At 72.8% G+C, this 180,568-nt stretch carries 127 protein-coding genes, 4 pseudogenes and 1 riboswitch (1 of these 132 running past the window's edge); of the genes and pseudogenes, 84 read left to right on the top strand and 47 right to left on the bottom strand.

The features are described 5' to 3' along the window. Nucleotides 1–91: 91 nt before the first annotated feature. Nucleotides 92–832: an SAM-dependent methyltransferase gene (locus ACIOC1_RS26540; protein ID WP_401856574.1), complete on the bottom strand. Its 741-nt coding sequence runs from the start codon at nt 830–832 to the stop codon at nt 92–94. A gap of 159 nt (nt 833–991) precedes the next feature. On the opposite strand from ACIOC1_RS26540, the gene ACIOC1_RS26535 reads away from it, so the two are divergent. Further along, complete coding sequence (locus tag ACIOC1_RS26535; protein ID WP_401856567.1) at nt 992–2,557, top strand: PP2C family protein-serine/threonine phosphatase; 1,566 nt, start codon at nt 992–994, stop codon at nt 2,555–2,557. Between the two features lie 226 nt (nt 2,558–2,783). Beyond that, entirely contained in the window at nt 2,784–2,945 is a 162-nt protein-coding gene (locus ACIOC1_RS26530) for a hypothetical protein (RefSeq protein WP_401856573.1), read from the top strand. A gap of 114 nt (nt 2,946–3,059) precedes the next feature. On the opposite strand, the gene ACIOC1_RS26525 is transcribed toward ACIOC1_RS26530, so the two are convergent. Beyond that, on the bottom strand, nt 3,060–3,815 hold the full coding sequence (locus tag ACIOC1_RS26525) for an SDR family oxidoreductase (protein WP_401856566.1): 756 nt from the start codon (nt 3,813–3,815) through the stop codon (nt 3,060–3,062). Between the two features lie 193 nt (nt 3,816–4,008). Here ACIOC1_RS26525 and ACIOC1_RS26520 point away from each other — a divergent pair, with 193 nt between their 5' ends. The 4 genes from ACIOC1_RS26520 (at nt 4,009) to ACIOC1_RS26505 (ending at nt 12,023) form a co-directional block, all read left to right on the top strand. Continuing rightward, nucleotides 4,009–4,854, top strand: a complete 846-nt coding sequence (locus tag ACIOC1_RS26520) for a helix-turn-helix transcriptional regulator (RefSeq protein ID WP_355341518.1) — start codon at nt 4,009–4,011, stop codon at nt 4,852–4,854. A 302-nt stretch (nt 4,855–5,156) separates the two neighbouring features. Further along, on the top strand, nt 5,157–5,756 hold the full coding sequence (locus ACIOC1_RS26515) for a sigma-70 family RNA polymerase sigma factor (RefSeq protein ID WP_401308476.1): 600 nt from the start codon (nt 5,157–5,159) through the stop codon (nt 5,754–5,756). Further along, nucleotides 5,753–7,177 carry a hypothetical protein gene (locus ACIOC1_RS26510; RefSeq protein WP_401856565.1) on the top strand — a complete coding sequence of 475 codons (1,425 nt, stop codon included), beginning with the start codon at nt 5,753–5,755 and terminating at the stop codon, nt 7,175–7,177. The genes ACIOC1_RS26515 and ACIOC1_RS26510 overlap by 4 nt, the downstream gene beginning before the upstream one ends. Nucleotides 7,178–7,235: 58 nt before the next feature. Next, complete coding sequence (locus tag ACIOC1_RS26505; protein ID WP_401856564.1) at nt 7,236–12,023, top strand: FtsK/SpoIIIE domain-containing protein; 4,788 nt, start codon at nt 7,236–7,238, stop codon at nt 12,021–12,023. A 61-nt stretch (nt 12,024–12,084) separates the two neighbouring features. Here the strand turns inward: ACIOC1_RS26505 and ACIOC1_RS26500 are convergent, their stop codons facing one another. Beyond that, nucleotides 12,085–12,393 (bottom strand): WXG100 family type VII secretion target, encoded by a 309-nt coding sequence (locus tag ACIOC1_RS26500; RefSeq protein WP_188282265.1) that lies wholly within the window; start codon nt 12,391–12,393, stop codon nt 12,085–12,087. Nucleotides 12,394–12,448: 55 nt separating this feature from the next. After that, nucleotides 12,449–13,351: a hypothetical protein gene (locus ACIOC1_RS26495; RefSeq protein WP_401856563.1), complete on the bottom strand. Its 903-nt coding sequence runs from the start codon at nt 13,349–13,351 to the stop codon at nt 12,449–12,451. Nucleotides 13,352–13,559: 208 nt separating this feature from the next. Between ACIOC1_RS26495 and ACIOC1_RS26490 the strand changes: the two genes are divergently transcribed. The 3 genes from ACIOC1_RS26490 (at nt 13,560) to ACIOC1_RS26480 (ending at nt 25,165) form a co-directional block, all read left to right on the top strand. After that, a complete protein-coding gene (locus tag ACIOC1_RS26490; RefSeq protein WP_401856562.1) occupies nt 13,560–21,452 on the top strand; it encodes a putative T7SS-secreted protein in 7,893 nt (2,630 codons plus the stop codon). After that, nucleotides 21,449–24,139, top strand: a complete 2,691-nt coding sequence (locus tag ACIOC1_RS26485; protein ID WP_401856561.1) for a right-handed parallel beta-helix repeat-containing protein — start codon at nt 21,449–21,451, stop codon at nt 24,137–24,139. Before ACIOC1_RS26490 ends, ACIOC1_RS26485 begins: the two co-directional genes overlap by 4 nt. A gap of 93 nt (nt 24,140–24,232) precedes the next feature. Further along, nucleotides 24,233–25,165 carry an RICIN domain-containing protein gene (locus ACIOC1_RS26480; RefSeq protein WP_401856560.1) on the top strand — a complete coding sequence of 311 codons (933 nt, stop codon included), beginning with the start codon at nt 24,233–24,235 and terminating at the stop codon, nt 25,163–25,165. A gap of 90 nt (nt 25,166–25,255) precedes the next feature. Here the strand turns inward: ACIOC1_RS26480 and ACIOC1_RS26475 are convergent. The 3 genes and pseudogenes from ACIOC1_RS26475 to ACIOC1_RS26465 all read right to left on the bottom strand — a co-directional run. Continuing rightward, nucleotides 25,256–25,546, bottom strand: a pseudogene (locus ACIOC1_RS26475) (hypothetical protein); the annotation flags it as partial. A 71-nt stretch (nt 25,547–25,617) separates the two neighbouring features. Then, nucleotides 25,618–28,314: a YfhO family protein gene (locus tag ACIOC1_RS26470; protein ID WP_401856559.1), complete on the bottom strand. Its 2,697-nt coding sequence runs from the start codon at nt 28,312–28,314 to the stop codon at nt 25,618–25,620. A gap of 115 nt (nt 28,315–28,429) precedes the next feature. Next, nucleotides 28,430–30,043, bottom strand: a complete 1,614-nt coding sequence (locus ACIOC1_RS26465; RefSeq protein ID WP_401856558.1) for a glycosyltransferase family 2 protein — start codon at nt 30,041–30,043, stop codon at nt 28,430–28,432. A 177-nt stretch (nt 30,044–30,220) separates the two neighbouring features. Between ACIOC1_RS26465 and ACIOC1_RS26460 the strand changes: the two genes are divergently transcribed. The 5 genes from ACIOC1_RS26460 (at nt 30,221) to ACIOC1_RS26440 (ending at nt 33,768) form a co-directional block, all read left to right on the top strand. After that, nucleotides 30,221–30,658 carry a BlaI/MecI/CopY family transcriptional regulator gene (locus ACIOC1_RS26460; protein ID WP_391163112.1) on the top strand — a complete coding sequence of 146 codons (438 nt, stop codon included), beginning with the start codon at nt 30,221–30,223 and terminating at the stop codon, nt 30,656–30,658. 14 nt (nt 30,659–30,672) lie between these two features. Further along, entirely contained in the window at nt 30,673–30,957 is a 285-nt protein-coding gene (locus ACIOC1_RS26455; RefSeq protein ID WP_401856557.1) for a hypothetical protein, read from the top strand. Continuing rightward, on the top strand, nt 30,954–32,042 hold the full coding sequence (locus ACIOC1_RS26450) for a M56 family metallopeptidase (RefSeq protein ID WP_401856556.1): 1,089 nt from the start codon (nt 30,954–30,956) through the stop codon (nt 32,040–32,042). The genes ACIOC1_RS26455 and ACIOC1_RS26450 overlap by 4 nt, the downstream gene beginning before the upstream one ends. Nucleotides 32,043–32,147: 105 nt before the next feature. Next, complete coding sequence (locus tag ACIOC1_RS26445; protein ID WP_401856555.1) at nt 32,148–32,891, top strand: SDR family NAD(P)-dependent oxidoreductase; 744 nt, start codon at nt 32,148–32,150, stop codon at nt 32,889–32,891. Nucleotides 32,892–33,006: 115 nt separating this feature from the next. Next, a complete protein-coding gene (locus tag ACIOC1_RS26440) occupies nt 33,007–33,768 on the top strand; it encodes an NAD(P)H-binding protein (protein WP_391045909.1) in 762 nt (253 codons plus the stop codon). Nucleotides 33,769–33,826: 58 nt separating this feature from the next. Here ACIOC1_RS26440 and ACIOC1_RS26435 read toward each other — a convergent pair whose 3' ends face one another. After that, complete coding sequence (locus ACIOC1_RS26435) at nt 33,827–35,128, bottom strand: MFS transporter (protein WP_401856554.1); 1,302 nt, start codon at nt 35,126–35,128, stop codon at nt 33,827–33,829. A gap of 203 nt (nt 35,129–35,331) precedes the next feature. Here ACIOC1_RS26435 and ACIOC1_RS26430 point away from each other — a divergent pair, with 203 nt between their 5' ends. Then, a complete protein-coding gene (locus tag ACIOC1_RS26430; protein WP_401718841.1) occupies nt 35,332–35,688 on the top strand; it encodes a YciI family protein in 357 nt (118 codons plus the stop codon). A gap of 7 nt (nt 35,689–35,695) precedes the next feature. Beyond that, nucleotides 35,696–37,003, top strand: a complete 1,308-nt coding sequence (locus tag ACIOC1_RS26425) for an RNA polymerase sigma factor (protein ID WP_401856553.1) — start codon at nt 35,696–35,698, stop codon at nt 37,001–37,003. A 31-nt stretch (nt 37,004–37,034) separates the two neighbouring features. Here the strand turns inward: ACIOC1_RS26425 and ACIOC1_RS26420 are convergent, their stop codons facing one another. Then, the gene (locus tag ACIOC1_RS26420) at nt 37,035–37,517 is read right to left on the bottom strand and encodes an NUDIX domain-containing protein (protein WP_401718835.1); all 483 of its coding nucleotides are present in this window, start codon (nt 37,515–37,517) and stop codon (nt 37,035–37,037) included. Between the two features lie 236 nt (nt 37,518–37,753). Between ACIOC1_RS26420 and ACIOC1_RS26415 the strand changes: the two genes are divergently transcribed. Beyond that, complete coding sequence (locus ACIOC1_RS26415; RefSeq protein ID WP_401856552.1) at nt 37,754–38,812, top strand: threonine/serine dehydratase; 1,059 nt, start codon at nt 37,754–37,756, stop codon at nt 38,810–38,812. A 91-nt stretch (nt 38,813–38,903) separates the two neighbouring features. Here ACIOC1_RS26415 and ACIOC1_RS26410 read toward each other — a convergent pair whose 3' ends face one another. Then, entirely contained in the window at nt 38,904–39,989 is a 1,086-nt protein-coding gene (locus ACIOC1_RS26410) for a DUF5937 family protein (RefSeq protein WP_391119019.1), read from the bottom strand. A gap of 99 nt (nt 39,990–40,088) precedes the next feature. Between ACIOC1_RS26410 and ACIOC1_RS26405 the strand changes: the two genes are divergently transcribed. From ACIOC1_RS26405 to ACIOC1_RS26395, 3 genes are all read left to right on the top strand, one after another. Further along, complete coding sequence (locus ACIOC1_RS26405; RefSeq protein ID WP_401856551.1) at nt 40,089–41,303, top strand: MFS transporter; 1,215 nt, start codon at nt 40,089–40,091, stop codon at nt 41,301–41,303. Nucleotides 41,304–41,570: 267 nt separating this feature from the next. Further along, a complete protein-coding gene (locus ACIOC1_RS26400; protein ID WP_401856550.1) occupies nt 41,571–43,040 on the top strand; it encodes an aldehyde dehydrogenase family protein in 1,470 nt (489 codons plus the stop codon). Between the two features lie 55 nt (nt 43,041–43,095). Then, nucleotides 43,096–43,683 (top strand): short chain dehydrogenase, encoded by a 588-nt coding sequence (locus ACIOC1_RS26395; RefSeq protein WP_355341587.1) that lies wholly within the window; start codon nt 43,096–43,098, stop codon nt 43,681–43,683. A 96-nt stretch (nt 43,684–43,779) separates the two neighbouring features. On the opposite strand, the gene ACIOC1_RS26390 is transcribed toward ACIOC1_RS26395, so the two are convergent. Continuing rightward, nucleotides 43,780–44,367 (bottom strand): TetR family transcriptional regulator, encoded by a 588-nt coding sequence (locus tag ACIOC1_RS26390; RefSeq protein WP_391045894.1) that lies wholly within the window; start codon nt 44,365–44,367, stop codon nt 43,780–43,782. A 70-nt stretch (nt 44,368–44,437) separates the two neighbouring features. Between ACIOC1_RS26390 and ACIOC1_RS26385 the strand changes: the two genes are divergently transcribed. Then, nucleotides 44,438–45,331, top strand: a complete 894-nt coding sequence (locus ACIOC1_RS26385) for an NADP-dependent oxidoreductase (RefSeq protein ID WP_401308419.1) — start codon at nt 44,438–44,440, stop codon at nt 45,329–45,331. Nucleotides 45,332–45,350: 19 nt separating this feature from the next. On the opposite strand, the gene ACIOC1_RS26380 is transcribed toward ACIOC1_RS26385, so the two are convergent. After that, the gene (locus ACIOC1_RS26380) at nt 45,351–46,523 is read right to left on the bottom strand and encodes an ROK family protein (protein WP_401856549.1); all 1,173 of its coding nucleotides are present in this window, start codon (nt 46,521–46,523) and stop codon (nt 45,351–45,353) included. Nucleotides 46,524–47,007: 484 nt separating this feature from the next. Here ACIOC1_RS26380 and ACIOC1_RS26375 point away from each other — a divergent pair, with 484 nt between their 5' ends. The 3 genes from ACIOC1_RS26375 to ACIOC1_RS26365 all read left to right on the top strand — a co-directional run bounded on the left by ACIOC1_RS26375 (nt 47,008) and on the right by ACIOC1_RS26365 (nt 52,598). Then, nucleotides 47,008–50,325, top strand: coding sequence for a GH92 family glycosyl hydrolase (locus tag ACIOC1_RS26375; protein WP_355341599.1), 3,318 nt, complete (start codon nt 47,008–47,010; stop codon nt 50,323–50,325). Between the two features lie 224 nt (nt 50,326–50,549). Beyond that, nucleotides 50,550–51,395 carry a hypothetical protein gene (locus ACIOC1_RS26370; protein ID WP_401308410.1) on the top strand — a complete coding sequence of 282 codons (846 nt, stop codon included), beginning with the start codon at nt 50,550–50,552 and terminating at the stop codon, nt 51,393–51,395. A 135-nt stretch (nt 51,396–51,530) separates the two neighbouring features. Beyond that, nucleotides 51,531–52,598 (top strand): chitinase, encoded by a 1,068-nt coding sequence (locus ACIOC1_RS26365; protein WP_401856548.1) that lies wholly within the window; start codon nt 51,531–51,533, stop codon nt 52,596–52,598. 73 nt (nt 52,599–52,671) lie between these two features. Here the strand turns inward: ACIOC1_RS26365 and ACIOC1_RS26360 are convergent, their stop codons facing one another. Together ACIOC1_RS26360 and ACIOC1_RS26355 are read right to left on the bottom strand one after the other, a co-directional pair. Continuing rightward, nucleotides 52,672–53,556, bottom strand: a complete 885-nt coding sequence (locus ACIOC1_RS26360) for an LLM class F420-dependent oxidoreductase (protein ID WP_355341608.1) — start codon at nt 53,554–53,556, stop codon at nt 52,672–52,674. A 160-nt stretch (nt 53,557–53,716) separates the two neighbouring features. Next, complete coding sequence (locus tag ACIOC1_RS26355) at nt 53,717–57,727, bottom strand: family 78 glycoside hydrolase catalytic domain (protein ID WP_401856547.1); 4,011 nt, start codon at nt 57,725–57,727, stop codon at nt 53,717–53,719. A gap of 267 nt (nt 57,728–57,994) precedes the next feature. Between ACIOC1_RS26355 and ACIOC1_RS26350 the strand changes: the two genes are divergently transcribed. After that, entirely contained in the window at nt 57,995–61,141 is a 3,147-nt protein-coding gene (locus tag ACIOC1_RS26350; protein ID WP_401856546.1) for a glycoside hydrolase family 2 TIM barrel-domain containing protein, read from the top strand. A 24-nt stretch (nt 61,142–61,165) separates the two neighbouring features. Next, the gene (locus ACIOC1_RS26345) at nt 61,166–61,639 is read left to right on the top strand and encodes a hypothetical protein (RefSeq protein WP_401856545.1); all 474 of its coding nucleotides are present in this window, start codon (nt 61,166–61,168) and stop codon (nt 61,637–61,639) included. 105 nt (nt 61,640–61,744) lie between these two features. Here ACIOC1_RS26345 and ACIOC1_RS26340 read toward each other — a convergent pair whose 3' ends face one another. Beyond that, entirely contained in the window at nt 61,745–61,888 is a 144-nt protein-coding gene (locus tag ACIOC1_RS26340) for a hypothetical protein (RefSeq protein ID WP_391045879.1), read from the bottom strand. A 318-nt stretch (nt 61,889–62,206) separates the two neighbouring features. Beyond that, nucleotides 62,207–62,875, bottom strand: coding sequence for a TetR family transcriptional regulator (locus ACIOC1_RS26335; RefSeq protein ID WP_391163140.1), 669 nt, complete (start codon nt 62,873–62,875; stop codon nt 62,207–62,209). Nucleotides 62,876–63,005: 130 nt separating this feature from the next. On the opposite strand from ACIOC1_RS26335, the gene ACIOC1_RS26330 reads away from it, so the two are divergent. After that, nucleotides 63,006–63,743, top strand: coding sequence for an SDR family oxidoreductase (locus tag ACIOC1_RS26330; RefSeq protein ID WP_401856544.1), 738 nt, complete (start codon nt 63,006–63,008; stop codon nt 63,741–63,743). 114 nt (nt 63,744–63,857) lie between these two features. Here ACIOC1_RS26330 and ACIOC1_RS26325 read toward each other — a convergent pair whose 3' ends face one another. Next, on the bottom strand, nt 63,858–64,847 hold the full coding sequence (locus tag ACIOC1_RS26325) for an Ig-like domain-containing protein (RefSeq protein WP_401856543.1): 990 nt from the start codon (nt 64,845–64,847) through the stop codon (nt 63,858–63,860). A gap of 298 nt (nt 64,848–65,145) precedes the next feature. Beyond that, the gene (locus ACIOC1_RS26320) at nt 65,146–65,523 is read right to left on the bottom strand and encodes a VOC family protein (protein ID WP_188284292.1); all 378 of its coding nucleotides are present in this window, start codon (nt 65,521–65,523) and stop codon (nt 65,146–65,148) included. 123 nt (nt 65,524–65,646) lie between these two features. Here ACIOC1_RS26320 and ACIOC1_RS26315 point away from each other — a divergent pair, with 123 nt between their 5' ends. From ACIOC1_RS26315 to acs, 6 genes are all read left to right on the top strand, one after another. After that, nucleotides 65,647–66,837 carry a sensor histidine kinase gene (locus tag ACIOC1_RS26315; protein WP_223187657.1) on the top strand — a complete coding sequence of 397 codons (1,191 nt, stop codon included), beginning with the start codon at nt 65,647–65,649 and terminating at the stop codon, nt 66,835–66,837. Then, on the top strand, nt 66,834–67,589 hold the full coding sequence (locus ACIOC1_RS26310; RefSeq protein ID WP_401856542.1) for a LytR/AlgR family response regulator transcription factor: 756 nt from the start codon (nt 66,834–66,836) through the stop codon (nt 67,587–67,589). The genes ACIOC1_RS26315 and ACIOC1_RS26310 overlap by 4 nt, the downstream gene beginning before the upstream one ends. Continuing rightward, nucleotides 67,586–68,143, top strand: coding sequence for a hypothetical protein (locus ACIOC1_RS26305; protein ID WP_401856541.1), 558 nt, complete (start codon nt 67,586–67,588; stop codon nt 68,141–68,143). Before ACIOC1_RS26310 ends, ACIOC1_RS26305 begins: the two co-directional genes overlap by 4 nt. Beyond that, complete coding sequence (locus ACIOC1_RS26300; RefSeq protein ID WP_355341638.1) at nt 68,140–69,987, top strand: cation acetate symporter; 1,848 nt, start codon at nt 68,140–68,142, stop codon at nt 69,985–69,987. The genes ACIOC1_RS26305 and ACIOC1_RS26300 overlap by 4 nt, the downstream gene beginning before the upstream one ends. A gap of 183 nt (nt 69,988–70,170) precedes the next feature. Then, nucleotides 70,171–70,818, top strand: coding sequence for an acetate uptake transporter (locus ACIOC1_RS26295; RefSeq protein ID WP_188284288.1), 648 nt, complete (start codon nt 70,171–70,173; stop codon nt 70,816–70,818). After that, nucleotides 70,815–72,806 carry an acetate--CoA ligase gene (acs, locus tag ACIOC1_RS26290; protein WP_401856540.1) on the top strand — a complete coding sequence of 664 codons (1,992 nt, stop codon included), beginning with the start codon at nt 70,815–70,817 and terminating at the stop codon, nt 72,804–72,806. The genes ACIOC1_RS26295 and acs overlap by 4 nt, the downstream gene beginning before the upstream one ends. Before the next feature lie 108 nt (nt 72,807–72,914). Here acs and ACIOC1_RS26285 read toward each other — a convergent pair whose 3' ends face one another. Both ACIOC1_RS26285 and ACIOC1_RS26280 read right to left on the bottom strand, forming a co-directional pair. Further along, nucleotides 72,915–75,170: an alpha-L-rhamnosidase C-terminal domain-containing protein gene (locus ACIOC1_RS26285; protein ID WP_401856539.1), complete on the bottom strand. Its 2,256-nt coding sequence runs from the start codon at nt 75,168–75,170 to the stop codon at nt 72,915–72,917. A gap of 80 nt (nt 75,171–75,250) precedes the next feature. Continuing rightward, a complete protein-coding gene (locus ACIOC1_RS26280) occupies nt 75,251–77,458 on the bottom strand; it encodes a hypothetical protein (protein WP_401856538.1) in 2,208 nt (735 codons plus the stop codon). A 277-nt stretch (nt 77,459–77,735) separates the two neighbouring features. On the opposite strand from ACIOC1_RS26280, the pseudogene ACIOC1_RS26275 reads away from it, so the two are divergent. Next, a pseudogene (locus tag ACIOC1_RS26275) lies at nt 77,736–77,879 on the top strand (transcriptional regulator); the annotation flags it as partial. 9 nt (nt 77,880–77,888) lie between these two features. On the opposite strand, the gene ACIOC1_RS26270 reads toward ACIOC1_RS26275, so the two are convergent. The 3 genes from ACIOC1_RS26270 to ACIOC1_RS26260 all read right to left on the bottom strand — a co-directional run bounded on the left by ACIOC1_RS26270 (nt 77,889) and on the right by ACIOC1_RS26260 (nt 79,391). Further along, nucleotides 77,889–78,791 (bottom strand): class I SAM-dependent methyltransferase, encoded by a 903-nt coding sequence (locus tag ACIOC1_RS26270; protein ID WP_401856537.1) that lies wholly within the window; start codon nt 78,789–78,791, stop codon nt 77,889–77,891. A 62-nt stretch (nt 78,792–78,853) separates the two neighbouring features. After that, entirely contained in the window at nt 78,854–79,201 is a 348-nt protein-coding gene (locus ACIOC1_RS26265; protein WP_401856536.1) for a VOC family protein, read from the bottom strand. Nucleotide 79,202: 1 nt separating this feature from the next. After that, the gene (locus ACIOC1_RS26260; RefSeq protein WP_355341781.1) at nt 79,203–79,391 is read right to left on the bottom strand and encodes a ribbon-helix-helix protein, CopG family; all 189 of its coding nucleotides are present in this window, start codon (nt 79,389–79,391) and stop codon (nt 79,203–79,205) included. 97 nt (nt 79,392–79,488) lie between these two features. Here ACIOC1_RS26260 and ACIOC1_RS26255 point away from each other — a divergent pair, with 97 nt between their 5' ends. Next, complete coding sequence (locus ACIOC1_RS26255) at nt 79,489–80,403, top strand: EamA family transporter (RefSeq protein WP_401856572.1); 915 nt, start codon at nt 79,489–79,491, stop codon at nt 80,401–80,403. 95 nt (nt 80,404–80,498) lie between these two features. Here ACIOC1_RS26255 and ACIOC1_RS26250 read toward each other — a convergent pair whose 3' ends face one another. Beyond that, on the bottom strand, nt 80,499–81,047 hold the full coding sequence (locus tag ACIOC1_RS26250) for a DUF1062 domain-containing protein (RefSeq protein ID WP_355341657.1): 549 nt from the start codon (nt 81,045–81,047) through the stop codon (nt 80,499–80,501). Between the two features lie 485 nt (nt 81,048–81,532). On the opposite strand from ACIOC1_RS26250, the pseudogene ACIOC1_RS26245 reads away from it, so the two are divergent. From ACIOC1_RS26245 to ACIOC1_RS26230, 4 genes and pseudogenes are all read left to right on the top strand, one after another. Beyond that, nucleotides 81,533–83,863: pseudogene (locus tag ACIOC1_RS26245) on the top strand (GH92 family glycosyl hydrolase); the annotation flags it as partial. 1,085 nt (nt 83,864–84,948) lie between these two features. Then, nucleotides 84,949–88,860 carry a GH92 family glycosyl hydrolase gene (locus tag ACIOC1_RS26240; protein WP_401856535.1) on the top strand — a complete coding sequence of 1,304 codons (3,912 nt, stop codon included), beginning with the start codon at nt 84,949–84,951 and terminating at the stop codon, nt 88,858–88,860. Between the two features lie 205 nt (nt 88,861–89,065). Continuing rightward, nucleotides 89,066–90,448 (top strand): carotenoid oxygenase family protein, encoded by a 1,383-nt coding sequence (locus tag ACIOC1_RS26235; protein WP_401856534.1) that lies wholly within the window; start codon nt 89,066–89,068, stop codon nt 90,446–90,448. A gap of 497 nt (nt 90,449–90,945) precedes the next feature. Next, nucleotides 90,946–92,763, top strand: coding sequence for a hypothetical protein (locus ACIOC1_RS26230; RefSeq protein ID WP_401856533.1), 1,818 nt, complete (start codon nt 90,946–90,948; stop codon nt 92,761–92,763). Between the two features lie 169 nt (nt 92,764–92,932). On the opposite strand, the gene ACIOC1_RS26225 is transcribed toward ACIOC1_RS26230, so the two are convergent. Both ACIOC1_RS26225 and ACIOC1_RS26220 read right to left on the bottom strand, forming a co-directional pair. Beyond that, complete coding sequence (locus tag ACIOC1_RS26225) at nt 92,933–93,763, bottom strand: M55 family metallopeptidase (protein WP_355341672.1); 831 nt, start codon at nt 93,761–93,763, stop codon at nt 92,933–92,935. Further along, the gene (locus tag ACIOC1_RS26220; RefSeq protein ID WP_391045845.1) at nt 93,760–94,707 is read right to left on the bottom strand and encodes an isoaspartyl peptidase/L-asparaginase; all 948 of its coding nucleotides are present in this window, start codon (nt 94,705–94,707) and stop codon (nt 93,760–93,762) included. The genes ACIOC1_RS26225 and ACIOC1_RS26220 overlap by 4 nt, the downstream gene beginning before the upstream one ends. Before the next feature lie 364 nt (nt 94,708–95,071). Between ACIOC1_RS26220 and ACIOC1_RS26215 the strand changes: the two genes are divergently transcribed. From ACIOC1_RS26215 to ACIOC1_RS26200, 4 genes are all read left to right on the top strand, one after another. After that, nucleotides 95,072–95,731, top strand: a complete 660-nt coding sequence (locus tag ACIOC1_RS26215) for a TOPRIM nucleotidyl transferase/hydrolase domain-containing protein (protein WP_401308351.1) — start codon at nt 95,072–95,074, stop codon at nt 95,729–95,731. 130 nt (nt 95,732–95,861) lie between these two features. Next, nucleotides 95,862–96,761: a response regulator gene (locus ACIOC1_RS26210; RefSeq protein WP_401308348.1), complete on the top strand. Its 900-nt coding sequence runs from the start codon at nt 95,862–95,864 to the stop codon at nt 96,759–96,761. Nucleotides 96,762–96,801: 40 nt separating this feature from the next. Continuing rightward, entirely contained in the window at nt 96,802–98,517 is a 1,716-nt protein-coding gene (locus ACIOC1_RS26205; RefSeq protein WP_391163166.1) for an ABC transporter transmembrane domain-containing protein, read from the top strand. After that, nucleotides 98,514–100,397, top strand: a complete 1,884-nt coding sequence (locus ACIOC1_RS26200; protein WP_401856532.1) for an ABC transporter ATP-binding protein — start codon at nt 98,514–98,516, stop codon at nt 100,395–100,397. Before ACIOC1_RS26205 ends, ACIOC1_RS26200 begins: the two co-directional genes overlap by 4 nt. A gap of 34 nt (nt 100,398–100,431) precedes the next feature. Here the strand turns inward: ACIOC1_RS26200 and ACIOC1_RS26195 are convergent, their stop codons facing one another. Continuing rightward, nucleotides 100,432–101,631, bottom strand: a complete 1,200-nt coding sequence (locus ACIOC1_RS26195; protein WP_401856531.1) for a cytochrome P450 — start codon at nt 101,629–101,631, stop codon at nt 100,432–100,434. A 281-nt stretch (nt 101,632–101,912) separates the two neighbouring features. Between ACIOC1_RS26195 and ACIOC1_RS26190 the strand changes: the two genes are divergently transcribed. Continuing rightward, nucleotides 101,913–103,373 carry a SpoIIE family protein phosphatase gene (locus ACIOC1_RS26190; protein ID WP_401856530.1) on the top strand — a complete coding sequence of 487 codons (1,461 nt, stop codon included), beginning with the start codon at nt 101,913–101,915 and terminating at the stop codon, nt 103,371–103,373. 65 nt (nt 103,374–103,438) lie between these two features. On the opposite strand, the gene ACIOC1_RS26185 is transcribed toward ACIOC1_RS26190, so the two are convergent. The 4 genes from ACIOC1_RS26185 to ACIOC1_RS26170 all read right to left on the bottom strand — a co-directional run bounded on the left by ACIOC1_RS26185 (nt 103,439) and on the right by ACIOC1_RS26170 (nt 110,358). Beyond that, a complete protein-coding gene (locus ACIOC1_RS26185; RefSeq protein ID WP_401856529.1) occupies nt 103,439–106,987 on the bottom strand; it encodes a discoidin domain-containing protein in 3,549 nt (1,182 codons plus the stop codon). A gap of 279 nt (nt 106,988–107,266) precedes the next feature. Then, entirely contained in the window at nt 107,267–108,118 is an 852-nt protein-coding gene (locus ACIOC1_RS26180) for an alpha/beta fold hydrolase (RefSeq protein ID WP_401856528.1), read from the bottom strand. Then, complete coding sequence (locus tag ACIOC1_RS26175) at nt 108,115–109,014, bottom strand: acyl-ACP desaturase (RefSeq protein ID WP_401856527.1); 900 nt, start codon at nt 109,012–109,014, stop codon at nt 108,115–108,117. Before ACIOC1_RS26175 ends, ACIOC1_RS26180 begins: the two co-directional genes overlap by 4 nt. Before the next feature lie 108 nt (nt 109,015–109,122). Further along, nucleotides 109,123–110,358 (bottom strand): hypothetical protein, encoded by a 1,236-nt coding sequence (locus tag ACIOC1_RS26170; protein ID WP_391045830.1) that lies wholly within the window; start codon nt 110,356–110,358, stop codon nt 109,123–109,125. 264 nt (nt 110,359–110,622) lie between these two features. On the opposite strand from ACIOC1_RS26170, the gene ACIOC1_RS26165 reads away from it, so the two are divergent. Beyond that, entirely contained in the window at nt 110,623–112,245 is a 1,623-nt protein-coding gene (locus tag ACIOC1_RS26165; protein ID WP_401856526.1) for an XRE family transcriptional regulator, read from the top strand. Between the two features lie 93 nt (nt 112,246–112,338). Here ACIOC1_RS26165 and ACIOC1_RS26160 read toward each other — a convergent pair whose 3' ends face one another. The 3 genes from ACIOC1_RS26160 to ACIOC1_RS26150 are packed head-to-tail and all read right to left on the bottom strand — an operon-like array spanning nt 112,339 to nt 115,561. Then, a complete protein-coding gene (locus ACIOC1_RS26160) occupies nt 112,339–113,259 on the bottom strand; it encodes an ABC transporter permease subunit (protein WP_391045826.1) in 921 nt (306 codons plus the stop codon). Then, nucleotides 113,256–114,260 carry a carbohydrate ABC transporter permease gene (locus ACIOC1_RS26155; protein ID WP_401856525.1) on the bottom strand — a complete coding sequence of 335 codons (1,005 nt, stop codon included), beginning with the start codon at nt 114,258–114,260 and terminating at the stop codon, nt 113,256–113,258. Before ACIOC1_RS26155 ends, ACIOC1_RS26160 begins: the two co-directional genes overlap by 4 nt. After that, nucleotides 114,260–115,561, bottom strand: a complete 1,302-nt coding sequence (locus ACIOC1_RS26150) for an extracellular solute-binding protein (protein ID WP_391163272.1) — start codon at nt 115,559–115,561, stop codon at nt 114,260–114,262. Before ACIOC1_RS26150 ends, ACIOC1_RS26155 begins: the two co-directional genes overlap by 1 nt. Nucleotides 115,562–116,238: 677 nt before the next feature. Here ACIOC1_RS26150 and ACIOC1_RS26145 point away from each other — a divergent pair. From ACIOC1_RS26145 to ACIOC1_RS26135, 3 genes are all read left to right on the top strand, one after another. Continuing rightward, a complete protein-coding gene (locus ACIOC1_RS26145; protein ID WP_401308326.1) occupies nt 116,239–118,287 on the top strand; it encodes an ATP-binding protein in 2,049 nt (682 codons plus the stop codon). A 490-nt stretch (nt 118,288–118,777) separates the two neighbouring features. Beyond that, nucleotides 118,778–119,779 (top strand): beta-ketoacyl-ACP synthase III, encoded by a 1,002-nt coding sequence (locus tag ACIOC1_RS26140; protein ID WP_355341720.1) that lies wholly within the window; start codon nt 118,778–118,780, stop codon nt 119,777–119,779. 261 nt (nt 119,780–120,040) lie between these two features. Next, nucleotides 120,041–120,961, top strand: coding sequence for a zinc-binding dehydrogenase (locus tag ACIOC1_RS26135; protein ID WP_355341723.1), 921 nt, complete (start codon nt 120,041–120,043; stop codon nt 120,959–120,961). Nucleotides 120,962–121,037: 76 nt separating this feature from the next. Here ACIOC1_RS26135 and ACIOC1_RS26130 read toward each other — a convergent pair whose 3' ends face one another. The 3 genes from ACIOC1_RS26130 to ACIOC1_RS26120 all read right to left on the bottom strand — a co-directional run bounded on the left by ACIOC1_RS26130 (nt 121,038) and on the right by ACIOC1_RS26120 (nt 123,689). After that, nucleotides 121,038–121,679 (bottom strand): hemerythrin domain-containing protein, encoded by a 642-nt coding sequence (locus tag ACIOC1_RS26130; RefSeq protein WP_401856524.1) that lies wholly within the window; start codon nt 121,677–121,679, stop codon nt 121,038–121,040. Nucleotides 121,680–121,863: 184 nt separating this feature from the next. Continuing rightward, on the bottom strand, nt 121,864–122,871 hold the full coding sequence (locus ACIOC1_RS26125; protein ID WP_401856523.1) for a phosphotransferase family protein: 1,008 nt from the start codon (nt 122,869–122,871) through the stop codon (nt 121,864–121,866). A 38-nt stretch (nt 122,872–122,909) separates the two neighbouring features. Then, nucleotides 122,910–123,689 carry a hypothetical protein gene (locus ACIOC1_RS26120; RefSeq protein ID WP_401856522.1) on the bottom strand — a complete coding sequence of 260 codons (780 nt, stop codon included), beginning with the start codon at nt 123,687–123,689 and terminating at the stop codon, nt 122,910–122,912. Between the two features lie 333 nt (nt 123,690–124,022). Here ACIOC1_RS26120 and ACIOC1_RS26115 point away from each other — a divergent pair, with 333 nt between their 5' ends. After that, the gene (locus tag ACIOC1_RS26115) at nt 124,023–125,306 is read left to right on the top strand and encodes a phosphodiester glycosidase family protein (RefSeq protein WP_401856521.1); all 1,284 of its coding nucleotides are present in this window, start codon (nt 124,023–124,025) and stop codon (nt 125,304–125,306) included. A gap of 52 nt (nt 125,307–125,358) precedes the next feature. Here ACIOC1_RS26115 and ACIOC1_RS26110 read toward each other — a convergent pair whose 3' ends face one another. After that, nucleotides 125,359–126,246, bottom strand: coding sequence for a LysR family transcriptional regulator (locus tag ACIOC1_RS26110; RefSeq protein ID WP_355341738.1), 888 nt, complete (start codon nt 126,244–126,246; stop codon nt 125,359–125,361). A gap of 207 nt (nt 126,247–126,453) precedes the next feature. Between ACIOC1_RS26110 and ACIOC1_RS26105 the strand changes: the two genes are divergently transcribed. Both ACIOC1_RS26105 and ACIOC1_RS26100 read left to right on the top strand, forming a co-directional pair. Next, nucleotides 126,454–127,209, top strand: coding sequence for an SDR family oxidoreductase (locus ACIOC1_RS26105; protein ID WP_391045812.1), 756 nt, complete (start codon nt 126,454–126,456; stop codon nt 127,207–127,209). 352 nt (nt 127,210–127,561) lie between these two features. Then, nucleotides 127,562–128,032, top strand: a complete 471-nt coding sequence (locus tag ACIOC1_RS26100) for an RNA-binding S4 domain-containing protein (RefSeq protein ID WP_355341744.1) — start codon at nt 127,562–127,564, stop codon at nt 128,030–128,032. Between the two features lie 178 nt (nt 128,033–128,210). Here the strand turns inward: ACIOC1_RS26100 and ACIOC1_RS26095 are convergent, their stop codons facing one another. Then, nucleotides 128,211–128,618 (bottom strand): VOC family protein, encoded by a 408-nt coding sequence (locus ACIOC1_RS26095; RefSeq protein ID WP_401856520.1) that lies wholly within the window; start codon nt 128,616–128,618, stop codon nt 128,211–128,213. Between the two features lie 88 nt (nt 128,619–128,706). Here ACIOC1_RS26095 and ACIOC1_RS26090 point away from each other — a divergent pair, with 88 nt between their 5' ends. The 4 genes from ACIOC1_RS26090 to ACIOC1_RS26075 all read left to right on the top strand — a co-directional run bounded on the left by ACIOC1_RS26090 (nt 128,707) and on the right by ACIOC1_RS26075 (nt 132,280). Beyond that, nucleotides 128,707–129,153: a MarR family winged helix-turn-helix transcriptional regulator gene (locus ACIOC1_RS26090; protein WP_401856519.1), complete on the top strand. Its 447-nt coding sequence runs from the start codon at nt 128,707–128,709 to the stop codon at nt 129,151–129,153. 143 nt (nt 129,154–129,296) lie between these two features. Next, on the top strand, nt 129,297–130,490 hold the full coding sequence (locus ACIOC1_RS26085; protein WP_401856518.1) for a thiolase family protein: 1,194 nt from the start codon (nt 129,297–129,299) through the stop codon (nt 130,488–130,490). A gap of 222 nt (nt 130,491–130,712) precedes the next feature. Next, nucleotides 130,713–131,579 (top strand): metallophosphoesterase family protein, encoded by an 867-nt coding sequence (locus tag ACIOC1_RS26080; RefSeq protein WP_401308300.1) that lies wholly within the window; start codon nt 130,713–130,715, stop codon nt 131,577–131,579. Beyond that, on the top strand, nt 131,576–132,280 hold the full coding sequence (locus ACIOC1_RS26075; RefSeq protein WP_401856517.1) for a 4'-phosphopantetheinyl transferase: 705 nt from the start codon (nt 131,576–131,578) through the stop codon (nt 132,278–132,280). The genes ACIOC1_RS26080 and ACIOC1_RS26075 overlap by 4 nt, the downstream gene beginning before the upstream one ends. 634 nt (nt 132,281–132,914) lie before the next feature. Here the strand turns inward: ACIOC1_RS26075 and ACIOC1_RS26070 are convergent. Beyond that, nucleotides 132,915–133,967 (bottom strand): substrate-binding domain-containing protein, encoded by a 1,053-nt coding sequence (locus ACIOC1_RS26070; protein WP_391045798.1) that lies wholly within the window; start codon nt 133,965–133,967, stop codon nt 132,915–132,917. Nucleotides 133,968–134,105: 138 nt separating this feature from the next. Further along, the gene (locus ACIOC1_RS26065; RefSeq protein WP_401856516.1) at nt 134,106–137,159 is read right to left on the bottom strand and encodes a discoidin domain-containing protein; all 3,054 of its coding nucleotides are present in this window, start codon (nt 137,157–137,159) and stop codon (nt 134,106–134,108) included. Between the two features lie 388 nt (nt 137,160–137,547). On the opposite strand from ACIOC1_RS26065, the gene ACIOC1_RS26060 reads away from it, so the two are divergent. The 15 genes and pseudogenes from ACIOC1_RS26060 to ACIOC1_RS25990 all read left to right on the top strand — a co-directional run bounded on the left by ACIOC1_RS26060 (nt 137,548) and on the right by ACIOC1_RS25990 (nt 157,118). Beyond that, the gene (locus tag ACIOC1_RS26060) at nt 137,548–138,852 is read left to right on the top strand and encodes an extracellular solute-binding protein (protein WP_391163195.1); all 1,305 of its coding nucleotides are present in this window, start codon (nt 137,548–137,550) and stop codon (nt 138,850–138,852) included. A 377-nt stretch (nt 138,853–139,229) separates the two neighbouring features. Then, on the top strand, nt 139,230–140,231 hold the full coding sequence (locus ACIOC1_RS26055) for a carbohydrate ABC transporter permease (protein ID WP_401856515.1): 1,002 nt from the start codon (nt 139,230–139,232) through the stop codon (nt 140,229–140,231). Next, the gene (locus tag ACIOC1_RS26050; RefSeq protein WP_188285249.1) at nt 140,228–141,100 is read left to right on the top strand and encodes a carbohydrate ABC transporter permease; all 873 of its coding nucleotides are present in this window, start codon (nt 140,228–140,230) and stop codon (nt 141,098–141,100) included. Before ACIOC1_RS26055 ends, ACIOC1_RS26050 begins: the two co-directional genes overlap by 4 nt. A 2-nt stretch (nt 141,101–141,102) precedes the next feature. Continuing rightward, a complete protein-coding gene (locus ACIOC1_RS26045) occupies nt 141,103–143,793 on the top strand; it encodes a glycoside hydrolase family 3 C-terminal domain-containing protein (protein ID WP_401856514.1) in 2,691 nt (896 codons plus the stop codon). Nucleotides 143,794–143,994: 201 nt separating this feature from the next. Continuing rightward, nucleotides 143,995–145,275, top strand: a complete 1,281-nt coding sequence (locus tag ACIOC1_RS26040) for an alpha-L-fucosidase (protein WP_391045784.1) — start codon at nt 143,995–143,997, stop codon at nt 145,273–145,275. A 179-nt stretch (nt 145,276–145,454) separates the two neighbouring features. Then, complete coding sequence (locus tag ACIOC1_RS26035) at nt 145,455–146,636, top strand: ROK family protein (protein ID WP_391045781.1); 1,182 nt, start codon at nt 145,455–145,457, stop codon at nt 146,634–146,636. A gap of 492 nt (nt 146,637–147,128) precedes the next feature. Then, a complete protein-coding gene (locus tag ACIOC1_RS26030; RefSeq protein WP_401856513.1) occupies nt 147,129–148,565 on the top strand; it encodes an aldehyde dehydrogenase family protein in 1,437 nt (478 codons plus the stop codon). Between the two features lie 17 nt (nt 148,566–148,582). After that, nucleotides 148,583–149,890, top strand: a complete 1,308-nt coding sequence (locus tag ACIOC1_RS26025; protein ID WP_401856512.1) for an ABC transporter substrate-binding protein — start codon at nt 148,583–148,585, stop codon at nt 149,888–149,890. Further along, complete coding sequence (locus ACIOC1_RS26020; RefSeq protein WP_401718702.1) at nt 149,890–150,786, top strand: carbohydrate ABC transporter permease; 897 nt, start codon at nt 149,890–149,892, stop codon at nt 150,784–150,786. The genes ACIOC1_RS26025 and ACIOC1_RS26020 overlap by 1 nt, the downstream gene beginning before the upstream one ends. Beyond that, nucleotides 150,783–151,688 (top strand): ABC transporter permease subunit, encoded by a 906-nt coding sequence (locus tag ACIOC1_RS26015; RefSeq protein ID WP_391163203.1) that lies wholly within the window; start codon nt 150,783–150,785, stop codon nt 151,686–151,688. The genes ACIOC1_RS26020 and ACIOC1_RS26015 overlap by 4 nt, the downstream gene beginning before the upstream one ends. Before the next feature lie 189 nt (nt 151,689–151,877). Next, complete coding sequence (locus tag ACIOC1_RS26010; protein ID WP_401856511.1) at nt 151,878–153,086, top strand: glycoside hydrolase family 6 protein; 1,209 nt, start codon at nt 151,878–151,880, stop codon at nt 153,084–153,086. Nucleotides 153,087–153,590: 504 nt separating this feature from the next. Then, a pseudogene (locus ACIOC1_RS26005) lies at nt 153,591–154,202 on the top strand (RNA polymerase sigma factor); the annotation flags it as partial. Nucleotides 154,203–154,467: 265 nt separating this feature from the next. Further along, nucleotides 154,468–155,475, top strand: coding sequence for a hypothetical protein (locus tag ACIOC1_RS26000; protein WP_401856510.1), 1,008 nt, complete (start codon nt 154,468–154,470; stop codon nt 155,473–155,475). 69 nt (nt 155,476–155,544) lie between these two features. Next, nucleotides 155,545–156,051: a hypothetical protein gene (locus ACIOC1_RS25995; protein WP_355346790.1), complete on the top strand. Its 507-nt coding sequence runs from the start codon at nt 155,545–155,547 to the stop codon at nt 156,049–156,051. Beyond that, the gene (locus tag ACIOC1_RS25990) at nt 156,048–157,118 is read left to right on the top strand and encodes a carbohydrate kinase family protein (RefSeq protein ID WP_401856509.1); all 1,071 of its coding nucleotides are present in this window, start codon (nt 156,048–156,050) and stop codon (nt 157,116–157,118) included. Before ACIOC1_RS25995 ends, ACIOC1_RS25990 begins: the two co-directional genes overlap by 4 nt. Nucleotides 157,119–157,143: 25 nt before the next feature. Here the strand turns inward: ACIOC1_RS25990 and ACIOC1_RS25985 are convergent, their stop codons facing one another. The 5 genes from ACIOC1_RS25985 to ACIOC1_RS25965 all read right to left on the bottom strand — a co-directional run bounded on the left by ACIOC1_RS25985 (nt 157,144) and on the right by ACIOC1_RS25965 (nt 161,150). Beyond that, on the bottom strand, nt 157,144–157,953 hold the full coding sequence (locus tag ACIOC1_RS25985; RefSeq protein WP_391163211.1) for a DUF6227 family protein: 810 nt from the start codon (nt 157,951–157,953) through the stop codon (nt 157,144–157,146). Between the two features lie 135 nt (nt 157,954–158,088). Continuing rightward, nucleotides 158,089–158,799, bottom strand: coding sequence for a ThuA domain-containing protein (locus tag ACIOC1_RS25980; RefSeq protein ID WP_401856508.1), 711 nt, complete (start codon nt 158,797–158,799; stop codon nt 158,089–158,091). Between the two features lie 37 nt (nt 158,800–158,836). Next, on the bottom strand, nt 158,837–159,043 hold the full coding sequence (locus ACIOC1_RS25975; RefSeq protein WP_401308261.1) for a hypothetical protein: 207 nt from the start codon (nt 159,041–159,043) through the stop codon (nt 158,837–158,839). After that, complete coding sequence (locus tag ACIOC1_RS25970) at nt 159,036–160,190, bottom strand: AraC family transcriptional regulator ligand-binding domain-containing protein (protein WP_391163214.1); 1,155 nt, start codon at nt 160,188–160,190, stop codon at nt 159,036–159,038. Before ACIOC1_RS25970 ends, ACIOC1_RS25975 begins: the two co-directional genes overlap by 8 nt. Before the next feature lie 324 nt (nt 160,191–160,514). Then, complete coding sequence (locus ACIOC1_RS25965; RefSeq protein ID WP_401856507.1) at nt 160,515–161,150, bottom strand: TetR family transcriptional regulator; 636 nt, start codon at nt 161,148–161,150, stop codon at nt 160,515–160,517. A 114-nt stretch (nt 161,151–161,264) separates the two neighbouring features. On the opposite strand from ACIOC1_RS25965, the gene ACIOC1_RS25960 reads away from it, so the two are divergent. Then, nucleotides 161,265–161,417, top strand: a complete 153-nt coding sequence (locus ACIOC1_RS25960; RefSeq protein ID WP_355346770.1) for a hypothetical protein — start codon at nt 161,265–161,267, stop codon at nt 161,415–161,417. A 161-nt stretch (nt 161,418–161,578) separates the two neighbouring features. Beyond that, nucleotides 161,579–161,794: a DUF4190 domain-containing protein gene (locus ACIOC1_RS25955; protein WP_401856571.1), complete on the top strand. Its 216-nt coding sequence runs from the start codon at nt 161,579–161,581 to the stop codon at nt 161,792–161,794. Nucleotides 161,795–161,902: 108 nt separating this feature from the next. Here the strand turns inward: ACIOC1_RS25955 and ACIOC1_RS25950 are convergent, their stop codons facing one another. Continuing rightward, nucleotides 161,903–163,363 carry a glycine hydroxymethyltransferase gene (locus tag ACIOC1_RS25950; protein ID WP_401856506.1) on the bottom strand — a complete coding sequence of 487 codons (1,461 nt, stop codon included), beginning with the start codon at nt 163,361–163,363 and terminating at the stop codon, nt 161,903–161,905. Nucleotides 163,364–163,383: 20 nt separating this feature from the next. Beyond that, nucleotides 163,384–163,478, bottom strand: a riboswitch (ZMP/ZTP riboswitch). 217 nt (nt 163,479–163,695) lie between these two features. On the opposite strand from ACIOC1_RS25950, the gene ACIOC1_RS25945 reads away from it, so the two are divergent. The 12 genes from ACIOC1_RS25945 to ACIOC1_RS25890 form a co-directional block, all read left to right on the top strand. Further along, on the top strand, nt 163,696–164,652 hold the full coding sequence (locus ACIOC1_RS25945; RefSeq protein ID WP_401856505.1) for an enoyl-CoA hydratase/isomerase family protein: 957 nt from the start codon (nt 163,696–163,698) through the stop codon (nt 164,650–164,652). A 117-nt stretch (nt 164,653–164,769) separates the two neighbouring features. Beyond that, nucleotides 164,770–165,510 carry a methyltransferase domain-containing protein gene (locus ACIOC1_RS25940; protein ID WP_391045759.1) on the top strand — a complete coding sequence of 247 codons (741 nt, stop codon included), beginning with the start codon at nt 164,770–164,772 and terminating at the stop codon, nt 165,508–165,510. A 331-nt stretch (nt 165,511–165,841) separates the two neighbouring features. After that, a complete protein-coding gene (locus tag ACIOC1_RS25935) occupies nt 165,842–166,858 on the top strand; it encodes a LacI family DNA-binding transcriptional regulator (RefSeq protein WP_355346758.1) in 1,017 nt (338 codons plus the stop codon). Nucleotides 166,859–167,248: 390 nt separating this feature from the next. Then, the gene (locus ACIOC1_RS25930; protein ID WP_391163216.1) at nt 167,249–169,156 is read left to right on the top strand and encodes a ricin-type beta-trefoil lectin domain protein; all 1,908 of its coding nucleotides are present in this window, start codon (nt 167,249–167,251) and stop codon (nt 169,154–169,156) included. Nucleotides 169,157–169,281: 125 nt separating this feature from the next. After that, the gene (locus ACIOC1_RS25925) at nt 169,282–172,773 is read left to right on the top strand and encodes an SNF2-related protein (protein ID WP_401856504.1); all 3,492 of its coding nucleotides are present in this window, start codon (nt 169,282–169,284) and stop codon (nt 172,771–172,773) included. Between the two features lie 97 nt (nt 172,774–172,870). Beyond that, the gene (locus tag ACIOC1_RS25920) at nt 172,871–173,560 is read left to right on the top strand and encodes a hypothetical protein (RefSeq protein WP_401856503.1); all 690 of its coding nucleotides are present in this window, start codon (nt 172,871–172,873) and stop codon (nt 173,558–173,560) included. A 467-nt stretch (nt 173,561–174,027) separates the two neighbouring features. Beyond that, nucleotides 174,028–175,005, top strand: coding sequence for a lysylphosphatidylglycerol synthase domain-containing protein (locus ACIOC1_RS25915; protein WP_355346749.1), 978 nt, complete (start codon nt 174,028–174,030; stop codon nt 175,003–175,005). A gap of 163 nt (nt 175,006–175,168) precedes the next feature. Next, on the top strand, nt 175,169–176,452 hold the full coding sequence (locus ACIOC1_RS25910; RefSeq protein ID WP_355346746.1) for an RICIN domain-containing protein: 1,284 nt from the start codon (nt 175,169–175,171) through the stop codon (nt 176,450–176,452). Nucleotides 176,453–176,469: 17 nt separating this feature from the next. Continuing rightward, nucleotides 176,470–177,858, top strand: coding sequence for a ricin-type beta-trefoil lectin domain protein (locus tag ACIOC1_RS25905; RefSeq protein ID WP_401856502.1), 1,389 nt, complete (start codon nt 176,470–176,472; stop codon nt 177,856–177,858). 240 nt (nt 177,859–178,098) lie between these two features. After that, on the top strand, nt 178,099–178,803 hold the full coding sequence (locus ACIOC1_RS25900; protein WP_401856570.1) for a response regulator transcription factor: 705 nt from the start codon (nt 178,099–178,101) through the stop codon (nt 178,801–178,803). After that, entirely contained in the window at nt 178,800–180,329 is a 1,530-nt protein-coding gene (locus ACIOC1_RS25895; protein WP_401856501.1) for a sensor histidine kinase, read from the top strand. Before ACIOC1_RS25900 ends, ACIOC1_RS25895 begins: the two co-directional genes overlap by 4 nt. Before the next feature lie 217 nt (nt 180,330–180,546). Beyond that, a protein-coding gene (locus ACIOC1_RS25890) for a hypothetical protein (protein WP_401308232.1) crosses the window boundary here: on the top strand, nt 180,547–180,568 show its 5' portion. Its footprint extends 479 nt past the window's final position; the window shows 22 of its 501 coding nt (coding positions 1–22); the start codon lies at nt 180,547–180,549; its stop codon lies beyond the right edge, outside the window.

Raw genomic sequence — 180,568 nt, 5'->3', positions numbered from 1 at the left:
TCCTCCACACCTACAACCACCACCGCACCCACACCGCACTCGGCGGCCAGCCACCCATCACCCGCGTCAACAACCCTCCAGGTCAATACACCTAGCCGCTCTTGCGGCCCACGCCCGCGTAGACCCAGAACTCCGAGGGATTGTCCGGGATTTCGTCGGCCGGATCGGGGCGCCACAGCGGGACGTAGACCAGTCCCGGCGGGACCAGGTCGAAGCCGGTGAAGAGCGCGGCGATCTGGTCGTGGGAGCGGGCGGTGACCGGAGTGGTGGCCTTCGACCGGTAGAGCTGGCCGACGGCGGCGGCGGTGCCGGGGCGGTCCTGGTCGGTCGCGTGGCTCAGCGCGAGCCAGCTCCCCTCGGGCAGCCCGTCGCGGTAGGCGGCGACCAGTCCCTCGGGGTCCTCCGCGTGCGTGATGAAGTGCAGAATCGTGATCATCAGGACGGCGACCGGCTGGTTGAAGTCGATCAGCTTCCGTAGCTGCGGCGAGTTCAGTACGTCGTCGGGCCGCCGGATGTCCGCGCTCACGATGTCGGCGTCCGGATTGTCCGCGAGCAGCGACGCGCTGTGCGCGACGGCCACCGGATCGTTGTCCACGTAGATCACCCGCGTGCCCGGCGCGATCGACTGCGCGACCTCGTGGACGTTGCCCTGCGTGGGGATGCCGGAGCCCAGATCGACGAACTGCCGGACGCCCGCGTCGACCAGATAGCGCACCGCCCGGCCCAGGAAGGCCCGGTTCGCCCGCGCCAGCGCCCGCACCTGCGGGTCGATGGCGGTGAAAGCGGCCAACGCCTCCCGGTCTATGGCGAAATTGTGCTCCCCGCCGAGCATCGCGTCGTAAATCCGCGCCACGCTCGCCTTGGCCGGATCCACGCCCTCCGGGACATCTTTGCGTCCGCTCACCACAAGTCCCTTTCGACGGCCGCGTCTTGAACGGTCATCATAGAATCCTGGTGACGGGGCGCTGCGGGGTGCGTACGTCTCCACCGGGTGGTTTCGGCCGCCCGCCGCAACGGCTCGGCGGAAGGCACGACCCTGCGACACGAAGCGCACGAACAGCCCGAGGACAGCGCCCTCGAGGACGCGCCGGGTGCCGCTTCCGCGTTCCGCGAGAAGCCGCCGCCCCCGCGCCGCGGGCGGCTGGCGGTCGGTCCAGCGGCCGATGTCATCGGTTCCGCGCTCGATCTGCATATGACCGGAAACCATGTCGTCCACGCGATGGCGCCCGGATTCTGCGACGCCGCCTCCGTCTATCTGCTGGAGCGCTGGCTCGTCGACGAGAGCGCGGGGACGTCCGCCGATCCGCCGCAGATCGAGGCCAGACGGCTCGCGCTGCGGATGGGCGCGGCGGCGGCCGAGAGCACCGAAGGCGTCCTGCCGATCGACGAGGTGCTGGTCTTCCCGCGCCAGACCCCGTACGCCCGCGCGCTCGCCACCGGCCACGCCCAACTGCTCGACGCGGTCGACACCCACACCTTCGACCGGCTCGCCGCCTCCGGACGCGGCGACGCCCGCATCCACGACCTGTTACGCACCGCGTCCTTCCTCGTGGTCCCCATACGCCTCCAGAGCGCCGTGATCGGCTTCATCGCCTGCACCCGCGGCCCGCACCTGCCGCCGTTCGGCCTGGAGGACATGGCGGGCGTCGAGTCGCTGGCCGCGCGGGCCGGGGTCGCCCTGGACAACGCCCGCCGATACGAGCACGAGCGCCGTACCGCGCTGGCCATCCGCAGGAGCATGCTGCCCGACACCGACCGGACCTTCGAGGGCTGCCGCGTCGCCCACGACTACCGGCCCGCGGGCCCGCACGACATCATCGGCGGCGACTGGTTCGACGTCCTGCCCAGGCCCGGCGGCCGGGTCGGCCTGATCGTCGGCGACGCCATGGGACACGGCCCGGAAGCCGCCGTCGCGATGATCCAACTGCGCACCGCAGCACGGACATTGGCCGCGCTGGACACCGATCCGCGTGAACTGCTGCACCGGCTCGACGCCCTCGCCGCCGACACCCCCGACGCCTCCTTCGCCACCTGTGTGTACGCCGAGTGGGACGCGGAACAGCACACCTGCACCGTCGTCGGCGCGGGCCACCCGCCGCCGCTGATCCGCGCACCGGGCGAGGCCGCCCGCCCCGTCCCGCTCGGCGCCGGACTGCCGCTGGGGCTCAGCGCCTGGAGCGCCGAGCCCTCGGTGCTGGAGATCCACCAGCCCACGCTCCTGCTGCTCTACAGCGACGGCCTGATCGAGAGCCGCCGCTCCGACATCGACGCCGGTATCGCCCGGCTCGCCCGCTCCCTCGACCACGGCATAGGCGAACGGGCGCCGGGCGGCCCGGCCATCGGTGCCGACGGTGCGGACCGCGCCCCAACCGGCCCCGGTACGGGTCCCGTTGGCGGCGCCACCGCCCGCGCCGCCGCCGAGGCCGCCGCACTGGCCGAAGTCGACGTCGGCCAGGAGCAGTTGCAGTCCCTCTGCGACACCCTCCTCCGCGACCCGCCCGCCGACGCCACCACGGACGACCGCACGGTCCTGCTGGCAGCGCTGACACCGGGATAGGCCGCGGGCGCGCTTGTCGTGAGGGGCGTCCGCCTGACGGTGCCTGGCGCGCGGCCGGATTCCGTGAGGCGCTTCCGGCGGTCGTGCCAGCGGGCTGACACGGCGGGCTGACACGGCGGCCTGACACCGGGAAAGGCGCGCGGGCGCGTGCTTTGCGCGAAGCGCCCGGTGGCGCCCGGCGCGCCGTCGCGCACCGGCAGGTGGCTCCACGGCCCCGCTCGGCCAGATCGCCACGGGACCGACGGCCGACGCGAGCCACGTCCGCTGCGCCGACTTCGACGGCGACGGGAAGACCGACTCCATCCTGATCGGCGCGGGCGGCGAGGTCTCGGCGTGGCTGAACCGCGGCGGCGACGGCCGCGTCGCCTCGGGCCCGGTCATCGGCTGACCGCGCGCCCGAGGCCGTACGGCCGTGTGTGTGTACGCGCGGCCTCACGCGACGGCCCTGGTCGCCGGGGCCCGACGCGTACGGCCGCGCGCGACGCCCGCTCGAAGGGGCCGGTCAGACGATGCCGCCGTTGGCGCGGACGACCTGGCCGTTGACCCAGTGACCGGCCGGGGAGGCGAGGAAGGCGACGACCTCGGCGATATCGGCGGGGGTGCCGAGCCGCTCCAGCGGGGGCTGGGCGGCCAGGCGGGCGACGGTCTCCTCGTCCTTGCCGTCGAGGAACAGGTCGGTCGCGGTGGGGCCTGGCGCCACCGCGTTGACGGTGACGTCCCGGCCGCGCAGCTCGCGGGCGAGGATCAGCGTCACCGCCTCGACCGCGCCCTTGCTGGCGGCGTAACCGGCGTATCCGGGGAAGGACAGGCCCAGCACGGACGTGGAGAAGGTGACCACGGCGCCGCCGGGGCGCACCCTGCGGGCGGCCTGCTGGGCGACGACGAAGGTGCCGCGGATGTTCGTGCGGTGCATCGCGTCCAGCTCGGCCAGGTCCAGCTCGGCCACGGTCGACAGCGCCATGCGCCCGGCGGCGTGCACGACGACGTCGACACCGCCGTACGCGGACTCGGCGGCGTCGAAGAGCGCCGCGGCGGCCGTCTCGTCGGCGATGTCGGCCTGGACGGCGAGCGCCTGGCCGCCGGCCGCGGTCACCTCCTCGACGGCGTCCTCGGCCAGGCCGCGGTTGCCCGCGTAGCCGATCACCACGGCGTGGCCGTCGGCGGCCAGCCGGGTCACCACCTGGCGGCCGATACCGCGTGAGCCGCCGGTGACGACGGCGACGCGCGGCCGGGCGGCGGTTTCGGGGGTGGTCGTCATGGGGGGCTCCTGTACGGAAACGGGGGCGGTCGGGCGGCCGGACCGCCCCGGCGTTCGTACGTCCTGCCGGGGGCCGGTCCGCTTCCCACTGTCGGCCGCTTCCACGCGGTCAGCCAGGGCTGAGCCCACCCAGGGGTTGCCGTCCCCTGGCTGCGGCCTGGCCCCGCCGGGCGCGGCGAGTGACGATGGAGGGGTGAATCTTCCCGAGCTGGCGGCGTTCCTGAAGACCCGGCGCGACCGGATACGGCCGGACGCCGTGGGGCTGCCCGCCGGGCCGCGACGGCGGGTGCCGGGGCTGCGCCGCGAGGAGGTCGCCCAGCTCGCCGGGCTCTCCGCGGACTACTACACCGAGCTGGAGCGGGGCCGCGGCGCCCAGCCCTCGGCCCAGACGCTGGCCGCGCTGGCCAGGGCGCTGCGGCTGACCACGGACGAGCGCGACCACCTGTTCCACCTCGCCGAGCGGCCCGTGCCCCCCTCCGCGCACGGCTCGGCCGCCCCCGTACAGCCCGCGCTGCTGGGCCTGCTCGACCGGCTGACCACCACCCCCGCCCAGGTCATCTCGGACCTGCACGAGACGCTGGCGCAGAACGAGCCGGCCGCCGCGCTCCTCGGCCGTCCACCCGCCGTACGCGGCCCCGCCCGCAGCTTCGTCTTCCGCTGGTTCACCGATCCGCGGGCGCGCGGGATCTACCCGCCCGAGGACCACCCGCACCACTCGCGGGTCTTCGTCTCCGACCTCCAGGCGGTCGCGGGCCAGCGCGGCCGGGACACCGAGGTCGCGCGGATGGTCGCCCATCTGCGGCGTGAGAGCGCCGAATTCGCCGCTCTGTGGGACGCCCACGACGTCGCCTTCCGCCGCACCGACCACAAGCGGATCGTCCATCCGTCGCTGGGCGTCATCGAGTTGGACTGCCACTGCCTGTTCAGCGAGGACGGCCGGCAGCGGCTGCTCTGGTTCAGCGCCGCCCCCGGCACCGAGGGCGCGGAGCAACTGGAGCTCCTCTCGGTCATCGGCACGCAGGACATGACGGCGCGGTAGGGCGGGACGCGGCAGAGCGCGGGGTGCGAGGCACGGCAGGGCGCGGCAGGACGTGGGGCGCGGCAGGGCGCGCGGACGCCCTCGGCACGGCGGCGGCGTCCCCTTCGCACGGACCGCACGGGTCTCGGCTGCCCGCGAACTCCTCCCAGCTCAGAGGGCGTTCGGCGGGCCGCTAGCGCCGGGGCAGCTGATTCGCATGGGAGTCATGTGGTTGTTGCGCGGTGTTCATCGGGGGTTCTCGGACGGTGACGACCGGCCGCCTACTGTGATCGGGAGAGCTGGCAGGCAGAAAGGGAACTGTGGTGAAACCGACACAGGATCTTCCTGACGCACTGTCAGGCGGTGAGGTCTCCGGCGAGGCGGGCGGCTTAACCGGCCCTTCCGTCGCGGGCGGTGAACTGGCCGCCGCCCGGCTGCGCGGCGAACGCGAGGCGCTACTGCGGTACGTGGCCAAGCTGCTCGCCCCCGACCTGCGGCACGCCGAGGACGTCGTGCAGGAGACCCTGCTGCGGGCGTGGCTGAGGGCCGATCAACTGGACTGGCAGGAGAGGCCGATCAGGCCCTGGCTGTTCAGGATCGCGCACAATCTGGCCGTCGACACCTGGCGCAAGGACCGCGCGATACCCGTCGGCAGCGCGGCGGACGTCCGCCCCGACACCGCCGACTGGGACGACCTCGCCGACCGCGTGGTGGACCGGCGGTGGCTGCAACAGGCCATGCGGCGACTGCCCTACGCGCACCACGAGGTACTGGTGCACGTGCATATCTACGGACGCGGCAGCGAAGAGGTCGCCGACGTCCTCGGGATACCCCGCGGGACCGTCAAGTCCCGTACCCACCACGCGATCCGCTCGCTGCGCCGCGAGCTGGGTGTGCTGGAGAACGAGGAGACGGCCGCATGACCCGTCCGCAACCGGCCGTCGTCGAGCTGGCGGGCGGGCCCCTCCAGGTGTTCACCGACCACCGGGGCGCCATCTGCACGGTGCTGGGCGTCCTCGGCCTGGTCATCGCCGTGCTGGTCCTCACCAACCGGTCGGTCCGCCGGATCGGCGGATGGCGCGTGGTGCGCCGCTGGGTGCGCCGCGAGAGCCGCCTCACCGCGAACGCCTTCGCCGCGCCGCTGCGCGGGTGGGTCCGCTACCGGCGGCAACTCCGGCTGCTGGGACGCCTGTTGGACGACCCCGGCGTCTGGCGGACCGGGGAGCGCGCGCTGCGCGCCGCCCACGCCGCCGCCCCCGACCGCTGCCGCCCGTACGGCGTGCTGGTCGGCGACGGCGCCGACGCCGGTCTCGTCGGGGTCCTCGTCGCGGGCCGGGACGTCCCCCAACCGCCGCCGCCGTGGGTCGCCGACGACCGCGACCCGCGCGTGTGGTGGAGCGCGTACGAGGAGTGGCACGACCTCCAACCCGCCGGACTCGTGGGCCGGTTGGCCCTCGGGGACGGCGCCGGCTGGGAGCAGGGGCCGGTCGCACCGCCCGTACTGATCGCTGCCGTCGGCGTCGAGGGGGACCGCGCGGTCTTCCTCGACCTCGCCTCGGGCGCGCCGGTCACCTCGCTGGACGGTGACGAACGCGTCGCGCGCCCGCTCGTCCACGCGCTCGCCGCCCAGCTCGACCGGCGGCTGCCGCCCGGCGCCGTCACCGTCGCCGACGGCGTGCACCCCCGGCACGCGGGGCCGCCCGTCGCCCAGGCGCTGCGCGACGCCGCCCGGTGGAGCGACACCCACGAAGGCCCCGCCTTCGTGGTCTGCCAGGGCCCGCTCCCCGACGCCGCCGCCGACCTCGCGGGCGCCGCGGGACCGCGCGTGCTGGCGTACGGAAGGACGCACGGCCGCGCCCGGCTGCTGGACGTGGACCGCGACGGACTGCTCACCGTGCACGGCACACCGCTGCGGGTCCGGGCGACATCCGTGCCGCGCGCGGTGGCCGCCGCGATCGGGTCGCTGCCGCCGTACGAACCGCCGCCGCTGGCCGCGCCCGTCCGCGCCCCGGCACCGCACGCGCACGTCGAACGGGCCGAGGAGCCGGGCACGGTGGGCGTCTCCGCGGTATCCGCCGCGAGCGCGCCGTCCACAGAATTCGCGCGGGGCGTCGGCCACGCCCAGGTGACGCCCCGTCAACGCAGCGGTGGCGGAGCCGAGTCGGGCCCGATCGGCGTCTCGGCGTCGGCCGCCGCCGGGCCCGGATCCGGCGCGACCCCGCCGGGGGGACGCGCCCGCACCGGACCCGCCGCCGGTGAGTCCGCGGGCGGAGCTGGGACACCCGACGCCGAGTCCGTGGGCTCGGGAGCCGTGACCACCGCGCCCGCCCCGCGCGGCGACTGACCGCCGACCGACCGTTGACCGCCGCCCCCGGCCGCCCCCACCACCCCGGTTGGACATCGTGAAGCTGACTCTCACCACCGTCGACGCCGTCGGCACCACCGCGGGCGCCGTGCACCGCGACCACCTGCTGGAACTCCCCGACGGCTGCACCGTGGGCGACCTGGCCGAGGCGCTGCGCGTCCGGGCCGACGGCACACCCGCCACCGCGGGCCGCCCCGGCGCGCCCGCGGCGGACCCGGCACGCCCCGACGGCCCGGCGGACCCCGACGCGGGCCCCGCCCTCCACCTCGGCGCCGCACCGCTCGCCCCCGAGGCCCCGATCCGCGACAGCGGCATCCGCGAGGGCAGCGTCCTCGGCGTCGGCGGCACCCCGCCCGACCCCGACCCGCTCGCGGGCCGCGTCCAGCCCGCGCCCGGCGAACCCGTGCTCGCCGAGGTGCACAGCGTCTCGGGCCCCGGCGCGGGCCGCAGTTGGCAGCTCGCGCAGGGCAGTTACGAGATCGGCACGGACGCCCGCTGCGCGATCCGGGTCCGCGGCGCCGACGCGCCCGAGTACGGGCTGTGGGTGACGATCGCCGCGGACGGCAGCGCGTACTGGCACCGCGAGCGCGCCGAGGACCGGATCGACGGCGGCTCCGTACGGCTCTGCGTCCCCGTCCCGCCCTCCGACGTCGACCCGCTGACCGGCACCGCGCCCGACCGGACCACACCCGAGGAGCGGATGGACGCGGCGCGCGCCGTGGACGAGGCGGAGAAGGCGGCGCGGGCCGCGCGGAAGGCGGCCAGGAAGGCGGCGCGCGGACCGGCCGCCGACCCCCGTACCGTCGCGGCCCGTACGCCCGCGCAGGCCGACACCACCGCCCGCCGTGAGGCCGACCACCGCACCGCGTGGCCGGTGGACGTCGACCTCGCCGTCGGCACGACGCTGCTGCGCATGGTCGCCCCCGTGGAGGCGGACGCCGCGGTCGCCGACTCCGCCGACGGCATCGGCGTCGACTTCAACCGGCCGCCGCGCATCGCGCCGCACCTGGACGCCGAGTCGCTGCGCCTGCCGTCCCCGCCGGGACAGCGCGTCCGCGTGCCGTTCCCGCTGCTGATGATGTTCGCGCCGGTCGTGCTCGGCCTGGTCATGGTCGGCATCTTCCACTCGTACTTCTACCTGGTGTTCATCCTCTTCACGCCGCTGATGGCCATCTCCAACTGGGTGATGGGCCGCCGCAACAACCACAAGACGCACGTGGAGTCGCGCCGCCGCTACCGGGCCCGGCGCCGCGTGGTGGAGCGGGAGATCCGCGCGGCCGTCGTACGCGAGCGCCGGGTGCGCTGCGACACCGGACCCGACCCGGCGGCCCTCGGCCTGATCGCCACCGGACCCGGCAGCCGGCTGTGGGAACGCCGCCGCCGCGACCCCGACCACCTCGTGCTGCGGGTCGGCACCGTCGACATGCCGTCGGTGAAGGCGATCGAGGACCCGGCGCAGGACGAGAACCACCGCACCGTGCGCTGGAATCTGCCCGACATCCCGATCGGCGTGGAGATCACCGAACTCGGCGTCGTCGGCGTCGCGGGCACCGCCGCGCCCGTCCAGGCGCTGGCCCGCTGGTGCGTGGCCCAGTCCGCGGTCCTGCACAGTCCGCGCGACCTGCGGATCGTCGTGCTCACCGAGCCGTCCCGCGCGCAGGAGTGGGGCTGGGTGCGATGGCTGCCGCACCTGCGGCCGTACTCGCCCAACGGCCCGGTCGTGGCCATCGGCAACGACCCGGAGAGCGTCGCCAACCGCGTCTCGGAACTGGTCTCGCAGATCCAGGCACGGCAGCGGGCGCTCGGCTCGTCCATCGGACGCGCGATGTTCACCGCGCCCGACATCCTCGTGATCGCCGACAGCGCACGGCAGTTGCGCGACGTGCCGGGCATGGTGCAGATCCTCACCGAGGGTCCGCCGGTCCGCGTCTTCAGCCTCTGCCTCGACGAGCAGGAACGGCTGCTGCCCGAGGAGTGCGGCGCGGTCGTCACCGTCTCCGGCACCGGTCTGACGGTCCGCAGGACCGGACTGCCCGAAGTCACCGGCGTACGGCCCGACCTGGTCGCCTCCGCCTGGTGCGAGCGGGTGGCCAGGGCGCTCGCGCCGCTGCGCGACGTCAGCCCGGACAACGACAGCGGACTGCCCGACGAGGTGCGGCTGCTGGACCTGCTCGGCCAGGAACCGCCGGACGCGCGGGCGCTGGTGGACCGCTGGACCAGGCGCCCGGCGACCACCACCTTCGTACTGGGCACCGGATACGACGGGCCGATGTCGCTGGACCTGGTACGCGACGGGCCGCACGGCCTGGTCGCCGGGACCACCGGATCCGGCAAGTCCGAACTCCTCCAGTCCTTCGTCGCCTCCCTCGCCGCGGGCAACCGCCCCGACGAACTCACCTTCGTACTGGTCGACTACAAGGGCGGCAGCGCCTTCCGCGAGTGCGCCAACCTGCCGCACACCCTCGGCATGGTCACCGATCTCGACGCGCACCTCGTCCAGCGCGCCCTGGACTCGCTCGCCGCCGAACTGCGGCGCAGGGAACGGATCCTGGCCGAGCACGACGCCAAGGACCACCCCGAGTACCGGGCCAAGCGCGCCGCCGCCGCTGCCTCCGCCACCGGCCCGCAACTCCCGCCGCTGCCGAGGCTGTTGCTGGTCATCGACGAATTCGCCACGCTGGTGCGCGAGGTGCCGGATTTTGTCACCGGGCTGATCAGCATCGCCCAGCGCGGCCGGTCGCTCGGCATCCACCTCATCCTCGCCACGCAGCGCCCGGCGGGCGCGGTCACCGCGGACATCAAGGCCAACACCAACCTGCGGATCGCGCTGCGCGTCACCGACATGGTCGAGAGCCAGGACATCATCGACACCGGCGACGCCGTGCACATCTCGCCGAGCACCCCGGGACGCGCGCTGGTCCGCTACGGACACCGCTCGGCCGTCCCGTTCCAGTCCGCGTGGGTCGGCGCGGAACGCCCCGCCGAGGAGAGCGAGGACCCGGACGGCCGGCCGCGCCCCGCGCTCGCCCGCCCCAAGGTCCACGCCGCGGAACTGTCCTGGACCCGGCTCGGCCGCCCCGCCGCCCCGCCCGCGGGCGACGACGACACCCCGCAGGAGCAGGGGCCGCTCGCGCCCACCGACCTCCAGGTGCTGGTGGCGGCGGTGCGCGAGGCCGCCGACCTGCTCGACGACTACGAGCCGCAGCCCAGCCCGTGGCTGCCCGCACTGGAGCCGAAGGTGCTGCTGGAGGAGCTGCCCGCGGTCGAACGCCCCGGCGCCACCGGCCTGAAGACGCTCCCGCCGCCGTTCCCGTACGCCCTGGAGGACATCCCGCAGCTCCAGGAACGCCGGGTCGCCACCGTGGACCTGGCCACCTTCGGGCACCTCTACGTGATCGGCGCCCCGCGCTCGGGCCGCACCCAGGCGCTGCGCACCATCGCGGGCTCCGCCGCGCGCACCGCCCGCCTCAGCGACCTGCACATCTACGGGATCGACGCGGCGGGCGGCGGACTGGCCGCCGTGGCCGCGCTGCCGCACTGCGGAGCCGTGGTGTCCCGGCACGACTTCGAGCACCTGGAACGCCTTCTCGGCCGCTTGGTAAGGGAGTTGACCGAACGTCAGGAGGCGTGCTCGGCGCGGAGCTGTTCCGGGCTCAACGAACTGCGCGACCTGCTGCCGGAGGCGGAACGGCCCGCGCACATCCTGCTGCTCGTGGACGGCTGGGACGCGCTGTCCCCGCTGATCGACGACTACGACAACGGGCGGCTGCTCGGCGACATCACCCGCCTGCTGCGCGAGGGCGCGGCCGCGGGCATCCACGTCGTCGCCACCTCGGAACGCTCCCTGATCGCGGGCCGGATCGCCGCCCACAACGACCACAAGCTGCTGCTGCGGCAGGCCGACCGCAGCGACTACAACCTCATCGGCATGCTGCCCAGCCAGGTCCCCGCGTCCGTCCCCGACGGCCGCGGCTGGCACATCGTCAGCCGCACCGAGACGCAGATCGCGCTCCTCGACGCCGACGACAGCGGCCAGGGCCAGGTCGAGGCGCTGCGCGGGATCGGCGCCGCGGCCACCCGGCGCGCGGTGAACGTCCCCGACGACCGGCGCCCGTTCCCGGTCGCCCCGCTGCCCGCGGTGGCCGACTTCTCCGAGGTCTACGAGAAGGTGCCCGCCAATCTGCGCCGCCCGATGTGGGGCCTGCTGGGCGTCGGCGGCGACGGCGCGGGCGCGGTCGGCGTGGACTTCGCGCAGGGCGCGCCGTCCTTCCTCGTCGCCGGGCCGCCCGGCTCCGGGCGCAGCAACACCCTTGCCTGCCTGGCCGTTTCGCTGCTCGCGGGCGGCACCTCGCTGGTGGTGCTGACCCCGCGCGAGTCGCCGCTGCGGGCGCTCGCCCGGCACCCGCAGGTCCGGCTGCTGACCGAGCCCGACCCGTCCGCCGACGCCGTGCGCGAGGCGCTGGACGCGATGGCGGGACCGCGTGTGGTCATCGTGGACGACGCCGACCTGGTCGCGATGGGCGGCGCGGAGAAGATCCTCAAGGACATCGTGGTCTCCGGAAGGGAACGCGGCATCGGCCTGCTCGCCGCCGGTCCCGCCGACTCCCTCTCGCTGGGCCTGGGCAGTTGGCTCACCGCGGCCAAGCGGTCCCGGCGCGGCCTGGTCCTCGCCCCGCGCAACATGTCCGACGGCGACCTGATCGGCGCCCGGCTGTCCATCAGCGCCGTACGGTCGCACGCCCGCGCGGGCCGCGCCTGGACCTCGGGCCCCGGCGGCACGGCGCTCACCGTGCAGGTCCCGGTCACCACGCTCAAGACGTCCTGAAACGCACAAGCGCCGGGCTCCCGTACCAACGGGAAGCCCGGCGCGGGTGCGTGACGGACCGTCAGCCGTTGGCGGCGTCGCGGATCTTCTTCGCCAGGTCGGCGTCGTTGTCCGCCATCGACTGCTTGATGCCGCGGAACTGCTCCGCGAAGTCCTTGATGCCCTTCACCGCGAGCAGCAGGCTGGAGTTGAACTTCTCGTACGACTCCTTCAGCGCCGCGCTGGACTGCTCGAAGACCATGCCGTCGTCCAGCAGGTTGTTCACGTCGGTGCGGAGCTGGTTGAGCATCGGGACGATGTTCTCGTTGGCGGTGTCCAGCTTGGACGAAGTGGTCTCGATCTTCTCGTAGTCGAGGGAGATGTTGGGCATCGCGGGTGTGCTCCTCGCGGGTTGACGGGCCGGGCTGACGGGCAGGTTGACGGCGCTAGTAGCCGATGTAGTCGTAACTGGGGTCGGGTTCTTCCTCGCTGTCCACCACGCCGTCGCCGTCCTCGTCGCCGACGAGCTTCCACTCCGCGCCCGCCCCGGTGCGCGTGTAGTCGCTCTCCTTGCCGTCACCGTCGGTGACGGCCATGGTGCCGCTGCCGTCCTCGTTGATGTGGACGTCGGAGTGCGCCTTGCTGCCGTCGGCGTAGACGGTGTCCGTGATGTACGACCGGTGGTCGTCCTGGTACGTGGTGGTCGAGGTGTACGTCTGACCCGCGCCGGTGGTGACGGTGGTCTTCTCCGTGACGACGTTGTAGTCGTCGTCCAGGGTCAGTTGGGTGTGTACGGTGCCGCCGTCCGCGGTGGTCAGCGTCTTGTCGGTGGGCGGCGCGCCGGGGTCGGTGGGCTCGGGCCCCGGGTCGGACGCCGAGCAGTACGCCGGGGCGGTCTCGCCCGGCGCGACCTCGCAGGAGTCCGGATTCGCCTGGTACTGCTCCCACAGGTCGTGGTCCTTGACCCACTGGTCGTGGCCCAGCCACGCCTTGTGCTTGGCGACCCAGTCGCTCAGGCCCATGTCGGCGCTCATGATGCCCGCGCCCTCGGCGATCTGCGCGTCCATGTTGAAGAAGCCGTCGGCCACCGCCCCGAAGGTGTCCCCGAGTTGCCGCAGGTCGTCCTCGGCCTTCTCCATCGGGTGCTTGGAGCGGTAGTACAGCGTGCTGAAGGCGGCGGTGAGCTGGGCGTCGCCGAACACGTCCTGCGCGTCGCCCGAGTCGTCGTTGCCGAGCGTGGCGTAGTCGCTGTCCTTGAGCGTCGGCCCGATCTTGTCGGCCAGCTCGTGCAGGTCGTTGCGGGCGGTGTGCAGAACGGTGTAGTCGAGCGCGAAGTCGACCAATGCCATCTCCTCCTTACGGGTGTCGGGCGCCGGGGCCGCCGGGGTCACCGGAACCAGCCGGTCCGACATGTTCACGTACCAGCGGTCCCCGCGGTTCACCCAGGTCCGGGACGTGGGTCAGGGACTTCCCGCAGTGAACCGCCGGGGCTCCTCGTACGTGAGACATGCGGCAGAACTTCGCGGCACACGGCGGTACGGCAGGAGAGGACCCGGAATGCCACGCCCCACGGACTGGGACGCGCTCGGTGTGAGCGGCGACCCCACGCCCGGCGACCCGGTGCGGATCCACACCGTGGCGACCTCGATCGGCGACCTGGGCAGGACCGCCCGGGAGATCGACACCGCGATGGAGACGGTCCTCAACAAGACCGGGCCTGAGGCGTTCTCGGGCGAGACCGCCGAGGCGCTGCGGGACCAGATCAGCGGGCGGCTGCGCGGCTTCGTACAGAGCATCGCCGAGGCGTTCGAGTGGTCGAGCACCGCTCTGACCACGTACGCGGACGCCATGTCGACCGCGCAGAGCAAGGCGGACGCGGCGCTCGACCAGGGGCGCGGGCTGGCCAAGGACGACCCGAATCTGGAGACGCTGGCGAGCACCGCGCGCGACGCGGGTCAGACGCAGAAGGACGCGGCGAGCGCCGCCACCACCACGCTGCGCAAGGCGTCGGGCAACATCAAGTCGCCGGTGTCCGGCTGCGCGGAGTTCTGGGAGATCTTCCAGTGGATCGCCATCGCGCTGATCCTGCCCGCGCTGATCTTCGGCGGTCCGATCGCGCTGGTCGCGATGGCGGTCAACCTCACCATCTTCATCAAGACCGCGGTGGACTTCGCGCAGGGCAAGGTCGGCGCGCTCGACCTGTTCCTGTCCGCGCTCGGCATGATCGCGCCCACCACCCGCGCCGTGCCGATCTTCTCGCTGATCGCGAAGGGCTTCAAACTCGGCTGGCAGGCCATCAAGGCGGGCGGCATCGCTACCCTGACCTTCCTCAAGGACATGATGACCGGCATCGCCAGGCCGTTCGTCGCGCTGCCCTCGTTCAGTGAACTCGCCCACCTGACCGGGAGCTGGACCAAGGCGGGCGGGCTGTGGCTGTCGGGCGTCGGCAAGGGCCTCGGCCAACTCGGCGCCAACGCCTTCAAGGTCGGCTCGCTCACCGTCCTCACCGGCATCAAGGGAATTCCCGCCTTCTTCAAGGGAGTTCCGGAATTCGTCACCAACTTCGGCAAGGGCAGCGCGACGTTCTTCAAGAACGAGTTCGGCGGCGCGAAGTGGCTGCGGGTGTTCCTGCCCGCCGAGGGCGACGAGATCGGGAAGTTCGGCGTCTTCGGCGCCATGAAGATCGCGCTCGTCGACCGCGGTGTGTTCGGCAAGTTCAAGTACGGCGCGGCGGACATCGTACGGCCCGGCGTGCAGGCCGTCGGCAGCGGCGTCAGCCACCTGCCGACGCCGGAGTTCAGCGGCGCGGGCCACTCGGCGCCCGGCCTGTTCATCCCCGACCCGCCCAAGCTCAGCCTCGACCTCGGGCCCAAGTTCAGCGACTCGATCACCTTCAGCTTCCAGGCGATCATGGGCAAGGACGCGCTGCTTGACACCCCGATCACCGAACTGTCCTCGATGCACCTGGGCGAGTGGGCGAACGTCACGCACACCCCGACCGGCATCACCTTCGACGTCGGCGCAGGGGTGCACGCGCTGCCGCCGCCCGCCGCCGCGATCCTGGCTCCGCCGCCGCCGATCCACATCTCCACCACCGGCATCAACACCGCGGGCATCGGCGCGACCGGCGTGCACGCCCAGGTCGGCGCGCCCTCCTTCCACGTGCCGGGCATCGGCGCCAACGCCGTCCCCAGCCACATCGTCACGCAGGCCACCGACCTGGTCGTGCCGCCGCAGACCGTGGTCTCCTCGATCGGGGTCCCGCACATCACCCCGGCGGCCGTCGTGACCACCCCGCCCGCCGGGACCGTGCACGCCTTCACCCCGACCACCCCGGTGACCAGCGCCCATCTGACGAACCCGGCCGCGGCGATCGCCACCCCGCCGCCCGCCTCGGCCGTCAACGTCAACGTCAACGTCAACGTCAACGTCAACGTCAACGTGAGCGTGGCGGGCGCGGTCTCGATGCCGCCGCCCGCCGCCACCGCCGGTTTCGCCCACACGGTGCCCGCCCCAGCCCTGCCGCACCTGGCCACCAACGGCGCGGTGAACTTCCACGCGGCGACCGTGCCGGTCACCGGGCACGTCCCCGCGACCTTCACCGGCGGCGTCACCCACGTGGTCACCGACATCCACACCGGCGGCTCCTTCAACGCGCTCGACTTGCTGCACACCCCGAACCCGGTCGCCGTGCACGCCTTGGCGCCGACCCCCAACGCGCTCATCACCGGCACCGCCGCGAACATCGCCAACAGCCACACGATGGCGACGCTCGCCCAGCACATCTCGGTGGACCTCGGCCCGGTCCACACCGTCGGGCACACCGCGAGCGACCTCACCCCGCCGCCGACCACCGCGCTGACCGCGACCCCGCCGCCCGCCGCCGTCGCCGCAGTTCCGCCGCCCGCGAGCGTCACCCACATGCCGCCGCCCGCCGCCGTCGCCGCGGTCCCGCCGTCCGCCGCGGTCACGCACATGCCGCCGCCCGTGGCCGTCACCCACATGCCGGGTACGCCCGCGGTGACCACCTTCGACCTCGGCGGTACGGGCGCGGGGGCGGGCAAGGGCAAGGGGCCCGAAGTCCTCACGGCCAACGGCAGCGGAAGCGGCGCGGCGGGCGTGGACCTCCCGCCCGCGCACCGCTTCGACGCCGCGATGGACCTGCTCGACAACGGCTCACTCGGCCGCCCCTCGCCGCTGCCGCACCCCGCGTCCGGACACGGCACAGCTGGCCACGGCGCTTCGGGCCGCGGGGTTTCGGGCCACGGCGCGGACGGCCCGGCCTTCGCCGGCACCGCCGTGCCGGGACTCGGCGACAAGGCGTTCGCGGGCGCCCCTGCGCGTTTCCCCGAACCGGCCCACGTCCCCGAACCGGCCCACGTCCCCGAACCGGCCCCCGTTCCCGCACCGGCGCCCGTGCCCGCCGCGACCCCGCACACGACCGGCGACGTACGGCTCGGCGGACCGCCGCCGCGGCTGACCGCCAAGGAACTGGACCGGGCGTGGTCGGCCGACAGCGAGCGGATCGGCGCGCTGTTCGGCCCGGCGACCGACCCGTCACGGCCGCTGCGTTTCGACGCCTGGGGCGACTTCGTCCTGGCACGCCACGACCTCGGCCGCCTCGAACAGCACCTGGACGACCTGCGCGCGATGCCCGGCGGACCCTCCAGCGGCGAGTCCCGCGCGGTCACCGAGATCAAGACCCAACTGGCCGCCGCCCAGCAGCAGTTCAACGTCGCGGTACGCGGCCTGCGCGAGCACGGCATCAACCCGGCCGCGATGGACCAGCACATCACCGACCTCAACCTCCAGTCGCTGCGCGAGCGGCCCCGGCTCCTCGGCGGCGCGGTGCCGCCGCCCGTCATCCGGGTCGAGGGCGCCGAAGGCGGGCGTCTCATCGAGGAGTCGGTGCCGCTGAGCGGCCCGACCGGCCTGCCGCACGGCCTCAGCGTCAGCATCGGCTACCACGTCAACGGCGTGGACATCAGGCTCCTCGACGGCGCGGGCAACGACCTCACCGCCACCACCCACCAGGTCGTCCAGGTCAACGGCGGCGGACTGTCCGTCCACGACGTGAACACCGGCATCCGGCAGACCTTCGACTCGCACGGATCGCTGCGCGCCGAGACCGTCCCGCTGCGCGGCCCGCAGGCCCCGCTCGGCACCGGCATCTCCGTCACCTTCGACCCGACGGGCGCGGCCACCCACCACCTGGTCACCGGCGGCGCCGTGGACGCGGGCGCCACCGTCACCCGGCTGCCCGTACCCGGCGACGGCTTCCGCGTCGACCGCGCCGCGACACCCGGCACGTCCGCCGCGTACCAGCTCTTCGACTCCGGCGGCCTGCACCTCGCGGACGGCCACGGGCTCCACACTGCCACCGGAGCCCCGCACTTCGTGGAATTCCCGGCGCTCGGCCGGGGCGGCGGCGCACAGCTCCTCGACGCCAACGGCGCGCCCGTGCACGGCTTCACGCCGGTCCGCGAGACCGACGCGACCGGCGCCACCGTCGCCGTGCGGATCGACCGCAACGGCGCGGACGGCGCCTTCGTCCGCCACGACATCACTGGCGGGCAGGCCGTGGAGACCGGTACGCCGCTGCGGCTGCCCGGCGGCGCGGCGGACGGGCGGCTCGTGGTGCGCCCGGTGGGCGGCGGCGCCCCGCACATCGAACTGCCCGGCGGCGTCAGGCCCGGCGGCGTCCAGGTCTTCGACCACGCGGGAGGCGGCCTGCGCGTCGAACGGCCCGGCGGCGCGGGACAGGCCATGACGTACCAGCGCTTCGGCCCCGACCACGTGCTGGCCGGGGACGGCCGCCAACTCCTGGGCGCGGACGGCCGACCGAGCGGCGCCGTGGACTTCCCCGTCGGCGGCGGCGCGGCCGGGCACCTTGACGGCGCGTGGCAGCCGGTGCCGCACCACGCGGTACGCGTCGACCTCGACCCGGCCACCGGCAACCCCGCCACGATCCGCGTCACCGACACCGGCCGCGGCGACTACTGGACGCACGACCACGCGGGCGGCCACCTCGGCGACCACGCCGTGATGCTGCACGGCCCCGGCGGCGCGCCCCTGCACGAATTCGGCGTCACCCGCTATCCGGCGCCCGGCACCATGGGCGCCGCCCAGCGGCTCGCGATCGACGCCAACGGCGTACCGCTGCCGCACTTCGCGCCGCACGGCGACGGCTGGCGCGTCACGGACCGCACGGCGGGCGTGCGCGGCGGCGAGTACCGGCAGTTCGGCGCGGACGGCGGCATCCACCAGCAGGCGATCAACGTCACGCGCGACGGCGTCCGCGTGCCGGGACAGCGGTTCGTCCTCACCTTCACGCCGAACGCGAAGACCTGGCAGCTCATGGACACCGTCGCGGACGCCCCCTTCACGGGCGCCGGGCGCGGCCTGCTGCACTCCGGGACGGTCGACGTGGCCACCGACGCGGGCCACGTCAAGCTGGTCGCCAAGCCCGGCAAGAGCGCCGTGGAGGTCTTCGAACGCCGGCCGCTGGCGACCGGCGGCTTCCTCGACTCCCTCCGCCGTACCGACGCGAGCGGCTTCGGCAGGCTCTCCGGCCAGAACACCCGCTGGACGCACACCGACAACGCGGGCAACGTCACCAACTGGGGCCTGCGCAATGTCGGAACGCTGGACGGCAAGGCGTGGCGGGGCATCGACCACCACGGCACCCTGGTCCACGAGTTCCGCACCGGCATCGACGGCGGCGGCGTCCTCGGCGTCCGTGACGGCGCGGGCGACTGGTCGTGGGTGCGCTACGACGCCCACCACCGGCCGGTGCTCGGCGGCAGGCGCACGATGGACGCCGACGGCGGCTGGACCGACCGTCTGCGGCTCGGCGGCGACGACATCGTCGTGCAGCGCCAGTGGGGCCCCGCGCACCTGCCGCAGTCCCACGCCAACCACTACCGCGAGGCCGTGCTCGACCCGGCCAACGGGCACCTGCCCAAGACGGTCACCATCGACCCCAACGGGGCCAATTCCACCAGGCAGTTGTGGAAGGAGCAGTCGGAGCACGGCAAGCCGGCCGGAGCCCTGGAGAAGCTGCCGGACAACCAACTCCTGGAAGTCCGGCGCTGGTCCGAGCAGCGCCCGCCGCAGTGGGTCCGCAAGCATCTCATCGGCATCGGCGACGCCGTGTGGGACACGCACGGCTTCCTCAAGGGCGACACCCGCTTCCAGATGTCGAAGTGGACCAGGACGGATCTGGCGACCGCCGCCGAGACCCACGGCTTCCGCTTCACCGCCATGAACGACAATGTGCTGGACATCGCGGCGGACGGCACCTTGACGCGCGGCACGTTCAAGCTGGACCACGGCAACACCCTCACCGTCGGCGACTCCGTCACGCTGCCCGCGGGCGTCGCCCCCGTCGCCCACCGGATGCCGTGGACCGAGGGGGCGGGGAAGCTCTCCGGCTACCGGATCGAGACGCCCGGCGCGCCCGGCGGCCGGATCTGGGAGGACCACTTCAAGGTCGACCACAACGGGGCCTTCACCGGCGGCGACTGGTACGGCGCGGACGCCGCCCCGACCCGGGTGGCGCGCGCGGGCTACGCGGACGGCACCGTCGTGGAGTTCCAGCCGGTCCCCGCGGCCGGGACCGTCCTGGACGGCGGCCCGGGCGTGCGGGCGGCCGCCTTCGAGGGCAACGGCGGCCCGGCCCTGACCAAGAACGTGCACGGCGCGCCCATCGGCGACGTACGGACCTGGCCCGGCGCCGATCTGCGGCCCGGCCACGGACACGGCCCGACGACCGTCACCACCACCGCGCCGCGCTCCCGGCACTGGGACTGGTCGGGCTACAACGGCCGGACCGACACCCGCCATTGGGCCTGGGACGGACTTGACGGCGCGGGCAACCGCTCCACCGGATTCACCGAGTTCGGCCGCGGCTTCAACGGCGCCACACCGTTCGACGACTCCTTCCGCGCGTATCTCCGCACCGACAACGGCCCGGTGGCGATCCGCGGCCGGGACATGCTCGGCGGCGGCGAGCACGTGGACTCCTGGCGCGTCACCAACCCCGACGGCAGCCACCAGTGGCGCTGGGCGAAGTACGACGCGTTCGGCAACGCCGTGGACTTCCACGGCGCCGGCACCCGTCAGTGGTGGAATCCGCGGGCGGGCGGCGGGGCCGGCGCGTACGTGGACGACTGGTTCACCGGCGCCCGGTCCTTCCGCGACCGGGTCGACCTCGGCGGCGGCGCCGCGCCGATCACCGTCCGCGAGGTGCCCACCACCAGCACCACGGGACGCGTGCGCGAGTACCTGCCCGACGGCGCCCGCCTCGGCCCTGGCGCCCCCAACCCCGTGAACTTGAACGTCTGGAAGGAGTTCGACCACAACGCGGCCGTCGTGGAGAGCAAGGTCGTCGGCACCAACCAGATCCTGACCACCGACGCCTGGCGCGGCCAGTGGGTACGGCACGACGGCAACGGCGTCATCCACGCCCAGGGCTCCGACAGCGGCTACATCTTCGAGGCGGACACCTTCGGACGCCTCCAACTCACCGGACGCGGCGTCGACTTCCGCGGCCCGGCGGCCGAACTGCGCGGCTGGGGACGGCGGCTGCGCGAGCCCAACCGCATGCAGTGGAAGACCGACCTCAGCGGCCTGGACATCTCCCGGATCGGCGACGGCCTCTACCAGCCGCAGTGGAAGCTGGTCATGGAGAAGGCCGCCATCGAACTCTTCCAGGAATTCGTCCTGGAGTTCACCGCGAATCTCGCCGTCAACGCGATCGTCGCGGACATCCAGAACAGGCCGTTCTCCGGGAAGGACGCGCTCAAGGCGTTCGCGAACGCGAGCGTCAGCGCGGGCATCAAGACCGCCGTCGGCAGCCTCGTCCACGACAACAAGATCAGCGGGTTGCAGCGCACCGGCGACTGGCGCAACGGCCTGGCCAACACCGACAGCGGAAAGCCCTGGTACCGCAAGCCGATGAACCACGACAAGCACTGGTCCAACGAGTGGGCGGGCAACGAGGCGCCCACCCGCTGGCGCGGCGGCATGTACGACTTCGGCTACAACGCGGGCACCTCCACGCTCGCCGCGTGGGTCAACGGCAGCATGAACGCCTCGGTGTTCGGCATCACCGACGCCAATGGCGACACCGTCTACCTCAGCGGCGGAGCCGCGGCCCTGGACGGTCTGATCAACGCCGTCTCCGGCATGACCGGCGCGGTCAGCGTCGGCGCCATGAAGAACCTGTTCATCATGGGCGGCGGCAGCCGGCTCTTCCATCGGCAGGGCTTCGCCGAGTTCTTCCTCCAGTTCGGCTGGAAGCTCCCCGAGAAGGTCTTCACCTCCCAGCTCACCAACTGGTACCGCGCCGGCATCAACCCCTGGTGGTACCAGGGCGGTTACGGCGACACCGGCACCGCCGAGACCGGCACCGGCACCGCCGACACCAGCGGGGAGCCGCAGCCGTGACCACCGAGCGTACGACCGCCCACACCGTCCACGTCGCCGCCAAGGGACGCGGCGCCCACCGTACGATCGCCGCCGCCGTACGCGCCGCCCGGCCCGGCGCGACCGTCCTGGTGGAGCCCGGCGAGTACCGGGAGTCGCTGACCGTGGACCGGCCGGTGGTGCTGCGCGCCGAACACGGCGCGGGCAGCGTCACGCTGTACCCGGCGGCCGAGGGAACGCCCGCGCTGACCGTGGCCGACGCGCACTGCGCGGTCCACGGATTCACCCTGTGCGGCGCCGGCCCCGGAGAGGCGGCGGTCCGGGTGACCGACGGTTCGACGCTGGCGCTGCACGACTGCGTGGTCCTCGGCGGCCGGGTCGAGGTGACGGGCATGGACGCCGACGACGGCTCCCAAGGGATGCACGGAACAGGGGAGTTGGCTGTCCCCGACCCCGACGGCCTGGACTTCGACGCCGACCCCGACCCCGATCTGGCCCCGACCCGCGAACGGGGACCCGCGCTGCTCCTGCTGCGCTGCCGGATCGCGGGCGCGGTCGGCGCGGGTCTGCACCTGTCGGGCACCGCTCGCGCCCGCGCCGACGACCTGCGGATCGAGGCCGTCGACGGCACCGCGGTCGTCCTGTCCGGCACCGCCCGGCTCTCCGCCGAGCGGCTGCGCGTACGCGACTGCACCGGCACGGGCCTGCGGATCCGGGGCCGGGCCGCCGCCGCACTGGTGGACTGCGCGCTGGAAGGGACCGGCGGCAGCGGAGTGCTCGTCGAGGACGAGGCGGCGCTCGTCGCGGGCGACACCCGCGTCACCGGCGCGGGCGCGGTCGGCATCCGCCTCACCGGCTCCGCCACCGCCGAGATCGCCGACTGCCGGATCACCGGCTCCGTCACCAGCGGTCTCGTCGCCCAGGACGCCGCGCGGCTGGCCGCCACCGGCTGCGCGGTCACCGACTCCCGCGCCAACGGCCTGCTGGTCCTCGGCGCCGCCACGGCCCGCCTCGCCGACTGCGCGATCTCCGGCACCGGCTACAGCGCCGTCCACCTCGCCGACGCCGCCCAAGCCGCCCTGCTCGACTGCCGGATACGCGACAGCGCCGAGCACGGCCTGCACGCCGTCGGCACCGCGCACGCCGACCTCACCGAATGCGGCCTGTCCCGTATCGCCATGACCGGCCTGCACACCGCGCAGACCGCGACCCTCACCGCCCGCGGCTGCCGCCTCACCGACACCGCGACCGGAGTGCACGCCGTCTCCGCCGCGGGCACCGAGTTGGAGCACTGCACAGTGCTGCGCGCCGCGAAGACCGGTGTCGAGGTCGGCGCGGGCGGCGGCGTACGGCTCTCCCACGTGCGGGTCGTCGCCGCGGGAGCGGCCGGGATCGTGGTCGACTCCGGCGGCACCGCGCGGGTCGACGGCGGCTCCGTCGAAAGCAGCGCCGGCTCCGCGATCGTCGTGTGGACCGGCGCGTTCCCCGAGGTCAGCGGGGTCTTCATCGACGCGCCCGCGAAGAACGGCATCTACCTCGCCGAGGACGCGGGCGGCACCTTCACCTCCTGCGAGGTCGCGGGCGCGGGCTTCCCCGCCCTCCACGTGGCACGCGGCGCCGCCCCGGTCTTCCGCCGCTGCCGGGTCCGCGACTGCGCCGAGGATCTGGGCCAGGACGAGGGAGCGCGGCCCGCCTTCGAGGACTGCGTCTCCTACGACGTACGGCGGCCGACGATTCCGCAGCTCGGCGGGGGAGCGGCGGGCCGGGCCGCGGGCCTGCCCGCGTCGCCGTCCGGGACGGCCCCGCCCGGCGTACCCGGTGACGACGGACCGGACCCGGACGCGCCGGAGGAGGATCTGGACGACCTGCTCGCCGAACTCCACTCGCTGGTCGGCCTCGACGGCGTCAAGGGCGATGTCGGCTCCCTGGTCAAGCTGATGCGGACGGTACGGCGACGGCAGGAGGCCGGGCTGCCCGCGCCGCCGCTCAGCCGCCACCTGGTCTTCGCGGGCAACCCCGGCACCGGCAAGACCACCGTCGCCCGGCTCTACGGCCGTCTGCTCAAGGCGCTCGGCCTGCTGCGCCGCGGCCACCTGATCGAGGTCGACCGCAGCGCGCTGGTCGGCGAGTACGTCGGCCACACCGGGCCGCGTACCACCGCCGCCTTCCAACAGGCCCTGGGCGGCGTGCTGTTCATCGACGAGGCGTACGCGCTGTCGCCGCTGCACAGCGGCAACGACTTCGGCACCGAGGCCGTCTCGACGCTCGTCAAGCTCATGGAGGACCACCGCGACGACATCGTGGTGATCGCCGCGGGCTACCCCACCGAGATGGACCGCTTCGTCTCCTCCAACCCCGGCCTGTCCTCCCGCTTCAGCCGCACCCTGCACTTCGTGGACTACGACGCGGCGGAACTCGTCTCGATCGTGGAGCACCAGGCGGCCGAGCACCGTTACGAACTCACCGAGAAGGCCCGCGCGGAACTGGGCGGCTTCTTCGACCGGATGCCGCGCGGCGAGGGCTTCGGCAACGGCCGCTCCGCGCGCCAGGTGTTCCAGGAGATGACGGAACGTCAGGCGCAACGCGTCGCGGAACTGGCCGATCCGCGTGCCGAGGACCTGGTCGCCCTCGAAGCCGACGACTTGCCGCCGCAATCCGTGGCCCTGCCCGCGGCACCCGCCGTCGCCCGCCCCGTCCTCAGACTCTGAGGAGACGCGCCGAGGCCCCGGCCCCGAGCGAACACCCCGGCCCCGAGCGAACACCCCGCCCCCGCGCCCGACATCCCCCCCCGGAGACCCCCCGTGCCGACGCCCGACCTCCCGCCGCCCGCCCTGGACAAGCCCGCGTCCGCGCCGCCGCCCGCCGCCTCGGACTTCTCCGCCACCTTCGCCGAGCACGCCTCCGTGCCCCGCCGCGGCCTGGTGCCCGGCGTGCGCGTGTGGGGCACGCTCGGCGGCGCCGCGGCGGTGACGGCCGTCTGCGTGCTCGTCGTCCCGCTGCTCGGCGCCCTCGGCGGCGACAACGGCGGCGACGGCGGCCGCACGTCGGACACGGTGGTCGCCGCCGCGCGGACCGAGTCGCCGAGCGCGACGCCGTCGAGCACCGCCACCACCCCCGAGGCGGCGGTGACCACGACGAGCCCGTCGCCGACGACCAGGCCGCCCGCGGCCAAGCACGCCGCCGCCCCGCCCGCCGGGAACTCCAGCGGTTCCGGCGGCTCGGGGGGCTCGGCCGGATCAGGGGGTGGCGCCCCGCGCACCCAGGCGACGAAGAAGGCCACGAGCCCGGCGACCAGGCAGACCGCCAAGCCGCCGGCGAAGGCGACCAAGGCCGCCGCGCCGCCCGCTCCGGCCAGGGTCGGCGACTTCCTGGTCAGCGGCGGGTCGGGCAAGTGCCTGAACGCCTCGGCCGGTTCGGACGGCACCCACCTGCAACTGTGGACCTGCAACGGCAACGTCAACGAGCAGTGGACCTTCGCCTCCGACGGCACGATCCGCAGCAAGGGCCTGTGCATGGACGCCGCTTGGGGCAGCACGGACGACGGGACGATCGTCCAGATCGCCTATTGCAGCGGCAATCCGGCGCAGCAGTTCACGCTGAGCGGCGGCGTGATCCGCGGCGACCAGTCGGGCCTGTGCGTCGACGTATGGATGGCCGCGACCTCCGACGGCACTCCGATCAAGCTCCACCCGTGCAACGGCGGCAGCAACCAGGCGTGGAAACGCAAGAGTTGACGGTCGACGGCCCCGAACTCCGCGCCCATGCGGGCGTACGGTGTCGGCGCGGCGGCAGCGGGGGCCGCGGCGCGACAGGGTGATACACCGTCAGATCACCCTGCCGTGCCGGAGCTCCCGCTGCCGCCGGTGCCGGAGGGCGTCCAGCGGTTCCGGCGCCAGCGACGACGGATGGTGGGCCTCCTTGACCAGGAAGTGCGGGCGGCGCTTGGTCTCGTAGGAGATCCGGCCGATGTACTCGCCGATCAGGCCGGGCATCACCATCTGGACGCCGCCCATGCCCACGATGATGGCGACCAGGGTGACACAACCGGGCGCGTCGACCCCGGTGACCAGCGCGTCCACCGTGACCCCGGCCGCGGAGAGCACGCCGAGGACGGCACGGGTCTGCGCGTCGAAGCGGTCGATGATCGCCTCCTCGTCGTCACAGGGCACGACGACCGAGAGCTTCGTCATGCGCGCCTCCCGGGGCGACGGAGACCGAGGGCGGTTCCGCGGAGCACGGATCCGTCCAAGAGCCCGTCTCGCGTGGGGCGTTGGGGGAAGAGCCGTCGTGCGAGGGTGCGTCCGGCGGTACCCGAGGAGCCGTCGCGCCCCGAGCGGTCGCGGAACCGGCCGCCGACGCCGACCGCGAGCAGCACGGCCAGGGCGAGGCCGGAGGCCGGGAGCCCGGCGTTCAGACCGGGTGTGCGGAACGAGCAGGAGACCCGCGAACCGCCGCCCAGATCCACGGCGATGAGGCCGCCGAGGGTGCGGGGGGCCGCCGACGCCCCGCCGTCGACCGAACAGCGCCAGCCGGTCACGGCGGGCACGGCGAGGACCGCGGTGCCGTGGCCGCCCCGGCGGAAGGCGGCCGTGATCGTATGGCCGCCCGCCGTGACCTCGGCCGGGCCGGTGGCCCGCAGCTTCGTGACCGCGCGCCGCAGCGCGCCCTGGTCGAGGCAGCCGACCGGGAACCGCGGGATGTCCTGCGCGGTGGTGGTGCCCAGCGCCAGCCGGATCCGGCCGCTCGCGGGCACGGCGCCGAGCGGCATGATCCCGTTGGCGGCCAGGTCGTGGACGCCGACCGCCCGGTACTCGGCGCCGTTCGCACGGACCGGGCCGGAGAACCAGGGCACGTACAGATACGCGAGGGTGCCCGGCGCGCAGGTCGCGGTGAACGACGTCCAGGCCGCGCCCTTGGCGTTGCCCGGCAGCCGCCAGGTGCCGTTCGGCTCGGGGACGGGCCGGGGCCCGGAGCCGGGAGAGAGCAGCGGCACGCGGTAGACCCGGGCGCCGAGCACGCGCTGCTGCCGGGCGAAGACCGAGGTGTCGCGGACGGCGCCGTCGAAGGCGGCGCCGGGCCTGAGGGTGACGATCGGGGGAGCGGGCGCGGTGTGCTGGGCGACGGCGCTCGGCGCGCCGGGCACAATGCCGAGGGAACTGCTCACTCCCATGATCGCCCGGCCCACCGGGTCGTCGAGGCCGTAGATGTGACGGCCCCTCATGGTCCAGGCGGAGCCGAGGGCCTGGAGGGTGGCCGCGGTCCGCGCGGGCAGATAGCTGCTGTAGTACGAGCCGCCCTCGCCGCCGAGCAGCAGCGGGTCGTTGGCGGTGTACTGGTGCGGACCGGGGTCGGTGCGGGTCGCGGGCCAGTCGTCCCGCGCGCCGACCGCCGCGTGCGCGGTGAGCGACGCGGCGCTGATCGTCTCCCTCGGCGTCCACCGGGGGTTGTCGTCCCTGATCACGCTGACGGAGAAGACGCTGTAGGCGGTGGCGAGGAAGACCGAGCAGGTCAGCGCGGCGAACACGCCGATACGTACCCGGCGGTCGGTCCGGTGGCGGGCGAGCAGCAGCAGAAGGCCGAGGACGAGGGCGCTGTCGGCGAGGATCAGGATCCACTCGCCGCGCGTGAAGTAGTGGCCGCCGCTCACCACGGCGAGCAGGACCGCCAACGCGGCCCCGCCCGCGAGCAGTTCACGTGGGCGTGGCCTGCGGGAGAGCGCCAGCCAGGCGACCGCCACCAGCATGGACGTCAGCGCGATGGCGGCGCGGTAGGGGCTGCCGTTGGGCATGGCCAGGCCGTGCCACAGCAGGACCGTCGGCTTCCAGACGTACGACAGGGCCACCAGGACCAGCAGCCCGGTCCAGACCGCGCGTTCCCTGCCAGGCACCCGCCGCATGAAGGGGAAGGCGAGCACGAGCAGCAGCGGCAGCAGTCCGACGGAGATCCGCGGGGCGGACGGGTAGAGGCCGCCGGGCAGCAGGTGCGCGAGGTAGTCGAGGGCGGCGGGCGGCGTGTAGTCCTGGGGCTCGGCGGGCTGGGACGCCTTGCTGGCGGTGTAACTCACCGTCAGCACGGGCGCGGCCAGCAGCAGGCCGGTCGCGGTCGCCGCCGCGGCGCGCAGCAGTGCGCGCCAACGGTCCCGCACCGGACGGGAGTCGAGCAGCAGGCGGGCGCCGAGGACCAGACCCATGCCGAGGGTCGCCATGGCCGCGGTGTAGAAGTTCGCCGCCCAGCACAGGGTGATCACCAGCGTCGCGGGCACCCAACGGCGGTTGTGCAGACACCAGTCGTAGGCGATGCCGAGCAGCGGGAAGGACGACAGGCCCCACATCCACATGGGGTCGCCGAAGCCGTCCGAGACCGTCCAGGTGCTCACCGCGTAGCCGACCGCGAGCAGCGCGCGCAGCCACGGCGAGCCCGGCCGCAGCCTGCCGAGGTAGACCGTCATCAGGGCCGCGCCGAGTCCGATGCTCAGCACCGTGGCCGTGAAGACGGCCGCGTTGACGGCGTCGCGCGGGAAGAGCCCGACCAGCCAGGAGAACGGGTTCATCAGATAGGTGAAGAAGTCGGCGAGGAAGGGGACGCCGTATCCGCTGCCCCAGTTGACGATCAGGTCGCCGGTGGCGCGGCCGTGCATCAGGTCCCACAAGTGGGCGTGGTACGGCACGAATTGGTTGCCGAGGTCGTTGACGGCCCGCGATCTCGGTCCGAACGGGTACGTCCCGTGCACGGCCAGCGCCAGGCAGTAGGCACCCATGGAGACGGCCGCCGCGAGCAGCGCCGCCAGCGGTGTCGCGGCGGCCCGGAGCGCCGGGCGGCGCGGCGGACCGGCGGGCGGCGCCGCTGGGGGTGTGTCGATGGCCGCGGAGGAGGAGGTCAGCACCGTGTCCCGCTTGCTCGTATGCCTCAGATCGTCTCCCGGCGCATCCTACTACGTTCTCTGTAGTAGTTTTCGGCATCTCGTCGCTCCGTCGTCCTCCGGCGCCGACCGCCGGGGTTCATACCGCGGACGCCGTCGTACGCGACCGGCTCCGCAGCCGTCTCAGGGCCACGTCGAAGGCCCCGCGCGCGCCGGGTGCCAGGCGCAGTGCCAGCGAACCGCCCGCCGTCCGGTACGCCTGGATCAGCGCGACGCCGTACCGCCCGCAGGGGGTGACCGTGCGCCGCAGCCCCGAGTCCTGGGCGCGCGGCGCGAGCGGGGCCGTCACCGTGCCGTCGGCGTACCGCAGCCGCACCCGTACGTCCCAGGTCTGGGTGCCGCGACAGCCCGCGGCGGCGAGCCGGCCCACGTCGAGCGGGACGCTGGCGCGCCAGCGACCGCACTCGTCGTACGCCGTGGCCGTGGTGGTGACGGCGGGTTCCGCGCCGTCCCGCGCGATGACGTCGACCTCCACGGAGACCGGGCCGCCGACCGCGGCGAGGCGGCCGTACAGATCGCGGATTCGCAGCCGCAGTCGCCCGTGACGGCCGGTGAACAGCGTGCCGTCCACCGTCAACGGCAGTGCGTCGAGCGGGAGTTGGCCGAGCCCGTCGAGCCTGACGTCGCGCAGGCCGTCCGACCAGACGGGACCGGCCGACGTCCGCGCGTACGGCGGGGCCAGTCTGGCCGGGTCCGCCGCGAGCTGCGCGAGCCGGGCCAGGTCGCGCGGGGCGTCACCGGCCAGCACCACCGCGGCGATCCAGCGGGCGGGGGCCGCCGCCGCGGCCCGCTCGGCGTCGGTGAAGGAGGCCAGGTAGGCGCGGGCCAGTCTCCACCACGCGCGCTGGTACGCGGGGTCGCGGCCGGGCAGTTCGCGGACGTACAGGCACAGGTCGTCGTCGAGGAATTTGGTGCGGCAGGCGGCGGCGAGCAGGGGGCGGCGGGCGGCGGTGAAGACGTCGACGGCCTGGCGGTGGGCGGCGACGCGGGCGGCCCAGTCGCCGATGTCCCGGCGGGCGGGCGCGACCGGCTCCCCGGCCTCGCGGCGCGCCCGCCGGACGCAGACGGTGTCGGGCACGACGGCGATCGGCGGTCCCGCCGCCAGCACGCGGGCGGTGAAGACGAAGTCCTCGTAGGCGAAGGTGCCTTCGGGGCAGCGGAGCCGGTGCCGGTCGAGGAAGGCGCGCCGGTAGAGCTTGTTGACGCACAGGGTGTCGCGCAGGAGCTCCGGATGGTCCTCGGGGGACGCGAGGACGGCGGCCTCGCGGTAGAGCGCGGGCTGCCAGCGCACCTCACGGCCGCCGGGCAGTTCGCGGCGGACGGCGACGCCGACGGTGACCGGCGTGCCGTGGGTCTCCGCGGCGGTCAGCAGCGCGCGTACGGCGCCGTCCGGCAGCACGCCGTCGCTGTCGAGGAACATCACGTACTCGGCGGTGGCGACCGCGACGCCGTCGTTGCGGGGCGTGCCGCGACCGCCGCTGTTCTCGGCGCGGTGCACGACGCGCAGTCGGGGCTCGCGGGCGGCCAGCGCGTCCAGGACGTCGGGCGTCCGGTCGCGGGAGGCGTCGTCCACCGCGACGACCTCGGTGACGGCCGGGCCCTGCGCGAGCGCGGACCGTACGGCGGCGCCGACGGTTTCCGCGTCGTCGCGGGCGATGACGACGACGCACACGCCCGGCCCTGTCATCCGCATGGCGAACCGTCCATGGCGGCCACTCCCTGTCGGCCCTCTCCCGGTCGGCGGCACCGGTGCTCCGGGACGCCGTGATGCCGTGATGCCGGTGGTTACTACACTCCTTGTAGTAGCCACCCGGAACCGGAAGCTACTACAGACCTTGTAGTAGCGTAATAAGGGGAGACGAGATCACCGATGGCCCCTCAGCGCCGGAGCCGCGGCAGTCTGGCACGCGACATCCAGGCCGTACTCGCCGCGGGCGCAGGACCGATGACCCCCGCGCAGGTCCGCGACGCGCTCGGCGGGGAGCTGGCCTACACGACGGTGATGACGGTGCTCACCCGGCTGCACGCCAAGGGCGAGGTCACCCGGCGGCAGGAGGGCCGCGGCTACGCGTACACCGCGCCCGCGCACCCGGCCGAGGTCACCGCGCAGCGCATGCAGCGACTGCTCGACGCCGACGACGACCGCGCCGGTGTGCTGGTCCGCTTCGTCGGCACGCTCAAGGCCGCCGACGAACACCTCCTGCGCAGCCTCCTCGACCCGCCGGGCCCCGAAAGTCGCCGGGACGGCGAGGCAACCGACGGCGCGGCCGATCCGTCTGACGGACCGGAGCCGGACGGAAAGCGGTGAAGGTGCTGACAGCGGTGGACGCGACGAACGGGCGGCACGCGGCGGGCGCGACCGCCGTGCGCGGATCGGCGCCCAGGGACCCGACCGCGTCGCGCCGTTCGGCCTCCCCGGACCCGACCGCTGTGCGCGGGCCGATGCCTCAAGACCCGACCGCCGTGCCCGGATCGGCGTACCCGGACCCGACCGACTCGACCGCGTCGTGCGGATCGACGCCCCAGGACCCGACCTGCTCGACCGCGTCGCGCCGTCCGGCACCCCCGGACCGGCGGTGGGCGGCCGACACCGGGGAGGCGGCGTGACCGGAGCCGTCTGTGCGACCACCCTCGTCTGCCTGCTGTTCGCGCTCACCGCGCCCCGGCTCGGGAAGCTGCTGCCGCCCGCCACGGCCACCCGGCTGCTCGTGCCCGCCGCGCTCGCGGTGGCCGCCTCGACCCTGTTCGTCCTCGGCGAGCTGGGCTTCACCTGGCTCGGACAGGTGCCCGCGATCGCCGCGCTCGGACCGTGGTCGCCCAAGCGCCTCGACGCCCTCGACCCCGTGCCCGACCCGCTGGCGGCGGCCAGCCTCGTCCTGCTGGCCGCGGCCGTCGCGCACGCCTCGCTCACCGTCGTCCGCCGACTGCGCGCGCTGGCCGCCGTCTACCGGATCGCCCGCGGCCCGCGCACCGCCGACCCCGTGCTCGTCGTCGACAACGCGTGGCCCGACGCCTTCACCACCCCCGCCCCCGCCGCGCGCATCGTCATCACCACCGGCCTGCTCAGGGCGCTCACCCCGCAGGAGCGGCAGGTCGTCCTCGCCCACGAGCACTCCCACCTCAACCACCGGCACGTCTGGTGGATCCTCGCCGCCGAACTGGCCGCGGGCGTCAACCCGTTGCTGCGCCGTACCGCCAAGGCGGCCGGTCAAGCCGTCGAGCGCTGGGCGGACGAGGACGCCGCCCGCAGCGTCGGCGACCGGCAGCTCGTCGCCAGGACCATCGCCCGCGCGGCGCTGCTCCAGCACGACGCGCCGCACCCGGCCGCCGGAACCGCGCCCGTCGCGGCGGCCACCGGCAGCGACGTCCCCGCGCGGGTGCACGCCCTGCTCGGCCGGCCGCCGCGCCGCCGCCCGCTGGCCCTCACGACACTGGCCGCGCTGCTGGTCGCCAGTACGGTCGCCACCGCCGCCGTCGAACGCACCGGCGAGCACCTCTTCGACCGCGCGGCCCAGCCGCCGCCCGCCACCGTGCGCGACCACGTCCATGGGCACGCGCGCGTCCCCGCGCCCCACCGCGCGCACACCCCCGCACCGGGCCGGGTCACCCGCCACCTCCACTCGTCGCTGGTGCCCGCCCTCGCACGGGACCGGGCCGACCGCGACACGGGCGGCGACCGCCTCCCGGGGTGAGCGCGGCTCGCACCGCCCTTGGCGCGCCCTGTTCCGCGTCGGTACGGACCGGCGTAGGTTCTGGGGCGGAGACCGCGGCCGCAACGGCCGCCGGGGGAGGGCTGCATGACCGTGCTCAAGGGCAAGACCGCTGTGGTCACCGGCGGTTCGCGGGGCATCGGCCGGGCGATCGTGGAACGGCTCGCACGCGACGGCGCGGACGTCGTGTTCGGCTACGCGCGCGACGCCGAGGCCGCGGCCGATGTCGTACGCACCGTCGAGGAGGCGGGCGGGACCGCGCGGGCGCTCCGGGCCGACCTCGTGGAACCCGGCGCCGCCGAGCGGCTGATGGCCACCGCCGACCGCCACCTCGGCGGCCTGGACATCCTGGTCAACAACGCCGCGCTGAGCATCACCCCCGCGCCCCTGGCCGACACCGACGAGGAGATGTACGACCGCGTGATGGCGGGCAACGCCAAGTCCACCTTCCTGACCATGCGTTACGCGGCCAGGCACCTGCGCGACGACGGCCGTGTCGTCAACATCTCCACCCTCAACACGCTCCGCCCGGCGCCCGGGAACGCGCCCTACGCGGCCAGCAAGGGCGCGATCGAGCAACTGACCCGCGTGGCCTCCCGCGAGCTCGGCGCGCGCGGCATCACCGTCAACACGGTCTCGCCCGGCGCCACCGACACCGACCTCCTACGCGAGGCCAACCCGGGTGCGGACTTCCAGCCGCTCATCGACCTCACCCCGCTCGGCCGCCTGGGCCGCCCCGCCGACATCGCGGACGTCGTCGCCTTCCTCGCCGGCCCCGCCGCCCGCTGGCTCACCGGCCAGAATCTCCGCGCGGACGGCGGCCTCAGCTAGTGGGGACCTGCGGTCTCCCCGCCGTGTCCCCACGGTGGCCCCGCGACAGACCATCGGATTCCGGCTCCGAACGAGACCGCCGGACGACTCGCCAGACGAACACGGAGAAGACGTCATGACAGCATCCATCCTGGTCACCGGCGGTACGGGCACCCTCGGGCGGCACGTGATCCCGCTCCTGCCGGAGGCGGGCACCAAACCCCGGGTGCTGAGCCGTACGGCCCACGCGTCCGGCGACGGCGTCGAGTACGTCACCGGCGACCTGCTCACGGGCGAGGGAATCGACGCGGCGGTGGACGGCATCGAGACCGTCCTGCACCTCGCGGGCGACGCGAAGAGCGACGACAAGTCCACCCGCGCCCTGCTGACCGCCGCGTCGGCCGCGGGCGTACGGCACTTCGTCTACATCTCGGTCGTCGCGGCGGACAAGGTCCCCCTCGGCTACTTCAAGGTGAAACTGGCCGCCGAGCGGATGGTGGCCGAGTCCGGGCTGCCGTGGACGACGCTGCGCGCCGCGCAGTTCCACGAGTTCGCCTTCACCGTGATCGGGAAGATGGCCAAGCTGCCGGTGCTGCCGATCCCCGGCGTGATGCGGCTCCAGCCGGTCGACTCACGCGAAGTCGCCGCCCGCATGGTGGAGTTGGCCCTCGCCGAGCCCGCGGGGCGGGTTCCCGACATGGTGGGTCCCACCGTCTACACGCTGGCCGAGGCGGCCCGCGGCTACCTCCAGGCGGTCGGCAAGCGCCGCCCGATCATGCCGGTCCCGATGCCGGGCAAGGCCGGGCGCGTGTACCGGGACGGGGAGAATCTGACGACTGAGGGCGCCACCGTCGGCGAGCGCACCTGGGAGGCGTTCCTGGCCGAACGGGCGGTCTGACCAGGGTACGTGGGCACACCGCGGGCCGCCGTCCGCTCCGCGTACGAGGGGGCGGCCCTCACGTACGCGGAGGTTCGCCCCTGCCCCGGACCGGATGCTCCGGCTGCCCGGACGCGTCCCCCGGCGGGCGCGGCTCGGGTACGGGGGCGGGGGCCGCGCCGCCCGCGACCCGTGTGCTCAACCGGCGGGTACCGGTTGTCGCGTAGGCCGAATAGCGCGGCACCCAGCGCAGCAGCGCGCCCGCCGCCGCGAGGCCGACCGCGCCCATGAGGGCGATCCCGGCCGCGAGGCTGCCGAGGGCGGCGGCGGCCGAGACGACCAGCGGGCCGCCCGCCGCGCCGGAGTCCGCGCACAGCCGCCACACACCGAGGAACTGCGAGCGGGCGCGCGGCGGCGCGACATCGGCGCCGAGGGTCATGAGGATGCCGCTGCCGATCCCGTTGCCGAAGCCCATCAGCATGGCGACGACGGTCAGCGACGCCAGGCTGTGGGTCAGCGGCAGCGCGGCCTGCGCGCAGCCCAGCACCACCATGGACGGCACGGCGATCCACAGCCGGCCCGCCCGGTCCATCACCTGCCCCGACGGATAGAAGGTCAGGGTGTCGACCAGCCCCGCGATCCCGAAGACCACACTGGTGGACGAAGGGCTCAGACCCAGATGGTCGGCCCACAGCGGCAGCACCGTCTGCCGGGTCGCGCGGACCGAGGCCACCAGCAGGACGGCCAGGCCCAGCGTCAGGAAGACCCGGCGGTGGCCGCGCAGCACCGACCGTACCGAGGCGGTCTCCCGCACGGCCCCCGCCGCCGGGTCCGCGACGTCGCGCACGGTCAGCAGCACCACGACCGTCACCGCCGTGCACAGCAGCGCCAGCCAGTAGATGTCGTGCACCGGGAACCTGGTGAGCACGGCCGCGCCGAGGAACGGCCCGACGAAGGCGCCGACGCGCGACATACCGCCGAGTGTGGACATCGCCCGCGCGCGCAGCCCGGTGGGCACGACCTCGGTGAGATACGACTGTCTGGCCAGGATGAAGACCGCGTTGGAGGCGCCGGTGACGGTCACGGCCGCCGCGAGCTGCCACACGCTGCGGGCCAGCGCGCAGCCGGACAGCGTCACCGCCGTGACCCCGGAGGCGACCAGCATCGCCTTGCGGTCGCCGAGCCGCGCCGCCAGCGCGCCGGCCGGCACGTCGCCGAGGATCTGCCCGACGCCGAGCAGCGCCAGTACCAGCCCGGCGCTGCCGACGCTCGCGCCGAGCGCTCTGCCGCTGAGCGCGAGCACCGGAGCGAGGGCGCCCATGCCCGTCTCGAAGATCAGGACCGGCAGGAAGACCGCCGGTATCAGACTCCTCAGGGACACGGGACGCGCACTCACCTGTTGATTGCCTCACCTCGGGCCGGACCTCACCGGGCACGCCCTCGGTCGGCGGCGGGCCGTCCACCATTCAACAACAGCCGAGATGTCGATCCGGGCCCGACCCGTTCGTATGGACAGTGAGAGCCGGTCGGCGCACCGGCCGCAGGAACCGGGCAGGAGCCCGGTACGGACCCGGGAGGCACCCCATGCCGCAATATCTGCTCAGCGTCTACCAGCCCGACACCGACGAGCCGCCGTCCGCCGAATTCCTCGCCCCGATCCGGCGCGACCTCGACACGCTCAACGCCGAGATGAAGGACGCCGGGGCCTGGGTCTTCGCCGCGGGCCTGTTCCCCGCGGGCACGGCCACCGTGCTGCGGCACAAGGGCGACGACATCCTGACCACGGACGGCCCGTACGTCGAGGGCAAGGAGCACCTCGGCGGCTTCACGATCGTCGAGGCGCCCGACCTGGACGCCGCCCTCGCGTGGGGCCGCGCGCTCGCCCGCGCGACGACCCTCCCGATCGAGGTCAGGCCGCTCCGGTACGGGCCGTCCGAGTGACGTCGGCATGACGCGCGAGCCGGAGCGACGGCCGCCCTACGAGGGGCCGGAGCCGGAGCCACGGGCGGCGTACGGGCCGGGAAAGGGGGCGGCGCCCGAGCCGGAGGTCGCCCGCGTCTTCCGCGAGCAGTACGGCCGCGCCGTCGCCGTCCTCGTCCGCTCCTTCGGCGACATCGACATCGCCGAGGAGGCGGTCCAGGACGCGTTCACCACGGCGGTACGGCGCTGGCCGGCCGACGGGGTGCCGCCGAGCCCGGCGGGCTGGATCATCACCACGGCGCGCAACCGCGCGATCGACCGGCTGCGCCGCGAGTCCTCCCGCGCGGACCACCAGGCCCAGGCCGCGCTGCTGCGGGCCGACCGGGAACCGGCGCGAGAGGAGGGCCCCGTGCACGACGACCGGCTGCGGCTGATCTTCACCTGCTGCCACCCGGCCCTCTCCCCGGCGGCCAGGACCGCCCTGACGCTGCGGCTGCTCGGCGGGCTGACCACGGCCGAGATCGCGCGGGCCTTCCTGGTGCCCGAGCCGACCATGGCGCAGCGGCTGGTGCGGGCCAAGGGCAAGATCCGCGACGCGCGCATTCCGTACCGCGTCCCGTCCGACGCCGACCTGCCCGACCGGCTCCGCGCGGTGCTCGCGGTCGTCTATCTGATCTTCAACGAGGGCCACACGGCCGGTTCGGGCGACCGGCTGGTCCGCGCCGACCTGTGCGCCGAGGCGGTACGGCTCGGCCGCCTGCTGCACGCGCTGATGCCCGACGAGCCCGAAGTGCCCGGCCTGCTGGCGCTGATGCTGCTCACCCGGTCGCGGGAGGCGGCGCGCACCGCCGGGGACGGCGGCCTCGTCCTCCTCGCCGACCAGGACCGGAGCCGGTGGGACCGCGCCCTGATCGCGGAGGGCCAGGATCTCGTACGGCAGTGCCTGCGGCGGGGGCAGCCGGGTCCGTACCAGATCCAGGCGGCGATCAACGCCGTGCACAGCGACGCGCCGACGGCGGCGGCCACGGACTGGCCGCAGATCGTGACGCTGTACGACCAGTTGCTCGCGGTCGCCCCCGGCCCGGTCGTCGCCCTCAACCGCGCGGTCGCGGTGGCCGAGGTCCAGGGACCGGCGGCGGCGCTCGCCCTCGTCGACCGCCTCGACCTGGACGGCTACCACGTCCTGCACGCCGTCCGCGCCGACCTGTTGCGCCGCCTGGGCCGTACGCGGGAGGCCGCGGCGGCCTACGACGCGGCGCTTGAGCGGACCGACAACGCGGCCGAGCGGGCCTTTCTGGGCGGCAGGCGGCGGTCGCTCGACGGGCCGACGCCGTAGGGCCGGTGGGGGCGGCCCCGTATGCCCTTCGTCAACCGGCGCGCAGCGCGGCCAGGCGGTCGAGGAAGACGCGCTGCCCCTCCACGATCTTCTCGTGGGCCTGCGGCAGACCGAGCCAGGCCACCCGGTCGATCTCCGGGAACTCCTGGAGGCGGCCCGACCCCTTCGGCCACTCCATCGTGAAGGTGCCGGGCACGGCGAGGGCCGGGTCGAAGTCGGCGTGCAGCGCCCAGGCCGTGACGGCCTTGCCGCCGGACTGCTCGGTCTCGCCGAGCGGGAGGAGTTCGCCGTCGGGCAGCGGCAGGCCGACCTCCTCCCGGAACTCGCGCCGGGCGGCGTCCACCGCGGCTTCGTCCGGCCCGTACTCGCCCTTGACGATCGACCAGGCGCCCGCGTCGCGCCGGGCCCAGAAGGGCCCGCCCATGTGCCCGAGAAGGACCTCGATCCCGCCGTCCCGGTCCGCGCCGCCGACCTCGCGGAAGAGCAGGACCCCGGCGCTGCGCTTGTTCACCACACCGCCAAGTCTGGCCTCCCGGCCGAGGTTTACGGGAGAGGCGCACCAGACAGACGCCTGCCGGACCGGGCCCGCGCAAGGCCGCGTCCCCCCGCGCCCCGGTCGGCACCCTCGCACGGCGCCGCTTTGGCCGCAGCCGTCGCCGTCCGCGCGGCGGGGGGATCTCCATGGCGACGTCGACCGGGTGCCACCAGGCGTCCTGGGCGGCGCGGGGCGCCGATCGGGCGCGTGGCACGATGATCGGACCGCGAACCCCCGAAACCCCCGAAACCCCCGAACCCCCGGAGCAGCGCGTGCGCCACCTCGACTATGACGACATCCGGCAGGCGGCCGACCGCATCGACGGCCACATCAGGCCGGTGGCCGTCACCAGAGCCGACCCCGGCCTCGTCGGCGGCGGCCGGGGCGGCGAGCCCTACGAGCTCTGGTTCGCCCTGGAATACCTCCAGTTCACGGGCTCCTTCAAAGCGCGCGGCGCGCGGAATTTCCTGCTCGCGCACAGCGCCGCCGGCACCCTCCCGGCCGCGGGCGTCACCATCGCGTCCGGCGGCAACGCCGGGCTCGCCTGCGCGTGGGCGGCCAAGGCGCTCGGCGTCCCCGCCACCGTCTTCGTGCCCGAGACGGCCCCCGCGGTGAAGGTCGCGCGCCTGCGGGCGTACGGCGCGGACGTACGCCTGGTGGGCAAGGAGTACGCCGAAGCGCTCGCCGCCTGCGAGGAGTTCACCGCCACCGCGGGCGCGCTGGGCAGCCATGCCTACGACCACCCGTACATCGCCGCGGGGGCGGGCACCGTACTGGACGAGATCCGTACCGCGATTCCCGGCCTGGACACCGTCCTTGTGGCGGTCGGCGGCGGCGGACTGTTCGCCGGGGTCGCCACCGCCGCGCGCGAGCACGGCATCCGCGCCGTCGCGGTGGAGCCGGAGAACGCCCGTACGCTGCACGCGGCCGTCGAGGCCGGCCACCCGGTCGACGTGACCGTGGACTCCGTCGCGGGCGACTCGCTCGGCGCGCGCCGCGCCACCGAGATGGCGGTCCACGCGGGCCGTCAGGACAACGCGCGGTCCGTCCTGGTGCCCGACCGGGCCATCATCGCCGCCCGCCAGACGCTCTGGGACGAGCTGAGGATCGTCACCGAGGTGGGCGGGGCCACCGCCTTCGCGCCGCTGCTGCCGACCGGGGGAGAGGACGGCGGGGGGCGGCCGTACGAGCCGCGCCCCGGCGAAAAGGTGGCGGTCCTGCTGTGCGGGGCCAACACCGACCCCGGCGATCTGGTGGCCCGCGCGGAAGGCTGAGCCGCGGCCGTTCGAGGGCGTCCCGCTGGGGCGGGGCGTTCCGAGCGGCACCGCTCAGCGCAGGACGGCCGCAAGCGCCGAGCGGTGCCGCTCAGCGCAGGACGGCCGCCAGCAGATCGGAGCCGAGCGACGTCAGATCGGGCGCGTTGAGGGTGTACCGGACGTAACGGCCGTGGCGTTGGCTCGTGAGCAGGCCCGCGCGGCGCAGGACGGCGAGGTGGCGGGAGACCTCGGGGGGCGACAGCTCCCAGGCGTGGGCCAGCTCGACGGTGGTGTGCGGGCCGCGCGCGAGGGTGCGCAGCAGCCGCAGCCGTACCGGATGCGCGAGCGCCTCCAGCCGGAGCGTGACCGTCTCCATCGGCACCTGCTCGGACGGGCCCGGCTCGGCCACCGGGTACTGCACCACCGGCCGCCACCCGGGCGCGTGCACCGCCACCAGGTGCGGGCGGCCGAAGACGCTCGGGATGAAGGTGACCCCGTCGTCGCGGGCGGCGGTCGCGCTGTCCTGGAGCTTGTCCACGACGATCCGGTCACCGCCCGGCGCCAGGGCGACCGCGCCGGAGACCGAGGCGAGCGCCGCACCGAGACCCTGCCGCTTGAGCAGGTCGTGCTTCAGGCGCAGGTCGGAGGCGATGCGTACGGCGGCCCCCGACCAGGCGGCGTCGAAGAACGCCCCGGCGCACTGTTCGAGGGTGTCGCGCACCCGCGCCCGCACGGCGGCCGGGTCCGCGAGCAGCCGTTCCGCGAACGCCTCCTGCAACGCGCCGCGCGCCTGGGCGAGGTCCAGGGCCCGTTCGCGCGCGGTCGCGTCGGTGAGCGGCGACGGGGAGCCGAAGTGGATCCGGTTGCTGCCGCAGGTGGTGACCAGCGCGGCGGTCACGTACCGGGCGTCGTCGATCCGGTCCACATCGTCCAGTTCCTCGGCGAGGGTCGGCCGGGGCCGGGCGGGCACCAGGAAGTCGGCGCGCGAGGACCGCCACAAGAACTCCGCCTCCCGCAGCCGCTCGGCCAGCTCGGGCCGCAGCGCGGCCCACACGTCCGCGGCCCACCCGGCGAGCCGCGGATGGTGTCCGGGTTCCGCCAGGACGTGCAGCATCGCCGTCAGCTCCGCCAGCGGGGAGGCGGCGAACCGCAGCCGCTCGGGCGGCAGGCCGCCGATGTCGATCCGCAAGGTCACCCACCCATTATGAGCAGCGCAAAAGCCCCTGGCCGCGTCGGTTGACGGTCTGCGTCAACCGACGCGGCGGGCGCGGCGGCCGAACGCACCGTTGTCGCCATGGCAACCACCACCCAGATCCGGCCCCGCGCCCTCGTCCGCGCCTTCGGAGGCCCCCGCTACGCCGTCGCCATGACCGTGGACGCGCTCGGCACCGGCCTGCTCCGGCCGTTCCTGCTGCTCTACGGGGTGACGGTGCTGAGCCTGTCCGCGCCCGCCACCGGCATCGCCATGACGGCCGGTGTCGTCGTGGGGCTGGTGTGCGTGCCCGCCGTGGGGCTGTGGCTGGACCGGGGCGCGCGCAGTACGGCCGTGGCGGCGTCGATGCTGGTGCGCGTGCTGGGCGTGGCGCTGCTGCTGGCCACTCCGGCGGGCAACGGCTGGATGTTCGCGGCGGCGGCGCTCTTCCTCGGCATCGGCAACCAGGCGTGGCCCGCCGCCCACGCCGCCGTGGTGGCCACCGTCGCCCACGGCAGGGACCGCGACACCGCGCTCGCGGCGGGCCGCGCCCTGCGCAACGCCGGTATGGGCGCGGGCGCGCTGCTCGCCACCGCGTGCCTGGCGGGCGGCGCCGCCGCGTTGCAGGTCCTGGCGGGCGTCACCGGGCTCGCGTATCTCACCGCGGCGGCCCTGGCGTGGTCGGTCCGGCTGCGCGCGGACCCGGCCGCCGCCCCCGTCGAGGGCGGCGACAGCGGTCCCGCGCCCCGGATGCGCGCGCTGCTGGCCGCCAATGTGGTCTACGTCTTCTGCCTCAATGTCCCCGAGATCGCGCTCCCGTTGGTCCTGGTGACCCAACTGCACGCGTCCCCGGTGTGGTCGGCGGCCGTCTTCGTGGCCAACACCGTGCTGGTGGTCACCCTCCAGGTCCCGGTCACCGTTCTGATGTCCCGCTTCTCCCGGCGGTCCGTGCTCTCCCTCGCCGGGGTCGTCCTCACCGCGTCCTACCTCGGCTTCCTCGCGGCCACCGAACTGCGGCACGGCTGGGGCGCCCCGGCCGTGGCCACCGTGTCCGTGGTCTGCACGCTCGGCGAGATCATCTACGCCGGAAGCGCCACCGCGCTCGTCACCGCCCTCGCGCCGGCCCACGTCCTGGGGCGCACCCTCGCCCGCTTCCAACTCTCCACCGGCTTCGGCCTCGCCGTTTCTCCCGCGGCCATCACCGCCCTCGCCCCGTACGGCTCGACCGCTCTGTGGGGCAGCCTCGCCGCCGCGACGCTCCTGTCCTCCGCCGCGGTCGCCACGGAGAAGGACCAGGGGGCACGGCTCAGCGGTTGACGCGGACGGAACGCCTCCTGCCGGACGGCCCTCCTGCCGGACGGCCCTCCTCAAAGCCGGTCTTCGCTGCTACGGTGAGAGTTCGGAAGGTTAACAAACTCAGACGGCCGGACCGGCGCTGTCGTGCTGCCCGGGCGCGCGCGGACCGCGAGGACACCGCCGCGCGGGCCGCCGTACCGCCGCGCGCCCGTACCCGACCCGCGGCGCCACCGGGACCCGCACCGCAACACCCGTACTTCGACCAGTGCTTCGACACGGAGGCCCGTTATGCCGACCCCATCCACGCCGCGCGCCCGGGACGCCGCTCTCTTCGTCGGCGGGGCCTTCGTCCCGGCCGAGAACGGGCGTACGTCGACGGTCCTCGACAAGGCGCGCCAGGAACCGCTCGGCCGGGCGGGCTGGGCCTCGCCCGCCGACCTGGACCGCGCCGCGCGGGAGGCCGCCGTCGCCGGACGGGCCTGGGCCGCCGCGGACTTCGGCGTCCGCGCCGACGTGCTGCGCGAGGCCGCCGCCCGACTGCGCGCCCGCGCGGGGGAGTTCGCCGACCTCCTCGTCCGCGAGACCGGCTCGATCCGCGGCAAGGCCGAGTACGAGATCGCCGGAGCGGTCGAAGAACTCCACCTGGCCGCCGCGCTCGCCGGTCACATACGGGCCGAGACGCTGCCCACGCGCGCGCCCGGCCGGGAAAGCGTCGCGCAGCGCGTCCCGTTGGGCGTCGTCGGTGTGATCACCCCGTGGAACTTCCCGCTGGTGCTGGCCATGCGCGTCCTCGCGCCCGCCCTCGCCGTCGGCAACGCCGTCGTCCTCAAGCCGTCACCGCACACCCCGCTCAGCGGCGGACTGCTGATCGCCGATGTCTTCGCCGAGGCCGGACTGCCCGCGGGCGTACTCCAGGTCGTGCCCGGCGGGCAGGACACCGGCGAGGCGCTGACCGCGCACCCCGACATCGCCATGGTCCACTTCACCGGATCCAGCGCCGTCGGCCGCACCATCGCGCGGGAGGCGGGCGAGCGCCTGAAGAAGGTCTCCCTCGAACTCGGCGGCAACAACGCCCTGATCGTCCTGGACGACGCCGACCTCGACCAGGCCGGACAGATCGGCGCCTGGTCCGCCTTCCACTACCAGGGCCAGACCTGCATCACCGCGGGCCGGCACATCGTCCAGCGGCCCGTCTTCGACGCCTACGTCGCCGATCTCGCCGCGCGTGCCGCCCGGATCACCGTCGGCGACCCGACCAGGGACGGCGTCGGCCTCGGCCCGATGATCAGCGCCGAACAGCGCGAACGGGCCCGCGAACTCCTCGCCGAGGCCGTCGCCGCGGGTGCCACCGTCGTCGAGGGCGGCGACGGCGACGGCCTCTTCCACCGGCCCACCGTCGTCACCGATGTCACCCGCGACATGGCCCTGTGGACCGAGGAGATCTTCGCCCCCATCGCCCCCGTGCTGGCCGTCGACACCGACGCCGAGGCTCTCGCCGTCGCCAACGACACCCCGTACGGCCTGGTCGACGCCGTCCTCACCTCCGACCTCGCGCGCGGTCGCCGCCTCGCCGCGGGGCTCGGCTCCGCCATGGTCCACGTCAACGACTCGACCTGCCTCGACGAGCCCCAGGCGCCCTTCGGCGGACTCGCCGCGTCCGGCCTCGGCGGCCGTTCCGGCGGTGAGTCCAACCTCCACGAATTCACCCAACTGCGGTGGCTGACCGTGCAGTCCACGCCGGTCCACTACCCGTACTGACCGGGTCGGGTGGGGCCGTTGAGGGGGAGGGGGCCGGTGGGGGATGATCGGGGGCATGAGGGCACTGGTGATCGGAGCTTCCGGAACCGTCGGGAGCGCGGTGGCCGCCGCGCTGACAGCGGCACGGCACGAGGTGGTCGCGGCCTCGCGCCGGGGTCCGCTGAAGGTGGACCTCGAAGTCCCGTCCACGATGGACACGCTCTTCGGTGAGGTCGACGGTCTGGACGCGGTCGTGTGCTGCGCCGCCAACGGCCCGCTGCTGGAGCTGGCGTCGGCCACGGACGAGGACTTCGCGACCGGGGTGCGGGCCAAACTCTGGGGCCAGGTCGCCCTGGTCCAGCGCGCGGCCCGCCATGTGCGCGACGGCGGCTCCATCACCCTGACCGGCGGCACCTTCGCCGCGCCCATGGCGGGCGGCTCGCTGGGCGCGCTCATCAACAGCGGCCTCGAGGGCTTCGTCCGCAACGCCGCGAGCGAACTCCCGCGCGGACTGCGCCTCAACCTCGTCAGCCCCGGCTGGATCAGTGAGACCCTCCGGGCCATGTCCGCCGATCCCGCCGCGGGCACCCCCGTCCGCGAGGTCGCGGAGGTCTACGTCGGGATCGCGGAGGGGACGGTGCGGGGCCGCACCTTCCGCCCGTGAGCCGCGGGCGGACTTTCTCTGCCTGAGCCGCGGGTCGCTGCGTCCCGTCCCTGGCGTTCCCGGCGGTCGTCGCGTTCCCCGCGTTCTTCGCGTTCCTCACGCCTGCCGTGAGGGGCGGGCGGCCTCCCAGGCCGCCTCGATCATCGCGAAGACCTCGTCCACCGCGGCCTGCGGATCGGCCGACTCGCGGGCCAGCGAGAAGGCGTCGATCACGAACCTCGCGAGCGTCCGGCAGGCCGTCGCGCTCTGCGGCAGTCCGGGATCGGCGACGAGGGCCGCGGCCACCGACTCCGCGTGCCGCAGCCGCATCGACTCCTCGTACTTCCGCAGCGCGGGCGACCCGTCGATCATCCGCCAGACCGGCGCGGCGCCGTCCGCCGTGCAGTGCCGTACCAGGGCGTGTATCTCGCGGCGCAGCGCGGGCACGACCGGCTCGTCCGGCGCCCGGTCGGTGACCGCCCGCGTGAGGCGTTCCTCGAAGTCCTCGTCCTGCTCGAACACCAGCGCCTCTTTGGCGGCGAAGTGTGAGAAGAGCGTGGTGACGGCCACGTCGGCCTCGGCGGCCACGTCACGGATTCCCACCGCGTCGTAGCCGCGCTCCAGGAAGAGCCGCAGGGCGGTGTCGGCGATCTTCCGGCGGGTCGCGGCCTTCTTGCGCTCACGGCGTCCGGTCGGCACGGTCATGACCGCACACTATCAGCTACGAAAAAGGAACGGTTTCAAAACGCTAACCGTTAGTGTTACGGTCCGTCGCATGAAGAAAGTGAGCTTCGCCGAGTTCGGCGGCCCCGATGTCCTGCGCCTCATCGACGCCGAGGAGCCCCACGCGGGCCCCGGCCTGATACGCGTCGCCGTACGGGCGGCCGGTGTGAACCCCGCCGACTGGCGGGTCCGCGAGGGCCAGATCCTCAAGGCCCATCCGGTCCAACTGCCCGCGGGTGTCGGGCTGGACGCCGCCGGGGTGGTGGACGAGATCGGCGAGGGCGTCGACGGTGTCGAGATCGGCGACCACGTATTCGGTGAAGGGACCAGCACCTACGCCGAGTTCGCGGTCCTCTCGGCCTGGGCCCGGATCCCCGAAGGGCTGACCTTCGAAGAGGCGGCCGGATACCCCTCCGTGGTCGAGACCGCGCTGCGGATCCTCCGCGAGGTCGGCGTCGAGCCGGGACAGACCCTGCTGGTCAGCGGCGCCTCCGGGGGCGTCGGATCAGCCGTCCTCCAGATCGCCCGCGACCGCGGCGTCACCGTCATCGGCACCGCGGGGCCCGCCAACCAGGACTACCTCCGCGAACTCGGCGCCCTCGCCACGACCTACGGCGACGGCTGGACCGACCGGGTCCGCGCCCTCGGCCCCGTCCACGCCGCGCTCGACCTCGCGGGCTCCGGCGTCGTCCCCGAACTCGTCGCCCTCACCGGCGACCCCCGCAAGGTCGTCTCCATCGCCGACCTCACCGCCCCCGACCACGGCGTCCGCTTCTCCGGCACCGCGGGCAGCGTCCCCGCCGCCCTCGCCGAGGCCGCCGCCCTCATCACCCGCCGCGCGCTCCGCATCCCCGTCGACACCTCCTACCCCCTCGCCGAGGCCGCCGCGGCCCACGCCGACAGCCAGGCCGGCCACACCCGCGGCCGCAGAGTCCTGATCGTCTGACCCACCAGCCGGACAGGCCCTAGGTCATCGAGTCCAGGGCGCGGGTCAGGGCGACGTGGACGGCGCCGAGGAGGGTGGCGCGGTCGGCGAGGCCGCCGATGGTGATGTCGGTGGGCCAGGTCAGTTCGTGGACGGTGCGGCGGACTTCCAGGAGGACCAGCTGGTTCTGGCCCACGCCGCCGCCGAGGACGACGAGGCCGGGGTCGAGGAGGGCGACGACGGCGGCGACGAGGCGGCCGATGGCGGCGGCGTGTTCGTCGACGACGCGGCGGGCGGCGGCGTGGCCGGAGGCGGCGGACGCGAAGAGGGCCTTGGCGTCCAGTGGCACGGGTCCGCCGCCGGAGGCGGGCCAGGCGGCGCGGCAGCGTTCCATCAGGGCGTCGGAGCCGAGGAAGTGCTCGAGCCCGGCGCGCCGGGGCTGTTGGGACTCCGACCAGGGGAAGGGCAGCATGGCGGCCTCACCGGCGGCGCCGTTCGCACCCTGCATCAGGCGTCCGTCGAGCACGATGCCGACGCCGATCTTCACGCCGACCTGGATGTAGGCGAACATCTGCTGGTGGCGGGCGACACCGAAGCGGTGCTCGGCGACGGCGGCGCAGTTGACGTTGTTCTCGACGGTGACCGGCACGCCGTCGGGCACGGCGAGCGCGTCGGTGATCCGTACCGTGCCGTCCGGCTGAAGGCCACCGCCTCCGCGTCCCGCACCGGAAGCCCCCACATTCGGCAGCGTCGGCGCCGCGACCACCACCTCGCGCAGCGGCCCGTACCGCGCCCCGACCTCCTCGCGCACCGTACGCACCACCCCCGCCGCCGCGTCCGCCGCCTCCGGTGTGACCGTCGGTTGGTCGGAGGGCAGCCGCACCTCGGCGGTGCAGATCTCCTGCCCGTCGAGGGTGTACGCCGCCGCCCGGACCACGGTGGCGCCGATCTCGACGCCGAGGACGTGCCCGGCGGTCGGCGCGAGCGAGTAGAGGACGGCGCTGCGCCCGGTGGCACCGCGTGAACTGCCCTGCCCCTCGACCAGCCCGAGCCGTGACAGCTCCGCCATGGCCACCGACATCGTGGGCCGGGACAGCGCGAGCGCGGTGCTGAGCTGCGGCCGGGTCGCCGGGCCGTCGGCGGCCAGCGCGCGCAGCACGGCGCGGGCGCTGGCGGGCAGTTCGAAGCGGTCGACGGCGGCGGTGGTGTCCATCAAGTCCCTTCTCGGACGGCGTCGGACGCTGTCGGTCAGTGCCCGGTCAGTGCCGGACCGTGCCGGTCAGTGCCGACCAGGCCCCGGCGAAGGTCGCCCGGCCTCCGGGGGCGGCTCACGATCCCGCCCCGCGGCCCACGCGGCAGGCGCGGAGAGCAAAGTTACCCGATCGACGTCACGGCCCCCCGCTGTGTTCACCCGCTTGCCCGAACACCGCCGCCCCCGCGCCCGCCGCGAGCCGTACGCGACACCGCCCCGACGCCGCGACTCCGCCTCCCGCCGGGCCGCCGCCCCACCCCGCTCCGAGCCGCCACCCCACCCCGCCCGCGGGTACCTGACAACTCTTGACACCCTCCAACCCCGGGAGGAGCATCTACAGTTGATCGTTTGACAACGTTGTCGTAAGCGATACACACGAAGGGCGGGAACCGTGTCGGACAGATCAGTGCGACCCGTGGACAGAAGGCGGTGGAAGGGTCGCGGCGTGCGCGCCGTGGCCGCGGTGGCGACGGCGGTCCTCGGCATCGGCCTGGGCCTCGGCGCCGGGCCCGCCACCGCGAGTCCGGGCGCCTCCGGGGGGCATGACGCCGACCCGGCCTCGTACGTCAACCCCCTGATCGGCTCCTCGAACGCCGGCAACACCTACCCCGGCGCCGTGCTGCCGTTCGGCATGCTGGCGTGGAGCCCGCAGAATTCGACGGGCAACCAGTTCTCGACACCCGCCCCCGGCGGATACCGGTACGACGCGACGAAGATCCGCGGCTTCAGCCTGACCCACCTCAACGGCGTGGGCTGTTCCGGCGCCAACGGCGACATACCGATCATGCCGTACGTGGGCGACGTCGACTCCTCGCCGAGCGCCGACACCAAGGACGCGAAGTACGCCTCGACCTTCTCGCACGCCAACGAGACGGCGCAGGCGGGCTATTACCAGGTCGGCCTGGACAGCGGGGCCAGCGCGCGGCTGACCACCACCGAGCGCACCGGCACCGGCCAGTTCGGCTTCCCGGCCGACAAGCCCGCCAGCGTGCTGTTCCGTACGTCCAACTCCGAGAGCGGCAGCGCCGCGGCGGACGTCACCGTGAACGCGGCGGCCCGTACCGTGACCGGCTCGGTCAGCGCGGGCAACTTCTGCGGACCGCAGAGCGCGAACAACCGGCACGACGTCTACACCCTCTACTTCACGGCCCACTTCGACCAGCCATTCGCCAAGGTCGGCACCTGGACCGACGGCACCCTGACGCCCGGCTCCACATCGGCCAGCGGCGGCACCGGCTACAACTCCAGCGGCAACGCGACCGCGGGCAAGGGCTCGGGCGCGTATGTGACCTTCGCGTCCGGCACCAAGCAGGTGCAGGCCAAGGTCGCGATCTCGTACGTGAGCGCGCGCAACGCCGAGGCCAACCTGACGGCGGAGAACCCGCAGCGCGCCGGCTTCGACTCGATCAGGTCGAAGGCCACCGCCGCGTGGAACACCGCGCTGCGCAAGATCCAGGTGTCCGGCGGCTCCGCCGACCAGAACACCACCTTCTACACCGCGCTCTACCACTCGATGCTGGAGCCGACCCTCACCAGCGACGTCAACGGCCAGTATCTGGGCGGCGACCGCAAGACCCACTCGCTGGCCAGGGGACAGCACGAGCAGTACGGCACCTTCTCCGGCTGGGACCAGTACCGGGCGCAGGTGCAGTTGCTGACGCTGCTTCAGCCGAGAGTCGGCAGTGACTACGCGCAGTCGCTGTTCAACTATGCCCAGCAGCGCGACGGCGAATGGGACCGCTGGCTGCTGGAGAACGGCAAGACCAGCATCATGTCCGGCGACCCGTCCGACGCGGCGCTCGCGGGCATCTACGCCTTCGGCGGCCGGGACTTCGACGTCAGGGGCGCCCTCGCCTCGCTGGTGAAGGCGGCCACCGTGCCGACCGCCAACGACTCCGACAGCTCCGGCTGCAACGTCGAATGCGTCGGCCAGCGACCGGCGTTGGACAAGTACCTGACGCTCGGTTACGTGCCGTCCGACAACTGCCACTGCTGGGGAGGCGCCGCCGAGACCCTGGAGGACGCCGCCGCGGACTTCGGTCTCGCGGAGCTGGCGGGACAGGTCGGGGACCGAAAGAACCAGCGGAAGTTCCTCGACCGCAGCGGCAACTGGACCAACGTCTTCGATCCGAACGCGACCGCGCAGGGCGGCTACATGCGCGACCGCAAGTCCGACGGGTCGTGGGTGGGAGCCACCTTCAACCCCGCCACCGGCAGCGGCTTCGTTGAGGGCAGCAGCGCCCGCTACACGTGGATGGTCTACTCCGACATCGCCGGACTGGCCAAGGCCATGGGCGGCAACGCCACCGCGATCTCCCGCCTCGACGCCTTCTTCCGCAACCCGGACGGCACCTTCGACTTCTCCGCGAAGGACGACACGCGCTACGACGCCACCAACGAGCCCGACATCAACGCGCCGTACGTGTACGACTACCTGGGCGCCCCGTACAAGACCCAGGAGACCGTGCGCGCCGAGACCGACGGCCTGTGGACCAACGCGCCCGGCGGCATCCCCGGCAACGACGACGCGGGCACGATGTCGTCCTGGTACGTCTTCTCCGCGCTCGGCATGTACCCGCAGGTGCCCAGCCGCGCCGACCTGGTGCTCTCCAGCCCGGTCTTCCCGCGCGCGGTGATCCACACCGGGCTCGGGAAGACGATCACGGTCAACGCCCCGCGGGCGTCGGCCGAGAACATCTACATCCAGGGCCTGCGCGTCAACGGCAAGAAGTCCGACCAGCCGTGGGTCCCCGCCTCGTTCGTCACCCGCGGCGGCACCCTGGACTACACCCTGGGCGGCACCGCGAACACCACGTGGGGGAGCGCGGCCAAGAACGCGCCGCCGTCCTTCCGCGACGGTGAGGCCCCGTTCTTCGCCTCGACCGACCCCGGCCAGGTGAAGATCGAGCCCGGCGGCTCCGCGGACGCCGCCGTCAAGCTGTCCACGATCCAGGACAAGAAGGTCGACGTCCGCTGGACCGCGAAGCCGCCCGCGGGCATCACGCTCAAGCCCGCGTCCGGCACGGTGACCGTCCCGAAGGGCGGCGCCACCAGCGCGAAGTTCTCCGTGTCGGTGGCCGCCGACACCAAGGCCGGGGTCTACACGGTCCCGATCACGCTCGGCTCCGCGCACGGCGGCACCGCCCCGGCGGCCTCGCTGTCGGTGACGGTCGGCGTACGCGGCACCCTCACCTGGTACGTCAACAACAACGGCATCTCCGCCGACGACACGAATCCGTCCGCCAACTTCGACGGCGAGGGCTGGAGTTACTCGGCGGCGGCGCTCGCCGCGGCCGGTGCCGCGCCCGGCGGCACGGTGTCCTCCGGGGGCTTCGACTTCACCTGGCCCCAGGTGGCGCCCGGCGCGCCCGACAACATCGTGGTGGGCGGTGGCGACCAAGTGCTCGACGTCTCCAAGTCCGCAGCCGGTGCTACCAAGTTGAGCCTGCTCGGCAGCGCCAGCGAGGGCCAGACCACCGGCACGGTGACGCTGACGTACACCGACGGCACGACTCAGAAGGCCGACATCGGCTTCAGCGACTGGACGCTCGGCGGCGGCTCCCAGCAGCCCTCGTACGGCAACGTCGTGGCGGTGCACACCGCGTACCGCGACGTCCAGGGCGGCGGAAAGGACCCGGTGGGCACCGAGATCTTCTCCACCGCGCCGATCGCGCTCCAGGCGGGCAAGCAACTGGCCAGTGTGACGCTGCCGTCCAGCACGAACGGCGGTGACATGCACATCTTCTCCGTGGCGACCGCCTGACCCCGGCAGCCCACCGCGGAGAGCGCGGGGCGGGCGAGGACCGGCACGACCGGCCCCGCCCGCCCCGCACCCATGTCCGGCGCGAACGAACCGATCGCCGCCCGTTCAGACCGAGTTGGCCCACGCGCTGTGGTGGCGTCGGCCCGTCAGGCCCTAGGGTCACTGCTGTCACAGGGCTGCCCCGTGCCGCGGGCGGCCCCCCACCGTCCACACCGGGGGTTCCGTTGACCGCACGCGCACTCCGTAGCCGCGCCGCCGCCCTGCTGCTCGCCACCGCGGCCCTGACCGCCGTGGGCACCTCCACCGCGCACGCCGACTCGCCCGGCGGGTGGGTGGCCGCAGGCAACACGGTGTACAGCACGCTCACCGCGGGCGAGGGCATCGCCACCCGCGCCGACGGCTCGGTCCTCACCCGCGGCCTCGGCTCGATCCCGCTGCGGCTGCGCATCGCGGGCTGGAACCACGTCGGAGACCCGGACATCGTCAACGGCTACGTCTTCGACGCCTACCAGGGCGGCGACAGCGCCACCTCGAAGATGTTCGAGGTCACCACGCCCGACGGGCACAGCTACGACTACGTGCACCCGCTGGACCAGGGCGAGTTGCTCAACAACTCCTTCGCGACCGTCTCGCCGGACGCGCGGTGGCTGGTCGAGGGGGAGTGGGGCACGGTCAACCGGCTCCAGGTCTTCCCCGCCCCGCTGACCAACCCGGCCACCCCGGCCACCGGCGGCACCCTCGCACAGGCCGGACAGATCAGCCTCGACAAGGCCGTCACGGACGTCCAGGGCTGCGACTTCGTCTCCGCGACCCGGCTGGTCTGCGTCTCCGACAACGACGCCAAGGACGTCTTCCAGGTCGACCTGCCGCACGCGCTCGACGGCACGCCCGTCACCGGCCGGGTCGCCACCCTCTTCCAGGTGCCGCGCGTCAGCGTCTGCTCGGGCGGCTTCGAGACCGAGGGCGTCGACTACGACGCGAACGCGAAGGTGCTGCGGGTCGAGATCATCTCGCCGAGCGTGTGCGCGGTCTCCACCACCGCCTACGCCTACCGTCCGACCACCGGCTGACCCTTCCGTATCCCCCGTCACTGTCGTCGCCGCACCACGGGCTTGGTCCAGACCTATTGACGAGTGGTTCAGACCACTTTACGATCCGGTCCACTACGGCCTGTGAGTGCGCGACGACACCACGAGGAGTACGACATGATCGGTCGGAGGGTGCGTCTGCTGGGAGTCGGCCTCGCCATGGCCTTCCTGGCGCAGATTCCGGTCGCCGCGGCGACCCACGCGGCACAACCGGCGTCGGCCGCGGCCGACACCTGCGCGACCAAGGCACGGCCCTCGGGCAAGGTGCTCCAGGGGTACTGGGAGAACTGGGACGGCGCCGCCAACGGCGTGCACCCCGGCCTCGGTTGGATCCCCATCACCGACAGCCGGATCGCCGCCCACGGCTACAACGTGATCAACGCGGCCTTCCCCGTCATCCAGTCCGACGGCACCGTGCTGTGGCAGGACGGCATGGACACCGGCGTCAAGGTCGCCACCCCGGCCGAGATGTGCCAGGCCAAGGCGGCGGGCGCCACGATCCTGATGTCCATCGGTGGTGCCGCGGCCGGCATCGACCTCAGCTCGAGCGCGGTCGCCGACCGCTTCGTCGCCACCGTCGTGCCGATCCTCCAGAAGTACAACTTCGACGGCATCGACATCGACATCGAGACCGGCCTGGTCGGCAGCGGCAACATCAACACCCTCTCCGCCTCGCAGGCCAACCTGGAGCGGATCATCGACGGCGTCCTGTCCCGGATGCCCGCGGGCTTCGGCCTGACGATGGCCCCCGAGACGGCGTACGTCACCGGCGGCAGCATCACCTACGGCTCGATCTGGGGCGCCTACCTGCCGATCGTGAAGAAGTACGCCGACAACGGCAAGCTCTGGTGGCTCAACATGCAGTACTACAACGGCAGCATGTACGGCTGCTCCGGCGACTCCTACCAGGCCGGTACGGTGGCCGGCTTCACCGCGCAGACCACCTGCCTCAACAAGGGGCTCGTCGTCCAGGGCACCACCATCCGCGTCCCGTACGACAAGCAGGTCCCCGGCCTTCCCGCCCAACCCGGCGCGGGCGGCGGTTACATGACGACCGGTCTGGTCTCCCAGGCGTGGAACAGCTACAGCGGCGCACTCAAGGGCCTGATGACCTGGTCGCTCAACTGGGACGGCTCGAAGAACTGGACCTTCGGCAACAACGTCAAGGCGCTGCAAGGCCGTTGATCCCGCGGGAATCCGGGGCGCCCGTCCGCGGCGGGCGGGCGTCCCGGTCAACTCCGCGCGAAGAAGCGGAGACTCAGCCCTCGATCAGCACCGGAGCGAGCCTGCGCCACTCCGCCAGCGGCAACGGCCGCGCCGGATCGCCGGTGACCACCTGGACCGCGAGGTGGTCGGCGCCCGCGGCGAGGAATTCCGCCGCCCGCGCCGCGATGACGCTCTCGTCGCCCACGGCGAAGACCGCGTCCACCAGCCGGTCGCTGCCACCGCCCGCCAGGTCCTCCTCGGTGAAGCCCGAACGCAGCAGATTGCTCGTGTAGTTGGGCAGCGCCAGGTACAGCTTCAGATGGTCCCTGGCCTTGGCACGCCCCGACTCCAGATCCGTGTCCAGCACGACCTTGACCTCGGGCGCGAGCAGCGGCTCCGCACCGAGGACCGCGCGCGCCTTCGCGGTGTGCTCGGGGGTGACCAGATACGGGTGCGCGCCGCCCGCACGGTCACGGGACAGCTCCAGCATCTTCGGGCCGAGCGCCGCCAGCACCCGCCGCCCGGCGGGCACCGGCTCCGGCGCCGCGTCCAGCGCCGCCAGGTAGTCGACCATGGCGGAGTACGGCCGCGCGTAGCGCTTGACCAGCGGGCCGTGGCTGACGCCGAGCCCGAGCAGGAACCGGCCCGGATGCGTACGCTCCACCGCCGCCCACTGCGAGGCGACGTCCGCCGCCTCGTCGTTCCAGATGTTGAGGATGCCGGTCGCCACGGTCAGCCGGGTGGTGGCCTTCAGCAGCGGCTCCGCGACGGCGACGCCGGGACTCCCGCCGAGCCAGACGGCGCCGTACCCCAGCGCCTCGACCTCGGCGGCGGCCTCGTCGTACGCGCCGGTGTACGTCACTCCGGCGCCGTTCACCGCCGCCGTCCAGGCGCCGCTCCAGATCCCGATCCTGCCCAGCCGGTCGTGCTGTCCCATGTGAGCCCTTCCTCGATGCGCGCCGCGCGCCCGCCCGGTCGGCCGGGCGCGGTCCGTCACCCATGCAAGCGGAACGGGCGGCCCGTCTGTTCCGCACCCGGTGAGCCGAACGGGTACGAACAGCCGGGCCGCCCGTGTGAGGCGCCCTGGGACGGCGGCCCTAGGGGGTCAGCTCCACGATCCGGGTGAAGCTGTTCTGCGCCGCTGTCACCACGACGCGGACCCGCGTGGTGGTGACGGAGCCCGCGAAGGGGATCCAGCGGTACTGGTCGGTGTTGCCGGTGAGGTCGGCCTGTGTCACCCACGCCGCGCCGTCCCAGGTCTGGACGGTGAAGGCGGTCGGGACGCCGTCGCTGTGCGAGGCGAAGCCCACGCCGTTCAGCGTGGTCGGGGCGGGCGCGGTGACGGTCAGGGTGTCGGGATACCGGGAGTCGGTGTCGTCGTTCCAGAAGGTGCTCAGATCACCGTCGACGGCATTGCCCGCGGTGTACGTACGGGTCGCGCCGTCCACGACGTTCGGCGCGTGTTCGCTGGAGGCGGCGGCCGTGGTGCCCTGCGGCCAACTGCCGAGGACCAGCACCTCGAGGGCGGCCTTGGCCGTCGTACCGTCGGACGACCGTACGGTCACGGTGACCGGATACGTACCGCTCCTCGTCCCGCTCGGCGGTGTGACCTTGACGTTCGCCAAGGTCGCGGTGGACGCCGGGGTCAGCGGGACGCGGGCGGGCGTGGACGTCACGGTCCAGCCCGCGGGGACGTCGGCGCCGACCGTGGCCGCGGCGCCGGGCGCGGTCGAGTGGCCCTCGACCACCGCGCCGATCGTCGTACCGCCGTTCCCCTTGACCAGTGCGGGCGCGGGCGCGCCCGCGGAGACCGACACCTGGGTGTACGGGGTCCGCGGCGGGCGGACGGTGAAGGTGTAGTCACCGGACCCGGCGGTCACGGTGAGCGTCGTGCCGTCCGCCGTGCCCACGCTCAGGCCGGGGTCGCTCCGGCCGCGGCGGCCGTCCGCGAAGATCGTCCGGCCACTCTCGGTCACCGTCGACCGGGCGCCGCCGAGCAGCGGCACCTTGATGGTCGCGGTCGAGCCGACCGGCACCACCGCGTGGTAGGTCAGCGTGGACCCGTCGCGCTGCCAGGCGCTGACGACCGTGCCGCGCGCGGTCCGCTGCCGCGCGGAGACCCGGGTGAGGTCGCCGACCACGCTGGGCGCGAGGGTGAAGGCGCGGTACGCGGCGCCCGCCGGTCCCGTGTCCGGCTGGATGCCGCCGAGCTGCTGGTAGTACCACTGGCCGATCGAACCGGCGAGACCGATGTGGTCCTTGGACGAGGTGCCGTCCGCCGCCGAGGAGTTCGGCCACTTCTCCCAGATCGTGCCGGGGCCGTTGGCCACCATGTAGCCGAAGCTCGGGAAGTCGGTGCGCTCCGCGACGGCCAGCGCCACGTCGTTGCGGCCGGACATGCCGAGCGCCTGGTAGACGAAGGACGTGCCGACGAAGCCGGTCGTCACGTGATTGCCGTGCTTGGCGATGTCCTGGACGAGCCGGTCGACGGTCGCCTTCTGCTGAGCGGCCGGGACCAGACCGAGCACCAGGGGCATGGCGTAGGCCAGTTGGGTGCCGGTGCTCCACACACCGGTGTCGGCGTCGAGGAACCGCTTGGTGAAGCCTGCCCCGATCTGCCGCGCCAGGTCGGTGTAGCGCCTGGCGTCCGCGGTGTCGCCGACGACCGCGGCCATCTTCGCCAGCAGTGTGGCGTCCAGGTAGTAGTAGCCGGTCTGGAAGAAGACGTGCGGGGTGCTGACCGTCGCCACCCAGTCGTCGCCCCAGGAGCCGGGCGCGGCGGTGACGACGTGGTCGCTGTCGCTGATCGTGCCGAGGTAGTCGACCCAGCTCTTCACCTGCGCGTAATTGGCGCGCACCAGGCCCGCGTCGCCGTACTGCGTGTAGGAGTCCCAGATGATCTGCGGGTAGGCCGAGCCCCACGCGGGGTCGGTGAACCAGTCGGTGGCGCCCTGGGTGGGCGCGACCGAGGGCAGGCTGCCGTCGGGGTGGGCGCTGGTGACGACGGTCTGCGCCCACTGGTCGTAGAACGCCCGCATGTCGAAGTTGCTCATCGCCTCGACGTCGGTGTCGCCCGCGTCGCCGAGCCAGCCGTGCTTCTCACGCGTCGGGCAGTCCAGCGGAATCGACTGGAGGTTGTTCAACTGGGTCTGCACGAGGGCGGTCTGAATGCTGTTCAGCACCTTGTTCGACGTGTCGAACTGTCCGATCGTGGCGACGTCGGAGTGCACTTCTTGCGCGGTGACGGTGACGGCGGTGCCCGCGGGCACGCCGGTGAGCTGGGCGTACCGGAAGCCGGAGTAGTTGAAGTGCGGGGCGTAGGTCTCGGCGCCCTTGCCCGCGAAGGTGTAATGCTCGGTCTGCCGGACCGGATCGCCGTCGCCGAAGCTGATGTTGGACGTGGTGACCTGGCCGTCCGAGGCGAGGATCTCGCCCTTCTTGATGTCAACGGTGGTGCCGGACGGGGCGCTTGCCCTGATCGTCACCCAGCCGACGATGTTCTGCCCGAAGTCGTACACCTGCGACCCGGCCACCGGGTGCGTGACGGCCACCGGCTTGAGGGTTTCGACGATACGTGTCGGAGGCGTCGTGTCGGCCTGGAGCCGGGTCAGCGCGCTGAAGACGGTGGCCGGGCGGGCGCCGTACACGCCGAGTTCGGCGAGCCGGAGATTGCACCCGGAGCCGTTGCAGTACAGCTTGGTGGCCGTGACGCGCACATAACGGGCCGTCACCTCGGCCGGTATCGAAACCGACGCCGTACCGGGGTTGGGCTGGTCGGCGCCGGTACGGTCCACGAGGGTCGTCGCGGTGGCGAAGGTCGGGTCGTCACCGGCCTCGACGCGGTAGCGGACCGGGAATCCGGCGCCGGGCAGGTCGCCCGCCGGGTCGTTGGTCGGCCGGGCGGGGAAGAGTCTGACGCCCGAGAGCGGCTGCGCGGAACCGAGGTCGACCTGCACCCACTTGGCGTCGTCCGCGGTCGTCGCGACGGCCGAGTGGTAGCCCTGGGAGGCGTCCGTCGAGCCGTCGACGCCGTCGGTGAGGGCGGCGGGCGACCAGCCGCAGCAGGAGGTCGTGTCCCGCGAGGTCACCGGCCTGCCCTGCGCGAGGCTCTGCGGGTGCGTCGCGGCGGCGACCGCCACGACGGGCTTCCACGCGCTGTCGTCGAAGCCCGCGGTGTCCCAGCCGGTCACGGCCCGACGGGCGTCGTACGTCTCGCCGAGGTAGAAGTCGTCGCCGGTCACCGGCCCCGCGGTGGTGCGCCAGGCCGGTCCGGAGCCGAAGGCCGCCGAGGTGCCGTCGGTGTAGGTGACGTTGAGCTGCGCGACGAAGGTCGGCTGCCCGGAGAACTGTCCCTTGCCCGCCATGAAGGCCAACGCGTTGTGTCCGCGCACCAGTTGCCGGGTGACGTCGAAGTCGCGGTAGAGCACGCGCTTGGTGTAGTCGGTCACCGTCGAGTTGAGCACCTGGTCGGGTTCGGCCACGGCGCCGTTGACGTGCGGTTCCACGATGCCCTGCGCGCCGAAGTACAGCCGGGCGCGGGCGACGGACTTGGGGAGGTCGACGCCGCCGCGCACCAGCGCGCCGTCGGCGACCCGCAGCCAGGACGCGGACCAGTCGGACGCGGAGAACAGCGCGGTGTCGAAGTGCGCGGGGGCCGACCAGGGGGAGCGGTCGCCCGCCCGGTCCCAGGTGCGCACCGACCAGGTGTAGGTGGTGTTGCTCGCCAGCGCGGGACCACCATAAGAACGATTCACCGAATCGGCCGAACGAACGCGGCCCGAATCCCACACCTGATGCGCGTGGCCGCCCTTCCCGACGGCCGCCGCCTCGACCACGACCTGATACGCCGTCTGCGCCTCTGCCCGCCGCGAGTCGTTCACCACCCACGACAACGTGGGGCGCTGACCGCCGACGACCGCGTCCGAGGACTCCCCGTCCACCTGCAAGGACGTCGGCGCGAGTGCGCCGAGGTGCCCGGACGACGCCTGGGCGGGCGTCACCGAGCCGACGGCGGGAAGCAGGGCCGCGACGGCCGCGGTCACCGCGAGGAGCGCCGAGCGGCGCCGGGGGGCGACGCGAGCGGCGGTCGTCCGGACCGGCCGCTTCACGGTGTTCTCCTGGTATGCGATCGAAACGTTTCAAGATGCATGGATAGATTCATACGGCGTGTGGCGGTGCCACGACAAGGTGTGCGACAGCGATTTCTGGGCTGGCCGAACCGGCGGTGACGCGACCCTTGACCCCCGGCGGTGCGGCCCTGCAAGAATCCGTGTGCGATTGGTTGATTCTGTTCAATGCCGGTTGTTCGCCCGTGAGTTGCCGACGCTCGGTCGAGGGCGCCGGAATGCGCGTACCTCAATGAGGAGGGATCCACCATGCCGGTCGATCGCAGGTCGTTCCTGATCGCGGGGGTGGCGGGGGCCGTCGCCGTACCCTCGCTCCCCGGTCTCACCGCAGTCGCGAGCGCCCGTTCCGGATCAACAGGAACCACCATTCCGCGGACGGTCGACCTCGCCGACGGGTGGCGTTTCGCCCTCGTCAACCCGGGCGGCATCACCGACCCGACCGGCGCCTACGCCGACGCCGCACAGCCCGGCTACGACGACTACCGCTGGCGCACCGTCCGCGTCCCGCACGACTGGAGCATCGAGCAGACCCCGACCACCGCCAACGGCACCTCGGGCGGCACCGGCTATCTGCCCGGCGGACTCGGCTGGTACCGCAAGGCGTTCACCCTGCCGCCCTCGGTCGCGGGACGCCGTGTCTCGGTCGAGTTCGACGGCGTCTACATGGACAGCAACGTCTACTGCAACGGCACACTCGTCGGCAACCACCCCTACGGCTACACGGGGTTCGCCCTCGACCTCACCGACCTGCTGCACACCGACGGCCGCACCCCCAACGTCATCGCCGTCGAGGTCCGCAACCAACTCCCCAGCAGCCGCTGGTACTCCGGCAGCGGCATCTACCGCAACGCCCGCCTGGTCGTCACCGACCCCGTGCATGTCGCGCGCTGGGGCACCCATGTGACGACGCCGGGACTCGCCGACACCCTCGCCGCCTCGCACGGCAAGGGCTACGCCACCGTCCGCGCGCAGGTCTCGGTCGTCAACGAGTCGGGCGCGGCGGCCTCCGCCACCGTCGTCAACACCGTCCTCGACCGGCGTGGCCGCCAGGTGGCGAAGGCCAGTTCACCGCTGACGCTGCCCGGCGCGGGCGGAGCGCGGGACGTCACCGCCGAACTGCGCGTGGACCGCCCCGACCTCTGGTCGTTCGACACCCCGGAACACCGGTACTCCCTGCTGACCGAAGTCCGCGTCAACGGACGGACGGTGGACACGTACACCACCGGCTTCGGCATCCGCCACGTCACGATCGACCCCGACCGCGGGCTGTTCGTCAACGGGCGGTACGCCAAGCTCAAGGGCGTCGACCTGCACCACGACCAGGGCGCGCTCGGCGCCGCCGTCCACATCGACGCGGTGCGCCGCCAGATGACGATCATGCGGTCGATGGGCGTCAACGCCTTCAGGACCTCGCACAATCCGCCGTCGCCGGAGATCGTCCAGGTCTGCGAGGAACTGGGCATCGTCATGATGGTCGAGGCGTTCGACTGCTGGCGCAGCGGCAAGAACACCTACGACTACGGCCGGTTCTTCGACGCCCACAGCGCCGCCGACATCACCGAGATGGTCGACGCGGCCCGCAACTCGCCCGCCGTCATCCTGTGGTCGATCGGCAACGAGATCCCCGACTCCACCAGCACCGCGGGCCTCGGCATGGCCGACGGGCTGATCACCGCGGTCCGCGCGCGCGACACCAGCCGTCCGGTCGTCATTGGCTCCGACAAATACCGCGGCCTGCCCGCGGTCGGCTCCGCCGCCGACCTCATGCTCGCCAAACTCGACGGCCTCGGCCTCAACTACAACACCGCGGCCTCCGTGGACGCCCTGCACGCCCGCTACCCGCACCTGTTCCTCTTCGAGTCCGAGTCGTCGTCCGAGACCTCGACCCGCGGCGCCTACCAGGAGCCGGAACACCTCAACACCGGCGAGAACCACACCCCGGGCAAGCGCGCCACCTCCAGTTACGACAACAACCTCGCGTCCTGGACGATGAGCGGCGAGTACGGCCTGAAGAAGGACCGCGACCGCGCCTTCTTCGCCGGTGAATTCCTCTGGTCGGGCACCGATTACATCGGCGAACCCACGCCCTACGGCGTCTTCCCGGTGAAGGCGTCCTTCTTCGGCGCCGTCGACACCGCGGGCTTCCCGAAGGACATGTACCACCTCTTCCGCAGCCAGTGGACGAGCGAGCCGATGGTCCACCTGGTGCCCATGGACTGGACCGGCCACGCGCCGGGCGAGACCGTCGAGGTCTGGGCGTACGCCAACGTGGACACCGTCGAGCTGTATCTCAACGGCCGCTCGCTCGGGGTGCGGCGCTTCGACACCAAGAAGACCGTCGACGGGCGGACGTATCTGGAGACCACCGAGGCGACCGGCGACGACAAGACGGTCACCGGCGGTCCGTACCCCGGCAGCTACACCAGCCCCAACGGCAGCGCGGGCAAGCTCCACCTGACCTGGAAAGTCCCTTTCGCACCCGGTGAGTTGAAGGCCGTCGCCCGGAAGAACGGCAGGACGGTCGCAACCGACGTGCTGCGCACCGCGGGCGAGCCGCGCGGCCTGCGCCTGACGCCGGACCGCGACTCCCTGACCGCCGACGGCGATCGCCTGGCCTTCGTCACCGCCGAGGTGATCGACGCGCACGGCACCGTCGTCCCCGGCGCCGGCCATCTGATCACCTTCAAGACCACCGGCGGCTCCCTGGCCGGACTCGACAACGGACAGCAGGAGAGCGCCGAGCGCTACCAGGCCACCACCAGAACCGCCTTCCACGGCAAGGCACTCGCCATCGTCCGCTCGGGCACCGAGGCGGGCCGCCTCACCCTGACCGCGACCGCGCCGGGCCTGCACCCCGCGACCACCTCGGTACGGACCGGCCGCGCGTCGGGACCCGTCGCCACCACGCCCCCGGTCCGCTTCTCACCCGACCCGGGCCCAGGGCCCGTCAGCTACCCGCTGGCGGACGCCAGTTACTCCGGCGCGGGCAACGCGCTGCCCGCGGCGATGCTCGACGGCAACCCCGCGACCGGCTGGTCCAACGCCTTCAACAAGAGCGCCACCGCCCTGCTGCCCGCCTTCCGCGGCGCCCGCCCCGCCGACTGGGTCTCGGTCGCCTGGGCCGCGCCGCAGCGGATCGACACCCTCTCGGTCACCTTCACCGTCGACGCCACCCACTCGCTGCCCGGCGCCGTCACGCTCTCCTACTGGGACGGCGACCGCTACGTGCCCGTCAAGAACCCGGCGATCACCTGGGCGACGGCGAGCGGCGCGCCGACCGTCATCACCTTCCCCGCCGTCCGCACCCCGCGGCTGCGCCTCGACCTGACCAGCGCCGCCCCCGGCACACCCGACGGCGCCCAGCGCATCACCGACTTCACCGTCAGCGGGAGCTGACCGCGCCGCCGTCACCGTTCGGTCGTGGTCCGTACCCAGGCGCCCCCGCCTCCGGGCGCGGTCGGGGCGCCGGGCCCGGCGCAGACCGGGAACAACGGGCAGACCGGGAAGGCCGATCCCGCCGCGGTCGCCCGGATTCTGGCCGCCCAGCCGGGCACCCGCTCCTACCTCGACACCGCGCTCGGCCTCGCCGTGTTCGAAGCGCTCGGCATGGCGCCGCGGCAGACCGTCGCGATGGTGCTCACCTCGGCGGGCTCGGTCGGCGCGGTCGCGGGACTCGCGGGTGTGCCGCTCGGTATCGCCCTGCACGGCCATGTGCCGCCGATCATGGGCGAAGCGGCCGGTACGGGTATCCCGCACGCCGACCTCGCGGTCTACCACGCCCCGCAGATCGCCCTGCTCGCGGTGGCGGGCCTGGCCATCGCCGCGGGCGGGGCGCTGCTCCCGGCGAGCTGGGCGGCCAGGAAGCGGACGGCGGTGGCGCTGCGGACCGAATGACGGGGTGACGGAGTGACCGAACGACGGGGTGACCGAAGATCCGGGCGACCGGGTGACCGAACGACGGGGTGACCGGGTCACGGGTCGGGACGGGGGTGCCGGTCGTTACGAGGCGTCCTCGTCCTCTTCCTCGTGCGGGGCCTCCGGCGGCGCGAGGAACGGGTCGTTGACCGGCGCCGGGTTGGGCACGGTGGCCGGGCGCGGGGCGGTCTGCTCCGGATTGGAGAAGAGCGAAGGCGAAGAGTCCATGAAGATCCCCCAGTGAGTGGTGATGACGGCGGTCGCCGCTGCCTCGGTCCGCCCGCGGCGGTCGTCGCCGTCATTGGTGACGGCTCCGCCCTGGTGCGTGGGAAAACGGCAGGTCGTCCTGGGACGACGGTACGCGCCGCCTATGACGGTACGCCCTGCGGGCCGCAGGACCGAACGTGGCGTTGGCCCTGGCGGGTCGGCGGGGTCCGGAGCGGGGTCGAAGCGGGCCCGGCGCCGGCCCCGGTGCGGCCCGGCTCGGGCCTGTCGCGGCGCTGCGGCGGTCCCGTCGCGGCCCGGTCGCGGCCCGGTCCCGCGCGGTCAGTCGTGCGGGCGGCCGGGGGAGGGCGGGCCGGGGGCGGCGGCTTCGGGCGCGCCGCGCACCAGGGCGCGGCTCGTGGCCACCGCGAGGTCCGCGGTGCCGTCGACCCCCTCCCGCGGGCTCACGCGGCTGAAGAGGCCGCCGGGGTGCAGTGTCGCGTAGCCGTGGGCGGCCGTCACGTGCTGCTCCAGGAGCGTCAGCGCGGCGGCGGGACCCTGACCGAGGGCGTCCTGGGCCAGTTCGAAGAGCAGGTCCACCAGTAGGCGGCCAGCGTCGGCGAGGTCGCGGTCCTGGAGCGCCACCAGGGGCCTGGCGAAGATCACGTCGAAACCGGCGCCGCGCGCGCCGACGTAGCGGACGTACGCCCCCGCGGTCGCAGCGAAGCGCTCGGCCGGGTCCTGGCCCGCGCCGTCGGCCGCCTGCCGGAACCGCTCGGCCAGTTCCTCGGCGGCGCGGGTCGCGACCGCGGCCAGGAGGTGGTCGCGGTCGGCGAAGTGCCGGTAGGGCGCTGCCGTGCTCACCCCGAGCCTGCGGGCGACCCGCGCGACCGAGAAGGCCGCGGGCCCCGCCTCCGCCAGCAGATCGAAGCTCGCCTCGATCAGCGCGGGGCGCAGCTCGCCGTGGTGGTAGCGGCCCCGCTGGGGGCCGCCCTGCGCGTTCCCCGACACGGGCCGCCTCCTCGCGCGTTGGACGTGATAGCCCTCTTACCATACCGTAGTGATAGACCTCTTACATTCCTCGTGCGCGGAACTCCCCCCGCACACTCGAACCCCTCAATCCCGCAGGGACGGAAAAGTCATGACCGAAATCAAGGACAAGGTCGTCGCGATCACAGGAGCCAGCAGCGGAATCGGCGAGGCGACCGCGCTGCTGCTCGCCGAACGCGGCGCGAAAGTGGTGCTCGGCGCCCGTGGGACGGACCGGCTCGCCGCGGTCGCCGCACGGATCGCGAAAGCGGGCGGCGAGGTCGCCCACCTGCGCACCGACGTGCGCAGCCGCGCCGACGTCGCCGGGCTCGTGGGTCTGGCGGCCGAGCGCTACGGGCGGCTCGACGTGCTGGTCAGCAACGCGGGGGTGATGCCGATCTCCCCGCTCGACGAACTGCGCGTCGAGGACTGGGAGGAGATGGTCGACGTCAATCTCAAAGGCGTGCTGTACGGCATCGCCGCCGCGCTTCCGGTATTCCGCGCGCAGGGCTTCGGCCATTTCGTGAACACCGCGTCCACGGCGGCCCACCGAATTGTGCCCAGCCAGTCGGTCTATTCCGGTACGAAAATGGCCGTGCGCGCCGTCTCCGAGGGCCTGCGGCAGGAAGCGGGGGGCAAGCTGCGGGTGACGATCGTCTCGCCGGGTATGACGATGACCGAATTCGCGGGCGGCATGCGGCGCCCCGAAGCGCGCGCCAAGCTGACCGAGATGGTGGAAGATATCGCGATGCCGCCGGACGCCGTCGCCCGCGCCATCGCCTTCGCGATCGAGCAGCCCGCCGACATCGACGTCGGCGAGATCGTCGTCCGCCCGACCGCGCAGAGCTGACGGCGCGGGACCGGGACGGCCGGTCCCGCGCCGCCGGTACGCCAACGCCGCACCTCGGACGGTCAGCGGTCAGGGGTCCGGGGGCAGCGGTCAGGAGGCAGGAGGCGGCGGGTCTCAGGCGGTCGTGGTCGTCATCTGGCCGGTGCCGCTGTCCTGGAGCCACTGCGACCAGGACAGGTTGAAGTCGGCGTAGCCGTTGTTACCCGGGGCCTTGCCGCGCGGGGAGCCGGTGATGGTGACGGGGTCGCCCTGCTTGACGTAGTTGTAGAACCACTTGGCGTCGGTGAGCGACAGGTGGACGCAGCCGTGCGAACCGAAGCTGTGCCCCGGCTGCGGGTCCCCGGTCGAGTAGTGGATGTACGTGCCCGAATTCGTCAGGTGCACGTCCCACGGCAGGGTCAGGTCGTAGTAGTCCGGATTGCTCTTGTCGCAGGTTATGTGGACGCTGCAGGACGTCATGTGGACCTTCTCCGCCTTGTCGATGACGGCCATCGTCCCGTCCCAGGACGGCCACGTGGGGCTGCCCGCGTCGATCGGCAGGGTCTTCACGACCTGTCCGTTGTGCGTGACCTTCATCGTGTGACCCGGCACCGACACGGTCGCCTCGTTGTCGTCACCGACGGTGAACGCGTGGTGGTAGCCGTGCACCCCGTACCGCCCGTTGCCGTTGGGCACATCGGTCAGATTCGCGTCGACCGTGACCTTCGTGCCCGGCTTCCAGTACGACTCGGGCCGGAAGTCGACCCGGGTGGTGCTGAACCAGTGCCAGGCGCCGGTGGTCGGCACGGACGTGGTGATCTTGAGGTGCTTCTCTATGTTCGCGCGGGCCGAGGCCGCCACCGGGTTGGTGAAGAGCACCGAGACCGGCATCGCGACGCCGACCGTGGTCCCGGTCTGCGGGGTGATCGTGTCGAGCAGCATCGGCGGCCCCTTCGGGGTCGGCTTCGTCGGCGAGGGCGTGGCGCTCGGCTTCGCCGACGCCGACGCCTTCCCGTCGGCAGCGGACGAGGCGGCGTCGTGCCCGCTCCCGCCGCACGCGCTCGTGCCCGCGAGCACCGCTCCGGCCACCAGCGCGATACCCAAGCTGCCCCTGAACCGACCCATGCCCGTGCTCCACTCGTATCACTGCGTCACTTACGTCCGGTACGTACGGTCGTGTCCCGGCGCGTCCGCTACGCCTGATCACCACGGTACGTCTACTACAGACCCCTACCCGATCACGGCGGTTGCAGGGCTCACGTAAAGCGACGGCCAAGCCTGCCGGATCGCCGCGTGGCGTCTGTCACACAGGGTGATGCGGTGTCACCGGGCGTGTGCCCGGCGCCCGGACGCGCGGAATCGCCGCCCGGACACGCGGAATCCGTACTCGGACCCGCGGACGCGGTGTCCGATCAGCCGGGACTCAGTGCTTGATCAGGCAGAAGGGGTGCCCCGCGGGGTCCGCGTAGACGCGCCAGCTCCGGGTCCCGGCGCCGTCGTCGAGCAGGATCGCACCCCTGGCCAGCACCTTCTCCTCGGCCTCGGCCAGATCGGGCACGCCGAAGTCGAGATGGAACTGCTGCGGGGAGGCGGGCTCCGGCCAGCGCGGCCTGCGGTATTCGGTGACCCGCTGGAAGGCCAGCACCAGCCCGGCCGCGGTGTGCAGTGTCGCCCAGCCGTCGCTCAACGACCAGCGCGGATCGGGCCGGTCGACCGTACCGCCGAGCAACGACTTGTAGAACCTGGCGAGTTCCGCCGGATCGGAACAGTCGAGCACCACGCACTGCAATTCGGCAATCATGAACAGAGCGTAGGGGGCACGGCGGCTCCGGCGCGCGACGGCGGGGCCGAAACCGGCGGTACGGCCCCCGCACGACGGAATCTTGCGAACGGAACCTGTCTCACGCCGTCACACCTGGCGATAATGCGGGGCATGGGGTCAGTGATCACCGTGGTGTCGGTCGCTCTGGTGGTCGCGGGCGCCGCGGCGGCCCTGTTCTGGCTGGTTCGCGGGCGCAGGGGATTCGGTACGCCCGCCGACCGGGCCGCCTTCGCCACCCTGCACTCGGCGTCACTGGCCGCGCCCCCGCTGCGCAACGGCCTCGACCCCGAGTCGGCCCGCAGCGCCGCCCGCCATCTGCGGGCGCTGCTCGGCACACCCGCGCTGGCCGTCATCGGCGACGGCGAACTGCTGGCCTGGGAAGGTCCGGGCCGCCGACACGCGGCGCAGGCCGTGGAACACGCGCGGGAGGCGATGGACGCCGGGCGGCCGTGGGTGGTCCCGGCCGAGGAGATCCACTGCGGCGACGACCGGTGCCCGATCCGCAGCGCCGTCGTCGTACCGCTGGTGGTGGACGGCCTGGTCGTCGGCGCGCTGTCGGTGTACGCGCGCCAGGTGTCGGCGGGCCTGGTCAGAGCCGCGGGCGAGGTCGCGCACTGGGTCATCTCGCAGTTGGAACTCGCCGAGCTGGACCGCTCGCGCACCCGGATGATCGAAGCCGAACTGCGCGCGCTGCGGGCGCAGATCTCCCCGCACTTCGTCTACAACTCGCTGACCGCCATAGCCTCCTTCGTCCGCACCGACCCCGACCAGGCCCGTGAACTGCTCCTCGAATTCGCCGAGCTGACGCGCTACAGCCTGCGCAGGCACGGCCAGTTCTCCACCCTCGCCGAGGAGTTGCGGTCCGTCGACCGCTATCTGCGCCTGGAACGGGCCCGGTTCGGCTCCCGGCTCCGCGTCGATCTGCTCATCGCGCCCGAAGTGCTGCCGGTGGCCGTACCGTTCCTCTGCCTCCAGCCGATCGTTGAGAACGCCGTACGCCACGGACTCGGACCCAAGTCGACGCCGGGGCGCATCACCATCAGGGCCGAGGACGCGGGCGCGGAGTGCCGCATCAGTGTCGAGGACGACGGCGTGGGCATGGACCCCGAGGAGGTCAGGATGCGGCTCGCCGGGGAGGACGACGGCGACTCGCTCGGCCTGGGCAATGTCGACGAGCGGCTGCGTACGGTCTTCGGTGACGAGTACGGCCTGGTGGTGGAGACCGCCCCCGGCGCCGGGACGAAGGTCAACGTCCGGGTGCCCAAGTACCGGAACGGAGTACGCGCATCGTGAAACCGTTGCAGGTCCTGGCCGTCGACGACGAACCGCCCGCCCTGGAGGACCTGACGTATCTGCTGCGCGGCGACCGGCGGGTCGGCCGGGTGCTCAGCGCGGGCAGCAGCGACGAGGCCCTGCGGCTGCTGGAGGACGAGTCGGTCGAGGCCGTCTTCCTCGACATCCGGATGCCGGGCCTCGACGGCCTCGACCTGGTCCGCGTCCTCGGCCGCTTCGCCCGGCCGCCCGCGGTCGTCTTCGTCACCGCCTACGAGGACTTCGCCGTCGACGCCTTCGCCCTCAAGGCCTGCGACTACCTGCTCAAACCGGTCGGCAGGGAACGGCTGGCCGAGGCGGTCCGCCGCGTCGCCGCCGTCATCGAGGGCAACACACCGGGAGCCGCGCCCGCCGGCCGCTCCGACGAGCGCATCCCGGTCGACCTCGGCGGAGTCACCCGCTTCATCCGCCGCGAGGACGTCGCGTACGTCGAGGCGCAGGGGGACTACGTACGCCTGCACGCGGGCGGCCACGCGCCACTGGTCCGGATAGCGCTCGCCGTCCTGGAGGAGCGCTGGGCGCCGCACGGCTTCGTCCGCATCCACCGCGGCTACCTGGTCTCGCTCCGCCACGTCGAGGAGCTGCGCTCGGACGCCGGGCACTGGACGGTACGCGTGGCGGGCGGTGAACTCCCGGTCAGCCGACGCCACTCCAGGGAACTGCGGGACCTGCTGATGCAGTGGTCGCCCGCGCCCGGCGAGGGGCCGTCATGAGCGGTACGCAACCGCCACCGCCGCGCCGGGTCGCGGTGACCGCGCCGCGCCGCGACCGTACCGGCGGCTGGTCCGCGCGAGCCGTCGCCGAGGACCTGCACGCGCAGCCGCGCCTCGGCCAGGTCTATGTCCGCTCCCTGGTCAGGGACCAACTGCGGCTCTCGCTCGGCGTGCTGGCCGTCCTCGCGGTCGTCATCGGCGGTCTGCCCGCCGCCTTCGCGCTCGCGCCGGGGCTGCGCACCGTGGACGTCCTCGGGGTCCGGCTCGCCTGGCTGCTGCTCGGCGTCGTCGCCTACCCGCTGCTGGTGGGCGCGGCCTGGTTCCACGTACGGCACGCGGAGCGCGTCGAGCGGGACTTCACGGATCTGCTCAACGCCCCGGACGCGCCGCCGGGTTCGGGCCCGGCACCCGCGGCCCCGACGGACACCGCCCCTGACCCGGCACCCGCGGCCCCGACGCCCAGCGCCCCTGACCCGGCGGCGCAGGCCGCGCCCACCGCCCCTGACCCGGTGCCGGGACCCGCGCCCAGCGCCCCCGGCCCGGAGGCCGGATGAATCCGGCGCTCGGCTTCACCGCCCTCGTCGTCGTCCTCGTGGCGACCGTCGTGGTCGGCTTCTACGGCCTGCGGCTGTCCCGCGCCACCTCGGACTTCTACGTCGCCTCCCGCGAGATCTCACCGCTGTGGAACGCCTCGGCGATCGGCGGCGAGTATCTGTCGGCCGCCTCCTTCCTGGGCGTCGCGGGCCTGTTGATGGCCTACGGCGTCGACATGCTGGCCTACCCGGTGGGTTACACGGCCGGATATCTGGTGCTGTTGCTGCTGGTCGCGGCGCCCCTGCGCCGCTCGGGCGCGTACACGCTGCCGGACTTCGCCGAGGAACGCCTCGGGTCCACCGCCGTGCGCCGGGTGGCGAGCGTCTTCGTCGCCGTCATCGCCTGGCTCTACCTCGTACCGCAGTTGCAGGGCGCGGGCCTGACCCTCCAGACGGTGACGGGCGCGCCGCGCTGGGTCGGCGCGGTGGTCGTGGCGGTGGCCGTCGTCGGCGTCTCGGCGGCGGGCGGCATGCGCAGCGTCACCCTCGTGCAGGGCTTCCACTTCTGGCTGAAGCTCACCGCCATCGCGGTGCCCGCCGTCTTCCTCGTCCTGGCCTGGCGGTCGGCGGGCACCCCCTCGCTGACCGCGCCCGACGTGCCGCGCTTCCCGCACACCACGGTCGTACGGCTCGACAGCCAGGTCCGCTTCGACGTGGCGACACCCGTGACGGTGACGGTCAGCGGCACCCTCGACGGCACGGCCTACGGCGCCAAGGGGGCCTCGCGCGCGGAGCGACACGGCGTGCCCGTACGGCTGGTGCGCGGCGAGCACACGGCGGAAGGCGGCACCGGCCTGACCTTCCCCGAAGGCGTCCCCGTACCGCACAAGGTCGGCCTCGCACCGGCGACCGGCGCCAGGTGGGCGAGCCCGCTGTCCGGCGCGGGCGGCAGATCGCACCCGCTGTACGCCGTCTACTCGATCCTGCTGGCCACCTTCCTCGGCACGATGGGCCTGCCGCACGTCCTCGTCCGCTTCTACACCAACCCCGACGGCCGGGCCGCCCGCCGGACGACGCTGCTCGTCCTGATCCTGCTGAGCGGCTTCTACCTGCTGCCGCCGGTCTACGGGGCGCTCGGCCGGATCTTCGCGCCGCAACTGCTGCTCACCGGGCAGACCGACACCGCGGTACTGGTGCTGCCGCAGATCACCCAGGCCGGTGAGGCGGGGCGGCTGCTGGCGGCGCTGGCGACCGCGGGAGCCTTCGCCGCCTTCGTGTCGACCGCGTCGGGACTCACGGTGTCGGTGGCGGGCGTGGTCTCGCAGGATCTGCTGCGCGGCTCGACCCACGGCTTCCGCTGGGCCTCGCTCGCGGCGGCCGTACCGCCGTTGGCGATGACGGTCGCGACCCCCGGCCTGCCGGTGGCCGACGCGATCGGCCTGGCCTTCGCCGTCGCCGCCTCGTCCTTCTGCCCGTTGCTGGTGCTGGGCATCTGGTGGCGCGGACTGACCGACCTGGGCGCGCTGTTCGGCCTGGTGGCCGGGGGCGGACTCGCCGCCGTCGCGGTCGTGCTGACCAGCGTGCGCGGACCCGGCGGCGGCTGGAGCGCCGCGCTGCTCGAAGAACCCGCGGCCTGGACCGTCCCCGTGGCCTTCGCCGTCATGGTCGTCGGGTCGCTGCTGACCCGCGGCCGGATCTCGCGCGCGGACGTCGACCGGGTGATGCTGCGCATGCACCTGCCCGAAGAGGTCGGCGCGCAGCCGGAACCCGGTCAGCCCGGTCGACTCGGCGTCCCCGCGCCGCGGGAGACGCCCGGCGCGCCGGGACCCGCCGGTGAGCGGTCACCGACCGTTCGCCGTATCTGACCGACCGCTCACCGTATCTGACGGACCGTCCGTCGCCCGGACCCGACCGCTGGGCGACGCCCGCTGTGGGGCTGTGGCCCCCCGACGTCGGCGTTCCTAGCGTGGGAGCGGGCCCAGCACGGCCCGCGGCGGCGTACGTACCGCGCTTCGCGCCGCCATTCCTCACCGAGGAGGGAACCGCAGATGAGCACCCCCGTCACGACCGAACGGCCGCCCGTGGACGGCATCGCCGACCCCGGACCGCTCGGCCTCGCCGCGTTCGCCGCCACCACCTTCGTCCTGAGTTCCTTCAACGCCCACCTCATCGACCAGAATCTGCTCACGGTGGTCCTGCCGCTCGCGCTGTTCTACGGCGGACTCATGCAACTGCTCGCCGGAATGTGGGAGTTCAAGAAGGGCAACACCTTCGGTGCCACCGCCTTCGGTTCCTACGGCGCCTTCTGGCTCTCCTACGCGGCCTATGTGAAGTTCGTCGTCGGCGACCTGCCCCCGGACACGGCCAACCAGGCCACCGGTCTCTATCTGCTGATCTGGGCGATCTTCACCGTCTACATGACGGTCGCGGCCCTGCGGACCAACGCCGCGCTGTTCGCGGTCTTCGTGGCCCTGTCGGCGACCTTCATCGTGCTGACCGTCGCGGAATTCGACAAGTCCGTCACCATCACCAAGGTCGGCGGCTGGATCGGGCTGGTCACCGCCGTGTTCGCCTGGTACGCCTCCTTCGCCGTCGTCACCAACAGCACCTGGAAGCGCGCCGTCGTCCCCGTGCTCCCGCTGTCAGGACTCCCCGTCGGCCGCCGCGGCGGACCGGTGGAGGAGCCCCACTCATGACCGAGGAGACCCTCTCCAACCTGCTCAGAGAAGACCGGCGCTTCCCCCCGCCGCCCGAACTGGCCGCGCGGGCCAATGTCACCGCGGCCGCGTACGAGGAGGCCGCGGCCGACGTCGAGGCGTTCTGGGCCGCCGCCGCGGCCCGGCTGGACTGGGCCGAGCCCTGGACCCGGGTACGCGACTGGAGCCGGGCGCCCTTCGCCCGCTGGTTCGTCGGCGGGAAGCTCAACGTCGTCGACAACTGCGTCGACCGGCACGTGCGCGCCGGGCTCGGCGACCGGGTCGCCTTCCACTGGGAGGGCGAGCCCGGCGACACCCGCACGCTCACCTACGCCGACCTCCAGGAACAGGTCTGCCGCGCCGCCAACGCCCTGCTCTCGCTGGGCGTGCGGGCCGGCGACCGGGTCGCGCTCTACATGCCGATGATCCCCGAGACGGTCGTGGCGATGCTGGCCTGCGCCCGTATCGGCGCACCGCACACCGTCGTCTTCGGCGGCTTCTCCGCCGACGCGCTGCGCGGCCGGATCCTCGACTGCGACGCGCGGGTGGTGATCACCGCGGACGGCGGCTACCGCAAGGGCGCCGCCTCGGCCCTGAAGCCCGCCGTGGACGAGGCCGTGGAAGGCTGCCCCGACGTCCGCAGCGTCCTGGTCGTGCGCCGTACGGGCCAGGACGTGGCGTGGACCTCGGGCCGGGACGTGTGGTGGCACGACCTGGTGGACGCGCAGTCGGCCGAGCACGAGGCCGAGGCGTTCGACAGCGAGCACCCGCTCTACATCATGTACACCTCGGGCACGACGGCCCGCCCCAAGGGCATCCTGCACACCACCGGCGGCTACCTCACCCAGGCCGCCTGGACGCACTGGGCGGTCTTCGACGTCAAGCCGGAGCGGGACGTGTACTGGACGGCCGCCGACATCGGCTGGGTCACCGGCCACTCCTACATCGTCTACGGCCCCCTCGCCAACGGCGTGACCTCGGTGCTCTACGAGGGCACGCCCGACTCCCCGCACCAGGGCCGGTGGTGGGAGATCGTCGAGAAGTACAAGGTGACGATCCTGTACTGCGCGCCCACCGCGATCCGCACCTTCATGAAGTGGGGCGACACGATCCCGGGCCAGTACGACCTGACGTCGCTGCGGCTGCTCGGCTCGGTCGGCGAACCGATCAACCCCGAGGCGTGGATGTGGTACCGGCGCGCCATCGGCGGCGACCGCTGCCCGGTGGTCGACACCTGGTGGCAGACCGAGACCGGCGCGCAGATGATCAGCCCGCTGCCGGGCGTCAGCGTCTGCAAACCCGGCTCGGCGCTGCGGCCGCTGCCCGGCATCTCGGCGGAGGTCGTGGACGACACGGGCCGTCCGGTGCCGAACGGCTCCGGCGGCTACCTCGTGCTGACCGAGCCGTGGCCCGGCATGCTGCGCACCATCTGGGGCGACGAGCAGCGGTACATCGACACGTACTGGTCGCGCTTCCCCGGCTGGTACTTCGCGGGCGACGGCGCGAAGAAGGACGAGGACGGCGACATCTGGCTGCTCGGCCGGGTCGACGACGTGATGAACGTGTCGGGGCACCGGATCTCCACCACCGAGGTGGAGTCCGCGCTGGTGTCCCATCCGCTGGTCGCCGAGGCGGCCGTCGTCGGCGCCACCGACGCCACGACCGGGCAGGGCATCGTCGCCTTCGTGATCCTGCGCGCCGACGGCGAGAAGGCCGCGCGGGAGGCGGGCGGCGACGACGTGGCCAGGCGATTGCGGGCGCACGTCAGCAAGGAGATCGGGCCGATCGCCCGGCCCCGGCAGATCCTCGTCGTCGCCGAACTGCCCAAGACCCGCTCGGGCAAGATCATGCGCCGACTGCTGCGCGACATCGCCGAACACCGCGACCTCGGCGACGTGACGACGCTGACCGACTCCACGGTGATGGACACCATCCGTGAACGGCTGCCCGGCGGCTCGTCCTCCGGCGCCCCGGCGGACGAGGAGTAGCGGGGAGCGGCGTACCGCCCCGGATCCGGTCCCGGCCGGTACGCGACGACGGCCCGCGAGGCGGTCTCCCCACCGCCCGCGGGCCGTCGTCACTCAACTCCCTTGCTGCTAGCGCACCTTGTGCGAGACCAGCGTGTGGTGCCCGGCGCCGACCGCGTCCACGTACACGTTCACGCCGTCACCGCTCACGCGCGCGCCGCCGACCGCCCGCGTGCCGTCCCAGACGGTCCGCCCGTCCAGGGTGACCCGCACCCTCGCGCCGCCGGTCGGCACGGCGAGCCTGCCGGTGGTGCCGCGCGGCGCGTCGGTGGCCAGCGTGAAGCCGCCGCCGTTCGCGCGCCAGGACGCGCTGATCGCGCCGTGCGGGGTGGGCACCTTGCCCTGCGCCCACGTGAGGTCGCCGGGCGTGGGCACGACCGCGTACGAGGCGAAGCCCGCGCCGGTCGGCCGGATGCCCAGCACCTGGTTGGTGAGGCTGACCGTCGGCCCCGAAGCCCAGCCGTGCGCGAGGCTGGTGAACTGCGAAAGGGCGGGCTGTCCCGCCAGGTCGGCCTTCTCCCAGAAGGTGCCGCCCGGGTCCTTCGAGAGCTGGTAGCCCCAGAAGGTACGGATCAGATCCAGGCCGCCGGTCTGCTGCGCGCCGCTCGCGTCGGCCAGACCCAGCCGCGCGCTCGCCTCGAAACCGCTGGGCAGCGGCTCGTAGATCGGCCCGATCGACGCGTTGGGCGTGCTCGGCGCCATCGTCAGCGCGCCGTAGGGACCCCAACTCGTCCGCCGCAGATAGTCCATCGCGCTGCTCGCCTGCCGCTGGTCGGCGACCCCGGTGAGCGCCGCCGCCGCGTTGGCGTCTTGCGGATAGGCGCCGGGGATCTCCCGCGAGAGCCGGTACGCACCGACGGCCGGGTCCCAGAGCTGGTCGTTGACCGCCTTCTTCACCACGGTCGCGCGGTCCGCGTACACCCCGGACGCGGCCTTGTCGTGCCGGGCGGTGGCCAGCTCCGCCATCTCCTGGAGATTGCGCACATACAGCGCGTTCACATACGTCTCGTGCCCGCAGTCGCTGTAGCCGTAGTGGCCGCAGGAGTTGACCGCGCCGAAGGCGATCAGCCCCTGCGGGTCCTGGGCGCGCACCGACTCCAGCCACGCGGTGGCCTTCGTCAGCGCGGGCCACCACCTGTCGAGATAGCCGCGGTCACCGGTGTAGAGCCAGTGCTGGTACTGGTTGTAGACGAACCACGTCACGTACTCGCCGTACGTGCGGATCTCGTCCTGATTGTGCGGCCCGACCAGGCTCTCGCCGGGCATGTACCCGTCCGGCAACTGCTGCGCGGCCAGCGAGGACAGCGAATTGTCCACCGCGTCCGTGTCGTTGGTGCTCAGATACGTGACCGGGACCTGCACCGCCAGGTCGCCCTGCCACACGATGCGGTCCCGCTTGGCGCCGTCGAAGATGACCTCCTTGGCGGGATCGGCGTTCGGCACCTGGCTGTCCGCGTGATCGCCCTCGCCCGTCGCGTACGGCCAGCTCTTGGCCGTGTCCGACATCCAGGTGTCGAGCTGCACGGTGTACGCGCCCGCGTACCAGATCTTGTTCAACTCGTCGTCGCTGGACAGGAACCAGCCCTGGTACGCGGCGGGCGACTTCTGCCGCGGCGCCGCGTCGAACTCCACGGACACCGCGCCGAGGTCCACCCAGCCGGGCCCGTCGAGGAACAGCGTCGCGTAGCGGAAACCGCCGCGCAGCTGAGTGTCCGTCAAGGTCGCGGGCAGCTTCGCCGTGTCCAGGGTGATGGTGTGGCTGTCGGCGTCGTAGGTGTACGGCTGGCCGGGATAGCCGTTCCAGATGTTCGCGGTGTCGCAGTCCGGCGCCTGAGCCGCCTCGCCGTTGTTGTCGCCCGGAGCGGTGGCCGCGTACTGCACCGACTCGCTGAAGCACACGTGCAGTCGAGGCGGTGTCTTGGACGCGCCCGCCACCTTGACGCTGATCCGGCCGCCGACGTCCTTGCCGAAGTCCAGTGCCAGCAGCGGGGATTGGGTGCGGTCGCCGGTGCTGACCAGCCGTACGGCCTTGCGACCGTTGCCCAGCACCGCCTTCGGGTCGCCCTGGATCGCGCCGCCTCTCGCGGTCGCCGACAGCACGCGGACCGGGGTGACCGTGTGGCCGGCCGGCGCCAGGACGTACGGGCGCCAGTCGCCGGGGCGCGGGGTGTAGCCGTCCTGCGTCCAGCGGTCGTGCGCCTTCGCCGCCGCGGTCGTCGTCGGCGCGTCGGCGCCGAAGGCCGAGCCGGGCAGCAGGCCCAGCATGACGGTCCCGGCCGCGACGGCCGCGGCAGCCGCGCGGCTCCTGCGGACATGAATGGGCATACGTCGTTCCCTCTCTGTGTCCCTCTACGGAAGCGGGTGCGTTCCCGCGCGATCCCTGTGGGGCGCGGGCGGGCGGCCGGTCAGCGGCGGCGCACGGTCACCTTGCGGGTGCCCGCCGCCACGCCCGCGATCCGCACATAGCCGCCGGAGAAGGTCACCCCGGTGCGCCGCGCCGACCCCTGCCAGACCGTGCGGCCGTCGAGGCGTACGACGCAGGTGCGCGCGTCGGTCACCGGGACCGCGATCTCGTCCACGGCGCCGCCCGGCGCGTTCACCGTCAGGTCGAACTCACCGCCGCCGCGCTGCTGCCACGACGCGCCGATTACACCCTTCGCGGTGGTCAACTGGCCCTGTGCGAAACGCTGTTGGCCGGGGTGCGGCTCCACGCGGTGCCCCGGGCCCGCGTCGCCGGTGGGGGAGATGCCCAGGAAGCGGTAGGTCAGCGCCGAGGTCGGGCCCGTCGACCAGCCGTGCGCGGCGCTCATGTACGAACCGGAGTAGTCCGACGTGCCGTCGGTGCGGTAGCCCTCCCAGAACGTACTGGCCGTCCCCGTGGGGCTGTCGAGCATGAAGCCCCACTCGCGGCGGATCAGGTCGAGCGCGGTCGCGTCCTGCCCCGCGGCGAAGTGCGCGTGCACCTCCATGCCGCCGGGGAACGGGTGCACGGAGGAACCGCTCTTTTCCGGCGACAGCGCGCCGACCGCCGTCCAACGCCACGCCAGCGAGGCGCTGATGGTCCGCGCGCGGTCCGCGGAGTCCACCAGGCCGAACCACACGGCCAGCGCGTTGCCGTCCTGCGGATACAGCGAGGCGCCGCCGCCGGTCGGCTTGTCGCGGTACAGGCCCACGGCCTCGTCCCAGTAACCGCCGCTCTCCACCGCCGACTTGAGCGCGGCGGCCTTCGCCTTCCACGCGCCCGCCGAGGCCGGGTCGCCGAGCGTCGTGGCGAGCGCGCTCGCGGTCACCAGCGCCCGGTACATGATGGCGTTGGCTTCGAGGTTCTTGCCGTCGGCGTCCGAACGCGCCCAGTCCGCCGCGCTGGTGACGTTCAGCAGCCCGTCACCGTCGATCTTCGCGACGATGTACGTCACGGCCTTCTTGTACGCGTCGTACGCCGTACGCGCCCACGCGGTGTCGCCGCTGAGCTGGACGTAACTCGCCGTGCCGATGAGCGTCCACAGGTGGTAGGCGTCGGAGTTGCCGATGAAGTTCACGGCCGGCCCCGCGTACGGGAGCGCGCCGTCGGCGTCCTGGTGGTTGTAGAGCGTCTGGAGCGAGTCGCGCACGGTCACCAGGTCGCCCAGCGACACATAGTCGGTCAGGACGGAGATGCCGAGGTCGCCCGGCCACACCGTGCGGTCGCGCTTGGCGCCGTCGACCAGCACCGTGCCGCCCGCCTCGCCGACCTTCGCGCTGTTGTCCCAGCCGAGGTCCGGCGGGCCCCAGACCCGGCCCTGGTCGGCGGCGATGATGTTGGTCTGCACGGTGTAGGCGCCCGCGTACCAGACCCGGTTGAGCATGTCGTCGTCGCAGTAGAAGTAGTTGGGGTACGCCGACAGGTCGGCGCCGTTCGGCGCGAAGGTGATCCGTACCGAGACATCGGTCAGGTCCACGGAGCCCGAGGTCTCGTTGACCACCGTCAAGTAGCGGAAACCGCCGCGCAGTTGGGACGCCGGGTGCGCGGTCGCGGCGGGACCCGCGCCCGCGACCGGGGTGTCCTTGTCGGTGCTGATCCGCCCGCCGGGCGTCACCGCGTAGCGCACGGCGGGCTCGTTGTTGCTGCCGCCGTTGGACCCGTCGCTGGACGACGTGCTGACGAAGTTGGACAGCTCGGAGTACGTCAGCCCGACCGTCTGATTCGTTTCACCGCCCGGCCCGAAGCTGAGAGTGACGAATCCGCCGACCTCCTTGCCGAAGTCGAAGGTCACGGAGGAGCCCTTGCCGGTGATCCGGGTGACGGCCTTGGCGCCGCGCCCCTTGGTCACCAGCGCCTCGGGCCGCCGCACGACACCGGTGAGCGTGTAGACGGCGACCGGGCGCACCGTACGGTCGGCGGGGGAGAGGTTGAAGGCGTCCCACTTGCCCGAGGGTGCCTTGCCGCCGGGCCGCGAGGCGGGGACCGAGGCGCCCGCGGGCACCGCCGACGCGCCCTGCGGCCCGGCTCCCGCGGCCGGTTCCGCGGCGACGGCCCGGCCCCCGCCCGCCTCCGTCGCCGCGACGAACGCGGCGGCCAGCCCCGTCGTGACGAGTACGCGCCGTGTCGGTCCCTGCACTTCACTGTGCGGCATGTCTCTCCCGGATGAATCGTTTCAAGATCGCGGACGCGGAAACCCTCACTGATCTTCCTGGGCCGCCGAGCACACTACGTCGGTGTTTCGCGGCCCGTCCATACCCGTGCGGGGAGTTGTTGCCCCGGCCGATCGCGGCGGATCCGGGCCGCGGAGCGGCCATGGGGGCTGTGACCAGGGAGGCGGTGGGGGCGGGGGAGGCGTCCCGCCCGGGGGAGAAGCGCGCCCTCTCAGCGGATCAGGCGGACCGAGTGCCGTGGCTCGTCCAGCCGGACCCTGGCACGCGGAGCTGCGGATCGACGACGCGGTGAGCGTAGAGACGTACCCGCGCACCTGGCGCACCCTGCGGGAATCCGCCGTGTACGGCGCCGACGCCCTTCGCGTCATCGGCGCGGCCCGGCGGGACTCGCGGGGGATCTGAGGGAGCCGGTCAGACCGTCGCTACCAGCAGCTCCTCGCCGCTGGAGGTGCGCAGGCCGTCCGGGCGGCCTGCGAAGTAGCGCTCGTTGAGGGCGGCGGCCGAGACGTGGTGGGCGTCGGTGAATCCGGCGGCGCGGGCCAGGGCCAGGATCTCGGCGGGGGCGTAGAAGCTGATGAACGGGGTGCCGGAGCCGCGGGCGCCGTTCTCCGCGGCCTGGCGGACGGCGCGCTCGTCGGGTTCCATCAGGTCCAGCGGCGGCATGAACGTCATGGCGACGGTGGAGCCGGGCGCGAGCGAGGTGAGGGTACGCAGGGTGGCGGCGTTGGCCTCCTTCGTGAGGTACATGCTGACCCCGGCGGAGGCCACCACCGCGGGCCGTCCGGCGTCGAATCCGGCCGTCCTCAGGTGATCCCACCAGGAACCGGCCGTCTCGAAGTCGACCGGCACCAGGCGCAGCCCGTCGCCGACGCCGTAGCCGAGTTCGGTCAGCCGCCGCCGCTTCCACTCCTGCGGCTCCGGCCGGTCGACCTCGAAGATCCGCAGCCGGTCGGCGAGATCCGGCCTGCGCTGCGCGAAGGTGTCGAGCCCCGCGCCCAGCAGCACGTACTGCCCGACGCCCTCGTCCAGCCGCTCGACGACCAGGTCCTCCACGAAGCGCGCGCGGGCCACGACACCCGCCCGGAAACGGCTGGTGCCTTCGGGATGCATGTCCCCGCGCTCCCGCCAGCCCGCCTCGGGGTCGGCCAGCCGCAATCCGATCTCGTCCGCCAGCACATGCGGCGGCGGGTCGTGCAGCACATGGACCGCCCGCCACAGCGCGACCCGTACGGCGGTGCTGTCGGGCTCGGCCGCCGCGCCGTCGGCCTCCGGGACGGCTCGGCCCGCCGTCGATCGCTCGTGCCGCTCGCTCATGACGCGCTCCCTGTCGGTGCTGCCTGTCGCCTGGTGTGGTGCACGGCCCGCCGTGCGGACGGTCAGCTCTTCGCCGGGGCCTGGAGGCTCCACAGCCGGCCGTCCGGGTCCCGTACGGTCATCTCCCGCGTCCCGAAGTGGGTCTCCTCGAACGGCGTGACGACCTCGACGCCCGGCGCGGCCTCGAAGGCGTCCGCGTCGGCCACGGTCAGCACCATCCGCGGCGCCCGCGGCTCCTGGCTCTCCGGGATCTCGGCGATGAAGAGATACGGTCCTTCGTCGTTGCGCAACTGCCCCGAATTGTGATCGGTCGAGAACTCCAGCTCGTAGCCGAGCCCTTGGAAGAACTTGGCCGCCTTGCCCCAATTGTGCGTTTCCAGGAACACGGCCTCGATGCCCCGCGTCGTCATCTCAACTCTCCTTGTCACTCGCTCGCCGCCGCTGGTCGCGGGGCTCCGCCGCCTCGTCGAGATACGCGCGCAGCGCCTCGGCGACCAGCGCCGACAGCGACTTCTCCGACTCGATGGCGTGGTGCTTGACCTGCTTGATCAGCCCTATCGGCAGATACACGTTGAACTGCTTGACGTCGTCGTCGCCCACATCGCCCATGCTAGCAATCTAGTTCCCTAGGTCAAGCTTCCGGGAAAAACCACGCGACGCGCGGCGCCCGATCGTCGATACTCCGCGCGTGGCCACCATGAACATCGGCAGGACCGAACGCGCCCCGTACCTCCGCTTCTCGCCGGCCGCGCGGGCCCGACGCGGCTTCGGCGCGATCCCGCCGACGGCGCTGGTGCTGCTCGGCACCCTCAGCGTCCAACTGGGCTCGGCGGTGGCCACGCACCTGTTCAGCGCGGTGGGCAGCCTCGGTACGGTCGCGCTGCGGCTGTTCTTCGCCGCGGTCGTGCTGACGGCGCTGTGGCGGCCGTCGCTGCGGATGGACCGCCGGGCGTGGACCGTGGTGATCGGCTACGGCGTCACGATCGGCGTGATGAACCTCTGCTTCTACCAGGCGCTGACCCGGCTCCCGCTCGGGATCGCGGTGACCACCGAATTCCTCGGACCGCTGACGGTGGCCCTGGCCGGGTCGCGGCGGTGGCTGGACGCTTTCTGGGCGCTGCTCGCGGCGGCCGGTGTGCTCCTGCTGGTCGGGGGACGCGGCGACATCGACCTCGTCGGTTTCCTGTTCGCGCTCGCCGCCGCCGCGTGCTGGGCCGCGTACATCCCGGTCGGCGCGGCGCTGGGCCGGCACACCGACCACGGCAACGGTCTCGCGCTGGGCATGGTCGTCGCGGCCCTGGTGGCCGTCCCGTTCGGTGTGGCCGGCGGCAGTACGGCGCTGGTCCACCCGTGGGTGCTGGCCGCCGGATTCGGCGTCGCGCTGCTGTCGTCGGTGGTCCCGTTCTCGCTGGAACTGGAGGCGCTGCGCAGAATCCCGCCGCGGGTCTTCGGCATCCTCATGAGCCTCGAACCGGCGATGGCCGCCCTCATCGGCCTGATCGTGCTCCAGGAGGCGCTGCGCTGGACGCAGTGGATCGCGGTGCTGTGCGTGGTGGCGGCCTCGGCGGGCGCCGCGCGCGGTGCCCGCCTCGACGTCACGGACGCCCCGTAGGGCCTGCCCGGCGGACTGGTAAGGCTTGTCCGGCGGCCCCTGGCGCCCCGTAGGGCCTGCCCGGCGGACCGCGCCGAACAGGCCCCCGGCAGGGCTCAGAGCTTGAGCAGGAAGGTGAAGTCGCCACCCGCCTTTCCGCTCAGGCGGTGCGCCGAGACGATCTTCCCCTCGTCGATCAGCCGCTTGACCTCGGCGCGTGAGACGCCGAGCCCGTCGGCGATCAGCCGGACGGGCCGGAGCGGGATCTGCGCCGCGAAGCGCACGGACACCTCCAGGGCCTCGTCGTCCGCGTGACCGGGGCCGGTGATGTCGAGGCGCCAGGCGTCGGTCCAGTCGAGGGCGACGCCGTTGCGGTGCCGGACGGCCGGGTGCCGGAGCAGTTCGGCCGTCAGTCCGGGGTCGTTGGTGTGGAGCCTGTCCAGCAGGTCGGGGCGCAGGGAACGCACGTTGACCCGCTCGAAGACCGTGAGCTTCGCGGTCTCCCCGCATCCTGCGCACAGGACGAGGAGCCAGACGTCGAGGGACTTGTGGTGCGCGTTGACCCGGAATCTGCCGCTCGCCCGGAAGCGATCGGACGGGCACGAGTGGCAACGGCGCACGACAAGAGGCGGGCAGGTGGGAGCGACCACCCAGGTTTGTGACACGAATGAACACCTGTTCGGTGAGAAAAACCGCAGCGAAAAGGGGCACGGCGCCCGGGGGCGACGTGCGACAGATCAGCGCCAGGGGTGTCTCAACAGGTGTACAACGGGGTTCCTTTGCCACGGCGACAGGTGCGGCAGCACGATAACCGTGCGTGGCGGCACGGTTCCACGGGTTTTCGCGGCCCGGCTCCCGAGGCATCCAGCCACACCGCGAATTCGCCCAACTCGGTACAAAATGCCCGCAAGGCGACCGCGTCCTCTGCCGAGTCGGTGCCGATTCAAGGGATTTGACAGACAAATACCCGCCATTGTGGGGGTATGCACCCCGTCCTTTGATCATCCTGCGCTGCGCCATTGACGCCAGGGGCTCTTCGGGCAAAGATTCCTGACGTCTCATTGGCATGTCCCCGTGCCTCCCACCACCTGTATCCCAGGTGTGCTCTGACAACGTTGTCAAACGAGTAGAGGACAAAATGACTCCACGGATGCCGCGTCTGCGCTCCGCGGCGCTGGCCGCGCTCACCGCGCTGCTCGCCGCCGGAGCGGCGACGCTGCCCGCGCAGACCGCGTCGGCCGACGGCGGTTCCGCCGCCGGCGGCGATCTCACGCACCTGGTCAACCCTTTCATCGGCTCGCAGGACGACGGGAACACCTACCCCGGCGCCGCCGTGCCGTTCGGAATGGTGCAGCTCTCGCCCGACACCGGCCACAACACGGGTTACGACTACAACCAGGACCACATCCGCGGCTTCAGCTCCGTGCACCTGTCAGGCGTGGGCTGCGGGCTCGGCGGCGACCTGCCCGTACTGCCGACGACCGGTGCGATCACCGCCACCGACGACGCCGTCTACGCCGCGAAGTTCAGCCACGCCGACGAGACCGCTTCCCCCGGCTACTACAAGGTCGAGCTCGACACCGGCATCACCGCCGAACTGAGCGCCACCACCCGCACCGGATGGCAGCGCTACACCTTCCCGGCGACCGACCAGGCCAATGTGCTGCTCAACAGCGGCCAGGCGCTGCACAAGGTGACCAGCAGCACGGTGACCGTGCTCGACGACCGGACGGTGCTGACCGCCATCACCGGCCGCGGCTTCTGCCAGGACACCCAGCCGTACACGGTCTACACCGAGACCCGCTTCGACCGGCCCTTCCAGTCGTACGGGACGTGGAGCGGCAAGACCGTGACGGCGGGCAGCCGTACCTCGACCTCCACCGGGCTCGGCGGCGCCTACGCGCGCTTCGACACCACGAAGGACCAGCAGGTCACCGCGGTCACCTCGCTGTCGTGGGTGAGCCAGGACGGCGCCGCGAAGAACCTCGCGGCCGAGGGGCGCGGCACCTTCGACACGACGGCCGCCGCCGCGCGGCAGTCCTGGCAGGACCGGCTCGGCCAGATCCGAGTGCGGGGCGGCAGCCAGGAGCAGCAGCGGACCTTCTACTCCTCGCTCTACCGCTCCTTCCTCGCGCCGAACGTCGGCAGCGACGTCGACGGCCGCTACACCGGCTGGGACGACAAGGTGCACCCGGCGGGCGGCATCACGTACTACCAGAACTGGTCGCTGTGGGACACCTACCGCACCCAGCAGCAACTGCTGTCGCTGCTCGCGCCGAGCGAGTCCCGCGACATGGCGCTGTCGCTGCTGCGCGTCGCGGACGAGGGCGGACAGCTCCCGCGCTGGGCGTACGCCACCGCCGAGACGAACATCATGACCGGCGACCCGGTGACCCCGTTCCTGGTGGACGCCTACCGGCAGGGCCTGCTCAAGGGCCATGAGGAGGAGGCGTACCGGGCGCTGAAGAAGCACGCGGACACCGTGCCGCCCGCCTCTTCGCCGTCCGCGGGCCGTCAGGCCGACGTCGAGTACCTGGCGAACGGCTATGTGCCGTACGACCCGGCGCGGCCCGGCAAGCCCGGTGACAACGACTTCCAGCACGGCCCGTCCGCGACGCTCGAATACGCGCTCGCCGACGCCGCCCTGGGCGGGATGGCGCGGTCGCTCGGCCACACCGCGGACGCCCGGCGCTATCTGACGCGAGGTCAGAACTACCGGAACATCCTCGACCCGAGCACCGGCTTCTTCCGGGCCAGGAACACCGACGGCGCCTTCGTCGGCCCGGCGGACCCCGCCTCCAGCGTCGGCTTCCACGAGGGCACGTCCTGGCAGTACATGTGGCTCGTCCCGCAGGACGTGCCGGGGATAGTGGATCTGATCGGCGGCAACGCGACCGCCAACGCGCGGCTCGACTCCTTCTTCGCCTACGACCAGTTGGTGAAGGACCCGGCGGGCACCGCGCGCGATGTCTGGGTCAACGGCCCGTACTCGTACTACAACCAGGACAAGTACAACCCGCAGAACGAGCCCGACCTCAGCTCCCCGTACACGTATCTGTCCACCGGGCAGCCGTGGAAGACCACCGACGTGGTGCACGCCGGGCTGACCCTCTTCACGGACGCGCCGAACGGCGTCACCGGCAACGACGACCTCGGCACCATGTCGTCGTGGCAGGTGCTCTCGGCGATCGGCATCTACCCGATGACGCCGGGCACCGACCTGTGGGGCCTGTCCACGCCGGTCTTCGACCGGGTCGACCTGACCCTCGACCGGCACTACTACCCGAGCGGCAAGATGACGATCACCGCGCCGGGCAGCACCGACACCAACCGGTACATCCAGTCCGCGCGGCTCGGCGGCAAGAGCCTGCGGACCACGTACATCAGCACCCGGGACATCAAGGCGGGCAAGGACCTCTCGCTCACCGTCGGCGCCAAGCCGTCGAGCTGGGGCACCGGCAAGAACGACGGGCCGCCCGCGCCCGCCCACGTGGCGGCGCCCGTACGGCACACCGCCGCGTCGCTCTCCCCGGCCGCGCCCGGCGTGCTCGCGGGCGGCCCCGGGACGGACGTGGACGTCTCCGCCGTCCTCACCGCGCCCGGCAAGGTCTCGGGCACCGTCACGGTCAGCGCGCCGCACGGGCTCACCGCGAGCCCGCGCACGAGCGGCTTCCGCGTGGACTCGGGGACGCTGCCCACCACCAAGGTGGTGCCGGTACGGATCTCCGCCCCGGCGGGCACCCCCGACGGCGCCTACCAGGTCACCGTCAAGGTCACGCAGTCCGGCGGCCCCTCGGTGACCAGGACCGTCCCGGTCTCGGTCGCCACCTCGACCTGCCAGGGCGGCAGCGGGTACTGCCCGCAGGACCTGTCCGCGCAGTACGACGTGGACGGCGTCGGCACGGCGGGCGCGACCGGCGCCGACTTCGACGGCACCGGGACCAGCTTCCCCGCGGAACAGCTCCCGGCGCCGGGCCCCGGCGTGCTCGGCGGGCGGGCCTACACCTTCCCCGACACCACCGGCGCCGCGGCCAACTTCGCCACCGCGCACGGCCAGAGCGTCGCTCTCGTGCGGCGCTCCTACTCCGCGCTCGACGTGCTGCTCACCGCGCACCACGGCGACGTCACCGGCGCCGCCACCGTGCACTACTCGGACGGCACGTCCGCGCCCGTCACCCTGACCGCGACCGACTGGGCGGCCAGCGCTCCCCGGCTCGGCGAGGACGCCGCGATCCACGCCGACTCCCGCTACGACAAGCAGGGCGCGCCCGACGGTGTCGGGGTCGACATCTGGCACATCGCGGTCCCGCTGGACAGCGCGAAGACCGCCGTCTCCCTCACCCTGCCCGACGACGCCCGGCTGGCGCTGTACGCGATCAGCGGACGTGACGCGTGACGAGCGACGCCCCCGAACCCGTATCCGAACCCGCACCCACAGCGGCACCCGCACCCGTAACAGAACGTCCCGGAGCACGACCCGGAGCCGCAAGCAGAAAGGCAACACCCATGAGACGTGGCCCACTTCGCCGCACCCTCACCAGAACATTGCTGGCAGGCGCGGTATCGATGACCCTGACCGTGCCCGCGTCCGCCGTGGCGCACGCGGACGCGGACGCGGCCAAGTCGGGCGGCGCCCCCGCCTTCACCACCTCCTTCGAGTCCGGCGACACGCAGCCCACGTGGAGCAGCACCGCCGAGACCGACGCCAAGGGCAACCCCCTGGTCTCCGGCGTGACCGCGGGCACCCTCCCGGTGCTGGCCGGCAGCGTCAAGGACAAGATCGCCGAGGTCACGGCCAGTTCGGACAATCCGCCGAACGAGGTCGCGAAGAACGCGGCCGACGAGGACGCCAACACCAAGTGGCTCACCTTCGCGAACACCGGCTGGCTCCAGTACAAGCTGTCCGAGGACGTGACGGTCAAGAAGTACGCGCTGACGTCCGCGAACGACTCGCCCGAGCGCGACCCGAAGGACTTCACCCTCCAGGGCTCCGACGACGGCAGCACCTGGACGACGGTGGACACCCGTAGCGGCGTGAAGTTCAGCGGCCGGTACAAGTCCAACATCTACGACGTCGCCGACCCCGCGCCGCACCGCTACTACCGGCTGAACGTCTCGGCCAACAACAGCGGCGACATCGTGCAGCTCGCGGACCTCATCCTGTCCGACGGCTCCCCGGCGCCGACGCCCGTCGCGGGCATGACCACCGAGATCGGCAAGGGCCCCGCCTCCGGGCCCAACGTGAAGCCGAGCGTCGGTTTCAGCGGCCTGAAGGCGCTCCAGTACTCGGGCACCCACACGAAGTCCGGCGCCGTGCACGCCTATAACAAGCTCTACGACGTGCGCATCCCGGTCAGCCGCAACACCCAGCTCTCGTACGACATATTCCCCGAGCTGACCGGCGGCGACCTGAAGTACCCGAGCACGTACGCCTCCATAGACCTGCACTTCACCGACGGCACGTACCTGAGCAAGCTGCGGACCCCGGCGCTCGACGAGTACGGCACCCCGCTCAGCCCGCAGGGCCAGGGCGCGGGCAAGATCCTCTACGCCTCGCAGTGGAACGCCGTGGTCTCCGCGATCGGCAAGGTCGCCGCGGGCAAGACGATCGACCGGGTCCTGCTCGGCTACGACGACCCGGCCGGCAGCTCCGAGGCGGGCGCGTCCACCCAGTTCAAGGGCTGGATCGACGACCTGACGATCGGCGCCGCCCCGGCGCCCACCGCCAAGAGCTACGCCGAGCACGTCGACACCCGGCGCGGCACCAACGCCTCCGGCTCCTTCTCGCGCGGCAACAACCTGCCGCTGACCGCGGTCCCGAACGGCTTCAACTTCTTCACGCCGGTCACCGACGCGGGTTCGACGAGCTGGGAGTACAGCTACGCGGCCCAGAACAACGCCGACAACCTGCCGACGCTCCAGGCGCTCGGCATCAGCCACGAGCCCAGCCCGTGGATGGGCGACCGCGACACCTTCCAGGTGATGCCGTCCGCGGTGTCCGGCACCCCGGACCTGAACCGGAGCAAGCGGGCGCTGGCCTTCGACCACAAGGACGAGGTCGCGCAGCCGCACTACTACGGCGTCACGTTCAAGAACGGCGTGAAGGCCGAGATAGCACCGACCGACCACTCCGCCGTCTACCGCTTCACCTTCCCCGGTGACAACGGCGACCTGCTCTTCGACAACGTGAACAACAACGGCGGCCTGACCTTCGACGCCGCCAAGGGCACCCTGGACGGCTTCTCGGACGTCAACATCGGCGGCGGCGAGGCCGCGACGCGGATGTTCGTGCACGCCGAGTTCGACCGGACCCCCGGCACGGCCACCAAGGTCACCGGACAGGGCCGCGACAACGTCACCGGCTACGCGCAGTTCGACACGTCCAAGAGCAAGACCGTGACGATGCGCCTGGCCACCTCGTTCATCAGCGCCGACCAGGCGAAGAAGAACCTGGACCTGGAGATCCCGCAGGGCACGTCCTTCGACAGCGTCAAGAAGAGCGCCGAGCGGCTGTGGAACGCCAAGCTGGGCAAGGTCGAGGTCCAGGGCGCCAGCGACGACCAGCTCACCACGCTCTACTCGAACCTGTACCGGATGAACCTGTACCCCAACTCCGGTTCCGAGAACACCGGTACGGTCAAGAAGCCGGTGTACAAGTACGCCAGCCCGTTCTCCAAGGCCACCGGCAGCAACACGCCCACCGAGACCGGCGCGAAGATCGTGGACGGCAAGGTCTACGTCAACAACGGCTTCTGGGACACCTACCGCACCGAGTGGCCCGCCTACTCGCTGCTGGAGTCGAAGACCGCGGGTGAACTCGCCGACGGCTTCGTGCAGCAGTACAAGGACGGCGGCTGGATCTCGCGCTGGTCCTCGCCGGGCTACGCCGACCTGATGACCGGCACCAGCTCCGACGTCGCCTTCGCGGACGCCTTCGCCAAGGGCGTGGAGAACTTCGACGCCAAGGCCGCCTACGAGGCCGCGGTCAAGAACGCCACCGTGTTCCCGACCGCGGGCGGTGTCGGCCGCAAGGGCCTGGACACCTCGGTGTTCACCGGATACACCAACACCTTGGTCGACGGCAGCGTCTCGTGGTCGCTGGACGGCTACATCAACGACTACGGCATCGCCACCATGGCCGCCAAGCTCGCCAAGGACCCGCACACCTCCAAGGCCGACCGGCAGCGCTACCAGGAGGAGTCCGCGTACTTCCTGGGCCGCGCGCAGAACTACACCAACCTGTTCAACACCGGTGTCGGCTTCTTCGAGGGCCGCAAGGCCGACGGCTCGTGGCGCGTCCCGGACGCCCAGTACGACCCGCAGCAGTGGGGCAACGAGTACACCGAGACCAACGCCTGGAACTACGCCTTCACGGTGCCGCAGGACCCGAACGGCCTCGCCGCGCTCTACGGCGGCCAGAAGGGCCTGGAGAAGAAGCTCGACGCTTTCTTCAACACCCAGGAGACCGCCGACGGTGACGCGGGCGGCTACGGCGGCACCATCCACGAGATGCTGGAGGCCCGCGACGTCCGGATGGGTGAACTCGGCCTGAGCAACCAGCCGTCGTTCGCCATCCCCTACATGTACGACTACGCGGGCGACCCGGCCAAGACCCAGGCCGTCGTGCGCGAGGCCACCCGGCGGCTGTTCACGGGCAGCTCGATCGGCCAGGGCTTCCCCGGTGACGAGGACAACGGCGCCACCGCCACCTGGCAGATCTTCAGCGCGCTGGGCTTCTACCCGCTCCAGGTCGGCAGCGACAACTACGTGATCGGCTCCCCGCTGTTCACCAAGGCGACGGTCCACCTGGACAACGGCAAGAGCATCGTCGTCAACGCGCCGAACAACAGCAGCAGCAACATCTACGTGCAGTCGCTGAAGGTCAACGGCAAGGCGTGGAACAAGGTGTACCTGACGCAGAGCCAGCTCTCGTCCGGTGCGCGCCTGGACTTCACCATGGGCTCCAAGCCGTCCAAGTGGGGCACGGGCAAGAACGCGCTGCCCGCGTCGCTGACCCCGGCGGGCAAGGCGCCGCAGCCGCTGGCGGACCTGACAGGGCCCGACCTCGGCACCGCGACGTCCGCTGACGGCACTGATGTCGCCGCGCTCTTCGACAACACCTCGAAGACCGGGGTGACCTTCCCCGCCGCCGACCCGACGGTGCAGTACGCCTTCACCGGGAGCGCGGCGAAGAAGCAGGCCGGTTTCTACACCCTGACCTCCGGCAGCACCGCGGCACAGGACCCGAAGAGCTGGCAGCTCCAGGGCACCATCGACGGCAAGCACTGGAGCACGCTGGACTCCAGGAGCGGCGAGAGCTTCGACAGCCGCCTCCAGACCCGGCCGTTCCAGATAGCCCACCCCGGCGCGTACTCCACGTACCGCCTGGTGGTGACCGCCAACAACGGTGCCGCGTCCACGACGCTGACCGAGGTGGAACTGCTGGCACAGCAGGGGCAGGGAGGCCACGGGCACTGACCGGCAGGTCCGTACGACCCGTGTGAGACCGGGGGCCGCGACACCATGTCGCGGCCCCCGGCCGCGTCCCCGGCCCCGGTTCTTCGGCGCCCGCATCAGGGATGTCCCGGTGGGGCTGCCCCCACCCCCGTACGGGCGCGGGCCGCAGTGACCCGGAACCCCGCGGCGCGGGAGGTTCGTTGAAGGCGCCGCGCGCCGCGGCACCGTGCCCTACCCCTTCCTCAAGGGCGCGTTCGCACCTGCCACCGAGGAGGTCACCGCCTTCGACCTGCCGGTGATCGGCCGCGTCCCGGCCGCACTCGACGGCCGCTATCTGCGCAACGGCCCCAATGTGCTGGGCCTGGAGGACCCGCGGACCCACCATTGGATGCTCGGCCAGGGCATGGTGCACGGCGTACGCCTCAGGGACGGCCGCGCCGAGTGGTACCGCAACCGGTGGGTGAGGTCGGCGGGCGTCGCCGCGCAACTGGGGGAGCCCTACCACGGCCCCGTGCCCGACGACGACTTCGCCAACAACACGCACGTGATCCCGTACAAGGGCAAGGTCCTCGCGGTCCAGGAGAGCGGCCCGACGCCGTACGAACTCGACGAGGAGCTGAACACCGTCCGCCCGTACGACTTCGGCGGCACGCTCAGCGGGGCGTTCACCGCGCACACCAAGTACGACGAGCGGGCGGACGAACTGCACGCGATCACGTACTACCCGACCTGGGACCATGTGCGGCATCTGGTGATCGACCACACGGGGAAGGTCGTACGGACCACGAGGATTCCGGTCGCGGACAGCCCGATGATGCACGACTTCGCGCTCACCGAGCGGTATGTGATCATCTTCGACACCCCGGTGACCTTCGACGCGGCGGCGGCCGAGGCGGGCGCGATCGTGCCGTACGTCTGGAACGACAAGCACCCGGCGCGGGTCGGGGTGATGCCGCGCCGGGGCGGCCGGGTCCGCTGGTTCGAGGCCGACCCCGGCTCGTACTACTCGCACACGCTCAACGCCTACGACGACGGGCACTCGGTGGTCGTCGACTTCATCACCTTCCCCGCGCCGTTCTTCGCGGCGGGCCGCGGCACCCTCGGAGACGGCCCCTCGGCGCTGGGCACCCCCCGGCTCGACCGGCTGACGATCGACCTGGAGCGCGGCCGGGCCCGCCCGCGGCGGATCGACGACCGCCCGCAGGAGTTCCCCCGCATCCGCGAGAGCCTGGTCTCGCGCCGCCACCGCTACGGTTACGCCGCCACGGCCGCCGCGATGTGGACGGCGTACGAGACGCTGGACGGCGTGCCGCCCGACACCCACTTCGGCAACGCGCTCATCAAGCACGACCTGCTGGGCGGCACCACCCAGACGCACCGCTTCCCGAAGGACGCGGCCGTCAGCGAGCCGGTCTTCGTCCCCGCGCACGAGCACGCCAAGGCCGAGGACGACGGTTACGTCCTGTCCTACGTCCACAATCCCGACCGAGGCGCGGCCGACCTCGTCATCCTGTCCGCCCAGGACTTCACGGCCGCCCCGCTGGCCAGGATCCACCTCCCGGCCACCATTCCGCTCGGCCTGCACGGGAGTTGGGTGCCGACGGTCTGACGGGGGAGAGCGGCGACGGTCTGACGGGAGAGGGCGGCGCGCGGTCCGCACCGCCGCCCTCGGGCTCGCCCCCGTCCTCTTCCCGGCGGTCGGCCTCACCGTCGCCGCCTGGGGCTCCGGGGTTCTCTTCGCGGCCTTCGCCGCCGTCTGTCTTCTGGCCGCGTCCGTCGCCCTCGCCTTCACGACGCTGCGCCGCGTCGGCCTCGGGACCCCGCACGGGGTGTGATCCAACTCGCTTGTGGCGTATGCCCCCGGCCCCCGATACTGGCCGTACACGGAGCGGCACGTACAGCAGCACGCGGAGCTGTGCGCGCACGCGCAGAAGAGCACGCATACCGCACGGGCGGGTACGCGCATGTCCGGCGCCGAGCGGGAACTGCCGCGTCGGCACCCGCGTCTTGTCCTCCAGCGGCCGGACGCGCGGGCGCGCCCGCGGTGGGGTGGGGAAGCGCGACGGGCGGTGATCCCGTCCGCGCAGGAGCAGGGGGGAATTCGCCATGACCTGGGACCAGCGGGACGGAGCGGACGCCAGCGGTACGCCGGGCGGCGTCGGGAGACCGGACGGCGCCGACGCGCCGGGCGTTGACGGCACACCAGGCGCGGGCAGTACGTCGAGCGCCGGCGACACGCCGAGCGGCAGCGGCACACCGGGGAGCGGCGGCGCGCCGGAGGGCTTCGGGCCCCCGCCGCCGCCCGCGCCACCGGCCTGGTTGCCGCGGCAGCCCGCCGCGCCGCCCGGCATCCCGTCCGGATATCCGTCCGGCTACGCGCCCGGGTTCCCGGCCGGCCCGCCCGCACCACCGGCGCCGCCGCCCGCCCCGGCGAACGCGCTGCGGGCCGTCGCCGTCGGCCTGCTCAATCTCAGCGGCCTCGGCATCGGTTACGCGCTGACCCGCCGCTGGTTGGCCACGGCGGCCTGCCTGGTCGCGACCGGCGTCCTGCTCTTCGTCGCGCTGCCCGCGACGGCGGACGGCGTGTCCGGCGGCGTCGTCGTCGCCTACGCCGTCTTCCTCGTCCTCGCGGCCGCGCACGGCGCCTATCGCGGCCTGCGCACCCCGCTGTCCTGGCCGCCGCGGACGCCCGTCGCGATCGTGCTCGGCCTCGTGCTGCTCGCCGCGCCCGTCGGCGGCGTCGTCTACTACGACGGCGCGCGCGACGAGGCCACCCAGAAGATGCTGCTCGACCGGCTCGACACCGCCGACCAGCTCGTCCAGGCGGCCAAGAGCAAGCCGTTCGACGAGGCGCGCACCGACTACACCACGGCGCTGGCCGCGTACCGCGACCTCAGCGACCACCACGGCGGCTCCCGCGCCGCCAAGCGCGTACCCGACCGGCTGACCACGTACTACACGGCGGTCGGCACGCCCTACGAGCAGAAGAGGTACTGCGACGCCATCGAGCCGCTGAAGTACCTGCGGACCGTGCCCGAGCACTTCGACAGGAAGGCCCTCGGCACGCTGACCGGATGGCCGGACGACCGGCTCGCGACCTCGCTGTACGCGTGCGGTACGGCCGACCTGGCCGACGCGAGCGGCGCGGAGGCGAAGGACGGGTACCTGAGCGACCTGCTCTCCACGTATCCCAAGTCGCCGCAGGCCGCGAAGGTCGAGCCCGCCTTCAAGTCGACCATCGACGCGGCGGCCAGGGACCTGAACGGCGGCGACCCGTGCGCGGCCACCGACAAGGTGCGCGCCCTCGGCGTGCGCGCGGGCAACCTCAAGGGCGGGGACGCGGGCGTGGCCGCGGCCTTCGACAAGGACGCCCGCCGGGCCGACACCTATGTGCAGTCGGGCAGTTACACCTGCGCCGTCCACGAGTACAAGGGCGGCGACTTCAGCAGCGCGCTGGACAAGATCCGCGACTTCGTGAAGAAGTACCCGCGCGACAAGAACACCGCGTACGCCAAGAAGCTCGCCATCGCCGCCGAGGTCGCCGTGACGGTGCCCGCCGCGGGCAAGCGCATGCCGACCGAGGACTCCGGCGGCAGCATCTCCGTGACGGTCAGCAACGACAGCCCCGACCAGGTCGAGGTGCTGTTCACCGGACCGGTGACCGGCAGCTTCACGCTCAAGGGCTGCGGCGCCTGCAAGACGTACTCCAGCCAGGCGTCGGCGCAGACCTCGGCGTGCAACAACAGCGGCAGGAACTACCCGAAGAAGACGCTGAATCTGCCGGTCGGCACCACGTACTTCCTGCACAAGTCGACCAGTTCCGGCGACTCCGCGACGCCCGGCAGCGACACGGTCAAGCTCCGCAGCGGCTACATCTACACGGAGTGCGCCTATGTGGTGCGCGATTCGGCGCTGAGTTTCTGAGGCGCCCGGTTTCCGAGGCGCGGGCTTCCGAGGCGCGGGTTTCCGAGGCGCGAGCTTCCGAGACCTGAGCTTCCGAGGCGCGGGTTTCCGAACCAGTAGGCCGTGGGCGGTTGACGGCCCGCGACCCGCGCGGACACGGCGGGGCCCGGACGACCGGGCCCCGCCGTCGTCACTCCGCGATGCCGCGCGTCAGCAGCACGACGGTCACGAAGGTGCGGTAGAGCCGCACCGGATCCTCGTCGGTCATCCGTACCGTCACCGCGTCCGCCGGGTCCCGCTCGACGCCCGTGATCCAGGTCGCCATCTCCGCCAGGTCCGGATTGCGCATCCGCACCGTCAGCGTCGCGGGCAGCGCGATGTCCGGCAGGGCCGCCGACGGCAGCCCCTCGACCGCCCTGCGGGCGGCGTCCCGGATCACCTCGCGCGCCTCCTCCGGGTGCAGGCTGTCGGCCGCGAACCGCGACACCGACGACTTGACGACCGCGCCCACCGCGCCGGGACAGAACGGCTCCAGCTCGGCGGCCGTCGTCGCGTCCCCGGTGACCAGCAGCACCGGCACCCCGTGCCCGAGCGCGACCAGCGCGTTGATCCCGCTCTCGCCCGCGACGACCCCGTTGAGCCGCACCTCGCTGATCGCCGCCGGGTTGTACGTGTGCGACAGCGTGGCCCGCTCGCCCGACATCGAGCCGTGGTACGAGACGAAGAAGACCCCGTCGTACGAGGAGTCCAGGCCCTGCATCATGTACAGCGGCTTGTGGCGGCCGGACAGATAGCGGGCCCGCCCGGCCAGTTCGTCCGGGCGCAGATTGGCCATCGTGGAGTGCGAGTCGTTGACCAGGAACGCGTTCGCGCCGCCCGCTTCCGCGCCCTCGATCGAGGCGTTGACCTCCGCCTGGAGCAGCGTGCGGTAGTACGCGTACTCGGGCTGCCCAGGACGGCACTGCGACCAGTCGACGACGCCCGCCGTGCCCTCCATGTCGGAGGAGACGAAGATCTTCACAGCACGGTCCGGGGGCGGAATTCGGGCTCGGTCGACGCGTCGGTCATCAACGCGTAGACGCTGCCCTCCTGTCCGGCCGCGCCGCCGTGCCTGCCGTCAGGGGTCAGGGCCAGCGCGCGCAGCTCGGAGCGGAACTCGTCGGGCAGGGTGGCCGCGTCGGCGAGCGCGTCCCGGCACGCGTCGGACGGATCGAGCCCCGCCGCCAGCAGGTCGACGATCGTACGGGCGGTGCCGCCGCGCATGCTCAGCTCGCCGCGGCCGGTGCAGGCGGCGCCACCGGAGCGCAGATCGCACCAGTTGCCCGCGCCGGGCAGCGCGGAGTCGCCGACCCTGCCGGGGTACTTGTACGGATAGCCGGAGGTCGAGACCCCGACGCACATCTCGCCCGACGCGTCCAGCGCGATGATGTTGATCGTGCCCCAGGGGCCGTCGTGCGGGGCCAGCCGGCGGATCAGGGCGAGCGCGCTCTCCCGGTAGCGGGCGTCGCCGTCGGTCGCCGCGGTGTTCTCGCCCTCCACCGACTCCTGGGAGTCGGCGACCTGCTTGCGCCACTGCTCGCGCGAGGCGTCGGTCAGCAGGTCCGCGGTGTCGAAGCCGCACTCCCGCGCGAACAGCGCGGCGCCCTCGCCGACCAGCAGGCTGTGCTGCGGCAGTCTCTCCAGCACCGCGCGGGCCACCGAGATCGGGTTCGGGTACCCCTTGAGCGCGCCCACCGCGCCGAACTGCCGCCCGGAGCCCAGCATCAGGGAGGCGTCCAGCTCCACCACGCCCTGCGCGTTGGGCAGTCCCGCGGTGCCCACGTAATGGTCCGCCGGATTGTCCTCGCAGCGGCGCATCGCGGCCTCGACCGCGTCCAGCGCCGAGCCGCCGCGCCGCAGCACGTCCATCCCGGTCGGCAGTCCGACCTCGCTGCGCTCACTGCCGATGATCACCGCTTCGGGCATGTTCCTCCTGTCCGGTGCCTGACCGGCCGGAGCCCCCGTCGTATGGGGGTTCCCGCCGCTTCGCCCGTCCGACCTGCGTATACGCGCCCGCGTCTACGCAGCGCCGGACGTCTGCGCAGTCTGGCACCAGCCGCCCGCGCCGCGGTACCCGGCCTCGCCGGGACCGGTGAAGGGACCTTGGGCGGACCCCGGTCCCACGCTCCGCCCGCGCTCCGACCGCGCTCCGACCGGGACCGCTCCGCCCGCGCTCCGCCCGCGCTCCGCCCGCGCTCCGACCAGGACCGCGCCGGGACCCCTCCGGGGCCGCCGTCCGCCGTGAAAAACCATGCGGGGCCCGCCGCGCACCGGGGGGAGACTGGGCCGCGTGGACACGATGACGCGCTTCGGCCTGGCGGTGGTGGAGTGGGCCGCGGGCGGTACGGGAGCCGCGGCGGCCGAGGCGGCGGCGCGCGAGCTGGCCGCGGCCACGCACGTGAGGACCGCGGTGCTGGTCGAGGGGACCAGCGACCAGGCGGCGGTGGAGGCACTCGCGGTCCGGCGCGGCCGGGACCTGGCCGCCGAGGGAACGGTCGTCGTGCCGCTCGGCGGCGCCATGAGCATCGGACGCTTCCTGAGCCTGGTCGGCCCCGAAGGGCTCGACCTGGCGCTGGCGGGCCTGTGCGACGAGGCGGAGGAGGGTTACTTCCTGCGCGCCCTGGACCGCGCGGGCGTCGGCTCGCCCCGCGACCGTCCGCAGATGGAGGCGCTCGGCTTCCACGTCTGCGTCGCGGACCTGGAGGAGGAGCTGATCCGGTCCCTGGGCACCGACGCGGTACGGGAGGTCGCGGCCGAACTGGGCGAGGCGCGCTCCTTCCGGATCTTCCAGAAGCAGCCCGCGCAGCGCGAGCGCCCGGTCGACCGCCAGCTCCGGCGCTTCATCGGCACCCACAGCGGACGCAAGTCGCAGTACGCGCACGCGCTGGTCGACGCGCTGGAGCCGCACCAGGTCCCGCGCCCGCTGGACGGGCTGCTCGCGCACATCTGACCGCGCACCGCCCCGGCGGACAAAGTCGCGCATACAGTGACGGATTCGTCGCGTCCGCACGCCCTCCGCGCCCGCGCCCCTCGACAACCAATGTTGTCATGATGTCGATCTCCTCCCTAGGATGCGGAGCATGCCGATCCCCGTGACGGCCACCGAACCAGGCGGCCGGGAGCAGTCCGCGGCCGTCCCCGCCCCTCCCGCCGAGGCCGCGGGACCCGGTCGAGCCGCTGAGCCCACCGCTTCCGTCGAGCGGGCCATGACCGGCCTGACCGACGCCGCCGTACGCGACCTCGTCGGTGAACTGGCCGCGCGATTCGACGAGTTGGCGCCGGGCGACACGTCGTGGGGGCAGGACCCCGAGCCCGCCGCCGCGCCGCTGAACCGGCTGCGCGTGCTGGCCCATCTCATGCGTGCCGTCGACCGGTGCGCGGCGCAGGAGGCCGCGGCCGCGGTCCGGCTCGGCGCGAACTACCCGCGGCTCGGCCAGGCGTGGGGCATCACCCGGCAGGGCGCCCGGCGGCGCTGGCCAGGACTCGTCTTCACCTCGAATCCCCCCTCGAGGCCCCTCATGATCAGGAGCGACCCGATGAACGCCCTCACCCCGCGCCGCACATACAGCGTCCTGCTGGTCGAGGACGACCCCGCGGACGCCCTGCTCATCGAGGACGCGCTGTCCGAGGGCGGCATGACCCGGCAGCTCTCGCACGTCGGCGACGGCATCGAGGCGCTGGAGTACCTGCGCGACCCGGAGCACGAGCGCCCCGACCTGATCGTGCTCGACCTCAACATGCCGCGCATGAACGGCCGCGAATTCCTCGCCGTCCTGCGGGACGACGACGAATTGGGCTCCATTCCGCTGGTCGTGCTGACCACCTCGGCGGCGCCGGACGACATCGCCGACGCCTACCAGAAGCACGCCAACGCGTATGTGACGAAGCCGGTCAATCTGGACGATTTCCTTGAGGCCGTGCAGCGCATCGACGCCTTCTTCCTGGAGACCTCCGCCACGCTGCCCGCGCCCGGCGAATAACCGCTCGGACCCGTCCCGCACCCCCGCATAGGGTGCGGGAATGGCCGACACTTTCTCCCCACCCACCCCGGGGGACATCCGAAGCCCTGTCCGCTTCCTGCTGTGGCTGGTCAGAAACCAGCCCGGCCGGGTCGCGGCCGGGGCGACCCTCGGCACCGTGTGGATGCTCGGCCTGGCCGTACCGCCCTATCTGCTCTCCCGTGCCGTCGACGACGGTCTCCGACCGCGCGACCACACCGCGCTGTTCGGCTGGGCCGCGGCGATGTTCGGCGTCGGGGTGCTCAACGCGTTCATCGGCATCGCCCGGCACCGCACCATGACCAAGGTGCGGATGGACGCCTCCTTCCGCGTCGTACGCGCCACCGTCCGGCGGGCCACCGAACTGGGCGCCACGCTGCCGCACCGGATGAGCGCGGGCGAGGTGGTGGCGATCGGGATGGCCGATGTCATGGTGATCGCCCAGTCGTTGACCGTCACCGGGCCCGGAATCGGCGCGGCCGTCTCGTATCTGGCGGTCGCCGCCGTGCTGCTGTCCATCTCGCCGCTGCTCGCCCTCGTGGTGCTGGCCGGTGTGCCGATGGTCGCCGTCACCGTCGGCCCGCTGCAACGCCGCCTCCAGCGGGTCGGCACCGGCTACCGCGACGAGCAGGGCGAACTGACCGCGCTGCTGGTCGACGTGGCGACCGGGCTGCCCGTGCTCAACGGCCTCGGCGGCAAGGACGTCTACGCGGCCCGCTACCGCCGCCGCTCGCAGGCGCTGCGCGACCAGGGCTACCGGGTCGGCTCCGTCACCAGTTGGGTCGGCGCGCTCGCCGTCGGGCTGCCCGCCCTCTTCCTCGCCCTGGTCACCTGGCTCGCCGCGCGCATGGCGGCCGACGGCTCGCTCGCCATCGGCGAACTGGTCGCGGTGTACGGCTACGCGGCCATGCTCGTCGTCCCGGTCTTCTTCTTCATCGAGGGCGGCAACGACGTGGCCCGCGCGCTGGTCGCCGCCCGCCGCGTGACCGGCTTCCTCGCCCTGACGCCGGAACAGTCCGACGGCGCGCACCCGGTGGCCGCCCCGCCGTCGCCCGCCGCGCTGCGCGACCCGCTCTCCGGCGTCGTCGTCCGCCCCGGCGTCCTCACCGCACTCGCCTCCGCCCGCCCCGCCGACACCGCCGCCGTCGTGGAACGGCTCGGCCGCTTCGCCGCCTCCGACGCCGAGTGGGGAGCCCTGCGGCTCGACACCGTCGCGCTGCGCGAGACACGCGAGCGCGTCCTGGTCGCCGACAACGATGCCGCGCTCTTCAGCGGCACCGTCCGCGAGGCCGTCTCGGGCCGCGCCGACCCGGACGACGCCACCGTGCGCGCCGCGATCCGCACGGCCGCGGCCACCGACATCGTGGACGCGCTGCCCGCGGGCCTCGACTCCTCCCTCAGCGCGGGCGGCCGCAATCTCTCCGGCGGCCAGCGCCAGCGGCTCCGGCTGGCCCGCGCGGTCTGCGCCGACCCCGAAGTGCTGCTGGCCGTCGAACCCACCTCCGCGGTGGACACCCACACCGAGGCCGCGATGGCCACCGGGCTGCGCGCCGCGCGCACCGGCCGGACGACGGTGGTCACCACCACCTCGCCGCTGGTGCTCGACCGGGCCGACGAGGTCGTCTACCTCGTCGAAGGGCGCGCGGTCGCGGTCGGCCCGCACCACGAACTCCTGCACACCGAGCCCGGCTACCGCGCGCTGGTCTCGCGCGGCGCACAGGAAGAGGCGATCCGATGACCGCGCCGAGCGACCCGCCCGCGGCGGACACCGAGCCGTCCCGGCGGGACGGCGTCCCCGTCCCGCGCCCGGCCGCCGGTACCAAAGTCCTGACCGCGCCGGGGGAGCCGCCCGCCGGGCAGGCGCCCGCCGCCCTGTCCGCCGCGCTCCCCGTCGCCGACCGGGAGCGGGTGCGGCGCGCCGCCGTCGGCGAGCTCGCCGCCGACAAGCGCGCGTTCTCCGCGGTCCTCGGCCTCAACGCGCTGGCCGCCGCGGCCGGCCTCGTCAGCCCGTGGCTGCTGGGCCGGATCGTGGACACGGTCAGGGGCTCGACCGGCCACGCCGCGGTGTCCACCGTGGACCGGCTGGCGGTGGCCATCGTGGTCGCCACGGTCGTCCAGACCGTGCTGTCGCGGTACGCGCTCAACCTCGCGGCCCAGTTCGGCGAGCGCGCCGCCGCGCGGATCCGCGAGCGCTTCGTGGACCGTACGCTCGCGCTGCCCGCCGCCGTCGTGGAACACGCGCCGACCGGCGACCTCGCGGCGCGCGGCACCACGGACATCGACGTCGTGGCGACCACGCTGCGCAGCGACGTGCCGACCGTGCTGATCGCCACCATGCAGGCGCTGTTCATCATCGTCGCCGTGCTCGTGCTCGACCCGCTGCTCGGCCTGTGCGGGCTGTCCTGCCTGCTGGTGATCGCGGTCGCCACCCGCTGGTACCTGCGCCGCGCGCGGACCGCGTACCTCGCCGAGGGCGCGGCCAACTCCGTACTCGCCGAAGTCCTCGCGGCGACCGCGGGCGGCGCCCGTACCGTCGAGGCCCTCGGCCTCCAGGAGCGGCGGATCGCCACGGCGGAGGCGGCCATCGCCGGCGCCGGACGCGCCCGCCTCGGCACCCTGTGGCTGCGCTCGGTGTACTTCCCGAGCGTCGACATCTCGTACGCGCTGCCCGTCCTCGGCGTGCTGCTCGTCGGCGGCGCGCTGTACGACCACGGCGGTGTCTCGCTCGGCACGGTCGTCGCCTCCGCGGTCTACCTGCGGCAGCTCGTCGGGCCGCTGGACACGATCTTGATGCGGGTCGAGCTGTTGCAGAGCAGCGGCGCCTCGTACGCGCGGGTCGAGGGCCTGGACATGCTGCCGCGTACGCGCACCGACCCCGACGCGGTGCCGGCCGACGACCGGATCGAGGTCAGCGGCGTCCGCTACTCCTACGACCACGTCGGCGACATCCTGCACGGCGTGGACCTCGACGTGCGGCCGGGGGAGCGGCTGGCCGTCGTCGGTCCCTCGGGCGCGGGGAAGTCGACGCTCGGCAGGCTGCTGGCCGGGATCGACCGGCCGCGGGCGGGCTCGGTCACCGTGGGCGGGGTGCCGGTCGCCGACCTGCCGCCGGACCGCCTGCGCCGCCAGATCGTGCTGGTCACCCAGGACCACCACGTCTTCCGCGACACGCTGCGCGACAATCTGCTGATCGCCCGGCCCGCCGCCACCGACCAGGAGCTGCGCGCCGCGCTGGACGCGGTCGACACCGGCTGGGCCGACGACCTGCCCGACGGCCTCGACACCCGCCTGGGCGGCGACGGCCGCCACCTGGACGGCGCCAGGGCGCAGCAGCTCTCGCTGGCGCGGGTGATCCTCGCCGACCCGCACACGGTGATCCTGGACGAGGCCACCGCCCTGCTGGACCCGGCCACCGCCCGCAGCACGGAACGCGCGCTGGCGACCGTGCTGGAGGGCCGCACCGTCATCGCCATCGCCCACCGGCTCCAGACCGCCCACGACGCGGACCGCGTCGCCGTCATGGAGGCCGGGGTCGTCACCGAGCTGGGCACCCACGACGAGCTGGTCACGGCCGGCGGCGGCTACGCGGCGCTGTGGCACTCCTGGCACGGCGAGTAGCCCGCCGTCACCGGCGGGCGACTCGGGGGCGGTGTCACCAGCGCACCGGCAGCCGCTCGGGACCCCGGATGAGCAGGCCGCCGCGCCATTCGAGCCCGGCCGGGTCCGCGTCGAGCGCCAGGCCGGGGAAGCGGTCCAGCAGGCCGCGCAGCGCGATCCTGGCCTCCAGGCGGGCCAGCGGCGCGCCCAGGCAGTAGTGGATGCCGTGCCCGAAGGCGATGTGGCCCCGGGCGTCGCGGCGGATGTCGAAGCGGTCGGGGTCGGGGAAGCGCGCGGGGTCGCGGTCGGCGTCGGCGAGCGCGACCAGCACCAGGCGCCCGTCACCGGGGATCACCGTGCCGCCCACCTCGACCGGAGCGGTCGAGAAGCGGTAGGTGGGCGTCTCCACCGGGCCGTCGTAGCGCAGGATCTCCTCGACCGCGCCCTCCATCAGACCTTCCGGGTCGGCGCGCAGCGCGGCGAGCTGCTCGGGGTGGGTGAGCAGGGCCAGGACCCCGTTGGAGATCAGGTTGACCGTGGTCTCGTGGCCCGCGACCAGCAGCACCCAGGCCATGCCCAGCAGCTCCTCGGCGTTGAGCCGATCGCCGTCCTCGTCCGCGGTGTGGATCAGGGCGCTCATCAGATCGTCGCCCGGCCGCTCGCGCTTGTCGGCGACCAGGCGGACGAGGAAGTCGTTCATCGCGTCCGCCGCGTCCGCCCTGGCCCGCGCCGACGAGGTGGACAGCGCGATGTTCGACCAGGTCCTGAACTGCTCGCGGTCCATGAAGGGCACGCCGAGCAGATCGCAGATGACCGAGATCGGCAGCGGGAAGGCCAGCGACTCCACCAGGTCGCCGCGGCGCGAGGGCTCCTTCGCCATCGCGTCCAGCATGCCGTCCGCGAGCGCCTGGACCCGCGGCGCCATCGCGTCCACCCGGCGGGGGGTGAACTCCCGCGCCACCAGCTTGCGCAGCCTGCTGTGCACCGGCGGATCGGTACTGAGCATGGACAGGCCGGACGCCACCGTCCGCACGCCCAGTTCCGGCGCCGCGTTGGACCACACCTTCGACAGCCGGGCGTCGTTGAGGAGCGCGCGGCCCGCCTCGTACCCGACGACCAGCCACGCCTCGTGGCCCTCGGGGATCACCACCCGGTGGACCGGCCCCCGCGCGCGCAGCTCCGCGTAGACCGGATACGGGTCGCGTCTGAACTCCTCGCCGAGCGCGCCGAGATCGACGACGGCGTCCGTGGTCATACGTGTCCTCCCCGGGGGACAGCGGCCGGGAGTCCGGCCGGAGGCTGGGCAGCGTGCCGAGGGGACGCTACGGCGTCACGGGCCGTCGCACCGCGTGTTCGGGGCTTCCCGCCGGGAGATCGGCGCGATCCCGCCCCTGGCACCGGCGCGCGCCTCATCCGTATCCCGCGTATCTTCCCGCCCCACCGCTGTCCAGGATCAGCCGATACGTCTGTGACGTAGGCTTTTGTCATGGGCTCGGGCTGCGGGACAGCGCCGTGCCGAACCGAAAGTGGGCCGGAATGGACGTCGTGTACGCAGGGGGGCCGAACGTATCCGGCCGCCTGCTCGCTCGCGTCGCGCGTGTCGTGCCCTCCGCCGTGCTGGTCGGAGCGGGCTCCGCCATCGTCGGCACCGCCCCCGACGGTCACTTCGGGCTGGCCCTGGCGGTCGTGCCCTTTCTGGCCGCCGCGGTGCACTCGGTCACCGTCACCGCCGTCCTCGGCGCCCTCACCGTCGCGATGTACGCCTCGCTGCGGCACTGGCTGACCGAGGGCACCGACCTGTGGCTGGTCAAGCTGGCGTTCCTCGCCGCCTCCGCCGTGGTCGCCGTCCTGATCAGCCAGGCCAGGGTCAGGGCGCAGCAGCTCACCCGCAGCCGCGACATCGCCCTGGGGCTCCAGCAGGGCCTGCTGCCGCACAAGGTGCCGCGCAACAGCGCCGTGGACGCCAGCTACCGCTACGTGCCCGCCGACACCGCGGCGGGCGTCGGCGGCGACTGGTTCGACGTGATCCCGCTGTCCGGCACCCGGGTCGCGCTCGTCATGGGGGACGTGGTGGGCCACGGCATCCACGCCGCGGCGATGATGGGGCGGCTGCGTACCGCCGTGCACACCCTCGCCGACCTCGACCTCGCGCCCGACGAACTGCTCTCCCGCATGGACGACCTGGCGGTACGCCTCGCCGACGACGACGCGGACCGCGAGCTGGGCGCCACCTGCCTGTACATGGTCTACGACCCCATCTCGCGGCAGTGCACGGTGGCCAGCGCGGGCCACACCCCGCCCGCGTTCGTCCACCCGGACGGCCGGGTGGAATTCCAGCGGCTAGCGGAGAATCCGCCGCTCGGCGTCGGCGGCACGCCCTTCGAGAGCAGTACCCTCACCCTCGACGAGGGCACGGTCGTGGCGCTCTACACCGACGGCCTGCTCGACCTGCGCCACCAGGGCACCGACGCGGCCGTCGCCGCCCTCGCGCGGGCCCTGCTGCCCGCCACCGACAGCCTCGACGCGCTGTGCGACCGCGTCTGGTCGGGGCTGCCCGCGGAACACGACGACGACGTGGCGCTGCTGCTGGCCCGCACCAGGACCCTGGACGGCGCGAACGTCGCGAGCTGGGAGTACCCCGCGCTCCCGGAGAGCGTCCCGGCCGCCCGCGCCGCGGTCATGGCCCGGCTGGAGGAGTGGGGCCTGTCCGACCACGCCTTCGCCACCGAACTGGTGGTCAGCGAACTGCTCACCAACGCCGTCACCCACGCCCGCGGCCCGGTCTCGCTCCGGCTGATCAGGGACGCGGGGCTCATCTGCGAGGTCTCCGACGGCAGCGACACCTCGCCGCACATGCGGCACGCCCAACTCCTGGACGAGGGCGGCCGCGGCCTCTACCTCATCGGGCAGCTCGCCGACCGCTGGGGGACGCGCTACAGCGAGGACGGCAAGACGATCTGGGTCGAGCAGCACGTCCCGGCCCTGAGCGGGGCCTGAACGGGCAGCGCCCCCCGTCGGCGGGAGCCGACGGGGGGCGCTGCGATCTCACGAACCGGTGCGGTCTACCAGCTCGTCAGACCGGCACCGTAGGGGTAGAGCGGATTCCCGTACGTCGTCGGCACCGTCTGACCGGCGTCGATCTTCGCCCGGATGTCGGCCCGCTCGGCCGCGGTGGCACCGAGGTCGTAGGGCAGGTCCCACGCCTCGTTGGCGTCCGCCTGATTGTCGCCGCCACCGGGCTTGAGCACCTGGTCGAGGCTTCTGGGCAGCTGCCAGGGCAGCTTGCCGCGCGGGGTGTAGTCGCCGAAGAGCAGGCTGGCCGTCGCCGGTCCGACCTCCTCACCGCCGCGGTAGGTCACCACGATGGCGTCGGCCAGGTTGTTCCAGTCGCTCATGACGATGGGTCGGGGCAGGGTCAGCACGACCACCACCGGAATTCCCTGGTTCTTGAAATTCTGGATGAGGGCGAGCTGGTCCGCCGGGAGATACGGCTGGGTGTCGGGCCACGAGGTGGCGTGGGTGTACGACGGTTCGCCGACCGCCACGACCGCGAGCTTCGGGGCCGGTCCGGTGTCCTGGTAGACGTTGACACCGGCCGTCGCCGCTCTCGCCTTGATCGCGTCGAGCACGGTCAGCGAGCCGTAGTCCGGGTGGAAGTAGCTGGACCAGATGCAGCACGCGGCGCCGTCGGTCGCCCGCGGACCCGCGACCACGATGTTGTCACCGGAGTTGAGCCTGATCGGCAGCACACCGTTGTTCTTCAGCAGCGTGTTGGACTCCCGCGACGCCTGGTTGGCCAGCGCCGTGTAGCTCGGCTGGTGGAAGCGGTACGGGCCGTTGACCGGGTCGCCGTACGGGTGGTCGAAGATGCCCAGCTCGAACTTGAGCTTCAGGATGCGCGTGACCGCGTCGTTGATCCGGGCCAGCGGCACGCTGTTCTCGAAGCTCGCCATGGTGAAGTCGGCAGCGCCCGGGTCGGCGCCGCCCATCACGTCGGAGCCCGCGTTGGCCGCGTTGATCCAGGCCGTCGACGGCAGCCAGTCCGTGGTGATCAGACCGGTGTAGCCGAGATTCTGCCGCAGGTAGGTGAGGATCTTCGCGCTGTCGCCCGCGCCGGGACCGCCCGGGTCGAGATACGAACTGCCCGCGTAGCCGGGCATGATGTTGACCGCGCCCGCCTCCATCGCGGCCTTGAACGGGATCATGTGGTACTTGATCGTGACCCCGTCGTAGACGATGCCGGCCTCGCCGCCCGCGCCCTCACCGGGCCAGTGCTTGACGGTGGCGAGCACCGAGCCGGGGTTCAGCTCCGGGCCGCCCTGCAAACCGGCCACCAGCGCCCGCAGTTGGGCCGCCGCCACATCGGCGTTCTCGCCGCCGCCCTCCTGGATCCGCGGGTACAGCACCTTCGTGCCGACCTCGGCCAGCGGGGACAGCGTGCCGCGCGCGCCGACCTCCAGCTCCTCCTTGCGCTGCATGTCGCCGAGCTTGTAGTCGAGTGGATAGTCCTTGCCCGCCGCCAGGGTGCTCTGCAACGGATACGTGGTCTGGTAACCGGCGGTGGTGTCACCGGCCGAGACCGGCGGGATGCCCAGCCGGGTGGCAGCGGTGGACTTCAGGACGTTGTCCAGGTCGGCGGGTTGCGCCGGTCCGAAGTGCCAGCCGGACATCGGGTACGACTGGACGTTGTAGAACATCTGGAACGCCTTCTCCTCCAGCGTCATCCGCCCGAGGAGATCACCGACCCGCGTGTCGACCGGCAGCCGCCAGTCCTCGTACGGCTCGATGGAGCCGTCCTTGTTGAGGTCCCGCGCGCCGTTGATGATGCTGATGCCGTCGGCCGCCTGCTTGACGTCGGGCAGATAGACGCTGAACGTGCGGATGTTGGACGTGGTCTTCGCGCCCGAACCGCTGACCGAGACGACGAACCACTTGTACGTCCAGCGGTCGGTGATGTCCCAACTCGGCGTGTAGGTGGTGCCGGTGGGCTCGGCGACCTTGGTGTAGAGGTCGAGCAGATTGCCCGACGCGGTGAAGTCGTAGTCGGTGCGGCTGATGTTGAGCCACACCTCGTAGTGCGCGGCGCCGCCGACGGCCGCCCAGCTCAGCGCGGGACGCCGGGTGTTGGTGACCATGGCCTTGTCGGCCGGTGCGGACAGCGCGAACTGGTTGAGCGTGGCCGGGGCCTTGGTGGGCGCCGAGAGCAGCGGCGGGGTCGCGGTGGAGTTGTCCACCGTGCCGTAGACCTGGAACTCCCAGAGCGAGTAGCCGTATCCGGTGGCGCGGGCCGTGCCGGTCAGCCGGACGTAGCGGCCCTGGCCGGTGACGGGCAGCCGCTCGATGCCGCCGGGGCCGTTGGCCGTGGTGTAGATCGGCGTCCACGCCGTGCCGTTGTCCGAGACGTCGATGTGGTAGCCCTTGCCGTACGCCGACTCCCAGTTGAGCACGATGCCGCTGATCTTGCCGATGTTGCCGAGGTCGACCTGGATCCACTCGTTGTCCGTGGAGAGGCTGGACCAGCGGGTGGTGGTACGGCCGTCGAGAGCGGCGGCCGGGGCGTTGCCGCCCTCGTACGACGAGGCCGACACCTGCTTGTAGGCGGAGATCACCGTGCCGGAGAAGTCACCGCCGCCGCCGTTGGTGGGCGGGGTGGTGGTGCCCCCGGTGCCGCCGCCGGTCCCGCCGCCCCCGGTGGTGTACACCTGGAACTCCCAGAGGGAGTAGCCGTATCCGGTGGCGCGCGCGGTGCCGTTCATCCGGACGTAGCGCCCGGTGCCGCTGACCGTGAGGTTCTGGGTGCCGCCGGTGCCGGTGGTGGTGGAGTAGACGTCGGTCCAGGTGGTGCCGTTGTCCGAGACCTGGATCTTGAAGGCGGTCGCGTAGGCCGCCTCCCAGGTGAGACCGACCTTGCAGACCGCCTGCGAGGAGCCGAGGTCGACCTGGAGCCACTGCGGGTCACCGGCCGCGCTGGACCAGCGGGTGCCCGCGTTGCCGTCGACGGCCGCGGAGGCGGGGGTGCCCGCGCTCTCCGTGGAGGACGCCGTGGCCGGGTGGTTGAGCGCGGCGTTGGCGGTGCCGCAGGTGCCGCCCGCGGCTCCGGTCGAGCCGTAGACCTGGAACTCCCAGAGGGAGTAGCCGTATCCGGTGGCGCGCGCGGTGCCGTACATCCGGACATAGCGCCCGGAAGCGTTTACGGAAAGGGTCTGCTTTCCGCCGGGTCCCGTCGTGGTCGAGTAGGCGTCGGTCCAGGTCGTGCCGGTGTCGGAGACCTGGATCTTGAAGGCCGTGGCGTACGCGGTCTCCCAGTTGAGGCTGACCGAGCTGATGGTCGCCGACGCGCCGAGGTCGACCTGGAGCCACTGCGGGTCACCGGCCGCGCTGGACCAGCGGGTGCCGACGTCGCCGTCGACGGCGGCCGAGGCGGGGGTGCCCGCGTTCTCGGTCGAGGAGGCGGTGGCGGTCTTGCCCTGGGACAGCAGGGTGTCGGCCGCGTGCGCGGTACCGGTCGTGGTGCCGATGGCACCGCCGGTCGCCAGGGCCGCCGCGAGGGCGACGGCCACCAGCGGTCTGCGCCGTCTGACGGACCTCAGAAATGTGGACAGGAGGCTCATGTGCATCTCCACGTGGGGGTGTGATGACTCTGATCACCGTGGAGGCCGTCGCCGGACGGGCGACGGGCGGCAGGCGGCGGCATCCACGGTGGCGGCTGCGAATTGCTCCGGACTCGTCGCACAATGGCCGGAGATGACGGCGGAGAGCGCTCTCCGTGGGAGTCTCTTGCAACGCCTGAACAGTGTCAATCCCCGTGACAGCGCCGGAGCCAACGCCCGTATGGATAACGGTTTTTGGGGTCGGAGTCGGCCTGTTTTCCGGATCGCGGCGGGTCCGGTTCAGCGGACGGCGGGGTGGTTCGCGAGCTGTCCGAGGATCAACTCGGCCAGCAGGTCCGGACGTTGCTCCGGCAGCCAGTGCGTGCCGCCGACGAGCGGGTGGAAGGCGTAAGGTCCCGCCGCCCAGCGTTCGGTCAGCCACGCCGACCGCGCGCTGATCACGGCGTCCGCCGTTCCCCACACGAACAGCGTGGGAACCGACACCGGCGCGGCCCGCAGCCCGCGGGCCGCCTCGCGGGGGAGCGCCCGGTACCAGCCGAGCGCGCCGGTCAGCGCGGCCCGGTCGGTCACGAACCGCCGCGCGTACCCGAGGGCCGTCGCCTCCTCCAGGCCGAGCCGGCGCAGCCAGCGCGCTCCGGTGTGCCCGCGGTCGTGGGTGATCACCGCCTCGGGCAGCCAGGGGAGTTGGAAGAAGAGCAGATACCAGGAGAGCAGGGCCTGACGGCTGGTCAGCAGCGACCGGCCCAGGGCGGCCGGGTGCGGCATCGACACGGCGGTCAGTGACGCGACCCGGTCCGGCGCCCGCTCGGCGAGCGCCCAGGCCACACTGCCTCCCCAGTCGTGCCCGACGACATGCGCGCGCTCCAGGCCCGCCGCGTCCAGCAGGCCGAGGACGTCCTCGACCAGCAGCGGCAGCCGGTAGTCGCGCGCCCGGCGCGGGCGGGCGCCGGGGGCGTACCCGCGCTGGAGCGGGGCGAGCGTCCGTACACCCGCCGCGCCCAGCGCCCGCGCGACCCGCGTCCAGCACGCCGGGCCCGCGGGGAAGCCGTGCAGCAGCACCACCGGCTCGCCGTCGCGCGGCCCCGCGTCGCCGACCGGGAACTCCCAGCCGCCGGAGCGGAACGACCTCATCGGCGCCGCCCGCCGACGGACCGGTCGGCGGCCCCGACGAGGGGCAGGCGGACCGCGGTGCTCCAGGCGGGCGCAGGGGCGGTGTCCGCCGCCGCGTGCAGCCGGGGTCCGGCCTTGGCGAGGAAGGAGGTCATCGGCGTCACCGAGTGGTCCTCGATCAGGTCGCCGAGCACGGCGTCGGCCCGCGCGAGCCGGTCGGCGTACACCGGGTCGCGCAGCAGCGGGCCGAACACGTCGAGCCACTGGCCGAGGCCGAGCAGGTCGATGCCCGGCGGACGCCACAGCGTGGGCATCGTTAGCCGCGCGGTCCTGCGCGCGCCCGGCTCCTCCAGCAGGATCAGCGCGCAATTGCGGTAGAACTTCATGTGGTGCGACTCCTGGCGCGCGATCGCCTTCAGCAGATCGTCGAGTGCCGGATCTCCCACCAATTCGCCGATCCGCCGGTAGGTCGTCAGCGCGATGTACTCCTGCATCGCGCCCAGAACGCAGTACATCGCCTGGATGTGCGGCATGAGCAGACCGGCCGCGTACAGCGTCGGCCAGGTCACCAGTGCGCGGATGTGACGGGTGTTGCGACGCACCGCCGACGGTTTCCTCGGAGTGCCGAGCGCCGAAGCCGCGGCGCGCAGCGCGTAACCGTGCTCGGCCTCCTCCGCCAGCCACAGGATGTTGAACTGCGCGAGCGCGTTCGCCCGGTCGCCCCGGATCGCGTGCACCTTTCTGCGCATCAGCGCGGAATCGGTCTCGACGGCCGCGAGCGCGTACAGCATCGAGGCGAAGGTGTCGTTCCCGGTACGGCGGACGGCCGCGACTCGCGAGCGCCATTGCACCGGTCCCCAGGTGAGCGCGTAGGCGTCGAAGACTTCCTGGAGCTGGTTTTCCTGGTCTTTGCGCATGAATCCCCCAGACGGATGTGGAGCGGGCTGTTCGGTGCGACCGAGTCCGTGCGAAGTGACGTCGAGCCGGTGCCAAGTGACGGCGGGCCGAGGAGAGGTGACGGCTGGTCAGTACCAGACGAGGAAGAGGGAGTAGACGCCACCGGCGGTGGCGAGGAGATTCGCGGCGGCCAGCACGATGTCGCGCGGCCGGTTGAAGGGAAAGGACCGGATGTCGCGGACGCGGGCCAGGCGCCCGCTCAGCGCCTCGCACTCGGTGAAGTAGCGGCCCGCCGCCAGCAGAGCGGCGCGGTCGGCCTCCAGCCGCCGCAGCGCGATCCGCAGCCGGGCCTCCTCCCGCCGCTTGAATCCCCGGACCCAGCGCCGGGTGAGCAGCAGCGGCAGCCCGGTGTAGACGGGCAGCGCGAGCAGCCACTGGCCGACCACCGGGATCAGCACCACGACGCTGCACGGGAACGGCAGCGAGATGCCCACCGCGATCAGGGCGAAGCCGTGCAGGGCCATCGAGGTGTAGGTCGGCACCAGGACGGCGCGGGCGCGGCCCCAGCCGAAACTGCCGTCGGCGTTGGCCGGGTCGACGCCGTAGTGCAGGTCGCCGCGGAGCCGCCACAGGCACAGCAGTACGCGGCTGCCCGCGCAGTTCATGACCGCGATCCAGTAGACGCCCGCGGTGCCCACCGTGAGGTAGACGATGGCGCCGACCGGCGAGGTCTGCCAGCTCGCCCACCAGTTGGCGTACGCGGCCCTGCCCCAGGCGTGCGCCTGTCCGGCGGGCGCCAGCGCGTAGTAGATGCCCAGGCGTTTCTCGCTGAGCGAGATGACGAAGACGCAGACGAACGAACCGACGATCATGATCGGCGCCAGATTCCTTATTCGGCGAAATCGCAGATTGGTCCGGTCGATCTCGGCGTGGATCCGCGCCCGCGCGGCGGCGTTCGCCGGGACGGTGAGCGATCCGTCGCGTTCCATTCCCGGCAGCAGGTTCTCAAAGGCGGACCACTGCCGCTGAACGAGGGCCGGGGTGATCAGCAGGATGACGATCGCGCTCAGCGAGAGCAGGTCGCGCAGGAGCGGAAACCGATTTCCCGCCGACGCGTGCCGTCGGCAGTCCGGCCGGTCGAACCTGAGGAATTGGGCCAGGTCGGAACAGAGCTGCCCGCCCAGGTGCGGCATGGTCACCGCGCCGTACAGACCGGAGAACTCGAAGAGCAGGACGATGGTCACGACGGGAATTCCGCAGAGCCAGAGCCACCGGCGAGGGCTCGCGTTGATCCGTGACAGCAGAATGGGTTCCGCGGTGAAGATGTCGAATGTCTTTCCGGCAAGAGCCAGGCTGGTAGCCATGGGCGTCCCTGTCTCGGGTGGTGCGTGGCGCTTGTTGCGTGTTCCTGTGCGAAATTCCGTGCCGAATTGTCGGGTGAGGCGCTGTGCGCACAGCGTGTTCCGGGCGCGCGCCCCCTTTGTGCGCCCCGGCGATCCGGCTCGCCCTCCCGCGACTGGCCGGATTATGGCGACAGTACGGTCGGCCGGGTCTAATGTGACTGCGCGTTGCGCGGGCCGGGGGGCACTGCAATAAATACGCGACGCGTAGGGATCACCGGGGTGGCGATGGCGAACAGCACGCGTGGGCGGCCGTACGGATCGGTCGGACGGCGGCGGTCGGCCGTCCCCGCGCGTGCCCCGCTGCCGACGACCCAGGACCGCGCCGCGTGGCTGCTGCGGGTCAACCGGCTCTACGGCCGCGAACCGCGCTGGGCGAAGGGCGACTCCTTCGCCCGCTCCTTCCACGGCGGCTCCTGGCCCGCGCAGGTGAGCGTCAGCTCCATCTCCCGCTGGGAGACCGGCGTGACGAGGGTCGGCCATTCCGCGGTCCGCCGCTACGAGCAGTTACTCGGTCTGCCGCCGGGCCAGTTGACCGCCACCATCGACATCCTCCACCGGTACGCGGCCCCGTCCGCCGGAGCCGTACCGCTGCTGGCCCGCGCGCCGGGCGATCTCGGCGCGGCGGAACGGCGGGTCGACACCCTCCTGGACCGCGCCCTGGACGACGCGCCGGTCACCGGGGCCGATTGGGACGAGTTGACCGTGCTGCTCGTCCTCCACCCCCAACTGCGGCTGCGCTCACGGGACTGGACGGCCCTGGCCGAACGTCTGCTCACCGAGTCGCTGGTCTCCGACGGCCTGGCCTGGCAGCAGCGGCACGAGGCGCTGAACCGGGTACTCGGCCACCCCTCGGGTCAGGTGGCGGCGGTCTCGGCGTGCATCGCCTGGGCGGCGGACGCCCACAACCAGGTCTTCCTCGAACCGGTCTGCCTCCTGGACTCCAGCGCGCACCCGGACGCGGCCTCGGGCGTGCTCGCCCAACTGGCCAGGCCCACCAACGACAGCGCCTTCCTCGGCGCGCTGCTGGCCTGCGTCCGCAAGGTCCGGCTCCAGCACTTCGACCGGCCGCAGTCGGCCGTGCTCGCCCGGCTGGTCAAGCAGGTGGCGTACGACGCCGACGGGCGCCAGGCGGAGGAACGCGCGCTCGCCGCGGTCGTGTCGCGCATGCTGGACGGCGCGCCGCCGTCGCTCCCGGCCCGCACCCGTACCGGTGCCGGGGAGCGGTACGGCTCCGACATCGCCGCCCGCGTCACCGCCTCCGCCCTGTCGGCCGTCTCCCGCGAGATCCCGCGCTTCACGGACCCGCTGCTGCCCCTGCTGGTCCGCGAGATGCTGCTGCACCCGGTCTTCGACATGCGCCTGTACGCGGCCATGATGGTCGCGGCCACCCCCTACCGGGCGCCGGTGGCCGCCGCGATGTCGTACGAGCTGTCCCGGCTGGCCGTCGCCCGCGATGTCACGCTCGCCGGGCGGCTGCTCGAAGCCCTGCGGATCGTCGGGGGTACGGCGGAACGGCCGCTGGTCCAGCGGCTGGCGCTCGCTCCCACCCTGCCGGAGGCGGTGGTCAGGGCCGCCACGTCGGCGCTCGCGCACATGGGCGGGGTCAGCCCGCGGTCCTTCTGGGAGAACGCGCTGGCGCTGGCCCCCGCCGCCGGCGGCGCCTCCCGCCCGGCCGGTGGGCGCGCGGCCTCCGCCGCCGTCTACGGGCTCGGCATCAGCGGCGAGACCGATCTCCTGCGGCGCGTCTCCGGCGACCTGCGCATCCCCTCCAAGACCCGCGCCGCGGCGTCCTGGTGGCTGCGGCTGCCGTCGCGGGTCAGGGCCGGCGGCGCCGCGAAGCGGGCGTGACCGCCGCCGCGACGGACGGCCGCCGCCGGGAACGGGGTTCCCGGCGGCGGCCGTTGGGGGACGGGAGCGGAAGCGTGGCCCCTGCCCGTGTGCTCAGCCCTTGCTGGAGCCCAGCGACAGACCGGCGATGAACTGCTTCTGGAGCAGGATGTAGACCACCAGCGTCGGCACCGCCGCGATCATCGCGGCGGCGGCGATGAGATTCTGGTTGGAGACGAACTGCCCCTGGAGATTGGCCAGTGCCGAGGTGACCGGGCGTTTGTCGCCCGACGACATCAAGGTGATGGCCCAGAAGAAGTCGTTGTAGATCCAGGTCGTCAGCAGCGTCGCCAGCGCCGCGAGCGCCGGACGGCACAGCGGCAGGGTGAGCTTCCAGTACCGGGTCCACAGCCCCGCGCCGTCGACCAGCGCGGCCTCGTACATCTCGTCGGGGATCGACTTCATGTAGTTGCTCAGCACGAAGACGCAGAAGCCCAGTTGGAAGGCCACGTTGATGACGATGAGGCCGAAGACCGAGTTGTACATCAGGCCGCTGCCGCTGAGGAAGCCGGGCAGCGAGATCTTCAGGTAGATCCGGTACAGCGGGGTGATGATGACCTGCTGGGGGAGCAGGTTGCCCGCCGTGAAGAGGATCAGCAGCGCGATGTTGAGCTTGACGTTGACCCGGGTCAGCACGAAGGCCACACCGGACGCCAGCGCCAGCACGACGATCACCGCCGGAACGGTGATGAGCACCGAGTTCCAGAAGAAGTGCTTCATGTCCGACTGGGTCCACGCGTCGGTGAAGTTCTTGAACGTCAGGTGGTGCGGCAGCGAGACATAGCCGTACTTGCGGGTGTCGGAGTACGGGCGGACGGCCACGTACAGCGCGAAGGCGATCGGCAGCAGCCAGAGGACCGAGGCGCAGATCAGGAAGACCTGAGAGGCGATCTGGCCCCAGGGGCGCGGCTTCCCGGGGCCCGGGGGCCGCGCGGCGGGTTCGGTGTGCAGCCGCGGCAGGGTATCGGTGGTCATCGCGATTCCTCACGGCTGAACGTCTGGTACAGGAAGACGCTGATCGGCACCAGCGAGATCACCAGCAGCACCACGCCCAGCGCGGAGCCGAAGCCGACCCGTTGGGTCTCCCCGACGATGTTGGAGGTGACCAGGACCGAGAGCAGCTCCAGGCCGTTGATGCCCTTGTTGGTGATGTACACCAGGTCGAAGGCGCGCAACGACTCGATGACGGTGACCACCATGATGACGATGTTGATCGGACGCATCACGGGGAAGATCACCCGCCAGAAGGTCTGCCAGGCGTTGGCGCCGTCGACCAGGGCCGCTTCGCGCAGCGTCGGGTCCACGGCCTTGAGCCCGGCCAGGTACAGCACCATGACGTATCCGGCCTGCCGCCAGGTGGCCTCGACCAGGACCGACCACAGGTTCAGGTGTGGATTGCCGAGCCAGTCGATGGCGTTGTCGTTGCCGTTGCGCCCGATGACGGTGTTGATCAGCCCGAAGTTCTGCGAGTACATGAACTCCCAGATGATGCCGACCAGCGCCAGGGAGAGCATCACGGGCAGGAAGAGGATGCTCTGGTACATCCGGCTGCCCCGGATGCCGCGGTCGATGAGGACGGCGAAGAGCATGCCCAGCGGTGTGGCGATCAGGACGAAGACGGCCAGCCAGATCAGATTGTGCCGGACGGCGGGCCAGAACTCCGGGTAGATCGTGGCGGCCTGGTGGTAGTTCTGGACGCCGTACACACAGCCGTTGTTGAGGATCGACGGCAGATTCGGCTGGCAGGTCTTGGTGTGCAGACTGCCGACGCCGTTCCACTTGGTGAACGACAGCAGCACCGTGCCGAGCGCCGGGAACCAGACGAAGACCAGGTCGAGCAGGAGCGGTATGCCCAGCAGGAGCGCGACGACCACGCGGTCGCGCGCACTCAGCCTGCGTATGCCCCGGCGGCGGCGGACCTTCGGCGTGGCCGTGGTTTCCGCCGCCGCCGGGGCGGGCGTCTGGGTGGAACTCATCAGGAGTAGATCGCCTTCGCCTGGGCCTCGGCGCTCTTCTGGAGGCCGGCGATGTTGCCCGTGCTCGGGTCGTCGATGAACTTCTGGATGATCGAGATCATCGCGGTGGCCATCGCCGGGTCGGCGTCGCGGTCCATGAACTGCGCCACCGCCTTGCACTTGGCGATCTCGGCGACCGACTTCTTCTGGATCGCGTTGTACGTCGGCACCTGGAGGCCGGTGGCCAGGCCGACGTCCCACTGGTCGGTCTTGAGGAAGTCCGACTCGGCCTGCCCGGTGCCGATGTACTCCAGGATCGCCTTGGCCGCGTCGGGGTTCTTGGCCTTCTTGCTGAGCATGAAGCCGTCGGTCGGCGCGTCCATGTAGTCCTGGCCGTACGACGGGTTGATCGCGGGGAAGGTGAAGAAGTCCAGGTCGGCGAGGTCGGCCTTGTCCGAGACGTACTGCGCGGCCACCTGGTTGGTGCCCTGGAACATCATCCCGGCCTTCTTGGTCTCCAGCGTCTTGGCCGCGTCCTGCCAGATCCGCCCGTTGGCGCCGGTCTGCGTGTACGGCAGGATCTCGGCCCAGTGCTGGAAGACCGTGTGCACGCCCTGGTCGGTCCACGGGATCTCGTGCTTCATCAACTTGGTGTGGTAGTCGTACCCGTTGATCCGCATGTTCAGGATGTCGAAGGTGCCGAGGGCGGGCCAGCCGTCCTTGTCGCCGAAGGCGATCGGGATGATGCCGTCGCCCTTCATCTTCTTGGCCAGCGCCACGTAGGCGTCCCAGGTGGTGGGCACGGAGTAGCCCTTGGCCGCGAACTGGCTCTTGTTGTAGAAGACCACCCACGGGTAGTTGTACAGCGGCACCAGGTACTGGTGGCCGTCGAGGCCGGTGGAGAGCTTCTTGGCCGCGTCGCCGAAGTTGCCGCCGATCTTGTCCCACACGTCGTCCAGCGGCTGGGCCAGGCCCTGCGCGGCGAAGTACTGCATGCGGTAGCCCGCGAACCAGGTGAACAGGTCGTCCGGGGTGCCCTGGAGATAGCTGGTGATGTTCTCCTGGAACGTGTTGTGGTCGACCGTGTTGATCTTGACCTGCGCCTTGGTGCTCGCGGCGGCGGCGGTGGTGAGGGCCGCGAAGGCGGCCTTCGGCGCGGAGTCGGAGTAGTTGGACCCGAAGGTCACCGTGCCGCCGACCTTGCCGCCGGATGCGCTGGGGCTGCTCTTGTCCTTGGAGTCCTTGGAGTCGCTGCCGCAGGCCGTCAGCAGGCCGCCGGAGACGACGGCGAGACCGGCCGCGCCCGCGACGCCTCTGAGCACGTTTCTGCGCGACGGCGACGTACCGCTGTCCAGGCCGCTTCCCGCTGTGCTGCTTCCCGTTGATTCGACGTCCGACATGGTGCCTCCATGTGTGTGTGGCCGTTCCGGGTGCGGTAGGCGAGCGATGGCGGAGTGGACGTTTCTGGAGGGCCTGTAGCCTATCGATTTCCAACAGAAGTCACCAAGATGAAACGCCATCTCAACCGCAGGGGTAGTTCTACGCCAGATACCCAGGAGCGTCAACGCCCCATTACGGATGCGTTGCCGGACCGTGATGTGCAGGTAGCGTGCTGATTGGCCGCCCAATTCCGTTGCCGCCCCGCATGAGAGGGACGGTTCAGGGTAGCGGTCGGATCGTGGCAGCTCGGAGGCGGTCCGAGCACGATCGAACCGGATGGAACAACATGCACCAAAGGGGCAACGGGCCCTGAAGATCCATCTCTTCTAATGTTTGATATTGCGTGCTTCCGACGTCATGGCCGAGTCGCGGGGGCGCGCCCCCGGTGAACTCGACATCCGCGCGCCCGAATTGCCGGAGATAGCGGTAAAGTTCGGGCATCACGCGATGATCGGCAATGATCGCCAACACCGGACGAGATCGTTCCGGAAGTCCACCGGCCCGTTTTGCTCCGGTCGTGTGGCTGCCCTGTGTGGCCGGACGATGCCAGGCTGTCCCCATGATGGGCTACATCCCCGAGGAAACGACCAGCTTCGAGGGGCGACAGGAGGAGTTGGCGCGGTTGGACACCGCGCTCGCGACCCACCGGCTGGTCACACTCACCGGTGCGGGCGGCGTCGGCAAGACCCGTATCGCGCAGCGCTCCGCCGCCCGCACCGCGCAGCGGGCCGCGCCGCGGTTCCCCGACGGGGTGTGGTGGGCCGACCTGTCGGCCCTGGAGAACGCCGAGTTGCTGCTGGCCACCGTCTCGGACGCGGTCGACCTCTCCGATCACTCACCGCGCATGCCGGTGGAAGCGCTGTGCGAATGGCTCGCGGACAAGCGCCTGTTACTGGTCCTGGACTCCTGCGAGCACCTGGTCGACGAGTGCGCGCACCTGGTCGGCGAACTGCTCACCTCCGCGCCGGGGCTGACCGTACTGACCACCAGCAGGCGTCCGTTGAACCTGGTGGGCGAGGAACTGACCGAAGTGGGGCCGCTGGACGGCGACGGCGCCGACGCGCTCGCGCTGTTCACCCGGCGCGTGACCGACTCCGACCCCGACGCCCTCGCGGGCCCCGGCGCCGCCCGCGCCGCCGCAGAGATCTGCCGCCGCCTCGAAGGCATCCCGCTGGCACTGGAGTTGGCCGCGGCCCAGGTCGGCCCCTCCACCGTCGAGGACGTCTCCTCCCGGCTCGGCTTCCGCTTCGACGTGCTGGCCCGCGCCGACTTCGTCTGGCCGCCGCGGCACCGCACCCTGCGCACCACCATCGGCTGGAGCCACGAACTGTGCGCGCCGGTCGAGCGCTTGCTGTGGGCCCGGCTCACCGTCTTCCGCGGCTCCTTCGACCTCACCGCCGCGCGCGCGGTGACCTCCGGCGGCCCGCTGGCCGAACACGCCGTCGCCGCCACCCTGGAGCGCCTCGTGGCCCAGTCCGTGGTCCGCAGGGACGGCCACCGCTACCGGATGCTCGACACCATCCGCGAGTACGGCCAGGAGTGGCTGCGCGAGCTGGGCGAGGAACACGCCCTGGCCGACCGGCACGCCGGGCACTTCCTGGAACTGGCCCGGCGCGCCGACGCCCTGTGGTCGAGCAGCGAACAGGCCCGCTGCTACCGGCAGATAGACGACGTCCACACCGACCTGCGCACCGCGCTCGACCACCTGCTGGCCACCGAGCCCGCCCGCGCCGCCGAACTCGCCGGACTGCTCTGCTTCTTCTGGACCTGCTGCGGCCATCTCAAGGAAGCTCGCGGCTACTTGGAGCGCGCGCTGATGGCGCACGACACCCAGGGCCCCGAACGCACCCGCGCGCTGTGCGCGCTGGGAGTGACCATCACCCTCCAGGGCGACTACCCCTCGGCGCTCCAGGTCAGCGAACTGGCCACGCGGGCCGCCGCGTACGACGGGGACAAGGAGGCGCAGTTCGCCGCCGCGTACCTGTCCGGGCTGCTGGCCCTGCTCACCGGCCGCGCCGAGGACGCCCGCGACACCGTGGACGCGGCGCTGGCCGCCGTACCGGGCTGGGCCTTCGACTCGCCTTCCCGGCTGCGCTGCCACCTCGTCGCGGTCTTCGCGCTCACCGGCCTCGGCCGGCTCCCCGAGGCGCGGGCGCGGGCCCGCGAACTGCGCCAGCACTGCGCCCAGCTCGGCGAGGTCTGGACGCTGTCCTACCTGGAGTACCAACTCGCGCTGATCGCGCTGTTCCAGTCGGCGCCGCACGAGGCCGCGGGACACGCCCGCACCATGCTGGAGAGCAAGCGGCTGCTCGGCGACGCCTTCGGGATCGCGCTCGGCCTCGACCTGCTGGCCGCCGCGCTGGCCGCCGAGGGCAGGGGCGAGCAGGCGGCCACCGTCTACGGCGTCGGCGAGTCGTACTGGCGCAGCGTCGGGCACCCGCAGCGCGGCACGCCGGAGTTGCGCGGGGTGCGCGAGCAGTGCGAGGCGACCGCCCGCGCTCTGGTCGGCGACGCCGCGTACGACAGGGCGTACCGGCGCGGCGCCACGGAGTACGGCCGCACCGCGCTGGCCGCCGCTCTCGCCGAGGAGCCTCCGGCGCAACGCTGACCGCCGTGACCCGGCGGGTGTGACGCGTGACACGGGTCGCCGCCGTGGAGACGGCGCGTTGGCCGATACTGATCGGTAACGAATATCGTGTGTTCCCGGAGCCGACTCCGGCGCTTCACGTTATCGCATTGATGTCAATTGCCCTTTCGGCGGAACCACTGTGCGCCTTTTGCCGTTTACCGTACGGGATTAGATCCGCAGGACGCGCCGCAAGGGGGGTGATCCGGCCGTGCGAGTGACGGTGCCGAAGCGGGCTCGGACGGAGAAGCCGCAGGTCGGGGCGGTTGGTCTCGGACAGGTGTGCCATACCTGCGTCGATTCCAGGCCACCTCTCGGCGTGGAGGAAGGATTGGTCTTCTTTCCTGCTGAATCGCGGGATCATTCGTATGGCGACCCTGCGTTGAGCGACGTACACCACGTCGAGGACGATGGGTCACTGCCTGATGCAAGGTCTGACCCCCATCCATGGCCGATGGCCTGAAAGGCTCCCATGAAAGCTGAGATCGCCGTGCCCGACGGCGCACGGCACACCCGAATTCTCGGTGTCGGCGCGTATCGCCCCCGGTCGGTCGTCGACAACGCCGAAGTATGTCGATACATCGACTCCTCGGACGAATGGATCCGCTCCAGAACCGGCATCGTGACCCGCCGCTGGGCCGGTCCCGACGAAACCCTGGGCGTGATGGCGGAGCAGGCCGCCAGCAAGGCCATCGCGGCAGCCGGGCTCACCCCGGACCGCATCACCTGCGTGATCGCCGCCACCTTCACCCACCTCATGCAGACACCCGCGGTCGCCACGGAGATCGCCCACCGGATCGGCGCCACCGAGGCCGCGGCCTTCGACATCACCGCGGGCTGCGCCGGATTTGTCCACGGCGTGGTGCTCGCCTCCGACGCCGTGCGCGCCAGAGGCGGCCACGTCCTGGTCGTCGGCGTGGAGCGGATGACCGATCTGCTCGACCTCAGCGACCGTTCGACGGCATTCATCTTCGGCGACGGCGCGGGGGCCGTCGTAATCGGCCCGTCGGACACACCGGGCATCGGCCCGGTGGTCTGGGGCGCGGACGGCTCGCAGGCCGACGCGATCGAGCAGACGGCACCCTGGGACGTGCTCAAGGACGACCCCGGCCACGCGTTCCCCGCACTGCGCCAGGACGGGCAGCGGGTCTTCCGCTGGGCGGTCTACGAGATGGCCAAGGTGGCCAAGCAGGCGCTGGACGTGGCGGGCGTCGGCCCGGCCGACCTCGACACGTTCATCCCGCACCAGGCGAACGAGCGCATCATCGACAGCATGGCCAAGTCCATCGGCCTGCCGCCCGAAGTCACCGTCGCCAAGGACATCGTGACCAACGGCAACACCTCCGGTGCGTCCATCCCGCAGGCCATGGAAGCGGTGCTCGCCTCCGGCGAGGCCAACTCCGGCGACACCGCACTGCTGCTCGGGTACGGCTCCGGCCTGTCCTACGCCGCGGTGGTCGCCACCCTGCCCTGACCCACCGCACTCCAGCACAGCGCGCAGCGCGACCACTTGGCACCGGCCGCCGCCCCGGCACACAGGGGCGGCGGCCGGCGCCTTTTCCGCCCGCGACACCCGCCGTTCCGAAATGAACGATCATCGGCCGTCACAGCTGCCGGAGTTAATGACTCTACGTACCAGGAGGAGAACGGGACCCGCCCGGAATCTCGCGCGACCGGGCGCGCACCGCTCTCCCTCTCCCCACTGGTGGCGTGTGACGAAGAAGGCGGGTAGCTGATGAAAGCCCTGGTCACAACGGACAACGCGGACGGCCGACTCCGGCTCGACCCGGTCGACGAGCCGGAACCGCTACCCGGACAGGCCCTGATCGCGGTCAGCGCGGTGGCCGTCAACCGCGGCGAGCTGTCCGTGCTCGACGAGCTGCCCCCCGGCTCCCGGATCGGCTGGGACGTCGCGGGCACCGTACTGCGCCCGGCGGCCGACGGATCGGGCCCGGCCGCGGGCACCCGCGTCGTCGGCCTCGCCGACCGCGACGGCTGGGCGGAGCGCGTCGCCCTCGACACCCGCAGGCTCGCCCGGCTGCCCGACGCCGTCGACTGGGCCGCCGCGGCGGCCCTTCCCGTCGCGGGCCTCACCGCTCTCTACGCCCTCCAGCGGGCCGGCCGTCTGATCGGCCGCACCGTACTGATCACCGGCGCGGGCGGGGGAGTCGGCCGGGCCGCCGTCCAGCTCGCCGCCGCCGCGGGCGCCCACGTGATCGCCTGGGTCGGCTCCCCGGACCGCGCGACCGGTCTCGCCGCCCTCGGCGCCGATGTCGTCGCGACCTACGGCACCGACCCCGGCGTGCCCGTCGACATCCTGCTCGACAGTTGCGGCGGCTCCGTCCTGACCTGGGCCTTCGAGTCCGTCGCCCCCGGCGGCAGCGTGGTCGTCTACGGCAACACCGCGCGGGCCGAGTTACGCCTTCCCCGCGACTGGGGGCGCGCCCGGCCCGGTGTCAGCCTCCACTACGTCTTCCTCTTCGACGAGATCACCCGCCACGACGTCGGCCACGACCTGGCCTTCCTGCTCCAACTCGTCACCGAGGACCGGCTGGACCCCCAGGTCGCCCTGGTCGGCTCATGGACCGATCCGACGCCCGCGCTGCGGTGTCTGGACCGCCGTCAGGTCAACGGCAAGGTGGTGCTGGCCCTTTGACCCGGGCAGCTCCCGGATGTTCACCGCGCGGAGGGATCGTGCGACCTCCGCGCGGTGAACGCGTCAGCGCCAGGGGCTACTTGGCCCAGGGGGACTGCTTCTCGTAGCGGGGCCGCCAGGTCTTGCGGAAGAGGAAGCGGACCGGCGGCGGAACGAGCGCCAGCACCTTCTGCTCGGTCGCGGCCGGCGCCGAGTCCAGGAGCCAGGGGAAGAACGTCGCCGCCCCCTTCGTCCCCACCTGCCTGCGCTGTTCCGCCCCGAAGGCGTCCCACTGCTTGGCGGTCACCACGGCCCCCACCAGCGGCAGCCCCGCGTCCTCCTCGTGGTCGAAGTGCGACGTCAGCGCGTCCCGCAGCCGCTCCACGTCCTGGCTCAACCCGGCCGTGTCACCCGCCGCGAGCCGCGCATCGACCGCCGCGATCAGCGGATCGAGCACCGCGTGCTCGGCCTCCATCGCGTCCAGCAGCGCGACCCGCTCGGGGTCGCTTCCGATCCGCCCGCGCATGGCGGGCCACAAGGTGGTGTCCTCGGCGGTGTGGTGGATGTCCAAGTAGTAAGTGAAGTTCTTCCAGCCCTCTTTGAAGGCCCGCGGACTCCCGGCCTTGTGGTCGGCGGCCGTGACCAGCCTGCCGAGGTCGCGCCGGAAGGCGTCGTGCACCGCGTACATCATGGTGAAGTCGAGCCGGGACTGCGCATCCGACGGGGTGTAGGTACTCATGCGTGCCTCCTGATGAGTGCGTGCGCGGGTACGTGGTCAGATGGTGGCACCGACGCCTGTCACGGTGCTTCCTCCTCAGGAACCCCGAGGCCCGCGGCGGCGGCGACTTCCGCGCCGATCGGGGCGAACCCCGCGATAAGGAGGCCGGGCTCGGCCGCGGCCCCTCGTCGCGGGGCCCGGCACGTCACCCCGCCGCGGTCCGCAGCGCCGCCTCCAGCCGCGGTCCCGTGTACTGCCTCACCCACGCCAGATGCTCGCCCCCGGTCCCTCGCGGCACCACCTCGACGAGCATGATCAGGAAGAGGTAGCAGCGGTACAGCGAGATCCGCCGCCGGGCCGCCGCGTCGAAGTCCGTACGCCCGCCGCCCGCGCCGTATCCGGCGAGGAAGGCGGAGTCGCGCTCGATGTCGTCGCGCCCGATCGACAGCGACGCGAAGTCCGCCAGCGGGTCGCCCCAGAACATCCGCTCGCCGTCGATGAGACCGCTGACCGTACGGGCGCCCGCGGGACCGTGGAGCAGGATGTTGCCCGGCCACAGGTCGAAGTGGACCAGCGCGGGCTCGGTGACCTCGTCGAGCACGGGCGCCGCCGTCGCCAGCGCGGCGCGGATCTCGGCGACCGGGAGCGGCAGCCAGGGTCCGTACCGCTCCGCGTCGGCCAGGACGGCGTCGGTCATGGCCGTGAAGGCGGGCCGCCAGCGGGAGTCGAGCGGGGCGAGGGTCTGCGCCGGGTAGCCGAAGGCCGGTCCGCGCACCGAGTGCAGCCGGGCCAGCAGGCCGCCGGTCTCCCGCCACAGCCGCGCGCTCTCGGCCTCGCCGACGCCCTCCGCGGCCTCTCCCGCCGCCGACCAGGTGACACCGGGGCAGTGCGTCATCAGCAGGAAGGGAGCAGCCTGTTCGCTCCCGTCGTCGTACTCGGCGTGCACCACGCGCGGCGCGGGCACCCCCGCCGTGGCGGCGCCCTCGTAGAACCGGGCCTCGCCGCGCAGCAGTTCGCGTTCGTAGCCGAGCTTCGGGACCCGCGACGGCGGCGGGACCTTGAGTACGAGGACGGCGCCGTCGGTGAGTTCGACGCGGTGCATCGCGTTGTACGTGCCGCCCTGGAGCGGCGCGTGTCCGGCGATCCCGGCCGCCGGGATTCCGGCGCGCTCCAGCGCTCCGGTCACCGTGTCGTCCCGCGTCAGCGGTGCCATCCGCCCCTCCCCGTGGTCGCCTTCCGTGGGGCCGAACCCTACGCGGTCGCCAGTCCCCAGCCGAGCGCGCCCACGGCGGCGGCCGCGTAGGCCCACACGGCGGCGAGCACGATCCGCCGCCGGACGGACTCCGACCAGGGCGTACGGGCCAGCCAGGCCAGCGCGGGGAGTACGAGGACCGCGTGCAGGCTCACTGCGTGCAGCGGCTTGAGGGCGCCGGTCGAGTGGTACGCGGCCTGCTGGTCGCCGGTCCTGGTGTCGACGACCCCGCGGGCGATCATCGCGGCGCCCGAGAGCAGGCCGACCAGCAGCAGCGCGAATCCGGCGCGCAGCGCGAGCGGCATTCCGGCGGGTCCGGCGGGCCGGGTGCGGAAGGCGGCGACCGCGAAGGCGGTGAGGACCACGACGAGCAGCGCGCCGCCGACGGCCAGCGACATGGCGACGGCGGCGTTCACCGGCGTCTCCACGTTGAAGTGCGAGGGCACGTGCCGCCACGCCTGCACGGTGATCCCCGCGACCTCCAGGACGCAGTCGGCCGCGAAGAGGGCGAGCAGCGTGGAGCGGGTCCGCTCGCCGATCCGCACGTACGAGGTCACCCGGGCGAGCGCGATCAGGGTCAGGCCGAAGGACACCCCGAAGGTGAAGGGCTTGCGCCAGGAGACCGGGCCGTCCCACGGTCCGCCGTCCACCGCGAAGACTCCCAGGTGGAACAGGCCCGACACGATGAGCGCGGCGCCGACCGCGTACGCCGCCCGCTCGGCGCCGCGCACGGGGAGGCGGCCGGGCGGCGGGACGACTGCTGCTGCCGTGGCGGACATGGCGCGGGACTCCTGACCGAGGGGGCCCCGGCGGTGCTCCCGGCCGGGGAGTCCCGGACGCGGCGCGGCCGGGACGCGCTCACGGTAGGCGGCGGGCGGGGCGCGCCGCGTCGTCGCGCGGGAGGCGGTCGCGCTGCTCCCGGTGGAGTACGCGCCCGCCTTCAGGACCCCCGCACCGCTGATCGGCCGTCAGAAGGGTCCGGCGGTCGGGTGGTTCCGGGCGTGCCGTGATTGGGCTGGTCGCAGAACGGTCATAGCATCTGAAAATATGCTTAAAGGTCTCCCCGGGTCGCGCAGGCGACAGGGGCGGTAGGAGCGAGGGCGAGGAGTGTCATGACCCAGCAGACGGGCGGCCGGATCGCGGAACCGCGCGACGGCGCCGACTCCGCGGAAGCGGCGGACGGCGGCGGACGCACGCGCCGCAGACGACTGCTGCCGTGGAAGCACAAACGGGATCTGACCCCGACGCAGCTCCGCCGCCGCCGGCTGGTCACCCGCGGCGCGCTCGGCGTCTGCGTGGTGTGCGTCGGCACCGTGGGCTGGTCGGTCGGCCAGGCGCTGACCTACCCCGGCAAGGACAGCAACGTGGCCAGGCTCGCCGAGTGGGCCCGCGACCACGAGCTGGGCTTCGTGGTCAACAAGCTGGAGGACGTCCAGTACAAGATGGACCCGCCGAAGGTCGGCGGCTCGCTGTCGGCCGACGCGCTGGCCCGGATGAAGGCCACCGCGCCCGCCACCGCCGCCGCGGGCACCGCGCCGGAGGGAGCGCCCGCGGCCCCCGCGGCGCCGGTCATCCCGCTGCGCGCCCCGATGCGCCCGCTGGTCACCCCCGGCCTGCCGGGCGAGGGCGTCTTCCGTACCCTGTCCAGCGCCCACGGCCAGCCGATCGTCCAGGGGACGTACGTCAGGCCGGACGGCGACCACACCTCGTACGAGGCGGCCGTCGCCTGGATCAGCGGCAAGCACGCGCGCTTCCAGCTCCACCCCGGATTCCGTGAGCCCGGCGGCACCTTCTCCGTACCGCCCAACATCCCCAAAGGACAGCGCACCGGTCTGGTCGCCACCTGGAACGGCGGCTTCCGGGTCACCGACGGCGGCTCGCGCGGCGGCTTCTACCTCAACGGACAGACGGCGGGCGACCTGCGCGACGGCACCGCGTCCGAGGTCTTCTACAAGGACGGCTCGATCCGCATCGGGGTCTGGGGCCGCGATGTGCACATGACCAAGGACGTCGTCGGCGTACGCCAGTGCCTGGAGCTGATGGTCGACGACGGCCGGGTGGTGTCCGACATCGGCGACGACTCCAAGTGGGGTGTCACCGACCAGAGCAAGATGTTCGTCGAGCGCTCGGGCGTCGGCATCACCGCGCAGGGCGACATCATCATGGTGGTCGGCCAGGCCCTGTCCGCGCGGACCCTCGCCGAACTGATGCAGCACGCCGGGGCGGTCCGCGCCATGCCGCTGGACATGAACCGCGCGTGGCCGTCCTTCATGTCCTACGACAGCGGCAAGAATCCGGCGGACCCGAAACCCACCAACATCCTCGACTTCGAGGACCCGCCGGACCGCTACTACACCCAGGCCACCCGCGACTTCGTGGCCGTCTACGCCCGCTGACCGTACGCGCGGCGGCGGCCCGACGGCACGGCCCGCGCGGCCGGGTACGGCGCTACGCCATCTGGTCGGCCGCCGCCGCCTCGGTGAAGGCGCGGATCCTGGCAGTGGCGCGGGACGCCCGCCACACCGGACCCCAGTCCAGCGGCGGTGTGTCGTGGAAGGGGACGTAGACGACGTCGGGGCGGGCGGGGAACCGGGTGGCGTGCGCGCCCACCGGGAAGACCCCCTGGCCCGCCCCGACCAGGGTCAGCACCTCCTGGAAGGTCGCCGCCGAGCGGCCGACCGGGATCGCCAGGCCCGCCGGGGTCTGCTGCGGCGTCCCCGGCTCGCGCCAGTAGTCGGGCAGCGAGCAGGGCGCTTGCAGCACCTCGGTGCGCGCCAGATCCTCCACCGAGACCGTGCCGCGCTGGGCGAACGGATGCGTGGCGGGGACCGCCAGCATGCGCGGCTCCGACAGCAGCACGGGACCGTTGGCCAGATCCGGGCCCGACAGCGGCAGGCAGGCGATCAGCACCTCCAGCGCGTCGGCGCGCAGCCGTTCCAGCGCCTCGGTCATCTGGACCTCGCGGATCTCCACCTCGCAGCCCGGATGCCGGGTACGGAACCGCTCGGTCGCCCTGACCAGCAGCTGACTCGCCGCCGCGCCCACGAAGCCCACCCGCAGCAGCCCGGTCACCCCGCGCCCCTCGGCCACGGCCGTCGCCAGCGCCGCCTCCAGCCGCTCGAACGCGGGCCGCAGGTCGTCGTGGAGGCGCCGGCCGATCGGGGTCAGCACCACACTGCGGCTGGTGCGCTCGAACAGCGGTGCCCCGACACGGCGTTCGAGCTTGCTGATCACCTGGCTGACCCGGGCTGTGGTCACCCGCAGCCGCATGGCGGTCCGCCCGAAGTGCAGCTCCTCGGCGAGGGTCAGGAACGTCTCCATCTCGTACCGCTCCATGCAGGCCCCCTTCCTGGTGCCGTCGAGGCATGTGTGAGCGCGCTGTTAATTCGTACTTAACGATCATTCCATGAAGTGGAGTTGATCCTCCCGCCCGCGTCAGGGAAGTCGGTTGACACCGCCCGCCCGCGCTGCCTAGCGTCGTGCCCGTATGTGACTGCTATTCAGATGAAAGAACGCCTCGGAGTGAGGCGGAGAGCGGGGACCGTGGCAGAGCAGCAGCAGCGTCGCGTGGTGGTGTCGGGCGGCGGGACCGGAATCGGACGGGCCACCGCGGCGGCCTTCGCCGCCGACGGCGACCGGGTGACCGTCCTCGGCCGCCGCGAGGGCGTCCTGCGCGCCGCCGCCGAGGAGCTGAACGAGGAGTACGGCAAGGGGCGCGTCGACCTCTTCGCCGCCGACCTCACCGAGCCGGAACAGGTGCGCGCGGCAGCCGCGTTCATCACCGCCGAGGGCCCCGTGGACGTCATCGTCACCAACGCGGGCGGCAACGCCGCTTTCGACGACGACGGCACCCTGGAGGGCATCGCCGACGGCTACCGGCGCAACTTCGCCGCCAACGTCCTGACGGCCGTCCTGCTCACCGAGGCGCTGCTGCCGTCCGTACGGCGGCCCGGCGGGCGGATCGTCCACCTGTCCTCGATCGCGGCGGTACGCGGCCCCGGCTCGTACGGCGGCGCGAAGGCGGCCGTGCACGCCTACACCTTCGAACTCGCCCAGCGGCTCGGCAAGGACGGCATCACCGTCAACGCGGTGGCGCCCGGCTTCGTCGGCGACACCGAGTTCTTCGGCGACCGCGGCACCCCGGGGTTCATCGCCTCCCGCGTCGCCCAGACGCTGACCGGCAACCCCGGCAGGCCCAGCGAGATCGCCGCCGCGATCAAGCACCTGGCCGCGCCCGAGGCCGCGTACACCACGGGACAGATCCTGCACGTCAACGGCGGCGCGATGCTAGGCCGTTGACCGCTCGAACGCGCCCGGGCGGTCACGCGGCCGAGCGGACGCCCCCGCCGCGTCGAGCCGGGTGTCCGCGCCGTCCAGGATGCGGCGGGCGGTGTCCGCGTACCCACGACGGTCTGGTCGAGCGCCGCCGGCAGCATCCCCGGCATGATCGTGCCGAACACGATGTTGCCGCTGACGCACACTCGGAGCGGGCGGCGCCGCCTCCTCGGTCACGGGACCGGTCTCACCGACGGTACTCGCACCAGCACCAGCACCCTCACACTGCGCCGCGCACCCCGCACGCGCAGCCGTCCGCCCAGGTGAGCGGGAAACCAGGGGTGACGGGAGCGGACCACGTCGTAGGCTCGGAGGCATGGCTGGTGACGAGGGGAAGCCCGCGGGCGGCGGGAGCGTACGGGTGGACAGTTGGATCTGGTGCGTCCGGCTGACCAAGACACGCTCGATCGCCGCCGCGGCGTGCAGGGCCGGACACGTCCGGGTGAACGGCGAGCGCGTGAAGCCCGCCCAGGCCGTACGCGTCGGCGACGAGGTACGGCTGCACCACGCGGGCCGCGAGCGGATCGTGGTCGTCTCCAAGGTGCTGAGCAAGCGGGTCGGCGCGCCCGCGGCGGCCGAGTGCTTCGTGGACAACAGCCCGCCGCCGCCCCCGCGCGAGGACGTCCTGGCGCTGGGCCTGCGCGACCGCGGCACCGGACGGCCGACCAAGCGCGACCGGCGCGAGCTGGAACGGCTGCTGCACGGCAGCGCGCGGCCCGGCGACGGCGGCCGGCCCGGCGGGACCCCGCGTCCGCGCGGCGGCGCCCGGCGTCCCGCGGACGGCTGAGGAGTGGGCGGGGGTCCCGCGGACGGGTGAGGGGTTCCCGGCGTCCCGCGGACGGCTGAGCGGCGCCCGTGTGACCCGCGAGTCCTGCGTCGGACCCTGGCTGATGGCCCAGAGCGTCTGAGCGCACTGAGCGGTGCTGGGCGGCTGAGGACCCCGGCGGGTCCGGCCGTACGCCGGATCAGTACGACTGGAGTTCCAGGAGGTTGCCGTCCGGGTCGCGCAGATGCGCGGTCCGCATCGACGGGCCCCACTCGGGGCGGTCGGCCGGGGGAGCGACCGGCCGTCCACCGTGCCGCAGGCACAGCTCGTACCCGGCGGTGACGTCCGGCACCCGGCTGACCAGCACGGCCCGGTCCCGGGCGGGCGGCGGGTCGACGGACAGGTCGGTGCCGCCCGTCACCTCGGCCATCGCGGCCCGGTCGAAGAGGGAGAGGACGCCCTCGGCGCCGACGTCCCAGCTCGCGTAGGGGCCGCTCTCGCCGCCGCGGGTCAGCGCGGCGCCGACGAGACCGGGGAGCACGGCGTCGTAGAAGCGGAAGGTGTCGGCGAACCGGCCGACGAGCAGGCGCGGGTGGAGCGCGTCCATCGGGAGACCTCACTCGGTGCGTACGGGATGATGAGTGACGGGATCATAGGGGCTTACCCATCATTGGTGTCAGCCTACAATGAGGTCCATGCACGGAACACCGCCCACCCTCGCCGCCCTCACGACGTATCTGCTGTCGAAGACCGGCAAGGCCGCGCGCGGCAGGCTGGCCGCCGAACTGTCCGACGAGGGTCTGCGGCTGTGGCACATGGCGGTGCTCGCCGCGCTCGCCGACTTCGGCCCGCAGGTGCAGCGGGAGCTGGCAGGGCGGCTGGGCGTCGACCCCAGTGACATGGTGAAGGTCGTCGACGGACTGGCCGCGTCCGGCTGCGTCGAGCGCGCCCGCGACACGGCCGACCGCCGCCGGGTCCGCGTCGCCCTCACCCCGGCGGGCCGCGACCGCCTCGCCGCGCTCACCGCCCGCGCCGAGGCCGTACAGGACGACGTGCTCGCCCCGCTCGACGCGCGCGAACGGGCCCAATTGCACGCCCTGTTGCTGCGGGTGCACGACGGGCTGGCCGCCGGGGGACGGTGAGACCACGGCAACGGCGGGGCTGGGGAGTGCCGGGAGCGGCCCTCGCCCCCGTAAACTTGCGGTGCTAGTTTACGGGGGCGGTACGTACCCACACCCGGGGCCGCCCGACCCGCACCACCGGGTCCCGCCAGGAGGAGCACGCGATGCGACCTGTCCACTTCGCCGCCGCCCGCCGCACCCCCATCGGGAAGCTGCGGGGAGCGCTCTCCACGGTCCGCCCCGACGACTTGGCGGCGACCGTGCTGCGCGGTCTGCTGGACGGCGTGCCCGCGCTCGACCCCGCCAGGATCGACGACGTCTACTGGGGCGCGGCGAATCAGTCGGGCGAGGACAACCGCAATGTGGCGCGGATGGCCGTGCTGCTCGCGGGCCTGCCGGACAGCGTGCCCGGCGCCACCGTCAACCGGCTCTGCGCGTCCGGGCTCGAAGCCGTCACCGCCGCCGCCCGCATGATCGCGGCGGGCGAGGCCGACATCGTGGTCGCGGGCGGCTCCGAGTCGATGAGCCGCGCCCCCTTCGTCCTGCCCCGCCCCGACGACGCGCTGCCGCACACGATGCCGACGTACGACACCCGGCTCGGCTGGCGGCTCACCAACGACCGGATGCGCGAACTGCACGGCGTGCTGGCGATGGGGGAGACGGCGGAGGAGGTCGCCACGCGGTACGGCGTCAGCCGCGCCGACCAGGACGCCTTCGCGCTGCGCAGCCACCGCAATGCCGCCGCGGCCCGTGGGAAGGGCCTCTTCGACGCCGAGATCCTGCCCGTCACCCGGCCCGACGGCGTGGTCGTCACGCGGGACGAGTGCATCCGCGAGGACACCACGGCCGAGCGGCTGGCCGCGCTCAAGCCGGTCTTCCGCAAGGACGGCACCGGGACGGTCACCGCGGGCAACGCCTCGCCGATGAACGACGGCGCCGCCGGGCTGCTGCTGGTCAGCGAGGAGGCGCTGCGCGACCTCGGACTCGAATCCCTCGGCCGGTACGCGGCCGGGGCCAGCGCCGGAGTGCACCCGGACGTCATGGGCGTCGGGCCGGTCCCGGCGACCCGGCGCGTGCTCGCCCGGCTCGGCAGGACCGTCGACAGCGTCGAGGAGGCCGAGTTCAACGAGGCGTTCGCCGCCCAGGCGCTGGCCTCCGTGCGCGAACTCGGCGTCGACCCCGAACTGGTCAACCCCGACGGCGGCGCCATCGCCCTCGGCCACCCGCTCGGCTGCTCGGGCGCCCGTATCCTCACCACCTTGCTGCACCGGATGAACCGCACCGGCGCCCACCGGGGCCTGGCCACCATGTGCGTCGGGGTCGGCCAGGGCACGGCGGTGCTGGTCGACCGCGACTGAGCCGCGACTGAGCGGTGACGGACGCGGGACGGACGCGCGACGGACGCGCGCGCTCGATCCGTGTCGGTGCGACGGTGCCGCCGGCCGGGCGAAACGGCGGCGAGGGTGACGGGAACCACCTCCGTGACACCCGCCCGCGGACCCGAAAGCCCGGTGCCGTCCGCCGCCGTCTGGGACAATCGATCGCGTGCCTACACCACTTAGCGGACGAGTTGACGCACGTTGACCGGCCCCGACAGCGGGGCGCAGCTACTCGCGATCAGTGACCTGCACGTCGGTTACGCGGCCAACCGCCTCATCGTGGAGCAGTTGCGGCCGGGGACGGACGAGGACTGGCTGATCGTCGCCGGAGACGTCGCCGAGAACTCCGAGGACATCATCTGGGCGCTGCGCACGCTCAAGGAGCACTTCTCCACCGTCATCTGGCTGCCGGGCAACCACGAGCTGTGGACCCCGCCGGACGACCCGGTGCAACTGCGCGGCGAGGCCCGCTACCGCCACCTGGTCGAGGAGATCCGCCGCCTCGGCGTCATCACGCCCGAGGACCCGTACCCCCTGTGGGAGGGCGAGCGGGGGCCGGTCGCGGTCGTGCCGATGTTCCTGCTGTACGACTACACGTGGCGCGACGGCACGCCCGGTGCCACCACCAAGGAAGAGGCGCTGGCGCACTCGCGGGACCTCGGCGTGATCTGCAACGACGAGCGGTTCCTGCACCCCGACCCGCTGCCGGGCCTCGACGACTGGTGCCGGGTCCGGGTGGCCGAGACCGAAGCGCGCCTGGAGGCGCTGGACCCGGCGCTGCCGACGGTGCTGGCCAACCACTTCCCGCTGCACCGCGACCCGACGCGCATCCTGCGCTACCCGTCGTTCGCGCTGTGGTGCGGCACCGAGCGCACCGAGCAGTGGCACACCCGCTTCCGGGCCGCCGAGGTCGTCTACGGGCATCTGCACATCCCGCGCGTGATGTGGCGCGACGGCGTCCGCTTCACCGAGGTCTCGCTCGGCTACCCGCGCGAGTGGGGGCGCCGCGACACCGGGCCCGCGGGGCCGCGGCGGATACTGGCCGGACGTCAGGGCGTCCGCCGGTGATCGAGCACCTGCTGCCCGCCGCCGTCCGCTCACGGGCCGTGTACGGCGCGGAACTCGACGATGCGCCGCTCTTCCCCGAGGAGGCCGCGGCCGTCGCCAAGGCGGTCGCCAAGCGCCGCGCCGAGTACGCGGCGGGCCGCGCCTGCGCCCGCGCCGCGCTGGCCGGGCTCGGGATCGCGCCGGGGCCGATCCCGCGCGACCCCGACCGGGGCGCGCCGGTCTGGCCGGCCGGCGTCGTCGGCAGCATCACCCACTGCGACGGCTACCGTGCCGCGGCCGTCGCCCGTACCTCCGACGTCCACACCCTCGGCATCGACGCGGAGCCGCACGGACCGCTGCCCGAGGGGGTGCTCAAGGTCGTCACCGCCACCGACGCGGAGGCCGCCGCGCTGGAGCGGCTGGGCGAGGAAGCACCCGAAATCCACTGGGACCGGCTGCTGTTCAGCGCCAAGGAGACCGTCTACAAGGCGTGGTATCCCTTCCACCGCAAGATGCTCGGCTTCGAGGAGGCCGAACTCCTCTTCACCCGCGACCCCGACGCCCCCGACCGCGGCGGCTACACCGCCCGCCTCCTGATCCCCGGCCCCCTCCTCGCCGAGGACATCGGCCCCGACATCTTCACCGGCCGCTGGACCACCCGCAACGGCCTCGTCACCACGGCGATCGTCGTCCCCAACCCAACCGCTGCGCCTGCCGCTTGACCCCCGCGACACCCCGGCCCCAGCACCTCGCGCACCGGACCCGTGCGCGGCCTGGCGGCCCAGCCCGGAATTCCGCCAAGGCGCCCCGTCCGCCGAGCCAGCGCCGCAAACCCCGCCGAACCCCGTCCCGATCCGCCCACCGGCCTCCGCCGCTGAGTTCCGTACGACAGCCGCCGGGCGGCCGAGTCCCAGCAGACGCTCAACGGGCTGCGCCGTCCGGCGGATTCGTGGTGGACGCGAGCGCCGTCCGGTGCCGGGGCGGGCCGGATTTGGCCCGCCGACCTGCGCCGTGATGTGGCCCGCGGCGGAGTGCCGGTACCGAGCGCTGGTGCGCGCCCAACGGGCTGCGCCGTCGGGCGGATTCGTGGCGGGCGCGGGCGCCGGCCGCTGCGGCGGGCCGGACTGGCCCACCGACCGGTGCCGTCATGCGGCCTTCGGCGGAGTGTCCGTGCGAGAGCCGCCGGGCGGGCTGGCTCGGCCCACCGACCTGTGCCGTGACGTGGCCTGCGGCGGAGTGTCGGTACCGAGCGCTGGTGGGTGCCCAACGGGCTTCCGCCGTCGGGCGGAATCGTGGCGGGCGCGGGCGCCGGCCGCTGCGGGGGGTGGGGGCGGGGGCGGTTGATGACCTCCGCCGTCAGGCGGATTCGCGGGGGATCAGGGTTGTTTTGAAGATCGCTGAGCGGGTCTGCTGGGCGGGGTCGTCGATGAGGGCCATCAGGAGCTTCGCCATTTCCGCGGCCATGTCCTCCACCGGCTGGCGGATGGTGGTGAGCAGGGGGCGGGAGGACAGGGCGGCGCTGCTGTCGTCGAAGCCGATGACGGCCACGTCGTCGGGCACGCGGCGGCCGTGGTCGCGCAGGACGAGAAGGGCGCCCTGGGCCATGAGGTCGTTGGCGACGAACACGCCGTCGGTGTCGGGCTGTTCGGACAGCAACTGCTTCATCGCCCGCTCGCCGCCCTCCTGTGTGAAGCTGCCCTCGACGCTGGGGACGTACGCGTAGCCGTGCTCGGCCATCGCCTCGCGGAAGCCCGCGAGGCGGTCCTGGCCCGCGGGGGAGTCGGCCGGGCCCGCGATCGTGGTGATCCGGCGGCAGCCGCGGGCCAGCAGGTGCTCGGCGGCGAGCTTCGCGCCCGCCTGCTGCGCGACGTCCACGAAGCTGATCGGGATCGGCGTGGCCGGCCGGGCGAACAGCACGGTCGGCAGCCCGGCCTCGGTGAGCAGGGACGGCAGCGGGTCGCCCGGCGCGATCGACACCAGCACCACGCCGTCGATGTGCTCCTGCCGCAGATTCGGCACCAGCGAGCGCCGCGCCTTCTCGGAGTCGGCGAGCATCAGCAAGGGGTGCACGCCGCGCGGGCGCAGCACCGTGAGCAGGCCGCCCACTATCCGGCCGAAGAACGGGTCGCTGAAGACCTGCCCGAGGAAGGGGTCGTCGGCCGCGTGGTGGTCGGGCACGGAGAAGACCAGCGCGACCGAGTCCGTACGCCGGGTGACCAGCGACCTGGCCGCGCGATTGGGGATGTACCCGGTCGCCTCGACCGCCTCCTGGACGACCTTCTGGATCTCCGGATCGACATTGCGCGTCCCGTTGACCACCCGGGACACCGTCGCCCGCGACACCCCGGCGGACCGCGCGACGTCTTCCAGTGTGGGCAGGCGGGGCCCGGCAGGACGGCTGCTCGTCATGGTCCAGTTATACCACGCACGGAGAGCGCTCTCCCTAAGTCCTGGTCGGACAACACGCAGATGGGGCGGGGTACGGCAGCCCCCCACAGGCCCGCCGCGCCCCGCCCCGGTCTCAACCGCGCGCCCCGGTCACCCGGGTCACGCGTACACCCCGAACTCGTACAGCGAGTACCCGTAGGCCGTGCCGCGCTGCGTCAGATTCAGCCGCACATAGCGGCCGGACCCGTTGACGTCGAACGTCTCCACGCCGCCGGTCGCGGTGGTCGTGCTGTAGATGTCCGTCCACGTGTTGCCGTCATTGGACACCTGCACCTGGTACGACTTCCCGTAGGCGGACTCCCAGCCGAGCTGGATGTGCTTGATCGCGGTGGTCTGCCCGAGGTCGACCCGCAGCCACTGCGCGTCGGTCCAGTCGGTCGCCCACCGGGTGTCCCAGCGCCCGTCCGTGGTGTTCGACGGCGGGAACGGCGCCCCGTTGCCGGCCTGCTGGTACGAGGACGCGGTCGTCGGCTTGCCGAGCGCCACGTTCGTACCGCCGACCGTCGGCGCCACCACGCGGAACGACTTGGTCTCGATACCGACGTTCCCGTGCCCGTCGAAGGCGTACACGTACACCTTCCACACCCCGAGCGTCTTGGGCGCGGTCACCGTGAACCTGCCGTCGCCGGTCTGCGTGAACGTGACCTGTTGCAGACCGGTCCCGCTGTCCACGTACTTGGTGGAGTACATGAGCTGATACCGGATCAGATCGCCGTCCGGATCGGTCGCCGACGCCGAGACGTCGAAGGTGCCGCCGGCCGGGACGGAACCGCTGTTGCCGACCGTCATCGAGCTGATCACCGGCGGGGTGTTGGCCTGCGGCGTGCCGCCGTAGTCCTTCGCCACCGAGTAGTACATCATCCGGTTCCAGCTCGCCGGGCGGACGTTGAACCACACGCCGCCGAAGTCGTTCTCGTTGCCGTAGTGGAAGATCGTGGCGCCGAGCGCCACCCCGGTGTGGCCCGAGATGCAGTTCCACGCGGACAGGTACGCGTCCCGCTTCTGGATGTCCGTCGGCTCGGTGGGCACCCCGTTCGCGTCGTTCGGCACCTCCCACTCACCGGCCTCGCCGGTCTCGGTGACGATGTACGGCTTGGTGTAACCGCCGTTGATCCAGTCCTGCTTCACATTGCAGACCGCGCCGTAGGAGTTGACCGCGTAGAGGTCGAGCGACGGCGTGTACTGCTTGTAGTACGGCCACGCGCCGGTCCACGCGTCCGTCGACGTCACCGGGTGGTTCGGGTCGATCGCGTGGATCGCCTGCGTCACCTGCTCGACGAACTTCGCGTAGGCGATGCGCTGTTGCTCGATCGCGGCGCCCGAGTAGTGGTCCTGCGTGGTGAGGATGACCTCGTTGCCGACGTCCCACATCAGCACGCCCGGGTGGTTCTTGTACGTCGTCACCCAGTTCTTGATGTCGTTGAGCGTGTTGGTCTTGTAGGCCGTGTCGTTGACGTAGTCCGCGCCCTGGTTGAGCCAGAAGCCGTTGACCACCTTCAGACCGAACTGCGCGGCGGCGTCCAGCAGCGGCTTGGTGCCCGCGTCGGTGCCCCAGGTGCGCACGGTGTTGACGCCCATCGCCTTCAGGTCACGCATGTGCGCGTTCGCCGTGTCGTTGGACGGACCCCAGGTCATGCCCTTGACGGTGTACGGCGCTCCGTTGACGGTCAGCTTCCAGTTGCCCTGGCCGCCCGTGACGTGCACGTCGCTGGCGCCGGTCGGCACCGGGGGGTCGGTGAGCGGGGTCGGCACGGTGCCCGCGGCGATCTGGGAGACCGTCACGTTGTCGATGCTCAGCGCGCCGCCGGAGGAGGTGTCGGCGGCCGGAGAGGTGCAGCCGCAGACGGAGTTGGGGTAGGAGCCGCCGATCCGGAGGCTGAAGTCCACGAAGACGCCGTGGTGCACGGCCGCCTCCCAGGTCGCGACGCCGACCTGCGACTCGCTGACCTGCCAGATCTGCTTGCCGTCGAGGTAGTAGCGGATCTGCTCGTCGGACTTCGTGCGGTCGATGATCTCGGAGTACGTGTGGTAGCCGGTCTGGCAGCCGGAGCAGGTGGCCAGGCCGCTGGTCTTGCCGTTGTACTCGTCGCAGTTGCCGCCGGGCGCGGTGCCGCAGTGCAGTGTCGCCGAGAGCTGCGAGCGGCCGTTGACGTTCTCCATGATGTCGCTCTCGCCGACGGCCGGCCACGCGCCGGGGTTGCCCCGGAAGGCGGCGCCCATCGCGCGGAAGGACGGCCAGTAGCCCAGCGCCTTGGCCGGATTCGGCTGCTTGAGCGTGGCGGAGATCTGGAGCTGGCCGCCCGCGGGCGCCGCGAAGTCGGTCCGCTTGGACTCGATCCGGCCGGACGTCCAGGCCGTACCCGACTTCAGGGCCGTCAGGTTGAGGTGGCCGTTGCCGTCGAGGCCCACGTTCGCGGGGGAGTTGGTGGCGGTGTCGACCTCGCCGGTGCCCCAGTTGGCGGGGCCGCCGGGGTAGGCGGTGCCGGTGTCCGTGATCCAGTTGGCGGCGCTGGGCGAGGTGCCCGCCGCGCCGGTGAAGTCGTCGCTCCACACCGTGGTCCAGTTGCCGGGCGGCGGCGTGCCCGTACCGCCGTTGTCACCGCCGGTCGTACCGCCCGTGCCGCCGGAGCCCGCGGTGCCGTACACCTGGAACTCCCACAGCGAGTAGCCGTAGCCGTTGTTGCGCACGGTGCCGTTGATCCGGACGTACCGGCCGGTGCCGCTGACCGTGAGGGTCTGGGTGCCGCCGGTGCCGGTGGTCGTGGAGTAGATCGTCGTCCAGCCGCCGGTGCCGGTGTCGGAGACCTGGATCTGGTACGCCGTCGCGTAGTTCTCCCAGTTCAGCACGACCTTGCTGACGGTGGAGGTGGCGCCGAGGTCGACCTGGAGCCACTGCGGGTCGCTCCAGGCACTGGCCCAGCGGGTGCCGGCGTCGCCGTCGACCGCGGCGGAGGCCGGGTAACCGGCGCCCTCGGTGCTGGACGCGGTGGCGGGCTTGCCCTGCGAGAGCAGGGTGTCGGCGGCGTGCGCGGCCGTGGTGGGGACGGCGAGCGCGTACAGCGCGAGGCCCATGGCGAGGAGCACCAGAAGGGCCGCGCGCAGCGACGGTGGAAGGGATCTGAACCGGGCGGTCGGTGAGTGTGAGGCTCTCATGCCGATTCTCCTGCGGGGGGAGGTGAGGGAGGGAGGGTGCGGCTCTCCGGGACGGCGGGTTCCGGGGCATGGAGCATTCGGGAGAGCGCTCTCTCAGTGGGCAGATGGTTGCGTCCCGGTTTCCGGGGTGTCAAGGCATCGGACACGAGATGACGACATGTCATGCTCGTTATGCCCTCTAACATCCTGAATCGGCAGGTCTGTTCACCGTCGGAACGTGCGTATCCGGTGCGGATCGGAGTACCGGGTCTTGACACACGCCCGTGCGGGGCGTGAATGTACCGGCATTGGGAGAGCGCTCTCCAAGTGTTCTTTTCCTGCCTGCCCCGGGGTCCCTCCGGCCGCCCCGCCCGTCCGCCCAGAGACCGAGAAATCCGAGGAAGTCCCCATGAGCGACACAGGAAACAGACGCAGGACGTGGCTCGCGGGAGGGGGCGCCGTACTGGCCGCCGCGCTCCTGGCCACCGGCTGCGGAAGCGACTCGACGTCCAAGTCCGGTTCCGGCGACGACGCCAACGCCAAGACCACGCTCACCGTGAACCTGTTCTCGGACTTCGGCTACAAGGACCTCTACGCCCAGTACCACAAGCTCCACCCGAACATCACGATCAAGGAGAACCGCGCCGACCTGGGCGCCCACCACCAGAACCTGCACGCGCACCTGGTCGCGGGCAGCGGCACCGCCGACATCGAGGCGATCGAGATCGGCCAGGTCGCGGGCTTCCAGTCCGAGGCGAGCAAATTCGTCAACTTCCTGGACGAGGGCGTCGACAAGAACCAGTGGGTGCCGTCCAAGACCGCCCCCGCCTCCAGCCGGGACGGCTCCTCGCTCTTCGGCCTCGGCACCGACATGGGCGGCATGGCGCTCTGCTACCGCGCCGACCTCTTCCAGAAGGCCGGGCTGCCCACCGACCGGCAGGCCGTCTCCTCGCTGGTGTCGAGCTGGGACTCCTACTTCTCCACCGGCAAGCAGTTCCTCGCCAAGAGCCCGGACAAGAAGGTCAAGTGGTTCGACGCGGGCAGCAATGTCTTCTCCGCGATGACCGCCCAAGCGCCGCAGGCGTTCTACGACGCGGACGGCAAGGTCGTCGCCGCGTCCAACCCGGCGGTCAAGCAGGCGTTCGACACGGTCGCGGGCGCCATCAAGGACGGTGAGTCGGCCGGTATCGCCGCCTTCACCCCCGCCTGGGACACCGGCTTCCGCAAGAGCCAGTTCGCCACCGTGACCTGCCCGGCCTGGATGAGCTACGAGTTCAAGGCCAACCCGCCCGCCGACGGCGGCAAGTGGGACATCGCCACCATACCCGGCGGCGGCGGCAACTGGGGCGGCTCCTATCTGACGGTGCCCAAGCAGGGCAAGCACACCAAGGCCGCCGTCGAGCTGGCCAAGTGGCTCACCGCGCCCACCCAGGAAGCCTGGCTCTTCAAGAACAAGGGCTTCTTCCCCTCCGACCAGGCGCTGTGGACCTCGCCCGACATCGCGAACCTCACCGACCCGATGTTCAACGGCGCGCCCACCGGCAAGATCTTCTCCGACTCCGCGAAGAACTTGAAGCCGCAGCCGCTCGGCCCGCACGGCGCCGACATCGGCAACATCTACGGCAACGCCCTGGTCTCGGTCGAACAGGGCAAGGCGAGCGTGGACAAGGCGTGGAGCAACGCCAACGCCGAGATCAAGAACATCGGCGAGTAGTGCCCGGCCGGCGGGCACGGGTGCCGGGCGCCGCTCGCGCCGCCCATGACCCGCCGGTCCCGGCACCACCCTTCCGGCGTCCCGGAGCCGGGCCCCGAGCCCGGACTCCCGGACCGAAGTGGCCGCCGGATCGCGGCGGGCGGCCACCGGATCCCGCCGTCCGCGCGGACCGCTGTCCCGAGCGGGCCGCGCGGACGGTGGGGCACGACGGGAGCCGGCCCCGAACGTGAGGTCCTCAGATCCTCCGGGTTCCTGACCGCCCCGAGGTTCCCGTTCCGGGCCGCTCGCGCCACTCGACGGGCCGGCGGGGGTTGCGCACCCTTCCCACTCCCCGCCCACCGCGTACCCCCCGCCGGCCACCAACCAGGAGCAGATGCATGGCCGTCTCGACCGGCACCCCGCCCGCCGCCTCGCAGGACAATCCCTCGCCCGGAAAGGCGGCGCCCGACGTCGCCCCCGCCAAGGGGGCCCGCTGGCACCGGGCCGAGCGGCGCCTGTCGCCGTACTTCTACATCTCGCCGTTCTTCCTCGTCTTCGGCGTCTTCGGCCTGTTCCCGCTGCTCTACACGGCGTATGTGTCGCTCACCGCCTGGCGGGCCGACACCGACGGCAGCAGGCACACCTTCGTCGGCCTCGACAACTACCGCACCCTGCTGCACGACCAGTTCTTCTGGAACGCGCTGCGCAACACCCTCGGCATCGGCGTGCTCTCCACCGTCCCGCAACTGCTGCTCGCGCTGGGCCTGGCCCACCTGCTCAACTACCGCCTGCGGGGCCGCACTTTCATCCGGATGGGCGTGCTGCTGCCCAACGTCACCTCGGTCGCGGCCGTCACGATCATCTTCGTCCAGCTCTTCGGCCGCGACTTCGGCCTGGTCAACTGGTTCCTCGGCCTCTTCGGCGTCCCGCACACCGACTGGCAGGCGGGCACCTGGTCCTCCTGGATCGGCATCTCCACCATCGTCACCTGGCGCTGGACCGGCTACAACGCGCTGATCTACCTCGCCGCGATGCAGGCCGTCCCCTTCGAGCTGTACGAGGCCGCCGCGATCGACGGGGCCAGCCGGTGGCGGCAGTTCAGGTCCATCACCATCCCGGTGCTGCGCCCCACCATCTTGTTCACCGTCATCACCTCGACCATCGGCGCGCTCCAGATGTTCGGCGAGCCACTGCTGTTCAGCGCGAGCCAGACCCCGATGGCGGGCGGCTCGCAGCACCAGTTCCAGACGATGGCGCTGTACTCGTACGACCAGTTCTGGGGGAAGTTCAAATACGGCTACGGCGCCGCGATCTCCTGGGCGATGTTCCTGGTCATCGTCGTGATCGTCGCCGTCAACTTCCTTCTGGCCCGCCGCATGAAGGGAGTCGAGGCCGCATGACCACCCTGCCGCTCACCAAGCGCCCCCGCCGCCGATCCGGCCGGGACCGTCAGCTCTCGGCCGGCAAGGGCGTCTACGTCGCGCTCGCCGTCGTCGTCGGACTCTCGGTCTTCCCGCTGTACTGGACGCTGGTCGCCGCCTCGCGGGACAACGCCGCGCTCAGCCAGGTGCCGCCCGCGCTGCTGCCCGGCAGCCACCTCCTGTCCAACCTGCGCCGGGCGTTCGACCAGGCCGACATGCAACTGGCCCTGGTCAACTCGCTGATCGTGGCCGGCACGGTCACCGTCTCGGTGGTGCTGACCTCCACGCTCGCCGGATTCGCCTTCGCCAAGCTGCGGTTCCCCGGCCGGAGTCCGCTGCTGGGCTCCGTGGTGGCGACGATGATGGTCCCCACCCAGCTCGGCATCATCCCGCTCTACATCATGATGGCGAACTGGCTGCACTGGGCGAACCACCTCCAGGCGCTCATCGTGCCCGCCGCCGCCAACGCCTTCGGCGTGTTCTTCATGCGGCAGTACCTGGTCACGGCCATCCCCGACGAACTGCTCGACGCGGGCCGGATGGACGGCTGCACGACCCGGGGCCTGTACTGGCACATCGCACTGCCCGCCGCCCGCCCGGCGATGGCGGTGCTCGGCATGCTCACCTTCATGGCCAGTTGGAACGACTTCTACTGGCCCAAGGTGGTCATGACCCAGCAGAACCCCACGGTGCAGCTCTCGCTGTCCGAACTGGCCAGCGGCTACATCCAGGACTACTCCCTGGTGCTCACCGGGGCGCTCGTCTCCAGCCTGCCGATCATCGCGGTCTTCCTGCTGATGGGCCGTCAAATCCTGGACGGCATCATGCAGGGGGCCATGAAGGGATGACCATGATCACTCCCGAGTCCGAGTCCCTGCCCCTTCCCGGGCCCGCGACGCTGTCCGATCCCGCGTCGGGGAACGGGTCGGGGCCCGCGCCGGGGTCCGCGTCACAGCCCGCGTCGGAGGCGGAACCCGCCCCGTCCGACGCGGAGTTGGACGCGCTCGTCGCCAAGCTCGACCTCCCCGCCAAGGTCCGGCTGCTCTCCGGCGCCAGTTCCTTCAGGACGCAGGGCGAACCGGCCGTCGGCCTGCGGGAGATGGGCGTGTCCGACGGGCCCGCGGGCGTACGCGGCGAGCGCTGGGACGAACGCGACACCGCGCTCGTCCTGCCGTCGCCGACCGCGCTCGCGGCGAGCTGGGACGAGGAACTCGTCGCCGAACTGGGCGGTCTGCTCGCCGCGGAGGCCCGCCGCAAGCGGATCGACATCATGCTCGCCCCCACCCTCAACCTGCACAGGACCCCGGCGGCCGGACGGCACTTCGAGTGCTACTCCGAGGACCCGCTGCTCACCGGACGCACGGCCGCCGCGTACATCCGCGGCGTCCAGGCCGGCGGCGTCGCGGCCACCGCCAAGCACTACGTGGCCAACGACTCGGAGACCGAACGCCTGACGCTGGACGCCCGCGTCGACGAACGCACCCTGCGCGAGGTGTACATGGCGCCCTTCGAGGCCGCGGTGCGCGCGGGCGTGTGGGTGGTGATGTCCGCGTACAACGCGGTCAACGGCGTCACCATGTCCGAGAGCCCGCTGCTGGCCGAACCGCTCAAGGGCACCTGGGGCTTCGACGGGGTCGTGGTCTCCGACTGGGGCGCGGTCCGGTCCACCGAGGAGTCGGCGCTCGCCCCGCAGGACCTCGCGATGCCGGGGCCGCATCCGCTGTGGGGCGAGCCGCTGGTGGCGGCGGTCCGCGAGGGCCGGGTGCCCGAGACGGTGATCGACGACAAGGTCCGCCGATTCCTGCGGCTCGCCGCACGGGTCGGTGCGCTGGAGGGCTTCCAGGGGACCTTGTCACCCCTGGAAGCCCACGGCGAAACACGAGCGACCCCTCCGGCGACCGCCGCGCCGGTCGTGTCCGACGACGCCCGCGTCCTGCTGCGCCGCGCGGTCGCCGCCGCGAGCGTCCTGCTGCGCAACGAGGGCGGGCTGCTGCCGCTCGACCCGGCCCCCGGACGAGGGACCGGCCCGGACGGTCCGGACGGCGGGCCGCTGCGGATCGCCGTACTCGGCCCGAACGCCGCCGCCGCGCGCGTCCAGGGCGGCGGCAGCGCGGGCGTCTTCCCGATCGAGGTCGTCTCGCCGCTCGACGGCATCAGGGACGCGGTCGGCGACGGCGCCGAGGTCGTGCACGCCGAGGGCGTCGTCCTCACCACCCGCCCGACCCCGCTGCACAGCGGCAACTCCCGCGACCCGCGCAGCGGCGCACCCGGCGTCCTGGTCCGCTACCTCGCCGCCGACGGCGCCGAGATCCACGCCGAGCACCGGCTCAGCGGCCGGATCCTGGAGTCGGGCGACGCGCCGGAACTCGCCGCCACCGCGGCGGCCGTCGAGGTCAGCGCCCTGGTCACACCGGATGTCACGGGGGAGTGGCGGTTCGCCGTCGTCGGCCTCGGCGCGGTCACCCTGCGGGCGGACGGCGAGACGCTGATCGACACCTATGTGCGGCCCGAATCGCGGGACCCCACATATGTCCATGTCACACCGTCCTTCCGGGTGGCGTCCCGGCAGGTGACGGCGGGCGGTGAACTGCTGCTGGTCGCCACCCGGCACTGGGAGGCGGACGACGGCTTCGCGGTCGCGCTGGCCGCCGACCCGCCGCGCCGCGACGAGGACGAGTCGATCGCCGAGGCCGTGGCGCTGGCCCGCGACGCGGACGTGGCCGTCGTGGTCGTCGGCACCACCGACGAGATCGAGAGCGAGGGCTTCGACCGTACGTCGCTCGCGCTCCCCGGCCGCCAGGACGAACTCGTCGCCGCGGTCGCCGCCGCCAACCCCCGTACCGTGGTGATCGTCAACTCCGGCGGACCGGTCGAACTGCCCTGGCGGGAGAGCGTCCCCGCGGTGCTGCTGAGCTGGTTCCCCGGCCAGGAGGCCGGACACGGCCTGGCCGACGTGCTGTTCGGCCACGCCGAGCCCGGCGGGCGGCTGCCCACCACCTGGGCCGGACTCGCCGAGGGCGCGCCCCTGCCGTCCACCACTCCCGCAGACGGTGTGCTGCCGTACGAGGAAGGGCCGTATATCGGCCATCGTGCGTGGCGCAGGGCGGGCGCGGAACCCGCGTACTGGTTCGGTCACGGGCTCGGCTACACCACCTGGGACTACCGGCTGCTGGACGTGCCCGAGGCGGTGGAGGAGACCTCGGGCCATGGTGAAGCCGCAGGTGAGGAGGGGGAACGGGACATCGTGGTACGGGTCGCGCTGCGCAACACCGGGGCGCGTGCCGGCCGCGAGGTCGTCCAGGTCTACCTCGGCACCGGGCCCGACGGCGACTATGACAACGGTGGACCGCGACTGGCCGGATTTGCCGCGGTCCGGGCCGAGCCCGGTGAGGATGTCGTGGCGGAAGTTCACGTGGCAGCACGGTCGTTCCAGCGGTGGTCACCCGCGGAAGGACGCTGGCGGAGCCGCCCGGCCCCGTACACGCTGTACGCCGGGCCCACGGCCGCCCGGCTGCCGCTCTCCGCGCCACTGGCGTTCTGAGAGAACGCACCGAGACCGGGGCGCCCCCCTCACCTGACAGTCGGGGGCGTCCCCCGGGCACACTCCGGCCCGGTCCTGATCCGGTGGAGCCTGGGGGTTCCTGAGGGATCCTGAGGGGGATTGATTGCCCGGACCGGCGAACCGTAAGGTCAACGCGTCCCGGCAACACATCCGATGTATCGTCTCGCGAGGACGCGCCCCATGCCCATGCAGCCCTGGTTCGCCGACGCCAAGCTCGGCATCTTCATCCACTACGGGATCTACGCCGTCGACGGCGTCCCCGAGTCGTGGTCCTTCTACACCGGGCAGGTCACCCGGGAGCGGTACATGAAACAGCTCGCGGGGTTCACCGCCGCCGCGTACGAACCGGACGACTGGGCGCGGCTGTTCGCCCGCGCCGGCGCCCGCTACGCCGTGCTGACGGCCCGTCACCACGACGGCGTGGCCCTGTGGGACACCGCCCGCGAGGACGGCCTGTCCGTCACCCGCGACACCCCCGCGGGCCGCGACCTGCTCGGCGGCTACGCCGACGCGCTGCGCGCCGAAGGGCTCAAGGTCGGCTTCTACTACTCCCACTCCGACTGGTCGCACCCCGACTACCCGTCCGTACGGCACCCCGACCCCGACCCGCTCCAGGCCGCCGTCAACGACAACCCGCTCAGCGCCCCCGCGCCGGGCGCGGAGGACCCCGCCGCCTGGCGGCGCTACCTCGGCTACCGCGACGCCCAGGTCGTGGAACTGGCCGAGCGGTACCGCCCCGACCTGCTGTGGTTCGACGGCGAGTGGGAGCGCGCCGAGGAGCAGTGGGGCATCGACACGCTGGCCGACGCCGTCCTCGCGGTCAACCCCGAGACGGTCTTCAACGCCCGGATGTTCAGCCGCGGCGACTACGCGACCCCCGAGCAGGGCGTCCCGCTCCAGGCCCCCGACGGCCCCTGGGAGCTGTGCCTGACCGTCAACGACTCCTGGGGCTACCAGGGCCACGACGACCACCAGAAGTCGGTCGGCCAGCTCGTGCGCTACTTCACCGAGACGATCGGCGCGGGCGGCAACCTGCTGCTGGACGTCGGCCCGCGCGAGGACGGCACGATCACCGCGGAGCAGGCGGCCCGCCTCGAAGGGCTCGGCGACTGGATCGCCCGGCACTCCGCCGCCGTCTACGGCACCGTCGCCGGACTCCCGGCCGGCCACCACTACGGTCCGAGCACCCTCTCCGCCGACCGGCGCACCCTCTACCTGACCTGCTTCGACGCCCCGCGTGAGACGGTCTCACTGCGCGGCCTGCGCAACGCCGTACGCCGCGTGACCGTGGTGGGCACCGGTGCCGAACTCGGCCACGAGGTCACCGGCGGCCTGCACGACGTACCGGGAGTGCTGTGGATCGACGCGCCCTCGGCGGCCGACGTGGACGAGCACGCCACCGTGCTGGCCGTGGAACTGGACGGCGAACTCGACCTCTACCGGGGGACGGGACGGGTGTGAGGAGTGGTGCAAGGACGGCCGCGGGTCGGTGGGAAGGGGTGAGTTAACCCGTAAGCATCCGATGTCTTGGTTCCTGGGGAGTGCTCCCCAAAGCGGAGAGTGGGTGATCTGGCACTATGTGCCCTGTACTGCGCTCTCCCGGGGGTGCCGTGTCCGACCGACATCGTGGAGGGAGCCCGGTGACGCGCGACGTGGGCCGGACGACGAGGGACCTGCGTCGGCACAACCGCACATCGGTGCTGACCCGGCTCTATCTGCACGGCCCCGCCAGCCGCTACGACCTGATGCGCGCCACCGGGCTCAGCTCCGCCACCGTCAGCAACGTCGTCACCGACCTGGTCGCGGACGGCCTCGTCGCCGAGGCGGGACTGCTCGACTCCGACGGCGGCCGTCCCCGCACGCTCCTCGAAGTGCGGCCCGGATACGGGCAGGTGGCCGGGGTCGACATCGGCGAGACCCACGTCCAGGTCGGGCTCTTCGACTGGACGCTCGACACCCTCGCCACCGCCACCTACCCGATGGACACCGGACGGCCCGACCCCGCGGTGCTGGCCGGGCTCGTGACGGCGGGCATCGAGGAGGTCACCGCCAAGGCGGGCGTCGACACCGGCACCCTGCTCGGCGTGGGCGTCGGCGTGCCCGGCGCCGTCCTGCCCGACGGCTCGGTCCACGCGCCGACCCTCGGCTGGTCGGACGTCCCCTTCGACGCGCTGCTCAGGCCGCACATCGCCGCGCCCCTGCACCTCGACAACTGCGCCCGCACGCTCGGCCAGGCCGAGATGTGGCGCGGCGCGGGCCGGGGCGCCGAACGCGCCATCGTCGCGCTGCTCGCGGTCGGCGTCGGCGCCGCCGTCGCCACCGGCTCGCCCGGCGGCGTGACCAGCACCACCAGCGAGTGGGGCCACACCGTCGTCGAGGCCGGCGGCGCCGCGTGCCGCTGCGGCTCCCACGGCTGCCTCGAGGCGTACGTCGGCGCCGACGCCATCCTCGGCCACTACGGGCGCATCCCCGGCGCCCCCGAACTCCCCGGCGTCGGCACCGAGGCGCGCGTCGCCGCGCTCGTCGCCGCCGCCTCCCGGCCGGGCCCGGCGGCCGACACGGTCCGCTGGACCGCGGAGTACCTCGGCATCGGCATCGCCAACCTGATCAATCTGCTCAGCCCCGACCGCGTCATCCTCTCCGGCTGGGTCAGCGGCGCCATGGGCCCGACGATGCTCCCCGCCGTACGCGACGCGATGCGCCGCCATACGCTCGACTACCTGGCGGCGGGCACGGCGGTGGAACTGGGCCGCCTGGGCCCGGAGGCGGTGGCGCTGGGGGCGGCGACGCTGCCGGTGCACGGGGTGTTGACGGGGGGGTAGGGCGTTTTGGGTGAGCTCAGCGTGGCGGCGAACCGTGGGTGGGAGCCGTCTTGCGTTGGCTCACCGTCCTTCCCCTTTTTTGCCGCCCTCTCGCCTCCGGCGGCTTAGATCCGGTGTCGACGCTCCTCTTCGACGGTCGCTCGTTCCTCGCTCCCTGCTCATCGTCGCTTTCGACACCGGCGCCGCCTTTGGCTCGCTGGCTACCGGCGAACCCCACCTGCGCAGCGGTCCCGTAGGGGCGCAGCCCCTCGTGCAGGGGCACCCGTGCGGCGAACCCACCTGCGTAGCGGTGCCGTAGGGGCGCAGCCCCTCGTGCAGGGGCACCCGTGCGGCGAACCGCGGGGCGGGGCGGTGGGCTGGTGGGGAATCGGCTGGGGGATGTGGGGCCCGGGAAAAAGTTGTGTGCGACGGATTGACCGGTGATCGGTCGCTACTTAGTTTAAGTCCAAGAAAAAGGCGGCTCATTTCGTTACCCCCTTCCTTGGAGAACGTATGCCCTCGCATCCCGGAGACGGTCGGCTGTACATCGACGGCGAGTTCGTGGCGGCGGCGTCGCAGAGGAGCGGGGTGGTGGAGGAGAAGGCGACGGGGCGGGAGATCGGGCGGTACGCGCTGGGGGCGGCGGAGGACGTGGACCGGGCGGTGGCGGCGGCGCGGGCGGCGCAGCCGGGGTGGGCGGGGCTGGCGGCGCCGGAACGGGGCCGGTATGTGCGGGAGTTGGGGCGGTATTTGGAGGACCGGTTCGGGGAGCTGGTCGAGCAGAGCATGCGGGAGACGGGCGGGGTGAGGGCGAAGGCCGAGGACGAGGTGGGGACGAGCGTGCGGCAGCTCGCCTTGTCGGCGGTGCAGGTGAGCGAGAACGCGGGGGAGATCCTGCCGCCCTACAAGGCGGGGAAGCTGTCGCTGTCGCGGGTGGTGCCGCTCGGGGTGCTGGGGCTGATCACGCCGTGGAACTACCCGATGAATCTGGCGATGCGGGCGGTGGCGCCGGGGTTGGCGTTCGGGAACACGGTGGTGCTGAAACCGGCGGAGCTGACGCCGGTGATCGGGGGGCAGGTGCTGGCGGAGGCGGCCGAGCATGTGGGGCTGCCGCGCGGGGTGTTGAACGTGGTGACGGGGGAGGGCCCGGAGGCCGGGTGGGCGTTGGCGCGGCATCAGGGGGTGGACATGCTGGACTTCACCGGGTCGCGGGAGGTGGGGCTGGCGATCAGCCGGGCGGCGGCGGGGGAGTTGCGGGACATCCGGCTGGAGTTGGGCGGCAGTAACGCGTTCGTGGTGCTGGACGACGCGGATGTGGAACTGGCCGCGGACTGCGCGATGGTGGCGTCGCTGGAGTTCCAGGGGCAGACGTGCATCAGCGCCAGTCGGCACATCGTGCAGCGGGCCGTCGCGGACGCGTACGTGGAGGCCGTGGTGCGGCGGGCGGCGGCGCTGAAGGTGGGGGACCCGTTCGACGCGGGGAACGCGTTGGGGCCGCTGATCAGCCGGGCGCAGCTCGACCGGCTGCACCGCACGATCGTGGAGCCGTCGCTGGCGATGGGCGCGCGGCTGGTGACCGGCGGCACGTACGAGGGGCTGTTCTACCGGCCGACGGTGCTGACCGGGGTGACGCCGCGGATGCCCGCGTTCCGGGAGGAGGTCTTCGGGCCGGTGATCCCGGTGACGGTGGTCGACACCGAGGAGGAGGCCGTGGCGCTGACCAACGGCCTTCCCATGCTGATGAATTCGGTCTTCACGCGGGATCTGATCCGCGGTCTGTCCGTCGCGGAGCGGCTCGCGGCGGGCGAGGTGCACGTCAACGACGCGCACGCCAGGCACGGCGCGGAGAACCAGATGCCCGGCTTCACGCGGCGGCAGTGGATCGGCATCCAGCGCACGCCGTTGAACCTTCCCGACTGGGCCACCGCGCCCGCCACCGACGAGAGCTGAGGAACCACCCCATGGGCGTGACACGGACAAGAGCCGCCGTTGTGCTGGTGGCGGCAGGGCTGCTGGTGACGACGGCGGCCTGTGGCGGCGGATCGGACAAGAAGTCCGGCCAGGAGCCGAGCGGGAAGGGCAAGGTCGAACTGTCCTTCTGGGACTGGGACCCGAACATGGACAAGGTCGTCGTCAAGTGGAACACGGCGCACCCCGAGATCCACGTGAAGCTCTCCAACCCGGCGGGCGGTGACCAGTTGGTCGCCAAGATGATCACCGCGCACGAGGCGAAGAACGGTCCGGACATCGCCAAGGTCGAGTACCAGTCGTTGCCCGCGCTGGTCTCCAAGGGCGTCGTGCGGGACATCACCGAGTACACCAAGGACACCGTCGGGAAATTCGACCAACCGACCCTGAAGAGCACGGTGTTCGAGGGCAAGGTGTACGGCGTCCCGCAGGACGTCGCCCCGCTGATGCTCTTCTACCGCGCCGACCTGTTCACGAAGTACGGCCTGGCCGTACCGACGACGTGGGACGCGTACGCGGCGGCGGCCAGGACGCTGCGGGCCAAGGCGCCCAAGGCGTATCTGACCAACTTCGACGCGGCGGACCCCGGTTGGTTCACCGGCCTCGCGCAGCAGGCGGGCGCCGACTGGTGGACCACCAGCGGAACCACCTGGAAGGTCGACATCGCGGGCGCGCCCACGGTGAAGGTCGCGGACTACTGGCAGGGCCTGGTCGACGACGGCGTGATCGCCAAGAATCCGTCGTTCAGCCCGCAGTGGAACAAGCAGATGAACGACGGGACGCTGCTCACCTGGATCTCCGGCGCCTGGGCGCCCGCGCAGATCGGCGGCATCGCGCCCGCCACCAAGGGCAAGTGGGCGGTCGCGCCGCTGCCCGCGTGGACGGCCGGAGACCCCGCCACCGGCATCTGGGGCGGCTCCGCCACCACCGTCACCAGCGACTCCCGGCACCCGGCCGAGGCCGCCGCGTTCGCGTCCTGGCTGAACACCGACGACGCGGCGGTCACCGAGCAGGTCAAGCAGATCAACGTCTATCCCGCCGCCACCGCGGGCCGCTCGCTGCCCGTGCTCCAGGCCGCGCCCGCGTTCTTCCCGAACCAGCCGGACTTCTACGCCCAGGTCAAGAAGGTCGCGCCGGCCGCCCGCAGCTTCCCGATGTGGGGACCCGACGTCACCGTGACCTTCACCGGCTACACCGACAACTTCAGCAAGGCGCTCCAGGGCGGCGGTTCGTTCAAGGGCGCGCTCGACGCCATGCAGAGCGCCACCGTCGCGGACATGAAGAAGCTCGGATTCACGGTCGGCTGATGGAGCGTCAGACGACCACCGCGCGCAGGACCGGCCGGTTCCCGTATCTGCTGGTCATGCCCGCCGTCCTGCTCTTCGCCGCCTTCGTCGTGGCCCCCGGGGTCTACGCGCTGCTGCTCAGCTTCCAGCGCCGCAAGGTCAACGGCGGGCTCCTCGGCGGCGGCACCCACACCGTATGGGCGGGCCTGGCCAACTACCGTGACGTGCTGGGGGATTCCGACCTCTGGTCGGGTGTCACGCGGATGCTGGCGCTCGGCGCGATCACCGTGCCGGGGACGGTGTTCCTCGCGCTGCTGTTCGCGGTGCTGCTCGACATGGAACGCACCCGGCTCAAGCGGATCACCCGGCTGACGATCTTCCTGCCGTACGCGGTCCCCGGCGTGATCGCCTCGCTGATGTGGGGCTTCCTCTACCTGCCCGCCACCAGCCCGATCGGCGGCGACCACGTCGACTTCTTCGGACGGACCGCGGTCTTCTTCTCGGTCGCCAACGTGGCGGTGTGGGGCGCGGTCGGCTTCAACATGATCGTGATCTACACGGCGCTGCGAGCGCTGCCCGCCGAACTCCACGAGTCGGCGCGGCTGGACGGCGCGACCGAGTGGCAGATCGTGCTGCGGATCAAGGTGCCGCTGGTCATGCCCGCGGTGGTGATGTGCTGCCTGTTCACGGTGCTCGCCGCGCTCCAGGTCTTCAATGAGCCCAACACCCTCAAACCGCTGTCCAACGCCGTCTCCTCCACCTGGGTGCCGCTGATGAAGATCTACGACGACGCCTTCGGCAACTCCGACATCCACGCGGCGGCGGCCACCTCCGTCGTCCTGACCGTCGCCGCGCTCGCCGTCTCCTTCGTGACCGCGCGCGTCATCCAGTCCCGGGTCCAGCGGGAGGCCAAGTGACCACCGTGACCACCGCGCCCGCGGGCGCCCCGCCGCGCGAGAGCCAGGAGCGCGGAGCGCCGGCCCCCCGCCCCCGCATCGCGTTCCTCCCCACCGCCGCGCTCGTCCTCGGCGCGCTCTACTGCGTCGTGCCCACGCTCTGGATCCTGATCGCGGCCACCAAATCCCGCACCAAACTCTTCTCCACCGCCACCTACGTCCCCTCGCCCGACCTCGGGCTGCTGCGCAACATCAGGGACTTGACGGACTATCAGCACGGCATCTTCTGGCGCTGGATGCTCAACAGCTTCTTCTACGCGGCGGTCGGCGGCCTGCTCGCCTCCTTCGTCTCCGCCGCCACCGGATACGCGCTGGCCAAATACGCCTTCCGCGGCCGTACCGCGCTGTTCAACACGATCCTCGCCGGAGTGCTGCTGCCGCAGATCGTGCTCGCCGTGCCGCAGTATCTGCTGCTGTCCAAGGCCGGTATGACGGACAGTCTGATCGGCGTGCTGCTCCCGCAGTTGTTCAACCCGTACGGCATCTACCTGTGCCGGATCTACGCCGCCGCCGCGGTGCCCGACTCGCTGCTTGAGGCCGGGCGGATCGACGGCGCGGGCGAGGCCCGGCTGTTCTTCTCCGTGGGGCTGCGGCTGATGGGCCCCGGCCTGGTCACGGTGTTCCTGCTCCAGTTCATCGCGATCTGGAACAACTTCCTGCTGCCGTACGTGATGCTCACCAGCGACGACAAATTCCCGCTCACCGTGGGTCTGTACAGCCTGCTGCGGCACGGCGCCGACGAGGCGTCGCTGTACTCGCTGGTGGTGACCGGCACGCTGCTGTCGGTCGTTCCCGTGATCGCGCTCTTCCTGTCGCTCCAGCGGTTCTGGCGAATCGATCTGGTGACGGGGGCGCTCAAGTAGGGTTCCTGGCTCGCGCCTGTGCCGGGTCCCCGCTCCTGTGCGGGCTTCATTTCTTGAAGCCCGCACAGGGGATTGACGGCGCCGCGCTATGAGGAGTTAATTCCCCTAGCCGTTTATGGGAGCGCTCCCACTCAGCGTCGCCCGGACAGCGCCCGCACTCCGTCCCGCCGTACCGAGGAGTCCACCCGCATGCCCGCACGCGTCCGCGCACGTACCGCCCGTACGCTCGTCACCGCCGCCACGGCCACCGCCGCGCTGGCCGCCGTCGCCGTCGCCCCGGCGCACGCGACGACCGGTCACGGCACGAACCCCGCCCCGCGCCCGCCCGCCGCGCTCTACACCCCGCCCGCCAACGCGGACGGGAACCGGCAGATCCTGGACCTGCTGCGGCACGGGCAATTCCAGGACGCGGCAGGGGTGTTGGCGATGACCCTGACCCCGCAGGCCGTCTGGTACGGCGACGGGACACCCGCCCAGGTGGAGAGCTCGGTCCACAAGACCGTCACCGACGCCGCCCGCCGCCACGCGCTGCCGGTGCTCGCGCTCTACAACATCCCCGGCCGCGACTGCGCCCAGTACTCGGCGGGCGGCGCCGCCAACACCGCCGAGTACGAGGCGTGGATCGACGCCGTCAAGCGCGGCATCGGGGCGCAGCCCGCCACGGTGATCCTCGAACCCGACTCGCTGGCGCTGCTCCCGTCCGACTGCGGCGCCGACGACGCGCAGGGCACCCTCACGGCCGCGCGCTACGACGAAATCCACTACGCCGTCGAGGCGTTGGAGCCGCAGGCGGGCACCAAGGTCTACCTGGACGCGGGCCACAGCGGCTGGCACAACGTCAACGACATCGTCCCCCGGCTGGTGGAGGCGGGCGTCGGCGACGCCACCGGCTTCTACCTGAACATCTCCAACTACCGCTCGGACAGCGAACTCGCCTGGTACGGCAAGCTCATCTCGTCCTGCCTCGCCTACGCGGCGGGCGGCGGCGACACCGCCGCCTGCCCCAACCAGTACTGGCCGGTCAACGACGCGCAGACCTGGCTGACCGCGAACGTGCACACCGCGCCGTCCGCCATGAAGCACTTCGTCACCGACACCAGCCGCAACGGCCAGGGCCCCTGGACCCCGCCGTCCGGCGTCTACACCGACGCGCAGGACTGGTGCAATCCCCCCGGCCGCGGCCTCGGGGCCAGGCCGACCCTGAACACCGGCGACCCGCTGGCCGACGCGAAGCTCTGGGTGAAGATCCCGGGCGAGTCCGACGGCCAGTGCACCCGCGGCACCGCGGGCCCGAACGACCCGGAACGCGGCTACGCGGACCCGGCGGCGGGCGCGTGGTTCACCCAGCAGGCGCTGGAACTGGTCCGCCGGGCCAACCCGCCGCTGCTGCCGCACTGATGCCGCCGGCCGCCTTCCCCGCCACCGCGCTCTCCCCGCTCGCGGCAGGGCGGGGAAGGCGGCCGTGCGCTTTCCCGCCCCCGCCGGTCCGACCCCCGACCGTCCGACCCCGGCCCACTCGCGCCCATCCGAGCCCGCGCACCGCCGCCGCCCGCTCCCGTGGACCGGAAGGCGACCGTCCGCCGGTCGTGGCGTGTGGGGCGCGAGTGACGCTTTCGCCGCCGTGGGCGCTGTGGGGAGTAGAGCCACGCACCGCCCACCGGGAGCGGTCGGCTCGCTGAGCGGAGGCGGTATGCACGGTCCGGCGCGCACACAGTACGGTCCGCCTCCCGGCCGCGCCCGCCGGTTCGCGGGTCCCACGGGCCCGGGCCCGGTACGCCCGCACCCGGAACGACGTACCGCCGAGCCGTCCCGCGCCGGACGGGGTCCGCGGTGACACCTGCCGGGGCCGCGACGCTGTACCAGACGGGACGGCAACCCCGGGGGTCCGGCCGCTCCGGGGGCATGGGCACGGTGCGCGGTGCCGCGACGTACGAAGAGGACGCGGTGGTCAGGGCCGGTACGCGACGGCGCGCGGGGACGGACGGCGGGGAACTCGGCCGCGCGGTGACCCGCGCGAGAGCCGGGGACGAGGCCGCGTTCACCGTCGTCTACCGCGAGGTGCAGCCGATGCTGCTCGGCTACCTGCGCGGCCTGGTCGGCGACGACGCCGACGACATCGCCTCCGACACCTGGCACGACATCGTCCGCGACCTGCACGCCTTCCGCGGTGACGGCGCCGCCTTCCGCGGCTGGGCGGCCACCATCGCCAGGCACCGCGCCCTCGACCACGTACGCCGGCTCAAGTCCCGCCCCCGCACCACCGTCCTCGACCCCGCCGCGGCCGAGCCGGTCCCCGTGCCCGACTCCGCGGGCACCGCCCTCGACAATCTGTCCACCGCCCGCGCGCTCGCCCTGATCGCCGCGCTCCCGCGCGACCAGGCCGAGGCCGTCCTGCTCCGCGTCGTGATCGGCCTGAGCGCACCCGCGGCGGCCGACGTCCTCGGCAAACGCCCCGGCGCCGTACGCACCGCCGCCTACCGCGGCCTGCGCCGCCTCGCCCAACAGCTGGGCGCCGGAGCCCGCGAGCCGCGCGGACGCGCGGTGGCGCCCGCGGAATCCGGCGGGGAGGTCGGCACTAGGGACGCGGACGTCACGGACCCGGCCGGTACGGGCGCCGGAGGTAAGGACATCGCGCGTGGTGAAACCGCGCGCACGGACATCGCGTGTACGGACTCGGGCGGGCCGGCGGTCGTCGGACGCCGACGGGTCGCGGGCGCGGACGGGCCGGGGCGCGGCGGCGCCGACGAGGTGGTGGGTGACGATGCCGGGGAGGCGTGAGATGGACGACGGACGTGACGTGGGCACCTGGCCTGACCCGGTGACCGCCGAACGGCTGCTGAGCGTCGTCACCAAGGGCGAGTGCCCCGCCGAACCCGGCACCCTCCACGAGGTCGCCGACGCCCGGTTCTTCACACTGCTGCGGCTGCTGACGGCCGCATCCGGGGACACCGAGGTCGACCCCGAGCGCGAACAGGCCGCGCTGGCCGCCTTCCGGGCCGCGCGCCGTACCGGCGGCGCCGACGAGGGACGGCGGCTGGTGGTGTCGGGGCGGTCCGCGAAGGCGCTGGCCGGGGGACTCGTCGCGGTCTTCGCGGTGAGCGGGGTCGCCGTGGCCGCCGGGACCGGCGTGCTGCCCGGACCCTTCCGCGGCGGCGCCTTCCACGCGGGTCCCCTCGCCGCCGGTGGCACCGGCGGGACCGCCGACGGACCGGGCGCCGCCGTACCGCGCACGACCTCCCCGCCCGCGCCCGGCACCGACGCGCCCCGCGGCGCCTCGCCGTCCCCCACCGGGGACGACGGGGGACACCGGCACGGCGACCCGCGCGCCCCGCACCACCCCGGCCCGTACAAGCCGTCGGACAGGAACCACCAGGCCGTGCTCAAGGCGCTGTGCCGCAGCTATACGCAGGCCACCCGGCACGGCGGGCACGCCGATCCGTGGCTGGTCGCCCGGCTCCAGGGGGAGGCGGGCCGCAAGGAGCGGATCGCCGACTACTGCCGCCGGGTGCTCGCGCACGGGCAGTCCGCCCCGGCCGCCACGACCGACCCCGTCGGCACCGACGGCTACACCTGGCCCACCGGGGGCGCGCCGACCGGGCCGGGCGCGTCCGCGCCGCCGTCGCCGGGGGCCACGGCCCCCGGCCAGGACTCCGGCTCGGGCTCGGGGTCGAATTCCGGCTCGGAGCAGGGCTCCGGCGCGGGGTCGAATTCCGGCTCGGACGACTCCTCCGGGCAGGGAAAGAGTGACGAGAACGCGACACACGACCACGGGACGACCGTGAGGTGACCTCCGGAGCGACGATCCGGCACAGTGGACGCCATGCTTACCGGGGTTCCCTCGCCGCACGATCCTCACGTGCGTCACATGCGCCAGATGTTCCTCGCGGTCGTCACCGGAAGCTTCATCTTCCTCATCCCCTGGATCGGCTACCTGCTGGCGAGCCTCCCGAGCCACCGGGTGGTCAGCCAGTGGCGCTTCGCGTGGGTCGGCTTCGACTGCGCGCTGATCCTCGCGATCGGCGTCACCGCGCTGTGCGCCTGGCGGCGGCTCCAGATCTTCATCCCGTGGGCGATCGTCACCGGCACCCTGCTGATCTGCGACGCCTGGTTCGACGTCGTCCTCGACTGGAACAGCGACGACAGGGTCGGCTCGCTGCTCACCGCCGGCCTCGCCGAACTGCCCATGGCCGCGTTGCTGTTGTACGTCGCCCGGAAGATGATCAGACTGACGATCATCATCGCCTGGCAGCGGGCGGGCCGCACCGACCCGGTGCCGCCGCTGTCCCGGCTTTCGCTGCTGATACTGACCGCGCACCAGGACCACGCCGCGCGCCGCGGTGACCACGAGGGAGACCGCCGATGACCACCGCACCGCGGGGCCGCGACGCGACGGACGCCGAGGTACGGGGCGCGGACGCGCCCGGTTTCGAAAGCGCCGGTTTCGAAAGCCCAGGTTCCGAAAGCGCCGGTTCTGCGAGCCCCGGTTCCGCGAGCCCCGACTACGACGTCCTCGTGGTCGGCGGCACCGGCGTGGACACCATCGTGCGGGTCGACGACTTCGCCATCCCCGACAGCGACTCGGTCGGCGTCCCGCCGATCCGCGACTATGTCGCGCACACCGGCAACGGCGTCGCCCTCGGCTTCCACGCGCTCGGCCTGACCACCAAATTCATCGACTTCCTCGGCGACGACGCGCAGGGCCGGATGATCCTGGAGCGGTACGCGTCCGCCGGGCTCGACTTCAGCCATCTGCCCGCGCCCGCGGGCACCCCGCGCAGCGTCAACCTGGTCGACCGCGAAGGGCGGCGCTTCTCCTTCTACGACGGCCGCCACCCGGACGGCCTGCGGCTGCCGAGCGCCTTCTACCTGCCCCACCTGGCCCGCGCCCGCCATGTGCACATCTCCCGATCGCCCCTGGCCCAGGACGTGTTCGCCGACGCCGCCCGGCTGGGCCGCACCGTCTCCACCGACCTGCACGCCTGGGACGGCGAGGACGCCTCCGCCCACCCGTGGGCGTACGGCGCGGATCTCGTCTTCCTCAGCGCCGCCTCGGTGGGCGAGGGGATCGGCGCGGTGATGCTGCGGATCGTCGCGCGGGGCAGGGCCTCGCTGGTCGTCGCCACCGACGGCGCCGCGGGCTGCCACGTCCTGGCCCGCGGCGACGACCGGCCGCGGCACTTCCCCGCCGTCACCCCCGAACGCCCGGTCGTGGACAGCAACGGAGCCGGTGACGCCTTCCTCACCGCCTTCCTGCACGCCCGGTTCGCCGGGCGCGACCTGGCGGAGTGCGTGCTGGCCGGTTCCGTCTCCGGCGCCTACGCCTGCGGGAGCCACGGCACCCACGAGGAGATCATCGGCGCCGCCGACCTCGCCGCGGCCGTCGCCCGCGCGCGTGCCGCGGCCAACGGCGCGGTGGGGGCCGTCCTTTAGCCCGTGCCCGTACGGATCGACGTCCTCACGTCGCCTCGATCCGCCGTACCGCCGTGTCCAGGGCCGCGTCCTGCGACGCGTAGACCTCGCACACCGGGTCGCCGCTCGGTGTGCGGGTGTGGTCGATCTCCCACAGGCTCACCTCGGTGCCGTCCAGCAGCAGGAACGCGTGCTCGTACAGCGACCACGACACATGGCGGCCCCGGATCAGGGCGCTGCGGCGGGTGACGATGCTGATGTCGTGCGCGATCGCGGCGCGCAGCCTGCCGCGGACGTCCTGGCCGGGCGCGTTGGCGTTGGTCGCGCGGCGCAGCAGCCGCCAGGCGTGCTCGGCGGAGTCGCCCTCGGTGTACGCGCGACGGAAGGCGTCGGGGGTGTCGGCGAGCAGCCCGGTCGCGGTCGCGGGCAACGTGTCCTCGTAAGGCGACGCGGGCGCGTCGGGGGCGAGGTCGCGCGGTCCCGGGGAGCCGCCGAAGACCGCGTCGACCTCCCACTCGGCGAGCGTCAGGTCCTCGCGTTCGGTGAAGACGGCGCGGTGCACGGCGCCGTCGTCCGGCCCCGCGTTGTGTTCGAGCTCCCACACCACGCGGACGGCGCCGTCCGGCAGCAGGAAGCTGTGCCGGAAGGTGCGCCGGTTCAGCTTGCGCGGCGGGCCCTTGGTGTGACGGCACGACTGGAGGCCGCAGTAGTGCATCAGCGCGGTGCGCACCTCCGCGGCCAGGACGGGTTCCACCCGTTCCCCGTTCTCCGCACGGCGGAGTAACTGGTCGAACTGCTCCGCCGGCCGGCCGCCCGACCGTACGGGCTCCGTTCCGTTCCTAGGCTCTGCGTCCATCCGGCCCTCCCGGCTCCGCCTCGCCAACCCCGCGGCGACTCAGGGTAGTAGCGCGGTAGCCGATTGCGCCCGCGAACGCGCAGATTTGCGGCGCATGGTTGGCCCCCGCGCGCCCTCCGGCTGCGTGATCCGCCGTCAGTTCCCGTCGGCGGACGGGCCTTTCGCGGCGCACCACAGGAGCGCGCCGCGCAGGTGGGCGCGGAAGTCCGGGTCGGCGTAGGCCGTCGTGTCGTGGCCCAGCGCCGTGTAGAACGACCGGCCCGCACCCAGGCGACGGCACCACACCAGCGGATGGTCGGCGCCCATCGTGCCGCCGGTGTAGCCCCGCTCGTCCACCGAGGCCAGCACACGTACGCCCGCGTCCGCGCCGGTGGCCCGGCCGGCATCGCGGGGACCGGCGCGGAAGTTGTACCACTCGTCGGTCCACGTCCAGCGCTCCGGCAGGTGCGCGGTCGCCGGGTGCGTACGGTCCTCGACGGTCACCTCGGCCCGCTGGATCTCCGGGTGCCCGTCGAAGCGGGCGCCGACCAGCTCTTCGTAGTACGGCCAGTGCTCCTCCGCGCAGGCGGCGGCGTGGACGCCGAGGAAACCGCCGCCGTCCGTGACGTAGGCCCGCAGGTGACGACGGGTCAGGTCGTCGAGGACGTCACCGGTGGGGGAGAGGAAGACGACGGCCGCGCAGCCGTCGAGCACGGCTGCCCCCAACTCCGCGCTGTCCTCGGTGTGGTGGACGCGCAGTCCGTGGTCCGCCGCGATCTCGGTGAGGGCGGCGGCCCCGGCCGGTATGGAGTCGTGCCGGTACCCGGCGGTGGCGCTGAAGACGAGGACGCGGTCGGATCCGGGCATGCGGGCGGCTCTCTGCGGGCTGGGGCGGGCTGCGGGGTCAGTCGGAGGGGGAGTCGTGGTCGGTGCGGTCGGGGTGCTCGCGGGCCTGGCCCGGCCCGACGCCGTCACCCGTCGGGAACGGCGTACCGCAGCGGGCGCAGGCGCTGGCCGTCATGTCCTCGCGGAAGGCGCCGCATTCGTCGCAGACGCGGTTCAGCCAGCAGACGGGGTCGCCGCCCTCGGTGTGCTCACCGGACTCACGCACGTCGTCCCCACTCCCTGTCGCGTTCCGTTTCCCTGTCCTGGCCCACCTGTTCCGCCTGGTCCGCCCGGTCCGCCCGATCCGTATGCTGCCCGGTCTCGCGCTCGCGCGCGTCCCAGCGGTTCATCGCGCGGCGCAGCGACCGGGATTCGGCGAAGCCGAGGCGGGCCGCGCGCTGGGCGGAGCCGCCGCCCGCGTGCCGGGGATCGGCGGACCGTTCCCGGCGTACGGCGTCGAGTTCGGCGCGCCAGGTGGTGCCCGCCTCGCCGAGACGGCGCTGGAGGGTGCGCGGGCTGACCGCGAGCCGCCGCGCCGCTTCGGCCAACGACGGTCGTCCGTCGGGCAGTTGGGTGATGATCGCCTCGCGCAGACCGGGCACGGCGACGCCCTCGGTGTCCGCCCGGGGAACCCGTACGGTCCGCGCGGTACGCATCATGATCGCGGCGAGCGCCGGGTCCGCGGTGACCAACGGGCGTTCCAGATCGGCGCGGTGCAGCGTGATCGCGTCCGCCTCGGCGTCGAAGTCCACCGGCGCGTCGCCGAACGCCTCCCCGTAGCCGCCGTGTCCGCGTGGCCGCCGGTGGGTGAAGGAGACCCGCAGCGGGGTGAGGGCCGTCCCGGTGGCGTGGCGCAGTTGCGAGGTGACCACCGACAGGGCGAACTCCGCGACGACGCCCCGCAGTTCGTCGTCACCGCGCCGCACCGCGTACTCCACGCTCACCTCGTCGCCCGACTCCGTGCTGGTCAGCACCGAATTGCTGCTCACCAGATGGATGTACGAGGCGGCCCTGGCCAGGCCCTCGCCGACGGTGGGCGCGGTGCTCAGCAGGTAGTCGAAGAGGTCGAGCAGTCCCGGCCGGTAGCCCGCGGCGGCCAGCAGCCCGGCGTCCGGCCGCTCCGTGCGGGCCAGTACCGCGCCCCAGAGGCGGTAGGTGTTCGCGGACGGCGTCCGCGCGGTCTCCGGCCCGTGCAGGACGTTCGGCAGTCCCGCCGCCCGTACGAGTTGCCGCGCCTGCGCGAGGCTCGGGGTGGCCGCGGTGGCGATGAAGCGCGGCACGACGACGCACTCCGTCAGCCGGTCGGGCTCCGTCAGCCGGTCGGGGGCGGCGGGCCCTGCCGGGCCGACGGGCGGTGTCGCGGTGGGGGGCATGACCGGCTCCTCGGGCAGTCGGCTCGTCGGGTCGGGTCGGGTCGAGAGGTGTGCGTGGTGCGTGGTGCATGCGAAGGGGGTCCGGCAGCTTACGCGGCATGTGGCGTGTTGGGTCCGGTGCCTGGCGCGTTATGCCCTCCCTTGGCACCTCCTGTCCGGGACATGATCGGGGGCACCGGTGCCCCTGGGCATCGTGGGTGTCCCGTGTCGGGGGAGGCGCGGGGGACAACGGGGGACGGCCGGTGCGGATGGGTCTCCATTCGCACCGGCGGCACCCCTTTCCGTGGCCCGGACCGGCTCGTCCCGCGCTCCCGGACCGGCTCGCTACGCCTCCGGGTCGAGCCAGTGGGCGCGGCCGATGCTGATGACGCGCATGCGCATCCGGGCGGCGTGGATGATGTGGTCGCGCGCCGCCGGGTCGTCCGCGGGGGCCTCCAGGAAGGCCGCGGCCGTCATCACCATGTGGTCGACGTACAGCTCGGCGAGTACGCGGAGGTCGTCGGCCGGCCAGCCCGCGGAGACGGGCTGCGCGGCGAGTCCCGCGGCCACCTCGTCGGCGAAACCGTTCAGCTCCGCGGCGATGGCCTCGCGGACCCGCGCCACGCCGCCGTGCCGCTCGCGGGCGATGAAGCGGACATGTGCGCGGTGCTCCGCCACGTACGCCGCGGTGAGCGCCACCGTCCGGTCGATGAGTTCCGCGGAATCGGCGCCCTCGGCCAGCACCGCCCGGATCACGGTGTGCAGGCTGCCCAGCGACTCGGCGACCAGGGCGACGCCGAGGTCGGCCATGTCGGGGAAGTGCCGGTAGAAGGCGGCGGGGGAGACGCCGATCTCCCGGGTCAGCTCGCGCAGGCCCAGGCTGCTGAGGTTCTGGTGCTCCAGCAGCCGCAGGCCCGCGTCCAGCAGCGACTGCCGGGTCTGCTGCTTCTGTGCCTGGCGGACCCCCGGAGTGTGACTCATGTCATTCAGTAAACAACCGTTCTCCGACTTTGGCCAGCGCGGGCCGGCGCTACACTGATGAAGTCAGTGAACAAGTGTTATCTGAAACGTCAACTCCCCGGAGGTGGAGCAGACATGAGCCTCGTCGTCCTCCTGCTCGGCATGGGCGTCCTGATGGGCGCCGCGGCCCACACCACGCTGCCGGTCTTCCTCGTCGCCGCGGGCGCCATCGCCGTCTGGCTGTTCGGCTTCGCGGTCCGCGAGGGCATCGCCCGGCACCGCGGCTGAACCCACGCCGACGCGCACCCCGCACTCCGCGTGCGGCACGGGCCCCTACCGGCCCGACACCCCGGCCCACCACGACAGTTCCCGGAAGGAACACCGTGAACACCGCAGCCCACCCGGTCGCGACCGGCACACCGGCCGCGAACACCCGTGACGCCGACGGCATGGCCGTCGCGTCCTTCCTGCTCGGCCTCCTCGGCCTGCTCGTCCTCAACCTCGTGCTCGGCCCGGTCGCGATCGTGCTGGCCCTGGTCGCGATCAGCCGCGGCACCCAGCGCCGCGGGCGCGCGCTGCTCGGCTTCGCCCTCGGCGTCGCCGACCTGCTGGTCGTCCTGGCGCTGACGATCGCCCACCACGGCGTGATCTGGCAGTTCAGCTAGGGACTGTCGATCCGTCGATCCGCCGAACAGAGCGGGCCCTCCCGCAAGGGAAGGGCCCGCTCGGCGTTCGGGGGAGTCCGGTCCAGGACCCGGTTCGGGTCGCGGGCGCTAGCTCAGGTCGATGCCCGGGTAGAGGGGGAAGCCCGCGAGCAGGTCGGTGGCGCGCTTGGCGACCTGCTCCGCTACCGCCGCGTCCAGCACGTGCTTCGCCTTCGACAGGCCGCCGCTCTTCGCGGGCGCGGCCGTCGTACCGGACAGCACCGTGTCGATCAGGCCCGCGATCTCGTCCATCTCGACCGCGCCGAGCCCGCGCGTGGTGAGCGCCGGGGTGCCGATCCGGATGCCGGAGGTGTACCAGGCGCCGTTCGGGTCCTGCGGCACCGAATTGCGGTTGGTGACGATGCCCGCGTCCAGCAGCGCGGCCTCGGCCTGGCGGCCGGTCAGCCCGTAGCCGGAGACGTCGATCAGCACGAGGTGGTTGTCGGTGCCGCCCGTCACCAGCTTCGCGCCGCGGGTCAGCAGCCCCTCGGCGAGGGAGCGCGCGTTGTCGACGACGGCCTGCGCGTAGTCGGCGAACTCCGGCCGCGCCGCCTCCGCGAGCGCCACGGCCTTCGCCGCCATGACGTGCGGCAGCGGGCCGCCCAGCACCATCGGGCAGCCGCGGTCGACGTGCTCGGCCAGCGAGTCGTCGCACAGCACCATGCCGCCGCGCGGGCCGCGCAGCGACTTGTGCGTGGTCGTCGTGACGATGCTCGCGTGCGGCACCGGGTCGAAGTCGCCGGTCAGCACCTTGCCCGCGACCAGACCGGCGAAGTGCGCCATGTCCACCATGAGCGTCGCGCCGACCTCGTCCGCGATCTCCCGCATGAGACGGAAGTTCACCAGCCGGGGGTACGCCGAGTAGCCCGCCACGATGATCATCGGACGGAATTCGCGGGCGGCGGCCCGTACCGCGTCGTAGTCCAGCAGACCGGTCGCCGGGTCGGTGCCGTAACTGCGCTGGTCGAACATCTTGCCCGAGATGTTCGGGCGGAAGCCGTGGGTCAGGTGGCCGCCCGCGTCCAGGGACATGCCGAGCATCCGCTGGTTGCCGAATTCGCGGCGCAGTTCCGCCCAGTCCCGCTCCGACAGGTCGTTGACCTGCCTGACGCCCGCCTTGGCCAGCGCCGGGCTCTCGACCCGCTGCGACAGCACCGCCCAGAAGGCCACCAGATTCGCGTCGATGCCCGAGTGCGGCTGTACGTAGGCGTGGTCGGCGCCGAACACGGTCCGCGCGTGCTCGGCGGCCAGCGACTCGACGGTGTCCACATTGCGGCAGCCCGCGTAGAAACGGCGGCCGACGGTCCCCTCGGCGTACTTGTCGCTGAACCAGTTGCCCATCGCCAGCAGCACGGCGGGCGACGCGTAGTTCTCGCTGGCGATCAGCTTCAGCATCTCGCGCTGGTCCGTCAGCTCGTTCGCGATGGCGTCCGCGACGCGCGGTTCGACCCCGCGGATCACGTCCAGCGCGCTGCGGAAGGCGGTTGAAGCGGTCGAGGCGGTGCTGGCAGACGGCTCGGAAGCGGCCATGGGAGTCCTCCTGATCGGAACGGGACGGCCCAGGCGCACGGCACTTCATCGCTTCCAGCGCGGGCCGCTTCCCGATGGTTGAACCCATCCCAGCGCGCCAGTCACGGCCCGTCGCCGAGCGTACCAAGTCCCTCGGGGGCGCGTACCGCGCGTCGGCCTGGTGAGACGGTTCCGCACACCCCTGCCCGCCCGCGTGCCCGCCCACCGGCGCCGGGGCCGCTCGCGCGGGGCGTCGAGAGGCGTCTGTTTGGATGGGGGCGAGGCTCCGGTAGCGGGGTCCGGAAGCCGTGGGGAGCAGCATGGATGCCGTCGGATCGCCCGTGAGGACCCGTGTGAGCGAAGGGGGCACGGGGGTGATCGAGCTGGACCGTCCGGGGGCGCTGAACGCGCTGGACCTGACGATGGTCCGGCTGATGACGCAGGCGCTGGAGGGATGGCGCGACGACGCGGCCGTACGGTCGGTCGTGGTGCGCAGCACGTCGCCCAAGGCGTTCTGCTCGGGCGGTGACATCAGGGCCGTACGGGCGGCGGCGCTCGCCGGGGACGAGACGGCGGTGAAGACGTACTTCACGGCCGAGTACGGGCTCAACGCGATGATCGCGCGGTACCCGAAGCCGTACACGGCGCTGATCGACGGTTACGCGATGGGCGGCGGCCTCGGCATCTCGGTGCACGGGTCGGCGCGGGTCGTGACCGAGCGGGCGGCGCTCGCCATGCCGGAGACGGGGATCGGCTTCTTCCCCGACATCGGCGCCAGCTACTTCCTGCCCCGGCTGCCGGGCGCGGTCGGCTGGTATCTCGGGCTGACCGGAGTGCGTGTGTCGGGCGCGGCGGCCGTGGCGTGCGGTCTCGCCACGCATTACGTGCCCGCCGCCGAACTGCCCGCGCTGGAGGCGGCGCTGACCGGCGACGACGGCACGGACCCGGCGGGGGCGCCGTTGGCGCGGTACGTCGGCGCGCCGCCGTCGGAGCTGACGGACCACCTCGCCGCGATCGAGCGCTGCTTCGCGGCCCCCGGCCTGGGCGAGGTGTGGGCGCGGCTGGTGGCGGAGGACGAGGACCGCGCGTGGGCGGACGACACGCTGGAGGCGCTGCGCCGCGCGTCGCCCGCGAGCCTGGCGATCACCTTCGACCTGTTGGCGCGCGGCGCCCGCGCGGAGCTTGAGGAGTGCCTGGCGGACGAGCTGGCATGGGCGTGCGCGACGGCGTTCACCCCCGACTTCGCGGAGGGCGTGCGCGCGGCGCTGGTCGACAAGGACCGCAAGCCGACCTGGTCAGCGACCCTGTAGCTCATTATGTGAGATGCGGGTGTCATGATGTGGACGACGGGCGTAGCGTGACCGCTGAACTCGCCGTGCCGCGGCGGGAGCTGACGGCCCGAGGGCCGGGAGACGGAGTGCCGCGCCATGCCGAGGGAATGGGACGCCAAGACGTACGACTCGCTGCCCCTGCCGCACCTCGGCTGGGGACGGCGCACGCTCGGGCGGCTGCCGCTGGCCGGTGACGAGCGGGTGCTCGACGCGGGCTGCGGCACCGGCCGCGACACGGCGGGCCTGCTCGACCTCCTGCCGCGCGGCCGGGTGGTGGCCGTGGACGGCTCCGTCCGCATGCTGGAACAGCTCCGCGAACGCCTCGCCGGACGGCTGGACCGCGTCGAGGTCGTCCACGCCGACCTGACGCGACCGCTGCCGTTCGACGGCGAGGTGGACGCCGTCTTCAGCGTCGCCGCCTTCCACTGGATCGCCGACCACGCGGCGCTCTTCACCTCGCTCGCCGGACGGCTGCGCCCCGGTGGCCGACTGGTCAGCGAATGCGGCGGCCGGGGCAACATCGCGGCCGTCAACGCGGCCGTGGCCGACGTCCTGGGCGGCGCGCCCGACGTCTGGGACTTCGCCGGGGTCGAGGACACCCGGCGGCAGCTCGCCGACGCCGGGTTCACCGGCATCGAGGTCGGCCTCCGGCCGGACCCGGCCCGCTTCGAGCCCGGCGACCAACTGGAGTCCTACCTCGCCACCGTCGTCCTCGGCGCCCACCTCGACGGCATGGCCGACGACGACCGTGAGCCCTTCGTCAAGGCCGTCGCCGCCCGGCTCGCCGAACCGGTCGTGGACTACGTACGCCTGGAGATCGCGGCGACACGGGCGTGAGGGGCGGGGCCCGGCCGGGAGAGGCCACACAGGCCCTGTACGCCTGTTCCGCGCGTGTCTCCCGGCGGCCCCCCTGCCCCGGAGCCGGCGCCCCGCCACCCCCGGGCGGTACGGGACGCGGTGCGGTCGGGGGAGCCGTGACGGGGCCGGAGCGGCACTCGCGCGCAGGGCGCTCGAAGTTGCTGAACCGGTTGAGCGGAGCAGCGTCATGGGGCACCATGGGAGTCCGTCACACAGGGTGCGGCGACGTTTCAGCGTTGTTAAGGTGTGTGCCGATCGCATCCGAGCACGGCCCGCGCGGGCCCTGGCACCTTGAGGCCGAGTGAGCCCTGTGAAGCGTCCCACCATCGCCGACATCGCCGACGCCGCGGGTGTGTCCAAGGGCGCGGTTTCGTACGCGCTGAACGGCAAGGCCGGGGTGTCGGCGCAGACCAGGGCCCGGATTCTGGAGATCGCCGCGCGGATGGGCTGGCATCCGAGCAGCGCCGCCCGCGCGCTGTCCAACAGTCGCAGCGGCGCGATCGGACTCGTCGTGGACCGGCCCGCGTGGGTGCTGGGCATCGAGCCGTTCTTCATGCAGCTCATCTCCGGCGTCGAGGCCGGTCTCGCCGCCACCGGCACGGCGCTGCTGCTCCAGGTCACCGAGGACGCGGACGCCGAGGAGGCCGCGTACCGCCGCTGGTGGGGGGAACGCCGGGTGGACGGCGTGCTCTTGGTCGACCTGCGCGACGACGACCACCGGCTGGGCCTGCTCAGGGAGTTGGAGCTGCCGGGCGTGGTGGTCGGCCACGCGGCGGGCGTCCCCGGCGTCCCGTCGGTGTGGCTCAACGACGCGGAGGCCGTACGGGAGACGCTGGCGTATCTGGCCGCCATGGGGCACCGGAGGATCGCCCGCGTCGCGGGGCCCGCGCATTTCGTGCACACCCGCGAGCGCGGCGAGGCGTTCGACGCGGCGGCGGCCGAACTGGGCCTGACCGGCGTGAGCTGTGTGTACACCGACTACTCCGGCGAGGACGGCGCCCGCGCCACCCGCCGCCTGCTGTCCGGCGCCGACCGGCCGACCGCGATCGTGTACGACAACGACGTGATGGCGGTCGCCGCGCTGAGCGTGACGCAGGAGATGGGCATCCCGGTCCCGGCCGAACTGTCCCTGGTGGCCTGGGACGACAGCGAGCTGTGCCGTCTGGTGCACCCGGCGCTCACCGCCGTCAGCCGGCGCGTGCCCGCGTACGGCGAGCGGGCCGCCGCCGCGCTGCTCGCGCTGGTCGACGGCCAGGAAGTGGCCGACATCCTGCTGGAGGCGCCGGTCCTGGTGCCGCGCGGAAGCACGGCGCCCGCTCGGCGCTGAGCCCGCCCGCTGGGCGCTGAGCCCGCCCGCTGGGCGCCGAGGCCGCCCGCTGAGGCTGAGCCCGCTCCCTGGGGCCGCCCGCTGAGGCTGAGCCCGCCGGGGGAAAGAGGTACGTCCCCGGAGCCCGCTCCCGCGCGCCGCCGCGCTTCTTCCCGCGGTCTGGACCAATGCCGCAGGTCACACCGGCCGCCCGCACGCATTCACCGCTGTTTCATTCCGTTACAGCGATTCAGCCCATGTTCAATCCCTTGACGCCTATAGAGCGCGCGAGTTAAATCACGTCGCGATATAAGTCGTGAAACAAGTGATGAAACAAGTGGGCGCCCCACGACTGCCCACTTCGTCATGTCAGGGCCATGCCATCTCAGCCGTAGAAAGGCAACCGGACCCATGAGCGCAGCAACCCGCCCCCACGCGGGCAGACGCCGCTTGCGGCGCACACTCGTCGGGATGCTCGCCGCCGCCGCGGCGGCCGTCACCCCCATGCTGGCCGTTCCGGCCACCGCGCACGCCGCGGGCGAGAGCGTGCAGGTCTATCTGACCACCACCTCCGACTCCGGCGGACGCAACGTCGTCAAGGGCCTCGAACAGCAGACGCCGCTCACCTTCGCGACCGGCACCGGCGGCTCGGGACAGAACGTCACCGTCGACGAGAAGACCACCTACCAGCAGTTCAGCGGCGGCGGCGCCTCCTTCACCGACACCGCGGCCTGGCTGATGAACTCCAGCGGCGCGCTGTCCGCCTCGACCCGCAACACCGTGATGCAGAAGCTGTTCGACCCGGTCAACGGGATCGGCCTCGGCTTCCTGCGCAATCCGATGGGCGCCTCCGACCTGGCCCGCGGCAACTACACGTACGACGACATGCCCGCGGGGCAGACCGACCCGACGCTCGCGCACTTCAGCATCGCCCACGACTTGGCCGACGTCGTGCCGCTCACCAAGCAGGCGCGTCAGCTCAACCCCAACGTCAAGGTGATGGGCACCCCCTGGACCCCGCCGCCGTGGATGAAGGACAACGGCGCCTACAGCCAGGGCTGGTTGCAGTCGCAGTACTACGCCGCGTACGCGCAGTACTTCGTCAAGTACCTCCAGGCGTACCAGGCGCAGGGTGTGCCGATCGACTACGTCACCGTGCAGAACGAGCCCACCTGTTGCGGCGGTTACCCGTCGGCGCAGTGGAACGGCGCGGGGCTGGCGTACTTCACCAAGACCAATCTGCTGCCCGCGCTGCACGCGGCCGGACTGTCCACCAAGGTCCTCGCGCTGGACTGGAACTGGGACACGTACGACAGCTACGCCGCCCCCACCGTCACCGACGCGGCCATCCGCAACGACCCCAACTTCGGCGGTCTGGCCTGGCACGGATACGGCGGTGACGTCAGCGAGCAGACCACCGTCCACAACCAGTACCCGAATCTGCCCGCCTTCGACACCGAGCACTCCGGTGGCACCTGGATCGCCAACCAGCAGAAGGAGGACATGCACAATCTGATCGACTACACCCGCAACTGGGGCCAGAGCTGGGTCAAATGGAGCCTGGCGGTCGACCAGAACATGGGTCCGCACAACGGCGGCTGCGGCACCTGCACCGGCCTGATCACCGTGCACAACGGCGACAGCCGCAGCGGGCAGGTCGACTACACGATCGAGTACTACACGATGGGCCACCTCACGAAATTCGTGAAGCCCGGCGCGTACCGGATCGCCTCCACCGCCAACACCAGCGTGCCGAACGTCGCCTGGCGCAACCCCGACGGGTCCAAGGCGCTCATCGCCTACAACGACACGTCGTCCGCGCAGACGATCCGGGCCAATTGGGGCAACGAGAACTTCTCCTACTCGCTGCCCGCCGGCGCCTCGGCCACCTTCACCTGGAACGGCACCCAGGGCACGGGCAACGGCGGCACCGGCCACACCGGCGCGATCACCGGCTATGGCGGCAAGTGCGCCGACGCCGCCAACGCCAGCAGCGCCAACGGCACCGCCGTGCAGCTCTACGACTGCAACGGCACCACCGCCCAGCAGTGGACCGCCTCCGGCACCACCTTCCAGGTGCTCGGCAAGTGCCTCGACCTGGCCAGCGGCGGCACCGCCAACGGCACCCAGGCGCAGCTCTACGACTGCAACGGCTCCGGCGCCCAGCAGTGGACGCACGGCGCCAACAACACCCTGGTCAATCCGCAGTCGGGCAGATGCCTCGACGCCACGGGACCCAGCTCGGCCAACGGCACTCGGCTCCAGATCTGGGACTGCACCGGGGCCGCCAACCAGCAGTGGACCACGCCCGCCGCGTGACCCCTGCCACCACGGGCGGCCCCGGTGGCGCCCCGGTGATGTCCTGACCTCGACGTAGGCTGTCGGCAGCCACCATTCCCGCTGATCAACCGCCGATCAGCCGTCGCCGACGGAAGGCAGCCGCCGTGTTCGCTCTGCACGCCCAGTGGCGAGCGGACCGGCGGCTCGCCTTGTGGACGGAACACACACCGCCGCGTCCGGCGGGCGGCACGAGCCCGCCCGCCGCCGGTGACGCACGGGCGGCGGAGCCCGCCGCTGGTAGTCGTCCCAGGTCGGCGATGGGCCGGGACGCGGACGGTGGGAATCCGTCGAAGCGGCTCGTCGGCGGTGACGCACGGGCGGCGGAGCCCGTCCCAGGCAGACCTCCCAGGGCGGCGACGGGCCGGGACGCGGACGGGGAGACTCCGGCGAAGCGGCTCGGCGGCGGTGACGCGCGGGCGGCGGAGCCCGTCCCAGGCAGACCTCCCAGGGCGGCGACGGGCCGGGACGCGGACGGGGAGACTCCGGCGGGCGCGCCCGCCACGCACCCCTTCGCCGTTCCCGCCGCCGAGGTCGTACGGCTGCTCTCGACGGGCGGCCCAGGACTGGGCTGGCTCGTGGGCCGCGCCGCGCGCGGGACCGCGGGCCTCGTGCTGCCCACTGCCGCCGGGCGGCCCCGGCCGTCGCCCGAACTGCGGACCCCGGCCGCTCCCGGCGACGGTCGCGGCGCGCTCGCGCCCTGGACCGTACCGGCCGTCCTGTTCACCCCCGGCCAGGCCGCCCAGCTCCTCGGCGAGCTGTCGCACGCCGACCTGGCCGAGCTGCCCTACGGCGCCTCCGTGCGGTGGCTGGTCGCCGCCCACGACCTGGCGTGGCGGCTGGTCGGCCGGGGGAGGCTGCTGCCCGAACTCGTCCGCGAGGACGGCGTCCCGCACGCCCGGTGGCGCCCGGCGCCCGACGCCGCGGGCCACCAGGAGCTGGCCCGGCTGACCGCGGCCGTCCCGCCGACGCTGACCCTGGGCGCGGCGGACGGCGTACGGTCGGCGGCCGGGCTCGTCACGGACGTCATGGCCGTCCTGGTGGACAGCGAGGCGCGGGCGGCGCTGGAGGACGCGGGGCCGCTGGTGAAGGGCGGGAAGGCGGCCGGAGCGGCCGAGGCGTGGGCGGCGGCGCTCGGCGCGGCGGACGGCCGGATGCGCGCGGCCGACCCGGTCGAGACGGCCCGGCTGGGGGAGCGGCTGGCCGCCTGGCACGCGTCGGCCGCCGCGGACGACCAGCCGCTGCGGCTCTGCTTCCGGCTGACGGAACCGCGCGGCGGCGACCTCGGCGCGGGCCCGGGCGACGGGGCGGAGGACGACGGCTGGAGTCTCGACTTCCTCGTCCAGGCCGTCGACGAGCCGTCGCTCACCGTCGAGGCCGCCGAGGTGTGGACGCGCGGCCCCGCGCAGGCCGCGCTGACGCGGTACGCCGACGACCCGCCGCAGACGGTGCTCGCCGCGCTGACCCGCGCCGCCCGCACGTATCAGGCGCTGCGCACCGCGCTGGCCGGTGAGCGCCCCTCCGGGCTGCGGCTCGACCGGGCCGGGGCGCTGGCCTTTCTTCGGGAGGCGGCCCCGGCGCTGACGGAGGCGGGCTTCGGGGTGCTGGTCCCGTCGTGGTGGCAGCGCAAGCCCGCGCTGGGCATGGCGCTGACCGTACGGGAGCCGCAGCCCGGCACCGTCGAGACGTCGAGCATCGCCGACCGGGACGCGATCGTGGCCTTCCGCTGGCGGGTGGCCCTCGGCGACCAGGCGCTGACCGACAAGGAACTCACCGCGCTCGCCGCCGCCCGGCAGCCGCTGGTACGCCTGCGCGGCCAGTGGACCGAGGTCGACCCGGAGCGGATCGCCGCCGTGCTGGCCTTCCTGGAACGCGCGGGCAGCGGCACCATGACCACGGGACAGGCCCTGCGGATCGCCCTCGACCCGACCGCGGCCGAGGCGGGGCTGCCCGTCACCGTGGTCACCGCCGACGACCCCGCGGACCGGCTCAGCGGCCTCGGCGCACTGCTGCGCGGCAGCGCGGAGCACCGCCCGGAACCGGTCGCCGTACCCGCCGACTTCACCGCGACCCTGCGTCCGTACCAGCAACGCGGCCTGGACTGGCTCGCGTTCCTGTCCCGGCTCGGCCTCGGCGCCGTGCTCGCCGACGACATGGGCCTGGGCAAGACCGCCCAGACCCTCGCGCTGCTCGCCGTGGAACGCGAGCGGGACGGCGAGCGGGAGGGTGACCGGGACCGCGAGCGGGACGGCGACCCGGATCGGCGCGACCCGGACCGGCGCGACCAGAGCGCGTACGGCCCGACGCTCGTCGTCTGCCCGATGTCGCTGGTCGGCAACTGGCGGCGCGAGACCGCCGTCTTCGCACCCAAGCTGAGGGTGTACGTGCACCACGGCGCGGGGCGGCTGACCGGTACGGAACTGGCCGCGGCGGTAAGAGGCGCCGACCTGGTGATCACCACTTACGGGCTGGTGCAGCGCGACCACGATGCGCTGGCCGCCGTCACCTGGCGGCGGCTGGTCGTGGACGAGGCGCAGAGCGTCAAGAACAGTGCCACGCACCAGTACCGGGCGCTGCGCGCCCTGCCAGCCCGGCACCGGATCGCCCTCACCGGCACCCCCGTCGAGAACCGACTCGCCGAACTGCACGCGCTGCTCGACCTGGTGAACCCCGGCCTGTTCGGTACGGCGGGCGCTTTCAAGGAGCGGTACGCCATCCCCGTCGAGCGCGACGGCGACGCGGCCGTGGCGGCCGAACTGCGCCGCCGCACCGGGCCGTTCGTGCTGCGGCGGCTCAAGTCCGATCCGGCCATCGCCCGCGAACTGCCCGCGAAGCAGCACATCAAGGTGGTGTGCAATCTGACCGCGGAGCAGGCCGCGCTCTACCGCGCGGTCGTCGCCGACATGCTCGCGCGCATGGACGAGACCCGCGGACTGCGCCGCCGCGCCCACGTACTGGCCGCCCTCGGCAAGCTGAAGCAGGTCTGCAACCACCCCGCCCACTTCCTCGGCGACGGCTCGTCTCTGGACGGCCGTTCCGGCAAACTCGCCCGTCTGGAGGAAACGTTGGAGACCGCGCTCGCCGCGGGCGACAAGACGCTGTGCTTCACCCAATACGCGGCCTTCGGCGCCCTGTTGCGCCCGCACCTGGCCAGGCGGCTCGGCACCGAGGTGCTGTTCCTGCACGGCGGTGACCCGGCGCGGGCCCGCGAGGACATGGTGGCCCGCTTCCAGGAGACGGACGGCCCAGCTGTCTTCCTGCTCTCCCTCAAGGCGGGCGGCACCGGCCTCAACCTCACCGCGGCCAGCCAGGTCGTGCACATCGACCGCTGGTGGAATCCGGCCGTCGAGGACCAGGCCACCGACCGCGCCTTCCGGATCGGCCAGCCCCGCGACGTCCAGGTGCGCACCTTCGTCTGCGCGGGCACCGTCGAGGAGCGCGTCGACGCGATGATCGAGGCCAAGCGCACCCTCGCGGACGCCGCCGTCGGCGCTGTCGGCGCGGGCGACACCGCGGCGGCGAACTGGCTCGCGGAGCTGACCACGGCCGAACTGCGCGACGCCCTGCGGCTGTCGGAGGAGGAGGCGGTGAGCGAGTGACGCGCCTCTCCGGTCGGTGCGAGTGCGGCGGCCCGGCGGACGCCGTGGGCCCCGGTGGGGGTACGGGCGCGGCGGGGACCGTAGCGGGGGTGAGCGGATGACCGGGGCGGGAAGCGGGGGCCGTACGTGGGCCGCACGGCTGGACGCCCGGCTCGCGGGGCTCGGGTACGCGCGCGGCCCGGCGTCGGGGCGCGTCACAGGACTCGCGGTGGAGCCGGGGCTGGTCACCGCCCGGGTACGGGACGGCGCGCCGACACCGTGGACGGTGCGGATCGAACTGCCTGTGCTGACCGATGCCGAGTGGCGACGGGCCGAGCGGGCCCTCGTCGCCGACTCCGACGCGCGTGAGCAACTCCTGGACGGCGAGCTGCCGCCGGACGCCGACGCCCTCTTCGCCAGGGCCGGGCTGCCGCTGCTCCCGGCCGGGGACGGCGAGCCGGTCCTGGAGTGCGACTGCCCGGACTGGGCGCTGCCCTGCGCCCACCTCACCGCCGTACTCGCCGCGCTCGGCGCCGCCATCGACGACGAACCGTTCCTGCTTACCACCTGGCGCGGCCGGGACCGCCGCGCCGTCCTGGACGCCGTACGCAACGGCCCGCCGCCCGTACCCCTCGACGACGGCCCGCCCACGGACGGCGGCTTCTGGGAGTGCGGCGACCTCCCCGACCGCCGCGCCGCCGCCCCGGCACCGGCCGTCGCCGAACTGGGCCGTCCGGCGGTCAGCGTCCGCGGCCGGACCCTCACCGACACCCTCGCGCCCGCCTACGAGGCGTTCCTGACCTGGTGACCGCGCCCCTGTGGGCACTCCGGTGGGCGGTCCGACCCGACCCGCTGAGCGCGCGCCCCGGCGACCGGTCCGACGACCGCCGCGGCGCCATGGCGGGAACCCGCCGGTGACCTCGGCTTCCGCGCCGTCCGCCGCGCCCATGCGCGGCACTCTCCGGAGCTAATCCCGCGGCGGTGGAGAGTCACCCGACCGGGGACATGGCGACAGTCACGGTCTGCGCGCCGTTCACCGTACGCGGGCAGACTCCAGGCGTGGCCGGACCCCCAAGGCAGCCGGGAAAAGGGGCCCTTGACGGACCCTCGCCGTCGCGGCGCGCGGGTCCGACGATTGACCCGGGTGGCCCTGTGCCGGTACGACGCCGCCCCGGAAGGCACCTAGTCTGGACAAACCGTCCCACTTCCCGCACTGCTACGCGCACCGTCCCCCGGCGGCCCCGGCCGTCGTACCGCATGCGACGAGGAGTCACCGTGTCCATCGCCCGTGACGAGGGTGCGCTCTGGCAGCGCAATTCGGTGCGGTCCGCCGCCATGCTGCTGCCGGTGGCCGCGGTCGCGGCGCTCGCCGTCAGCAAGTGGCCGATGATCGGCGACAGCGCCGGGCGGCTGGGCCAGGCGGACGCCGAGTGGATGTCCGTCGCGGTCTTCGCCGCGTGCATGACGTGGGTCTGCTCGGCCGTCGCCCAGCAGGGCGCGGTCGTCATGTCGCTGCCGCCCGGCCGGCTGCTGGCCGCGCAGTTCGCGGCCTCGGCGGCCAACCACGTCCTGCCCGCGGGCGTCGGCGGCAACGCCGTCAATCTGCGCTTCCTGGTGCGGCACGGCATGACGCCGACACGGTCGCTCGCGGCGCTCGCTGTCCGCGCCTCGGCCGCCGCCATCGGCCGGGTGACGCTGCTGCTCGTCCTGCTCGCGCTCTTCCCCGACGCTCTGCAAGTGCACCGGCTGGCCCCCGACGGATTCGTGCTGCCCGCCGACCCCATGGTGATCGGCGCGGTCGCGCTGGTGCTGGTCGTGCTGGCGTTCGTGGCCTCGCGGTACGCGGGCCGCGCGCGCGACCGGGCCCGCTGCTTCCTGGCGTCGGTGGCCGACGACGTACGGACCCTGCACCGCGACCGGGCGCGCGTGGCGTGCCTGTGGGGCGGCTCGCTGGCCTTCCCCGCCATGCACGCGTCGGTGGTCGTCGCCGTGGTCAAGGCGGTCCACGCTCCGGTGCCGGTCAGCGGCATCCTGGTGGCGTACTTCTTCGCGAGCACCGCGGCGGGCTGGCTGCCGACCCCGGCGGGGCTCGGCTCGCTGGACGCGGCGCTCGCCCTCGCGCTGGTCACGGCCGGGGCCTCCGCCGTCGCCGCGACCTCCGCCGTACTCGGCTATCGCCTGGTCACCACCTGGCTGCCGCTCATCCCCGGCGTCGTCGTGCTCGCCGTGCTCGTCAAGCGCCGCGAACTTTAAGGTACGTACCTTTGCCGGAAGCCTTGACTCCCCTCAGTCCCGCCATTTAAATCACGTCCTGAACTAAGACGTAAGGGAAGTCTCCCAGGGTGCCCCGCACCTCACTGTCTGTCAGGAGCATGCCCAAAACCGTTTTCTGACGACCCGACCGAGGAGTCCGGCAATGTCGGCATCACCCCCCACCCGACGCATACGCCCCCTCGCGCTGCTGGCCGCCGCAGGACTGCTGCTGTGCGGCTGGCTGCAACAGACCGCGTCCCCGCAAGCCACCGCGAGCAGGCTCGACACCGCCTCGGTGGCGGCCACCGCCACCTTCACCGACGACTTCAACGGCCCCGCGGGAAGCGCGGTCGACAGCTCCAAGTGGGGCTACGAGACCGGTGACAACGTCAACAACCACGAGCGCCAGTACTACACCAGCGGTACCCACAACGCGGCGCTCGACGGCCAGGGCAACCTCGTCATCACCGCCCGCAAGGAGAATCCGGCCAACTACCAGTGCTGGTACGGGTCCTGCCAGTACACCTCCGCGCGGCTGTCCACCCCGCAGAAGTTCACCCAGACGTACGGCCACTTCGAGACCCGGATGAAGCTGCCGCGCGGCCAGGGCATGTGGCCCGCCTTCTGGATGCTCGGCAACGACATCGGCTCGGTCGGCTGGCCCAACAGCGGCGAGATCGACATCATGGAGAACGTCGGCTTCGAGCCCGGCAGCGTGCACGGCACCATCCACGGCCCCGGCTACTCCGGTTCGGCCGGCATCGGCGCCGGATACACCCTCCCCGGCGGACAGAGCTTCTCCGACGCCTTCCACACCTTCGCCATCGACTGGGCGCCGAACTCCATCAAGTGGTCCGTGGACGGCAACGTCTACCAGACCCGTACGTCCGCCGACCTCGGCGGCAACCGCTGGGTGTTCGACCACCCCTTCTACCTGCTGCTCAACCTCGCGGTCGGCGGCTACTGGCCCGGCGACCCCAACTCCAGCACCACTTTCCCGCAGCAGCTCGTCGTGGACTACGTGCACGTCACCACCAGCGACAGCTCGGGACCGGGCACCGGCACGGGACACGCCATCACCGGCCTCGGCGGCAAGTGCGTCGACGTGGCCTCGGGCAGCAGCGCCAACGGCGCCGCCGTGCAGCTCTACGACTGCAACGGCTCGGCCGCGCAGTCCTGGACGGTCGGCTCCGACGGCACCATCCGCGCCCTCGGCAAGTGCATGGACATCACCGCGGCCGGGACCGCCAACGGCACACCGATCCAGCTCTACGACTGCAACGGCACCAACGCGCAGAAGTGGACCGTGAGCGCCGCCCACGACATCGTCAACCCGGCCTCCAACAGATGCCTGGACGCCTCCGGCAACAGCTCCGCCAACGGCACCCGGCTCCAGATCTGGGACTGCGCGGGCACCGCCAACCAGAAGTGGACCGTGACCGGCTGATGAGAGGGATCCGGCAGATGCGAAAGACCACCACGCTCCTGGCCACCGCCGCGCTCGCCGCGGGAGCCCTGACCGCCCTCGGGATCAGCCAGGCGTCCGGCGCCGACGCCACCGGCGCCGTCACCGGCTACGGCGGCAAGTGCGTCGACGTGGCCTCGGGCAGCAACGCCAACGGCGCCGCCGTGCAGCTCTACGACTGCAACGGCAGCGCCGCCCAGGCGTGGACCGTCTCCTCCGACGGCACCCTGCGCGCCCTCGGCAAGTGCATGGACGTGACCGCCGCGGGCACCGCCAACGGCACCCAGATCCAGCTCTACGACTGCAACGGCACCAACGCCCAGAAGTGGACGTCGAGCAACGGCACGCTGGTCAACGCCGGTTCAGGCCGCTGTCTGGACGCGACGGGCCCCAGCTCCGCCAACGGCACCCGGCTCCAGATCTGGGACTGCGCGGGCTCCGCCAACCAGAAGTGGACGCTGCCCACCGGCGGCGGCACCCCGCCGACCACCCCGCCGCCCGCCGGCGGCACCGGCGTCCAGGCCGTCGCGCCGTACCTCTACAACGGCTGGGGCAACCCGCCGGACCCGACGACGATCATGAACGCGACCGGCGTCAAGTGGTTCACGCTCGCCTTCGTGCTCAGCAACGGCACCTGCAACCCGCAGTGGGACGGCGGCCGGGCGCTGACCGGCGGCGTCGACCAGAACACCATCAACAAGATCAGGGCGGCGGGCGGCGACGTCGTCCCGTCCTTCGGCGGCTACAGCGGCAACAAGCTGGAAGAGTCCTGCACCAGCGCGAGCGCGCTCGCGGGCGCCTACCAGAAGGTCATCAACGCCTACGGCCTCAAGGCCATCGACATCGACATCGAGGCCAGCGCCTACAGCAACGGCACCGTCCAGCAGCGCACGGTCGACGCGCTCAAGACCATCAAGGCCAACAACCCCGGCATCGTCGAGTACGTCACCATCGGCACCGGGCAGAGCGGCCCCGACACCGGCCTGATCAACAAGGCCGCCGCCTCCGGGCTGACCGTCGACAGTTGGACGATCATGCCGTTCGACTTCGGCGGCGCGGGCCAGAACATGGGCAACCTCACCACCAAGGCCACCGACGGCCTGAAGAACGCCCTCAAGAACGCGTACGGCTACACCGACGACCAGGCGTACCGGCACAGCGGCATCTCGTCGATGAACGGCATCACCGACAACAGCGAGACCGTCACCGTCGCCGACTTCCGCACGATCCTCGCCTACGCCCAGCAGCACCACCTGGCCCGGCTGACCTTCTGGTCCGCCAACCGGGACCGGCCCTGCCCCGGCGGCTACCCGAACGACGACACCTGCTCCGGCGTCTCCCAGCAGGCGTGGGACTTCACCCGCACCTTCGCGCAGTACGGCGGGTGACACCGCCCGAGTGACCCGGGTGGCACCCCCGCCGCGACGGCGGGGGCGCCACCCCCCGATGGCTCTCCGCTCCCCGGCCGTGTAGGCATGGTTCCCGCGATGCACCATGCGACGGCCGGGGAGCGGAGGCATGTTCCGATGACAGATCCGATGCCGCACACGGACGGCCCGGAGGCGGGCGGCGGCCCCGGTTCCGAGCCCGGCCCCGGTCCCGGCCCCGGTTCCGGTCCCGGCCGCGTCATGGTCGTGGACGACGACGCGGCGATCCGCCGCTCACTCGGCCGCGCCCTGCGGCTGCGCGGCTTCGCCGTCACCGAGGCCGACGGCGGCGCCGCCGCGCTGGACCTGCTGAGCCGTACCCCGCCCGACATCCTCGTCCTGGACATATCGATGCCCGACGTGGACGGCATCGAGGTCTGCCGGACCCTGCGGGCCGGCGGCGACGACCTGCCGGTGCTGGTGCTCTCCGCGCTCGACGAGGTCGCCGACCGGGTCGCGGGACTCCAGGCGGGCGCCGACGACTACCTCGTCAAACCCTTCGCACTCGAAGAACTCGTCCTGCGGCTGCACGCCCTGCTGCGCCGCCGGCCGCCGCGCCCCGACGGCCAGGTCCGCGCCTGCGGCCTCGTCCTCGACCCGGCCGCCCGCACCGCCGCCCGCGAGGGCCGGGCGCTGGAGCTGACCCGCAGGGAGTTCGAACTCCTGGAGTTCCTCGCCCGCAACGCCGGTCTCGTGCTCACCCGCGACCAACTCCTCGACCGGGTCTGGGGATACGACTTCGAGGTCCGCACCGACGCCGTCGACACCTTCGTCAGCTATCTGCGCAAGAAGCTGGAGGCGGGCGGCAGGCCCCGCATCCTGCACACCGTGCGGGGCGTGGGATTCGTCCTGCGGGCCGACGGACGCGAACAGCGGCGAGCCGGGGAACGGGACGGCGTGTCGTGAGGCTGTCCACCCGGATCGCGCTGGCGATCACCGTCCTCGTACCGCTGCTCGTCCTCGCCTCCGGCTGGATCATGGTCCGGCTGGTCGGCCACGACGTCCACGCGCAGGCCGACGCGCACCTGCGGGACCGGGCCGCCGCCGTCCGCGCCGACGCCCGCAATCTGCTGCGGGCCATGGCGAACGACCGGTCGGCCGAGGTCGAACAGGCCCGTCAGCGCAAGCTGTTCGCCGCCGCGCTCGACGTCGGCATCCGCGTGACCGGCACCGAGGGCACCGTCACCGAAGGCCCGCAGCCCACCGACGGCCGGCCGCTGCCCGCCGCGGCGGACGCCGTACGGCCCGTCACCTTCCGTGCGGACGGCAGCAGTTGGCGGGTGCTCGCCGTACCGCTGTCCGTTGTGCGACCCGCCGCGACCGGCACCCTGTGGCTGTTCTCGCCGGACACCGCGGGCCAGGAGCAGATCAGCCGGGTGCGCCGCAGGATCGTCACCGTCGCGCTGCTCACCGCGCCGGTCGCGGGCGCCGCCGCCTGGCTCGCCGTCACCCGCGCGGCGCTCCCGCTGCGGCGGCTCCAGCGCCGCGCCGGGGGCATCGACCCGCGCACCAGCGCCGCCCGCCTCGACCACACGCCGACCCGCGTCACCGAGGTCGACGAACTCGCCCGCACGCTCCAGACCGTCCTCGCGCGCTACGACGAACAGGCCGCCCGTACGGCCGAGGCGCTGGCCACCGCGCGTTCCTTCTCCGCCGCCGCCTCCCACGAACTGCGCAACCCCCTGATGAGCATGCGCATCAACCTCGACGTCCTGGACGGCCGCCCCGAGCCCGATCCCGCGGAACGCGCCGAGATCATCGCCGACCTGCGCGGCGAACACACCAGGCTGCTCGGCCTGTTGGTGATGCTGCGCGCCCTCGCCCAGGGCGACCTGGTCGAGGCCGACGCCTTCGTGCCGGTCGACCTCGCCGACGTGCTGGACGCCGCCGTGGCCGACCTGCGGCGCGAACGCCCCGACGTACGCGTGGAGTTGACCGCGCGGCCGGGCCTGCGCGTGTACGGCTGGCCGCAGGGGCTGCGCTCGGCGGTCGACAATCTGCTGGTCAACGCGGCGGTGCACGGCGCGAGTCGGGACGGGGACGGGCACGGGCCCGGCGGCGGTACGGGGAGCGGAGGCGGTACGGGGAGCGGAGGCGGGGCGCTGATCGAGGTGACGCTCGCACCGGGGGCCGACCCGGCGGGCCCCTCTGTCGTACTGACCGTGGACGACCACGGGCCCGGAGTGCCGCCCGCCGCCCGGCGGGAGATCTTCCAGCGCTTCCGCCGCCGCCCCGACAGCCCTGGCTCCGGGCTCGGCCTCGCCCTGGTCGGGCAGCAGATCGCCCTGCACGGCGGGCGGATCACCGTCGGCGACCGGCCGGGCGGTCCCGGCGCGCGCTTCACCGTGGTGCTGCCGCTCGGCACGTCGGAGCGCCCGCTGCCCGGCGGCCGGGACTGGCTGGCGGGCGCGTCGACGGGGGAGCGGCCGTAGGGCCGCGGACCGCACCGGGCACCGCCTGCCTCGGGTTCCGCGCGAGGGTCACCGGTCGGACCGGGCCACGTGCAAGGTTCCCGGGGCGCACGGCAGTTGCGGTCCGGCCGGTCGTCGCGGGCCTGTCGCGCGGTCACAAGGTTTCCACAAAGACGGTTCCTAACCTCCGGCTCTGACGGGCACCGCGACCGGTGCCGAAACCTTCAGGGAGGAACCCATGCGCCCCACTCGCACCGCCG

Source organism: Streptomyces sp. NPDC088197, assembly GCF_044741185.1.
GTDB lineage: Bacteria > Actinomycetota > Actinomycetes > Streptomycetales > Streptomycetaceae > Actinacidiphila.
Note: the sequence above shows the minus strand (reverse complement) of the source record. Positions and strands in the feature narration are given on the sequence as shown.

Coding starts and splice junctions, on each gene's coding strand:
- ACIOC1_RS25985 (WP_391163211.1), bottom strand. CDS start 157,953: ATGGACGCAGAGCCTAGGAACGGAACGGAGCCCGTACGGTCGGGCGGC.
- ACIOC1_RS26380 (WP_401856549.1), bottom strand. CDS start 46,523: ATGGACACCACCGCCGCCGTCGACCGCTTCGAACTGCCCGCCAGCGCC.
- ACIOC1_RS26305 (WP_401856541.1), top strand. CDS start 67,586: ATGAGCGGTACGCAACCGCCACCGCCGCGCCGGGTCGCGGTGACCGCG.
- ACIOC1_RS26195 (WP_401856531.1), bottom strand. CDS start 101,631: ATGACCACGGACGCCGTCGTCGATCTCGGCGCGCTCGGCGAGGAGTTC.
- ACIOC1_RS26270 (WP_401856537.1), bottom strand. CDS start 78,791: ATGAGCGAGCGGCACGAGCGATCGACGGCGGGCCGAGCCGTCCCGGAG.
- ACIOC1_RS26180 (WP_401856528.1), bottom strand. CDS start 108,118: ATGAGGTCGTTCCGCTCCGGCGGCTGGGAGTTCCCGGTCGGCGACGCG.
- ACIOC1_RS26020 (WP_401718702.1), top strand. CDS start 149,890: ATGGAGCGTCAGACGACCACCGCGCGCAGGACCGGCCGGTTCCCGTAT.
- ACIOC1_RS26155 (WP_401856525.1), bottom strand. CDS start 114,260: ATGAGTTCCACCCAGACGCCCGCCCCGGCGGCGGCGGAAACCACGGCC.
- ACIOC1_RS25955 (WP_401856571.1), top strand. CDS start 161,579: ATGGCCGTCGCGTCCTTCCTGCTCGGCCTCCTCGGCCTGCTCGTCCTC.
- ACIOC1_RS26495 (WP_401856563.1), bottom strand. CDS start 13,351: ATGGCATTGGTCGACTTCGCGCTCGACTACACCGTTCTGCACACCGCC.
- ACIOC1_RS26315 (WP_223187657.1), top strand. CDS start 65,647: ATGCGGGGCATGGGGTCAGTGATCACCGTGGTGTCGGTCGCTCTGGTG.
- ACIOC1_RS26330 (WP_401856544.1), top strand. CDS start 63,006: ATGACCGAAATCAAGGACAAGGTCGTCGCGATCACAGGAGCCAGCAGC.
- ACIOC1_RS25910 (WP_355346746.1), top strand. CDS start 175,169: ATGTCGGCATCACCCCCCACCCGACGCATACGCCCCCTCGCGCTGCTG.
- ACIOC1_RS25965 (WP_401856507.1), bottom strand. CDS start 161,150: ATGAGTCACACTCCGGGGGTCCGCCAGGCACAGAAGCAGCAGACCCGG.
- ACIOC1_RS26175 (WP_401856527.1), bottom strand. CDS start 109,014: ATGCGCAAAGACCAGGAAAACCAGCTCCAGGAAGTCTTCGACGCCTAC.
- ACIOC1_RS26425 (WP_401856553.1), top strand. CDS start 35,696: ATGACGCGCGAGCCGGAGCGACGGCCGCCCTACGAGGGGCCGGAGCCG.
- ACIOC1_RS26170 (WP_391045830.1), bottom strand. CDS start 110,358: ATGGCTACCAGCCTGGCTCTTGCCGGAAAGACATTCGACATCTTCACC.
- ACIOC1_RS26405 (WP_401856551.1), top strand. CDS start 40,089: ATGGCAACCACCACCCAGATCCGGCCCCGCGCCCTCGTCCGCGCCTTC.
- ACIOC1_RS26340 (WP_391045879.1), bottom strand. CDS start 61,888: ATGGACTCTTCGCCTTCGCTCTTCTCCAATCCGGAGCAGACCGCCCCG.
- ACIOC1_RS26135 (WP_355341723.1), top strand. CDS start 120,041: ATGAAAGCCCTGGTCACAACGGACAACGCGGACGGCCGACTCCGGCTC.
- ACIOC1_RS25960 (WP_355346770.1), top strand. CDS start 161,265: ATGAGCCTCGTCGTCCTCCTGCTCGGCATGGGCGTCCTGATGGGCGCC.
- ACIOC1_RS26205 (WP_391163166.1), top strand. CDS start 96,802: ATGGCCGACACTTTCTCCCCACCCACCCCGGGGGACATCCGAAGCCCT.
- ACIOC1_RS26320 (WP_188284292.1), bottom strand. CDS start 65,523: ATGATTGCCGAATTGCAGTGCGTGGTGCTCGACTGTTCCGATCCGGCG.
- ACIOC1_RS26390 (WP_391045894.1), bottom strand. CDS start 44,367: ATGACCGTGCCGACCGGACGCCGTGAGCGCAAGAAGGCCGCGACCCGC.
- ACIOC1_RS26050 (WP_188285249.1), top strand. CDS start 140,228: ATGACCACCCTGCCGCTCACCAAGCGCCCCCGCCGCCGATCCGGCCGG.
- ACIOC1_RS26265 (WP_401856536.1), bottom strand. CDS start 79,201: ATGACGACGCGGGGCATCGAGGCCGTGTTCCTGGAAACGCACAATTGG.
- ACIOC1_RS26385 (WP_401308419.1), top strand. CDS start 44,438: ATGAAGAAAGTGAGCTTCGCCGAGTTCGGCGGCCCCGATGTCCTGCGC.
- ACIOC1_RS26220 (WP_391045845.1), bottom strand. CDS start 94,707: ATGCCCGAAGCGGTGATCATCGGCAGTGAGCGCAGCGAGGTCGGACTG.
- ACIOC1_RS26115 (WP_401856521.1), top strand. CDS start 124,023: ATGACCCAGCAGACGGGCGGCCGGATCGCGGAACCGCGCGACGGCGCC.
- ACIOC1_RS26255 (WP_401856572.1), top strand. CDS start 79,489: ATGAACATCGGCAGGACCGAACGCGCCCCGTACCTCCGCTTCTCGCCG.
- ACIOC1_RS25940 (WP_391045759.1), top strand. CDS start 164,770: ATGCCGAGGGAATGGGACGCCAAGACGTACGACTCGCTGCCCCTGCCG.
- ACIOC1_RS26285 (WP_401856539.1), bottom strand. CDS start 75,170: ATGCCCATTCATGTCCGCAGGAGCCGCGCGGCTGCCGCGGCCGTCGCG.
- ACIOC1_RS26165 (WP_401856526.1), top strand. CDS start 110,623: ATGGCGAACAGCACGCGTGGGCGGCCGTACGGATCGGTCGGACGGCGG.
- ACIOC1_RS26090 (WP_401856519.1), top strand. CDS start 128,707: ATGCACGGAACACCGCCCACCCTCGCCGCCCTCACGACGTATCTGCTG.
- ACIOC1_RS26070 (WP_391045798.1), bottom strand. CDS start 133,967: ATGACGAGCAGCCGTCCTGCCGGGCCCCGCCTGCCCACACTGGAAGAC.
- ACIOC1_RS25970 (WP_391163214.1), bottom strand. CDS start 160,190: ATGCCCCCCACCGCGACACCGCCCGTCGGCCCGGCAGGGCCCGCCGCC.
- ACIOC1_RS26190 (WP_401856530.1), top strand. CDS start 101,913: ATGGACGTCGTGTACGCAGGGGGGCCGAACGTATCCGGCCGCCTGCTC.
- ACIOC1_RS26110 (WP_355341738.1), bottom strand. CDS start 126,246: ATGGAGCGGTACGAGATGGAGACGTTCCTGACCCTCGCCGAGGAGCTG.
- ACIOC1_RS26540 (WP_401856574.1), bottom strand. CDS start 832: ATGCTCGGCGGGGAGCACAATTTCGCCATAGACCGGGAGGCGTTGGCC.
- ACIOC1_RS26300 (WP_355341638.1), top strand. CDS start 68,140: ATGAATCCGGCGCTCGGCTTCACCGCCCTCGTCGTCGTCCTCGTGGCG.
- ACIOC1_RS26365 (WP_401856548.1), top strand. CDS start 51,531: ATGATCGGTCGGAGGGTGCGTCTGCTGGGAGTCGGCCTCGCCATGGCC.
- ACIOC1_RS26100 (WP_355341744.1), top strand. CDS start 127,562: ATGGCTGGTGACGAGGGGAAGCCCGCGGGCGGCGGGAGCGTACGGGTG.
- ACIOC1_RS26210 (WP_401308348.1), top strand. CDS start 95,862: ATGCCGATCCCCGTGACGGCCACCGAACCAGGCGGCCGGGAGCAGTCC.
- acs (WP_401856540.1), top strand. CDS start 70,815: ATGACCGAGGAGACCCTCTCCAACCTGCTCAGAGAAGACCGGCGCTTC.
- ACIOC1_RS26430 (WP_401718841.1), top strand. CDS start 35,332: ATGCCGCAATATCTGCTCAGCGTCTACCAGCCCGACACCGACGAGCCG.
- ACIOC1_RS26440 (WP_391045909.1), top strand. CDS start 33,007: ATGACAGCATCCATCCTGGTCACCGGCGGTACGGGCACCCTCGGGCGG.
- ACIOC1_RS26510 (WP_401856565.1), top strand. CDS start 5,753: ATGACCCGTCCGCAACCGGCCGTCGTCGAGCTGGCGGGCGGGCCCCTC.
- ACIOC1_RS25950 (WP_401856506.1), bottom strand. CDS start 163,363: ATGGCCGCTTCCGAGCCGTCTGCCAGCACCGCCTCGACCGCTTCAACC.
- ACIOC1_RS25980 (WP_401856508.1), bottom strand. CDS start 158,799: ATGCCCGGATCCGACCGCGTCCTCGTCTTCAGCGCCACCGCCGGGTAC.
- ACIOC1_RS26055 (WP_401856515.1), top strand. CDS start 139,230: ATGGCCGTCTCGACCGGCACCCCGCCCGCCGCCTCGCAGGACAATCCC.
- ACIOC1_RS26415 (WP_401856552.1), top strand. CDS start 37,754: ATGATCGGACCGCGAACCCCCGAAACCCCCGAAACCCCCGAACCCCCG.
- ACIOC1_RS26465 (WP_401856558.1), bottom strand. CDS start 30,043: ATGCGGATGACAGGGCCGGGCGTGTGCGTCGTCGTCATCGCCCGCGAC.
- ACIOC1_RS26295 (WP_188284288.1), top strand. CDS start 70,171: ATGAGCACCCCCGTCACGACCGAACGGCCGCCCGTGGACGGCATCGCC.
- ACIOC1_RS25900 (WP_401856570.1), top strand. CDS start 178,099: ATGGTCGTGGACGACGACGCGGCGATCCGCCGCTCACTCGGCCGCGCC.
- ACIOC1_RS26460 (WP_391163112.1), top strand. CDS start 30,221: ATGGCCCCTCAGCGCCGGAGCCGCGGCAGTCTGGCACGCGACATCCAG.
- ACIOC1_RS26445 (WP_401856555.1), top strand. CDS start 32,148: ATGACCGTGCTCAAGGGCAAGACCGCTGTGGTCACCGGCGGTTCGCGG.
- ACIOC1_RS26010 (WP_401856511.1), top strand. CDS start 151,878: ATGCCCGCACGCGTCCGCGCACGTACCGCCCGTACGCTCGTCACCGCC.
- ACIOC1_RS26525 (WP_401856566.1), bottom strand. CDS start 3,815: ATGACGACCACCCCCGAAACCGCCGCCCGGCCGCGCGTCGCCGTCGTC.
- ACIOC1_RS26125 (WP_401856523.1), bottom strand. CDS start 122,871: ATGGCACCGCTGACGCGGGACGACACGGTGACCGGAGCGCTGGAGCGC.
- ACIOC1_RS26230 (WP_401856533.1), top strand. CDS start 90,946: ATGACCTGGGACCAGCGGGACGGAGCGGACGCCAGCGGTACGCCGGGC.
- ACIOC1_RS26060 (WP_391163195.1), top strand. CDS start 137,548: ATGAGCGACACAGGAAACAGACGCAGGACGTGGCTCGCGGGAGGGGGC.
- ACIOC1_RS26065 (WP_401856516.1), bottom strand. CDS start 137,159: ATGAGAGCCTCACACTCACCGACCGCCCGGTTCAGATCCCTTCCACCG.
- ACIOC1_RS26095 (WP_401856520.1), bottom strand. CDS start 128,618: ATGGACGCGCTCCACCCGCGCCTGCTCGTCGGCCGGTTCGCCGACACC.
- ACIOC1_RS26500 (WP_188282265.1), bottom strand. CDS start 12,393: ATGCCCAACATCTCCCTCGACTACGAGAAGATCGAGACCACTTCGTCC.
- ACIOC1_RS26145 (WP_401308326.1), top strand. CDS start 116,239: ATGATGGGCTACATCCCCGAGGAAACGACCAGCTTCGAGGGGCGACAG.
- ACIOC1_RS25905 (WP_401856502.1), top strand. CDS start 176,470: ATGCGAAAGACCACCACGCTCCTGGCCACCGCCGCGCTCGCCGCGGGA.
- ACIOC1_RS26045 (WP_401856514.1), top strand. CDS start 141,103: ATGATCACTCCCGAGTCCGAGTCCCTGCCCCTTCCCGGGCCCGCGACG.
- ACIOC1_RS26395 (WP_355341587.1), top strand. CDS start 43,096: ATGAGGGCACTGGTGATCGGAGCTTCCGGAACCGTCGGGAGCGCGGTG.
- ACIOC1_RS26490 (WP_401856562.1), top strand. CDS start 13,560: ATGCCACGCCCCACGGACTGGGACGCGCTCGGTGTGAGCGGCGACCCC.
- ACIOC1_RS25930 (WP_391163216.1), top strand. CDS start 167,249: ATGAGCGCAGCAACCCGCCCCCACGCGGGCAGACGCCGCTTGCGGCGC.
- ACIOC1_RS26130 (WP_401856524.1), bottom strand. CDS start 121,679: ATGAGTACCTACACCCCGTCGGATGCGCAGTCCCGGCTCGACTTCACC.
- ACIOC1_RS25920 (WP_401856503.1), top strand. CDS start 172,871: ATGACCGGGGCGGGAAGCGGGGGCCGTACGTGGGCCGCACGGCTGGAC.
- ACIOC1_RS26200 (WP_401856532.1), top strand. CDS start 98,514: ATGACCGCGCCGAGCGACCCGCCCGCGGCGGACACCGAGCCGTCCCGG.
- ACIOC1_RS26185 (WP_401856529.1), bottom strand. CDS start 106,987: ATGAGCCTCCTGTCCACATTTCTGAGGTCCGTCAGACGGCGCAGACCG.
- ACIOC1_RS26120 (WP_401856522.1), bottom strand. CDS start 123,689: ATGTCCGCCACGGCAGCAGCAGTCGTCCCGCCGCCCGGCCGCCTCCCC.
- ACIOC1_RS26280 (WP_401856538.1), bottom strand. CDS start 77,458: ATGCCGCACAGTGAAGTGCAGGGACCGACACGGCGCGTACTCGTCACG.
- ACIOC1_RS26040 (WP_391045784.1), top strand. CDS start 143,995: ATGCCCATGCAGCCCTGGTTCGCCGACGCCAAGCTCGGCATCTTCATC.
- ACIOC1_RS26000 (WP_401856510.1), top strand. CDS start 154,468: ATGGACGACGGACGTGACGTGGGCACCTGGCCTGACCCGGTGACCGCC.
- ACIOC1_RS26240 (WP_401856535.1), top strand. CDS start 84,949: ATGACCCTGACCGTGCCCGCGTCCGCCGTGGCGCACGCGGACGCGGAC.
- ACIOC1_RS26325 (WP_401856543.1), bottom strand. CDS start 64,847: ATGGGTCGGTTCAGGGGCAGCTTGGGTATCGCGCTGGTGGCCGGAGCG.
- ACIOC1_RS26085 (WP_401856518.1), top strand. CDS start 129,297: ATGCGACCTGTCCACTTCGCCGCCGCCCGCCGCACCCCCATCGGGAAG.
- ACIOC1_RS26360 (WP_355341608.1), bottom strand. CDS start 53,556: ATGGGACAGCACGACCGGCTGGGCAGGATCGGGATCTGGAGCGGCGCC.
- ACIOC1_RS25990 (WP_401856509.1), top strand. CDS start 156,048: ATGACCACCGCACCGCGGGGCCGCGACGCGACGGACGCCGAGGTACGG.
- ACIOC1_RS26160 (WP_391045826.1), bottom strand. CDS start 113,259: ATGACCACCGATACCCTGCCGCGGCTGCACACCGAACCCGCCGCGCGG.
- ACIOC1_RS26140 (WP_355341720.1), top strand. CDS start 118,778: ATGAAAGCTGAGATCGCCGTGCCCGACGGCGCACGGCACACCCGAATT.
- ACIOC1_RS26400 (WP_401856550.1), top strand. CDS start 41,571: ATGCCGACCCCATCCACGCCGCGCGCCCGGGACGCCGCTCTCTTCGTC.
- ACIOC1_RS26350 (WP_401856546.1), top strand. CDS start 57,995: ATGCCGGTCGATCGCAGGTCGTTCCTGATCGCGGGGGTGGCGGGGGCC.
- ACIOC1_RS26030 (WP_401856513.1), top strand. CDS start 147,129: ATGCCCTCGCATCCCGGAGACGGTCGGCTGTACATCGACGGCGAGTTC.